Annotated in this window: 182 protein-coding genes and 2 pseudogenes (1 of these 184 cut by a window edge); 128 read left to right on the forward strand and 56 right to left on the reverse strand. The window is 68.9% G+C overall.

Annotated elements, in window-relative coordinates; translation table 11 throughout:
• The first annotated feature begins 186 nt into the window (after positions 1 to 186).
• Positions 187 to 1,137 carry a 1-phosphofructokinase family hexose kinase gene (locus tag ACQ143_RS09905; RefSeq protein ID WP_449570530.1) on the forward strand — a complete coding sequence of 317 codons (951 nt, stop codon included), beginning with the start codon at positions 187 to 189 and terminating at the stop codon, positions 1,135 to 1,137.
• A gap of 18 nt (positions 1,138 to 1,155) precedes the next feature.
• On the opposite strand, the gene ACQ143_RS09910 is transcribed toward ACQ143_RS09905, so the two are convergent.
• A complete protein-coding gene (locus ACQ143_RS09910; protein WP_449570531.1) occupies positions 1,156 to 2,796 on the reverse strand; it encodes an ABC-F family ATP-binding cassette domain-containing protein in 1,641 nt (546 codons plus the stop codon).
• A 313-nt stretch (positions 2,797 to 3,109) separates the two neighbouring features.
• A complete protein-coding gene (locus ACQ143_RS09915; RefSeq protein ID WP_449570532.1) occupies positions 3,110 to 3,769 on the reverse strand; it encodes an alpha/beta hydrolase in 660 nt (219 codons plus the stop codon).
• A 185-nt stretch (positions 3,770 to 3,954) separates the two neighbouring features.
• Here ACQ143_RS09915 and ACQ143_RS09920 point away from each other — a divergent pair, with 185 nt between their 5' ends.
• Positions 3,955 to 4,572 (forward strand): NUDIX hydrolase family protein, encoded by a 618-nt coding sequence (locus ACQ143_RS09920; protein WP_449570533.1) that lies wholly within the window; start codon positions 3,955 to 3,957, stop codon positions 4,570 to 4,572.
• Positions 4,573 to 4,759: 187 nt separating this feature from the next.
• The gene (locus ACQ143_RS09925) at positions 4,760 to 6,226 is read left to right on the forward strand and encodes a DivIVA domain-containing protein (RefSeq protein ID WP_449570534.1); all 1,467 of its coding nucleotides are present in this window, start codon (positions 4,760 to 4,762) and stop codon (positions 6,224 to 6,226) included.
• A 286-nt stretch (positions 6,227 to 6,512) separates the two neighbouring features.
• Here the strand turns inward: ACQ143_RS09925 and ACQ143_RS09930 are convergent, their stop codons facing one another.
• The 4 genes from ACQ143_RS09930 to ACQ143_RS09945 all read right to left on the reverse strand — a co-directional run bounded on the left by ACQ143_RS09930 (position 6,513) and on the right by ACQ143_RS09945 (position 10,080).
• Positions 6,513 to 6,632, reverse strand: a complete 120-nt coding sequence (locus ACQ143_RS09930; RefSeq protein WP_449570535.1) for an SDR family oxidoreductase — start codon at positions 6,630 to 6,632, stop codon at positions 6,513 to 6,515.
• A 140-nt stretch (positions 6,633 to 6,772) separates the two neighbouring features.
• Positions 6,773 to 7,840, reverse strand: coding sequence for a threonine aldolase family protein (locus ACQ143_RS09935; protein WP_449570848.1), 1,068 nt, complete (start codon positions 7,838 to 7,840; stop codon positions 6,773 to 6,775).
• 124 nt (positions 7,841 to 7,964) lie between these two features.
• Positions 7,965 to 8,630, reverse strand: a complete 666-nt coding sequence (locus ACQ143_RS09940; RefSeq protein ID WP_449570849.1) for an SDR family NAD(P)-dependent oxidoreductase — start codon at positions 8,628 to 8,630, stop codon at positions 7,965 to 7,967.
• 46 nt (positions 8,631 to 8,676) lie between these two features.
• On the reverse strand, positions 8,677 to 10,080 hold the full coding sequence (locus tag ACQ143_RS09945) for a DUF6421 family protein (RefSeq protein ID WP_449570536.1): 1,404 nt from the start codon (positions 10,078 to 10,080) through the stop codon (positions 8,677 to 8,679).
• Positions 10,081 to 10,151: 71 nt separating this feature from the next.
• Between ACQ143_RS09945 and ACQ143_RS09950 the strand changes: the two genes are divergently transcribed.
• From ACQ143_RS09950 to ACQ143_RS09970, 5 genes are all read left to right on the forward strand, one after another.
• Entirely contained in the window at positions 10,152 to 10,598 is a 447-nt protein-coding gene (locus tag ACQ143_RS09950; protein ID WP_449570537.1) for an Lrp/AsnC family transcriptional regulator, read from the forward strand.
• Between the two features lie 63 nt (positions 10,599 to 10,661).
• Positions 10,662 to 11,864, forward strand: a complete 1,203-nt coding sequence (locus ACQ143_RS09955; RefSeq protein WP_449570538.1) for a sensor histidine kinase — start codon at positions 10,662 to 10,664, stop codon at positions 11,862 to 11,864.
• Positions 11,865 to 11,907: 43 nt separating this feature from the next.
• The gene (locus ACQ143_RS09960) at positions 11,908 to 12,558 is read left to right on the forward strand and encodes a response regulator (protein ID WP_449570539.1); all 651 of its coding nucleotides are present in this window, start codon (positions 11,908 to 11,910) and stop codon (positions 12,556 to 12,558) included.
• Positions 12,559 to 12,672: 114 nt separating this feature from the next.
• A complete protein-coding gene (locus ACQ143_RS09965; protein ID WP_449570540.1) occupies positions 12,673 to 13,434 on the forward strand; it encodes an ABC transporter ATP-binding protein in 762 nt (253 codons plus the stop codon).
• Positions 13,431 to 14,894 (forward strand): FtsX-like permease family protein, encoded by a 1,464-nt coding sequence (locus ACQ143_RS09970; RefSeq protein ID WP_449570541.1) that lies wholly within the window; start codon positions 13,431 to 13,433, stop codon positions 14,892 to 14,894. The genes ACQ143_RS09965 and ACQ143_RS09970 overlap by 4 nt, the downstream gene beginning before the upstream one ends.
• A gap of 25 nt (positions 14,895 to 14,919) precedes the next feature.
• Here ACQ143_RS09970 and ACQ143_RS09975 read toward each other — a convergent pair whose 3' ends face one another.
• Positions 14,920 to 15,450, reverse strand: coding sequence for a hypothetical protein (locus ACQ143_RS09975; RefSeq protein WP_449570542.1), 531 nt, complete (start codon positions 15,448 to 15,450; stop codon positions 14,920 to 14,922).
• Between the two features lie 166 nt (positions 15,451 to 15,616).
• On the opposite strand from ACQ143_RS09975, the gene ACQ143_RS09980 reads away from it, so the two are divergent.
• On the forward strand, positions 15,617 to 18,112 hold the full coding sequence (locus ACQ143_RS09980) for a glycoside hydrolase family 3 protein (RefSeq protein ID WP_449570543.1): 2,496 nt from the start codon (positions 15,617 to 15,619) through the stop codon (positions 18,110 to 18,112).
• A 71-nt stretch (positions 18,113 to 18,183) separates the two neighbouring features.
• Positions 18,184 to 18,831 (forward strand): 2-phosphosulfolactate phosphatase, encoded by a 648-nt coding sequence (locus ACQ143_RS09985; RefSeq protein ID WP_449570544.1) that lies wholly within the window; start codon positions 18,184 to 18,186, stop codon positions 18,829 to 18,831.
• 10 nt (positions 18,832 to 18,841) lie between these two features.
• On the opposite strand, the gene ACQ143_RS09990 is transcribed toward ACQ143_RS09985, so the two are convergent.
• The 3 genes from ACQ143_RS09990 to ACQ143_RS10000 all read right to left on the reverse strand — a co-directional run bounded on the left by ACQ143_RS09990 (position 18,842) and on the right by ACQ143_RS10000 (position 20,858).
• Positions 18,842 to 19,330, reverse strand: coding sequence for a SprT-like domain-containing protein (locus tag ACQ143_RS09990; protein ID WP_449570545.1), 489 nt, complete (start codon positions 19,328 to 19,330; stop codon positions 18,842 to 18,844).
• 29 nt (positions 19,331 to 19,359) lie between these two features.
• Positions 19,360 to 19,887: a hypothetical protein gene (locus ACQ143_RS09995; protein ID WP_449570546.1), complete on the reverse strand. Its 528-nt coding sequence runs from the start codon at positions 19,885 to 19,887 to the stop codon at positions 19,360 to 19,362.
• Positions 19,888 to 19,997: 110 nt separating this feature from the next.
• Positions 19,998 to 20,858: a spermidine synthase gene (locus ACQ143_RS10000; RefSeq protein ID WP_449570547.1), complete on the reverse strand. Its 861-nt coding sequence runs from the start codon at positions 20,856 to 20,858 to the stop codon at positions 19,998 to 20,000.
• Between the two features lie 158 nt (positions 20,859 to 21,016).
• Here ACQ143_RS10000 and ACQ143_RS10005 point away from each other — a divergent pair, with 158 nt between their 5' ends.
• The 3 genes from ACQ143_RS10005 (at position 21,017) to ACQ143_RS10015 (ending at position 24,734) form a co-directional block, all read left to right on the forward strand.
• On the forward strand, positions 21,017 to 22,690 hold the full coding sequence (locus ACQ143_RS10005) for an ABC transporter substrate-binding protein (protein WP_449570548.1): 1,674 nt from the start codon (positions 21,017 to 21,019) through the stop codon (positions 22,688 to 22,690).
• An 83-nt stretch (positions 22,691 to 22,773) separates the two neighbouring features.
• On the forward strand, positions 22,774 to 23,778 hold the full coding sequence (locus ACQ143_RS10010; RefSeq protein WP_449570549.1) for an ABC transporter permease: 1,005 nt from the start codon (positions 22,774 to 22,776) through the stop codon (positions 23,776 to 23,778).
• Positions 23,775 to 24,734, forward strand: a complete 960-nt coding sequence (locus tag ACQ143_RS10015; RefSeq protein ID WP_449570550.1) for an ABC transporter permease — start codon at positions 23,775 to 23,777, stop codon at positions 24,732 to 24,734. The genes ACQ143_RS10010 and ACQ143_RS10015 overlap by 4 nt, the downstream gene beginning before the upstream one ends.
• A 75-nt stretch (positions 24,735 to 24,809) precedes the next feature.
• On the opposite strand, the gene ACQ143_RS10020 is transcribed toward ACQ143_RS10015, so the two are convergent.
• Positions 24,810 to 26,471 (reverse strand): ABC transporter ATP-binding protein, encoded by a 1,662-nt coding sequence (locus ACQ143_RS10020; protein WP_449570551.1) that lies wholly within the window; start codon positions 26,469 to 26,471, stop codon positions 24,810 to 24,812.
• A 155-nt stretch (positions 26,472 to 26,626) separates the two neighbouring features.
• Between ACQ143_RS10020 and ACQ143_RS10025 the strand changes: the two genes are divergently transcribed.
• Together ACQ143_RS10025 and ACQ143_RS10030 are read left to right on the forward strand one after the other, a co-directional pair.
• Positions 26,627 to 27,382, forward strand: a complete 756-nt coding sequence (locus ACQ143_RS10025; RefSeq protein ID WP_449570552.1) for a 5-oxoprolinase subunit PxpA — start codon at positions 26,627 to 26,629, stop codon at positions 27,380 to 27,382.
• Between the two features lie 28 nt (positions 27,383 to 27,410).
• The gene (locus tag ACQ143_RS10030) at positions 27,411 to 29,096 is read left to right on the forward strand and encodes a 5-oxoprolinase subunit B/C family protein (protein WP_449570553.1); all 1,686 of its coding nucleotides are present in this window, start codon (positions 27,411 to 27,413) and stop codon (positions 29,094 to 29,096) included.
• 129 nt (positions 29,097 to 29,225) lie between these two features.
• Here the strand turns inward: ACQ143_RS10030 and ACQ143_RS10035 are convergent, their stop codons facing one another.
• Positions 29,226 to 29,762: a GNAT family N-acetyltransferase gene (locus tag ACQ143_RS10035; protein ID WP_449570554.1), complete on the reverse strand. Its 537-nt coding sequence runs from the start codon at positions 29,760 to 29,762 to the stop codon at positions 29,226 to 29,228.
• A gap of 328 nt (positions 29,763 to 30,090) precedes the next feature.
• On the opposite strand from ACQ143_RS10035, the gene rpoB reads away from it, so the two are divergent.
• The 3 genes from rpoB to ACQ143_RS10050 all read left to right on the forward strand — a co-directional run bounded on the left by rpoB (position 30,091) and on the right by ACQ143_RS10050 (position 38,539).
• Positions 30,091 to 33,588, forward strand: a complete 3,498-nt coding sequence (gene rpoB / locus ACQ143_RS10040) for a DNA-directed RNA polymerase subunit beta (RefSeq protein WP_449570555.1) — start codon at positions 30,091 to 30,093, stop codon at positions 33,586 to 33,588.
• A gap of 43 nt (positions 33,589 to 33,631) precedes the next feature.
• Positions 33,632 to 37,507 (forward strand): DNA-directed RNA polymerase subunit beta', encoded by a 3,876-nt coding sequence (locus ACQ143_RS10045; protein ID WP_449570556.1) that lies wholly within the window; start codon positions 33,632 to 33,634, stop codon positions 37,505 to 37,507.
• Positions 37,508 to 37,915: 408 nt separating this feature from the next.
• Positions 37,916 to 38,539, forward strand: a complete 624-nt coding sequence (locus ACQ143_RS10050; protein ID WP_449570557.1) for a hypothetical protein — start codon at positions 37,916 to 37,918, stop codon at positions 38,537 to 38,539.
• 58 nt (positions 38,540 to 38,597) lie between these two features.
• On the opposite strand, the gene ACQ143_RS10055 is transcribed toward ACQ143_RS10050, so the two are convergent.
• Positions 38,598 to 39,200 (reverse strand): hypothetical protein, encoded by a 603-nt coding sequence (locus ACQ143_RS10055; RefSeq protein WP_449570558.1) that lies wholly within the window; start codon positions 39,198 to 39,200, stop codon positions 38,598 to 38,600.
• Positions 39,201 to 39,330: 130 nt separating this feature from the next.
• Between ACQ143_RS10055 and ACQ143_RS10060 the strand changes: the two genes are divergently transcribed.
• From ACQ143_RS10060 to ACQ143_RS10140, 17 genes are all read left to right on the forward strand, one after another.
• Positions 39,331 to 40,449 carry an ABC transporter gene (locus tag ACQ143_RS10060; RefSeq protein ID WP_449570559.1) on the forward strand — a complete coding sequence of 373 codons (1,119 nt, stop codon included), beginning with the start codon at positions 39,331 to 39,333 and terminating at the stop codon, positions 40,447 to 40,449.
• Position 40,450: 1 nt separating this feature from the next.
• Positions 40,451 to 40,924: a hypothetical protein gene (locus ACQ143_RS10065; RefSeq protein ID WP_449570560.1), complete on the forward strand. Its 474-nt coding sequence runs from the start codon at positions 40,451 to 40,453 to the stop codon at positions 40,922 to 40,924.
• Between the two features lie 77 nt (positions 40,925 to 41,001).
• Positions 41,002 to 41,667: a spermidine/putrescine ABC transporter substrate-binding protein gene (locus tag ACQ143_RS10070; RefSeq protein WP_449570850.1), complete on the forward strand. Its 666-nt coding sequence runs from the start codon at positions 41,002 to 41,004 to the stop codon at positions 41,665 to 41,667.
• Positions 41,668 to 41,817: 150 nt separating this feature from the next.
• Positions 41,818 to 42,936: a serine/threonine-protein kinase gene (locus ACQ143_RS10075; RefSeq protein ID WP_449570561.1), complete on the forward strand. Its 1,119-nt coding sequence runs from the start codon at positions 41,818 to 41,820 to the stop codon at positions 42,934 to 42,936.
• A complete protein-coding gene (locus ACQ143_RS10080; protein ID WP_449570562.1) occupies positions 42,936 to 48,896 on the forward strand; it encodes an Ig-like domain-containing protein in 5,961 nt (1,986 codons plus the stop codon). Before ACQ143_RS10075 ends, ACQ143_RS10080 begins: the two co-directional genes overlap by 1 nt.
• A gap of 21 nt (positions 48,897 to 48,917) precedes the next feature.
• Entirely contained in the window at positions 48,918 to 49,883 is a 966-nt protein-coding gene (locus ACQ143_RS10085) for an AAA family ATPase (protein ID WP_449570563.1), read from the forward strand.
• Positions 49,880 to 51,235, forward strand: coding sequence for a DUF58 domain-containing protein (locus ACQ143_RS10090; RefSeq protein ID WP_449570564.1), 1,356 nt, complete (start codon positions 49,880 to 49,882; stop codon positions 51,233 to 51,235). Before ACQ143_RS10085 ends, ACQ143_RS10090 begins: the two co-directional genes overlap by 4 nt.
• Positions 51,232 to 53,658, forward strand: coding sequence for a transglutaminase-like domain-containing protein (locus ACQ143_RS10095; protein ID WP_449570565.1), 2,427 nt, complete (start codon positions 51,232 to 51,234; stop codon positions 53,656 to 53,658). The genes ACQ143_RS10090 and ACQ143_RS10095 overlap by 4 nt, the downstream gene beginning before the upstream one ends.
• Complete coding sequence (locus tag ACQ143_RS10100) at positions 53,655 to 55,469, forward strand: DUF5684 domain-containing protein (protein ID WP_449570566.1); 1,815 nt, start codon at positions 53,655 to 53,657, stop codon at positions 55,467 to 55,469. The genes ACQ143_RS10095 and ACQ143_RS10100 overlap by 4 nt, the downstream gene beginning before the upstream one ends.
• 278 nt (positions 55,470 to 55,747) lie before the next feature.
• On the forward strand, positions 55,748 to 56,116 hold the full coding sequence (gene rpsL, locus ACQ143_RS10105; RefSeq protein ID WP_183499724.1) for a 30S ribosomal protein S12: 369 nt from the start codon (positions 55,748 to 55,750) through the stop codon (positions 56,114 to 56,116).
• 5 nt (positions 56,117 to 56,121) lie between these two features.
• On the forward strand, positions 56,122 to 56,592 hold the full coding sequence (rpsG, locus tag ACQ143_RS10110) for a 30S ribosomal protein S7 (RefSeq protein ID WP_434810652.1): 471 nt from the start codon (positions 56,122 to 56,124) through the stop codon (positions 56,590 to 56,592).
• Positions 56,593 to 56,667: 75 nt separating this feature from the next.
• Positions 56,668 to 58,782, forward strand: a complete 2,115-nt coding sequence (gene fusA, locus ACQ143_RS10115) for an elongation factor G (RefSeq protein ID WP_449570567.1) — start codon at positions 56,668 to 56,670, stop codon at positions 58,780 to 58,782.
• A gap of 151 nt (positions 58,783 to 58,933) precedes the next feature.
• Positions 58,934 to 60,127, forward strand: a complete 1,194-nt coding sequence (tuf, locus tag ACQ143_RS10120; RefSeq protein WP_449570568.1) for an elongation factor Tu — start codon at positions 58,934 to 58,936, stop codon at positions 60,125 to 60,127.
• 354 nt (positions 60,128 to 60,481) lie between these two features.
• On the forward strand, positions 60,482 to 71,839 hold the full coding sequence (locus tag ACQ143_RS10125; RefSeq protein ID WP_449570569.1) for an isopeptide-forming domain-containing fimbrial protein: 11,358 nt from the start codon (positions 60,482 to 60,484) through the stop codon (positions 71,837 to 71,839).
• Between the two features lie 417 nt (positions 71,840 to 72,256).
• Positions 72,257 to 74,944, forward strand: a complete 2,688-nt coding sequence (locus tag ACQ143_RS10130) for a cell wall-binding repeat-containing protein (protein ID WP_449570570.1) — start codon at positions 72,257 to 72,259, stop codon at positions 74,942 to 74,944.
• Positions 74,945 to 74,961: 17 nt separating this feature from the next.
• Positions 74,962 to 76,092, forward strand: a complete 1,131-nt coding sequence (locus ACQ143_RS10135) for a glycosyltransferase (protein WP_449570571.1) — start codon at positions 74,962 to 74,964, stop codon at positions 76,090 to 76,092.
• The gene (locus ACQ143_RS10140; protein WP_449570572.1) at positions 76,089 to 77,054 is read left to right on the forward strand and encodes a glycosyltransferase family 4 protein; all 966 of its coding nucleotides are present in this window, start codon (positions 76,089 to 76,091) and stop codon (positions 77,052 to 77,054) included. The genes ACQ143_RS10135 and ACQ143_RS10140 overlap by 4 nt, the downstream gene beginning before the upstream one ends.
• Positions 77,055 to 77,067: 13 nt before the next feature.
• Here the strand turns inward: ACQ143_RS10140 and ACQ143_RS10145 are convergent, their stop codons facing one another.
• The 4 genes from ACQ143_RS10145 to ACQ143_RS10160 form a co-directional block, all read right to left on the reverse strand.
• Entirely contained in the window at positions 77,068 to 78,141 is a 1,074-nt protein-coding gene (locus ACQ143_RS10145; RefSeq protein WP_449570573.1) for a glycosyltransferase, read from the reverse strand.
• On the reverse strand, positions 78,138 to 79,208 hold the full coding sequence (locus ACQ143_RS10150) for a polysaccharide pyruvyl transferase family protein (RefSeq protein WP_449570574.1): 1,071 nt from the start codon (positions 79,206 to 79,208) through the stop codon (positions 78,138 to 78,140). Before ACQ143_RS10150 ends, ACQ143_RS10145 begins: the two co-directional genes overlap by 4 nt.
• 258 nt (positions 79,209 to 79,466) lie before the next feature.
• Positions 79,467 to 80,435 (reverse strand): glycosyltransferase 61 family protein, encoded by a 969-nt coding sequence (locus tag ACQ143_RS10155; protein ID WP_449570575.1) that lies wholly within the window; start codon positions 80,433 to 80,435, stop codon positions 79,467 to 79,469.
• 378 nt (positions 80,436 to 80,813) lie between these two features.
• Entirely contained in the window at positions 80,814 to 81,848 is a 1,035-nt protein-coding gene (locus ACQ143_RS10160; protein WP_449570576.1) for a polysaccharide pyruvyl transferase family protein, read from the reverse strand.
• 370 nt (positions 81,849 to 82,218) lie between these two features.
• Between ACQ143_RS10160 and ACQ143_RS10165 the strand changes: the two genes are divergently transcribed.
• The 7 genes and pseudogenes from ACQ143_RS10165 (at position 82,219) to ACQ143_RS10195 (ending at position 92,156) form a co-directional block, all read left to right on the forward strand.
• A complete protein-coding gene (locus ACQ143_RS10165) occupies positions 82,219 to 84,543 on the forward strand; it encodes a glycosyltransferase (protein WP_449570577.1) in 2,325 nt (774 codons plus the stop codon).
• A gap of 262 nt (positions 84,544 to 84,805) precedes the next feature.
• Positions 84,806 to 85,708 (forward strand): hypothetical protein, encoded by a 903-nt coding sequence (locus tag ACQ143_RS10170; RefSeq protein WP_449570578.1) that lies wholly within the window; start codon positions 84,806 to 84,808, stop codon positions 85,706 to 85,708.
• Between the two features lie 86 nt (positions 85,709 to 85,794).
• Positions 85,795 to 86,163: pseudogene (locus tag ACQ143_RS10175) on the forward strand (glycosyltransferase family 2 protein); the annotation flags it as partial.
• A 510-nt stretch (positions 86,164 to 86,673) separates the two neighbouring features.
• Positions 86,674 to 88,197, forward strand: a complete 1,524-nt coding sequence (locus tag ACQ143_RS10180) for a glycosyltransferase (RefSeq protein ID WP_449570851.1) — start codon at positions 86,674 to 86,676, stop codon at positions 88,195 to 88,197.
• Between the two features lie 447 nt (positions 88,198 to 88,644).
• Positions 88,645 to 89,307 carry a hypothetical protein gene (locus ACQ143_RS10185; protein WP_449570579.1) on the forward strand — a complete coding sequence of 221 codons (663 nt, stop codon included), beginning with the start codon at positions 88,645 to 88,647 and terminating at the stop codon, positions 89,305 to 89,307.
• Positions 89,308 to 89,494: 187 nt separating this feature from the next.
• The gene (locus ACQ143_RS10190; RefSeq protein WP_449570580.1) at positions 89,495 to 90,376 is read left to right on the forward strand and encodes an ABC transporter permease; all 882 of its coding nucleotides are present in this window, start codon (positions 89,495 to 89,497) and stop codon (positions 90,374 to 90,376) included.
• Positions 90,369 to 92,156 carry an ABC transporter ATP-binding protein gene (locus tag ACQ143_RS10195; RefSeq protein ID WP_449570581.1) on the forward strand — a complete coding sequence of 596 codons (1,788 nt, stop codon included), beginning with the start codon at positions 90,369 to 90,371 and terminating at the stop codon, positions 92,154 to 92,156. Before ACQ143_RS10190 ends, ACQ143_RS10195 begins: the two co-directional genes overlap by 8 nt.
• Positions 92,157 to 92,161: 5 nt before the next feature.
• Here the strand turns inward: ACQ143_RS10195 and ACQ143_RS10200 are convergent, their stop codons facing one another.
• Entirely contained in the window at positions 92,162 to 94,495 is a 2,334-nt protein-coding gene (locus tag ACQ143_RS10200) for a glycosyltransferase (RefSeq protein ID WP_449570582.1), read from the reverse strand.
• A gap of 75 nt (positions 94,496 to 94,570) precedes the next feature.
• Here ACQ143_RS10200 and ACQ143_RS10205 point away from each other — a divergent pair, with 75 nt between their 5' ends.
• The 40 genes from ACQ143_RS10205 to ACQ143_RS10400 all read left to right on the forward strand — a co-directional run bounded on the left by ACQ143_RS10205 (position 94,571) and on the right by ACQ143_RS10400 (position 124,297).
• A complete protein-coding gene (locus ACQ143_RS10205) occupies positions 94,571 to 95,737 on the forward strand; it encodes a nucleotide sugar dehydrogenase (RefSeq protein ID WP_449570583.1) in 1,167 nt (388 codons plus the stop codon).
• 82 nt (positions 95,738 to 95,819) lie between these two features.
• Entirely contained in the window at positions 95,820 to 97,916 is a 2,097-nt protein-coding gene (locus ACQ143_RS10210; RefSeq protein WP_449570584.1) for a cellulase family glycosylhydrolase, read from the forward strand.
• A gap of 9 nt (positions 97,917 to 97,925) precedes the next feature.
• Positions 97,926 to 99,734: a DUF4012 domain-containing protein gene (locus ACQ143_RS10215; RefSeq protein WP_449570585.1), complete on the forward strand. Its 1,809-nt coding sequence runs from the start codon at positions 97,926 to 97,928 to the stop codon at positions 99,732 to 99,734.
• Between the two features lie 95 nt (positions 99,735 to 99,829).
• The gene (locus ACQ143_RS10220; RefSeq protein WP_449570586.1) at positions 99,830 to 101,356 is read left to right on the forward strand and encodes a sugar transferase; all 1,527 of its coding nucleotides are present in this window, start codon (positions 99,830 to 99,832) and stop codon (positions 101,354 to 101,356) included.
• Positions 101,357 to 101,393: 37 nt separating this feature from the next.
• Complete coding sequence (locus ACQ143_RS10225) at positions 101,394 to 101,885, forward strand: VanZ family protein (RefSeq protein ID WP_449570587.1); 492 nt, start codon at positions 101,394 to 101,396, stop codon at positions 101,883 to 101,885.
• A 107-nt stretch (positions 101,886 to 101,992) separates the two neighbouring features.
• Positions 101,993 to 102,208 carry an Rv0909 family putative TA system antitoxin gene (locus ACQ143_RS10230; RefSeq protein ID WP_449570588.1) on the forward strand — a complete coding sequence of 72 codons (216 nt, stop codon included), beginning with the start codon at positions 101,993 to 101,995 and terminating at the stop codon, positions 102,206 to 102,208.
• 459 nt (positions 102,209 to 102,667) lie between these two features.
• Entirely contained in the window at positions 102,668 to 103,636 is a 969-nt protein-coding gene (locus ACQ143_RS10235) for a hypothetical protein (protein WP_449570589.1), read from the forward strand.
• 742 nt (positions 103,637 to 104,378) lie between these two features.
• Positions 104,379 to 104,687, forward strand: coding sequence for a 30S ribosomal protein S10 (gene rpsJ, locus ACQ143_RS10240; protein ID WP_005050520.1), 309 nt, complete (start codon positions 104,379 to 104,381; stop codon positions 104,685 to 104,687).
• A gap of 8 nt (positions 104,688 to 104,695) precedes the next feature.
• Positions 104,696 to 105,355, forward strand: coding sequence for a 50S ribosomal protein L3 (gene rplC, locus ACQ143_RS10245; protein WP_449570590.1), 660 nt, complete (start codon positions 104,696 to 104,698; stop codon positions 105,353 to 105,355).
• 2 nt (positions 105,356 to 105,357) lie between these two features.
• Positions 105,358 to 106,023 carry a 50S ribosomal protein L4 gene (gene rplD / locus ACQ143_RS10250; RefSeq protein ID WP_449570591.1) on the forward strand — a complete coding sequence of 222 codons (666 nt, stop codon included), beginning with the start codon at positions 105,358 to 105,360 and terminating at the stop codon, positions 106,021 to 106,023.
• The gene (gene rplW / locus ACQ143_RS10255; protein WP_449570592.1) at positions 106,020 to 106,319 is read left to right on the forward strand and encodes a 50S ribosomal protein L23; all 300 of its coding nucleotides are present in this window, start codon (positions 106,020 to 106,022) and stop codon (positions 106,317 to 106,319) included. Before rplD ends, rplW begins: the two co-directional genes overlap by 4 nt.
• Before the next feature lie 23 nt (positions 106,320 to 106,342).
• Positions 106,343 to 107,182: a 50S ribosomal protein L2 gene (gene rplB / locus ACQ143_RS10260; RefSeq protein ID WP_449570593.1), complete on the forward strand. Its 840-nt coding sequence runs from the start codon at positions 106,343 to 106,345 to the stop codon at positions 107,180 to 107,182.
• 13 nt (positions 107,183 to 107,195) lie between these two features.
• Entirely contained in the window at positions 107,196 to 107,477 is a 282-nt protein-coding gene (gene rpsS / locus ACQ143_RS10265; RefSeq protein ID WP_449570594.1) for a 30S ribosomal protein S19, read from the forward strand.
• Between the two features lie 40 nt (positions 107,478 to 107,517).
• Positions 107,518 to 107,910 carry a 50S ribosomal protein L22 gene (rplV, locus tag ACQ143_RS10270; protein ID WP_449570595.1) on the forward strand — a complete coding sequence of 131 codons (393 nt, stop codon included), beginning with the start codon at positions 107,518 to 107,520 and terminating at the stop codon, positions 107,908 to 107,910.
• Positions 107,910 to 108,656, forward strand: a complete 747-nt coding sequence (gene rpsC, locus ACQ143_RS10275) for a 30S ribosomal protein S3 (RefSeq protein ID WP_449570596.1) — start codon at positions 107,910 to 107,912, stop codon at positions 108,654 to 108,656. Before rplV ends, rpsC begins: the two co-directional genes overlap by 1 nt.
• A complete protein-coding gene (gene rplP, locus ACQ143_RS10280; protein WP_150893235.1) occupies positions 108,656 to 109,075 on the forward strand; it encodes a 50S ribosomal protein L16 in 420 nt (139 codons plus the stop codon). The genes rpsC and rplP overlap by 1 nt, the downstream gene beginning before the upstream one ends.
• Entirely contained in the window at positions 109,075 to 109,386 is a 312-nt protein-coding gene (gene rpmC / locus ACQ143_RS10285) for a 50S ribosomal protein L29 (protein WP_183499688.1), read from the forward strand. The genes rplP and rpmC overlap by 1 nt, the downstream gene beginning before the upstream one ends.
• Positions 109,386 to 109,766: a 30S ribosomal protein S17 gene (gene rpsQ / locus ACQ143_RS10290; protein WP_449570597.1), complete on the forward strand. Its 381-nt coding sequence runs from the start codon at positions 109,386 to 109,388 to the stop codon at positions 109,764 to 109,766. The genes rpmC and rpsQ overlap by 1 nt, the downstream gene beginning before the upstream one ends.
• Positions 109,763 to 110,131: a 50S ribosomal protein L14 gene (rplN, locus tag ACQ143_RS10295; RefSeq protein WP_449570598.1), complete on the forward strand. Its 369-nt coding sequence runs from the start codon at positions 109,763 to 109,765 to the stop codon at positions 110,129 to 110,131. Before rpsQ ends, rplN begins: the two co-directional genes overlap by 4 nt.
• A 2-nt stretch (positions 110,132 to 110,133) precedes the next feature.
• The gene (gene rplX / locus ACQ143_RS10300) at positions 110,134 to 110,493 is read left to right on the forward strand and encodes a 50S ribosomal protein L24 (RefSeq protein WP_449570599.1); all 360 of its coding nucleotides are present in this window, start codon (positions 110,134 to 110,136) and stop codon (positions 110,491 to 110,493) included.
• Positions 110,494 to 110,495: 2 nt separating this feature from the next.
• Complete coding sequence (rplE, locus tag ACQ143_RS10305) at positions 110,496 to 111,083, forward strand: 50S ribosomal protein L5 (protein ID WP_449570600.1); 588 nt, start codon at positions 110,496 to 110,498, stop codon at positions 111,081 to 111,083.
• A gap of 63 nt (positions 111,084 to 111,146) precedes the next feature.
• Positions 111,147 to 111,545 carry a 30S ribosomal protein S8 gene (rpsH, locus tag ACQ143_RS10310; protein ID WP_449570601.1) on the forward strand — a complete coding sequence of 133 codons (399 nt, stop codon included), beginning with the start codon at positions 111,147 to 111,149 and terminating at the stop codon, positions 111,543 to 111,545.
• Between the two features lie 6 nt (positions 111,546 to 111,551).
• Positions 111,552 to 112,088, forward strand: a complete 537-nt coding sequence (rplF, locus tag ACQ143_RS10315; RefSeq protein WP_449570602.1) for a 50S ribosomal protein L6 — start codon at positions 111,552 to 111,554, stop codon at positions 112,086 to 112,088.
• A gap of 2 nt (positions 112,089 to 112,090) precedes the next feature.
• On the forward strand, positions 112,091 to 112,450 hold the full coding sequence (gene rplR / locus ACQ143_RS10320; protein WP_449570603.1) for a 50S ribosomal protein L18: 360 nt from the start codon (positions 112,091 to 112,093) through the stop codon (positions 112,448 to 112,450).
• Positions 112,447 to 113,127 (forward strand): 30S ribosomal protein S5, encoded by a 681-nt coding sequence (rpsE, locus tag ACQ143_RS10325; RefSeq protein WP_449570604.1) that lies wholly within the window; start codon positions 112,447 to 112,449, stop codon positions 113,125 to 113,127. The genes rplR and rpsE overlap by 4 nt, the downstream gene beginning before the upstream one ends.
• Positions 113,127 to 113,312, forward strand: a complete 186-nt coding sequence (gene rpmD, locus ACQ143_RS10330; RefSeq protein WP_167038504.1) for a 50S ribosomal protein L30 — start codon at positions 113,127 to 113,129, stop codon at positions 113,310 to 113,312. Before rpsE ends, rpmD begins: the two co-directional genes overlap by 1 nt.
• Positions 113,312 to 113,833, forward strand: a complete 522-nt coding sequence (gene rplO / locus ACQ143_RS10335) for a 50S ribosomal protein L15 (protein WP_449570605.1) — start codon at positions 113,312 to 113,314, stop codon at positions 113,831 to 113,833. The genes rpmD and rplO overlap by 1 nt, the downstream gene beginning before the upstream one ends.
• Positions 113,834 to 113,932: 99 nt before the next feature.
• Positions 113,933 to 115,258 carry a preprotein translocase subunit SecY gene (gene secY / locus ACQ143_RS10340; protein WP_449570852.1) on the forward strand — a complete coding sequence of 442 codons (1,326 nt, stop codon included), beginning with the start codon at positions 113,933 to 113,935 and terminating at the stop codon, positions 115,256 to 115,258.
• Positions 115,258 to 115,863: an adenylate kinase gene (locus tag ACQ143_RS10345; RefSeq protein WP_449570606.1), complete on the forward strand. Its 606-nt coding sequence runs from the start codon at positions 115,258 to 115,260 to the stop codon at positions 115,861 to 115,863. The genes secY and ACQ143_RS10345 overlap by 1 nt, the downstream gene beginning before the upstream one ends.
• A 7-nt stretch (positions 115,864 to 115,870) precedes the next feature.
• Positions 115,871 to 116,701, forward strand: coding sequence for a type I methionyl aminopeptidase (gene map / locus ACQ143_RS10350; RefSeq protein WP_449570607.1), 831 nt, complete (start codon positions 115,871 to 115,873; stop codon positions 116,699 to 116,701).
• A gap of 338 nt (positions 116,702 to 117,039) precedes the next feature.
• Positions 117,040 to 118,062, forward strand: a complete 1,023-nt coding sequence (locus tag ACQ143_RS10355; RefSeq protein WP_449570608.1) for a type IV toxin-antitoxin system AbiEi family antitoxin domain-containing protein — start codon at positions 117,040 to 117,042, stop codon at positions 118,060 to 118,062.
• A gap of 506 nt (positions 118,063 to 118,568) precedes the next feature.
• A complete protein-coding gene (locus tag ACQ143_RS10360) occupies positions 118,569 to 119,246 on the forward strand; it encodes a DsbA family protein (protein ID WP_449570609.1) in 678 nt (225 codons plus the stop codon).
• 186 nt (positions 119,247 to 119,432) lie between these two features.
• On the forward strand, positions 119,433 to 119,654 hold the full coding sequence (gene infA / locus ACQ143_RS10365) for a translation initiation factor IF-1 (protein ID WP_005050493.1): 222 nt from the start codon (positions 119,433 to 119,435) through the stop codon (positions 119,652 to 119,654).
• Between the two features lie 69 nt (positions 119,655 to 119,723).
• Positions 119,724 to 119,840, forward strand: coding sequence for a 50S ribosomal protein L36 (gene rpmJ / locus ACQ143_RS10370; protein ID WP_005050492.1), 117 nt, complete (start codon positions 119,724 to 119,726; stop codon positions 119,838 to 119,840).
• Positions 119,841 to 119,995: 155 nt separating this feature from the next.
• Positions 119,996 to 120,370 carry a 30S ribosomal protein S13 gene (rpsM, locus tag ACQ143_RS10375; RefSeq protein WP_159574864.1) on the forward strand — a complete coding sequence of 125 codons (375 nt, stop codon included), beginning with the start codon at positions 119,996 to 119,998 and terminating at the stop codon, positions 120,368 to 120,370.
• Between the two features lie 34 nt (positions 120,371 to 120,404).
• Complete coding sequence (gene rpsK, locus ACQ143_RS10380) at positions 120,405 to 120,803, forward strand: 30S ribosomal protein S11 (RefSeq protein ID WP_183499670.1); 399 nt, start codon at positions 120,405 to 120,407, stop codon at positions 120,801 to 120,803.
• Between the two features lie 131 nt (positions 120,804 to 120,934).
• On the forward strand, positions 120,935 to 121,924 hold the full coding sequence (locus ACQ143_RS10385) for a DNA-directed RNA polymerase subunit alpha (RefSeq protein WP_449570610.1): 990 nt from the start codon (positions 120,935 to 120,937) through the stop codon (positions 121,922 to 121,924).
• Between the two features lie 36 nt (positions 121,925 to 121,960).
• Positions 121,961 to 122,590: a 50S ribosomal protein L17 gene (gene rplQ / locus ACQ143_RS10390; protein WP_449570611.1), complete on the forward strand. Its 630-nt coding sequence runs from the start codon at positions 121,961 to 121,963 to the stop codon at positions 122,588 to 122,590.
• A gap of 306 nt (positions 122,591 to 122,896) precedes the next feature.
• A complete protein-coding gene (locus ACQ143_RS10395) occupies positions 122,897 to 123,937 on the forward strand; it encodes a GNAT family N-acetyltransferase (RefSeq protein ID WP_449570612.1) in 1,041 nt (346 codons plus the stop codon).
• Between the two features lie 132 nt (positions 123,938 to 124,069).
• On the forward strand, positions 124,070 to 124,297 hold the full coding sequence (locus ACQ143_RS10400) for a putative acetyltransferase (protein WP_449570613.1): 228 nt from the start codon (positions 124,070 to 124,072) through the stop codon (positions 124,295 to 124,297).
• A gap of 526 nt (positions 124,298 to 124,823) precedes the next feature.
• Here ACQ143_RS10400 and ACQ143_RS10405 read toward each other — a convergent pair.
• Complete coding sequence (locus ACQ143_RS10405) at positions 124,824 to 126,863, reverse strand: acyltransferase family protein (RefSeq protein WP_449570614.1); 2,040 nt, start codon at positions 126,861 to 126,863, stop codon at positions 124,824 to 124,826.
• An 88-nt stretch (positions 126,864 to 126,951) separates the two neighbouring features.
• Here ACQ143_RS10405 and ACQ143_RS10410 point away from each other — a divergent pair, with 88 nt between their 5' ends.
• From ACQ143_RS10410 to ACQ143_RS10445, 8 genes are all read left to right on the forward strand, one after another.
• Positions 126,952 to 127,842 (forward strand): carbohydrate kinase family protein, encoded by an 891-nt coding sequence (locus ACQ143_RS10410; protein ID WP_449570615.1) that lies wholly within the window; start codon positions 126,952 to 126,954, stop codon positions 127,840 to 127,842.
• Positions 127,843 to 128,055: 213 nt separating this feature from the next.
• Positions 128,056 to 128,997, forward strand: coding sequence for a siderophore-interacting protein (locus ACQ143_RS10415; protein WP_449570616.1), 942 nt, complete (start codon positions 128,056 to 128,058; stop codon positions 128,995 to 128,997).
• Positions 128,998 to 129,045: 48 nt separating this feature from the next.
• Positions 129,046 to 129,879: a tRNA pseudouridine(38-40) synthase TruA gene (truA, locus tag ACQ143_RS10420; RefSeq protein ID WP_449570617.1), complete on the forward strand. Its 834-nt coding sequence runs from the start codon at positions 129,046 to 129,048 to the stop codon at positions 129,877 to 129,879.
• Positions 129,880 to 129,915: 36 nt separating this feature from the next.
• Positions 129,916 to 130,611 (forward strand): endonuclease/exonuclease/phosphatase family protein, encoded by a 696-nt coding sequence (locus ACQ143_RS10425; RefSeq protein ID WP_449570618.1) that lies wholly within the window; start codon positions 129,916 to 129,918, stop codon positions 130,609 to 130,611.
• Between the two features lie 233 nt (positions 130,612 to 130,844).
• Positions 130,845 to 131,369: an alternate-type signal peptide domain-containing protein gene (locus tag ACQ143_RS10430; protein ID WP_449570619.1), complete on the forward strand. Its 525-nt coding sequence runs from the start codon at positions 130,845 to 130,847 to the stop codon at positions 131,367 to 131,369.
• A gap of 82 nt (positions 131,370 to 131,451) precedes the next feature.
• The gene (locus tag ACQ143_RS10435; protein WP_449570620.1) at positions 131,452 to 132,015 is read left to right on the forward strand and encodes a hypothetical protein; all 564 of its coding nucleotides are present in this window, start codon (positions 131,452 to 131,454) and stop codon (positions 132,013 to 132,015) included.
• The gene (locus ACQ143_RS10440) at positions 132,012 to 133,445 is read left to right on the forward strand and encodes an RICIN domain-containing protein (RefSeq protein WP_449570621.1); all 1,434 of its coding nucleotides are present in this window, start codon (positions 132,012 to 132,014) and stop codon (positions 133,443 to 133,445) included. The genes ACQ143_RS10435 and ACQ143_RS10440 overlap by 4 nt, the downstream gene beginning before the upstream one ends.
• The gene (locus ACQ143_RS10445; protein WP_449570622.1) at positions 133,445 to 134,140 is read left to right on the forward strand and encodes a signal peptidase I; all 696 of its coding nucleotides are present in this window, start codon (positions 133,445 to 133,447) and stop codon (positions 134,138 to 134,140) included. Before ACQ143_RS10440 ends, ACQ143_RS10445 begins: the two co-directional genes overlap by 1 nt.
• Positions 134,141 to 134,271: 131 nt before the next feature.
• Here ACQ143_RS10445 and ACQ143_RS10450 read toward each other — a convergent pair whose 3' ends face one another.
• On the reverse strand, positions 134,272 to 135,558 hold the full coding sequence (locus ACQ143_RS10450) for an aspartate aminotransferase family protein (RefSeq protein ID WP_449570623.1): 1,287 nt from the start codon (positions 135,556 to 135,558) through the stop codon (positions 134,272 to 134,274).
• 115 nt (positions 135,559 to 135,673) lie between these two features.
• On the opposite strand from ACQ143_RS10450, the gene ACQ143_RS10455 reads away from it, so the two are divergent.
• Entirely contained in the window at positions 135,674 to 136,648 is a 975-nt protein-coding gene (locus ACQ143_RS10455; protein ID WP_449570624.1) for a phosphotransferase, read from the forward strand.
• 14 nt (positions 136,649 to 136,662) lie between these two features.
• Positions 136,663 to 137,307: a GntR family transcriptional regulator gene (locus tag ACQ143_RS10460; RefSeq protein ID WP_449570625.1), complete on the forward strand. Its 645-nt coding sequence runs from the start codon at positions 136,663 to 136,665 to the stop codon at positions 137,305 to 137,307.
• 24 nt (positions 137,308 to 137,331) lie between these two features.
• Here ACQ143_RS10460 and ACQ143_RS10465 read toward each other — a convergent pair whose 3' ends face one another.
• Entirely contained in the window at positions 137,332 to 138,414 is a 1,083-nt protein-coding gene (locus tag ACQ143_RS10465; protein WP_449570853.1) for a LacI family DNA-binding transcriptional regulator, read from the reverse strand.
• Positions 138,415 to 138,778: 364 nt separating this feature from the next.
• Between ACQ143_RS10465 and ACQ143_RS10470 the strand changes: the two genes are divergently transcribed.
• Complete coding sequence (locus ACQ143_RS10470) at positions 138,779 to 140,260, forward strand: aldehyde dehydrogenase family protein (protein WP_449570626.1); 1,482 nt, start codon at positions 138,779 to 138,781, stop codon at positions 140,258 to 140,260.
• A gap of 102 nt (positions 140,261 to 140,362) precedes the next feature.
• On the opposite strand, the gene ACQ143_RS10475 is transcribed toward ACQ143_RS10470, so the two are convergent.
• From ACQ143_RS10475 to ACQ143_RS10515, 9 genes are all read right to left on the reverse strand, one after another.
• Entirely contained in the window at positions 140,363 to 141,415 is a 1,053-nt protein-coding gene (locus ACQ143_RS10475; RefSeq protein ID WP_449570627.1) for an ABC transporter ATP-binding protein, read from the reverse strand.
• Positions 141,412 to 142,431: an ABC transporter ATP-binding protein gene (locus tag ACQ143_RS10480; protein WP_449570628.1), complete on the reverse strand. Its 1,020-nt coding sequence runs from the start codon at positions 142,429 to 142,431 to the stop codon at positions 141,412 to 141,414. The genes ACQ143_RS10475 and ACQ143_RS10480 overlap by 4 nt, the downstream gene beginning before the upstream one ends.
• Complete coding sequence (gene opp4C, locus ACQ143_RS10485; RefSeq protein WP_449570629.1) at positions 142,428 to 143,324, reverse strand: oligopeptide ABC transporter permease; 897 nt, start codon at positions 143,322 to 143,324, stop codon at positions 142,428 to 142,430. The genes ACQ143_RS10480 and opp4C overlap by 4 nt, the downstream gene beginning before the upstream one ends.
• Positions 143,321 to 144,283, reverse strand: coding sequence for an ABC transporter permease (locus tag ACQ143_RS10490; protein WP_449570630.1), 963 nt, complete (start codon positions 144,281 to 144,283; stop codon positions 143,321 to 143,323). Before ACQ143_RS10490 ends, opp4C begins: the two co-directional genes overlap by 4 nt.
• A gap of 171 nt (positions 144,284 to 144,454) precedes the next feature.
• Entirely contained in the window at positions 144,455 to 146,095 is a 1,641-nt protein-coding gene (locus ACQ143_RS10495; protein ID WP_449570631.1) for an ABC transporter substrate-binding protein, read from the reverse strand.
• A gap of 288 nt (positions 146,096 to 146,383) precedes the next feature.
• Positions 146,384 to 147,991 carry an N-acyl-D-amino-acid deacylase family protein gene (locus ACQ143_RS10500; protein WP_449570632.1) on the reverse strand — a complete coding sequence of 536 codons (1,608 nt, stop codon included), beginning with the start codon at positions 147,989 to 147,991 and terminating at the stop codon, positions 146,384 to 146,386.
• Positions 147,991 to 149,088 (reverse strand): alanine racemase, encoded by a 1,098-nt coding sequence (locus ACQ143_RS10505; RefSeq protein ID WP_449570633.1) that lies wholly within the window; start codon positions 149,086 to 149,088, stop codon positions 147,991 to 147,993. The genes ACQ143_RS10500 and ACQ143_RS10505 overlap by 1 nt, the downstream gene beginning before the upstream one ends.
• Positions 149,088 to 150,122: a hypothetical protein gene (locus ACQ143_RS10510; RefSeq protein ID WP_449570634.1), complete on the reverse strand. Its 1,035-nt coding sequence runs from the start codon at positions 150,120 to 150,122 to the stop codon at positions 149,088 to 149,090. Before ACQ143_RS10510 ends, ACQ143_RS10505 begins: the two co-directional genes overlap by 1 nt.
• Entirely contained in the window at positions 150,119 to 151,138 is a 1,020-nt protein-coding gene (locus tag ACQ143_RS10515) for an NAD-dependent epimerase/dehydratase family protein (RefSeq protein ID WP_449570635.1), read from the reverse strand. The genes ACQ143_RS10510 and ACQ143_RS10515 overlap by 4 nt, the downstream gene beginning before the upstream one ends.
• A 170-nt stretch (positions 151,139 to 151,308) precedes the next feature.
• On the opposite strand from ACQ143_RS10515, the gene ACQ143_RS10520 reads away from it, so the two are divergent.
• The 5 genes and pseudogenes from ACQ143_RS10520 to ACQ143_RS10540 form a co-directional block, all read left to right on the forward strand.
• Positions 151,309 to 152,097, forward strand: coding sequence for an SDR family NAD(P)-dependent oxidoreductase (locus tag ACQ143_RS10520; protein WP_449570636.1), 789 nt, complete (start codon positions 151,309 to 151,311; stop codon positions 152,095 to 152,097).
• Positions 152,094 to 152,864, forward strand: coding sequence for an SDR family NAD(P)-dependent oxidoreductase (locus ACQ143_RS10525; RefSeq protein ID WP_449570637.1), 771 nt, complete (start codon positions 152,094 to 152,096; stop codon positions 152,862 to 152,864). Before ACQ143_RS10520 ends, ACQ143_RS10525 begins: the two co-directional genes overlap by 4 nt.
• A gap of 67 nt (positions 152,865 to 152,931) precedes the next feature.
• On the forward strand, positions 152,932 to 154,206 hold the full coding sequence (locus ACQ143_RS10530; protein WP_449570638.1) for an ArgE/DapE family deacylase: 1,275 nt from the start codon (positions 152,932 to 152,934) through the stop codon (positions 154,204 to 154,206).
• Between the two features lie 40 nt (positions 154,207 to 154,246).
• A complete protein-coding gene (locus tag ACQ143_RS10535; RefSeq protein ID WP_449570639.1) occupies positions 154,247 to 155,428 on the forward strand; it encodes a glycine C-acetyltransferase in 1,182 nt (393 codons plus the stop codon).
• Positions 155,429 to 155,507: 79 nt separating this feature from the next.
• A pseudogene (locus ACQ143_RS10540) lies at positions 155,508 to 156,839 on the forward strand (M20/M25/M40 family metallo-hydrolase); the annotation flags it as partial.
• A 436-nt stretch (positions 156,840 to 157,275) separates the two neighbouring features.
• Here ACQ143_RS10540 and ACQ143_RS10545 read toward each other — a convergent pair.
• Genes ACQ143_RS10545 through ACQ143_RS10555 form a run of 3 tightly spaced genes read right to left on the reverse strand, consistent with a single transcriptional unit; the run spans position 157,276 to position 161,148 of the window.
• Positions 157,276 to 158,412, reverse strand: a complete 1,137-nt coding sequence (locus ACQ143_RS10545; protein ID WP_449570640.1) for a hypothetical protein — start codon at positions 158,410 to 158,412, stop codon at positions 157,276 to 157,278.
• Positions 158,409 to 160,076 (reverse strand): sensor histidine kinase, encoded by a 1,668-nt coding sequence (locus ACQ143_RS10550; RefSeq protein ID WP_449570641.1) that lies wholly within the window; start codon positions 160,074 to 160,076, stop codon positions 158,409 to 158,411. The genes ACQ143_RS10545 and ACQ143_RS10550 overlap by 4 nt, the downstream gene beginning before the upstream one ends.
• A 4-nt stretch (positions 160,077 to 160,080) precedes the next feature.
• Positions 160,081 to 161,148, reverse strand: a complete 1,068-nt coding sequence (locus ACQ143_RS10555) for a response regulator (protein ID WP_449570642.1) — start codon at positions 161,146 to 161,148, stop codon at positions 160,081 to 160,083.
• Positions 161,149 to 161,288: 140 nt separating this feature from the next.
• On the opposite strand from ACQ143_RS10555, the gene ACQ143_RS10560 reads away from it, so the two are divergent.
• A complete protein-coding gene (locus ACQ143_RS10560; protein ID WP_449570643.1) occupies positions 161,289 to 161,999 on the forward strand; it encodes a DUF1684 domain-containing protein in 711 nt (236 codons plus the stop codon).
• A 191-nt stretch (positions 162,000 to 162,190) separates the two neighbouring features.
• Here the strand turns inward: ACQ143_RS10560 and ACQ143_RS10565 are convergent, their stop codons facing one another.
• The 6 genes from ACQ143_RS10565 to ACQ143_RS10590 all read right to left on the reverse strand — a co-directional run bounded on the left by ACQ143_RS10565 (position 162,191) and on the right by ACQ143_RS10590 (position 168,742).
• Complete coding sequence (locus tag ACQ143_RS10565; RefSeq protein ID WP_449570644.1) at positions 162,191 to 163,033, reverse strand: TIGR03620 family F420-dependent LLM class oxidoreductase; 843 nt, start codon at positions 163,031 to 163,033, stop codon at positions 162,191 to 162,193.
• 469 nt (positions 163,034 to 163,502) lie between these two features.
• On the reverse strand, positions 163,503 to 164,462 hold the full coding sequence (locus tag ACQ143_RS10570; RefSeq protein WP_449570645.1) for an ATP-binding cassette domain-containing protein: 960 nt from the start codon (positions 164,460 to 164,462) through the stop codon (positions 163,503 to 163,505).
• On the reverse strand, positions 164,459 to 165,310 hold the full coding sequence (locus tag ACQ143_RS10575; RefSeq protein ID WP_449570646.1) for an ABC transporter ATP-binding protein: 852 nt from the start codon (positions 165,308 to 165,310) through the stop codon (positions 164,459 to 164,461). Before ACQ143_RS10575 ends, ACQ143_RS10570 begins: the two co-directional genes overlap by 4 nt.
• On the reverse strand, positions 165,307 to 166,155 hold the full coding sequence (locus ACQ143_RS10580) for an ABC transporter permease (RefSeq protein ID WP_449570647.1): 849 nt from the start codon (positions 166,153 to 166,155) through the stop codon (positions 165,307 to 165,309). Before ACQ143_RS10580 ends, ACQ143_RS10575 begins: the two co-directional genes overlap by 4 nt.
• On the reverse strand, positions 166,152 to 167,111 hold the full coding sequence (locus tag ACQ143_RS10585; protein ID WP_449570648.1) for an ABC transporter permease: 960 nt from the start codon (positions 167,109 to 167,111) through the stop codon (positions 166,152 to 166,154). The genes ACQ143_RS10580 and ACQ143_RS10585 overlap by 4 nt, the downstream gene beginning before the upstream one ends.
• An 80-nt stretch (positions 167,112 to 167,191) precedes the next feature.
• Entirely contained in the window at positions 167,192 to 168,742 is a 1,551-nt protein-coding gene (locus tag ACQ143_RS10590) for an ABC transporter substrate-binding protein (protein ID WP_449570649.1), read from the reverse strand.
• Positions 168,743 to 169,090: 348 nt separating this feature from the next.
• Here ACQ143_RS10590 and ACQ143_RS10595 point away from each other — a divergent pair, with 348 nt between their 5' ends.
• Both ACQ143_RS10595 and ACQ143_RS10600 read left to right on the forward strand, forming a co-directional pair.
• The gene (locus ACQ143_RS10595; protein ID WP_449570650.1) at positions 169,091 to 169,936 is read left to right on the forward strand and encodes a universal stress protein; all 846 of its coding nucleotides are present in this window, start codon (positions 169,091 to 169,093) and stop codon (positions 169,934 to 169,936) included.
• A gap of 238 nt (positions 169,937 to 170,174) precedes the next feature.
• Positions 170,175 to 171,698, forward strand: coding sequence for a LuxR C-terminal-related transcriptional regulator (locus ACQ143_RS10600; protein WP_449570651.1), 1,524 nt, complete (start codon positions 170,175 to 170,177; stop codon positions 171,696 to 171,698).
• Positions 171,699 to 171,706: 8 nt separating this feature from the next.
• Here the strand turns inward: ACQ143_RS10600 and ACQ143_RS10605 are convergent, their stop codons facing one another.
• Positions 171,707 to 173,119 carry a cell wall-binding repeat-containing protein gene (locus ACQ143_RS10605; RefSeq protein WP_449570652.1) on the reverse strand — a complete coding sequence of 471 codons (1,413 nt, stop codon included), beginning with the start codon at positions 173,117 to 173,119 and terminating at the stop codon, positions 171,707 to 171,709.
• 248 nt (positions 173,120 to 173,367) lie between these two features.
• On the opposite strand from ACQ143_RS10605, the gene ACQ143_RS10610 reads away from it, so the two are divergent.
• Positions 173,368 to 173,841 (forward strand): DUF4126 family protein, encoded by a 474-nt coding sequence (locus ACQ143_RS10610; protein ID WP_449570653.1) that lies wholly within the window; start codon positions 173,368 to 173,370, stop codon positions 173,839 to 173,841.
• A gap of 29 nt (positions 173,842 to 173,870) precedes the next feature.
• On the opposite strand, the gene ACQ143_RS10615 is transcribed toward ACQ143_RS10610, so the two are convergent.
• The 3 genes from ACQ143_RS10615 to rfbA are packed head-to-tail and all read right to left on the reverse strand — an operon-like array spanning position 173,871 to position 177,144.
• The gene (locus tag ACQ143_RS10615; protein ID WP_449570654.1) at positions 173,871 to 175,280 is read right to left on the reverse strand and encodes a sugar nucleotide-binding protein; all 1,410 of its coding nucleotides are present in this window, start codon (positions 175,278 to 175,280) and stop codon (positions 173,871 to 173,873) included.
• Complete coding sequence (rfbB, locus tag ACQ143_RS10620; RefSeq protein WP_449570655.1) at positions 175,277 to 176,275, reverse strand: dTDP-glucose 4,6-dehydratase; 999 nt, start codon at positions 176,273 to 176,275, stop codon at positions 175,277 to 175,279. The genes ACQ143_RS10615 and rfbB overlap by 4 nt, the downstream gene beginning before the upstream one ends.
• Entirely contained in the window at positions 176,275 to 177,144 is an 870-nt protein-coding gene (gene rfbA, locus ACQ143_RS10625; protein ID WP_449570854.1) for a glucose-1-phosphate thymidylyltransferase RfbA, read from the reverse strand. Before rfbA ends, rfbB begins: the two co-directional genes overlap by 1 nt.
• 285 nt (positions 177,145 to 177,429) lie before the next feature.
• Between rfbA and ACQ143_RS10630 the strand changes: the two genes are divergently transcribed.
• The 7 genes from ACQ143_RS10630 to ACQ143_RS10660 all read left to right on the forward strand — a co-directional run bounded on the left by ACQ143_RS10630 (position 177,430) and on the right by ACQ143_RS10660 (position 189,116).
• On the forward strand, positions 177,430 to 182,394 hold the full coding sequence (locus tag ACQ143_RS10630) for an SdrD B-like domain-containing protein (protein ID WP_449570656.1): 4,965 nt from the start codon (positions 177,430 to 177,432) through the stop codon (positions 182,392 to 182,394).
• A gap of 226 nt (positions 182,395 to 182,620) precedes the next feature.
• On the forward strand, positions 182,621 to 183,067 hold the full coding sequence (rplM, locus tag ACQ143_RS10635) for a 50S ribosomal protein L13 (protein WP_449570657.1): 447 nt from the start codon (positions 182,621 to 182,623) through the stop codon (positions 183,065 to 183,067).
• Positions 183,068 to 183,097: 30 nt separating this feature from the next.
• Entirely contained in the window at positions 183,098 to 183,589 is a 492-nt protein-coding gene (gene rpsI, locus ACQ143_RS10640) for a 30S ribosomal protein S9 (RefSeq protein WP_449570658.1), read from the forward strand.
• A 6-nt stretch (positions 183,590 to 183,595) separates the two neighbouring features.
• Positions 183,596 to 184,939 carry a phosphoglucosamine mutase gene (gene glmM / locus ACQ143_RS10645; RefSeq protein WP_449570659.1) on the forward strand — a complete coding sequence of 448 codons (1,344 nt, stop codon included), beginning with the start codon at positions 183,596 to 183,598 and terminating at the stop codon, positions 184,937 to 184,939.
• A gap of 186 nt (positions 184,940 to 185,125) precedes the next feature.
• Complete coding sequence (locus tag ACQ143_RS10650) at positions 185,126 to 186,181, forward strand: hypothetical protein (RefSeq protein ID WP_449570660.1); 1,056 nt, start codon at positions 185,126 to 185,128, stop codon at positions 186,179 to 186,181.
• A complete protein-coding gene (locus ACQ143_RS10655) occupies positions 186,178 to 187,167 on the forward strand; it encodes a hypothetical protein (RefSeq protein ID WP_449570661.1) in 990 nt (329 codons plus the stop codon). The genes ACQ143_RS10650 and ACQ143_RS10655 overlap by 4 nt, the downstream gene beginning before the upstream one ends.
• Before the next feature lie 89 nt (positions 187,168 to 187,256).
• Positions 187,257 to 189,116, forward strand: coding sequence for a hypothetical protein (locus ACQ143_RS10660; protein WP_449570662.1), 1,860 nt, complete (start codon positions 187,257 to 187,259; stop codon positions 189,114 to 189,116).
• A 56-nt stretch (positions 189,117 to 189,172) separates the two neighbouring features.
• Here ACQ143_RS10660 and ACQ143_RS10665 read toward each other — a convergent pair whose 3' ends face one another.
• Complete coding sequence (locus ACQ143_RS10665; RefSeq protein WP_449570663.1) at positions 189,173 to 189,898, reverse strand: GntR family transcriptional regulator; 726 nt, start codon at positions 189,896 to 189,898, stop codon at positions 189,173 to 189,175.
• A gap of 198 nt (positions 189,899 to 190,096) precedes the next feature.
• Between ACQ143_RS10665 and ACQ143_RS10670 the strand changes: the two genes are divergently transcribed.
• The 8 genes from ACQ143_RS10670 to ACQ143_RS10705 are packed head-to-tail and all read left to right on the forward strand — an operon-like array spanning position 190,097 to position 200,735.
• Entirely contained in the window at positions 190,097 to 191,179 is a 1,083-nt protein-coding gene (locus tag ACQ143_RS10670) for a substrate-binding domain-containing protein (protein WP_449570664.1), read from the forward strand.
• A 33-nt stretch (positions 191,180 to 191,212) separates the two neighbouring features.
• Positions 191,213 to 192,718 (forward strand): sugar ABC transporter ATP-binding protein, encoded by a 1,506-nt coding sequence (locus tag ACQ143_RS10675; protein ID WP_449570665.1) that lies wholly within the window; start codon positions 191,213 to 191,215, stop codon positions 192,716 to 192,718.
• Positions 192,715 to 193,680: an ABC transporter permease gene (locus ACQ143_RS10680; protein ID WP_449570666.1), complete on the forward strand. Its 966-nt coding sequence runs from the start codon at positions 192,715 to 192,717 to the stop codon at positions 193,678 to 193,680. Before ACQ143_RS10675 ends, ACQ143_RS10680 begins: the two co-directional genes overlap by 4 nt.
• Positions 193,677 to 194,729, forward strand: a complete 1,053-nt coding sequence (locus ACQ143_RS10685; protein ID WP_449570667.1) for an ABC transporter permease — start codon at positions 193,677 to 193,679, stop codon at positions 194,727 to 194,729. Before ACQ143_RS10680 ends, ACQ143_RS10685 begins: the two co-directional genes overlap by 4 nt.
• Positions 194,722 to 195,597, forward strand: coding sequence for a 3-hydroxy-5-phosphonooxypentane-2,4-dione thiolase (lsrF, locus tag ACQ143_RS10690; RefSeq protein WP_449570668.1), 876 nt, complete (start codon positions 194,722 to 194,724; stop codon positions 195,595 to 195,597). Before ACQ143_RS10685 ends, lsrF begins: the two co-directional genes overlap by 8 nt.
• A 52-nt stretch (positions 195,598 to 195,649) precedes the next feature.
• The gene (locus ACQ143_RS10695) at positions 195,650 to 197,317 is read left to right on the forward strand and encodes an FAD-dependent oxidoreductase (protein WP_449570669.1); all 1,668 of its coding nucleotides are present in this window, start codon (positions 195,650 to 195,652) and stop codon (positions 197,315 to 197,317) included.
• A complete protein-coding gene (locus ACQ143_RS10700; RefSeq protein ID WP_449570670.1) occupies positions 197,314 to 198,804 on the forward strand; it encodes an FGGY-family carbohydrate kinase in 1,491 nt (496 codons plus the stop codon). The genes ACQ143_RS10695 and ACQ143_RS10700 overlap by 4 nt, the downstream gene beginning before the upstream one ends.
• Positions 198,801 to 200,735 (forward strand): SDR family NAD(P)-dependent oxidoreductase, encoded by a 1,935-nt coding sequence (locus tag ACQ143_RS10705; protein WP_449570671.1) that lies wholly within the window; start codon positions 198,801 to 198,803, stop codon positions 200,733 to 200,735. The genes ACQ143_RS10700 and ACQ143_RS10705 overlap by 4 nt, the downstream gene beginning before the upstream one ends.
• A 71-nt stretch (positions 200,736 to 200,806) precedes the next feature.
• Here the strand turns inward: ACQ143_RS10705 and ACQ143_RS10710 are convergent, their stop codons facing one another.
• Positions 200,807 to 201,751, reverse strand: coding sequence for a Ppx/GppA phosphatase family protein (locus tag ACQ143_RS10710; protein ID WP_449570672.1), 945 nt, complete (start codon positions 201,749 to 201,751; stop codon positions 200,807 to 200,809).
• 183 nt (positions 201,752 to 201,934) lie between these two features.
• Between ACQ143_RS10710 and coaA the strand changes: the two genes are divergently transcribed.
• Positions 201,935 to 202,882 (forward strand): type I pantothenate kinase, encoded by a 948-nt coding sequence (gene coaA / locus ACQ143_RS10715; protein WP_449570673.1) that lies wholly within the window; start codon positions 201,935 to 201,937, stop codon positions 202,880 to 202,882.
• A 54-nt stretch (positions 202,883 to 202,936) separates the two neighbouring features.
• On the opposite strand, the gene ACQ143_RS10720 is transcribed toward coaA, so the two are convergent.
• The gene (locus ACQ143_RS10720; protein WP_449570674.1) at positions 202,937 to 203,401 is read right to left on the reverse strand and encodes an adenylyltransferase/cytidyltransferase family protein; all 465 of its coding nucleotides are present in this window, start codon (positions 203,399 to 203,401) and stop codon (positions 202,937 to 202,939) included.
• A gap of 273 nt (positions 203,402 to 203,674) precedes the next feature.
• On the opposite strand from ACQ143_RS10720, the gene ACQ143_RS10725 reads away from it, so the two are divergent.
• On the forward strand, positions 203,675 to 204,970 hold the full coding sequence (locus ACQ143_RS10725; RefSeq protein ID WP_449570675.1) for a phenylacetate--CoA ligase family protein: 1,296 nt from the start codon (positions 203,675 to 203,677) through the stop codon (positions 204,968 to 204,970).
• Between the two features lie 36 nt (positions 204,971 to 205,006).
• Here ACQ143_RS10725 and ACQ143_RS10730 read toward each other — a convergent pair whose 3' ends face one another.
• The 3 genes from ACQ143_RS10730 to ACQ143_RS10740 form a co-directional block, all read right to left on the reverse strand.
• Entirely contained in the window at positions 205,007 to 205,957 is a 951-nt protein-coding gene (locus ACQ143_RS10730; RefSeq protein WP_449570676.1) for a glycosyltransferase family 2 protein, read from the reverse strand.
• Entirely contained in the window at positions 205,954 to 206,991 is a 1,038-nt protein-coding gene (locus ACQ143_RS10735; RefSeq protein ID WP_449570677.1) for a glycosyltransferase, read from the reverse strand. The genes ACQ143_RS10730 and ACQ143_RS10735 overlap by 4 nt, the downstream gene beginning before the upstream one ends.
• 110 nt (positions 206,992 to 207,101) lie before the next feature.
• The gene (locus ACQ143_RS10740; protein ID WP_449570678.1) at positions 207,102 to 209,066 is read right to left on the reverse strand and encodes a metallophosphoesterase; all 1,965 of its coding nucleotides are present in this window, start codon (positions 209,064 to 209,066) and stop codon (positions 207,102 to 207,104) included.
• A 301-nt stretch (positions 209,067 to 209,367) separates the two neighbouring features.
• Between ACQ143_RS10740 and ACQ143_RS10745 the strand changes: the two genes are divergently transcribed.
• The 4 genes from ACQ143_RS10745 (at position 209,368) to ACQ143_RS10760 (ending at position 213,683) form a co-directional block, all read left to right on the forward strand.
• Positions 209,368 to 211,026 (forward strand): hypothetical protein, encoded by a 1,659-nt coding sequence (locus ACQ143_RS10745; protein ID WP_449570679.1) that lies wholly within the window; start codon positions 209,368 to 209,370, stop codon positions 211,024 to 211,026.
• 226 nt (positions 211,027 to 211,252) lie between these two features.
• Positions 211,253 to 211,918 carry a CDP-alcohol phosphatidyltransferase family protein gene (locus ACQ143_RS10750; protein ID WP_449570680.1) on the forward strand — a complete coding sequence of 222 codons (666 nt, stop codon included), beginning with the start codon at positions 211,253 to 211,255 and terminating at the stop codon, positions 211,916 to 211,918.
• Positions 211,915 to 212,811 carry a glycosyltransferase family 2 protein gene (locus ACQ143_RS10755; protein ID WP_449570681.1) on the forward strand — a complete coding sequence of 299 codons (897 nt, stop codon included), beginning with the start codon at positions 211,915 to 211,917 and terminating at the stop codon, positions 212,809 to 212,811. Before ACQ143_RS10750 ends, ACQ143_RS10755 begins: the two co-directional genes overlap by 4 nt.
• Positions 212,808 to 213,683 (forward strand): hypothetical protein, encoded by an 876-nt coding sequence (locus ACQ143_RS10760; protein WP_449570682.1) that lies wholly within the window; start codon positions 212,808 to 212,810, stop codon positions 213,681 to 213,683. Before ACQ143_RS10755 ends, ACQ143_RS10760 begins: the two co-directional genes overlap by 4 nt.
• 17 nt (positions 213,684 to 213,700) lie before the next feature.
• On the opposite strand, the gene ACQ143_RS10765 is transcribed toward ACQ143_RS10760, so the two are convergent.
• The gene (locus ACQ143_RS10765; protein WP_449570683.1) at positions 213,701 to 215,164 is read right to left on the reverse strand and encodes a lipopolysaccharide biosynthesis protein; all 1,464 of its coding nucleotides are present in this window, start codon (positions 215,162 to 215,164) and stop codon (positions 213,701 to 213,703) included.
• Positions 215,161 to 216,114 (reverse strand): DUF6492 family protein, encoded by a 954-nt coding sequence (locus ACQ143_RS10770; protein WP_449570684.1) that lies wholly within the window; start codon positions 216,112 to 216,114, stop codon positions 215,161 to 215,163. The genes ACQ143_RS10765 and ACQ143_RS10770 overlap by 4 nt, the downstream gene beginning before the upstream one ends.
• A 229-nt stretch (positions 216,115 to 216,343) precedes the next feature.
• On the opposite strand from ACQ143_RS10770, the gene ACQ143_RS10775 reads away from it, so the two are divergent.
• Together ACQ143_RS10775 and ACQ143_RS10780 are read left to right on the forward strand one after the other, a co-directional pair.
• The gene (locus ACQ143_RS10775; protein ID WP_449570685.1) at positions 216,344 to 216,928 is read left to right on the forward strand and encodes a DUF4352 domain-containing protein; all 585 of its coding nucleotides are present in this window, start codon (positions 216,344 to 216,346) and stop codon (positions 216,926 to 216,928) included.
• 13 nt (positions 216,929 to 216,941) lie between these two features.
• Complete coding sequence (locus ACQ143_RS10780; protein WP_449570686.1) at positions 216,942 to 221,858, forward strand: PKD domain-containing protein; 4,917 nt, start codon at positions 216,942 to 216,944, stop codon at positions 221,856 to 221,858.
• Positions 221,859 to 221,909: 51 nt separating this feature from the next.
• Here ACQ143_RS10780 and ACQ143_RS10785 read toward each other — a convergent pair whose 3' ends face one another.
• Genes ACQ143_RS10785 through ACQ143_RS10795 form a run of 3 tightly spaced genes read right to left on the reverse strand, consistent with a single transcriptional unit; the run spans position 221,910 to position 225,225 of the window.
• Positions 221,910 to 222,878: an acyltransferase family protein gene (locus ACQ143_RS10785; protein ID WP_449570687.1), complete on the reverse strand. Its 969-nt coding sequence runs from the start codon at positions 222,876 to 222,878 to the stop codon at positions 221,910 to 221,912.
• 38 nt (positions 222,879 to 222,916) lie between these two features.
• The gene (locus ACQ143_RS10790) at positions 222,917 to 224,152 is read right to left on the reverse strand and encodes a Coenzyme F420 hydrogenase/dehydrogenase, beta subunit C-terminal domain (RefSeq protein WP_449570688.1); all 1,236 of its coding nucleotides are present in this window, start codon (positions 224,150 to 224,152) and stop codon (positions 222,917 to 222,919) included.
• Entirely contained in the window at positions 224,149 to 225,225 is a 1,077-nt protein-coding gene (locus tag ACQ143_RS10795; RefSeq protein ID WP_449570689.1) for a polysaccharide pyruvyl transferase family protein, read from the reverse strand. Before ACQ143_RS10795 ends, ACQ143_RS10790 begins: the two co-directional genes overlap by 4 nt.
• Before the next feature lie 109 nt (positions 225,226 to 225,334).
• Between ACQ143_RS10795 and ACQ143_RS10800 the strand changes: the two genes are divergently transcribed.
• Positions 225,335 to 226,615 carry a hypothetical protein gene (locus ACQ143_RS10800; protein ID WP_449570690.1) on the forward strand — a complete coding sequence of 427 codons (1,281 nt, stop codon included), beginning with the start codon at positions 225,335 to 225,337 and terminating at the stop codon, positions 226,613 to 226,615.
• Positions 226,612 to 227,973, forward strand: a complete 1,362-nt coding sequence (locus tag ACQ143_RS10805) for a polysaccharide biosynthesis tyrosine autokinase (RefSeq protein WP_449570691.1) — start codon at positions 226,612 to 226,614, stop codon at positions 227,971 to 227,973. Before ACQ143_RS10800 ends, ACQ143_RS10805 begins: the two co-directional genes overlap by 4 nt.
• On the opposite strand, the gene ACQ143_RS10810 is transcribed toward ACQ143_RS10805, so the two are convergent.
• Complete coding sequence (locus tag ACQ143_RS10810) at positions 227,955 to 229,145, reverse strand: glycosyltransferase family 4 protein (protein WP_449570692.1); 1,191 nt, start codon at positions 229,143 to 229,145, stop codon at positions 227,955 to 227,957. The genes ACQ143_RS10805 and ACQ143_RS10810 overlap by 19 nt on opposite strands.
• On the opposite strand from ACQ143_RS10810, the gene ACQ143_RS10815 reads away from it, so the two are divergent.
• The gene (locus tag ACQ143_RS10815; RefSeq protein WP_449570693.1) at positions 229,122 to 229,832 is read left to right on the forward strand and encodes an arsenate reductase/protein-tyrosine-phosphatase family protein; all 711 of its coding nucleotides are present in this window, start codon (positions 229,122 to 229,124) and stop codon (positions 229,830 to 229,832) included. The genes ACQ143_RS10810 and ACQ143_RS10815 overlap by 24 nt on opposite strands.
• Here the strand turns inward: ACQ143_RS10815 and ACQ143_RS10820 are convergent.
• Positions 229,829 to 230,686: the 3' portion of a glycosyltransferase gene (locus tag ACQ143_RS10820; RefSeq protein WP_449570694.1), read on the reverse strand. It continues 270 nt past the right edge of the window; only the last 858 of its 1,128 coding nucleotides appear in the window; its start codon lies off the right edge, out of view — the gene reads right to left on this strand; it ends in the stop codon at positions 229,829 to 229,831. The genes ACQ143_RS10815 and ACQ143_RS10820 overlap by 4 nt on opposite strands.

Below are 230,686 nucleotides of genomic sequence, written 5' to 3' on the forward strand. Positions count from 1 at the left end.
ATAAACACCAGGGCCTCCGCTGCATGTCGGCACCCCAAGGCCGCTCCTCGGGGATGATCCACGAATCTGCACCGTGAGGCCCTGGCCTACAAGACCAACATCAGAACCCCACACTCATAGGGTCTGAGCCGGTCCGGTGTGGATGCCGGACACCACCGGCATCCGGTACGTGCCTACACTGACGGCATGGTGGTCCCGCACGCGCCGATCCTCACCGTCACGCCCAACCCCGCGCTGGATGTCTCCACATCCACGGAGAAGGTCGTCGCCGAGCACAAGCTGAGGTGCGGCCCGACGCGGCTCGATCCCGGCGGCGGCGGGGTGAACGTGTCGCGTGTGGTCCGCAACCTCGGGGGCGCCTCGCTCGCCGTGTATGCCGCGGGCGGCCCCACCGGCCAGGCGTACCGCGAACTGCTCGACCGTGAGGGCATCGCCAGCCGGATGGTGCGCATCGCGCAGAGCACCCGCGAGAGCTTCACCGTCGACGAGACCTCCAGCGGCGAGCAGTTCCGGTTCGTACTGCAGGGGCCTGAGCTCTCCGAGCCGGAGTGGCGCGCACTCGTCGCGGCCGTGGCCGACGACCTGCCGGTCGGCGGCTTCCTCGTCGGCAGCGGCAGCCTGCCGCCGGGCGCGCCGGTCGACCTCTACGCCCAGCTCACCCGCATCGCCCGTGAGCACGACGCGCGCATGATCGTGGACACCTCGGGCGAGGCACTGCGCGCGGCGCTGGATGAGGGTGTGCACCTCATCAAACCCAGCAAGCGTGAGCTGGGCGAGCTGGTCGGTTCGCAGCTCGGCGACCTCGACAGCCTGATCGAGGCGTCGCGCGAGATGGTCGACCGCGGCGCCACCGACACGGTCGCCCTGACCCTCGGCGGCGACGGTGCCGTGATCGTCACCGCCGACGACGTGCTGCGCCTGCCGACCCCGCACGTCGACGTGCGCAGCACCGTCGGCGCGGGGGACAGCTTCCTCGGCGCGCTCGTGCTGCGCCTGGCCCAGGGTGTTCCGCTGCGGGAGGCGTTCCGCACCGCCGTCGCCGCCGGTTCGGCCACCGCCGCCCTCCCGGCGACGGACCTGTGCCGCGCCGACGACGTCGCCCGACTCGAACGGGCCCTCGCCGACGCGCACCGGTGACCGCGCCCGCGCGCTCGTTCACACGTCGGCCACCTCCCGCAGGGTTCCATCGGGCGAGAGGTCCAGGCGCAGGTCGATGCCCAGCCGCCCCAGGAACGCGTCGTCATGGCTGACCACGAGCACCGCTCCCCGGTAGGCCGACAGCGCCTCGACCAGCTGATCGACGGTGTCGAGGTCGAGGTTGTTGGTCGGCTCGTCGAGCACCAGCAGCTGCGGGGGCGGGTCGGCCAGCAGCACCCGGGCCAGCGCCATGCGGAACCGCTCACCGCCCGACAGCGCCGCGACCGGTCGCAGGGCGGCGTCGCCGCGGATGAGGAACCGTGCCAACCGGTTGCGCAGCTCGACGTCCCCGACTCCCGGGGCCGCCGCCCGCACGTTCTCGAGCACCGAGCCGGTATCGTCCAGGCCGTCGAGCCGCTGCGACAGGTAGCCGATGCGGTCGGTGTGCGCGGTCGCGCCCGCACACCCGATCGTCCCGGGTGCGACCCCGGCCGCATCGACGGAGGCGAGCAGGCGCCGCAACAGGGTCGTCTTGCCGGCGCCGTTGGGCCCCGTGAGCGCCACGCGTTCGGGGCCCTGTACCGTCCAGGACCGCCCGCCGTCGCCGCCTCCCGGCGTCGACGAGAGCGTCGCGATGCGCCGCCCGGCCGCCACTCCGGGGTCGGGAAGGTCGATGCGCACGGTGTCGTCATCGCGGACACGCCGCTCCGCGGCATCCAGCGCCGCCCGCGCCGTCGCTTCCTTGCCCGCCGCCTCGATGCGCAGCTTGCCCGCGGACACCTGGGCGGAGCGCTTGCGGGCCGCGGAGACGATGCCGGGCACGCGTTTCTCGGCCTCGGCCTTGGCGCCCACGGCCTTGCGCTGGACGAGCTTGGCCTCGGTGTCGATGCGGTCGCGCTTCTCGCGCCGCACGAGCTGCCGCGCGGCGGTCTCGGCCTGCCGTGCCGCGGCCTGCTCGGATTCCAGCCAGTCCCGCCACTGCGAGTACGGACCACCGAACACCGACAGCTCGCTGCCGTACAGCTCGGCGGTGTCGTCCATGAGTTCGAGCAGTGCGGTGTCGTGGCTGACCACGATGAGGGGGCCGCGCCAGGTGCGGACGAGGTCGTACACCCTCGCCCGCGCGGCGCGGTCGAGGTTGTTGGTCGGCTCGTCGAGCAGGGCGATGTCGGCGCCGCGCAGGCGCACGCCGACCAGCGCCGCCAGCACGGCCTCACCTCCCGACAGCTCGCCCACACGGCGATCCAGGGCGTCGGCGGGCACGCCCGCTTCGGCCAGGGCGGCGGTGGCCCGCGCCTCGATGTCCCAGTCGTCGCCGACGGCGTCGAAGTGCCGCGGGTCGACGTCGCCCGCCGTGATCGCGCGAACGGCATCCATCGCGGTGCCCACGCCGAGCACATCGGCGACGCGGCGATCGACCTCGAGGGTGAGCCGCTGGGGGAGCAGGGCGACGGTGCCGGTCGTGTCGATGGTGCCGGAGCCGGGCGTGAGCGCACCGGCGATCAGGCGGAGCAGCGTGGTCTTGCCCGAGCCGTTGCGACCGACAAGGCCGGTGCGGCCGGACGGGAAAGCCCCCGACACGTCGCGCAGGGCGACGGTGCCGTCGGGCCAGGTGAAAGAGAGGCGGTCGAGGGTGACCGCGGTGGTGATGGTAGGCAAGAGGGGCCTCCGGAAGTCTCGGGGTGCGCGGGCACGCCGAACACCGGACGCCTCGGAGAGGCCGGCGAAGTCGACGGTCAGCGCGGAACGGTGGAACGATCACCGCGCAGACGCGTCGCAGACATCCCGTTCGGGGAGGGCGGCCACCTCACATCGGAGGATGCAGGCCGCGCCGAAGGTCGACGACTCAGCGCGAGATCACAGCGCGATCGCGTCGATTCCCTTCAACGGTCTTCCTCACACTCGGGACAGGGGCGGGAGCCATCGTAGCGCACGGTCCCGTTCGGCGGAAGGCCCCCGTCGCCGGTGCGGTTCAGGAGGCCGCCAGTGCCTCGAGCTGCTTGTCGAGGAACACGCGCACGTCCTGCAACTCGTCTTCGGACACGCTGTGGGTCAGTCCCGGGTAGACCCGGCCGCTGAGGTCGGTGTGGGCGGGCAGCCACTGCACGGTGTGCTCGACCAGCGGCTGCGGGATCACCTCGTCTCGGGCGCCCCGTCCCCAGAACACCGGCGGCCGCCGTTCGGCCAGCGCGGCGTCGGTGGGCAGCGCCCCCGGTGCGGCGTACCCCGACAGGTTCACCGCGAACGCGAAGCGGTCGGGCGCCAGCCGCAGCGCCTGCAGGGCGATCGCCGCGCCCTGCGAGAAGCCCAGCAGACCCACCGGTCCGTCACCGGCCTCGGCGTCGAGCCAGGCCAGGAAGCCACGGGCGGCGGCGGTCAGGCGCTCCGGGTCACGCCCTTGGAGTCCCTCGATCGGGTACCACGAGTAGCCCGGCGCTGGGAACGGCGGGGCCAGCGGCGCGCGGACAGCGGCGACGATGAACTCCTCGGGCAGGTACGGGACGAGCCCGAACAGGTCCCGCTCATCGGCGCCGTAGCCGTGCAGCAGGACCAGAAGCGGACGGCCGGCACGCTCGGCCGGCGGGGACGACCACAGCACCACCGTGGGGTCGAGGACCGGATCGGAAGCCATGGCTCCATCCTGGCATCCTCCGCCGACGCGGGGCCGTGGGCGCCGACGACGCGGGGCCGCAGGTGCCGACGACGCGGTCCTGCCGCCCCCGACTGCGAGGTCACCGACGCCGACCCGGGCCCGCCGACTCCGCCCAGCGGGCGCGGGCGGCACGCCGCAACGGCGTCGAGGGGTATACATGGAACATGGCCGTCCGCACTCCCGACCCCGATCCGAACGACCGCGACGACGACACGCCGCGCGATCCGCTCGCGTCGATGGCGGGCGCCTACGGCGGCAGCACGCCGGGCCCGGCGTGGCTGAGCGACGTCGAGCTGGCCGAAGCGCGCCGGCGCCTGCCGATGCTCTACGTCGAGGCGGTGCCGGTGCGCACCGACGGGCTCGGACAGGTCACCGAAGTGGGCATTCTGCTGCGGGCCACGCCCGTGGGTGAGATGGTCCGCTCGATCGTGTCGGGCCGGGTGCGCTACGGCGAGACGGTGCGCGACGCCCTGTTCCGCCACCTGGAGAACGACCTCGGCCCGATGGCCTTCCCCCTGCTGCCGGCCACGCCCGTGCCGTTCACCGTGGCCGAGTACTTCCCCATCCCCGGGGTCAGCGCGTTCCACGACGACCGCCAGCACGCCGTCTCGCTGGCCTTCGTCGTCCCGGTCACCGGCACGTGCGAACCGCGTCAGGACGCGCTCGAGGTCACCTGGCTCACCCCCGAAGAGGCCGCCTCGGACAACCTCGCCATCGAGATGGAGGGCGGTCGGGCCACCCTCATCCGCATGGCGCTGGCCTCGGTGGGCGCCCTGCGCTGAGATCCCGCGGATTCCCGCGGAACGTTAGCGCTGATTTCCGGCGGAACGGGGTGGTTGGCGCGCCGGTGCAGCCGGTACGCTCATCGTGCCGGGGTTTCCCGTTCCGGCATCCACCTTTCGCGGCTCGCGACGCCTCTCGTGTCGCCGTCGAGGTCTGCAACCACCCAGCGACGAAGCGGAGAGACGCGTGTCCGACCAGCACCAGCACACCGATGGCCCCTCGCCGTTCGACCAGCTGATCAGCGGAGCGTCCGCCGCTCCCGGCACCGCCTTCACCACTGCGTTCCGCGGCTACGACAAAGAAGAGGTGGATGCCGCGATCGCCGACCTGAAGGCGCGGCAGTCCGCCCAGGCCGACGAGATCGCGCAGCTCAAGGACAAGCACCACCGCGCCACCACTGATGCCCGTGCAGATACCCGCAAGGTCGCCGAGCTCGAGGAGCGGGTCGCGCTGCTGACCGCGCAGCTGGCCACTGCCGAGGACAAGGTGCAGACCCTCACCGACGAACTCGTCGGCGCCGGCGGTGAGTCGGTGAGCCGGCAGCGTTTCGAAGAGGTGCTGCGCGTGGCCGAGGAACAGGCCAGCGTCCTCATCAAGAACGCGAGCATCCAGGCCGACCGGCTGCTGGCGGCCGCGCACCAGGAGATCCAGAGTCAGCGTGCCGACGCGCAGGCCGAGGCCGACGCCATCGTCGCCCGTGCCGAGCACGACGCCCAGCAGGCACGGTTGCGCATCGACACCGAGCTGACCGCGCACGAAGCGCAGCTCGAGCGGGAGCGTGCGCATGCCGCCGAAAAGGTCGCGCAGGCCGAGCAGGAGGCCTCGGCGATCCGCACAGAGGCCGAGAAGGGTGCGGCCGCCCTGCGCTCGATGACCGCGCGCGAGACCGAGCACGCCCGTGCCGAAGCCGAAGAGGCGGTGCGGCAGGCCCGGGTGCGCGCCCTCGAGTTCGAAGAGTCGCTCACCCGCCGGCAGAACGACGCGCAGCAGGAGTTTCTCATGCTGCACAACCAGGCCGTCGCGCACGCCGAACGCATCACGCAGGACGCCAACGACCAGGTCGCCGCTTCGCTCGAGCACGCCCAGCGGGTCTCGGCCAAGGCCGACGACTTCGATCGGCTCATGCGCGCGCAGGCGCAGCAGATCGAGGCGGATGCCGCCGCGCGTGCCCGTGAGACGCTCGAACGGGCGCGAGCCAAGGCGCAGAAGATCATCGACGCCGTCACCGAGCACTCGCAGTCCGTGCTGCGCGACGCCGAGGACCGCACGCGCCAGCTGCGCTGGCAGCAGCACCAGCTCACGAGCTTCATGTCCGAGGTCAAGGAGCTCCTGCGTCCCGAATCCGCCGCCGAGCCGGCCGACGAGAATGCCGAGGCCGTCGCCGCCCGCGCCGCCCTGGCCGACGAGGCCGCTGCGGCTCGCGCCGAGCTCGCTGCCCAGGAGCCCGAGCTCGATGACGCCGCGGGTGCGGTTGCGGGCGCTGCGGGTGCCGCGGATACGGATGCCGATGCCGACGAGCGGGAATCCGACCCGTCCGACGAGGGCGAGCTCGAGGCCGACGATGATGAGTCCGGTTCCGACGCCCCGGCCGAGTCCGGTTCCGACGCCCCGGCCGAGTCCGGGTCCGAGGACGCCGACCGCGCGAACGTCTGATCGCCGCGCCCACCGGCAACCCGCACGCGGGAACTCAGCAGCCGCGGGCGTCGGAACCCGGCATCCACCCGTGCCGTGAAACTTCGGCATCCAGCCCTTTTCCGGCGATGGACCCGTCGCAAGTTCGCAGAATCGCGCGAACTTCACACCTGATTGGCCGTTTCGGTGTGAACTTGGCGCGATTCTGCGAACTTCGTGCGCCGCACTCGCACACTCGACGTCCGCAACCCCCACCCACGACAAAGCGCCGAGACCCGCGGGGCCCCGGCGCTGCCGTAAGGGGTTATCAGCCGGCGGTGACGCCACCGTCGGCGACGAACTCCGAGCCGGTCGCGAAGCTCGCGTCGTCACTGGCCACGAACGCGATGAGCGCCGCCATCTCCTCGGGCTTGCCGAGCCGGCCCATGGGGGGTGCCGGCGATGAGCGCCTGCCGGTCGGTGTCGCCCAGGATCGGGGTGTCGATGGAACATCTGCGGCGCCGACGTACTTCGGCGCACACAGGGGAGAACGCGAGAGGCGGGGGTTGTATTCCCGTGAATGAAAAATCAGGATGCCGTGGTCAGACGCCCCAGCTCGGCGACGAACGCGTCGACGTCGGCCTCGGTCGTGTCGAACGAGCACATCCAGCGCACCTCGCCGCGGGCCGCGTCCCAGTCATAGAACCGGAAGCTCTCCCGCAGCGCATCGGCCACCCCCTCGGGCAGCGTCGCGAACACGCCGTTGGCCTGCGTCGGCTGGGAGAACCCGACGCCACGGATCGAGCCGTCCGCCAGCCCGGCCTCGACGGCTCCGCGCAACCGCTGCGCCATGGCGTTGGCGTGCCGCGCGTTGCGCAGGTACAGGTCGCCCTCCAGCAGCGCGATCAGCTGCGCCGACACGAACCGCATCTTGCTCGACAGCTGCATGTTGAGCTTGCGCAGGTATCGCAGGCCCTCGGATGCCGTCGGCTCCAGCACCACGATCGCCTCGGCGCCGAGCGCACCGTTCTTGGTGCCGCCGAAGCTGAGCACGTCCACACCGGCATCGCGCGTGAACGCCCGCAGCGGCAGATCGAGCGCCGCGGCCGCGTTGGCGATGCGCGCGCCGTCCATGTGCAGCCGCATGCCGAGCGGATGGATGTGGTCGGCGATCGCCCGGATCTCCTCCGGCGTGTAGAGGGTGCCGAGCTCGGTCGACTGCGTGAGGGAGACGACCAGCGGCTGCGCGCGGTGCTCGTCGCCCCAGCCCCAGGCCTCACGGTCGATGAGCTCCGGGGTCAGCTTGCCGTCGTCGGTGGGCACGTTCAGGATCTTGATGCCCGCCACGCGCTCGGGCGCGCCCCCCTCGTCGACGTTGATGTGGGCCGTGGATGCCGCGACCACGGCGCCCCAGCGCGGCAGCATCGACTGGAGTCCGGTCACGTTGGCGCCGGTGCCGTTGAACACCGGGAACGCTTCGACTCCCTCGCCGAAGTGCCGGGCGAACACCTCCTGCAGACGCGCCGTGTACGCGTCCTCACCGTAGGCGATCTGGTGACCGTCGTTCGCGGCGGCGATCGCCGCCAGCACCTCGGGGTGCACGCCGGAGTAGTTGTCAGAGGCGAAGCCGCGGACGGCGGTGTCGTGGAGGGGCATCACGGCGTCCCAGCCTACCCGCGACCCTGCGCCGGTCCGCAGGTCGGATGCCGGAAGCCGGAGCGATCGGCCGCCGCTGGGGACGTCCGGGCCCGTCGTGCCCCCGGTCGGATGCCGGCGGGAGTCACCGCAGCTCGATGACCGTGTCGTTGATCCCCGCAGGGTCGGACCCCCACAGGGCGGCGTACTCCTGGGCCAGCCGCTGCTCCAGGCCGGCGAGCGTCTGCACCCGGAAGATCACGGCCGCCGCGCGCAGCCCGGCGTCGGTGTCGCGCGCCGCCTTCGCGAAGCCCTGCGCGACGGCGCGCGTCCAGGCCTCCTCTGCCGCCTTGACCGCCGCGTAATTCGCGCCCCCGGCGAGCGGCCGCGCCACCGCGGTCGACGACACGATCGCGAGCCGTGCCGCGTCGGAAGAGCGCAGGTCCGCGTCGAACGCGCGGGTCACGTGCCGCAGCGCGGTGAAGCCCACCTCGAGGAACCGGTAGTCGTCCTCGCTCTGGCCGGCCAGGCCGCCGCCGCCGCGCCATCCGCCGACCAGGTGCAGGATGCCGTCGACCCGTACGCCCTCGTCATGCAGGCGCGTCGCCAGTCGAGCCACATCCGACTCGGCGGCGAGATCGCAGACCTCGGTCCGCGCCCCCGCGTCGTCCAGCGGCGTCAGGCGCGCGGCGTCGCGGCCCACCGCGATCACGCGGGCCCCGGCAGCCATCAGCACGTCGGTGGCCGCGGCGCCGCTGGCGCTCGTCGCCCCGGCGATGAGCACGGTCCGGCCGGCAACCGTCCCGGCCACGCCCCCCGAGCCCACGCCGCCCCCAGCCGAGCCCTCGGCCTCGCCCTCAGTCACGGCCCGTGATCCCCGAGGTCGAGGCGATCACATCGCGCATCTTCTTCTCCAGAGCCTCGTAGAACATCGACAGCGGGAACTCGTCGTCGAGCACGGCGTCGGTGTATCCGCGGGGCGGTCCGGCCAGCACCTCGTCGGGCAGGCCGCGCGCCCACTGCGACGCCGGATGCGGCGTCAGCACGCTGCGCACCAGCTCGTACGCCGCCAGCCAGTGCGCGGTCTTGGGGCGGTCGATCGACTCCCAGTACAGCCGGTCGATCGCGTCACCGAGGGCCACGACGGCGGCGGGCACCTCGTCCCAGTCGAACGTCAGCGCGGTGTCGGTCCAGTGCAGCACGTCGCGCTGATGCAGCCAGGCGAACAGCAGCTGGCCGCCCAGGCCGTCGTAGTTGCGCACCCTCGAACCGGTGATCGCGAAGCGGAAGATGCGGTCGAACAGCACGGCGTATTGCACGAGCCGGGCGTGCTCGAGCATCTCGGTCTCGGTCGCGTCCGTCTCGTCCGCGCGTGCAGCCAGCCGCTCGGCGATCGCGACGCACTCGCGGAACGCCGTGAGGTCGCAGCGCAGCTCTTCCAGCGAGTACAGGAAGTACGGCATCCGCTGCTTGATCATGAACGGATCGAAGGGCAGGTCGCCGCGCATGTGCGTGCGGTCGTGGATGAGATCCCACATCACGAACGTCTTCTCGGCCAGGGTCTGGTCTTCGAGCAGACGGGTGGCCGGCGCGGGCAGGTCGAGCTTCGTGATCTCGGATGCCGCGGCCACCACGCGCCGGTACCGCGCGGCCTCGCGGTCCTGGAAGATCGCCCCCCACGTGAAGGTCGGCACCTCGCGCATGGCGACCGTCTCTGGGAACAGCACGGCCGAGTTGGTGTCATAGCCGGGCGTGAAGTCGATCAGCCGCAGGCTCACGAACAGGCGGTTGGTGTACTCGGCTTCGAGGCGCGCGATGAACTCGGGCCAGATGACCTCGACCAGCAGCGCCTCGACGAACCGGTTGCGTGAGCCGTTCTGCGTGTACATGGGGAAGACCACCAGGTGCGCGAGTCCGTCGACGCGGTGCTGCTGCGGCTGGAACGCGACGAGCGAGTCGAGGAAGTCGGGGAGGCCGAACCCCTCATCGGCCCACCGCGTGAAGTCGCGCACCGACGCGGCGAGGTACGCGGCGTCGTGCGGGAACGCGGGCGCCAGCTCGTCGATCGCGGCGGTGATGCGCGCGACCAGGTCCCGGGCGGCGGCGTGGTCGGCGGGGTCGGGCACCGAACCATCCTGCGCCTGGAGCGCCTGCAGGTCGGTGGCGGCCTGCTTCAGCGACCGCCAGGCTGGCCCGGCGGCGATGTCTTCGACGACCTCGGGTTCGCCGATGACGGCCGTGGGCGTGTGCGTCAGGGACATGGCAACCTCCGATCCGGTCGTGACAGGAAATATTCCGATGGATGCCGGAATGTGTGGCTATTATTCCATCTATGGAGGATGCTGTCGATGATCGCCTTGTCGTCGAGCTCATGCGCGACGGCCGGGCCACACTGGCGCACCTGGCCCGGGTCGCCGGGCTGTCGGTGTCGGCGACGCAGTCGCGGATCAAGCGCCTCGAAGCGCGTGGCGTGATCTCCGGCTACCGCGCCGTGGTCGACCCCGAGGCTCTCGGCCGCCCGCTGTCGGCGTTCATCGAGATCACGCCGCTCGACCCGGCCCAGCCCGACACCGCGCCCGAGGCGCTCGCGCACCTGGACGCCATCGAGGCGTGCCACTCCATCGCCGGCGACGCCAGTTACATGCTGCAGGTGCGCGTGCCCACCCCGCGGGCCCTCGAAGAGCTGATCCGGCAGATCCGCCAGGCCGCGTCGGTCAACACCCGCACCACCGTGGTGCTGCAGACCTTCTACGAGGCGCGTCCGCTGACGCCGGCGTGAGTGCGGCCGGAATACATCCCGGGGTGGATGCCCCGGCATCCCAGTCTCGCGTAGCGTGACAGCGTGCCTGACCCCCTCGTCCGTCCGCTGAGGCGCTATCAGCTGATCGCCGACACGCTCGTCGCGGTGCTCTTCCTGGGAATCGCGGTGCTCGCCACCCTCCTGCCGGTGGGCAACGGCACCTGGGGCACCTACCTGCTGGACGGGTCGACCGCGTTCTGGGTCGCGCTCGGGTTCACTGCCGTGTTCTCGGCGGCGCTCGCCGTCCGGCGCCTGTCGCCGACGATCGCGCTGGCAGCGGCCTGGGTCGGCGCGATCGTGCAGATGGCGGTGGGGCTGCCGCCGCTGCCGGCCAACATCGCGATCTTCGGCATCCTCTATGTGACGGCCGCCTACGGCAGTCGCCGGCTGTACTGGGCGGGCTTCGTGTCGTCGCTGGTGGGTGCCGCGTTCATCACCGTGTACATGCTCGCCCCGTCCGTCGCCATGGACGGGGGCTTCGGGCGCGTCAGCTCGTATGCGTTCGCGGCCGTGATGCTGTTCGCCGCCGCCGCGCTGGGTCTGCTGCTGGCCTGGACGATCGGCGCACTCGTGCGCATGGCGGTGCACGCGCGGGAGAACCGTGAGGCCCAGGAGCGCGCCGAGGCGGAGACGGCGGCCGAACAGGAACGCACCCGCATCGCGCGCGACATGCACGACGTGGTGGCCCACTCGCTCGCGGTCGTCATCGCCCAGGCCGACGGTGCGCGGTACGCGGCGGCGGCCGACCCGGCGGCGGCGAGCACGGCGCTGGCCACCATCTCGTCCACGGCCCGGTCGGCGCTGTCCGATGTGCGCATGCTGCTGACCCAGCTGCGACACAGTCAGGCCGAGGGGCCGCAGCCGACGCTCGCCGACCTCGAAGAGCTCTACGCTCAGGTGCGCGGCGCGGGAGTGCCGCTGCGTGTGGACGTCGACCCCGCCCCCGCGACCGAGCCGCCCGCCGCGGTGCAGCTGGCGGTGTACCGGATCCTGCAGGAGGCCACGACCAACGCGCTGCGGCACGGGGCGGCCGGCACGGTCGACATCGGCCTGGGCTGGCATGCTGACCGGGTGGAGCTGACCGTGCGCAACCCGATCTCCGGGACCGCCGCCGCCGGGTCCGGGGGCCACGGGCTGATCGGCATGCGCGAACGCGCGCAGCTGGTGGGCGGGACGATGGATGCCGGCGCCGCCGACGGCCAGTACACGGTCCGCGCCACGCTTCCTCTGGGAGCCGACCGGTGACCGCCCCCGGCCCGACCACGCACGCCCGAGACGCGAGGCCCACATGACACCGCCCGATCCGATCCGCGTCGTGCTCGTCGACGACCAGGCGCTGTTCCGTGCCGGCATCCGCATGGTCGTCGACTCACAGCCCGACCTCGAGGTCGTGGGGGAGGCGGGTGACGGCGCGGAGGGCGTCGCGCTGGTCCGGCGCACGCGGCCGGACGTCGTGCTGATGGACATCCGGATGCCGGTCATGGACGGGCTGACGGCCACCGCCGAACTGCTCGCCGACCCCGACCCGCCGCGCATCGTGATGCTCACCACGTTCGACCTCGACGAGGCGGCGGCCCGCGCGATCCGGCAGGGAGCCAGCGGCTTCCTGCTCAAGGACGCCGACCCCGAGTTCCTGCTCGCCGCCATCCGCACCGTGCACGCCGGGTCCGCGGTCATCGCCGCTGCGGCCACACAGGAGCTGTTCAAGCACTACGCCGAACCGGCCGCCGCGGTGCCGCGCCGCTACGACGACCTCACCGACCGGGAACGGGAGATCTTCGCCCTGGCCGCGCGGGGCCTGTCGAACTCCGAGATCGCCCAGCGCGAGTTCCTGTCGGAGGCGACGGTGAAGACCCACATCAGCCGCATCCTCGCCAAGCTCGAGCTGCGCGACCGCGTGCAGCTGGTGGTCTTCGCCTTCGAGCACGGCCTCGCCTGACCTGCCGCCCGGCGGCGCTGCGCCCCGGCGACGGGCGAGATCATCCGCGAGATGTACGCGGAGCCATCCCCCGGCCGATGCGGCACCGGCATCCGCGTCCGTAGCGTCGAAGACATGCAGATCTCCTCCACCGAACTGGGCCTGGCGGCCCGCGTCCAGAACCTCACCAAGACCTACGGCGCCGGCGAGTCCGGCGTGCGGGCGCTCGACGGGGTGACCGTCGGCATCCGCCGCGGCGAGTTCACGGCCATCATGGGGCCGTCCGGATCGGGCAAGTCGACCCTCATGCACATCATGGCCGGGCTCGACGCGCCGACTTCCGGCCGCGTGTGGATCGGCGACACCGACATCACGGATCTGGGCGACCTCGATCTGACGGTCCTGCGGCGGCGCCGCGTCGGATTCGTGTTCCAGTCGTTCAACCTCGTACCGACGCTCGACGCGCTCGGCAACATCCTGCTGCCCTTCGACCTCGACGGTCGCCGGCCCAGTGCGATCGAGCGGGCACGCATCGACGGCCTCGTCGACGCGCTCGGCCTCGGCGCGCGGCTGCGGCACCGGCCGCACGAGCTGTCGGGAGGTCAGCAGCAGCGGGTGGCCATCGTGCGGGCGCTGGCCACCGCCCCCGACCTCGTCTTCGCCGACGAGCCGACCGGCAACCTCGACTCGCGCTCGGGTCGGGAGGTGCTGCACCTGCTGCAGGCCGCCGGACGCGAGCACGGCCAGTCCATCGCCATGGTCACCCACGACCCGACCGCCGCGTCCTATGCCGACCGGGTCGTGTTCCTCGGCGACGGGCACATCGTCGCCGACAAGCCCCGGCAGACCGCCGAGCAGATCTCGGCGCACATGCTCGCCGCGGAGGTGGCGGCATGACCACGGCCACCCTGCAGGCCGCACCGGCCGTCGCACCGGCATCCCTCGCCCGCTTCGGGTGGCTGCGCGAGCGCGGCATGGGCGCGACCGCGCTCGTCGCGGCGATCTCGACGGCGTTCGGTGTCGTCTTGATCTCGGCCACGAACTACATCGGCGCGGGGCTCCGCGCGGTGCCGAACTACGGCACGTCCGACACACTCGTGGCCGTCGTCGGGCTGCTGGGCGTCCTGCTGCTCGCGGTCGCCGTCTACGTCGCCTCGATCGTGACGGCCAACACCTTCGCCACCATCGTCGCCGGGCGCACTCGGCGCATCGCGCTGTTCCGACTGATCGGTGCGTCGGCCCGCTCGCAGCGCGCCGAGATCGCACGGCAGGGGCTCACCGTCGGCGCACTCGGGGCTCTCGCCGGCCTCGTGCTGGGGGTCGGCGGGGTCGCGGCGGCCCTGCCGCTGCTCGACCGTCTCACCGGCAGCGCGGGCGATTTCACGCTGTTCGACCCGGGTGTGCTGCTGCCGGCGGCGGCGGTCGCCCTCACCACGTGGGCGGCCTCGTGGGTCGGGTCGCGCCGCGTGCTGGCCGTCACCCCGCTGCAGGCGCTGGGCGGATCGGTCGAGCAGCCGCACGAGGCCCTCGCCGGACGGCGTGGACGCAACGTGGTCACAGTCGTGTGCGCCGTGATCGGCGTCGCCCTGCTCGTCGGCGGTCTGCTGCTCGGGCTGCTGAGCCCGCTGGGTGTGGTCGTCGCGTTCGTCGGCGGACTGTTCTCGTTCACGGCGCTGGTGCTGGGCGCGACGGCCGTCATGCCGCCGCTGCTGCGCGCCACCGGTCGGCTGTTCGGACGCTCCGCTCCTGCGCGCCTCGCCGCCGAGAACGCGCTGCGTCACCCCGAGCGCTCGAGCCGCATGGCGATCGGCGTCGTGATGGGTGTCGCGCTGGTGACGATGTTCGCGGTGGCGGCCGAGTCGGCCAAGGCGCTCGTGACGGCGTCCAGCGGTGGCCTGCCCGACCCGGCGTTCAACCAGATGGTCGATCTGTTCTCCGCGGTCATGATGGTGCTCGTGGCCGTCAGCGCCGTGATCGCCGCGGTGGGCCTGGTGAACCTGCTGAGCATCGGTGTCGTGCAGCGCCGCCGCGAGCTCGGCCTGCTGCGCGCGCTCGGGCTGAGCTCGGCGCAGGTGCGTCGCATGGTGCTGCTGGAGGCGGTGCACGTGACCGTCACCTCGCTCGTGTTCGGTCTGGTGCTGGGTGTCGCGTACGGCTGGATCGGTGCGCAGTCGCTGCTCGGATCGGTGGCCATGCCGCCGCTGTGGCAGGCGCCCACCTTCGTCGCCCCCGCCGTGCCGTGGATGCCGGTGCTCATCGTCGTCGCCGCCACCGCGGTGCTGACCGCCGTCGCAGCCGTCGTGCCCACCCGACTGGCCACCCGCGTGACCCCGGTGGCGGCGCTCGCCGAGGAGTGAGGCGCCGCGGGAGCGGCCACGGAGATCAGGCGAGCGGCTCGGAGTCGGCGTCGGTGGCGGCAGCGGCGGGCTCCGGGTCGAACGCCCATGTGGGGGCCACGGCGCGCAGCCGTGCCGCGCGCCACTGCCAGGTCGCCCACAGCACCGGCCACAGCAACGCCGCCGTCGGGCCGCCGATGACGAGCCGGTCGCGCCACAGGGTCTTCTCCGGCGCTCCCGGCGCGGGAGAGACGGCCATCTGGTGGTCCCAGACGTCGAGGGCGGCGAACGGGCCGGTGAGCGGGATGCCGCTGTCGCGGAGGATGCGCACCGCACCGCGGTGGTCCTCGACATAGCGGTCGGTGGCGTGGATGAGCTGGCGACCCAGCGGAACCGTGCCGGCCAGGCGCAGCTGCACCGCGACATCGGAGCCCGGCTCCAGCAGCGTGGGCCCCTCCGCGACCGGCGCCATGTCGACCAGCGGCGCGTACAGCTCGGCGAGCGCGCGCGGAGAATGCAACGCCCGCCAGGCGGCGTCGGCGTCGCAGTCGAGCACGAGTTTGAGCATGATCCGCATGCGCACAGTCTCGCATCCACCGTGTGCGCGGCGGCGGAGGGTGTTCCGGGCCCGCGGCTCGGGATAGGGTGGGAATCGCCCTATGCTTGGGAGCGCTCCCACGGATCGTTCGAATCGGTTCGATCCCGGGGCGGAACCGCACGCCACCACACCCCAGGACGTATTGATGACCACGACCCCCGCCATCGAGTCCGGCGACCGCTCACACGCCGTCGCACCCATCGAGTCGGTCGCACAGATCTCCTCCCTCCTGCTCGACACGGACCCGACCCTCGACCCGGCCCTGGCCGCCGTGGCCCGCGACGCCGCCGCCGAGGGCGCGGTGCTCCTGCGCAACGACGGCGTGCTGCCGCTGGGCGGCGAGGCACCCGTGGCGGTGTTCGGCCGCGTCCAGCTCGACTGGTTCGCCGTGGGTTACGGCTCGGGTGGCGACGTCAAGGTGCCGTACGTGTGGAACCTCGTCGCCGGGCTGCGCGACGCCGGCATCCCCCTCGATGAAGAACTCGCCCAGGTCTACGCCGACTGGTCGGCGCAGAACCGGCCGGCGCTCGACGGCACGTGGGGACAGTGGCCGCACCACTTCGCCGAGATGCCGCTGAGCGCCGACGTCGTCGCCGGTGCCGCCGCGCGCACCCAGACCGCGATCGTGGTGATCGGCCGCGCGGCCGGCGAGGCGCGCGAGAGCGAGCTCGAAGCGGGCAGCTTCTACCTCACCGACACCGAGCGCGACATGCTCGATGAGGTCACGGCGGCCTTCGCACGCACTGTGGTCATCCTCGACGCGGGCAACGTCATGGACCTGGGGTGGCTCGAGGAGTACGGCGACCGCATCAGCGCCGTGCTGTACGCCTGGCAGGGCGGCATGGAGGGCGCGCGCGCCGTCGCCGCGCTGCTGGCCGGCGAGGTCTCGCCCAGCGGCAAGCTCACCGACACGATCGCCTGGTCCTACGAGGACTACCCCAGCGCCGGCAACTTCGGCGGCCCGGAGTTCAACAACTACGTCGAGGACATCTTCGTCGGCTACCGCTACTTCGAGACCTTCGCGCCCGAGCGCGTGCAGTTCCCGTTCGGCTTCGGACTCGGCTACACCTCGTTCGAGGTCACCGTCGCCGAGCAGGGGGTGGATGCCGGAGTCCTGCGCCTGTCGGTCGATGTGCGCAACACCGGGCAGACCCACTCCGGCAAGGAGACGGTGCAGGTCTACGTCGCCGCTCCCGACGGAGCCCTCGCGCAGCCGGCCCGCCGCCTGGTCGCCTTCGCCAAGACCGGGCTGCTGGCCCCCGGCGAGTCCGAGCGCCTGCAGCTCGACGTTGTGCTCGACGACCTCGCCTCATACGACGACGCCGGCGTGACCGGGCACCGCAGCGCGTGGCTGCTCGAGCCCGGCGATTACCGGTTCTTCGTCGGCACCGACGTGCGCAGCGTCACCGAAGCGGCCACTGTCACGGTGCCCGAGCTGCGGGTCGTCCGGCAGGCCTCCGAGGTCGCCGCCGTCGCCGAGGCCACCGCCTTCCGGCGGATGACCGTCGCCCGCACCGCGAGTGGTGCGGTCGTCCGCGACGCGGAGGGCGGCGTGGCGCTGGACTGGGAGGAAGTGCCCACCGCCACCGTCGACCGGCGCACCCGGATCCTCGCCGACCTGCCTGCCGAGATCGCCCCCACCGGCGACCGCGGCATCACCCTCGACGCGGTGGCCGCCGGGTCGGCCACCCTCGACGAGTTCATCGCCCAGCTCAGCGATGAGGAGCTCGCCCTCCTGGCCCGCGGCGACATCACGATGCACAGCGCCCTGGGCGCCCCCGGCAACGCCGGGGTGCTCGGCGGGGTCGCCGAGTCGCTGCGCGCGAAGGGCGTGCGACCGGTCACCACCACCGACGGCCCCAGCGGGCTGCGCCTGTCGGCCTACGCCTCCCTGCTGCCCAGCGGCACCGCCCTGGCATCCACCTGGAACCGCGCCCTCGTGCGCGAGCTGGCCGCGCTGCACGGGCAGGAGATGATCCGCAAGGGCTCGGACGTGCTGCTGAGCCCGGGCATGAACATCCACCGCGATCCGCTCTGCGGGCGCAACTTCGAGTACTTCTCCGAGGACCCGCTGGTCACCGGCCTCATCGGCGCCGCCGTCGTCGGCGGCGTGCAGTCGGCCGGGGTGTCGGCATGCCCCAAGCACTTCGCCGCGAACAATCAGGAGCAGGCCCGCACCGTCAACGACTCGCGCGTCTCCGAGCGTGCGCTCCGCGAGATCTACCTGCGCGGGTTCGAACTGTGCATCCGCGAGGCGCAGCCGCACACCCTCATGACCTCGTACAACAAGATCAACGGGGTCTGGGCGCACTACCACCACGGTCTGGTGACCACGGTGCTGCGCGAGGAGTGGGGGTACACCGGGTGCGTGGTCACCGACTGGTGGATGGAAGACGCCGTCGACCCGGACTTCCCCGCGCTCGAGAACAACGCCTACCGCGTGCGCGCGCAGGTCGACGTGCTCATGCCCGGTGGGGTCAAGACCGCCGAGGGACCCCGTGACTACGCGGATGACACGATCCTCGAGTCGCTGGCCCGCCCCGACGGGCTCACCCGCGGCGAGCTGCAGCGCACCGCGCGCAACGTGCTCGGCCTCGTGCTGAAGCTCACCCCGGTGATCGACGCGCGCGCGAACGCGTGACGGTGACGGTCGGCATGACACCGACCGTCACACAACGCGGCCCGCGCGCGGCGGCGACCTAGCCTGGACTCATGACGACCCCCTTCGATCAGGCGCGCTATCAGATCCGGTTCGAATGGGGCATCGCCGGGCTCGACCGACTCGACCCGGCCGATGTCACCGTCGTGGTCGACGTGCTGCGGTTCTCCTCGACCGTGACCGCGCGCGTCGCCGCCGGTGAGACCGCGGCCCTGGATTCCTCCGCCCACGCCGTCTCCCTCAACGGCGCCGCCGTGGCCGCCCACGCGGCCGGCTCGGCGCGCCCGGGTGCGGTCGTGCTGCTGGGCGGGCTCACGAACGCGACCGCCGTGGCCGCCGGGATCCTCGACGAGCAGCGTCGCCGCGGTGAGCGCACGAGCATCAACGTGATCGCCGCCGGCGAGCTGACCTCGTCCGACCCGCACGCCCCGCTGCGGTTCGCCGTCGAAGACCTCTTCGGCGCCGGGGCGGTCATCGACGCGCTCGCCGCTATCGGCCTGGACTACTCGTCACCGGAGGCGGCCGCCGCGTGCGAGTCGTTCCGTAGCCTGCGGGGGGCCGTGCGCCACCTGCTGACCGCCAGCGGCTCCGGCCAGGAGCTGCTCGCGCGCGATCAGCGGGACGAGGTGCTCGCCGCCGGCGCGATCGACACGGAGACGGCCGTGCCCCTCCTGCGCGGCGACGTGTTCACCGCGCTCTGACACGCGACCACTACCGGGGCGTCATCGCCGCCAGGCGCGTGGCCGGCGTGATCTCGCGACGCCGCCAGGTGAACAGGAACCGGGGGTCGAACCGGGGCGCGCACCGCGCACACGACATGTCGCGCGTCGCCCGACGGTGCCGATACGCCGTGTGCCCGGCCGGGCACGTGCCCACCCAGGGCGCCAGCTCGACCGCCGTCTCGCCGTGATGGGTCACCCCGCCGGTGTATCCGAGCCCTCGCGCGACGCGCTTCCAGGTCGCACCGTGCGCAGCCCGCGCACCGGCCAGCGCGTGCGCGATCTCGTGCAGGAGCACCTGACGGTTCTCCTCATCGCTGAAGCGCGCGGCCAGATACCGGGACACCGTGATGCGCTGAGTCGTGTAGTGACAGGCGCCGGCCCGGCGTTTGGCGTTGTCGAACGCGAACGACCATCCGGCATCCAGATGGCGCGCGATGAGGTTCTCCGCTTCGCGGCGGACAGCATGTAGATCGCTCATGCCGGAACAGTAGAACAGATGTACGACACTCAGCTGGCGACGGAGGCCCGTGCACGCCGGCGTTCGACGGCGTCGATGGCCTGCAGGGTCGACTCGAGCTGCTCTTCCGGGGCACCGGCCTCCTGGCGGAGGAACAGCGCGCGCTTGAAGTCGTTGCGCGCGGCGACGTAGTCCGCGGCGTCGTAGTGCACCTTGCCGCGGTGCTGGTAGGCGAACGCGGCCAGCGCCGGCCACTGTTGCCCCTCGGCCTCTTCGGCGCACATGTTGAGCTCGTGGATGGCCGCCGCGTACGCGCCGCGGAACTGCTGCACCGAGGCGTGCAGGATCCGGGCGCGCAGCAGGTCCTTGCGCGTGCCGGCCATGCGGGCCAGCCGCACCGACTGCTCCGAGATCGCGAGGGCGTCGTCGAGTTTGCCCAGCACTTTCAGCAGCCACACCCGTTCGAGAAGTGCGGCCAACGAGCGCTGCTCGCCGATCTCCGACAGGCGCTCGGCGCACTGGTGGGGGTCGACGATCTCGCGCAGCGTCTCCGGATCGTAACCCTTGATGAAGCTCACTCTGCGACTCCTTCCGCCACGACTCGCGCCTCCAGTCTCTCCCGGTCCCCTCACAGACCGCTGAGGGCACGCCGGGCGCCCCGGACCCGGCCGTCGAAGGGCCCCCGGGATCAGTCGAAAAGGGATGCCGCGGGCTTGGGCGAGTCGACGGCGTCGCCGTCGACGACCACGCGCGCGCCCCGGACGAACTCGTCGATCTCGGCGCCCTGGGTGACCTTCGCGGGGTGCGGACCGGCGGCCATGAGCCGGGGGAGCCACTCGGAGGGCAGCCGGGCGGCCGAGGCGGCGACGACGAGGTTGCCGAACCGGCGGCCCTTGAGCGTCTGCACCTCGGCGAGGATGAGCGCCTCCGGCAGGACGGAACGGATGGTGGCCACCTGCCGGCGCGCATACGCCAGCCCGGCGCCGTCGGCCAGGTTGACCAGCAGCACGCCGTCGGGGGCCAGCAGTCGGGCCAGCGACGCGTAATACTCCACGGTCGTGAGGTGGGCGGGGGTCTGCGCGCCGGCGAATACATCTGAGATGACCAGGTCGGCGGCACCCACCAGACCGGGCGGCAGCTTCGCCGCCACGGCGCGGGCGTCGCCGATGCGCACGCGCACCTGCGCGCCGCGCGGCAGCGGGAGATGCGTGCGGACGAGGTCGACCAGGGCCTGTTCGATCTCGATCACCTGCTGCCGCGAGCCGGGACGGGTGTGCTCGATGTAGCGCGGCAGGGTCATCGCGCCCGCGCCCAGGTGGATCGCCGTCAGCGGCTGCCCCGGCATCCGCAGCCGGTCGATGACCGCCCCCATCCGGGCGACGTACTCGAAGTGCAGGTGACCCGGGTCGTCGAGATCGACGTGCGACTGGGGGGTCCGGTCGACGATGAGCTCATGGCCGGTCGTGAACCGGCTCGGGACGATGTGCGCCCGCGTCCCGTCGGACAGTCGCACCGAAGGCGGGTGATCCTCGACTCGGGCGCGTGCCATCCCTCCACGCTACGGCACCGGTCGGCGGGGAACCGAAACAGGATCGATACCTTCCGTGCCCGCACGCACGCGGTGCTGACAGGTAGCGTCTATCGCATCCCCCGGCGAGCGCACATCCTCGCGCTTCGCCCGGCATCCAGAACGGAAGGTGCACAGCCATGCTCCCCAATTCGAGAAAGCGCGTGCTCGCCGGCATCGCGGCGGTGGCCATCGGCGCGATGGCTCTCAGCGCGTGCAGCAGCCAGCGCGGTGGCGACGACGAGACCGACGCGGCCACCGACGTCGACTCGACGTTCGTGTTCGCCGCATCGAGCGACCCGGCCAGCCTCGACCCGGCCTTCGCGCAGGACGGTGAGACGTTCCGCGTCTCGCGTCAGATCTTCGAGGGCCTCGTCGGCACCCAGCCCGGCACCGCCGACCCCGCTCCGCTGCTCGCCGAGGAGTGGACCTCGTCGGAGGACGGCATGAGCCACACCTTCACGCTGAAGGAGGACGTGTCCTTCCACGACGGCACTCCGTTCAACGCGGAGGCGGTCTGCTTCAACTTCGACCGCTGGTACAACTGGACGGGCCTGGCCGCCACCGAGGCGCTGTCGTACTACTACGGCAAGCTGTTCCGCGGCTACGTCGAGAGCCCCGACACGGCTGTCTACAAGTCGTGCACGCCGGACGGCGACTACTCGGTCACGATCGAGCTGAACCAGCCGTTCGCCGGCTTCATCCCCGCGCTGTCGCTGCCCGCATTCGCGATGCAGAGCCCGTCGGCGCTCGAGGAGTACGGCGCCGATGAGATCGGCGGCACCGCCGAAGCGCCCTCGCTGTCGGAGTACGCGCAGGGCCACCCGGTGGGCACCGGTCCGTTCGTGTTCGAGGAGTGGTCGCCGGGTGAGCAGCTCACCCTGACCTACAACGAGGACTACTGGGGCGAGAAGGGCCAGATCGACGAGATCATCTTCCGCGTGATCGACGACCCGACCGCCCGCCGCCAGGCGCTGGAGTCCGGCTCGATCGACGGCTACGACCTCGTCGGCCCCGCCGACAGCGCCGCCCTCGAGGAGGCCGGCTACAACATGGTCTCGCGGCCCCCGTTCACCATCCTGTACCTCGCGTTCAACCAGGCCGTCGAAGAGCTCCAGGACATCAAGGTGCGCGAGGCTCTGTCGTACGCCATCGACAAGGACGCCCTCATCTCGCAGGTGCTGCCCGAGGGCACCGAGAAGGCCACGCAGTTCATGCCCGACTCGGTCAACGGGTGGAACCCCGACGTGACCACGTACGAGTACGACCCGGAGAAGGCGCGCGAGCTGCTGGCCGAGGCCGGCTACGACGAGGCGAACCCGCTGACGCTGGACTTCAACTACCCGGTCAACGTGTCGCGCCCCTACATGCCGGACCCGGAGCAGATCTTCACCGTGCTGTCGTCGCAGCTGCAGGAGGTCGGCGTGGTCACCAACCCGGTCACCGACGCGTGGAGCCCGGACTACCTCGACAAGATCACCGGCACCGCCGACCACGGCATCCACCTGCTGGGGTGGACCGGTGACTACAACGACACCGACAACTTCGTGGGTGTGTTCTTCGGCAGCAAGTCGGCGGAGTGGGGCTTCGACAACCCCGAGCTGTTCTCCGCGCTGGCCGAGGCCCGTGGCGTCTCGAGCCTCGACGAGCAGACCGCGCTGTACCAGGACATCAACCAGATGGTCGCCGAGTTCATCCCGGGTGTGCCGCTGGCCCACCCCGCGCCGACGCTCGCATTCGCGCCGCGCGTGGAGAGCTACCCGGCCAGCCCCGTCAACGACGAGGTGTTCAACGAGATCGTCCTGAGCGAGTGATCGGGCGCAGGCCCTGACCGGCGGTGCGGGGCGAGGGTGACCTCGTCCCGCACCGCACACCCGACGTCGGAGAGAATGACTCTGTGCTGCGAACCATCGGAAAAAGGCTCCTGCTGCTCATCCCCACGCTCCTGGGGCTGAGCATCCTCCTTTTCCTCTGGGTGCGTGCCCTGCCCGGCGGGCCGGCCGTCGCGCTGCTGGGCGAGAAGGCCACCCCCGAGGCGATCGAGCGCATCAACGAGCTGTACGGCTTCAACCAGCCGATCCTGCAGCAGTACTTCACCTGGATGAGCCGGCTGCTGGTCGGCGACTTCGGCACCTCGCTGCAGACCGGGCGCCCGGTGCTGGACGAGTTCCTCCGCCGCTTCCCCGCCACGGTCGAGCTGTCGGTGTTCGCGCTCATCGTCGCGGTCGGGGTCGGCGTGCCGCTGGGCTACTGGGCCGCGCGCCGGCACGGGCGCTTCAGCGACCACGCGGCGGTCGTGTTCAGCCTCGTCGGCATCACCATCCCGGTGTTCTTCCTCGCGTTCATCCTCAAGTACGTGTTCGCCGTGCAGCTGGGGTGGCTGCCCTCGGACGGCCGGCAGGACCCGCGCATCGACGCGACGCACTACACGAACTTCTACGTGCTGGACGGCATCCTCACCGGTGAATGGGATGCCGCGTGGGACGCCTTCCTGCACTTGATCCTGCCGGGGCTGGCGCTGGCCACGATCCCACTGGCGATCATCGTGCGCATCACCCGCGCTTCGGTGCTTGAGGTGCAGAACGCCGACTACGTGCGCACCGGCAAGGCCAAGGGCATCTCGCAGCAGACGCTGCGCGGCCGGTTCATCCTGCGCAACGCCCTGCTGCCGGTGGTCACCACGATCGGTCTGCAGGCCGGGCTGCTGCTGGCCGGCGCGATCCTCACCGAGACGGTGTTCGCCTTCCCGGGCATCGGCTCGTTCCTGTACCGGGCGATCTTCTCGCGCGACTTCCCCGTGCTGCAGGGGTTCATCATCCTGATCGCCATCACCTACGCGCTCATCAACCTGCTGGTGGACGTGTCCTACAGCTTCATCGACCCGAGAGTGAGGGTGTCGTGAGCTCTTCCGTTCTTCCTCCCGCACCCGGCGGCGGCCCGACCGAGGACGCCGTCGTCGACCAGGCGTCGGCGACCGTGTCCGGATCGGGCGGCGGCTTCTGGAGCGACACGTTCCGGCGGCTGCGCCGCAACCCCACCGCGTGGATCGGCGCGGCCATCGTCTTCGTCTTCGTGGTCATCGCGGTGTGCGCCCCCTGGCTGGCGCCGTACGCCGAGACCGCGCTGCCGGGCGCCCGCTACGTCACCCCGACGCACATTCCCGGGCCGGGCGAGCTCGCGCAGTTCCCGCTGGGGCTCGACCGCTTCGGTGGCGACGTTCTCTCCAAGCTCATCTGGGGTGCGCAGGCGTCGCTCATGATCGGCGTCGTCTCCACGGCGTTCGGCCTGCTGGGCGGCATGCTGCTGGGCCTGCTGGCCGGCGCCTTCGGCGGCTGGGTCGACAACCTCGTCATGCGCGTCGTCGACATCCTGCTCTCGGTGCCGAACCTGCTGCTGGCCGTCTCGATCGCCGCGATCCTCGGGCAGTCGCAGCTCGCGGTGATGATCGCGATCGGGGCCTCGCAGGTGCCGATCTTCGCCCGCCTGCTGCGCGCCTCGATGCTGCAGCAGCGGTCGAGCGACTATGTCCTGTCGGCGATGACACTGGGCCTGGGCCGCGGCAAGATCACGATGAGCCACGTGCTGCCCAACGCGATCGGCCCCGTCATCGTGCAGGGCACGCTGTCGCTGGCCACGGCGGTCATCGACGCGGCCGCGCTGTCGTTCCTGGGCCTCGGCGGCGGCCGCCCCGAGACGGCCGAATGGGGCCGCATGCTCACCTATGCGCAGGCCGAGCTCGCCATCGCGCCCTGGCTCGCGTTCTTCCCCGGCATCTGCATCTCGATCACCGCCCTGGGCTTCACCCTGTTCGGTGAGGCGCTGCGCGAGGCGATGGACCCGCGCACCCGCGCGCGCTGACCTGTCGGGGTGTCGCGGCTGCCGGCGGTGATGCGGCTGCCGGGGTGTCGCGGCTGCCGGCGTCGGTGACGCGGCTCAGACCGCGATGTCGAGTTCGTTGCCGGGGATCGAGGCGAGGAGCTTACGCGTGTACGGGTCGCGCGGGTTGGTGAAGATCTCCTCGCCGGTGGCCGCCTCCACCAGCGCGCCGTCCTTCATGACGCACACGTAGTCCGAGATCAGGCGCACCACGGCCAGGTCGTGCGAGATGAACAGGTAGCTCAACCCGTATTCGGTCTGCAGGTCGCGCAGCAGGGTCAGGATCTGGTCCTGCACGAGCACGTCGAGGGCCGACACCGGCTCGTCGCACACGATGAGGTCGGGATTCAAAGCCAGGGCGCGCGCGATCGCGACGCGCTGCCGCTGGCCGCCTGACAGCTCGGACGGGTAGCGGCGCAGCATCGACTGCGGCAGCGCCACGTCGTCCAGCAGCGCGCGCACGCGCCGGGCACGGTCCTTCGCCGACCCGCGCTTGTAGAACTCGAGGGGCTCGGCGATGATCCGCTCGATAGTGAACATGGGGTTCAGCGACGAGTAGGGGTCCTGGAAGATCGGCTGCACCTTCTGGCGGAACTCCCGCAGCGCCTTGCCCTTGAGCCCGGCGACATCCTGCCCCTCGAAGCGCATGGCGCCCTCGGTCGGCTCGATGACCTTCAGCAGCATGCGCGCCGTGGTCGTCTTGCCCGACCCGGACTCGCCCACGATCGCGACGGTCTTCCCGCGCGGGATCGCAAACGACACGTCCTTGACCGCCGCGAAGTCCTCCTTCTTGCCCCGGATCTTGTAGATCTTGGTGAGGTTCTCGACCTCGACGATGTTGTCGACCGCCGGGGTGGGTGCCGCGGCATCCACCTTCTCGAAGGCTTCGGGGCGCAGGCGTGCGGCGGCGACCGACGGGGCCGCCTTCACCAGCGACTGCGTGTACGGATGCTGCGGGTCCTCGAGGATCTGGCGCGCCGGCCCCTGCTCGACGATGCGGCCGCGGTGCATGACGACCACGCGCGCGGCACGCTCGGCGGCCAGGCCCAGGTCGTGGGTGATCAGCAGCACGGAGGTGCCGAGGTCGTGGGTCATGCGGCCGAGCTGGTCGAGGATCGTCTTCTGCACCGTGACGTCGAGGGCGCTGGTGGGCTCGTCGGCGATGAGGAGGCGCGGGTTGCAGGCCAGGCCGATCGCGATGAGCGCGCGCTGGCGCATGCCGCCGGAGAACTCGTGCGGGTACTGCTTGGCGCGCTCGGCGGCGTCGGGCAGGCCGGCGGCGGCGAGGGTCTCGACGACCTTGCGGTCGACGTCCTTGCGGGTGGCCAGGCCGTGCGCGAGCAGCGTCTCGGCGACCTGGGTGCCGATCTTCGAGACCGGGTTGAGGTTCGACATCGGGTCCTGCGGCACGAGCCCGATGAGGCCGCCGCGGATCATGCGCATGCGGGACTCGGGGGCGCCCACCAGCTCCTGGCCTTCGAGGGTGATGCTGCCGCGCACGACCTTGCCGTTGCCGGGCAGCAGCCCGATGATCGCCATCGCCGTGGTCGACTTGCCCGACCCGGATTCGCCGACGATCGCGACGGTCTCGCCCGCGCCGATCTCCAGGTCGACGCCCTCGACGGCGTGGACGGGTCCCTCGAGCGTGTGGAAGTCGACCGCCATGTCGCGCACCTGGAGCAGGGGCGTCGCAGTGGCGGGGCGGGTCTCGATCGGCATGCGACCATCCTGCCTGCTCGCGCCGCCGTGCGCATGGCCCGCGCCGTGGTCTTTATGCACTCGTGACGCGGCGGTGCCCCCTCCGGGTCCCGCCGGGCGTTGCGCCGTCGCCTCGTCCGGATCCAGCCGGGCGCCGCGCCGGGTACCGTGGCGATATGGTGACGATCGACCTCAACGCCGACCTCGGCGAGACCGTCGACGGGGTGCCCACCGCCGACGACGAGGCCATGTTCGCGGTCATCTCCAGCGCCTCGGTCGCCGCGGGCGGCCACGCCGGCGACACCGCGTCCATGCGCGAAGCCGTCGATCGTGCCCGGCGGTTCGGCGTGGCGGTCGGAGCGCACCCGTCGTTCGTCGATCCAGCGGGGTTCGGCCGCGTCGCGCAGGCGGTCGACCCGGGCGTCCTGCGCGACCAGGTGCGGGCGCAGCTGCGTGCCCTCATGGATGCCGGAGCCGACCTGCGCTACGTCAAGCCGCACGGCGCGCTCTACCACTCGGTCGTCGGCGACGCGCGCGCGGCGGATGCCGTGGCGTCGGCCGTCGCCGACATCTCCGGACACCTGGGCCGGGCCCTGCCGGTCCTCGGCCTCGGCGGCGCGATCGAGCGGGCGGCGCAGACCCGCGGACTGCCGTTCCGCCGCGAGGCGTTCCTCGACCGGGGGTACCTCGCCGACGGCTCACTCGTGCCGCGCGGTCGGCCCGACGCGCTGCTCCACGACCCGGAGGAGGTCGCCGCCCGCGCGGTGCGCCTGGCGACCGACGGCGTCGTGACCACGTCCGAGGGTGCTGAGGTCGCCGTCCGGGCGGCATCGCTGTGCGTGCACGGCGACTCTCCCGGCGCGGTGGCCATGGCCCGCGCGGTGCGCGCAGCGCTCGACGCCGCCGGCGTGGAGGTGCGGGCGCCGTGGTGATCCGGTGCGGGTGAGTGAGGACACCGCCATGACGCCCCGCATCCTGCCGTTCGGCGATCGCGCGCTGCTGCTCGAGGTCGACGCGCTCGACGCTGTTCTCGACCTGCACGGCCGCCTCGCGGCATCCATGCCGGAGGGGGTGGTGGACCTGGTGCCTGCCGCGCGCACGGTGCTCGTGCACGTCGACCCTGTCGCGCTGCCCCTGGTGGCGGCCCGCGCGTGGGTGGATGCCGGGGTCGCCGCGCCCCGACCGCCGTCGGGCGGTGCGCAGGCCGCGGTCGTCGACCTGCCGGTCGTGTACGACGGCGCGGATCTCGCCGAGACGGCCGCGCTGGTGGGGGTGACGCCCGAGGAACTCGTCGAGCGGCATGCCGCGGCGGTGTGGACGGTGGCCTTCACCGGATTCGCGCCGGGGTTCGGATACCTGGTCAGCGACGACTGGCCGTTCGACGTGCCGCGCCGGGCCAGTCCGCGCACCCGGGTGCCGGCCGGCGCCGTGGGGCTCGCGGGGGAGTTCAGCGGTGCCTACCCGCGGGACACCCCGGGCGGATGGCAGCTCATCGGCACGACCGCGGCCACCCTGTTCGATCCCGCCGCCGCCCAGCCGGCGCTGCTGACCCCCGGGGCGCGCGTGCGCTTCCGCCCCACCCGCCCCGCCGCCGCCGGCGCCGCGGGCGGCCGGCCGACCGGTGCGACCCCCGCCACTCCCGCGCTCGTCCCGACGGCCGGTGCGAACCCCACCACTCCGGCGAGAGAACAACGGGAGGGCGAGAGAACGGGTGATACCCACGCTTTCGGCGCGCAGTTGTTCTCTCGCGGGGAGGGTGGGCCCCACAGCGGGGCGGCGGCGCTGCGGGTCGTCGAGCCGGGGCTGCGGGCGACCGTGCAGGACCAGGGGCGACCCGGCCACGCCGCGGAGGGGATCGCCCTGTCGGGTGCGGCCGACCGCGCCGCCCTGCGCACCGCCCACCGCCTGGTGGGAAACGACGAGCACGCGGCGGGCATCGAGATCACGATGGGCGGATTTCGCGCCGTCGCGCAGCGCGACCTGTGGTGTGCCGTCACCGGCGCGTGGGGGCCGATCCGCCTGGGCGGCCGCGAGGTCGACCCCTACGAGGCGCATGAATGGCCGGCGGGCGCCGAACTGCACATCGACTGGTTCGCGCACGGCGCCCGCGGGTATCTCGCCGTGCGCGGCGGCTTCGACGTGCCCGCCGCGGCCGGATCGCGCGCGACCGACACGATGTCCGGCCTCGGACCGGCGCCCCTGGCCGCAGGCGACATCCTGCGACTGGGCGATGCGGCGACGGGACCGATCCCGGTCGAAGTCCTGCATCCGTGGGGTCCGCCGGCCGACGACCTCATCGAACTCGAGCTGGCGCCGGGTCCCCGTGCGGACTGGTTCACGCCCGTCGCCCGCGACGCCCTGTTCGACATCGAGTGGACCGTGTCCCACCAGGCCGATCGCGTCGGCATCCGGCTGGACGGCCCTGCGCTGCCCCGGGCCGACGCCCGCGAGCTGCCCAGTGAGGGCATGCTGCCGGGTGCGATCCAAGTGCCACCGAGCGGGCAACCGGTGATCTTCGGCCCCGACGCCCCCGTGACCGGCGGCTATCCCGTCATCGCCGTGGCCAGCGACCCGACGCGCGACGCCCTCGCCCAGGCACGGCCGGGCACCCGCATCCGCTTCCGCCACGCCCGCCCCGTGATCTGACACGTCGGGGTCCGCACGCCGAGCACCTTCGGCCCGTCTGTCCAGTCCCGGCATCCACGGTGAGACACCACGTCGGCACCGCCGACTCGTGCTGGAATCCTGGACTCACGGCGGCACCCGGGCTCCGGGTCAGTCCGCGAACGGCAGCAGTTGGACCTCCGGCACGGGATCGGTGCGCAGCCGCGCGTGCGTCTCGGTGTCGAAGCGCTCGCCGTCGTAGCGCAGCTTCTGTCGTTCGACGCCCTCGACGGCGAAGCCCGCCCGTAGCGCGACCGCGCACGAGGCCGGATTGTTCACGCGGTGCGCCAGCTCGAGCCGGAAGAGTCCGAGATCGTCGAACGCCCGCATCGCGAGTGTGGCCAGCGCGCGCGTCGCGAGTCCCCGCCCGCGTGCGCCGGTCGCGAGCCAGTAGTACACCCACCCGCTGTCATGCCGGTGCTCGATCGCGCTGATGCCCGCGTGCCCCACGGCCCGACCGTCGACGCTGATGGCCCAGTTCTCCGTCTGCGGCGACATCACCAGGTGCTGTCCGATGAAATCCACGCAGTCCTCGACCGACTCCGGACGCCATCCGCCGAACTGCCGGTCCAGGTCGGGGGTGGATGCCACGGCTTCCCACAACGCGGTCGCATCGCCGGGATGCCAGGGCCGCAACGTCGTCACCATGCCTCGATCCTGCCGTACAGGCCGCCCGCGTCCTGCCTTACGGCCCCCCGCATCCGGCCGTACGGGCCGCTCGGCACACGCCGTACCGGCCGTCCCGCGCGTCTTATACCTCAGCAGCCGAAACTCGTCAAGGATCCCGCTTGCCATGGCGCGTCGCGCGGTCTATAGTGGGTAGTTGCGCTCCCTTCCCCCTTGCCTTCATATGGTGGTCGGCTTGTGCCTGCGCCCCGTCGCCCCGCGACGGCGCGTGATGCAGGTGTTCGGATCCGGGAGCACTCCACCTGACGACAAGGAAACCAGCCCTGCCCGGGCTCATGGAGGTAATCCCTTGGCTGCTGCGCCCAACGCAACCAATTCCACCACCAAGAAGAACGGCCGCGGGGTCTCCCGCACGTCCTTCGCCAAGATCTCCGACACGCTGGAGGTCCCCGACCTCCTCGCGCTGCAGACGGAGTCGTTCGACTGGCTCGTCGGCAACGACGCCTGGAAGGCCCGCCTCGCCGAGGCTCAGGCCGCGGGCCGCACCGATGTCCCCACCGTGAGCGGCCTCGAGGAGATCTTCGAGGAGATCTCGCCGATCGAGGACCTCGGCGAGACCATGCAGCTCTCGTTCACGAACCCGTACCTCGAGCCGGAGAAGTACTCGATCGAGGAGTGCAAGGAGCGCGGCAAGACCTACGCCGCCCCGCTGTACGTCGAGGCCGAGTTCATGAACCACCTCACCGGTGAGATCAAGACCCAGACGGTCTTCATGGGCGACTTCCCGCTCCAGACCGCCAAGGGCACGTTCATCATCAACGGCACCGAGCGCGTCGTCGTGTCGCAGCTCGTGCGCTCGCCGGGTGTCTACTTCGACAAGACCCCCGACAAGACCAGTGACAAGGACATCGTCTCGGCGCGCATCATCCCCTCGCGCGGCGCCTGGCTCGAGTTCGAGATCGACAAGCGCGACCAGGTGGGCGTGCGCATCGACCGCAAGCGCAAGCAGTCGGTCACGGTCTTCCTCAAGGCCCTCGGCCTGACCAGCGAGGACATCCTCGCCGAGTTCGCCGGCATCGAGTCGATCGAAGACACCCTGAGCAAGGACACGATCCTCTCCAAGGAGGACGCGCTCCGCGACATCTACCGCAAGCTCCGTCCGGGCGAGCAGGTGGCCGCCGAGGCCGCGCGTGCGCTGCTGGACAACTTCTACTTCAACCCGAAGCGCTACGACCTGGCCAAGGTCGGTCGGTACAAGATCAACCAGAAGCTCGGCGTCGACGTTCCGCTCACCGACTCGGTGCTGACCGTCGAGGACATCGTCGCGACCATCAAGTACCTGGTTCGCCTGCACCGCGGCGACACGTCGTACGAGGGCGTCCGCGGCGGCAAGCCGGCCGAGATCCGTCTCGACGTCGACGACATCGACAACTTCGGCAACCGCCGCATCCGCGCGGTCGGCGAGCTGATCCAGAACCAGGTCCGCACCGGTCTGTCGCGCATGGAGCGCGTCGTCCGCGAGCGCATGACCACGCAGGACATCGAGGCGATCACGCCGCAGACCCTGATCAACGTGCGCCCGGTCGTGGCCGCGATCAAGGAGTTCTTCGGCACCTCGCAGCTGTCGCAGTTCATGGACCAGAACAACCCGCTGGCCGGTCTGACCCACAAGCGCCGCCTGTCGGCGCTGGGCCCCGGCGGTCTGTCGCGTGAGCGCGCCGGCGTCGAGGTCCGTGACGTCCACCCGTCGCACTACGGCCGCATGTGCCCGATCGAGACGCCGGAAGGTCCGAACATCGGCCTGATCGGCTCGCTCGCGTCGTTCGCGCGCATCAACGCGTTCGGCTTCATCGAGACGCCGTACCGCAAGGTCGTCGGCGGCAAGGTCACCGAGCAGATCGACTACCTCACCGCGTCGGAGGAGAGCGACTACATCGTCGCCCAGGCCGGCGCCGAGCTCACCGCGGACGGTTCGTTCACGGCCGAGCGCGTGCTGGCCCGTCGCGGCCAGGGCGGCGAGGTCGACCTGTTCCCGGTCGACGAGATCGGCTACATGGACGTCTCCCCGCGCCAGATGGTGTCGGTGGCGACCTCCCTCATCCCCTTCCTCGAGCACGACGACGCGAACCGCGCCCTCATGGGTGCCAACATGCAGCGTCAGGCGGTGCCGCTGCTGCGCAGCGAGTCGCCCGTGGTCGGCACCGGTATGGAGGGCTACGCCGCGATCGACGCCGGTGACGTCATCACCGCCGACAAGGCCGGTGTGGTCACCGAGGTCTCGGCCGACGTGGTCACCGTCCAGCTCGACGAGGGCGGCACGCAGGACTACTTCCTGCGCAAGTTCGACCGCTCCAACCAGGGCACCTCGTACAACCAGCGCGTCGTGGTCTCGGCCGGTGAGCGCGTCGAGGTTGGGGAGGTCATCGCCGACGGCCCGTCGACGGAGAACGGCGAGCTGGCGCTCGGCAAGAACCTCCTCGTCGCGTTCATGACGTGGGAGGGCCACAACTTCGAGGACGCCATCATCCTCAGCCAGGAGCTCGTCAAGAACGACACGCTCTCCTCGATCCACATCGAGGAGTACGAGGTGGATGCCCGGGACACGAAGCTCGGCAAGGAGGAGATCACCCGTGACCTCCCCAACGTCAGCCCCGACCTGCTGAAGGACCTCGACGAGCGCGGCATCGTCCGCATCGGTGCCGAGGTGCGTCCCGGTGACATCCTCGTCGGCAAGGTCACGCCCAAGGGTGAGACCGAGCTGAGCGCCGAGGAGCGCCTGCTGCGCGCGATCTTCAACGAGAAGAGCCGCGAAGTCCGCGACACGTCGCTGAAGGTGCCCCACGGTGAAGAGGGCACGATCATCGCCGTCAAGGAGTTCAACGCCGAGGACGGCGACGACGAGCTGGGCTCGGGCGTCAACCGTCGCGTCGTGGTCTACATCGCCCAGAAGCGCAAGATCACCGAGGGTGACAAGCTCGCCGGCCGTCACGGCAACAAGGGTGTCATCGCGAAGATCCTCCCCGTCGAGGACATGCCCTTCCTCGCCGACGGCACCCCCGTCGACGTCGTGCTCAACCCGCTCGGCATCCCCGGCCGCATGAACTTCGGCCAGGTGCTGGAGACCCACCTCGGGTGGATCGCCAAGCAGGGCTGGAAGGTCGAGGGCAACCCCGAGTGGGCCGCCGACCTGCCCGAGGAGGCGCGTGAGGGCGCCCCGGGCACCAAGGTCGCCACGCCGGTGTTCGACGGTGCCTTCGAGTCGGAGATCGCGGGTCTGCTCGACTCGACGCTCCCGACCCGTGACGGCGACCGCCTGATCGACTCCAGCGGCAAGACGCAGCTGTTCGACGGCCGCTCCGGCGAGCCGTTCCCGGCTCCGATCTCGGTCGGCTACATGTACATCCTGAAGCTGCACCACCTCGTGGACGACAAGATCCACGCGCGTTCGACCGGTCCGTACTCGATGATCACCCAGCAGCCGCTCGGTGGTAAGGCGCAGTTCGGCGGCCAGCGCTTCGGTGAGATGGAGGTGTGGGCCCTCGAGGCCTACGGTGCCGCGTACGCGCTGCAGGAGCTGCTCACGATCAAGTCCGACGACATCGTGGGTCGCGTCAAGGTGTACGAGGCCATCGTCAAGGGCGAGAACATCCAGGAGCCCGGCATCCCCGAGTCCTTCAAGGTGCTCATGAAGGAGATGCAGTCGCTCTGCCTGAACGTCGAGGTCCTCGGCGCCGACGGCACGGCGGTCAACCTCCGCGACACGGATGACGAGGCTTTCCGCGCGGCGGAAGAGCTCGGCATCAACATCTCCACCCGGTTCGAGTCCTCGTCGATCGACGAGATCTGAACCAGGCCGACGCGACAGATTTTTTTGAGACACAGGAGAACGAGTGCTCGAGTCAACCACTTTCGATGAGCTTCGCATCGGTCTGGCCACCGCCGACGACATCCGTCGTTGGTCGTACGGCGAGGTCAAGAAGCCCGAGACCATCAACTACCGCACCCTCAAGCCCGAGAAGGACGGTCTGTTCGGCGAGCAGATCTTCGGCCCCTCGCGGGACTGGGAGTGCGCCTGCGGCAAGTACAAGCGTGTCCGCTTCAAGGGCATCGTCTGCGAGCGCTGTGGCGTGGAGGTCACCAAGAGTTCCGTCCGCCGCGAGCGGATGGGTCACATCGAGCTGGCCGCCCCCGTCACCCACATCTGGTACTTCAAGGGCGTGCCCTCGCGCCTGGGCTACCTGCTCGACATGGCGCCGAAGGACCTCGAGAAGGTCATCTACTTCGCCGCCTACATGGTGATCTCGGTCGACGAGGAAGCGCGCCACCGCGACCTGCCGACCCACGAGGCCAACCTGCGCCTGGAGATCAAGAACCTCGGCGACCGCCGCGACGCGAAGGTCGCAGCCCGCCTCCAGAAGCTGGAGGAGGAGCTGGCCGCGCTCGAGGAGGAAGGCGCCAAGGCCGACCAGAAGAAGAAGGTCAAGGACGCCGCCGAGAAGGAGATGACGCAGATCCGCAAGGGATCTGACGAGCAGATCGCCAAGCTCGAGCGCATGTGGGAGGAGTTCCGCACGCTCGAGGTCGGCCAGCTCAAGCAGGAGGACGACGTCTTCCAGGAGCTGCAGGACCGCTTCGGCCAGTACTTCGAGGCGTACATGGGCGCCGAGTCGATCAAGCGTCGCCTCGAGTCGTTCGACCTGGCCGCCGAGGCCGAGTCGCTGCACCTGCAGATCTCCGAGGGCAAGGGCCAGCGCAAGATCCGTGCGATCAAGCGCCTGAAGGTCGTCAACTCGTTCCTGCAGACCGGCATGACCCCGGCATCCATGGTTCTGGACGTCGTCCCGGTGATCCCGCCGGAGCTGCGTCCGATGGTCCAGCTCGACGGTGGCCGCTTCGCCACCAGCGACCTGAACGACCTGTACCGCCGTGTGATCAACCGCAACAACCGTCTGCGTCGCCTGATCGACCTCGGCGCCCCCGAGATCATCGTCAACAACGAGAAGCGGATGCTGCAGGAGGCCGTCGACGCGCTGTTCGACAACGGCCGCCGCGGCCGCCCGGTCACCGGCACCGGCAACCGTGCGCTCAAGTCGCTGTCCGACATGCTGAAGGGCAAGCAGGGCCGGTTCCGCCAGAACCTGCTCGGCAAGCGCGTGGACTACTCGGGCCGTTCGGTCATCATCGTCGGTCCGCAGCTGAAGCTGCACCAGTGCGGTCTGCCCAAGCAGATGGCGCTCGAGCTGTTCAAGCCGTTCGTCATCAAGCGCCTGATCGACCTGGGCCACTCGCAGAACATCAAGGCCGCCAAGCGTGCCGTCGAGCGCACCCGTCCCGAGGTGTGGGACGTGCTCGAGGAGATCATCCGCGAGCGCCCCGTGCTGCTCAACCGCGCGCCCACCCTGCACCGCCTGGGCATCCAGGCCTTCGAGCCGCAGCTCGTCGAGGGCAAGGCCATCCAGCTGCACCCGCTCGTGTGTGCCGCCTTCAACGCGGACTTCGACGGTGACCAGATGGCCGTGCACCTGCCGCTGTCGGTCGAGGCCCAGGCCGAGGCCCGCGTGCTGATGCTCGCGTCGAACAACATCCTCAAGCCGTCGGACGGCCGTCCGGTCACCTTGCCCTCGCAGGACATGATCATCGGTCTGCACCACCTGACCACGGTCAAGGAGGGCGCCACCGGTGAGGGTCGTGCGTTCGGTTCGGTCGCCGAGGCGATCCTGGCCAAGGACGAGGGCACCCTCGACCTGCAGGCCAAGGTCCGCATCCGCATCCCCGGTCTGACCTTCCTCGAGGGCGAAGCCCCCGAGGGCTACGAGCGCCACGGTCTCGTCGACACGTCGCTGGGTCAGGCGATCTTCAACGACACGCTCCCGAAGGGCTACCCCTTCGTGCGCGGCCAGGCCGACAAGGGCAAGCTGTCGCAGATCGTCAACAAGCTGGCCGAGGAGTACCCGAAGGTGGAGGTCGCGGCATCCCTCGACCGCATCAAGGACGCCGGCTTCTACTGGGCTACCCGTTCGGGTGTCACCGTGGCGCTGTCCGACATCCTCACGCCCCCCAACAAGGCGGAGATCGTCGCCGGCTACGAGAAGCAGGCCGCGAAGGTCCAGGGCCAGTTCGAGAAGGGTCTCACCACCGACGCCGAGCGTCGTCAGGAGCTCATCAAGATCTGGACCGAGGCGACCGACGAGATCCAGAGGGCGATGCGCGACAACTTCCCCGAGGACAACACCATCAACCGCATGGTGTCGTCGGGTGCGCGTGGTAACTGGCTGCAGATCCGCAACATCGCGGGTATGCGTGGCCTGGTGAACAACCCGAAGGGTGAGATCATCCCGCGTCCGATCATCTCCTCGTACCGCGAGGGGCTGAGCGTGGCGGAGTACTTCATCGCGACGCACGGTGCCCGTAAGGGTCTGGCCGACACGGCCCTCCGTACCGCCGACTCGGGTTACCTGACCCGACGCCTGGTGGACGTCTCGCAGGATGTCATCATCCGCGAGGAGGACTGCGCGACCACCAAGGGCCTCGAGTTCGTCATCGCCGCCCCGGCTGCCGACGGCACGCTGGTGCGCGACGCGAACGTCGAGAACTCGGTGTTCGCCCGCACGCTGGCCGCCGACGTGGTCGACGCGTCCGGCACCGTCCTGGCCGCGGCCGGCGACGACGTGGGCGACGTGCTCATCGACAAGCTGGTCGCCGGCGGCATCGAGACCATCAAGGTCCGCTCGGTGCTGACCTGTGACTCGGCGGTCGGCGTCTGCGCCAAGTGCTACGGCCGTTCGCTGGCCAGCGGCAAGCTCGTCGACATCGGCGAGGCCGTCGGCATCATCGCGGCCCAGTCGATCGGTGAGCCCGGCACCCAGCTGACGATGCGTACCTTCCACACCGGTGGTACCGCCGGTGCGGACGACATCACGCAGGGTCTGCCCCGTGTGCAGGAGCTGTTCGAGGCGCGTACCCCCAAGGGTGCGTCCCCGATCGCCGAGTCGGACGGCCGGATCACCATCGACGAGACCGACAAGTCCCGCAAGGTGATCCTCACGCCCGACAACGGCGACGAGCCGCACGTGTACCCGGTGCTCAAGCGCGCCACCCTCCTGGTGGAGGACGGCCAGCACGTGAGCGTCGGCCAGCCGCTGCAGGTCGGCACGCTCGACCCCAAGGAGGTCATGCGCGTCATGGGCGCCCGCGAGGTGCAGAAGTACCTCGTCAACGGCGTGCAGGGCGTGTACCGCTCGCAGGGTGTGCCGATCCACGACAAGCACATCGAGGTCATCGTCCGCCAGATGCTGCGGAAGGTCACCGTGGTCGACCACGGCGACACCCCGCTGCTGCCCGGTGAGCTGGTCGACTTCAAGCGCTACCAGCAGATCAACCGTGAGTCCGTCGCCGCCGGCAAGCGCCCCGCTTCGGGTCGCCCCGAGCTGATGGGTATCACCAAGGCATCGCTGGCGACCGAGTCGTGGCTGTCGGCCGCGTCGTTCCAGGAGACCACCCGCGTCCTGACGCAGGCGGCCATGGAGGGCAAGACCGACCCGCTGGTGGGCCTCAAGGAGAACGTCATCATCGGAAAGCTCATCCCCGCCGGCACCGGCCTTGCGAAGTACCGCAACGTCGTGGTCGAGGCGACGGAGGAGGCCAAGAGCGAGCGGTACCCCAACCGCATCTTCGCCTCGGACGGCGCGTACAGCGACACCGACCTGAGCTACGTCGACTTCGACAGCTTCTCGACGGACGACTTCACGCCCGGCACGTACAACTGAGTCACCCCGTGTGACGCGAAGGCCCCGGACCGCACGGTCCGGGGCCTTCGTCGTTCTGCGAGCCGGCGGCTCCGCCGCCTGCGGCTCCGCCTCCCGCCTTGTCGCCGAGCCGCCTACTTCTGTGCGGGCCGCCTACCTTTGTGCGGTACAAAGCCTGGCGGCTCGTACGCAGCTAGGCGGCTCGCGTAACTGGGACGTGCCGCCGCGCGCGCCGCGGGCGCTTCGCGTGCAGCGCGCAACACGATCGCGAGCCGCCTACTTCTGTGCGGGCCGCCTACCTTTGTGCGGTACGAAGCCAGGCGGCTCGTACGCAGCTAGGCGGCTCGCGCAACTGGGCTGCGGCGCGGCGAGCGCCGCGGGTGTGGCGCGGCTCGCGGCGAATGGGGCGTGGCCGCGTACGGTGAAGGGGTGGCACGAGTGGCGGGCAGGAACGCGGTCTTCGCGTGGATCGTGGGTCTGCTGTGCGCCGGCGTCGTCGCGGGCCTGGCCTACCTCGCGTTGCCGCTGCTACCGGCCACCGTCGACTGGGTCGCACAGCAGAACGCGCCCGACGACGATGCCGAGACCGTCGACGATCTCGACCCGTTCGAGCCGGCCGAGTGCCGCCACCTGTACGTCGACGCCCTGTGGTCGTCACTGACCTGGACTCCGGGCTCGGTCCTCATGCCCTCGCGCGACGCCCCGACCACCACCGCCACCTCGGTCACCGACGCGCTGCAGCCCGACGTCCGCATGACGTGCGACTGGATCAGCGACAGCGGCGAGATCCACACGACGGTCGCCGCCGTGGCGACGGATGCCGGGGCCATCGCCACCGCGGCGCTGCCCGGCCTCGGGTTCGAGTGCGCCGAGCACCACGCGCGGGTGCGCTGCGTGCGTGAAGACGGCGACCTCGTCGAGACGATCGAGACCGGTGGGGGTCTGTGGCTGTCGACCTCGCAGACCGGGTGGTACCCGGCCGACTACACCCGCCGCGTCGCCGACCGGGTGTTCGTCGCCGCGCCGACGCCCGCCGCGACCGCCGAGTCCTGAGCCGGGCGGCACCGTTCACCTGCCCGGCGAATTCACCGGCGCCCGCAGTGAGCCGGGCTCACTCCTCCGGCCAGAGTGACCGGATGATCGCGTTCGTGTATCCGGCCGGCGCCAGGTTGGAGTACTGGGTGTCGATGAGCACGCCGTCGCGATAGAACAGGGTGCGCCCGTCGGTCACCGGCGCCGTCTCGTTCTCCCACGTCGCTTCACAGCGCAGGCCGCCCGCCGGTTCGTAGCAGACGAACCCGTCGGCCATCAGCACGTTGAGGTAGTCCAGCACCGGCTGCTCCGGCGCGTAGTTCACGGTCGTGATCAGCCGCGTCGTCTGCGACCCGGGCATCGACCACACGCAGCGCAGCGATCGGTCGGGCAGCACGCCGCTCGGGCCGAAGCTCGGGTCGTTCAGCGGCACGTCGGCCAGCTGCGCGCGCACCGCGTCGTCGAGCATCTGCTCGCAGTCGGTGGGCAGCACCGTCATCGACATGACCGGTCCCGACGGCACGGGGTCACCGGCCTCGGGGGGAGCGGTCGTGCGCGTCGGCGTCGGCGCCGGTTCGGCGACGGTGACCTCCGGGGTCGGTTCGGCCTCCGGCACGCACCCGGTCAGCACCAGTGCCGCCGCGAGGGCGAAGGGCGCGAGCAGCGGTGTGAGGCGGGGCATGGTCGTTCCACGATAAGCGGCCCGCACCGGGCGGGGCCGCCGACACTCGGCATGCCTGCGGCGCTGGCGGCGTGCGTGCGGCTACTCTCGCACTGCGGCGGCGCATCGCCCCGCGTGAGGAGCACATCGCATGAGCGACCCCAAGTACGGTGAGCCGGTCGACGACAGCACGGCGGACGCCGGCTCGGTCGATGACGTCGTCGGGCGTGCGCACGAGGGCCTGGCCGAGGCCGAGGCTGCTTCTCGCGACGCCGTGAGCGACGAAGAACTCGCCCAGATGGATGCCGGTGACCGGGCCGTCGCGGACGGCGACGACACGCCGCAGACCCGCGCCGAGGCCAAGGCCGCGACCGGTGAGACCCCCGTCGCCCCCGCGGCCGACACCACCGACGCCGGGATGAGCGACGCCGACCTCGACGCCGCCTACGCCGAAGCCGGCTACGTCCCCGCCGCCACGGCGCCCGCCGCCGAGCCGGCCGGAACCCCAGAGCCGCAGCCGGCCGCCACCGAAGACGTCTCCGTCGCGGCGTCCGAGCCCGCGGCATCCGAACCGCTCTACCGGCCCGACGCCGAGCGCGACACCGCCGTGTACGCGGGGGCGGCCACCGCCGGCACCGCCGCGACCGGCGACGCCGTCACCGCGAGCGAACCGGTTGCCCCGGCCACCGCGTACGCGACCCCGCAGCCGATCTTCGTGCAGGCCCCGGAGGCGCCGCGCCCGCGCGGCAACCGCGGCGCGGCCGGCGCGATCGGCCTGCTCGCCGCCGTGTCATTCGGCGTGCTGTACCTCGCCGCCGCGCTCGGCTTCGGCCTCGGCGACGGCAGCATCACGATCGACACCCTCGGCCAGGAGGCCCTCGGCGCCCTGACCACGTGGTGGTTCTGGGTGCCGGTGGTCGTCTTCTTCCTCGGGTTCTGGCTGCTGGGCGCGATCATCAACCGCGGCCGCTGGGGCTACTGGGTGATCTTCGGCCTGCTCGTGGGTGCCGTCTCCTACGGCGGACACCTGCTCGGTCAGCTGTTCCAGGCCCCGTTCTGGACGCTCACCGCCCAGGAGGGCGCCGACCTCGTCGACAGCCAGCTGCTGGCCCCGCTCGCGATCGTCGCCTTCATCATCGGCCGCGAGCTGACCATCTGGTTCGGCGCCTGGGTGGCCGCCCGCGGTCGCCGCGTGACCGAGCTGAACCGCGAGGCCCAGCGCGAGTACGAGCGGACCCTCGAGGCCGGTCCGCAGCTGCACCAGGGCTGACATGTCGCAACCGGGGATCCGACCGCCGGTGGCCGCCGCGCTGGCCACGGTCGGGTTCTTCGCGCTGCTGGTCGCGGCGCTCGGCGTCGCGAGCCTGCTGCTGGACCAGGAGGTCATCGGCACCGAGGGGCTGGGCAACCTTCCCGGTGCCGTCGCCGCCGGCCTGTCGACCCTCGCCGTGCTCGGCGTGCTGCTGATCGCCCTGCGCGGCCCGCGGCCCACCTACACGGTGTCCGTGATCGTCATGATCGCCGCCGTGCTCGCCTACCTCGTGGGCCTGTGGTTCGGGGCGGTGTTCGCCGGGGAGAGCCTGGCGCTGGCCGCCGCGGCCGCCGGCGCCTTCATCGTGTCGTGGTTCGGCGCCATCCTCGCCGTCGTCGCCTTCATCGCCGGCTGGGTGGGTGTCGCCCTCGTGCGCACCCGCGCCGAACGCCCGCGGTGGCCCTGGGAGTCCGACGAGGACGACGAACTCTGACGCGCCGGGCGCCCCGCGCCTCGCCGATGACAGCGGCATCCCTGCGAGATCGGGTGGAACACGGAACAATGGATGCCGTGGAGCGGTCGATCGAGACCCAGGTCAGCCAGGCGGTGGACGCCTGGCTGCGGTGGCTCCCGCGCTGGGAGCCGGCCACGCACCGCGGCCGGGTCGCCCCGTGCCGGCGGTGCATCGGATCGCCGGTGCTGTCGGCCGCCGGGCTCGGCGCCGACGTGCCGCACGGCGTGCAGCACGGCCTGTCCACCCGCATGAAGACGATCGTCGACCACGCCGTCGCGGAGTACACCTCGCGCAACCTCCCCATGCTGCAGGCCGAGCTCGACCAGCAGGCCGAGCGCAACCGGGCGCGCAGCTACCGGCCGGCCGAGGGCCTCGCCCCCGAGTTCGAGGGGATGCCGCTGGACCCCGACCCGGTGCCGGGGCAGCCGTTCCTGTTCACGATCTCGGGCCTGGCCGAGCAGGCCGCCGCCGAGGTGCCGGCCCTGCCGCCCCTGTCGGAGGAGGCCAAGGCCGCCCTGCGCCAGGAGGTCACCCTCGCCGACGATTACGCGAACATGGTCGGTCGCGAGATCTGCGCGATCCTGCTCCACCACCGGCTGCGCATCCAGGCCGCCGTCAGCGAGTACGTCGAACCGCAGATCGCGGCGATGCTCGAAGAGCTCACCCGTTCCCTCGACGCCCCCTTCGACCCCGGGGCCGACCCGGGACTGCCCGAGCCCTGACCGCGCAGGGCCGCGGGACCGTGACATCGCGGCGTCCGTGGACGCGCCGCGTGCGGCCGGTTTTGTTAGCATGGCCCCGTCTCGCACCGGATCCTGGGGCCAGGGCATCCGTGTGGCGAACGTCGCATTCTTCGACCGGTGAGGGGCGCCATGGCACATAGGCTTCCCTCGACCCCGCCGATCCTCCCCGGGCTCGACTACGTGCGGCCGCTGGGCTCGGGAGGATTCGCCGACGTCTTCCTCTATCAGCAGGACATGCCGCGGCGCGCCGTCGCCGTGAAGGTGCTGCCCACCGACGAGCGCGACCCCGACCTGGTGCGCATGTTCAACGCCGAAGCCGACGTGCTCGCACACCTGTCGGCCCACCCCGCGATCGTCACGGTCTATCAGGCCGGCATCTCCGCTGACGGCCGCCCGTACATCGTCATGGAGTACTGCCCGGGCTCGCTGGCACAGCGGTACCGGCTCGAGCGGATCCCCGTCGAGGAGGTCATGACCATCGCCGTGCGCCTGGCCGGCGCACTCGAGTCCGCGCACCGGGCCGGGCTCATCCATCGCGACATCAAACCGAGCAACATCCTCGTCACGACCTTCGGCACCGCGGTGCTCGCCGACTTCGGCATCTCGTCGTCACTGCGCCGCCACACGCCGGGCGAGGTGCTGGCGATGTCGATCCCGTGGAGCGCGCCGGAGGTCGTGGCCGAGCACAGCGGGGGATCGGTCGCCAGCGAAGTGTGGAGCCTCGGGGCCACGATCTACTCCCTGCTGGCCGGCCACAGCCCGTTCGAGCGCCGCGAGCGCGGCCAGAACACCCGCGATCACCTCCGCCGCCGTATCGCCCGCGCCACCTTCGTCCCCGTCGCCCGTGACGACATGCCCGACGAACTGCAGCGCGTGCTGGCCACCGCCATGGCCCGCGAGCCCGAGCACCGCTACGCCTCGGCCCGCGACTTCGGTGAGGCGGTGCGCGCCGTGCAGCGGTCGCTGGGCCTCGCCCCCACCCCGCTGGAGGTGCCGACCGACGAGTGGATGCCGGTGGCCGCCGAGGTGGACTTCGCCGACACCCGCGTGCGGGGGCCGGTGCGCAGCAGCCTGCCCGACCGCTCCCGCCGCGTCACCCACTCCACCGGCAGCCCCGCGCGCGACGAGGACTCCGAACTGGTGACCGCGACGCCGAAGCGTCCGCGGTGGCCGTGGGTGGTCGGCGGGCTCGCGGCGCTGGTCGTCGCCCTCGGCGCGGTGATCGCGGTGCTGCTGGGGGGCCTGTGATGCGTCGCCGCACCGTCGTGGGGCTGAGCGCGGCCGCCGCCGCGATCGCGCTGGTGACCGGCATGAGCGTGGTGTGGCCGGGTCTCGATGCGCAGGACACCCCGCCGCGGGACGCGGCCGTCTGGGTGCTGCAGGCCGACGGGCTGCGCTACGCGCGCGTGAACACCGCCGTCGGCGAACTCGACACGGTGCGCACCGTGGCCAACCCGAGCCGCATCGTCGAGGCCGACACCGGCAGCTACATGTTCACCGACAGTGACAGCAAGGTGATCCGCATCGACGAGTCGCTGCCCCGCGACCTCGACGCACAGGGGCTCGAAGGCGCCGGCACCGCGCCGTCCGGCACCCAGGACACGGCCACCGCCGGCGACTTCGTGGTGTTCCGCACCGACGCCGGCGCCGTGTACGCCGGCCGCCTGTCGACGCGCTCGTACGCGCAGGTCGACCCGTTCCGCAGCCCCGACGACGAGACCCCGCCCTACGCCGCGGAGGCGGTGACCGTGGACGAGCGCGGCGTGCTGTTCAGTTACTCCGCCGCCGCCGGCACCGTGCTGCGGTTCGACATCGCCTCCTCCGCGGTGCTGGGGGAGGACCCGGTCATCGCCGACCCCGACCTGCCCGCCCTCACCAGCGCCGGCGATGACTGGGTGCTCGTGGACACCGACGACGGACGCTACTGGACGCGGGAGACCGACGGCGCCGCCGACGCCGGCACCACCGGCGCCGTCGTGCTGAGCCGTCCGGCACCGGACGCCGACGCCGTCTACCTCGCCGACGAGACGGCGCTCGTGCGCGTGCCGACCGACGACGGCGAGGCCGAACTGGCCTTCGGCGACGGCATCACCCTGCGGGGCACGCCGGCCCGGCCGGTGCTGCGTGGCGACACCGTCTACGCCGCGTGGCTGCCGGAGGGCGCCGGGCCCGGCACCCTGTGGGACTCGCGGACGGCGCGGCCGCTCGACTACGGCGGGCAGACGCTGCCGGCCCAGCGGCGCCCCCTGCTCATCGACACGGGCGACGCCCTCATCCTCAACGACGCCCGGTCGGGCTGGGTGTGGACCGTCGACGACGCACGGCTGCTGCCCTCCAGCCAGGACTGGGAGCTCGAGGACACCACGCCGTCCACGGCCGAGCCCAGCGACCAGGAGCCGCCCGCCGTCATCGACCCCCGCCCGCCGGTGGCCGAGCCCGACGCGTTCGGGGTGCGACCCGGGGCCCTGGTTCCGCTGCCGGTGCTGCTCAACGACCACGACCCGAACGAGGACGTGCTGGCCGTCGAGCCCGATGCGGTCACCGGCCTCGACCCCGCCTTCGGCTCGGTGGCCACCACCGACGACCGGCAGCGGCTCGCGGTGCGGGTGGCCGCCGACGCGACCGGCACCGCCACGTTCTCGTACACGGTCACCGACGGCACCTCCGACGACGGGCTGCGCTCCGAACCCGCCACGGTGACGCTGACCGTGGTCCCCGACGCGGTCAACACACCCCCCGAGTGGTGCGGGGTCGACGGATGCGGCCAGCAGCAGCCCCGCGCGACCGTCGCGCGCGGCGGCACGGTCACCGTGCCCGTCCTCGGCGACTGGGTCGACCCCGAGGGCGACCCCATCATGCTGCTCGACGTGCACAACCCCTCCGGGGTGGGCACGGTGGCGGCCACCCCGGCCGGCGAGGTCGTCTACCAGCACGCCGACGACGGCACCGGACGCGACCAGCAGATCTCGCTGACCTACACCGTCGCCGACGCCCGCGGTGGGCAGGCCACCGGCACGCTGCCGGTCCGGGTGCTGGGCGCCGCACAGCCCGACATCCAGTCGTTCGCCGTCGTCGACGTCGTGGGTTCGCGGCTGTCGGTCGACGTCGCCGACCACGTCACCGGCACCGCCGGCGACCTCGCGCTGACCGCCGCCCGCGTGCTCGACGACGCCACCGCGACGGCCACCGTCGTCGGCGGCACGACCCAGTTCGACTTCTCGGCGACCGAGCCGGGCACCTACCGCGTCTCGGTCACCGTCGGCAGTGCCGGCGGCGAGGCGACCGGCATCGCCCGCATCACCCTGCTGCCGGCCGACGCGCCCCCGAATCTGTCGACCGCGCCGGTGGTCGCGTTCGTGCGTCCGCAGGCCGACGCGACCGTCGACGTGTTCGCCGCGGTGTCCAATCCCACCCGCCGCGTGCTGCTGCTCAGCGACGTCGTCGCCCACCCGGCGCCCGGGGCGACGCTCTCGGTGGATGCCGTGGCACAGAGCCAGCTGCGGGTGTCGGGGACCACGGCATCCAATCAATCCGGCCTGCTCGGCACCGTGAGCTACCGCGTCAGCGACGGCACCAACGACGAAGGCGCGGCCGTCGAGGGCGTCGCCACCGTCTACCTGCTGCCGCCGGCGCCCGAGGTCGCCCCCATCGCCGTCGACGACTCGGTCGTAGTGCGGGCCGGTTCGCAGGTCGACATCCCGGTGCTGGACAACGACCTGGCGCCCTCCGGCAGCCGGCCGCGCATCGACCCCGACACGGTCACCTCGTCGTCGCGCGCCGCCCTCGCGTTCGCCTCCGGCGACGTGCTGCGCTACCTGGCTCCGGAGACCCCCGGCGACTACACGATCGAGTACGGCGTGTTCACCACGGGGGCACCGAGCCTGGTCGACACCGCCACCGTGCGGGTGCGCGCGCTCGCCGACGACACCAACCGCGACCCGGTGCCGGCGAGCCTGTCCGGCCGGGTGCTCAGCGGACTGTCCACCACCATCCCGTTCGACGGGTTCGGCATGGATCCCGACGGCGATGTCGTGCGCCTGGACAGCATCGTCGAGCAGCCCGACGTCGGCTCGGCCGCGATCTCGGCCGACGGCCGCGCCCTCGTCTACACGAGCGTTGCCGGCGACGCCGGCCAGCACTCGTTCCGCTACCGGGTCGTCGACGCCGACGGTGCCACCGGCGAGGCCGTCGTGCGCATCGGCGTGCTCAGCGGTGACGCCAATCCCGCCCCGGTCACGTACACCGACTACGTGCACGTGCAGGCCGGTGTCGACAACGTCATCCGCGTGCAGCCCCTCGCCAACGACCTCGACCCGATGCTCGGCCGGCTGACCCTCACCGACGTGCGCCCCGACGTGCCCGAGACGGCACTGGACGGCACGCCGAGCGTCGAATACGAGACGCTCGCCGCGCGTATCCGCTCCACCACCGACGACGCGGTCACGATCGCGGCCGGGCCCGAGCCGGGCACGATGACGTTCCTCTACGACGTCGAGTCCACCTCCGGGAACACGGCGCGAGGCCTGATCGTCGTGAAGGTCGTGCGCGAACGGGTGCCCGCCTACCCCGTGGTGGCCGACACGGTGCTCACCGTCGAAGACCGCGAAGACTTCGCGACCGGTGTCGACGTGCTCACCGACAAGGTCACCTGGGCCGGCGGCGAGGTCGGCGACCTCGAACTGGGCCTGTGGGGCGCACCCGACGGCGTCCGCGCCTCGGGCTCGCGCATCCGCGGTGAGCTGACCCCCGAAGCGCGGCTGATCCCCTTCTCGGTGACCGCGCACATCGACGACGAGCCCATCGTCACGTACGGCTTCCTGCGGGTGCCCGCCGCGGCCGACCCGACGCTGGCGCTGCGCGCCGGCGTTCCCCCGCTCGAGGTCGCCGAAGGCGGGGAAGTGACCGCGGACATGGCCGACCTGGTCGCCCGGCCTCGCGACGCGGCCATCGAAGTCGGTCCGGTCGAGGCCTCCGGGGCGCGTGAGGCGGCCCGCTGCGCGGCTGCGGCGGGCACCGGCATCCGCTACACCGCGGGCGAGGGCGCGCCGTTCACCGACGCCTGCCTCGTCTCGGTGCGCCTGCCCGGTCAAGCCGCGTGGACGGTGCTGTCGGTGCCGGTCGTGGTCACCCCGATCGACCCGCAGCCGGCGCTGACCGCCGCCTCGATCACGGTCGGCCCCGGCGAGAGCGTCGAGTACGACCTGACGGCGATGACCACCTGGCAGGGCGATCCCGAACCGATCTCCTACGCGATCGACAACACGGCCGGCTCGTTCGACGCGGTCGTGACGGGGGCGCGGCTGACCGTCACCGGCCACGACGACGCGGTGCCCGGCACGTCGGAGTACATCGTCGTGCAGGTCACCAGCCATGCCGGCGTGGCCCCGGCGCGCCTCATGGTGCGCGTGGGTGCGGCGCCGTCGGAGCTGCCGCGCGGGGGCACCACGACCGCGCAGTGCAGCCAGGCAGACGGCTCCGACTGCACGATCCGGGTCGTCGGGGCCGCGGGCGAGGTCAACCCGCTGCCGGGCACCCCGCTGCGCCTCCTGTCGGTCGCCGCGTCGGGCTCGTGCACCGGCGTCACGTTCACGGTCGCCTCGGCGACGCACGTGCGCGCGGCGTGGACCGGAGAGACCCCGGGTGGCACCTGCCCGGCCACGTTCACCGTCGCCGACGCCCAGGGCCGGCAGAGCGCCGGCGACCGCGACGGCAGCCTGACGCTCGACCTGCGCGGCTTCCCCCGCGCCCCGGCCTCCCTCACCCAGACCGCGTATGCCGACGGGTCTCTCACCCTGCGGGTGGACCCCGGTCCCGCCCGCTCGGCCCACCCCGCGCTCACCGGGTTCGAGGTGCGCCACGCCGGGGAGGTCGTCGCACGGTGCAACCCGGAGGGCGTGTGCCCCGAACTGGCCGCTCCCAACGGCGAACAGCGCGTCTACGAAGCGGTCGCCGTCAACGCCGTCGGTCCCTCCGCGGGTGTGGTGCGCACGACGGCGTGGGCCTACGACGCCCCGACCGCGCCGACGGCGATGCGGGCCACCCCCGTGGTCACGGCCGGCGCCGGCGGTGTCGTGTCCCTGGAGATCAGCGGGGTGGATGCCGCGAACACGGGGTCGCTGGAGATCTCCAGTCCCGCCGGTGAGACGATCCGCGTCTCGGTGGGCGGCGACCAGACCGCGGTCACCGTGCCGTCGTTCCGGGTGGGTGCCAACACCGCGACGACCGTCACCGTCACCCCCCGCTCCCGCTTCGATGTGCCGCCGGGCGCCGGGGCCGGGCCGCCCACCGGAACCCTCACCGGCGTCGCCAATGGCATCGGCGCGCCGACCGACCTCGTGCTGACCCTGACGGCGACCTCGGTGGGCGGTGGGCGCACCGATGTGCAGGCCTCCGGGGCGGCCCGACCGGGCGGCGACGGGGCGTCACTGCGCTGGGGCATCGTGCCCGACGGCGAACAGTGCACAGTGTCGACCGACGGCCGCGAGCGCACGTTCCGCAATCTCCCCGACGGGCGGCTGTACACGTTCGTGCTGTGCGTCGAGTCGTGGTTCGACGGTCGGTCGTACGGGCGCGCCACGGTGCGCGGCGAGGTGCGCGCGGTGCAGAGCACCGCCGCCCCGGAGGGCTACACCTTCACGGTCGGCCCCGACGTGCACATCGACGGGCAGCGGGCGGCCTGGACGATCGACGAGACCCCGACCTCGCGCGAGCGCGTGCCGAACGAGAACGACGTCGTCTTCTCCGGCTACCCGACTGGAGTGTTCGACGCCGACCCCGGCATCCGCGTGCGCTACGAGCACCGGTCGGGATGGTGGCAGTCCGAATGGGGGGTGGTGACTCCGTCGAGGTTCAGTGCTCCCTACCAGGTGCAGGCGCGCTGGTGGGTCGACGTGTGCGCCGGGGGCGCACGGCTCGCACCGCAGGCCTCGTCCAGCAACGGGCAGGGCGCGGTGGAGTTCTCCGCACGCTCGCTGACGTACTATGACGCGGCGGGCGCCGAACTGCCGGTCGGCTCCGACCCGTGGATCGTGCCCGACGCGGCGGTGCGCGTGGACGGCATCGGTGTCGAGGTGTCCTGGCCCGCGGCCTGGCGCCTCGACCGGGCCGAGGCGACCTTCGCCGCCACCTGCACGCCGGCGCCGACGCCCACCCCCGACCCCACGCCGACCCCCGACCCGACTCCGACCGACCCGGCGCCGGCCGGCTGACCCCATCGACGAGGACGACGAATGACCATCACACAGGAGCAGGCGACGTGGTTCGCGCAGACCTTCGGCCAACTGGCCGACAACGTCGAGCGCGCGGTGCTGGGCAAGCGGCACGTCGTCGAACTGGTCCTGACGGCGATGATCAGCGAAGGGCACGTGCTGCTGGAGGACGTGCCGGGCACGGGGAAGACGTCGCTGGCCCGCGCGTTCGCGCAGTCCGTGCAGGGCACGAACACCCGCATCCAGTTCACCCCCGACCTGCTGCCGGGCGACATCACCGGCATCACCGTCTACGACCAGAAGACCGGTGAGTTCGAGTTCCACTCGGGTCCGGTGTTCGCCAACATCGTGCTGGCCGACGAGATCAACCGCGCGAGCCCGAAGACCCAGTCGGCACTCCTGGAGGTCATGGAGGAGCGCCGCGTCACCATCGACGGCGTCACCCACACCCTCGCCGCCCCGTTCCTGGTACTGGCCACCCAGAACCCTGTCGAGCAGGCCGGCACCTACCGGCTGCCCGAGGCGCAGCTCGACCGGTTCCTCATGCGCACGTCGCTCGGCTATCCCGACCATGCGGCGACCGTGCGCATCCTCGACGGCGCCGCCGCCGCGATCGAGACCCTGCCGGCGGTGATCACCCCCGGTGCGCTGGTGAACATGTCCGAACTCGCCGCCGAGGTGTACGTCGACGCGCTCGTGCTCGACTACATCGCCCGCATCGTGGATGCCACGCGCGCGGCCGACGAGGTCCGTCTCGGCGTCAGCATCCGCGGTGCACTCGCCCTCACCCGCGCCACCCGGACCACCGCCGCGTCGCACGGCCGCACGTACGCGACGCCCGATGACGTGAAGAGCCTGGCCGTCCCGGTGCTGGCGCACCGGCTGCTCCTGCACCCCGAGGCGGAGTTCGACGGCGTCACCGCCGAAGCCGTCGTCGGGCAGGTGCTGCTCGACGTGCCGCCCCCGACCCGCCGCGACGGACCATGACGCTCAGCGACACGCGCCTGACCCGCACCGCGGCGGCCACGCGGTCGGGGGAGCGCACCGAGGTCACCGTGGCCCGCGACCGCGCGCTCGTGCGGGCCGCAGTGCGCATCGCGCGCGCATGGCGTGTGCTGCGCACGGCGCTGCGGACGGGGTGGGCGTGGGCGGCGCGCACGGTGCGCCCGGCCGGTGTCCTCGTCATCGCCGCGGCGACCGCCGGGCTCGTCCTGGGACTGGTGTTCGGCTGGGTGGAGTGGATCATCGCCGGGGCGGTGGCCGTCGCACTGCTCGCGCTCAGCGTGCCGTTCCTGTTCGGCGCCCGCGCGTACGAGGTCGACCTGGCGCTCGGTCACGAGCGCGTCGTGGCCGGCAACGGGGTCGCGGCCACCGTGACGGTGCGCAACGTGGGCCCGCGCACGGCGCTGCCGGGTCGGATCGACGTGCCGGTCGGCGACGGCCTCGTCGAGTTCGGGGTGCCGCTGCTGCGCCGCGATCAGTCGACGGTGCACATGCTCGACATCCCGCCGCAGCCGCGCGGCATCGTCGTGGTGGGCCCGGCCACGACCGTCCGCTCCGACCCGATCGGGCTGCTGCGCCGGGAGCACGCGCTGGCCGATCACCACGACCTGTACGTGCACCCCCGCACCGTGACCCTGCCGTCGACGAGCGCCGGTCTCATCCGCGATCTCGACGGTGCGGCGACCCGGCGCCTCGTCGACGCCGACATCTCGTTCCACGCCATCCGGGAGTACGCCGCGGGCGATGCGCGCCGGCAGATCCACTGGAAGTCCACCGCCAAGACCGGGCGGCTCATGGTGCGCCAGTACGAGGAGACGCGGCGCTCCCGCATGGCCGTGGTCCTCGGGCTGGCCGAGGCGGAGTACGCCTCCGCGGAGGAGTTCGAGCTCGCCGTGAGCTGCGCCGCGTCGCTGTCGCTGCGCGCCGTCCACGACGCCCGCGACCTCGACATCGTGGTGGGCACCGAGATCCCCCGCGTGGTCAAGGGGCGGCTGCGCGCCATCCGCCACATCCCGGCGACCGCGCCGCGGCCGCTGCTCGACGGCTTCAGCGGCGTCGACCGCATCGCCAACACCATGCCGTTCGACGAGGTGTGCCGCCTCACCGCCGAGGCCAACGAGGGCCTGTCGATCGCGGTCGTCGTCGCCGGGTCCCAGGTGGGGCTGGCGCGGCTGCGCCGCGCGGCGCTCACGTTCCCGGGCGACGCCATCGTGCTCGCCGTCGTCTGCGACGAGCGCGCGCATCCGCGCACCCAGACGATGGGGGCGCTCACGGTGCTCACCGTCGGCGTGCTCGAAGACCTCGCCGGCCTGCTTGTTCGGGGGGCGACCTCGTGACCGCACAGGCGCACCGCATCCTCGCCGGCAGCATCTACGTCGCTGTGAGCGTGGCCGTCGCGGCCGTCGCGGCCTGGCCGATCTACCGGGTGCCCGCGTTCCTCACCCTCGTCGGGGTCTCCGCCCTGCTCGCCCTCGCCACGGCCGTGCTGGCCTACCGCCGCCGATGGGGTGGCTGGGCGGTCGCCGGAGTGCTCACGGTGCTCGTGCTGCTGGTCGGGGTTCCCCTGGCCGTGCCCAGCCGCACCCGCGGCGGCGCGACCGACCTGCTGCGCGGGCTCCAAGAACTCGTCGGCGGTGTCGTGCTGGGCTGGAAGGATCTGGTCACCGTCGACCTGCCGGTCGGCACCTACCGCAACCTGCTGGTGCCGGCGCTGATCGTGTTCCTCGTGGGCACGACCGTGGCGCTGCTGCTGTCCTGGCGGGCCGACCGCTACGCGTACGGCGCGGTCCCGGTCGCGGTCGCGATGACCGCGTTCGGGCTGCTGTTCGGTCGCACGAGCGTGAGCGATCCGGTCCGGCTGGGCCCGATCACCCTCGCCGCACCCGTGGAGACCGCCGTGGGCGTGGTGACCCTGATCGGCGGAGTGCTCTGGCTGTCGTGGCGCACCCGCGACGAGCGGCGCGGCGCGCTGCAGCGCGCCGCGGAGTCCAGCGGGGTGCGGCTGCGCCGATCCGCCCGCGCCGAATCCCGCCGCGTCGTGCTGGGCGCCGGCATGGTGGTGCTGGCCACCGTCGCCGTGGTGGCGATCGTGCCCGGTGCCGCACAGTCCGCGAACCGCGACGTGCTGCGCGCGGCCGCCGGGCCCGAGATCGAGCTGCTGCGGGCCACCAGCCCGCTCGCCGGCTACCGCTCGATCTTCGCGGACGAGACCTTCGACGAGATCCTGTTCACCGTCTCCGGCGACCCGCGGCCCGACCGCGTGCGCCTGGCGACCCTGGACGTGTACGACGGTGTCCAGTTCCGCACCGATGTCACCGGCGACGTCGCACAGTTCACGCGGGTGCCGGCCGCACTCGATGCCGGCCGGGGCGACGAGGTCACCGTCGACATCGAAGTGGGCGCGCTGTGGGGGCTGTGGATGCCGACGGTGGGCCAGGTGGAGTCGGTCGAGTTCGCCGGGGCGCGCGCCGCGGCGCTCGCCGACGGCTTCTACTACAGCGCCCCGCTGGCGGCAGCCGTGCAGACGGTCGACTGGGCACCGGGCGACCGGTATCGGCTGCGGGCGGTCACCACCCCGTCCCCCGCCCTCGGGGAGATCACCGCCCCCGGGGGCGTGCGCAGCCAGGTCGAGCTGCCCGCGAGCATGCGCACCTGGATCGACGACAACGTCGTCGGCAGCGACGGCGCCGCCCTGGCGGGCTTGGTCGCGCAGCTGCGCGAACGCGGCTACCTCAGTCACGCTCTGACGATCGACGGCGTGCCCGAGTGGGTCGCCGCCCTCGACGGCTACACGTTCGCCCCCAGCGCGGCCGGCCACTCGCTGGCCCGCATCGGCGACATGTTCACCGCCCTGCTCGAGCGCGACGCGGACGGGGAGGGCGCCGTGGCAGCCGTCGGCGACGACGAGCAGTTCGCGACCGCCGTCGCCCTCATCGCGCAGGACCTGGGCTTCCCGGCGCGCGTCGTGCTGGGCGCGCGGCTGGAAAGCGCCGACCCGGGACTGGCCGCCTGCGGGGACGACGGCGCGTGCCGGGCCGGCGACATCAGCGCCTGGGTCGAGGTGCGCGCCGCCGGCGGCGAATGGGTGCCGGTCGACGTCACCCCGCAGCACACCGCCATGCCCCGCACCGATGTCGTCGAGCAGCCCGACCCGCGCGTGCCCACCGAGGTGCGGCCCGACAGCATCGAGGAGGTCGTGCCGCCCCGGCCGGCGCAGGAGGACACCGCCCGCAGCGACCGGCCCGCCGACCCGATCGACCTCGAATGGCTGTGGGCCACGCTGCGCATCGCGGGCATCGTCCTGCTGGTCGCCGCGCTCCCGCTGGCGCCGATCCTGCTGATCGTGCTGGCCAAGGCGGTGCGTCGCCGCGGCCGCCGCCGGGGCGACCCCGTCGCGCGCATCGCGGGCGGCTGGGAGGAGTACGTCGACTCGGCAGTGGATGCCGGGCGGGAGCCGCCGCACGCCCTCACGCGGGTCGAGACCGCCCGGGCCTATGCCGCCGAGAGCGGCGAACGCCTCGCCGCCGCGGCCGACGAGGCCGTGTTCTCCCGGCGCACCGTCACCGCGGACGAAGCGGACGAGTTCTGGCGCATCGTCGACACGGAACGCCGGGCCTGGGCGCCGGGACTGTGGCGCCGACTGCGTGCGGCCGTATCGTTGAGATCGTTCGTCCGCTTCGCCCGTCCCGCCGAGGCGGACACCCGCAGCACCGAGAGGGGGAGTCGTCGCGCCCCGCGCCGACGGCGCACCACACCATGACCACACCCGACGAGTCCCTCGCGGCCCTGGTGATCCTGCTGTCGCTGGTCCTGGGCGTCGCGCTCTACATCTGGACGGCCCTCGCACTCGCGGCGCTGTTCCGCAAGCTCGGCGAGCCCGCCTGGCAGGGGTGGATCCCGCTGTGGAACGTGGCGGTCATCCTCAAATGGGGCGGGTTCAGCCCGTGGCTGGTGCTGCTCGCGCTCCTCCCCGGCGTCGGCGCGCTGATCGTCTGGATCCTGCTGGTCATCGCCGCCCACCGCCTCGGTCCCGGCTTCGGCTACGGGGCCGGCATGACCGTGCTGGCCGCACTGCTGTTCGTCGTCTGGGCCAGCATCCTCGGGTTCGGCCCGGCCCGCTGGCTCGGCGCCCGCCGCATGGCGGCGGCTTCCACGCCTGCAGCGCCCGCCGGCCCGACCCCGGAATCGGCCGCCCTGTTCGCTCCGCGCAGCCGCGGCGACGACACCCCCGCCTGGCTGCCGCCCTCCGCGCCGTCCGCTCCGGCGCCGTCGGCATCGGATGCCACCGGTCCGGCCCCGTCCGCGCCCACCGGCACCGGCCCGTCGGCGCCGTCGGGATTCGACCCGTGGGCGCCCGAGGCCTCCGCCCCGGTCGCGCCGGCGGCGGAGGAAGCACCCGCGGTCGACGGGCGGCGGGACAGCGCGCCGGTCCCGCCCGCGAGCGCCGACGACGACCACCGGCCGGCCGGTCCGCTCCGCTCGAACATGCCCGCCGACGACGGATTCGGCGGCCTGCGGCGCGGCACCGCGGCCGACGATCCCGCTCCGGGTGTCCCGCTGCGACCGGCACCGGCCGCGGCGCCCGACGCCGACGACACGATCGGCCCCCGCTGTACCGGCGGCGCCGCCGACCCCGCTCCCGGGTTCAGCGCCGCGCCCCGCCGCGACGAGCGCGCCCCGGCGACCCCCGCCTCCGGCCACGTGAACGCCCAGCGTCCGTCGGCCGCCGCCTTCCCCGGCGCCGGGACACCGGCATCCACGCGGTCCACCGCGCGCGACGGGGAGCCCGAGGTGACCGCGCCGGCCGGACCCGAGGAGAGCGTCGACGCCTGGGGCTCGGAACTCGACGAGGTGTCGGCCGTGTCGCCGTCGCCCTTCCCCCCCAGCGCGGCCGGCTCCCCGCGCCACGTGGGCACCCCCGTGGACACGACCGGCGACCCGATCTCGTTCGTGCCCGGCCGCACACCCGCCGTGCCGCCGACGACCGCGGCTCCGGTGACCCGCCTGCCGGCCCGCGACCCCGAGCCCGAACCGGAGCCGCGGCGCGTGCGGCAGTGGCCGGCCAGCCACTACGACCCCGATGTGTTCCCCGAGATGTCGGGCGAGGTGTCGGCCGTGGTCGGCTCGCCCGCCGCAGGTGCGCCGCTGTCGGCGCGCCGGTCGGTGCCGGCCCAGGAGGCCGACCCGGAACCCGATGAGGACGACTTCGACCACACCGTCATCGCGCGGCGCAAGCGGCCCGCCTGGCAGCTGATCCCCGCGACCGGCCGGCCCATCGCGCTCACGAGCGACGTGGTCATCCTCGGCCGGCAGCCCGCCCCCGACCCGGCCCACCCGCGGGCGCAGCTGGTCGCCCTCGACGATCGCACACGCACGGTCTCGAAGACCCATGCGCGGCTGCAGCTGCACGCCGACGGGTGGCAGCTCACCGACCTGCACTCCACCAACGGGGTGCTGCTGCCGACCGTGCTGGGCACCGAGGTCGAGATCGAGCCCGGGTCGACGGTGCCCGCCGGCGAGCGGTTCCTGCTCGGCGACGCCGAACTGCGGCTCGTCCGCGCCGAACCCTGACCCGTCGTTCGGCGCGCCCACCGGACGCGGGGAAGCCCGCCGCGCGTTTGACCGGCACTTCGGGCGGGCGTATGATAGATCGGGTGTGCGCTCTCGCGCGCCTTGCGCTGTGCCTCGGCACGGAGTGAGAGCACGAAGCGCCCATAGGGACCGGTCTGCGAACAGACCACCCCCACGGCATATCCACCCCTGAGAAACGTGCAGCGCTCTCGCGCCGCGCCGGTGGATCTGTGGTGAAACCACACGCTGTCACCGTGCAGCATCGACAAGGAGAGAACGTGCCAACTATTCAGCAGTTGGTTCGCAAGGGCCGCTCGCCCAAGGTCAACAAGACCAAGGCGCCCGCGCTCAAGGCGAACCCGCAGCAGGCGGGTGTGTGCACCCGTGTGTACACGACCACGCCCAAGAAGCCGAACTCGGCTATGCGCAAGGTCGCCCGCGTGAAGCTCCGCAACGGCACCGAGGTCACCGCCTACATCCCCGGCGAGGGCCACAACCTGCAGGAGCACTCGCTGGTGCTCGTCCGCGGCGGTCGTGTCAAGGACCTCCCCGGCGTGCGTTACAAGATCGTCCGCGGCGCCCTGGACACCCAGGCCGTGAAGAACCGTAAGCAGGCGCGCAGCCGCTACGGCGCGAAGAAGGGCTGACCTCAATGCCTCGTAAGGGACCCGCACCCCGCCGCGTCGTCGTCAACGACCCGGTCTACGGTGCTCCGATCGTCACCCAGCTGGTGAACAAGATCCTCGTCGACGGCAAGAAGTCGCTCGCCGAGTCGATCGTCTACGGCGCCCTCAAGGGCGTCGAGGCCAAGAACGGCCAGGACGCCGTCGCCACGCTCAAGAAGGCGCTCGACAACGTGCGCCCCACCCTCGAGGTCAAGAGCCGCCGCGTCGGCGGTTCGACCTACCAGGTGCCCGTCGAGGTCAAGCCGCACCGCGCGAACACGCTCGCGCTGCGCTGGCTCGTCTCCTACGCGAAGGGCCGTCGTGAGAAGACGATGACCGAGCGTCTGCAGAACGAGATCCTCGACGCCTCGAACGGCCTCGGTGCCGCGGTGAAGCGCCGCGAGGACACCCACAAGATGGCCGAGTCGAACCGCGCCTTCGCGCACTACCGCTGGTAAACACACCCATTCGGTGAGCGGGTGGCCCGCACAACGGGCTACCCGCTCCCCGGTGAGAAAAGCAAAGGACACCCCGTGGCACAAGAAGTGCTCACCGACCTCAACAAGGTCCGCAACATCGGCATCATGGCGCACATCGATGCCGGCAAGACGACGACGACCGAGCGCATTCTGTTCTACACGGGCGTCAACCACAAGCTCGGCGAGACCCACGACGGTGCCTCGACGACCGACTGGATGGAGCAGGAGAAGGAGCGCGGCATCACGATCACGTCGGCCGCCGTGACCTGCTTCTGGAACAAGAACCAGATCAACATCATCGACACCCCCGGTCACGTCGACTTCACCGTCGAGGTGGAGCGCTCGCTCCGCGTTCTCGACGGCGCCGTCGCCGTCTTCGACGGCAAGGAGGGCGTCGAGCCCCAGTCCGAGACCGTGTGGCGTCAGGCCGACAAGTACAACGTCCCGCGCATCTGCTTCGTCAACAAGATGGACAAGCTCGGTGCGGACTTCTACTACACCGTCGACACCATCATCAGCCGCCTGGGTGCCAAGCCCCTCGTGCTGCAGCTGCCGATCGGCGCCGAGAGCGACTTCGTCGGCGTGGTCGACCTGCTCGAGATGCGTGCGCTCGTCTGGGAGGGCGACTCCAAGGGCGACGTGACCATGGGCGCCAAGTACGAGGTCCAGGAGATCCCGGCCGACCTGGCCGACAAGGCCGCCGAGTACCGCGAGAAGCTGCTCGAGACCGTCGCCGAGAGCGACGACGCGCTGTTGGAGAAGTACTTCGGGGGCGAGGAGCTCACGCTCGCCGAGATCAAGGGCGCGATCCGCAAGCTCACCGTCGCCGGCGAGATCTACCCGGTGCTGTGCGGCTCGGCGTTCAAGAACCGCGGTGTGCAGCCGATGCTCGACGCGGTCATCGACTACCTGCCCAACCCGCTCGACGTCGGTGCCATCGAGGCGCACGACCCGAAGGACTACGACACGATCATCGAGCGTCACCCCGACGCGAAGGACCCGTTCGCGGCGCTGGCCTTCAAGGTCGCCGTGCACCCGTTCTTCGGCCGGCTGACCTACATCCGCGTGTACTCGGGCCACCTCGAGTCCGGCTCGGCGGTCGTCAACTCGACCAAGGGCAAGAAGGAGCGCATCGGGAAGATCTTCCAGATGCACGCCAACAAGGAGAACCCGGTCGACGGCGTCACCGCCGGCAACATCTACGCCGTCATCGGCCTGAAGGACACCACCACCGGTGACACCCTGGCCGACCCGGCCGAGCCGGTCATCCTTGAGTCGATGACCTTCCCGGAGCCGGTCATCGAGGTCGCCATCGAGCCGAAGACCAAGGCCGACCAGGAGAAGCTGGGTGTCGCCATCCAGAAGCTCGCCGAGGAGGACCCCACCTTCCGCACCGAGCTGAACCCCGAGACCGGTCAGACGACCATCAAGGGCATGGGCGAGCTGCACCTCGACATCCTCGTGGACCGCATGAAGCGCGAGTTCAACGTCGAGGCCAACGTCGGCAAGCCGCAGGTGGCGTACCGTGAGACGATCCGCCGGGCCGTCGACCGTCACGACTACACGCACAAGAAGCAGACCGGTGGTTCGGGTCAGTTCGCGAAGATCCAGTTCGCGCTGGAGCCGCTCGAGGTCACGGCCGACAAGACGTACGAGTTCGAGAACAAGGTCACCGGTGGCCGGATCCCGCGCGAGTACATCGAGCCCACGAACCAGGGCTTCCAGGACGCGATGAACGTCGGTGTCCTGGCGGGCTACCCGGTCGTGGGTGTCAAGGCCATCCTGATCGACGGCCAGTCGCACGACGTCGACTCCTCGGAGATGGCGTTCAAGATCGCCGGCTCCATGGGCTTCAAGGAGGCGCTCCGCAAGGCGGACCCCGCGATCCTCGAGCCGCTCATGAGCGTCGAGGTCCGTACTCCAGAGGAGTACATGGGCGACGTCATCGGCGACCTGAACTCGCGCCGTGGCCAGATCCAGACGATGGAGGACGCGGCCGGCGTGAAGGTCGTCCGTGCCCTCGTCCCGCTTTCGGAGATGTTCGGCTACATCGGTGACCTGCGCTCGAAGACCTCGGGCCGTGCGGTCTACTCGATGGAGTTCGACTCCTACGCCGAGGTCCCCCGGGCCGTGGCCGACGAGATCATCCAGAAGACCAAGGGCGAGTGACCCTCTCCTGACTCGGATGCCGGGGGTTCGCGCCCCCGGCATCCACCCAAACTGAATACAGACACGTCAACTACACTGACACCAACCCCGTAGAAGACCGGTCGCAATCCAGTGCCCGGAAACCCCTACATGACGTCCTGAGGAGGACCCAGTGGCTAAGGCCAAGTTCGAGCGGACCAAGCCGCACGTGAACATCGGAACGATCGGTCACGTCGACCACGGCAAGACGACGCTGAGCGCCGCGATCTCGAAGGTGCTCGCTGACAAGTACCCGTCGGCCACCAACGTGCAGCGCGACTTCGCGACCATCGACTCCGCTCCCGAGGAGCGTCAGCGCGGTATCACCATCAACATCTCGCACATCGAGTACGAGACCCCGAAGCGTCACTACGCGCACGTCGACGCCCCCGGCCACGCTGACTACATCAAGAACATGATCACCGGTGCCGCTCAGATGGACGGCGCGATCCTCGTGGTCGCCGCCACCGACGGCCCGATGGCTCAGACCCGTGAGCACGTCCTGCTCGCCAAGCAGGTCGGCGTTCCCTACCTGCTGGTCGCGCTGAACAAGTCGGACGCGGTCGACGACGAGGAGATCCTGGAGCTCGTCGAGCTCGAGGTCCGTGAGCTGCTCAGCTCGCAGGACTTCGACGGCGAGAACGCCCCGGTCATCCGCGTCTCGGCGCTGAAGGCCCTCGAGGGCGACGAGAAGTGGGTCCAGTCGATCCTCGACCTCATGGAGGCCGTGGACGAGAACGTGCCGGACCCGGTGCGTGACCGCGACAAGCCCTTCCTCATGCCGATCGAGGACGTCTTCACGATCACCGGTCGTGGCACCGTCGTCACCGGCCGTGCCGAGCGTGGCACCCTGGCCATCAACTCGGAGGTCGAGATCGTGGGTCTGCGCCCGACGCAGAAGACGATCGTCACCGGTATCGAGATGTTCCACAAGCAGCTCGACGAGGCCTGGGCCGGCGAGAACTGTGGTCTGCTCCTGCGCGGCACCAAGCGTGACGACGTCGAGCGCGGCCAGGTCGTCGTGAAGCCCGGTTCGGTCACCCCGCACACGAACTTCGAGGGCACCGCGTACATCCTGTCCAAGGACGAGGGTGGCCGCCACAACCCCTTCTACACGAACTACCGTCCGCAGTTCTACTTCCGCACCACGGACGTCACCGGCGTCATCACGCTGCCCGAGGGCACCGAGATGGTCATGCCCGGCGACACCACGGACATGACCGTTGAGCTGATCCAGCCCATCGCCATGGAAGAGGGCCTCGGCTTCGCGATCCGTGAGGGTGGCCGCACCGTCGGCGCCGGCACGGTGACCAAGATCATCAAGTAAGTCCTCGGACTTCAGAACCCCCGGAGAGCTTCGGCTCTCCGGGGGTTCTGTGCGTTTTTCGGCGGGTTCGTCGAGTCACGGGTTGCTCGCGTGGTGCCGCCCGAGGGGTGGATGCCGGTGGGCCCGCGCCATCCTGGCGTACTCTGTCGGGCCCGGGGGTGAATTCGAGGGTGAAGTCCGGCGGGCACACGCATTCCGGCCCGTTACCAGCCCGCTGATGCGCTTGCCTTGAGGGGAGCGCGCGCATGAACCCGACTCATGCACGCGTTCAGACGTTGCGCGCAGGCCCGGTCTCGGACCGGGTCTGCGCGCGCATGCGTCCACCGAGTGTCACCACCGAGAGGGTCTTGAGTCATGCGTTCCACCCTGCGTCAGCAGCGCCGCGAACAGAAGCTCCGACGGGGCAAGAAGCTCACCGCTCTGGCAGCCGCAGTCTCGCTGGTGGTCGGCGGACTGATCGCCGTCGCCGGCGCGCAGGTCGCGTCGGCTCAGACGTGGACGCCTGAGACGAGCATCACCCCCGTCGCCGCGGAAGGCAAGGACTTCGTTCTGGCTGGCGAGGATGTGACCTTCGACCTCGCGGTGCGTAACGACGGCGGCGGCGAGCAGTTCAACCTCGCGGTGGCCGCACTCGTGCGGGCCGATGTGGCCTTCGTCGGCTCGTCGGCATCGCTCGGCACGCCGGTGCAGTATGCCGCCGGCGCCGTGCTGCCCAACAGGGTCGGATCGACGGCGGACGAATGCGCCGATGCGGGCCTGGAGCCGGCGGCCTCCCCGGCGAACAGGTGCGCAGTGCCCGCGGGCATGCAGCTATGGGTCTGGTCGAACGTCAACGATCTTCCCGACGGTGGTGTCGTCAACGGTTCGGTGACCGTCCGGCCCACCGCCGGTGCGTACCCGGTGGGAAGCGCGGTCGACCTGGCAGTGCGCGCCTATACGAGCGATGACCCCACGATGCTCCCGACCTTCGACGGCTCGACGAGCGTCGCCACCACGAGCGACCACACGTCACAGCCGGGCACCGCGACCGGTACCGTCGACGTTCGCGCGCTGCGCGTGGTCAAGACCGAGACCACGAGCCCCGAGAACGAGTTGCTGCGCGGGGTGCACGACAACCCTGCGACGTACTCGGTGCGGGTCGAATACACCGGCGAAGGCGACACAACCGGCGTCACCGTCACCGACTACCTGCCGGCCGGCCTCGAGTACCTCGGGCTGTCGGGTGGCGACAACTCGACGGGTGACGAGGAGTACGACGGCTCCGGGCGGATTCCGGGCACGTGGGATCACTCGATGGCCGAGACGGTCGAAACTGTCGACCTCGACGCCGCTCAAGCCTCGGCCCTGGGCCTGGCCGGCGCCGGCGTGTACACGAAGGTCACCTGGTCGATCGGCGACCTGACCGACGGCACCGCGCAGACCGGCGGGGCCGCCGGCATCCCCGGCTTCTACGAGTTCAGCTACACGGCGGCCATCCCGCTGTTCGAGAACGCCATGTGGCCGGAGGGGACCGCGCCGTCCGTCGGCAGCGGCGGTCAGGCGGCCAACCTCGACAACAACACGGGCGCCTCGACCCGACACGGTGATGAGGACGACTACGCCGATGCGCAGTCGCTCACCAACGCGGTCTCGGTCGCCGGCACCTACGGCGGCGCGGTGTTCGAGGGCGACGAGCAATGGCGCACCGCGACCGACGACGACACCGAGACCGTCGACGCCGTCGACCTGCGTGTCGTGAAGACGGTGCTCGACGAAGACGCATTCACCACCGGCACGCTGGCCACCTACCGCCTCGACATCGCAACCAGTGAATACATGGATGCCGGGGGCATCACCCTCACCGACGTGATTCCGAACGGTCTGTGCCCGGCCTTCCCCGCCAACAGCGACGGCAGCACCCCCGACCTCCTGATCGACGGCGTGCCGGCAGCGGACTGGAACACCCGAGTCGCCCCCGACGAGGCGTGCAACTACCCCTCGGAAGGCGCCGTGCTCAGCGCCGGTCTCACCGTCACTGCGATCGACTACGACACCGGCGCCGGCACCTTCACGGCGTCGTTCGCGCTGGCCGACCTCGACGCGGGCGAGACCGTGCACGCCGAATACACCGTGATGCAGCGCCCGAACTACACCGGCGTCGGCGGCGGCACGAGCTCGGGTGACGCGTTCACCAACCACGTCGAGATCTTCGGCACGACAACCCCGATCGACGTGATCGGTGACGACACCGAACTGGCGAAACGGGTCGGCGGCGAGTGGCTGGTCACCGACGACTCGGCGGCCACGATCACTTCGGCGTTCGCCGCGCTGACCAAGACCGTCCTCGAGCGCGGCGTGACGCCCGCCGAAGCGACCGATGAGGACTGGAAGCCCACGGCGGACACCGCCTTCTCGCCGGGTGACACCGTCTGGTACCGGATGCAGATCCCGTTCGCGGAAGGCATCGACACCCGCAACGCGAAACTCTCGGACTACCTCCCGGTCGGCGTCGAGTACGCCGGCTGGTCGGCCGAGCTGGTCGACGCGAACGGCGCTGAGATCGATGACATCGAGAACTACGTCGCTCTCACCCCTGCCAGCCCCAGCGCCACGACCCGCGTGCTCACCTGGGCGTTCGGCGCCCAGAACCGGCAGCCGTCGAGCACCGACCGGTTCATGCCCGCCGGCAGTGAGATCACGATCTACCTCGAAGGTGTCGTGACGGCGCAGTCGGCGTCGCGCGACGAGGTCGACAGCCCCGAGAACCACGCGAAGTACCAGCAGCGCAACGTCGACGGGGTGCTCGCCTTCCTGCGAGCGGATGCCGGTGTCGACCTCGACTGGGGCGCGACGCTGAACAAGGGCATTTTCGCCGTGAACGGCACTGAGAAGACCGGTGCGTTCGGCGACCGCGATCAGGACGAGAGCGTCGTCCAGGGCGACACCGTGGAATACCGCATCGACGTCACCGCGCCGCAGAACACGACCCGGGACTACGTCGTGTGGGACGTGCTGCCGGCCGGGGTCACCGCCGCCGACGTGTCGCCCGCATTCGAGGCGTGGACGTACGACGGCTCGGGTTACTCCGGGATCGAGTCCGCTGTCTCCGCCGCGGCCTATGACGACGGCGACACGCTCCCTGACGGCATCTCGCTGTCGAGCGACTACGAGGGGCGGTCAATCGTCGCCTGGACGATTTCGACCGACATCGAAGGTTCGACCGCCGGCGAGAACCCCGTCACGCGCGGCTTCTCGCTCGGGTACACCCTCACCGTCCCCGCCGGAGTGACCGACGGCGGCGCGGCGGCACAGCTCACGCAGAGCTACCGCAACACCGCCGGCATCGTCAGCTACGACGTCGTGAACAACGGCACCCGCACCACGACGCTCGTGCCGCAGACGGCCGATGGCGAGCAGCACCTGACGAGCCGCACGCCCGGCTCGGACGAGGTCGGCGTCTCCGACACCGACACCTACGACTCGGCCACGGTGACGCTGCCCGGCGCCGAGATCGAGAAGGAACTCCTGTCGACCCAGCTCAACGGCGGCGGCAACAGCGACGGCCAGATCACGCAGGGCGAATACGCGACCTTCCGCTACAGCATCACGATCCCTGCGAAAACCTCGGTGGCAGGCGGCGTCCTCGCCGACAACGGGTCGTTCGGCGGCACGACCTACACCTTCGTCGAAGGCAGCGCAGCCTTCACTGGGCCGGCCGGCGTGGACCTCGATGCTCGTGGCTTCACCCAGATCGGCACCGACACCAGCCCGTACAAGGCCGGCACGCTGGTCTTCCCCGACACCTACACCAACAGCACCAGCGCCGCGCAGGTCTTCACGGCGGAGATCACCGTCTACGTGGGAGACCTCAGCCACACCGCGATGCTCACCAACACCGCATCGTTCACGCACGACGACCCGAACGGCGGCCCGGCGGTCTCGCTCACCGACACCGCACAGGTGCAGTACGTCGAGCCGTCACCGTCGCTCGACAAGACCGTCACCGACCCCGCGAACGGCCAGGTCGCCGAGCGCGGAACCGCCACCTACACCCTCACCGCGAGCAACGCGGCAGGGCGCCCGGCGCTGTACGACACCGTCGTATACGACTGCATCCCCGTGAAGCTGACGAACCCGACCGCGCTCAACCCGAGCCAGGGTGACGTTGAGATCGTCGCCGACCAGACGTGCGCCGTCGTCGACGGCCAGATCGTCCGGGACGCGGGCACCGGAACACTCATCCGGTGGGATGCCGGAACGATCGAGGGCGGCAGCAGCGCGACGCTGACGTACACCGTCACGGTCGACGCGACCGCCGGCTCGAACGAGAGCTTCACGAACTACGCCGAGCTCACCGGGTACACCCTGCCCGGCAGCCTCTCCGGTGCCGAGGACCGTCGCGGTGAGCGCACCGACGATGCGAATGCCACGGTGAGCCTGCCCCCGGCATCCATCACCAAGTCGGTCAGCCCCACCGCCGCGCCGATCGGCGAGACCGTGACCTACACCCTCAACACGACCCTCCCGGCGAACGCGAACTATTACGACGTCGCGCTCACCGACACTCTGCCGGCCGGCGTCGACTACGTCACCGGCAGTGCCGAGGTCACGACCACCGGCGCGGGAGCACCCACCGTGACGACCGAGCCGACCGTCGATGACCGCACGCTCACCTGGGCAGTCAACCCGCCGAGCGCCGACGTCGCCTCGTCGGTCGAGGCCCGTACGATCACGATCACGTTCGACGGACTGATCACCGACGACGTGGCCGCCGCGGCACCGCGCAACGCCGCGACCTTCGCCTGGAACGCGCTCGACGGCGACGACGAGTCCCGCGCGGCCGACACCGACACCGCCGACGTCACGATCCTGCATCCGCGCGTCGCGATCGCGAAGAAGGTCGACGGGCAGGATGCCGTTCAGCGCACGCCGGATGCCGAGTTCACCTACACGCTCGCCGTGACGAACACCGGGGGCACTCCCGCGCACCACATCACGATCACCGACGCGGTGCCTGCCGGGGTCATCGTCGACGCGGACACGATCTCGCACGACGGCGAGCTCACGGGGGCCGACGAGGTGACCGGCGGCGGCACGATCACGTGGACGCTTGCCGGCCCGATCGACCACCAGAGTGGTTCGGGTGCCGACAAGCTCGTCTCTCTCACCTACGACGCGCGGTTCGCGGCGTCGTCCGAGCTGACCGCGACCGCGCTCGTCAACACCGCCGAGGTCACCGGCTATGAGTCGTTCGATGACGGCGGACGCACGTACGTGCCAGGCGAGAACGGGGTGCCGGAGGCGACCGACACGGCGTCGGTGCAGCCCCTGTTCCCGGCCGTCGAGCTCGGCAAGAGCGTCGTCGCCGGCCAGACCGAGGCATTCGTCGACGAGACGTTCGCCTGGCAGCTGTCCGCCGTCAACACCGGCTCGGGCCCGGCGCAGACCATCACGCTGACCGACACGCTGCCGGCCAACTGGGTCTACGACCCCGATTTCGATGCCACGGTGCAGGTCGGCGCGGGAGCGCCCGCCGCACTCGGCGTGCCCACCCTGGGCTCCGACAGCGAGGGACGGGTGACGCTGACGTGGACGTTCGGCGCCGACGCACCCGCCACGCCGCTGCTGCCGGGCACCGTGCCGGGCGCGACCGAGGAGCAGCGCACCCTCACGGTGCTGTTCGCCGCGAAGCCGCTCGCTGCGGCGCGGGACGACGCGGGCACGACAGCCGCGTCGCCGCACACGAACACGGTGTCGGCCGTGACGACCGACACGACCGGCTCCGACCGCAACCAGACCGGTTCGTACACCGGCCCCGATGCCGCGGCCGACGCGTTCATCGGCCAAGCCGACCTGCTGCTGCAGAAGTCCGCGGTCGGGGGCGTCATCGACGCGGGCGATGCCGGCGCCGCCGACAACCTCTACGGTCTCGACGCCGGCACGTGGGTCGCCGGGCAGGCCGTCGTGGCGGATCAGTACGCGCAGCCGCAGTGGCAGGTGACGATCACGAACCAGGGCCCGGATGCCGGGCACGGGCCGTTCCGCGTCACCGACGCGCAGACGCTGCCCGCCGGTGTCACCAGCGGGTTGTTCACCGCCTGGTACTACGCCGCGGGCGCCACGACGGGCACGCCGCTCGACCTCGACGGCTCCGGCACGGCGGATGACCCGTTCGTGATCGGCGACAACGCCACCGCGCTCGCCGCCGACGGCACCGACCGCATCGTGCTCGTCGCCGATGTCACCGTCGCCGCCGGCGCGACCGGCGACGCCGCGAACACGGCCGACGTCCGCGGCCGCACGTACGAGGATCCCGATGACTTCGACGACAACGGCGACACCGCCGAGCAGCCGATCGTCGCGCAGGCCGACCTCGAGATCGAGAAGACCACGACCACGGTCGACCCGAACGCGGGCTCGTCCATCTCGTGGAACCTCACGGTGCGCAACAACGGTCCCTCGGTGGCGGTGTCGACCGACGACAAGACGATCACCGTCACCGATGTGATCCCCGCGGGCATCACCGCCGTCACCCAGCCGGCGGCCGTGGCCGGATGGACCGTCACCACCGATGCCGACGGCGGGTGGCCGGCCGCGGCCGGTGACACCGTGACCTGGACGTTCACCGGCGACTCGATCGCGGTGAACGTGGAGTACGACTTCACCCTCACCGGCACGGTCCTCTCGTCCTGGACGGGCACCATCACCAACACGGCCGAGGTGCACCCGGGCGAGACCCCCGACCCCGACGGCGACAACAACGACAGCGAGACGCCCGTCACCCCCGGCGACGACACCACGCTGGGCATCGACAAGACACGCGTGGTCTACGTCGACGGCGCGTGGAGGTCGGCCGCCGAGCTCGGCGAGAGCCTTCCCGAGGTCGTCGCCGGCGACACCGCCAGCTACCGCGTGACCGTGGCCAACACCGGCCCCGCCGACGCGCGCAGCGTACGCGTGCTCGACGAGCCGCCCGCCGAGCTGACCTACGACACCCACGAGAGCGTGACCGGCACCTGGACGCGCACCGCCGGCGGGGGCGACGACCTCTTCGCCCTCGGCGACCCGCTCGTCGCGGGCGGAAGCGCGGTCTTCGTCGTCACGTACACCATCGACGACACTCTCGTCGCCGGCACCGACCTGACCAACCTGGTGACCGCCTCGGCCGACAACGCGACCAACGATCCCGACGACACCGAGGGTGTCGAGACCACTCGGCAGGCGAACCTGTCGATGCTCAAGCAGGTCATCGACGCCGACGGCATCGTGATCGACGACGCGACGGTCACCGCGGGCACCGAGGTGCGCTACCGCCTGACTGTCACCAACGAGGGCCCGAGCATCTCGTCGGCGCCCATCGACGTGACCGACACGCTGCCCGCCGGGCTGACGTTCGTGTCGTCCACGGTGTCGGTCGCCGGCGCCGCCGCCGAGGCGGCGACCCCGACAGACGACGACGGCGAGCTGACCTGGACCGACCTCACGGCCGGCGCCGCGCTCGCGGTCGACGACACGATCGTCATCGAGCTGCTCGCCGACATCGTACCCACGGTCGGTGCGCAGACGCTCACCAACTCCGCGACGGTGGACGGACCCGAAGACTTCGACCCCACCGACGACACCGACACCGAAGACGTCGACATCGTGACCGCGGCCGATATGTCGATCGACAAGGTCGTCGAAGACGGCCCCTGGATCGCCGGCACCGACGTCGAGTACACGATCACCGTCACCAACGATGGCCCGTCGGCCGTCGACGCGCGGGTGCACGACGTGCTTCCCGCCGGTCTGACCCCGGTGTCGATCACCGGCGCAGGCTGGACCTGCACCGACGCCACGCAGACCTGCACCTACCCGCAGCACCCGGTCGGGTCGAGCACGCTCACCGTTACGGCGACGATCGGCGCCAACGTGCCCACCGGCACCGAGCTGGTCAACACGGCGACGCTGACCTGGACCGACGGTGACGGGCCGCACACCGACAGCGACCCGGCCGAGATCGCGGTGACCACCGATGCCGACCTCGCGCTGGCCAAGCGCGCGGTCGACGCCGACGGCGAGACGATCACCCGTGTGGTGGCCGGCTCGACCGCCCGCTACGAGCTCGTGGTTTCGAACGAGGGCCCGAGCGACGCGGTGGCCACGCTGACGGTCACCGACACGCTGCCCGCGGGCACGCGCTTCTCGTCGCTGGTCAGCACCGTCGACTGGACTGCCGTGGCATCCATCGTCCCGGACGGCGACCCGCAGACCGTCGTGTTCACGCGCAACCCCGCCACCGCGGGGCTGCTCGACGGCGCCGACGCCCCCGCGATCGTCTACGAGGTCTACGTCGACGCGGCCGTCCCGCAGGACTCGGTGCTGACCAACACCGCGACGGTGAGCTCCGGCACACCCGACTCCGACCCCGCGAACGACGACGCCGACGCGTCGGTGACCGTCGACGCCCGCGCCGACCTCGGCATCGTCAAGTCGCACACCGGCACCCCCACGGCCGGCGAGGAGTTCGAGTGGACCATCGCGGTGACCAACCACGGTGACAGCGACTCGCTCGCCACCCCCGCCGACCCGATCGTCGTCTCCGACACCCTGCCAGACGGCGTCACGCTGGTCAGCGCCACCTCCGATTCCCCCGGCAGCGTGTGCGACACCGAGGCCGTCGACGGCGTCTTCGCGTGCGAGATCGGTGCCACTATGGCGCCCGGTGACACCGTGACCCTCACAGTGCGCGTCGCCGTCGCCGAAGACGTCTCGGGCACGCTCGTGAACACCGCGACGGTGACCCCGAGCCTGACGCCCGAGCCGACCGAACCGGTGCACCCGAACGAATCGACCGACGAGACCGACCCCGTGCGCGAGGTCGCCGACCTCGCGGTCGAGAAGATCGTGCTGACCGACCCCGACGACATCGTCGCCGGGGGGTCGATCAGCTGGCAGATCACCGTCACCAACCTCGGCCCGTCGAACTCCGACGCGACCGCCGACGACCCGATCGTCGTCACCGACCAGCTGCCCGCCGGCGTTACGCTCGACGCGGTCGTCGTGCCGAACGACGACTGGTCGTGCGACAGCGGCGACGGCACGCTCACGTGCGAGCTGCCTGCCGACCTCGCGACGGACGACCCGCAGGTGTTCACCGTGACGGCGACGGTCGATCCGTCCGCGCAGGGCCGCATCGACAACGTCGTGACGGTCGAGCCGGGGCTCACTCCGCAGCCGGCCGACCACGAGTTCAACGACCGTGACGAGGTCACCTCGGTGCTGGGCGAGTCGGCCGACCTGCGCCTGCTCAAGGGCATCAGTGCAGAGATCGTCGCCGGCGACACCGGCCGGTACGTGCTGCAGGTGTTCAACGACGGCCCATCCACGGCGCGCGGCATCACGGTGACCGACGCGCTGCCCGACACGCTGACCTTCGTCGGCGTGGTGGGTGACGACGCCGGGCTGTGGACCTGTGACGACGCCGATCCGCGCGAGATCGTCTGCGCCTACGCCGGCACCCTCGCGCCCGGTGCCGAGCCGCTGACCCTCGAGATCGAAGTGGCGGCCGCCGCCGACCTCACCGGTGACGTCACCAACGTCGCCGTGGTCGGCGCGACCACGCCCGACCCCGATCCCGCGAACAACGACGACACCGAGACCGGCACGTTCGTCACGACCGCCGACCTGACGGTGACCAAGACGCACGATGCCGAGGCGCCGATCGTCGCGGGCGGAGAGCTCACCTGGACGGTGACGGTCGCCAACAACGGTCCGAGCGACTCGGTCGCCACCGACGCGCAGCCGATCGTCGTCACCGATGTGCTTCCCGCGGGCACCACGTTCGTCGCGGACGGCTCGTCCGAGACGTGTGTGATGGATGCCGGTGACGCCCGGCTCGTGGTCTGCGAGATCGCCGCGACCATCGCCGCCGGCGAGTCCGTGGCGCTCGAGATCCGTGTCGCCATCGACCAGGACGTCACCGGCGACCTCACCAATACGGTGCGTGTCGCCCCGGCCCTGACGCCCGACACCGACACGACCAACAATGAGGCGTTCGACACCGTCGCGGTCACCGAGGTCGCCGATCTCACGATCGCCAAGACGGTCGCCACCCCCGCTGACGACATCGTCGCCGGCGGGCGGATCGCGTGGACGCTGACGGCCTCCAACCTCGGCCCGTCGAACTCCGACGCCACGGCCGACGACCCGATCACGGTCGTCGACACGCTGCCGGCCGGCGTCTCGTTCGTCGAGGCCGCCGGTGACGGCTGGGTCTGCGTCGCGGGCGAGTCGTCTCCGGACGACCGTGACACCGTGGTGTGCGAGCGCGCCGACGACCTCGCGGTCGGCGACGCGCCGGTCATCACCGTCACCGGCCTGATCGCCCCCGATGTGCAGGGCGAGATCCGCAACGACGCCGTCGTGGCGCCGGGGCTGACCGCCGAGCCGGCCGGCGGCGAAGACAACAACGACGCCGACGCGGTGTCGCCGGTGTCCGAGTCGGCCGACCTGGCGCTGAGCAAGGCGGTGACCGAGGCGATCACCGCCGGCGGTTCGGGCGCCTACACGCTCGTCGTGACCAACCTCGGCCCGTCGTCGGCACGGAACATCACCGTGACCGACACGCTGCCCGACGGTCTCGCCTACGCGGGCGTCGACGGCGACGGGTGGAGCTGCGAGGCCGGCGACGGTGATGCGGACGTGGTCTGCGCCTATGACGGCGTGCTGGCCCCCGCGGCATCCACGTCGTTCATTCTCAAGGTGACGGCCGAGGCCGACCTGCAGGGTGACATCGTGAACACCGCGGTCGTCGCCACGACCACGCCCGACCCGAACGACGAGAACGACACGGCTACCGCCACGGGCGTCATCGCCGAGCTCGTCGACCTGTCGATCGAGAAGATCGCAGTCGGCGAGGCGATCGTCGGCGAGGAGTTCGCGTACGAGCTCACTGTCGCAAACGCCGGTCCGTCCGACGCGCGCGGTGTGCGCGTGGAGGACGCCGTCCCCGCCGGTCTCGAGGTCGTCAGCGCGTCAGGTGACGGCTGGAGCTGCGCGGTCGACGGCACGGCGAATCAGGTCGCGTGCCTGCTCGACGAGCTCGCGGCGGGGGAGACCGCGCCGGTCGTCACCCTGCAGGTGCGTGTCTTGCCGGGCGCCTACCCCGAGGTGGAGAACACGGCCACGGTGACGGCGACGAGCCCCGAGGGTGACGATACCCTCGCTGACAACTCGTCCACCGCGACAGTGCCCGTGCCGCCGCTGAGCGACCTGGTCGTGACCAAGACACTGCTCGACGAGCTCGTCACCGGGCAGCAGGCCCGGTACGAGGTGACCGTCGTCAACGAGGGCCCGACCGAAGACCCGGGCATCATCACCGTGACCGACGACCTGCCCGATGGGCTGACCGCCCGCGGGTGGTCGATGGACGGCGCCGAGGGGGAGTGCGCCACCGACGTGACGACGTTCACGTGCACGGTCGAGCGGCTGGCCGTGGGTCAGAGGGTGACGCTCGTGCTCACCGTCGACGTCGCCCCCGGGGCGATCGGCACGATCGTCAACACCGTCACCGCGACCTCCGACGCCGACCCGGCGGGGGCGGCCGCCTCGGCGGCCGGCGAGGTCACCGTGGTCGACCTGCCGTCGACGGGCGGCGTGCTGGCACCGTATCTGCCGTTCGCAATCGCGCTGCTGCTGCTCGGCGCGGCGGCGATCTGGTGGGCACGACGGCGCGATTCAGAGACCGTGTAGTCACGAACCGGGGTCCGGATGCCAGTGCCTCCGGACCCCGGTCCCGACAGATCTACGATTTCAATCCCGACCAATCCAAGAGTTCGAGTCCGGAAAATCCAAGAGTTCAACTCGTCGTCGTCGTGCCGATCACAGCATTGCGCCCGTAGGCGGGACTGAGAACGCAGCGTTCGTGGGAGACTGGCGGAGGCTGTGCGCCGAGTGCGTGGCACACGCCGTGCCCATTTCATCGACACCGCGGCGCAGGAGACCCACATGCCCAGAGAGCGCGATCGGCGACAGCGACACGGACGTAGGGGCGCGGCACGACGGGTCGGCTGGGCGAGCCTCCTCGTCTCGGCAGTCCTCGTTCTTCCGCTGGGAACCACGCCCGCCACGGCGGCGGAGACGACGGCTTATACGTCGCGGCCGGCGGACATGGGAGTCGTGACGGTCATCGGCACCTCGTGGGCCGCGAGCACCGGCAGCACCTTCACGGTGGACTGGGCGGATGTCGCGCGCGCCGCACGGTACGACGTGTACGTGACGGACGAGCCTTCGACGATCTGGGACATGACCGTGCCGACCATGGCGGTCACCGGATCGAAGACGACGATCACGGGGCTGAAGCCGACGACAAAGTACGCGGTGCGGGTCGTCCCCGCCAACAACAAGGGCACCGGCAAGCCCTCCGCGCGGGTGATCTACACCACTCCGCGAACCGAGATCGCGAACCTCGCCTGGCACACCGCCAAGCCCGCCGACACCAGCGCGGTCAGCTTCGTCGGCACGTCGTGGGCTGAGGACACCGGCATCACCCTGTCCGCCGACTGGGCGGACACTCCGCGCGCCACCGGGTACGAGGTGTACGTGTCCAGCGACATCGGGGGCATCTACGATATGACGACCCCGACCATGGTCGTCACCACCTCGAAGTTCACGGTCAAGGGTCTCAAGGAGAAGACCCGCTACGGTGTGCGCGTCGCGGCCATCAACAACATGGGCCGGGCTGCGTATGCGCCCCGGGTGGACTTCACCACGCTGACGGCGGAGACATCGAACCTGCCGTGGAAGACCGTCGAGCCCGGCGACGCCGGCCTCGTCTCCTTCGTCGGCAAGTCGCTCACGTCGACCGGAGCGACGCTCAGCATCGACTGGGCAGACGTGAAGAACGCGACGGCCTACGAGGTGTACGCTGCCACCGGCTACGACGCGGTGGCGAAGATGACCACCCCGACCCTGACGGTCACCGCCTCCAAGGCCACGCTGACCCGGTTGCAGAAGAACACCGACTACTTCGTCCGCGTCGTCCCCCTCAACAGCGCGGGCCGCGGCCAGACGTCGCACCGGGCCGGCCACCAGACGATCTCGGCCGAGGGCAGCGGTGGTCAGAACTACTCGCTGCTGACGTGGAACGTGTGCTCGAACGTGTGCGGCGACTTCGCGGGGCGCAAGAGCATCATCGATGCGCGCATCCGTGAACTGGGGCCGGACATCGTCGGGCTGCAGGAAGCGCACGCCTACACGTCCGCCCCGTCGGGGTACACGTTCGCGCACAACGGTCAGAACGACATCCTGATCCGCAACGGCGTGTTCACCAAGGTGCGTCCCAAGAGCGGTGTCGCCACCAGCGGTGCCACCCGGTTCTCCAGCAAGCACTACGGTGCCGGGCAGGGGCTGTCCTGGGCGGCGCTGCGGCACAGCTCCGGTGCGCATGTCATCGCGGTAAGCCTGCACCTCGTCGTCGGCAACAGCGCGGCGCAGATGAAGCAGCGTCAGTACGAGGCCGAGCGGGCCGTCTCCTACGCCACGTCGATGCGGACCAAGCTCGCCAAGACGTACGGCTCGGCCATGAAGAACGCGGCCATCATCTTCACGGGCGACTTCAACACCAGCAAGGCCACCTCCGGTGACACGACCACGGCGCTGCTGCAGAAGATGGGCTGGTACGACGCCTTCGACCAGGCTCGTTCCCTCAGCGGCCAGCTGCGCAACACCGCCAACCCCGGCATGAAGAGTTCGATCACGTACTCCGGCAGGTGGGGGGCGCCGATCGACAAGGTGCTCGTCGAGCCCACGCGCACCACGATCACCTCGTGGACCCATGCCGGCAAGATCGTGGGTGGCAAGTATGCGACCCCGCTGGGATCGGACCATCACCCGGTGCTGGTGAAGGGCAACTTCGGTGGCACGCTCGTCCCGACGAAGCTGCCCGCCGGCGTCTCCCGCATCCAGGGGACGAACCGCTACGGCACCAGCGCGAACGTCTCCCGGACGACCTTCTCCTCCGGTGTCCCCGTCGCCTACATCGCCAGCGGGGCGAACTTCCCCGACGCGCTGGCCGGCGCGGCCGCCGCGGGTATCAAGGGCGCGCCGGTGCTCCTCACTCCGCCGACCGGCCTGTCGGACGAGGTCAGAGCTGAACTGAAGCGACTGCAGCCCCAGCACATCAAGGTGTTGGGCGGCCCGGGAGCGGTCCGCTACACCGTCTTGACGCAGGCGAGGGATTACACCGCCGGAACGGTGGAGCGCATCTACGGTGCCAACCGTTATGAAACCAGCGCCGCGGTCTCGCGAGCGACCTTCCCGAAGGGGGCGGACGTGGCCTACCTCGCGGCCGGGGCGGACTTCCCCGACGCGCTCTCCGGGGCTGCGGCGGCCGCCCAGCGGGGAGGCCCCGTGCTGCTCACTGCGAAGGACGCGATCCCGCCGTCGGTGAAGAAGGAGCTCACGATTCTGAAGCCCCGTGAGATCGTGATCCTCGGCGGCCCGGGTGCGGTGTCGGACAAGGTGCTCACCGCCGCCAAGGCGCTCGCGCCGACTGTCACGCGTGCGGACGGCCTCAACCGGTACGCGACGTCGGCGGCCATCTCGCAGGACACCTTCGCAGCCGGCGTCCCCGTCGCCTATGTCGCCGTCGGCACTGCGTTCCCGGACGCCCTATCCGGCGCGGCCGCAGCCGGCGTGAGCGGGGGCCCCGTGCTCCTCGTGGGTGCGTCGACCATTCCGAGCGAGGTCAAGGCGGAGCTGAAGCGCCTCAAGCCGAAGAAGATCGTCGTCCTCGGTGGGCCGGGGGCCGTCGATGACATGGTGGCCGTCGACCTCGGCGATTACGTCGTCCAGTAGCGCGGAACGTGTGAGCAGTGTCCGGCATCCTGATCCACGAGTGGCTCGCGCGGTACGGCGGCTCTGAGAACGTCTTCGAGGTGCTGTCGCGCGCGTTCCCGGATGCCGAGCGCTTCTGCCTCTGGAACGACAGCGCCGGCCGGTTCGACGGTGTGCACGAGACGATGCTGGCGCGCACCCCGCTGCGGCACAGCAAAGCCGCCGCGCTCCCTGCCATGCCCGTGGTCTGGCGGCACCTGCCGGCCCGCGACGCCGACTGGATCCTCTGCAGCACCCACCTGTTCTCACACCACGCCCGGTTCGCCGGTCCCGCCCGGGAGGCCCCCAAGCTGGTCTACGCGCACACCCCCGCGCGGTACCTCTGGACGCCCGAACTCGACGGCCGTGGCAACGGTCCGGTCGCCCGTGCCGTCTCGGCGGTGCTGAAGCCGCTCGATCGTCGTCGCGCCCAAGAGCCGGTCGCGATCGCGGCCAACAGCGCGTTCGTGGCCCAGCGCATCGCCGACACCTGGGAGCGGGAGGCGACGGTGATCCATCCCCCGGTCGACGTCACGGCCTTCGCCGCTCCGTCCGGTGAACTGGCGCCTGCCGAGCAGGCGGTCCTGTCCGCGCTGCCCTCGGAGTTCCTGCTCGGGGTGTCGCGGTTCGTGCCGTACAAGCGGCTGGACCGGGTGATCGGAGCCGGTGCCGCGGCGGGACTTCCCGTCGTCCTGGCCGGGCACGGTCCCGACGAGGAGCGGCTGCGCACGATGGCGGCCGACCGGCGTGAGCCGGTCGTGTTCGTCCGCGACCCGTCGTCGGAAATGCTCGCCGCGCTGTACCGTCGTGCCCTGGCGCTGGTGTTCCCCGCTGTCGAGGACTTCGGCATCATGCCGGTGGAGGCGATGGCCACCGGCACCCCGGTCGTGGCCGGCGCGATCGGAGGCACCGCCGAGACCGTCGTCGATGGAGTGACCGGCGCTCTCGTGCATGACTGGTCGCGCAGTGAACTCGCCGGCGCGGTCGCGCGCGCGGTGAAAGCCGATGCGGATGCGTGCGTGGCGCGAGCGCACGAGTTCGACACCTCTGTCTTCGTCGACCGCATCACAGGCTGGCTGTCGTCGGTGACGGCGACAACGCCCGCGTCGTCGGACGGCACCCGGTCGTGACGGCGCTGTACGTGGACGACCGGTATCGCGGTGCGCACGGCATCGGCCGCTACGCGAGCGAAGTGCTGTCCCGGCTGCGGCCGCGCGCAGAGGCCCTCGGCCTGAACGGCAGCCCGCACAGGCCCACAGACGCGTTCCGGGCGCTTCCCGGGCTCTCGGCCCAGGCCCTCGTGTATTCGCCCGGCTATGGGGCGCTGGTGCGCGCGCCACGGCAGGTCCTCACCGTGCATGACCTCATCCAACTGCGCATGCCGTGGCCGCAGCGGATGAAGTTCGTGGCGTACTACGCGGGTCCTGTGCGTCACGTCGTGCGCAAAGCCGGCGTCGTGATCACGGTGTCGGAGACTTCGGCCCGCGACATCCGGGAGTGGGTGCGCGACGACGCCGTGCAGGTCGTCAACGCGGGCAACGGCTGCTCTGCCGCGTTTCGGCCCGACGGTCCCGCGGCTGCGCAGACAGACCCGTATGTGCTGTTCGTGGGCAACCTGCGCCGGCACAAGAATCTCGATGTCGTGCTGCGGGCATTCGCGCTCACGTCCGGCATCCGTCTCTGCGCGGTACTGCCGCAACGGGAGATCGACACCGCCCAGGCGCATGCCCGTGATCGAGGAGTCGCTGACCGCGTGCATTGGCTGCACGGCGTCGACGACGAGCATCTTGCGCAGCTGTACCGCGGCGCTGCCGCGACCGTCATGCCGTCTCTGGATGAGGGCTTTGGTCTGCCGGCGCTCGAGTCGATCGCCTGCGGTGTGCCGGTCGTCTTCTGGCGCGGATGTGAGTCGGTGGCCGAGATCGTCGGTGGCCGTGGCTGGGGTCTGCAGCAGGCGACGGATGCCGAGGAATGGGCGAGTGCTCTGGTCACGGCGGTGGATGCGCGACGCCGCGTGACGCCGCCGGGCGGCGCCCACGACTGGGACCGCACGGCGGGAACGGTTTCCGACGTGCTCGAACGGTACCTGTAGCCGGCCGTGCGGGCTACAGCCGCGCGATGAAAGCCGCCAGTGCGTCGGTCTTGACCTGCCAGCCCTCCCCGGCGGCACGGTGCGCACCCGCGGTGTTGGGGGAGGGGGCTCGAAGGGCACGGCCCAGCGCCGTCTCCGCATCGCCACGATCCGTGTACGTGAACACGCCGGCCGGCTCATCCGCACGGATGACGGGGGTCTCGGTCGCGACGACGGTCAGGCCTGCCGCCAGGTACTCGTGGAGCTTCATCGGGCTGCGGCCGGTGTTGAGCGGGTCGTCGGAGAACGGCAGCAGGCCGACGCGGGCGCGGTGCAGCAGTGCGGGCACCTCGTCGTAGGGGATCGGGCCGAGCAGCGAGATGTTGCTCGGCAGAGCCGGATGCTCGCCCTCCGGGCCGGCGATCAGGAACTTCACGTCCGGGTGCGAGCGGGCCCAGGCGACCACCTGGGGCCAGTCGAACCGGCGGTCGAGGGCCCCGACGTACACGCACACGGCAGGCCGCGGTTCACGGTCCGTCGACCGGAAGCGCTCGACGTCGGCGCCGTTGCCCAGCACAACGCTCGGCAGGTCTGCCGCCGACAGTGCCGCCAGCACCTCCGTCGAGGTCGCCACGACGCCGTCGGCAGCGGCGAGGATGCTCTTCTGCAGTCGAGCCTTCACTCCGTCGGGGTAGAGATCGGTGGGGCGGTAGATCAGGCGGGGTGCAAGCGCGCGGATGCTGTCGTCCCACAGCAGCGGCTGGTCGATCAGCACGGCGTCGAACCGTGGGTCTATGCCGTGGCCGGCCAGTTCGCGCGCCACGCGGAAGCGGCCGTACGGTCGGGGCAGCGCCGTGCGCGGCACGAGGTGCAGGACGCCCTGTTCATCACGATGCGGGCCGCGCGGCACGGTGGTGGACATCGGAGCAGGCACCCGCCCTGTGACGCGGTGTGCGATCGAGATCGGCGTCGAGAGGTGCACCACTTCGGCACCGCGGCGGGCGAGTTCGCGTGCGTAGTGGTGGCTTCCCACACGGAAGGGACCGAAGACGTGGCTGTGCGAGAGGAAGAGGATGCGCTGATCGGTGGCCTTCTGCATGTCGCTCATGCGCGCGCCGCCCGTATGGTCGCACGGATCTCGGCTTCGACCTCGTCCAGCTGTCGTTCGGCGTCGCGCACACAGCCGCTGACCTCGGTGGCGCGGCCCAGCTGCGCGCGGAGGAACGTTTCGATCTCCGCCCTGGTGGATGCGGCGGCGTCGAGAGTCAGGCCGTGAAGTCCGATGGTGTCGAACGCCGCGGCGATTTTGGCGGTGGGTGTCGGCACGACTTCCGCGGGCACCGCACCGCCGAGCGCCGCGAGCACGAGCACGTGCATGCGGTCACTGAGCACCAGGCGGGCGCCGGAGTACCGCTCTCGCAGCCGCTCCTCCTGTACGAGGGGGTCGGTGTCGCCCCACGGCTCGAAGGTCCCGCCGAGCGCATCGGCGAGCTCACGGGCCCGGTGTTCGTCTTCGCGCACCTGCACGACCGTCCGGATGCGCAGGCCCTCGGCCGCGGCGGTGGCGCGGACCGCCTGGATCCACGCGTCGTCCGGGCGCGGTCGGGCCCCACGCAGGCTGACGATCAACTCATCGCGGTCTTCCCATGCTCGCCCGGGGCGGATGCCGGCGGCGAACCCGATGTCGGGCACGACCCGGCCGCCGCCGACGATCTCCGCGCTGCGCGCGTCGCGCCACAGGGCGAACTGCGACCAGCGGGCGGCACGGGCGTGCAGCCATGCGGACGGGTTGCTCGGCGCGCGGATGCCGCGCGGCGACCGTACGACGACGCCGCCCTTGAGCCGCACGATCACGGTCTCGATGAGGAACACCAGCTCGCGCAGACCGTTGCCGCGGTCGAGTGGCACCTCGCCGGCCTCGAACACGAGCACGGGGTGCCGCGGCGCGGTGAGCAGCATCCACAGCCAGCGGGGCACGCTGCGCTTGCCGCGCAGCACCGTGGCGTCCTCCGGGAGGTCCAGCTGCGCGAGCCACGCATCGGGCGCATCACCCACGTACGCGACCAGTTGATCGGACGTGCTCCGCGACCAGTCGAGGGTTCCCCGCCGAATGAGCGCGTCACCGATATTGCCCGCCGGCCCCGTCAGGGACGCGAATACGCGGACGAGGGCCATCTCATGAATCTACTATGGTGCGGTGGCTCGTCGTTTGCGGGGCAGGGTCCCCCTGGGGCGGCCGGAACCGCATTTGAAGCGCAATCCTGGTTCCGGCGAGTTCCGCCCGTAGTTACGGATAATCCCGACGCCCGCTTGAGCGATGATACGACCTTCTGCACCCGACTTCGTCACGTCGAGCACGATCCCGGCGAGCGGCGCCAATCACTCGATCCCCGGAGCTGACAGCCGGATGCGCGCAGGGCTTATTCAGGCCGGCTAACGCTTGAGTTGGTTGCGCGACTCGACCGCCTTGGCGATCCGCCTGAGCCTAAGAGCAAGTTCGGGCTTGCCGATCGCGTGCAGCCCCCCTTCCATGAGCTTGAGACGTTCGGGGAGAGGAGCCGATGAATTAATCACGCAGATTCGCCGAGCCCACTGCTCAAGGTCTGTCTGCTGTGCATCGGAGAACTCGGTCTCGTCCCAGCTGTCAGAGAGATCGATCCCCTCAGCTGCAAAGAACTCCACGAGGGCGCTGGAATTTACGAACGCGAACGCTCGGTTAGTGTGCGGAGTGTCGCGCCTGACATCGAACGAAAAGTAGATATTCCCTAGTAAGCAATCGACGGCCTGAAATGAATCGCATCGTGGAGCAAGGGTCTCCTCACCAAAGTTAGATCCCTTTCTACGTACAAGGATAGATATTCGTTGGGATGCTCGACCAAGTAGCTGCCGGCAGTGCGCCGCTGAGCCTTCGGAGAAGATGAGGTGGCGGGCGCCGGAATAGTAGGCAAGTTGTTCGTGCAGAGGTAGTTTTTCGGGTCTGATAACCGTTACACCGTGGGCGCGCAGTTGGTGTTCTAGGTATGCCTCACCGCCGAGCTTGCTACCCGCGACACCTGCGCGAGAAACGTAGACGAAGTCCGCCCTTCTATCGGGCAATTGATCCACTTTGCTCGCCGCGTGCATATCCAATGCGTCCAGGTATGCCTCGCTCGGTCCCCGTTTGAGATTTTCCGCTTGTGAGAAAGCGTGCAGTTCACCCACCACTAGCGGCGTATCTGTTACCCAGTACACCTGGGACTCTCGAACGCCCAGCCAATCCATCACGTTGTTCATCCACACTGGCACCGCATCGGAGCGTACGCCCGGTGGGAGTAGCATCACCGTGACGTCGTCTGGGCGCTCGAGGGTCTTGTGTAATAGTCGCGTCGACTGTTCGGCGACGAAGTGACCGAAGTGATTCACGCCGTATCCGCCCCAACTGGCGGCGCCCCTAATATAAGCAGGCGTGAGTTCCGACCGTCGAGGGAGAATGTCCACAACTCGGTCTCCACGCAGATATCGGAGGTCGTGCTGGGATTCGAAATCGGGCCATATCGGACCCCCGACCGGGATCTTTCGCCGTTCGCCAGTTGCCGGTTCAATGCGGATGTCCGCGAAAGCAGCGTGCGTGCCAAGCGGTGACGCGATCCGTATGGTCAAGATCTCTCCCAAGTGCCTGGCCTTTCCGGCCCTACGCTACCAGCGCTGGGTGTCTGCGACTGGTTCGGTTGCCGTCACCACGTGCTGAGCGACTGGCGAATTTGACTGCTTCGCCGCCGCGGAGTGAGCCGCATCCGGTGTTCAGTCGATGAACTCAAGCAAACGACGGGCGTCGCGCTTGAGTCTTTGAAGAGTGTCTTCGTCGTCATTTGTCCAAACTGCCGTCTCCGCCGCGGAGACAAGTTGCTGGAAGTCATCGACCGTCGCAGTAGAGAGATCTATCGCTCGCTCAGGGTGTCCGATCTGTTCGTAGAATCGGCGCGTCTTTTCTCGCACGTACAGTGAGAAAGTTGGGATTCGCTGCGAATACGATGTTATGGCCAAGTGAAGGTGAGATGTGAAGACCGACCGATGGCCCGACAATCGCGACAGATACTCATCGAGACGGGAGTATCGCAGGATACCGGTGCCGGGAGCAGAAGCCGCGAGTTGGGGACGACCTCGACCGTTGGAAATCAGCGTGATGCGCTCCGCGTTATTACGCACGTAGGTGGCGGCTGCCTCTGAGATTTCTGGCAACAGAGGGTTCGTCTTGAGATCCTCGAAAGACCCGACGTCGAACTGGAACCCGATTGGGCGGCCCCGGCGGGGAGCAAATTCAAGATAATCGGAGGACAGCAGTGCGCAGTCTGCTCCTAGAACCACCTTGGGCCCTCGGACCCCGATGCTTGCGAGGTGTTCGAGCGACTCCTGCTCACGAACACCGATCTTCTCAGCCAGTAGAGAGACTCCGAAGGCGAGCATCTTCGAGCGTTCAAGGATCCATGGTCCGGCGCCTACGCTCGTGACCATCACTCGTTTGCCTTTGAGCTCGCCGCGAATCGCCGCGCGGGCCACGATGTCAAGATAGGACGCTCCGGGTTTGGACCCCGATGTGTCTGAAAGAATGCCGCCGCCGCCGACAACCACGGTGTCAGCCGCGCGGATGAGGTCGCCGTAGTCCTCGGCGTAGTCGATACCTAGCCACTCGGCGTTCTCCCGCCCCAGCTTCGGTACGGTGACGGCATAACCAGCACGCTGAAGATGCTTCGCGATGATCGCTCCGACGAGGTCATCACCGAAGTTGTGCACGCGATATGGGCCAACAACAACCGCGCGCTTCGCTCTGTCGGGCACTGGCCAACCTCTTCCGTAAGTCAATATGACGGCCGTACGCAGCGCCCGCCCAAATAAGTGTGGAGCGTTGTATCCCGGCCCCGCGGTCTTCGACAGACTCTAGCGAACGTTGGCTGCGGCGGAGAACCTCGACCAGCGGCCTCAGGTAATAATGCGGTCTGTGCGATCGATCCGACTCGCGGTTCGACGCGAGGACGGCTGTAGATGTCTGAGCGCATCACCTCGCACGTGGCGGCACATGCCATTCCTCCACCATCCAAGATATCTCGCCAAGGAGAAGCACTTGGCGGCGCTGGCCGTAGCGGCGGGCGGTGAGAGTAGGGATCGTCCGCGGTCTCCGCGTCCCCGACCTGCGCATACAATGTCGGTCGTGCCTGCCGCGTCGATTGTCGTGCCCCTTTACAATGATGAAGCTTGGGTGGCACGCGCCCTACATAGTTGCCTTTCGCAGACGAGGCGCGACATTGAGGTGATCTGCGTCGATGACGCATCCGCAGACAACACCAGCGCCATCGTCGCTGAGTTCGCCGTCGACGATGACCGCATTCGGCTCATCCAGTTGGAGAGCAATCAGTCGGCGTTTCAGGCGCGCCGAGTTGGGGTGGAGGCCGCGAGCGCGCCGTTCGTGATGTTCCTTGATGGTGATGACGAGCTCCGGCAAGATGCCGTCGCGGTTGCGATTCAACGCGCGACGCAAACGAAAGCTGACGTTGTCGGATTCGGCGTCGATGTTCGTAGCGATGACGGCGCTCGATCCCCCCGGTTCGAGCGCTCTCTGCAGCCGAAGCATTCTAAGCTCGTGGCGCCGAACATCGTCCGCAGTCTGTTCCCCGCCGACGCGCCGGCCCAGGGGCACCTGTGGCGCTACCTTTGGAAAACTGAGCTGTTGCGACGCGCGTACGCTGGTTCGACCTCAGATGAAAAGTATTATCGCGCAAACGACATCCCCGTCACGTTTCTAGCGCTCGCCGCAGCGTCGAAGTACGCATCGACGCCGGAGAAGCTGTATCTATACCATTTTCGCCGCGGGACCAGCGGCCATGGCGTCACTGACGTGGAGAAGTTCCGCTTCTACCTCGGCGCGATTGACGCGATCAGTTCCATCGGCACGCGTGTGCGCAGTCATGCGGTGTCGCCCAGTCTGATGCCGAGTTACGAGTCGGCTCGGCGGTCGATCATGGGGAACATCCTGCGTTACCTCGTTGACGATACTGAAGACGCCATCCGGAAGCCGTGCTTTCAGATGCTTCGAGATCGTGTTGCAGACGATATTGAACTCCTGCGCGCAGCCGCTGTGTTCTGCCCTGAGAGCATCGAACTCTTCGCGGAGCGTGGGGACCCCTCGCCACGAGTTCGCCACGAAGCCCGCAGCGTCCTTCTGACAACGGGAAATCTCCGCGCCGGGGGTGTCCAAGGCGTATTGACCGCGCAGGCCCACCACCTGCGTGATGCGGGTTTCATAGTCACTGTCGCAGTGTTCGACCCGGCCCCCGCAGTGTACGAGCTTCCGCCTGATGTAATGGTCGTGCATGCTCCGGGCGGCAGTGACTCGGACCGGATCCTGTGGTGGAGTAACTTTCTTCGCAATCATCAAATCGATGTGGTAATTGACCATCATATTCTGTACAACCGGCGTTGGCCTCTGCTGGCAATCGCGGCTCAGTGCGTTGGCGTAAAGACGATCGGTTGGTTGCACAACTTTGCGCTGCGGCCGATGGCCGATAGGGACGATCGGATCTCGTTCCTGCTTCGGAACCTTCCGTATCTTGAGACGGTCGTGGTCCTATCGCAGGCCGACGTCGCGTTCTGGAAATTGCAGGGCATCAACAACGTGGTCTGGCTGCCCAACCCAATCGCGCACCTGGAACCCGCACATGGGACCGTGCCCCACCAGCGTCAGCGATCCGACCGAATAGAGCTTGCGTGGTGGGGACGTCTACAGCAAGGGACGAAGCAAGTCAGGGACCTTGTTCAGGTCGGCGAACGACTTGCTGCGCTTGGGGTGGACTTCCACTTGTCGATAATCGGCCCGGATAGTCCCGATCTCACCGCCCGCCAGGTTGTTGAGGAGGCGAGAAAGCGAGGCATCGAGGACAGGGTCACCCTCACTGGTGCCCTACATGGTGATGCGCTGGCAGCGAGAATCCAATCGGCCCATCTGCTTCTCTTGACCAGTGTCATTGAAGGTTACCCGCTCACGCTCGTCGAGGCGCAAGCCAATGGGCTGCCGGTCATAATGTACGAATTGCCCTGGCTTGCTTACGTTCAGGGGAACGATGCCATCGTCTCGGTCCCCCAGGGGGACAAGTGGGCTATGGCGGAAGCTGTTGCCGAACTCGCCCAGGACGAGGATCGATACGCGGCCCTGTCGCGCGCAGCGCTCGAAGCGGCCAGACGGGCGTTGAGTCACGACTTCGCGTCGCTATACACACAGCTCGTGCGGGGCGCGTTGCCAGGGCACTATTCGCCGAGCCCGACGGGGGCCGATTCAGCGCTATTGTTGCGGTGGGCCGTCTTCTTTGCGGAGCGCAACGCGCGGATAACTCGCCGCGAAGTTGGCCGACTGGAGAATCGGCTCCGCGATTCACTGCGCTTGAGTCGCGAACTCAAGGACCTTAAGTCCGGCTGGTCGTTCCGCTTAGGCCGCACGATTACATCGATACCCCGCAGAGTACGTGCATTGACTCGGCTCTAACCGCTATGTCGTTGCAGCCCGACTGAGCGAGACCGCCGTGCGGGCCCGGTGCACGATCGGTCGGCATCGAGTGGGCGACGACCGAGGCTAGCATTGTGGGATGGCCTCCGCCCGCCGCGCACCCCAACCGCCAGGCACGTTGGTCGTCCAGGAGATCCAACGGCCACCTGGTCCAGTTCTTCGTTACGTTGATCAGGTCGCCGGTGTACACACTCCTGACGTCGTGTTCAGGTACTCACAAGGTGTGCTGAGGCGTTTCGACATGGATGTGATCCATGTGGCGGATGAAGACCTGGACCGACTCGTGGGCGCACCGGAGGACCGTCCAGTTCGCCGGCTTCTCTTGGCGATCATTCTGTGCAGCATCCTTCGTGCTCGTAAGATCGCACTCGTTCGCACGGTCCACATAGTGGAGCAGAAAAAACCGACAGGCACTGCCGCGCGACTCGCACGTAGGTTACTTGATGATGCGACCAGCATCTTCGTGTCGCTGGAAGGGGCATCTCCGACGCCGGACGGTGTCTGTACCGCTGACATTCGGCATTCCCACTATCGCGATCGATTCATCGGGTATCCGCACGAGGATATGGTTCGCGGAAGAATTTTGTATCTTGTGCCATCGAATCCAGAGAGCGAGATCAACTCATTGGTCGCCGCTGCCCTCGCCGCAAGCGTTTCGGGTATCACTTTGCGGATCGCGGGCCGGGTAGGCGAGGAAGTCGAGGCGTCCGTACGTGCAGACTGCGCGCGGCATGCAACTACATTGTCCGCACGGCTCGAGCAGCTATCCGATGGTGCTCGAGTGCAGGAAATCACCGCCGCTGAGGTCGTCGTCATTCCGCGCGTCGACTCGATCGAAGCAGTGCAGACGGCACTTCTCGCCTTATCTCTGAACCGGCTCGTGCTGATGCCAAGGACCGCATGGACTACGAAGCTCGCGCGCGACGTGACTACGGGTTGGACCCACCTGAGCGATGGGCCGATCACTTCCGCCACGCTCGTCGATGCCGTCGCCAAAGCGTCGGACGGCAACCGGGGGCCGCGGCCGGACCTCACGGGTCGCGACCTCCCCACGATTCGCTCCCACTACCTCAGCGCTTTTCAAGCCGCGTCACAATCCCACCGCGGTAACCGGGGGTTCATCAGGCCGCCGGGCCCGCGCTAGACACCAGCTCGGTAGGCTACCAGTGACTCGCATCACATGGGCCGGGTCCCTACTACGCTCTTCCGCTCCAGATCGAGGTACGCACTGTGGCCGGTCCCCGAGTTTCCATTGTCATTCGCCTCAATAACGACGAAACACACGTCGGGAGTGCGATCGAAAGCTGCCTTCGACAATCGCTCAGGGAGATTGAGGTCGTCTGTGTAGACGCAGGCTCAAACGAAGGCACCCTCAAGGTCGTCGAAAGCTATCAGCGCTCGGACTCCCGGGTCAGATTGGTTCAACGGCTGAGCACTGATTCGACGACCAGCGCCACAATGCTCGGAGTATCGAGTGCGAATGCGCCCTATGTCGGCTTCCTCGAGGTGGGTGATGAACTGACGGTTGACGCGATGGAAACAGTGCTCATCACAGCACGCGCGGAGAGGGCGGATGTCGTCGGATTCGGGATCGAGGCGGCTCACGCGAACTCGAGTGCATCTGGCGCGACTCAAACGTCATTGCCACCCAGCCGCGAAAATTGGGTTGGGCTGGAAATGGCTCCCGCGTTGTTTCCATTCGGGGGTACCAGACGTCCGCACTTGTGGGGTCACCTCATTAGCTTGTCGCTTCTTCGTAAGGTGAGCGCCGCCCTGCCTGGGCTTGCAGTCCCGGGGCCCGGGGATGATATGGCGTTCATCTTCCTGCTACTGGCATATGCTCGAAAGTACGTGCGCATTCGGAGTGACCTATATCGTCGCTCTAGTCGGGCCGATGCAGAGCGATGGCAAGATCCGGAGGCTCGGTTCAAACTCTGGCTAAGTCGCGTCGATACCATGTCCGCTCTTCGTGGCCCCGTCGGGTCGATCGCTGAGACAAGCGGTAGCGACGACAGCCTCATCCATCTGTATGACGCGGCTCGCCTTAACGCGATAGCGGAGGCGCTTCGTATGTGCGCTAGTGAGCACGGGGTCGTTGATGCGCCTGGTTTGACGTTGATCGTGGACCGCGTCGGCCACCTAGATGTTGTGCGCGCCGCGGTGCGTTACTTCCAGGAAGCGCTCCCCGCACTTTCCCAGTTCGCAGTCGAACCTCCGCAACGGATCTCGTCCACCAAGCGCGTCCTTCTCACGACGGCCCATCTGGACACAGGCGGACTTCAAGCAGTGGTGATTGACCAGGCGAACCGACTCACCGAGGCGGGTTGTCATGTCGTTATTGCCGTTCGTCGACCAGCGAAGCTGGAAGTCGATCTGCCAGTGGGAGTCGAGGTGGTAGTGCTCGACTCAGACATGGCCAGCCGACTCGACCAATGGGTGAGTATCTGCCAGCTTTATTCGATTGATGTCATCATCGACCATCACATCATGTACAACCGTGAATGGCCATGGTTGACTCACGCCGCGCTGGCCATCGGCGTGCCTACCATCGGGTGGCTCCACAACTTCGCTTTGCGGCCAGTTCTTGATCGCAGCCGTCGGACTAGTTTTCTTACAACACACCTGCGCTTGCTCCTCAGAGTCGTGACGCTCTCGCCGGCTGACGTTGCATTCTGGAAGATGCGTGGGGTTCGACGGACGGTATACCTGCCCAATCCCCCGTCTCCTTTGACTCTGGCGGCACTTGCATCGCGCGCGGACCGGGCGTATCGCGGCGGTCGTCTGCAACTGGTCTGGTGGGGACGCTTGGACAACTCAACCAAACAGCCGCACCAGCTTATACAGGCGGCCGCAGCGTTAAGCGCACGCGGCGTCAATTACAGCCTGAGAATCATCGGGCCAGAAACGAAGAGTCTCCGTAGCGCCGAGCTGCGCAGCTACGCGGCGGACTACGGGCTCGAGGCGCACGTCGAGATCGTCGGAAACCGTGACGCCGATGAACTGATCGTCGAACTGGAGGAAGCTCACCTTTACCTCATGACGAGCGCGATCGAGGGTGCCCCCCTTGCGCTTCTCGAAGCACAAGCTCTCGCATTACCCGCTGTGATGTACGACTTGCCTTGGCTCACCGCAGTGCGTGACAGTGCCGGCATTATCACGACCCCACCCGACGACCCCGAGGCACTCGCAGCGGCAATCGCCGATCTGGCGATAGATCGGCAACGATACGCGCGGCTCTCCGCGGCGGCGCGTGAGTTCGCCTCGATGGCTGCGGAGGTCGACTTTACCAAGCTCCTGTTTCAGCTCTTCGACGACGATCTACCGCCCGACTATTCACCGAGTCCGTCGGTCGCCGAAGCCAGCCTCCTCATCGATTGGCTCGTCCGATACGCCGAGCGTTCGATCGGGCACGACAGACCGGGGGTCTCCTATGAGACGGGTGAGATCGCTGCGCTTCGACGCGAACTCCGCCTAGTTCAGCGGGAGTTGCGGCACGTCACGGCGGGCCCCTCTTACCGGTTGGGACGAGCGATTACCTGGATGCCACGAACACTGCGCGATTGGTTCACTCGTGCGTTGCGGGGCTGGTTCGATCGACGGGCCAGCGCCGACGCTACGGGGCGGGTCAACTGACCGCGGTGAGGCGTTCTCTGCTCCGCGCGCGCGTCGCAATTGCCCAACTAAAATCGCTTGGCAGGGAGGTTGGCAGTGAGAGATGTCTTCGTGCATCCGTCCGGACAGGATGACAACCTGGGCGATTCGGCGTTGCGCGCGGCACTCATCGGTGCATTACGCAGAGCAGGGTCTCGTCTCCACATCTACTTGGAGGGGCAATCGTCTGACTACCTCTCGGGCATTCCGACTCTCCCCGCCGATCTTTGCTACGCGGACCGGCGTCGGTGGCTGAACGCCGCTGTCGGATCACAACGGCCACTCTTCGTGGTAAACGCGGGTGAGGTGAATCCACAGAGCAATCAACGATTCCCCCATCCGCACCGTGCAACAGAAATCCGCCGGTTCGTCCAACACGGGGGTGAGGTCATCGCCGCTGGCCTGGGGTTTAGAGACCCCCATCACAGCATGGGCGCCATCTTCGACCCTTTGCTACGCGATGCGCGCATCGTCTCCTGGCGGGATTCGGAGTCGCAGCGAGCCGCTGGCTTCGGCACGGTCGCTCCCGACTGGGCCTTCGCCCTCGGTCCGCGGACAAGCACGTGGCTCCCTGCTCATTCGCGCGGGCTGCTCGCAGTCACGCTCCGGTTTGATCGCCCGTGGCCGTGCGACGCCTGGTTGCGGACAGTCCGATCGATCGCTGCGGAGACGCGCACGGAGATTGTCACCCTGGCGCAGGTGGCTCGCGATTCACCGCGGGCTGTTGGGCTGGCTTCAGCTCTAGGGGGACGTTATCTGGTCGCTCGGAGCACACGACATGACGATCTCGATCGGCATGTGCGGTCGGTGTATTCCAGAAGCATCGCCGTGGTGAGCGATCGAGCACACGCGCTGGTCATCGGCGCGACGGAAGGCGCCTACCCGATCGGGTCTGCGTCAGATCCGCAGAAGATAAAGCGCATCCTTGATGCGGCTGGCCTCGGTGCGCTCACCGGCGACCACCATGGTCTTGCCGACCGTGTCACCAACCTGCAGACCGAACGTGGTGACCTCGCCGTATTGGTGGACGCTGCTCGTCGATCGGTGGGTTCCCTTGAGGAACGGATAGCCGAGATGGTCGCGCCGGTGTGACGAGGTCGACCACGATGCGAATTCCTCCCGTTCCGGGCGGTGTCGCCAACAGTGAGTGTGGTTGGACGAATAACTCTTCTGCCTGCACCGGGCATTGCCAGCAGCGGCCAGGGTGCCGCAGTATCATCGGACAAGACAATAAATCATCAGACGAGACGAACGCTGGCGGGAGGGTCCCACGCGGCACGTGGCGCTCAGGAAGGTTGTCGATTCTTTGGTGGATGCGCACCTTTCGTCAGCGACCGATGGCCTCTATGACATCGGACGCCGCCCGTCTCTCGGCACCTATCTCGCTGAGGCTTGGCGGCGGCGTAGCTTCGCTTTCACCCTGGCGGCCTACAAGCTGGTCGGCGGGTTGTTGCGTAACCGGCTCGGGGTGCTGTGGATCGTGCTCAAGCCTCTGCTCATGGCAATCCTGTACGGGACTATCTTCAACTTCATTCTGGCCGGTGCCGCACGGCCGGCGGATTTCGTACAGTTCATCATCATCGGGATCTTTATCTTCGAGTTCTTCACCGGCTCGTTCGGCAACGGCGCCAAGGCGGTGACCAGCAACACGAAACTTGTGCAGAGCTTCGGGTTCCCCCGCATCCTGCTGCCGGTAGCGGTCGTGGCGGAACAGGCCATGAAGATGATCCCGGTCGTCGTCCTGCTCGGCATCCTTCTGCTCGTCTTCGGGGAGCCGATCACCTGGTCGTGGCTGCTGATCTTCCCGCTGCTCGTCGTGATGGGGATCTTCAACCTGGGCGTCGCGCTGATCTTTGCGCGGCTGTCGGTGCACATCCGTGACGTGCAGCAGTTCATCCCCGTGATCAGCCGCCTGCTGTTCTACGCGAGCGGCATCATCTTCAGCGTCGACGGAGCGCTGGCGCCCTACCCCGTTCTGCTGACGATCGCGCACCTCATCCCGACGTACGAGTTCATCGCGATCGCCCGCGAGCTACTGCTCAGCTCATATACCGCGCCGCTGATCGCCTGGATCGCTGCTCCCATCTGGGCGCTGGTGACCGTGGTGGCCGGGGTGGTCTTCTTCTGGCAGGCCGAAGCGAGGTACGGCCTCAGTGACTGACCTGCTGCTCCCCACCGATTCGCTCGATGCGCAGCGCGCTGAGCGACGGGCGATGATCGTGGCCGATGACGCGCACGTGACGTACCGCGTGTACGCATCCGGCAAGCGCTTCAGCGCCCGCGACAACCTGCTCAGCCTGAAAACCTTCCGCGGAGGGCGCGACCTTCAGGAGGTGCCCGCCCTGCGCGGCGTGTCGTTCACAGCGGGCGAGGGCGAGACGATCGGTGTCGTCGGGCACAACGGGTCGGGCAAGTCGACACTCTTCCGTGCGATGACGGGGCTCATCCCGACCTCGGGCGGCACGATCTGGGCCCGCGACCGGCCTGTGCTGCTCGGCGTCAACGCGGCACTGGTCCCGGAACTCTCGGGCGAGAACAACATCAAGCTCGGCCTGCTGGCGATGGGGTACACCCCTGAGGAGGCCGCCGCACAGGTCGACGAGATCGCCGACTTCGCCGAACTCAACGAGTTCATCCATCATCCGATGCGCACCTACTCATCGGGGATGGCCGCACGATTGCGATTCGCCATCGCCTCGGCCAAAGCGCACTCCATCCTTCTCATCGACGAGGCGCTCGCCGTCGGCGACCGGCGCTTCAAAGCCAAGAGTGAGAAGCGCATCCGCGAACTGCAGGAGCAGGCCGGTCTCGTCATGATCGTGAGCCACTCGGCGGGATCGCTCAGAGACACGTGCGAGCGGGTGCTGTGGATCCACAAGGGTGAGCTTGTGGCCGACGGGCCCTCCGGCGACGTGATCGCCGACTATGTCAAGTGGACGAAGCAGCCCGGCAGCACCGCGGTCGGCGCCGCCGCGGCGACGAAGACGAAAGCGGCGCCGAAGCCGCCGACATTCCCACCTGCCAAGCCCGCGGCACAGACGTCTGCCGTGCCGGTCGCCGCACCCCGCGCCGCCGCAGCTCCCCAGGAGCCGTCGCTTTTCGACGAGCTCCTCGCCGTGGCATCCGCCGGAGCCGGGGAACGCGAGAACCCGCGTACCGCCGCACGACGCGACCGCTTCCGGCGGACGGCCCGCGAACGCCGCCGCAGGCGGCTCATCGCGTTGATGATCACGCTGGGGGTCCTGCTGCTGGCCGTCGCGGCGGGCGCGGCGATCGGCATCCTCACCCGGGTCCCCGATCCCGCACCGGCACCGGCCGGGGCCCCCATCACCGCCGGGCCCCCGGTCATCACCACCTTCACGTCGAGCACGGAATCGGTCGTGTGCGCCAGTGAAGACGAGGAGGCCACCGCCCGGTTCACCTGGCGCGTCGACAACGCGCGGGTGGTGGCGGTCGCAACCGGCGCCGTCGAGATCGACGCGGTCGCCGCACCGCTGCGCAATGATCTGCCGGCGGTGGCCGTCGAGCAGGAATTGCCATTCGCCTGCGCGGAGGAGACCCAGGTCTACACGCTGACCGCGGAGGGCCGCGATGGCGAACGGGTCAGCCACGCCATCACGGTGACGCGAGTGCTCGTGCCGGTCGCGGAGGAGCTCCCGGTGCCGCAGCAGACGCAACAACCCGTTCCCGACCGGCAGCCCCAGGCACCGCAGCAGCCGGCCCCCGCGCCCGCGCCTGAACCGAGCACCGAACCCGAGCCCACGGACCCCGCGCCCGAACCGACCGAGCCTGCGCCCGAGCCCACCGAGCCTGCGCCCGAACCGACGGAGCCCGCGCCCGAACCCACCGAGCCCGCGCCCGAACCGACTCAACCTCCCGAGACCGAGCCCGGCCCGGCACCGGTCATCCCCGTCGATCCGACGAGCGCGCTCGACATCTGAGGCGCCTATCGCGCGCGCAGCCAACCTTTGGCGCGATGCGCGAGCGGCCGCAAACCTGGCAGGCGCTGCAAGGCGGCGCGGCCGAACGGCGCCACAGCCTGCCACACGCGGCCGCCGAGCCGTGAGCCACTGTCGGTGCGGGCACGGCCGCGACGCGCGTGCTCGGCATAGAACACGAACAGTCCGAGCAGTGCACGGGCATCGTCCGCGGTCGGATCTGGACTGAACTCGGCCGGCAGCGTGCCGGAGACGACCCCCTCGTACAGCGTCGCGAAGTCGTACGACAGCGCGCGCCGCGCGGCGGCGACGGACGCCTGCGACAGTCGCGCGTACCGGGCGGGGTCATCGGCGAGGAGCGCGACCTGGCGGGCGAGCGCGTGCGCATCGCCCTGCGGCACCGAAAGGAGCCCTTCGTTCCCCTGCACGAGCGTCAGCCACGGCAGGTCGTACATGACGACGGGCAGCCCGCGTGCCTGCGCCTCGGCGATCGTCAGCTGATATCCCTCGATGATGCTCGTCGACACGAACACGTCGGCGGCGTCGATGGCGTCCAGGAGCTGCCGGCCGCGCCGCGGGCCGACGGCGACGACCCGGTCACCCACCCGTCGGCGTCGCGCTTCGGCGTTGAACTTCTTGGCGGTTACATCGTCCCAGTCGGGCCCGATCACCGTGAGGTCGTAGTCGACGCCCCTTCGCCGCAACTGCACGCCGACCTCGATCAGCTCATACACCTGCTTCGTGCGCTGTTCGAGCCGGCCCCACCAGATCAGCCGCACGCGCCCCGTGGGGGGAGCCTTGTCGACCGGCCCTTCGACTGCTTCTCGCAGCAGCGGCGACGGCGGGTTCGGCAGATAGGCGGCATGCGACACACCGCGCAGCTTGAAGTACGCCACATCGAGTGGGGAGAGCGTGATCACCTGCGCGAGCGTGCTGCTGCAGCGTTCGATGAGCGAGAGCCGATCATTGCCGTCATACAGGGGGCGGGCGACGAAGTTGTGCAGCCAGCCGATGGTCGCGGCGCCCTCGGCGCGCGACATGAGCGCATACTCGGGCCAGTGATCCGTGTAGAGCACTTGGTGGTCGATGACGACATCGACCTTGTGCTCGCGGCAGATGCGCCCCCAGTCTTCGAGCCGGCTCGGCAGGTCGCGTCCGCCCAGTTCGACGAAGGTGACGCCGGCCGGCAGGCCGCTGCTGTCGCTGTCGCCGTTGCGCGCGACGACCGTCACCTCGTACCCCGCGTCACGCAGGTAGTGCGCCTGCGACGTGAGCACCGCCGAGACGCCGCCGGTGCGCAGCGTCGACGTCGCCAGCAGCACGCTGCGCACCGGTGTGTCGTCGAGTCCCTGCCAGGGGGTGTGGAACTTCAGCGTGGAGAGCACGCGGGGATAGAAGCGGGCCGCGGCGTGCACCACGTCGTGGGCCGAGGCGACCGTGTGCAGATGTGCGAGCGCCGCGTCGACGGTCGTGCTGTCACTGCGGTCGATCAGCTGGGAGCACACGTAACCGATGATCGACAGCCGTGCGGATTCATAGCTGCGTCGCAGCAGATCCGCGTCCGGATGGTGCGCGCCCAGCGCGTCGACCGCCGCCGCGATCGCATCGATCGACCGGATCGCTGACGCATAGAACTCAGCCCGCTCGATCGAGTCGACGTCGTGGCCGCTCCCGCCACGGCCGAAGTGATATCGGTACAGCTTGTCAGGCATCGACGCGAAGGAGGTGGCCAGCGCGGCGGTCAGGAACAGCAGCGGCAGGTCGTTGACCCGTGGCAGCTCGAGATCCTCGGACACCATGGCGCACGCCTGGCGCAACACCGAGGTGCGGAACAGGAAGCGCCAGAGCTGACCCTGCGCGGGCTTGCCGATCGGGAACAGCCCCTTCAGCACCCCGGTGCCCTCGAGCGCGTGGTGCACCGGCTGCAAGCGCTGTTCATACGCGCCACCGGTCCGGCCGTCCTTCTCGACGACGGTGACACCGAAGCCCACGACATCGGCCCCCGATGCCTGGGCGAGGAGGAGCGCCTTGCGGGCGGCATCCGGAACGAGTTCGTCATCGCCGTCGAGGAAGAGCAGGTGGGGTGCCGCTGCGGCGAGGATGCCGGTGCGCCGCGCCTGGAAAGCCGACCGGTTGTGCGCGTGCTGCAGCAGGCGCACCCGGGTGTCTCGCGCGGCGAACCGCTCGATGACCGCGACCGTGCCGTCGGTGGAGGCGTCGTCGACGCAGAGGACCTCGATCTCCTGGAGCGTCTGCTCCAGGCAGCTGGTCAATGCGGCGGCGACGGTCGCCTCGTCGTTGAAGACCGGCAAGACGATCGAGATCAGGGGCGCCGCAGTCATCGGCGTCGAGTCTATCGGCGCGGCCCCGCGCACCCGTATGAAATACCCACCGCCGACCGGGATACGCTTTTCCGCATGAAGATCGCCATCGCCGGCACCGGCTATGTGGGCCTGTCGAACGCCGTCATCCTCGCGCAGAACCACACCGTGACCGCCGTCGACCTCGATCCGCACAAAGTCGAACTGATCAATCGGCGCGTCTCGCCGATCGTCGACGCGGAGCTCGAGGAGTACCTCGCGACCCGTGAGCTCGACCTGACCGCCACCGTCGACGGCCCCGCCGCCTACCGCGACGCCGAGCTGGTCGTCGTGGCCACCCCGACCAACTACGACGAAGACACCAACTACTTCGACACCTCGTCTGTCGAATCGGTCATCGATGCGGTGCTCGCCGTCAACCCCGCCGCGACGATCGTCATCAAATCCACCGTGCCGGTCGGGTTCACCGAGCGTGTCCGCGCCGAACGTCCCGGTGCGGTCATCGTGTTCTCGCCCGAGTTCCTGCGCGAGGGGCAGGCGCTCTACGACAACCTGCATCCGTCACGCATCGTCGTGGGTGACCGTGGCCCGGCGGGGCAGCGCTTCGCCGACCTGCTGCTCGAAGGCGCGATCGATGAGAACGTGCCGGTGCTGCTGACCGACCCCACCGAGGCCGAGGCGATCAAGCTGTTCGCCAACACCTATCTGGCATTGCGTGTCGCCTACTTCAACGAACTCGACACCTACGCGGCCGTGCGCGGACTCGACGCGCGCCAGGTCATCGAGGGCGTGGGACTGGACCCCCGCATCGGGTCGCACTACAACAACCCCTCGTTCGGCTACGGCGGATACTGCCTGCCCAAAGACACCAAGCAGCTGCTCGCCAATTACTCCGAGGTGCCGCAGAACCTCATCGCCGCGATCGTCGACGCCAACAGCACCCGCAAGGACTTCGTCGCCGCCGACATCCTCGCCCGCGAACCGCAGACGGTGGGCGTCTACCGCCTGGTCATGAAGTCGGGGTCGGACAACTTCCGCGCCTCGTCGATCCAGGGGATCATGAAGCGCATCAAGGCGAAGGGCGTCAACGTCATCGTCTACGAACCCAGCCTCGAAGAGGACGACTTCTACCACTCCGAGGTCGTCCGTGACCTCGACGCGTTCAAGGCACGGGCCGATGTGATCATCGCCAACCGCTCGACCGACGTCCTCGCCGACGTCGCCCACAAGGTCTACACGCGCGACATCTACGGCCGCGACTGAGATGCTTCTTTCCCGGACCGTGCTCTCAGAGACGTCTGCGAGGATGGTGCACCGTTGTGCCGACGAGACATGAGGTGATGGGTTGCGCGTTCGCAAATGGCAGTGGGTGACCGGTGGGGCCGTGGTGGTGGCTCTGGGGGCGGCGGCTGTGGGCATCGCCCTGGCGGCCTCCGGCGGGGCCGAGCCCGAAGTCGCACCCGACACGCCGACGCCGACCGTGACGCCTACGCCCACTCCGACCCCCACCCCGGTCGCGATGCCGAGCTCGGTGGCGGCCATCGGCGATCTCGGCTCCTGGGCGCAGGCGCCCACCACCAAGATCGCGCGCGTGCTGCCGCAGGTCGGTGACGCGGCCAGCGGATCGGTCGCCGCCTACGTCGACGCTCCGGTCGTCGACGGCGAGACCACCGCTTTGGAAGTCGAAGCCGAGGTCGTCGCGGGACAGTCCTACGACTTCTCCGCGCAGATGCGCGTGCTGTCGCCGCTGCCGACCGACGTGGCCGCGAGCGTGATGATCGGCGACCGGCGCATCGAACTGCCCGAACTCGACGCCGAATGGGACACCGTGATCGGCAGCTTCGTCGCTCCGGCGGACGCCACGACCACCAGCGTGCGGATCGTGCTCGACGGGCCGGTCTCGGGACTGGGGGTCGACGATGTCACTCTCGTTCCCGCCGACGGCGGCGACAACGTCATCCCGAACCCGTCGTTCGAGAAGGTCAACGGCGGCGACGTCATCCTCAACCGTACGCTCATCCTCCCCGCCGACGAACCCCTGCTGGCAGTGCGGATGCCGGAGGGCGCCGCTACCTGGCAGGCTGCGAACGACGCCGGTGACGTCGTCGCCCGAGGCAGCGCCGAGGTGACCCGGGCCGTCGACGCGTTCGAGCTGGAGGGGCTCGAGCAGGGCTATTACACCCTGACGGTCACCGACTCGGCCGGAGACGCGGTCTCCACCAAGCTCGGGCTGATCGACTACGCCGGGGACGCCGTGCCGGTCGATCCCCGTTTCGGAGTCGGCCTGCACGTCGAGCGTGACTGGTACGACGACGCCGCCGACCTGGCCAACACACTCGGCCTGGGCCTTGCCCGCAACGACATCCTCTGGCGACACAACGAGACGACCAAGGGGGAGTACCGCTGGGACAAGCGGTACGCCGACGGGTTCGACCGGCTGCACGCCCACGGCATCCACCTGCTGGGCATCGTGAACTACGGCAACAAGCTGTACGGCAGCGAGCGCACGCCCGACACGCCCGCCGCCATCGCCGCCTACGGCCGGTATGCCGCCGCCATCGCCGATCGCTTCGACCTGATCGGCCTCGAAGTGTTCAACGAGTTCAACCACGATCGCTTCAACAAGACCGGGTGCGGCACCGACCCGTCCTGCTACGTGCCGCTGCTGCAGTCGGTGGAGAAGGAAGTGCGCAAGATCGATCCCGACCTGCCTCTGGTCGCCGGGTCGACGGCGCGGTACGACGCCGACTGGTTCGACGGCCTGTGGCGCGACGGTGGACTCGAATACTCCGACGTCGTCAGCTTCCACCCCTACGAGGTCAGCGGCAACCCGGAATCGCTGGCAGGCATCATCGCGACCGCGAACAAGAGCATGCAGACCCACGGCGGTGACACCCGCCCGATCTGGATCACCGAGCTGGGCACGTCGTCGAAGACCGGCGGTCGCACCGTCAACGCCCAAGCCGACTACCTCGTGCGCACCTCGATCACCGCGTTCGCGAACGGCGTCGAGAAGTTCTTCTGGTACGACCTGGTCAACGACAGCCCCGACCCCGACGTGCACGAAGGCAACTTCGGGATGTACTACCAGAAGAAGCCCGGGGTGGCCGCGCTGCAGCCCAAGCCGGTCGGCTATGCGCAGGCGCTGATGATCACCCAGCTGGGCGGCCGGGAGTACCTCGACAAGGAGACGCTCGCCGACGGCGTGCTGTCGTACCGGTTCGGGACCGCCGACGACGCGATGCGGGTCGCGTGGGCGCCGGGCGGCGACACCACGGTCGAGATCCCGTCGGACGAGCCGATCACCTTGGTCCGGATGTCGGGGGCCACCGCGGTGGTGTCACCGGTCGACGGGGTGGTCACCGTCACCCTCGGGGCGCGCCCCACCTTCCTCGCACCGGCCGGGGCGCCACCAGCCGTTTCCCAGACCCCCGCCCCGTAAAATCGACCCATGCCACCCGAGACTCGTCGTGCTGCCCGCGCGGCGGCCGCTGACGCCGAGACCCGGCGGCGCGCGGCACGGCAGACCGGGCGGTCCTCATCGGCGCGCGCACGCTCCACGACAGAACCGAGCGGCCGTCGCCGCGCGGTGGGCATCGTCGTCGCGGTCATCGCCGTCATCCTGCTCGGGATCGCCGCCTGGCTGGGCTTCCGTGCGCTGACCGTCAAGAACGATCTCACCGAGGCACGTGCGGCGCTGACCGGCGCGACGGACGGCGGCGACTTCCGTACGGCGTTCGCGACGGTCGCCGACAAGTCCGCCTCTGCCGCGAGCGCCACCGCCGACCCGATCTGGCGCGTGGCCGAGTACGTGCCGTGGGCGGGCGAGAACCTGCGCGCCGTGCGGTTGGCCTCGGAAGCTCTGAATGTGGTCGCGAACGGCATCGGTGTGCCGGTGCTCGACCTGCAGGCCGACGGGCAGGGTGAGATCCTCGCGCGCGCTCTGCCGGTCATCGAGTCGGGGGCGCAGACCCTGGCGCCGGTCACAGAGGAACTTCTCGCCATCGCCGACTCGCCGATGCTGATCGGCATGGTGCGCGACGGCGTCGACGAGGTGGCTGCCGTGCTCGAGCCGGCGCAGCCCCTGCTCGAGCTCATGCCCACGCTGCTGGGCGCGGATTCGCCCAAGCACTACCTGCTCGTGTTCCAGAACAACGCCGAATCACTGCCGCTGGGCGGCAGTGCGGCGTCACAGACGCTGCTCAGTGCGGATGCCGGTGACCTCGAGATCGTGACCCAGGCCAGCAGCGGATCGTTCGAAGAGAAGGTGCCGCTCGACTTCGAGGTGTCGGACGGCGCGGCGGCGCTCTACGGGTCGACCCTCGGCAAGCGCATCAACATGTCGACCACGCAGCCCGACTGGCCGACCGCGGCGCAGATGATCGTCGCTTTCTGGCACCGCGACATCGACGACACCGCCATCGACGGTGTCGTGTCGATCGACCCGGTGGCGCTGTCCCGCATCCTCGTGGCCACCGGGCCCATCACCGTCGATGACGTCACCATCGACGACTCGAACGCCGTCGACATCCTGCTCAGCGACGTGTACGAGTGGTGGGACGCCTACACCCGGTCCGGCGCCGTCGCCACCGATGAGTTCTTCGCGGCGACGGCCGCGCAGGTCTTCGACACCGTCGCGTCGGGCGACTTCGATCTGAAAGACATGCTCTGGGCTGTCAACGAGAGCGTCGCGCAGGGCAGCATCATGGCCTGGATGGCCGATGAGAACGTGCAGTCCGTGCTCGAAGACGGCGGCCGCATCGCCGGTATCCTGCCCACGACCAATGACGACCAGACCACCCTGGGCGTCTACTTCCGCGACGTGTCGGCGTCGAAGATCGACTATTACATGGACACCACCGTCGACGCGGCGATGACGTGCGACGCCGGAACCGCGACGCTGACAGCCACCGCCACGCTGCACCTCGACCTCACGCAGGACGAAGCCGACGCCCTCCCGCGTTACGTGCAGAGCTTCCGCAACGGCAGCTCGTACTTCAGCACGCAGGTGTTCCTGTACGCACCGCCCGGATTCGAGGTCGCCGATGTCGACGTCGCCGGAAACTGGGTCGAGCCGTTCCGTGAGGGCAACGTCGATCTCGGTCGCGTCGTGGCGCCTTTCCAGATGCGCATCACACCTGGTGAGACCGTGACGGTGACGGCGACGTTCACCGGCGCGCAGCCGGAAGGCGCCCTCGACGTGCGCACCACCCCGATGGTGCGGGCGACCGATCTGCTGGTTTCCGACACCTGCGGATGAGCGGCAGGCCGCCCTCGTTCCACGGACAGGCGGGACGACTCGGTTTACTCTGTTACCAGTGAGTCCCCGGACGCGTCTGGTGAGAGAGGGTGATCGTGCTTGACGGTGTCGTGGGGCGTGGTCGGCTGGTGAGCGCCGCCGACGCGCGGAAAGCGGACAAGCGCGCCCGCCGGGCGGCCTGGGCCGTCTCTGCCCGACGCACTTCTCGCGACTGGCCGGCCCGCTACGCGGGATGGCTCGTCTACAGCGACGTTGCGGTCATCGTGGTGACGATGCTCCTGTTCCGCGTGCTCATGCTGCCACTCGGGCCTGTGGAGGTGTCGTGGCCGGGCGGTTTCCACGTGCCGTACTGGATCGCGCTTCTGGTCGTCGCGGGGGTCTGGCTGATCGGACTGAGCGTGGCCGACACGCGCGAGCGGCACATCGTCGGCAACGGCATCCACGAGTATCGCCGCATCGTCAACGCGACCATCGGCGTGTTCGCCTTCTGCGTCGCCCTGGCCTTCTTCCTGCGGATGGATGTCTCACGCGCCCTGTTCGTCGTCGCGATGCCGGTCGGCATGGTCGGCCTTCTGTTCACGCGGTGGCTGTGGCGACAGTGGCTGCGGGATCAGCAGCGCAACGCGAAGTACGTCTACCGGGCGCTCGTGCTGGGGGAGCCGCGCAAAGCGGGGCATGTCATCGATTCGATCCGCCGCGAGCACGGATCCGGGTTCGACATCGTGGGGGTGATCGGTCCCGGCGAGGTCGGGACGCTGATCAAGCACGTCCCCGTGGTCGGCGGGTTCTCACAGGTCGTCGACGCGATGGACGCGACCGACGCCGACACGATCATCATCGCGGGCGCCGACGACCTCGGGCCCGAAGCGACCCGCCGGCTCGGCTGGGATATCGCCGACCGCGAAGGCAACCTCGTCGTCGCGCCCGCGCTCACCGACGTCGCAGGCCCCCGCATCCACACCCGACCCGCCGCCGGCCTGCCGCTCGTGCACGTCGAGTTCCCCCGCCTCGAAGGGGCCAAGCGCATCAGCAAGCGCGCGTTCGACATCGTGTGCTCGATCCTGCTGATCATCGTGCTGTCCCCGGTGATGCTCGCGGCGGCGATCGCGATCCGCGTCGAATCCGAAGGCCCCGTGATCTACCGGCAGGTGCGCATCGGCCGCCGCGGCCGCGAGTTCGGCATGCTCAAGTTCCGCTCCATGGTCGCCGATGCCGACGACCAGCTCGCCAGCCTCCTCGACCTGCAGGGCACCAGCGACCGCCCCCTGTTCAAGATCAACGACGACCCGCGCATCACCGCCGTCGGCCGGTTCATCCGGAAGCACTCCATCGACGAGCTGCCGCAGCTGTTCAACGTCCTCACCGGCCACATGAGCCTGGTCGGGCCCCGGCCGCAGCGGGCCGCGGAAGTGGAGCTGTACGACGAGGCCGCGCGGCGCCGGATGCTCGTCAAGCCGGGCATGAGTGGACTGTGGCAGGTGAGCGGGCGCTCGGCCCTGTCGTGGGAGGACGCCCTACGCCTCGACCTCTACTACGTCGAGAACTGGTCGTTCACCCAGGACCTGCAGATCCTCTTCCGCACCGTGCGGGCCGTGCTCGCCCCCGGCAACAGCGCGCGGTGACGCGGGCCGCATCGCCGCGTGTGCGTAGGATCGACGGATGCCTGACTCGAGCCCGCCCAGCACCAGCGGACCCCGGCACTTCCTCGTTAGGCTGCTCGCCGTCGGCTACGGCGGTTTCGTAGCGTTCGTCGTCTTCTGGCCGAGCCCCATCGACCGCCCGGTGGCGGGCATGCTCGACAGGGTGATCGCCGAGCTGCATGAGCGCGGCGTGCCCGGTTTCGTCGATTACGCGTTCATCGAGTTCAGTGCGAACGTCGCGCTGTTCATCCCTCTCGGCATCCTCTTCGGGCTCGCTCTGCCGATGACGTGGTGGGCCGTGATGCTCCTGCTCGGCCCGGCCCTGTCGGGATTCATCGAGCTGGTGCAATCTGTCGTGCTCGCGGAGCGCTACGCCTCGGTGCACGACGTGATCGCCAATTCCATCGGTGCGACCATCGGGGTGCTACTCGCCCTGACGCTGCGCGCCGTGGTCGCGCAACGCGACGATCGCGTCATCGAGCGCTGGGAGTTCGAGCGCGCCCGCGCGTGATCTTTACCGCGTCGCACGCCGAACGGGCGACGATTCGGGCTTGTCGAGCACTGAACTCGCGCGACACAATGGCACCGACGCCCGCCGGGCGAGTGAGGAGTGCAGGCATGGGTATCGACGACATCGTGAACAAAGGCAAAGAGTTCCTCGAGCAGAACAAGGACAAGATCGACGACGCTCTCAAGTCCGAGCAGGCCGAGGGCATCAGCGACAACGTGCTCGACACCGCCGCGGACTTCGTCAAGAAGGTCGCGCCCGACAGCGTCGACCAGCACGTCGACGGCGTCCGCGACAAAATCGACGGGGCCATCGGCAACGAGTGACAACGGCGCTTCGCGCACCCGAGGGGTGGATGCCACGGCATCCACCCCTCTCACTTTCCTCCCGACCTTGCCCTCCTCCTCCCGACCCTTGCCCACCTCCTCCCCGACCTTGCCCTCGTCCTCCCGACCTTGCCCTCCTCATCGCGACCTTGTCCTCGTTGCCGTGACCTTGCTCTCGTTGCCGTGACCTTGTCCTCCTCATCGCGACCTTGCTCTCCTCGTCGTGACCTTGTCCTCCTCATCGCGACCTTGCTCTCCTCGTCGTGACCTTGCCGACATGGTCGGCGAGAAAGTGACAAGGTGGGCGCGAGACCAACAATCCCGGCGAGAAAGTGACAAGGTCGGCGAGGGCGAGGGCGAGGGCGAGGGCGAGGGCGGCACTGTGGAGAGTGACGGGGCTTTCCACAGGTGGTGCGAACTGGCGCCCGTGATGGCGGCTGGCGCGGCATGCTGTCCCACATGCTCGAACCTCGCCACCGGCTGCCCGCGCGACCCGACCGTGCGCGCCTGGTGCCCGAGACCTTCCGTCGCGCCGGTGCCGTTCCCGAGGATGCCCTGGTGACCGTGCGCCAGGGGGTGCAGGTATGGAAGAGCGAGTGGGATGAGCTGTACGCGGAGGGGCGCATCCGCACGCGCGCGCACGCCGTGTTCGCGCGGGCACGCGGCGATCGAGCCGTGGCATCCCACGCCACCGCCGCAGCGCTCCACCGGCTGCCGTTGTATCGCGTGCGCGACGATCGCATCGAGGTGACCTGTCCGGGATCGACCACGCGGCACAACGCGGGTGACGTCGTGCGGCACCAGGCGTCCCTGGCGAACGATGAGATCGAGGTGATCGACGGGATCCCGGTCACTTCGCTCGCGCGCACCGTGTACGACGTGATTCGCAGCGTTTCGCTCGAGGCCGCCGTGGGCGTGTTCGACGCGGCGTTGCGGTCGGTGGCGTGGAACGACCGGACGCGGACGCTCGACACCGAGTCGGATGCGGCGTTCCGATCACGGATCGACACGATGATCCGCGGCCACGCGGGTGCGCGAGGTATTCGTCAGGCGCGGTTCGTCGCGGGAGTGGCCGACGGGCGGGCGCAGCTTCCCGGCGAGTCGATCGCCAGGCTGGGGATGCTGCTGCTCGGAGCTCCGACCCCGGACCTGCAGTATCGGGTCGAGGACGGATCGGGGCGTCTCGCGCTGCTGGATTTCGCGTTCCCATCGCTGGGACGCTGGCTCGAATTCGACGGGAGCATCAAGTACGACGACCCGTACCTGCTCGGTGATCAGACCGCCGAGGAGGTGCTCGATGCCCAGGCCGAGCGCGAGTCGTGGGTGCGGCGGGTGACGGGCTGGCGTGTGGACCGGCTCGGCTTCGATGAGGCGCGCGACCTGAGCGATCTCGCGAAATTCCTCCGCGGGATCGGGCTGATCTACTAAGGCCTCGCCCGGCAGCCCGGGGCCGACCCTGCGGTTACCCCGTCGAACGGGCCCCGCCGCGCCATCCGCCGAGCTTGTCCCTCCGGCGCCGAGCTTGTCCTTTCGGTGGCGAGCTTGTCCTTTCGGCGTCGAGCTTGTCGGCAATCTCGGCGAGGACAGGACACGCTCGGCGGGGGGAGAACAAGCTCGGGGAGGGGAGGACGCGCTCGGTGAGGGGAGGACAAGCTCGGGGAGGGGAGGACACGCTCGGGGAGGGGAGGACAAGCTCGGGGAGGGGAGGACAAGCTCGGCGGGGGGAGGACAAGCTCGGCGGGGGGAGGGTGGGGTCGGGAGCGAGGGGTCTGACGGCGGCTGAGGATACGCCGAATGCGACACGCCCGGGTTTGCGACACGCCCGGGCGACACGTAGACTGTACAGGTTCCACATTTCCGGTGCCGCCTGCGCGTGCGCCGGAATCACTGCCAGGGCAGTGCATAGGCGGCGCCCCTCCTCACGGAGCCGGGTGCAGGGTCCTAGGCCGCGGGCAGCAGAACACCACATCCACCCCACACCTCTCGGGAGACCGGGTTCGTGCGCGCGCGTGCGACAGGGGGGTGGATGCCGCGGGCCCCGGCCCGCGGATTGACATCAGAACAGCGGTGCAGCATCCATCACCCCGGTGATGAACAAGTGCCCGGCGCGCAAGCGCCCCGTGCGTCCAATGCCCGTGAGGTAAGACGCGAGAAAGAGAGTGAGCAGACAATGGCGGGACAGAAGATCCGCATTCGCCTGAAGTCGTATGACCACGAGGTCATCGACACGTCGGCGCGCAAAATCGTCGACACCGTGACCCGTGCCGGTGCCACGGTTGTGGGCCCCGTGCCCCTTCCGACCGAGAAGAACGTCGTGTGCGTCATCCGGTCGCCCCACAAGTACAAGGACAGCCGCGAGCACTTCGAGATGCGCACCCACAAGCGTCTGATCGACATCATCGACCCGACCCCCAAGGCGGTCGACTCGCTCATGCGCCTGGACCTGCCGGCCGACGTCAACATCGAGATCAAGCTCTGAGGTTCGACATGGCTGACATCAACTCCAAGGTTTCCAAGGGCCTGCTGGGTACCAAGCTCGGCATGACCCAGGTCTGGGACGAGAACGGCAAGCTCGTTCCCGTCACCGTCATCGAGGTCGCGCCGAACGTGGTCACCCAGGTTCGCACGCCCGAGAAGGACGGCTACAACGCGGTGCAGATCGCCTACGGGCAGATCGACCCCCGCAAGGTCAACAAGCCGGCCACGGCCCACTTCGAGGCCGCCGGTGTGACCCCGCGTCGCCACCTCACCGAGATCCGCACGGCGGACGCTGCTGACTACTCACTCGGTCAGGAGCTCACCGTCGACGGCGTGTTCGAGGCAGGCCAGCTGGTCGACGTCGTCGGCACCAGCAAGGGCAAGGGCACCGCGGGTGTCATGAAGCGCCACAACTTCCAGGGCGTCTCGGCCTCGCACGGTGCTCACCGCAACCACCGCAAGCCCGGCTCGATCGGCGCCTCGGCGACCCCGGGCCGCGTCTTCAAGGGCATGCGCATGGCCGGCCGTATGGGTGGCGAGCGCGTGACCGTCCTCAACCTCACGGTGCACGCCATCGACGCCGAGAAGGGTCTGCTGCTCGTCAAGGGCGCCGTCCCCGGTGCGCGCGGCCGCATCGTCTACGTCCGCAACGCAGTGAAGGGTGCCTGATCATGGCTGACTCGACTCTCGCGCTCGACGTCGTGAAGGCCGACGGCAAGAAGGCCGGCTCCGTGGAGCTGCCCGCCGCGCTCTTCGACGTCAAGACGAACATTCCGCTGATCCACCAGGTCGTCGTCGCGCAGCTCGCGGCGGCTCGCCAGGGCACCCACTCGACCAAGCGTCGCGGTGAGGTCTCCGGCGCCGGTCGCAAGCCCTTCAAGCAGAAGGGCACCGGTAACGCCCGCCAGGGTTCGATCCGGGCGCCGCAGATGACCGGCGGTGGCATCGTCCACGGCCCGAAGCCGCGTGACTACGCGCAGCGCACCCCCAAGAAGATGGTCGCCGCCGCCCTGCTGGGCGCGCTCAGCGACCGCGCTCGCGGTGGCCGCCTGCACATCGTCGACTCGTTCGGCATCGAGGGCACCCCGTCGACCAAGGCCGCCGCGGCGGTCCTGGCGAAGCTCGCCCCGACGCAGAAGAACATCCTCGTCGTCATCGAGCGTGGCGACGAGCTCACGGTCAAGTCCGTCCGCAACCTCGCCTACGTGCACGTGCTGACGTTCGACCAGCTCAACGCCTACGACGTGCTCGTCTCCGACGACATCGTCTTCACCAAGGCCGCCTACGACGCCTTCGTGGCGGCGAAGGCCGGCAAGACCGAGGAGGTCTCGGCATGACCGCCCTGAACAAGGACCCGCGCGACATCATCCTCAAGCCGGTCGTCTCGGAGAAGAGCTACGGGCTCATCGACGAGGGCAAGTACACGTTCCTCGTGGACCCCCGTGCGACCAAGACCGAGATCAAGCTCGCCATCGAGAAGATCTTCGGCGTCAAGGTCGCCGCGGTGAACACGCTCAACCGCCCGGGCAAGGCCCGTCGCACCCGCTTCGGCACCGGCAAGCGCAAGGACACCAAGCGCGCCATCGTGACCCTGAAGTCGGGCACCATCGACATCTTCACGGCCGTCGGCTGACAGCTGGGATAGAGGACTAGAACATGGCTATTCGCAAGTACAAGCCCACGACCCCGGGTCGCCGCGGTTCGTCGGTGGCCGACTTCGCCGAGATCACCCGATCGACGCCGGAGAAGTCGCTGCTGCGTCCGCTCAGCAAGAGCGGCGGTCGCAACAACCAGGGCCGCATCACGACCCGTCACATCGGTGGTGGCCACAAGCGCCAGTACCGCGTCATCGACTTCCGTCGCAATGACAAGGACGGCGTCAACGCCAAGGTCGCGCACATCGAGTACGACCCCAACCGCACCGCGCGCATCGCGCTGCTGCACTACTTCGACGGTGAGAAGCGTTACATCCTCGCCCCGAACAAGCTGAAGCAGGGCGACATCGTCGAGTCGGGCGCCGGCGCCGACATCAAGCCCGGCAACAACCTGCCGCTGCGCAACATCCCCACCGGTACCGTGATCCACGCGATCGAGCTCCGCCCCGGCGGCGGCGCGAAGCTGGCGCGCTCGGCCGGTGCCTCGGTGCGTCTCGTCGCCAAGGACGGCCCCTACGCGCAGCTGCGTCTGCCCTCGGGTGAGATCCGCAACGTCGACGCCCGCTGCCGCGCCACCATCGGCGAGGTCGGCAACGCCGAGCAGTCGAACATCAACTGGGGCAAGGCCGGCCGCAAGCGCTGGAAGGGCGTGCGCCCGACCGTCCGTGGTGTCGCCATGAACCCGGTCGACCACCCGCACGGTGGTGGTGAGGGCAAGACGTCCGGTGGTCGCCACCCCGTCAGCCCGTGGGGTCAGGCCGAGGGCCGGACCCGTCGCCCCAACCTGGAAAGCGACAAGTACATCGTTCGCCGTCGCACGACCGGCAAGAAGCGGAAGTAGGTAGGAGAGGAAGATGCCTCGCAGCCTTAAGAAGGGCCCCTTCGTCGACGAGCACCTGCTTCGCAAGGTGGTCGCCCAGAACGAAGCCGGCACCAAGAACGTCATCAAGACCTGGTCCCGTCGCTCGATGATCGTCCCGGCCATGCTGGGTCACACGATCGCCGTGCACGACGGACGCAAGCACATCCCCGTGTTCGTGTCCGAGACCATGGTCGGTCACAAGCTGGGCGAGTTCGCGCCCACCCGCACCTTCCGCGGCCATGAGAAGGACGACAAGAAGGGCCGCCGCCGCTGACGCGGGGGCGCTCACAAGCAGAGAAGGAGGAGGAGCACACATGGTCGAATCCATCGCACGCGTGAAGCACATTCGCGTGACCCCTCAGAAGGCTCGTCGTGTCGTCGCGCTCATCAAGGGCAAGCAGGCTCAGGAGGCCCTGGCCATCCTGAAGTTCGCGCCCCAGGGTGCCAGCGAGCCGATCTACAAGCTCGTCGCGTCGGCTGTCGCCAACGCCCGCGTCACCGCGGACAAGGACGGCGAGTACCTGGACGAGGCAGACCTGTACGTGAAGAACGCGTACGTGGACGAGGGGACGACGCTCAAGCGCTTCCAGCCCCGCGCCCAGGGTCGCGCGTTCCAGATCAAGAAGCGCACGAGCCACATCACGGTTCAGCTCGCGACCCCCGAGGTCGCCGAGGCTGGCACGAGCAACAAGAAGGCGAGCAAGTAATGGGACAGAAAGTCAGCCCCTACGGCTTCCGCCTCGGCATCACCACGGACCACGTGTCGCGTTGGTTCTCGGACTCCACCAAGCCCGGCCAGCGTTACGCCGACTACGTGGCCGAGGACATCAAGATCCGCAACATGCTGCGGTCGAACCTCGACCGTGCCGGCGTGAGCCGTATCGAGATCGAGCGCACGCGTGACCGCGTCCGCGTCGACATCCACACCGCCCGTCCGGGCATCGTCATCGGCCGCCGCGGCGCCGAGGCCGAGCGCATCCGCGCCGACCTCGAGAAGCTGACCGGCAAGCAGATCCAGCTGAACATCCTCGAGGTCAAGAACCCCGAGGCCGACGCTCAGCTGGTCGCGCAGGGTGTCGCCGAGCAGCTCGCCGCGCGCGTGGCGTTCCGCCGCGCGATGCGCAAGGGCCTGCAGGGCGCGCAGCGCGCCGGCGCCAAGGGTGTCCGCATCCAGGTGTCGGGCCGTCTGGGCGGCGCCGAGATGAGCCGGTCGGAGTTCTACCGCGAGGGTCGTGTGCCGCTGCACACGCTGCGCGCGAACATCGACTACGGCTTCTACGAGGCCAAGACCACCTTCGGCCGCATCGGCGTGAAGGTCTGGATCTACAAGGGCGACCTCACCAACAAGGAGCTCGCGCGCGAGCAGGCCAACCAGAAGCCTTCCCGCGACCGCGGCGACCGTCGTCGTGGCCCCCGCAGCGAGGCCCCCGTCGCAGAAGGAGCGTCTGCCTGATGCTTATTCCCCGCAAGGTCAAGTACCGCAAGCAGCACCACCCGGGTCGTTCGGGTCAGGCCACCGGCGGCACGAAGGTCTCCTTCGGCGAGTTCGGCATCCAGGCCCTGACGCCCGCGTACGTGACGAACCGTCAGATCGAGTCCGCTCGTATCGCGATGACCCGTCACATCAAGCGTGGCGGCAAGGTGTGGATCAACATCTACCCCGACCGTCCGCTCACCAAGAAGCCGGCCGAAACCCGCATGGGTTCCGGTAAGGGCTCGCCGGAGTGGTGGGTCGCCAACGTCAAGCCGGGTCGCGTCCTGTTCGAGGTCGCGGGTGTCGATGAGACCCTCGCGCGCGAGGCGCTGACCCGTGCCATCCACAAGCTGCCCCTGAAGGCACGCATCATCAAGCGCGAGGAGGGCGACGCGTAATGGCTGTCGGCACCAAGACGCTCGCCCCGAGCGAGCTGGACACGTTCGAGGACCAGCGCCTCGTCGAGGAGCTGCGCAAGGCCAAGGAAGAGCTGTTCAACCTGCGCTTCCAGTCGGCCACCGGCCAGCTCGAGAGCCACGGCCGCATCCGTGCGGTCAAGCGCGACATCGCGCGGCTCTACACCGTCATCCGTGAGCGCGAGCTCGGCATCCGTGCCACGCCCGCGCCGGCCGAGGTGGCGACGAAGGCGAAGAAGAAGGCCAAGAAGGCGGATGCCGCTGACGAGGCCGTGAAGGAAGAGGCCGAGTAATGGCTGACACGACCGAGAAGAAGGCGCCCGCCAAGAAGGCGGCCGCCGCCAAGGCCGAGGCTGTCGTCGAGGCTCCCGCACAGGCTGCCGGCCACGAGTCGGCCGAGCACGACGTGCGCGACGCCGACGCCCGTGGCTACCGCAAGGCACGCCGCGGCTACGTCGTCAGCGACAAGATGGACAAGACGATCGTCGTCGAGGTCGAGGACCGCGTGAAGCACCCCCTCTACGGCAAGGTCATCCGTCGCACCTCCAAGGTGAAGGCGCACGATGAGGGCAACACCGCCGGCATCGGCGACCTTGTCGTCATCAACGAGACCCGCCCGCTGAGCGCCACCAAGCGCTGGCGTCTGGTGGAGATTCTGGAGAAGGCCAAGTGATTCAGAACGAGTCCCGCCTCAAGGTCGCCGACAACACCGGCGCCAAGGAGCTGCTCACCATCCGCGTGCTCGGCGGCTCCGCCCGTCGCTACGCGGGTCTGGGTGACATCGTCGTGGCCACCGTCAAGGACGCGATCCCGGGCGGCAACGTGAAGAAGGGCGATGTGGTCAAGGCCGTCATCGTCCGCACCAAGAAGCAGACCCGTCGTGCCGACGGTTCGTACATCAAGTTCGACGAGAACGCCGCCGTCATCCTGAAGAACGACGGGGAGCCCCGCGGCACCCGCATCTTCGGGCCGGTCGGCCGTGAGCTGCGCGACAAGCGGTTCATGAAGATCGTCTCGCTCGCCCCGGAGGTCATCTGATCATGGCGAAGATCAAGAAGGGCGACCTGGTTCAGGTCATCTCGGGCCCCAAGCCCGAGCGCGGCGGCGACCGCGGCAAGCAGGGCAAGGTCCTCGAGGTCCTTGTCGAGCAGAACCGCGTCATCGTCGAGGGCGTGAACTACGTCACCAAGCACAACCGCGTGGGCCAGTCCCAGCGCGGTGCGAAGACGGGCGGCATCGAAACGATGGAAGCCCCCATCCACATCTCCAACGTCGCACTGGTCGACCCCGAGACGAAGAAGCCGACCCGCGTCGGTCACCGCGTCGAGGAGCAGACCAAGGACGGCGTCAAGCGCACCGTCCGTGTGCGCTTCGCGAAGAAGAGCGGCAAGGACCTCTGAACATGAGCACCACCACTGCCGCGGCGGCTGGCAAGATCCAGCCCCGCCTGAAGCAGAAGTACCAGAGCGAGATCAAGAAGGCTCTGCAGGACGAGTTCGGCTACGCCAACGTCATGCAGATCCCCGGTCTCGTGAAGGTCGTCGTCAACACCGGTGTCGGTGAGGCCGCGCGCGACAGCAAGGTCATCGAAGGCGCGGTCGCCGACCTCGTCAAGATCACCGGTCAGAAGCCGGTCGTCACCAAGGCCCGCAAGTCCATCGCGCAGTTCAAGCTGCGTGAGGGTCAGCCCATCGGCGCGCACGTCACCCTCCGCGGCGACCGCGCGTGGGAGTTCATCGACCGCCTGGTCAACCTCTCGCTGCCCCGCATCCGCGACTTCCGCGGCCTGTCGCCCAAGCAGTTCGACGGCCACGGCAACTACACGTTCGGCCTGCAGGAGCAGGCGGTCTTCCACGAGATCGACCAGGACAAGATCGACCGTGTCCGCGGCTTCGACATCACGATCGTGACCACGGCGAAGACCGACGACGAGGGCCGCTCGCTGCTGCGTCAGCTCGGCTTCCCGTTCAAGGCCGACGACGCGCAGTAATCACATCACGAAGGTCGGCTGTCGTGTAACGGCATCCGAAACCACTGAACAAAGGAACCACACATGGTAATGACAGACCCGGTCGCAGATATGCTGACCCGTCTGCGCAACGCGAACTCGGCGCACCACGACACCGTGTCGCTGCCCAGCTCGAAGCTCAAGACCCACATCGCCGAGATCCTCCAGCAGGAGGGCTACATCGCCGGCTACGAGGTCTCCGACGCCCGCGTCGGCCAGACCCTCACCCTCACGCTGAAGTACGGCCCGAACCGCGAGCGGTCGATCGCCGGTATCAAGCGCGTCTCCAAGCCCGGTCTGCGCGTGTACGCACGCTCGACCGAGCTGCCCAAGGTCCTCGGTGGCCTGGGCGTGGCGATCCTGTCCACCTCCTCCGGTCTTCTCACGGACCGTCAGGCCGAGCAGAAGGGCGTCGGCGGGGAAGTCCTCGCCTACGTGTGGTGATCTGACATGTCGCGTATCGGACGTCTTCCCATCGACATCCCCGCCGGGGTGACCATCACGGTCAACGGCCAGGACGTCGTCGTCAAGGGCCCGAAGGGTGAGCTCTCGCTCGCCGTCGCCAAGCCCATCGAGGTCAAGGTCGAGGAGAACCAGGTCCTGGTCTCGCGCCCCGACGACGAGCGTGAGTCGCGCTCGTTGCACGGGCTGACCCGCACCCTCATCAACAACAACATCATCGGCGTCACCCAGGGCTACTCCAAGGGCCTGGAGGTCGTCGGCACGGGCTACCGCGTGCAGCAGAAGGGCACGGCGATCGAATTCGCCCTCGGCTTCTCGCACCCGGTCCTGGTCGAGGCCCCCACCGGCATCACCCTGACCGTCGAAGGCAACAACAAGGTCACGGTCAGCGGTATCGACAAGCAGGCCGTCGGCGAGGCCGCGGCCAACATCCGCAAGATCCGCAAGCCCGAGCCCTACAAGGGCAAGGGTGTGCGCTACGCGGGCGAGGTCGTGCGCCGCAAGGCCGGAAAGGCTGGTAAGTAATCATGGCTGTGAAGTCGAAGACCGACGCCCGCGCGCGTCGTCACGCCCGCCTTCGCAAGAAGGTCGTCGGCACCGAGGCGCGGCCGCGCCTGGTCGTGACCCGTTCGGCCCGCCACGTGTTCGTGCAGGTGGTGGACGACAGCAAGGGCCACACCGTGGCATCCGCTTCCACGCTCGAGAACGACCTGCGTGCGTTCGACGGTGACAAGACCGCCAAGGCCCGCAAGGTCGGCGAGCTCGTCGCCGAGCGTGCCAAGGCCGCCGGCATCGCCGAGGTCGTGTTCGACCGCGGCGGCAACCGCTACGCCGGTCGCGTCGCCGCGATCGCCGAGGGCGCCCGCGAAGGAGGGCTGAACCTGTGAGTGACAACAAGGAGACCGAAGTGACCGCCACTGAGCAGGCCGCGCCCGAGCAGGCTGCGACCGAGCGCGAGGCCCGCGAGCCCCGCCGCGGCGGCCGCGAGCGCAACCAGGGCCGCGACAACCGCAACTCGCGTGACCGTGGGGACAACCAGTTCCTCGAGCGTGTCGTGACGATCAACCGCGTGTCGAAGGTCGTCAAGGGTGGTCGCCGGTTCAGCTTCACGGCCCTCGTGGTCGTGGGCGACGGCAACGGCCTCGTCGGGGTCGGCTACGGCAAGGCCCGCGAGGTGCCCCTGGCCATCTCGAAGGGTGTCGAAGAGGCCAAGCGCAACTTCTTCCGCGTGCCCCGCGTCGGCTCGACCATCCCGCACCCGGTGCAGGGTGAGGCCGCCGCCGGTGTGGTGCTGCTGCGTCCGGCCGCCGCCGGTACCGGTGTCATCGCCGGTGGTCCGGTCCGTGCCGTGCTCGAGTGCGCCGGCATCCACGACGTCCTGTCGAAGTCGCTCGGCTCGTCGAACACGATCAACATCGTGCACGCGACCGTCGAGGCGCTGCAGGGCCTCGAGGAGCCCCGCGCCGTGGCCGCACGTCGTGGCCTCGACTACGACGCCGTCGTGCCCGAGATCATCATCCGCAACGAGGCCAAGGCCGCCGCTGCGCAGAAGGCAGGTGTGTGATGGCGAGCCGCCTGAAGGTGACCCAGATCAAGTCCAAGGTGAGCGAGAAGCAGAACCAGCGCGACACGCTGCGCTCGCTCGGTCTGAAGCGGATCGGCGACTCGGTCGTCCGTCCCGACGACGCGCAGACGCGCGGCTACGTCAAGACCGTCGCTCACCTCGTGAAGGTTGAGGAGATCGACTGATGGCCGAGAAGGCTGAGAAGAAGGCGACCGCCACCAAGGCTGCGCCCAAGAAGGATGCCGGCAAGACCGCCGAGGCGACCCGTCCCGGCGTGCTGAAGGTCCACCACCTGCGTCCGGTCCCCGGCGCCAACACCGCCAAGACCCGCGTGGGTCGCGGTGAGGGCTCCAAGGGCAAGACCGCCGGCCGCGGCACCAAGGGCACCAAGGCCCGCTACCAGGTGAAGGTCGGCTTCGAGGGTGGGCAGATGCCCCTCCACATGCGTACGCCGAAGCTGCGCGGGTTCAAGAACCCGTTCCGCGTCGAGTACCAGGTGGTCAACCTCGACAAGCTCGCCGAGCTGTACCCCAACGGCGGCGACGTGACCGTGAGCGACCTGGTCGCCAAGGGCGCGGTGCGCAAGAACGAGAAGGTCAAGGTCCTCGGCAACGGTGACATCACCGTCGCGCTGAACGTGGACGTCGACAAGGTCTCGGGTACCGCCGAGCAGAAGATCGTCGCCGCGGGCGGTTCGATCAAGTAGTCCTGTGACAGGGGCCGGAGCCAGCCTCCGGCCCCTGTTGCCGTACTCTGGTAGACGGCGTCCCCCGAGACGCCGTCCATTCCACTGGAGGAAATGCCCTTGTTCAGCGCCATCGCGCGGGTCTTCCGCACTCCGGACCTGCGGCGGAAGATCGCCTTCACCCTGGGCGTCATCGCTCTGTACCGGCTGGGTGCGCACATCCCCACGCCGTTCGTCGATTTCCCGAACGTCAAGCAGTGTCTGGCCAGCGCCGGTTCCACCGAAGGCGTGCTCGGCCTCGTCAACCTGTTCTCCGGCGGCGCCCTGCTGCAGCTGTCCATCTTCGCGCTGGGCGTCATGCCCTACATCACCGCGACCATCATCGTGCAGCTGCTGCGCGTGGTCATCCCGCACTTCGAGACCCTCTACAAGGAGGGCCAGTCCGGCCAGGCCAAGCTCACCCAGTACACGCGGTACCTGACGATCGCGCTCGCGCTGCTGCAGTCCACGACGCTGATCACCGTCGCCCGCTCGGGCCAGCTGTTCGGCATCACCGGCATCCCCGAGTGTGAAGAGCTGCTGACCAACCAGGCCTGGTGGGCGCAGCTGCTCATGATCCTGACGATGACCGCCGGCACGGGCCTGATCATGTGGTTCGCCGAGCTGGTCACCGAGCGCGGCATCGGCAACGGCATGTCGCTGCTGATCTTCGTCTCGATCGCCGCCACCTTCCCGTCGGCGATGGGCGCCATCTGGGCCGCCCGCGGCTTCGAGGTGTTCCTGCTGGTGCTGGCCATGGGCATCGTGGTGATGGGTCTGGTCGTGTTCGTCGAGCAGTCGCAGCGCCGTGTGCCGGTGCAGTACGCCAAGCGCATGGTCGGCCGGCGCACGGTCGGCGGCACCAACACCTACATCCCGATCAAGGTGAACATGGCGGGCGTGATCCCGGTCATCTTCGCCTCGTCGCTGCTGTACATCCCCGCCCTGATCTCGCAGTTCAACGCGACCCCCGACGCCGACGGCAACGTGCCCGGCTGGGTGGCGTGGATCCAGGCGAACTTCACGACCGGTGACTCGCCGATCTACATGCTCGTCTACTTCCTGCTGATCATCGGGTTCACCTACTTCTACGTCGCGATCACGTTCAACCCGGTCGAGGTCGCCGACAACATGAAGAAGTACGGCGGGTTCATCCCCGGCATCCGTGCCGGCCGGCCCACCGCCGAGTACCTCGACTACGTGCTGACCCGCATCACGGCGCCGGGCTCGATCTACCTGGGTCTGATCGCGCTGATCCCGCTGGTGGCGCTGGCCACGGTGGGTGCCAACCAGAACTTCCCGTTCGGCGGCGCCTCGATCCTGATCATCGTCGGTGTCGGACTCGACACGGTCAAGCAGATCGACGCGCAGCTCCAGCAGCGACACTACGAAGGGCTTCTCCGCTGATGACGACCACTCCCGCACGCCTGCTCATCATCGGCCCGCAGGGGTCGGGCAAGGGCACCCAGGGTGCACGCATCGCCGACGCGCTCGGGATCCCGGCCGTCTCCACCGGCGACGTGTTCCGCGCGAACGTCAAGGAGCAGACCGAGCTGGGCGTGAAGATCAAGGCGATCATCGACGCGGGCGACCTCGTCTCGGACGAGCTGACCGGCGCGATCGTGCGCGACCGGCTCGAGCAGCCCGACGCCGCCGGCGGGTTCCTGCTCGACGGCTACCCGCGCAACGTCGCCCAGGTGCGCGACCTCGACGCGTTCCTCGGCGGGCGCGGTGAAGAGCTCACGGCCGTCATCGAGCTGTCGGTGCCGCGCGAGGAGTCGATCAACCGGCTGAAGCTGCGCGCCACCGAGCAGGGCCGCGACGACGACAACGAGGAGTCGATCGCCAAGCGCCTGAAGATCTACGAGAACGAGACGGCGCCGATCCTCGACGTGTACCGCGAGCGCGGCATCGTCGACGTGGTCGACGGCGTCGGATCGCTCGACGAGGTGTTCGCGCGCATCGTCGCCGCCCTCGGCGCCCGCGGCATCGCCGCCGGCATCTCAGCCTGACGCGCCCGTGCTCCGTCGTTCGCTGTACAAGACGCCCGCGCAGCTGCGGGCCATGGTCGAGCCCGGCCTCATCACCGCCGCGGCGCTGGACGCCGTCCGGAAGGTGGTGGCCGCCGGCGTGACGACCGCCGAAGTGGATGCCGTGGCCTCGGACCTCATCGTGTCCCGCGGCGCCGAGTCGAACTTCCAGATGGTGCGCGGCTACCGCCACACCACCTGCATCTCGGTCAACGACGAGGTCGTGCACGGCATCCCCGGCTCGCGGGTGCTCGAGCCCGGCGACATCGTGTCGATCGACTGCGGGGCGCAGTACCAGGGGTGGAACGGCGACTCGGCCATCACGATCGTGATCCCCGACCCGTCGCGGCCCGACCTGGTGGCGGCGCGGCAGCGCCTGTCGGATGTGACCGAGGGGTCGCTGTGGGCCGGTATCGCGGCGCTCGCGTCGGCCTCCCGCGTGGGTGAGATCGGCGACGCGGTGCAGACGTATGTGGAGTCCTCGGGTGAGGACTACGGCATCCTGCGCGATTACGTCGGCCACGGTATCGGCCGCAAGATGCACGAGGCGCCGACGGTGTTCAACTACCGTGTGGCCGACCTGGGCGCCGAGGTGCGACCGGGGCTGTGCCTGGCGATCGAGCCGATGATCACCGCCGGGTCGGATGCCACCTACGTGCAGGACGACGACTGGACCGTGTCCACCGTCGACGGCAGCGACGGCTCGCACTGGGAGCACAGCGTCGCGGTCCACGCCGACGGCATCTGGGTGCTCACCGCCCCCGACGGCGGCGCCGCCGGCCTCGCGCCCTTCGGCGTGACCCCCACGCCCCTGGCGTAGCCGCGCGCTCGCGCGCCGCGCCGCGCCGCGCTTCGCGCCGCGCGCTTCGCGCCGCGCCGCGCCGCGCGCTTCGCGCCGCCCATTCACTTTTTGCGAGCCGCCTACCTCCGTACGAGCCGCCCAGTTCTGGCCGGTCCAAACCTAGGCGTGTCGCACAAACTTAGGCGGCCCGGGCTACAGAGCACGCGGCGGGACAGAGTTCGACGGGGCTGCGGGACAGAGTTCGCCGTGGGCCGGGGGACAGCGCGCGGCGTGTGGCGACGGGGCGCGGCGCGCGAGGCGCCGCCGTCTCCTCCCCAGATGGCGACGGCGGCGCGTTGTCCACGGAATGCGCAGGCATGCCCGCGTCATCAGAGGTGGCGCTGCAGAGTGTCGGTATGTGGGTCAGCGAAGCCGCCGCGCAGATGCGCTCGCGCGCGGATCTCGACGTCGCCGGGATGTCCACTCGTGCGATCACCACGGCTGTGCGCACCGGGCATCTCCGGCGCATCGACCGCGGCTGGTATCTCGACATGGAGCAGTGGCGCGGCCTGCGCTCCGAACAGCGCCACCTCCTGCGGGTGGTCGCTGCGCATCGCCGCCGGCCCGACGCATCGCGATGCGTGTTCGCACTGTGGTCGGCTGCGGTATTGCACCAGCTGCCCCTGGCTCGAGTCACCCCTTCGCGTGTGCATGTGGCCGGCGCGACGGCCAGCGGTCACGTCGACACCGGCGACCCGGTGGTCGCGCGGCACGACGTCGCCGTCGCTGATTCCGACATCACGAGCATCGATGGCATCCGCTGCACGACGCTTGAGCGGACGGTGGCTGATGTACTCAGGTGCGCGCCCGAAGAGACCGGCATCGCCCTGCTGGATGCCGCGCTGCGCAGGGTCGCGTGGGACGCCGCGTCGTGGAACTACGACGAGAGCGCGGCCGCACTGTTCCTCAAACAGGTGCGCAAACGCCTGCCCGTCGGAGGCCGGGGTGTACGCCGGGCGCGGTTCGTGTTGCAACGAGGCGACGGCCGCGCGCAGCTGCCCGGCGAGAGCATCAGCCGCCTGTACCTGCTGCGGCTCGGATTCGCCCCGCCGCGCCTGCAGGTGCCGATTCCGGGACCGCACGGAAACCGGTACTTCGTGGACTTCGGGCTCGACGACGCCGACGCGTGGGGTGAGTTCGACGGACGCACGAAGTATCTGGATGCCGGATTGCGCGGCGCGCACGAAGACGTAGAACACGTCGTGCTCGCAGAGAAGCAGCGTGAAGACTGGATCCGCGGCACGACGAATCGAAAGTTCGGCCGATGGGGGTCCGAGCACATCACCTCGGAGGCCACCCTCGCCCGGCGCCTCGCCGCTTTCCACATCCACGCACGCTGAGCCGCGGTCGCCCCACCCCTCGCGAGACGCCCAGGCGCGTACGAGTCGCCCATGTTTGTACCGTCCAGAAGTAGGCGGCTCGCACAGAGGTAGGCGACTCGCACGGACGGAGGCCGACCGTCCAGAAGCAGGCGGCTCGACCAGAGGTAGGCGGCTCGACCAGAGGTAGGCGGCTCGACCAGAAGTAGACGGCTCGCACGGAGGTAGGCGGCTCGCACAGAAAGTACGCGAGACGCCCAGGCGCGTACGAGTCGCCCATGTTTGCACCGTCCAGAGGTAGGCGACTCGCACAGAGGTAGGCGACTCGCACGGACGGAGGCCGACCGTCCAGAGGTAGGCGACTCGCACAGAAGTAGGCGGGTCGGCGAAATGGCGGGAAGGGCGCAGTCGAACAGCGGCTCAGGCGAGGCATAGGTGCGGGATGAGAGAATGGGCGGCGGCATAGCACCGCGCCGGGCTCAGCACGGCGGGGCACAGAGCACCCAGGCAGGGGAGAGGCACGAGTGATGGCAACGGCAGCGCGCAGGACGAACTGGTTCGCGATCTGGGTGAGCGTGGCGGTGGTCGTCGTCCTCGCCCTGGTGATCGGGCTCGTGGTGTGGATGAACAACCAGGCCAGCGCCCCCGCGGCCCGCCCCGACAGCGCCGGCATCAACCAGGAGACCGGCGCCATCGTCGTCGGCGAAGGCTCCAACGAGGTCGACCTCTTCTTCGACTTCTACTGCCCGCACTGCCAGGACTTCGAGCGCGCCTACGGCCCCACCATCGAGGACGAGCTCGAGGCCGGCAGCATCACCCTCAACCTGCACCCCGTGGCGCTCAGCGGCCTGAACGCCGCCAGCGGCACCGACTTCTCGAAGCGCTCGGCCAACGCGATGTACTGCGTCGCCGACGACGAGCCGACCGCGGCGTTCCCGTTCTACACCGAGCTGTTCGCGACCAACCCGACCGGCCCCGGCCAGACCGATGAGGAGCTCATCGCCATGGCCGAGGCGGCAGGCTCCACGGGCGCGGCCGACTGCATCGCGGACCGCACGTGGGACGATCTGGTCGCCGAGCAGACCAAGAACATCCCGACCGACCCGGCCACCGGCTCTGCCGGCACGCCGACGCTGGTCGTCAACGGCGAGTACGTGGGCGTCACCGGCGACCCGGCCGCCGACATCACCGCCCGCCTGCAGTAATCCCGCCCGCGGGAAGCGGTCCAGAACCCCGGCGACCCCGGCATCCATCGACGCTTCGTCGAGTTGCCGGGGTCGCCATTACCACGTATACTGACTCTTTGGTGCCTTGCGCCTACCTTGGCGTGTCGAGACACCAGCATCCCATCCACCGCAGACCAGCCGGTCTGCACAAGCGTCAGCGAGGCTATGGCTAAGAAAGACGGTGTCATCGAGATCGAGGGCGTCGTGTCAGAGGCTCTGCCCAACGCGATGTTCCGCGTTGAGCTCACCAACGGACACAAGGTCCTCGCGACGATCTCCGGCAAGATGCGGCAGAACTACATCCGCATCATCCCCGAAGACCGCGTCGTCGTGGAGCTCTCGCCCTACGACCTGACCCGCGGTCGCATCGTCTACCGCTACCGCTAGACCGGCTGAGAAGTAACGGCCGCCGGCACACCCGTGCCTGCGGTACGAAGACAGCGACAAAGGAACATCATGAAGGTCAACCCCTCCGTCAAGCCCATCTGCGACCACTGCAAGGTCATCCGCCGCCACGGCCGCGTGATGGTCATCTGCAAGTCGAACCCGCGCCACAAGCAGCGCCAGGGCTGACGGCGAGTGGATGCCACGGCATCCAACCCCCGCGAACTCACAACTTCACACCGCACACAGGCAGATTCAGAACCTCGCACGAGGGGACACCCCGGGGCGGAGGCCCGGGCACCGATTCTGCTCCATACCTCCACTACTCCTAGGAGAACAACCGCATGGCACGTCTCGCCGGCGTTGACATTCCGCGCGACAAGCGCGTGGTGATCGCCCTCACCTACATCTACGGCATCGGCCGCACCCGGTCCGTCGAGATCCTCAAGGCCACCGAGATCGACGAGTCGATCCGCGTCAAGGACCTCACCGATGACCAGCTCGTCGCCCTCCGCGACTACATCGAAGGCACCTACAAGGTCGAGGGTGATCTCCGTCGTGAGGTTGCCGCCGACATCCGCCGCAAGGTCGAGATCGGCTCGTACGAGGGCCTGCGCCACCGTCGCGGTCTCCCGGTGCGCGGTCAGCGCACGAAGACGAACGCGCGCACCCGCAAGGGTCCCAAGCGCACCGTCGCCGGCAAGAAGAAGGCGCGCTAAAGCGCGGCCCCTCAGGATTTAGGAGAACGCAGAAATGGCACAGGCCAAGACCGCCGCGCGCAAGCCGCGCCGCAAGGAGAAGAAGAACATCGCGCTGGGCCACGCCCACATCAAGTCGACGTTCAACAACACGATCGTTTCGATCACCGACCCCTCGGGCGCCGTCATCGCGTGGGCCTCGTCGGGTGGCGTGGGCTTCAAGGGCTCGCGCAAGTCGACGCCGTACGCCGCCGGCATGGCTGCCGAGTCGGCCGCCCGTCAGGCCGCCGAGCACGGTGTCAAGAAGGTCGACGTCTTCGTGAAGGGCCCGGGCTCGGGTCGCGAGACGGCGATCCGTTCGCTCACCGCCGCCGGCCTCGAGGTGGGTTCCATTCAGGACGTCACCCCGCAAGCGCACAACGGCTGCCGCCCGCCCAAGCGCCGCCGCGTCTGATCTTCACGGGCCGGATGCCGGAAACTCGCACGCCGAGTCCGGCATCCGGCATCCGTCGTCATCTGATAAAACTCAAAACCTCACCAACTGCACGTGTCATATAGCGGGCACGTGACTGAAAGGAACACATAGTGCTCATTGCACAGCGTCCCACTCTGATCGAGGAGAAGATCGGCGAGTTCCGCAGCCGCTTCGTCGTCGAGCCGCTCGAGCCCGGTTTCGGCTACACCATCGGCAACGCGCTGCGTCGCAGCCTGCTGTCGTCGATCCCCGGTGCTGCTGTCACCAGCATCCGCATCGAGGGCGTGCTGCACGAGTTCAGCACGATCCCCGGTGTGAAGGAAGACGTCACCGAGATCATCCTGAACATCAAGCAGCTCGTGGTCTCGTCCGAGCGCGATGAGCCGATCACCGCGTACCTGCGCAAGACCGGCGCCGGTGAGGTCACCGCCGCCGACATCTCCGCCCCCGCCGGTGTCGAGGTGCACAACCCCGAGCTGGTCATCGCGACCCTCAACGACAACGCGAAGTTCGAGCTGGAGCTCACCATCGAGCGCGGCCGCGGCTACGTGTCGGCGACCCAGAACCGCAACGAGTACGCCGAGGCCGGGCAGATCCCCGTCGACTCGATCTACTCGCCGGTGCTCAAGGTCAGCTACCGCGTCGACGCCACCCGTGCCGGTGAGCGCACCGACTTCGACAAGCTCGTCCTGGACGTCGAGACCAAGCCCTCGATCGCCCCGCGCGACGCCGTCGCTTCGGCCGGCCGCACCCTGACCGAGCTGTTCGGCCTCGCCCGCGAGCTGAACGTCGAGGCCGAGGGCATCGAGATCGGCCCCGCGCCGGTCGCCGAGGTGCTCACCAACGAGCTGTCGATGCCGATCGAGGACCTCGACCTGTCGGTGCGTTCGTACAACTGCCTCAAGCGCGAGGGCATCAACACGGTTTCGGAGCTGGTCGCTCTCAGCGAGACCCAGCTGATGAACATCCGCAACTTCGGCCAGAAGTCGGTCGACGAGGTGCGCGACAAGCTCGTTTCGCTGGGGCTGTCGCTGAAGGACTCGGTCCCCGGGTTCGACGGCGCGCACTTCTACGGCGGATACGACGACGAGACCATCTGATCTGCTGATCGACTTTTCACTCTGGAGTAACTGAGAATGCCCAAGCCCACGAAGGGTCCCCGCCTCGGAGGCGGCCCCGCCCACGAGCGTCTGCTGCTGGCGAACCTGGCCGCTGCGCTGTTCACCCACAAGTCGATCACGACCACCGAGACCAAGGCCAAGCGCCTGCGTCCGCTGGCCGAGCGCCTGATCACGTTCGCCAAGCGTGGCGACCTGCACGCGCGTCGCCGTGTGGCGTCGGTCATCGGTGACAAGGAAGTCGTGCACGTCCTGTTCACCGAGATCGCCCCGCTGGTGGCCGAGCGTGAGGGCGGCTACACCCGCATCACCAAGGTCGGCAACCGCAAGGGTGACAACGCCCCCATGGCCGTCATCGAGCTCGTGCTCGAGCCGGTGAAGCCGAAGGCGAAGTCGGCCAAGAAGTCGGCCCCGGCCGCTGCCGCGCCGGCCGCTGAGGCTGCGCCCGCTGAGGATGCCGCTGCCGACGAGACTCCGGTCGAGGAGACCGCCGCCGAGGAGACTCCGGCCGCGGACGCTCCGGCTGCCGACGAGGCCGCTGCTGACGAGGCCGCCGACGCCGGCGCCGAGTCGCAGGAGGAAGGCGCCGCCGCTGAGGCTGCCGCCGAAGAGGCCGTCGCGGACGAGGGCGGCAAGAAGGCCGAGTAAGGCCCTTCCGCTATCGCGTCGAGGCCCGCACCCCTTTCGGGGTGCGGGCCTCTTGCGTTGGCGGGGGCGCGGCGCTACGCGGCGGGACGTGGTGCGGGGCGGCTTCGAGGTCGGAGTTCTGGGCTGAGTTCGGGTTTCGGCGCCGAGGTGGCCGTGCAGACGGCGTGTCTCGGCGTGTAACCACCGACTCAGGCGCCGAAGGCGTGCTGCGGTTCCTCGATGCCGCTTCGACGCCCGCGCGCTGCGCCGGCGCCGGTCATAGCGACGGGCTGACGCGCGTGGGCCGCGGGCGCGTAGCATTGCGGCGTGAGCGAGAAGTCACTGGCCGAGCGCGTCGGCGCTCCGGTCCCACCGCCGAGCCCGCAGCATCCTGAGATCGCGCGGTGGCGCCCGACCACCCGCGACGACATCGACGCGTTGCACGCTGTGGCCGTCGCAGCGGATGCCGTCGACCACCCCACCTGGACCACGCCGCGGTCCGAGATCGCCGACGAGTTCGAGCTGGACCATCTCGACCCGACGCGTGACACGCTGCTGGCGGAAACCGCCGACGGCACCGTGGTCGGCTACGCCGCCGCGATGCTGCACCCCTCGCGGGAGAACGGCGAACTCACCGTGTACCTGGGCGGCGCGGTGCATCCGGCGTATCGCCGGCGCGGCATCGGCACGCAGCTGATTGCCTGGGCGGACGGCCGGGGGCGGGAGCACCTCGCCGAGGTGGCGGCGGCCGAAGACGGCCTCACCGCCGCCGAGCTGAAGATCTTCGCCGAAGAGCCCAACACCGATCAGCAGAAGCTCGCCGAGCGGCTGGGCTTCCAGCCAGAGCGCTGGTTCTCCTCGATGCTCCGCGATCTGAGCGAACCGGTGTCCGCCCGGCCCGAACCCGAGGGCGTCACGGTCGTCGCCTACTCGCACGACCGCGACGACGACGCGCGGGAGGCCCGCAACGACGCATTCCGCGACCACTGGGGGAGCAGGCCCAGCGACCCGCAGCGGTGGAAGCAGTTCGTCGGCGGCGAGTTCTTCCGCGCCGACCTGTCGCGCCTGGCACTGGACGCCGACGGCCGCATCATCGCGTTCTGCCTGGCATCCGTCAACGAGGACGACTGGGCGACCCTGGGCGCGAGCAACGCCTACATCGACCTGATCGGCGTCGTCCGTGACCGCCGCGGCCAGGGCCTCGCGCCGCTCGTGATCTCCCGCACGCTGCAGGCGATCGCGGATGCCGGACTCGAGAAGGCCGTGCTCGACGTGGACACCGCGAGCCCCACCGGGGCCAACACGCTCTACGAGCGTCTGGGCTTCACAGCCACGGAGCGCTCGGTCGCCCTCGTCGCCCGCCTCTGAGCCGCGGCGGCGCAGCGGTGAGTGCGCGGTGGTCGCCGCGGCGGTGACGTAGCGCGCGGGCGGTGGTCGTCGCGGCGGCGGGACGGCCCAAGGGGCGCCGCCCATCCCCACGGTGAGGGCTACCCTCGGAGTGTGATCCGTCTCCCCGCGCCCGGCCACCGCGTCGTGGTGCGCTACCTGCTGCCCACCGGGCAGGCCACCGACGCGCTCGGTGAACTGCTCAGTGTGGAAGCCGAGACCGTCGTGGTCGATGGCAAGCGCGGCGTCGAGCACATCCGGGTCGCCGACATCGTGGCGGCCAAGCCCGTCCCGCCCCCGCCCACTCCGCGCCCCCGCCGCCCGTCGCCGCCACCGGATTGAGCTCCAGGGTGGCAACGGGCCGCCCACTGCCGCCGGTCCGGCCACTGTGCCGCCGAGGCGCGCCCCGCGCACTGCCGCCGAGACGCCCACCTGTGTGCGAGCCGCTTAGGATTGGGCGGCACGGATGTGGGCGGCTCGTACGGAGCTGGGCGTCTCGGCGGGGAAGGGGTTGGCGATGGCGCGGCATCCGCTTCCGCCATGCCCCGGCCGGGCTCATCGCGCCGCGCGGCGCTGCCGCCGGGACGCCTACCTGTGTGCGAGCCGCCCAGCTTTGGGCGGTACAGACGTAGGCGGCTCGTACGGAGCTGGGCGTTTCGGCGAGGTGGAGGCGGCGCTGCCGCGGCATCCACTTCTGTCGCGCCCCCGGACGGGCTGATCGCACCGCGCGCGGCACGGCCGCCGGGCCGCCTACTTGTGTGCGAGCCGCCTGGCTTTGGGCGGTACAGATGTGGGCGGCTCGTACGGAGCTGGGCGGCTCGGCGGAGAAAAGGGGAGAAAGGGGGGAAGGGGGTGGAAAGCCGAAGGGTCAGTGGCGCGGGGTCGCCGCGCGCTCGGCGGCGGAACCCGCCGCACCCGCCGCGCCCTCGGCGGCCGAAACCGCCGCCCCGCGGGCGGCCGGGCCGAACGTCTTCGTCGCGGCCCACTGGGCCAGCTCGATCTGGTAGGTCACGGTGGCGTGCTGCTGCTCGATGTCGTCGACCACGTCGCCCACCGTGTCGGCGAAGATCTTGCCGCCGGCGTGGCCGGGGTGGATCCGGTCGCCGGCCAGCAGGTCGGTGTGGTCGGCGATGGCACCCGCCCAGTCGGCGATCGCGACGCCGGGGTGGCTGCGGGCGAACTCCTCGAGGTCGCGGTTGACGCCGGGGATCCAGTCGCGCGGCGCGTAGGCGTTCACCAGCACGAGCGCCCGGTCGCGTCCCACCGCGTCATAGAGCTGCTCCAGCGCTTCGTCCGAGACCGGCCCATTCGTGCCGAGGGCGACCACGACGTAGTCGCGCAGCCGGTCGCGCGCGGCCAGGTCGGCGACGATGCCCGGCCCGGCGTGCATGCTGCGGGACACCTTCGCGTCGACCTGGATGCCGGGTAGGCGTTCCAGCAGGCCGTCGGCCGAGGCCAGCATCACCGAGTCGCCGATCGCCGACACCCGGGCGCCGTCGACCGGTGTGGGCTCAGGAGGCAGCGGGCGCCCATCACGGGGCGTGCAGTGACCACCCTCGGCCGTCACGACATCGTCGATGCACAGCGGTGGCTCGCCGCGGTCGCCCGGGCGGAGGGGTGCATTCGCGATCGTGCGAACGGTCGGCTCGTCCGCGCCCCGGGCATCCAACGCGCTCTGCCCTGCCTGCACCACCGCTTCGCTTGACGTCACCTGCGGCGCGGCGACCACGGCGGCCCCGGTGCCGCCGACGACCGCGACGATCGCCGCCACCGCGGTCACCGTGCTGAACCGCCGCGACGGGTTCGCCGACAGGCCGGCACGGGCCAGCCTCAGCACGCCCCGGAATCCGTGGCAGCGTACCGGCTGCTCGACGAACCGGTACGAGAGTTCCGCCGCGGCGAGGGTGAGCGCGAGTGCGGCCAGCCCCACCGGCACGGGCACCCCGGCATCCGCTGTCGTGCCGGCCACCGCCGCCGTCAGCAGCACGACCAGCGGCCAGTGCCAGAGGTAGATGCCGTACGACCGCTCGCCGACCCAGCGCAGCGGCGCGATGTCGAGCGCACGCCCGAACCATGAGCCGGGCGCGATGGCCACCAGGATGATCACCGTCGTCAGGGCGGAGGTCAGCACCAGCGCCCCGGGGAAGGTCCAGACGGTCGAAGTGGGCTCGGGCGTCGCCACGGCCACCAGACCCACCAGCGCCAGCACTCCGACGGCGCCGCCCCACCCAGGCCGCACGCGCCGCAGCGGCAGTGCGTGCACCGCGAACGCCAGCGCGACGCCGAGCAGCAGGCCGAAGGCGTGGGTGTCGGTGCCGTAGTAGGTGCGCGTGGGATCGGCGACGTTCAGCGCGACCGCCGCCCACCCGGCCGAAGCGGCGCCCAGCAGCAGTGCGGCCGTCACCCGCCAGCGGCGGCGCAGCAGGAGGAACAGCGGCAGCAGCAGCGGCCAGAGCAGATAGAACTGTTCCTCGACGGCCAGTGACCAGAGGTTGCGGAAGATCTCCGGCTGCGCGGCCGCGAAGTACGAGGCGTCGTCGAGGATAGACACCCAGTTGTAGGAGAAGGTCGCCGCGCCCACCAGCTGTCGTCCGAGGTCGACGAGCACGTCGCCGCCGATCAGCCACGCCCCCGTCGCGCACACGGTGACCACCACCGCGAGCGCGGGGACGAGTCGTCGCAGGCGTCGCCGCCAGAACGCGCCGAGCGCGATGGTGCCGGTCGCGGCCCGTTCGCGCAGCAGCAGTGAGGTGATCAGGAACCCCGAGATGACGAAGAACACGTCGACGCCGAGGAAGCCGCTGTGCACCCGAAGTCCCGGGAACAGGTGGTACACGACCACGAGGATCACCGCGATCGCGCGCAGGCCGTCGAGGCCCGCGAAGCGGGAGCGGGAAGGAGTGGTCATTCGATGCGGCGGCAGGTGTCGGGAGGCTCCGTCCAGTGTACGTTCGGACTCTGAGAACCCTCACCGTGTGCAGAAAAGGATGGATGCCATGGCCTCGGACGTCCTGGTCGTCGGCGAGGCGCTGATCGACATCATCGAATCCGGCTCCGGCACGCGCGAGATCGTCGGGGGCAGCCCCGCCAACGTCGCTGTGGGCCTGGCGCGGCTCGGCCTGCCGACGCAACTGCTCACCCGCATCGGGCGTGATGCCCGCGGGGCACGGATCGCCGAGCATCTGGCATCCGCCGGGGTGCGTCTGCAGAAAGCATCGTGGGTGGATGCCAGGACGGCGACCGCTCGGGCACGGATCGGCGCCGACGGGGCGGCGACGTACGGATTCGACCTCGAGTGGGTCCTGGAGCGGCCCGTTCTCGACGGCGTCGCGCTCGTGCACGCGGGGTCGATCGCGCTGTTCGTCGCACCAGGAGCCGACGCCGTGGTCGACACGCTCGAGCACGCGGCGCACGCCGGCCTGCGGGTGACCGTCGACCCGAACATCCGGCCCGCGCTCATCGGCGACCGGGACACGGCACTGCGCCGGTTCGGCCGGGTGGCGTCGGCCGCCGATGTCGTGCGGTTGAGCGATGAGGATGCCGCCTGGCTGTACCCGGGCCGGCAGCCCGAAGAGGTGCTCACCGACATCGCTGCCCGCGGCCCGCGGCTTGTCGTGCTCACTCGGGGGAGCCGGTCCACGCTCGCGCTCGGACCGGAGGGGATCGTGGAGATGCCGGTGTGGGCCACCGACGTCGCGGACACGATCGGCGCGGGCGACGCCTACATGGCGGCGCTCATCGCGAGCGCGGTGGAAGACCCGCTGCTGTTCACGAGCGAAGCGGCGGTCGAACGGGCCCTGCGGCGAGCCGCCGTGGCGGCCGGCATCACGGTGTCGCGTGTGGGTGCCGACCCGCCCACGCGTGCGGAGCTCGAGGCGGCGTTCTGAGCGGGTGCCGACGCCGCAGGGGTTCGCCCGGGCGCTGTGACGGGTGCCCGCGGAGCCGTGGCGCTCGCCGCCGAAGCGAACGCGGCCCGGGTGCGGGCGGGGATGGATAGGCTGGGAGGACGCGCACGCGTGGGGATTCCGCGGCGCACCGGCGCCGGCGCCGCTGGCGCGACAACCCGCCGATCGCGATCAGGCGGCCGACTGAGGAGACTCATGCCCGAGATTTCTGCGTCCACCACGGGATCCGTTCACCGTGACGCCCGCACCGCACCCGCCGATGCGCGCCGCGCCGCGCCGAGCGCGCCCGACCGTTCCCGGCGTCGCGGCGTGCAGACCGTGCTCGAGGTCGTCGGCGTCGAGCGGCTGAGCCCGCACCTGGTGCGCATCCACCTGGGCGGCGAGAACTTCGATGCCTTCCTCGCCGGTGCCGACCCCGAGAAGCTCGCGAAGACCGACAAGTACGTCAAGATGCTGTTCGCCAAGCCCGAGTTGGGGCTGGTGCCCCCGTACGACCTCGACGCGCTGCGGGAGACGCTCGCCCCCGAGGATGTGCCGGTGCGCCGCACCTACACGATCCGGTCGATCGACACCGCCCGACGCAGCCTCGCGATCGACTTCGTCGTGCACGGCGACGAGGGCCTGGCCGGGCCCTGGGCAGCGGCCGCCCAGGTGGGGGACCTCGTGTCGTTCTCCGGCCCGGGCGCCATGTTCGCCCCCACCCAGGATGACGTCACGCACCTGTTCGTCGGTGACGACTCGTCGATCCCCGCCATCGACGCCGCCCTCGAGGCGCTCGCGCCGGACGCCCGCGGACTCGCCCTCATCGAGGTCGGCGAGGCCGCCGACGAGATCCCGCTCGCCGCGCCCGCCGGGGTGGATGTGCGGTGGCTGCACCGCCGCGCAGCCGACGGCGACGCCCCCTACGGTCAGCCGCTCGTCGCGGCCGTGGAGGCGCTGCCGGTGCCGGCCGGTGCCGTGGAGGTGTTCGCCCACGGGGAGCGTGAGGCGATGAAGCAACTGCGTCGCATCTTCCAGACGGAGTGGGGCCTCGACCGACGAGACATGTCGCTGTCGGCATACTGGGCCTACGGGCGCACCGAGGACCGGTTCCAGTCCGAGAAGCGCGAGCCGGTGGGGCAGATCTTCGAGGACTGACCGCGGCTGGCCCGACGGGCGCCGCGGACCCGCCGATAGGCTGGTCGGGTGCGGCTCCGACTCGACATCGCCTACGACGGCACGGGATTCCGCGGCTGGGCGCGGCAGCCCGGATTGCGCACCGTGCAGGGCACGCTCGAGTCGGCCATCGCACGGATCCTCGGCGGCGACCCGCGTCTGGTGGTCGCCGGGCGGACGGATGCCGGTGTGCACGCCGCCGACCAGGTGGCCCACCTCGACCTGTCCGAAGCACAGCAGGCGCGACTCGCGAAGAGCCGCAACCCGGCGCCCGAGGCGCTGGCACCCCGGCTGAACGGCGTGCTGGGCCAGTACCCCGACGTGGCGGTGCGCGCCAGCGCACGAGCCCCCGAGGGTTTCGACGCCCGGTTCTCGGCCGTGTGGCGCCGGTACGCCTACCGCATCGCCGATCGCACCGCGGGGTATGACCCGCTCACACGGCACAACACCACGACCGTCAATGCGCACCTCGACGTGGATGCCATGGACGCGGCCGCCCGGTCGCTGATCGGCCTGTACGACTTCGCCGCGTACTGCAAACCGCGCGAAGAGGCGACCACGATCCGCACGCTGCTCGAGTTCGACTGGCGGCGCGACGCCACCGGCATCCTGATCGCCAACGTCAAAGCCGACGCCTTCTGCCACAGCATGGTCCGCGCCCTGGTCGGCGCCTGTGTCGCGGTCGGCGAAGACCGGCTCGACGTGGAGGATCTGGCCGACATCCGCGATGCGGGCGAGCGCACGAGCGACTTCAAGGTGCTCGCCGCGCGCGGCCTCACCCTGACCGAGGTCGGCTACCCCGCCGACGACCTGCTGGCGGCGCGCGCCGAGCAGACGCGAGCGCGCCGTAACCTCGACGACTGATCGTCGTCATCTGCCCGGCGTAGGGTGGAGATCAGCATGAGGATCATCTCGTACAACCTCCGCAAGCACCGCGCAGCGCACGAGCTGGAGGACCTCGTCGAACGACACGGGGTCGACGTTCTCTGCCTGCAGGAGGCCGACACCTCCGGCATCCCGGCGCAGATCAGCGGGCTCCGGCTCGCCGACGCCACCAGCCGCAACCGCCTCGGCCTTGCCGTCTACTACCGCGAGAACACGTTCCGGGCGCTCGAAGTGATGTCGATGGCGCTGAAGAAGTCGCTGCACGACCGCGTGCTGCGGCCGGCCGAAGAGCGGATGCTGGGTGTGCGACTGCACGACATCGACCAGGGGCGCGAGTTCATCGTGGCCAGCTTCCATGCCGCGCCGCTGACCGCGCTGAACTCCTTGCGACGCAAGCAGATTCAGGCGGCGCTGGTCGAGCTGACCGAGCTCGGCGACAACCTGCCGATCCTGATGCTCGGCGACTACAACTATCCGGTCTTCAAGGAGAACCTCGGGCAACGGGTGCGCGACGCCGGGTTCGAGCTGAACCTGAGCGATCAGCGCACGTACACGCGCTACAAGTTCTTCAAAGGGCACTACGACTTCGCCACGAGCGTCGGTTTCGACATCGATCGCATCACGACGCTCCCGCAGGGGACGAGCGATCACCTGCCGATTCTCGTGCACGCCGAGTTGAGCCCGGCGACGCGTGGAGAACTGACCGCCTGAGAGCGCTCCCACCCTGTCGGGGCCTGAAGTACAAGCCCGGCTCAAGATCATCCAAAGATTGCAACAAGGTTGCGACTTTCGTCTAGTTTTCCGGCTCCGCGTCACTAACGTCGGAATCACTCGGCTCGCCCCCCGCGTCGCCGCCGTGGTCGTCCCCCCGATACCCGACTGGGACGCCGCCGATCTTCGGAACGCGGGGGCGGGCATCACCGATCGACTTCTGGGGAGAAATCGTGAACAAGTTCGTCAAGGGTTCCATCGCGGCTGCGGCCGCCACCGTCCTGCTGCTCGGCGGCGCCGGCTCGCTCGCCTACTGGAACAGCGACGCCGGTCTGAAGGCCGTTTCCATCAACGCGGGCACTCTCGCTCTGAGCGTGGACGGCGACCCCACGTGGGATGCTCCGACGCTCTGGGTTCCGGGTGACGAAGCCGTGTACGAGGCGACGCTGAATGTCGTCGCAACGGGCGACAACATCCAGGGTGCTCTATCGCTGGACGAGACGTCGCTGCAGATCACCGGCGCCGCCGCGGATCAGTTCGACGTCACGTTCGATGCCGACACCACGGGTCTCACCGGCATGTCGTTCGATGCCGCCTCCGGGCTGGCGACGTTCACCGACCCCGGGACCTACAAGGTGCCGGTCACCGTGACCGTCGAGTTCCCCTTCGGCACGTCGGTCGACAACACCGCGAAGAATGCGACGGTGAACGTGTCCGGGCTCAAGTTCCTGCTGACTCAGACCGACGCGACGCCGTAACGAGCCCAAGAACACGCGGTGCCCGCCACTGGGGAGTGGGCGGGCACCGCGCATCTCGTCCGATGTCTGAGGGGTGGTGGACATGACCGACTCGCCCGCGGAGCCGACTCGTCGCCGCGCCTTCTGGCGTGTGCGCACCCTGATGCTCGCGGCGCTCGGTGCCGGCATCCTGTTGTTCCTGGCGCTCTCGCGTGTGGGGGGCAGTTACGCGTTGTGGCAGGACTCCGTGCCGGTGGATGCCGGAACCATCACGACCGGCACGGCCGGGCTGACTGCTGCGTGGGGTTCGCAGCACGATGACGCGATGTGGAGGAACCTGCTGCCCGGCGAGTCCGTCCGACAGACGGCTACTCTCGTCAACACCGGGACAGCACCGCTCGAGCTCTACGCCGGAGCGAGCACCGGATCGCCCGGCTTCGAGGTGCGCGTCGTGGCAGGCAACTGCCCAGGAAGCGCGCTCCCCGTCGCGGCGATCGGGAGTACACCACGCAGCATCACCACGGCTGCAACACCCGACATCGGCGTGGTGCTCGCGGGAGAGCAGTCTCTCGCAGCGTGTGTCGAGGTCCGCGCCACCACAGCCGCGACGCCGGATCAGCGCGTCGCATTCGCACTCCAGATCGACGGCGTGCAGGTGCCCCGATGAAGCGCCGCGCCCTGCTCGTCACAGCGATCGTCGCCGTGCTCACCCTGGTCGGCGGTGGCGGCGCTATCGCCTACTGGAGCGCGACCACCCACCTCGAGACCGAAGCCGCGACGGCCAAGATCGGTATGACGCAGACGGTGCATCCCGATGCGGCATCAACGCCGCTCAACGTCACGTACAACGCGTCCAACCTCACGGCCGCTGGCGCCGTCACGGTCGTCAACACCGGCAGCCGCGGCGCGGACTACAGCATCGCGCTCACCACGCAATCACAGACCACGACAGGGCTCGTCGGTGCGATCTCGGTGGCCGTCGCGCCGGTTTCCACTGTCGGCGCCTGCACCCCCACGACCACGCTGAGCGCCCCGCAGACGGGAACGCTGTCCGCGACGGCCGCGTTCGCCGCGTCGGGGCGGGTGGATGCCGGGCAGACCCTCATTCTCTGCGTCAAGACCTCGTTGTCCTCGGCCGGAGCGACGACCTACGCGAACGCATCCGCGGTGCTCGGCGTGCAGACCCAGGTGCAGTACGCGCCGCTCGCGGCGTGGACGCTCACCGGCACGCAGGTGTCGTTCACCCAGTCGGTCGGCTCAAGCCTGCTGTTCTTCACCGACAGCTCCGCCCGCTACAACATCTACAACGAGGGGCGTTGTGTCTACCGGCAGTACATGGCCGACGGAACCTACAACGTCGCACGCGACTCGAACTGCCTCGCCGACGGCCGTGACACGTCTTGGGACTACCAGTGGCGCATCTTCAGACTGTCGGACGGTTCCTTCAACATATCCTGGGCGAACAATGATTCGGGAACCCCACTCGCTCCGCGACTGACCGCCACCGCGCCCGGCAACACGCCCCTCCGGACGCAGCCTGCATCCGACAGCGCGACGCAGCGCTGGCAGATAAACGCGGTGTCCGGCGGCACATTCGCGATCGAGAGCGTCGCGTACCCCGGTAATTGCCTGACGATCGGCCCGTCATTGTGGGGTGGCAGCCCCTACGGGATCATTCTGGCGGCCTGCACCAATCGGGCTGCGCAGCAGTTCAGCTTCGGGATGATTGGCGACCCCGTCCGAACGCCTGAGGTCTTGGCATGCAGCACGAGCAATGGCGTGTCCATGTCGTTCTCGAAGAACTTGAAGTATGAGGCTGAGACCTCGTATCGCGTCTTCTTGGCGCGGGACACGACGTCCACGACGCGCGTCGCGTATCCGATGCCGAACCTCACCGGCTGGAACCCACTGGTGCAGATCTACGATGCTGATGCCGCGCTGGCGACCTACGTGCAGGGCGGAACGAACCGCGTGGGCAACACATGGGTCTACGTGGAGCAGCAGATCGCAGGTGGGAAATGGAATCCCGTCGCGTCGGGCAAGATCCACATCGCCCAATCAGGGGCTTCCAGAAGCGTCACATGCGGATGGCGATAATGTCTATCGAGCACGCGACACTCATCGAGACCGAGTCTGGCGATGTCGGCGGCGTTCACACCGGCATCCACTCGCCGCGGGCAACGCCGCTGGGGCGTGTACGGTCCGTGGTGCGGGCGGTGGCCGGGGGCATCAGCATCGGCATTCTGCTGCTGGTGCTCGGGCTCGGCGTGCTGGTGGTGGGCGTGCCGGCGGCGATCGGGGGCACGCCGCTGACGATCCTGACGGGGTCGATGTCGCCCACCCTGCCGCCGGGCACCCTCGTGGTGGTCAAGCCGACGCCGGTCGAAGAGATCGGCATCGGCGACGTGCTGACCTTCCAGCTCGAGTCGGGAAAGCCCACCCTGGTCACGCACCGTGTGATCGCGCGGGTGACCGACTCCGCCTCGGGCGAGCTGCGGTTCATCACGCAGGGCGACGCCAACACCGTCGCCGACGCCGACCCGGTCATGCCGGTGCAGATCAAGGGCACCGTCTGGTACGCGGTGCCGTGGCTGGGCTGGGCGAACCAGGCCGTCAACGGGGACGCGCGCGTGTGGGTGGTGCCGGGCATTGCCACGGCGCTGTTCGCCTACGCGATGTGGATGGTGATCACCGGCGCCCGCGACCGCTACCGCAAGCGCCGCGCCGAGGTCCGGGAGGGCATCGCCCGCCCGTCGCCTACTGCGCCTCCGAGGCTGGATGCCGGTATCTAGCGTCGTAGAAGTCGGTGGTGCGCGACGAATGGGTGATGGCGGCGTGATGCTCGAAGAGTGGATCGAACGCACACGAACGATACTGCTGGCGAGTACCCGCTCGAATCACTCGACGCGAGGTGCCCCGCGCGCTAGGACGACGACGCTTCAACGGCCTCTTCGAGGGCTCCGCGGTACGCGTCCCGGAGGATGGCGACATGCTCGGGTCCGAAGACGAGCGGCGGGCGCACCTTGAGCACGTTCTCGAACTGGCCCGACACGCTCGTGAGCACACGTCGCGCGCGGAGGCCGTTCGTCACGCGCGAGGCAAAGGCCGGATCGGGTGTCAGCAAGCCGTCCGGATGTACGAACTCGACCCCCGCGTAGAGGCCCTCACCGCGCACCTGGGCGACCGCCGAGTTGCCCGCGCTCGCGTCCGTGAGCGCGTCCCTCAGGAGGGTGCCAACCTGCGCGGCGTGGTCCACCAATCCGCCGGAAACTCGCGCGAGCACCGCGCGCGCGGCGCTCATGCCGACCTCCGCGCCCGCGAAGGTGTTGAAGTACCGCACGTCCTGCCCAAAGCGGCGCATGACCCGATCAGTGCCCACCACGCCCGAGACGGGGAAGCCGTTCGCCATCGGCTTGCCCAGCACCACCATGTCGGGCTCCAGGCCGTGGCGTTCGAAGCCCCACCACGAACCGAGGCGGCCGAACCCGGCTTGAACCTCGTCGGCGATGAACACGCCGCCATGCGCGCGGACGATATCTGCGGCCTCGCGGAGGAAACCCACCGGCTCCAGTTGTAACCCGTCACTCGACAGCGACGTGTCTACAATCATGCCCGCGAGGCTGATACCGTCTTCGCGGAACTTCGCGATCGCCAGCGTCACTCGCTCGGCGAACTGCGCTGCGGCCGTCGACGGATCATCCCGCAACATGTCGGGGGCCCGCACGAGCGCGGTCGTGGCCGGGAGAACGTTGTTTCTGCCGAGGCTGGGGGAGATTGCCGCGGTGGCCGTCGTCGTGCCATGGTAGGCGTGCTGTGTGACGATGACTCCCTGCGCGCCCGTCTCGTAGCGGGCGATGCGGGTCGCGAGGTCCACGGCCTCGCTCCCCGAGCAGGCGAAGGCGACTCTGTGGAGCGGAGCGGGAAAGCGCGCGAGTAACTCTTCCGCGTAATCGACAGTGAGCTCCTCAAGGTAGCGCGTGTGGGTATTGAGCGTCCTCATTTGGCATGCGACGGCGTCGGCGACCGCGGCGTTCGCGTGCCCGACGATCGGCACGTTGTTGTACGCGTCGAGGTAGGCGTTGTCCTCCCGGTCGAATAGGAAGACGCCCTCGCCACGTACGAAACTCACCGGCGTCTCGTAGAAGAGGCGGTACATGGGGGCAAGCGAATTCATCCGGCGCTCGAGCAGGCGCCTCTCGTGATCCGTCATCTTCGCCGTGTCCGCGCCGTCAAACGCATTCGCCATATGCGAAGTTCGCACACTCTGCTCCCTTGGTCGGTAGATCTATACCCTACTATTGGTGACCAATATGAGACCCCCTGTCATGCTAACCGCCGAGGATGTCGCCGATGTCCTTCGCCGCGGGTACGAGCTGGATCCGATCGAGCTCTCACGGCTCGGGAGCGAGATAGCGGACACGTTCCTCGTCGTCACGGGGGGTGGGCGGTACGTGGTCAAGGCTCATCACGTCGACACCGATGATGCGCTTCGCGTGTTCGAATGGCAGGGGGAGGTTCAGCGCCTATTGCACGCAACCGGCCAGCCCGTCCCGGACTGCGTCCTCGCCCGGGACGGCCGCGTCACCTACGCCGACCGCTCCGCGCCGACGTCATTCGCGGTGCTAGTGATGGAGTGGGCCGATGGTCAGCCGCTGATCCAGGTGGAGGCGGACTCGGCACTCCTGCACCGGATCGGTGCGGCCGCGGGCAGGTTCCACCGAACTCTGCAGTCGGCGCCGCCACCGCCCGTAGCTAGCCTGCACGACTGGGATGTGCGACGGCTGGAGGAGCGGCTCGAGACGTGCATTCCGCTTCTCGGTGCCTCCTCCGTGCAGCAGGCGTGTGCGTGGGCGTTGGGTGTTCTGAAGAGCTCGCACGCGATGGAGCGGCTGGCCGCTCTGCCCGCCGCCATGATCCACCAGGATCTCAACGATTCGAACATCCTGCTGACCCCGGAGAGGGGCATCGCGGCTATCCTGGACTTCGGCGACATGACGTCCGGGCCGCGGGTTGCGGAAGTCGCCGTGTTAGCCGCGTATCTCTCCAGACGGGCAAGTGATCCAGCTCCGGCAATCGGTGACGTGCTGGCCGGCTTCGAATCGGAGGTCCCCATGGATGTCGCGGAGACGTCGGTCGTGATGCCCCTGGTCGCCGGGCGCCTCGCGCTCAACCTCGCGTCGAATGCGCTGCGAGTGAGGGCGGGCCGTCGAGCTGAGTACGCGAATGAGCGGATCACCGGATCGTACGAAACCCTCGAGCGGCTGTCCGCCGCCGGCCTGTCCGCGCCGGGTGCACGATGACTCCCGACGAGTCCGTGAGCGCGCCGGAGACGGTCGCGAGCGCCCTGCGCAGCGAGATCCTCGCCCTGCAATGGTCGCCAGGGACCCCGCTGAGGGAGGTGTCGCTCAGTGAGAGATTCGGCGTCTCCCGCCGTTCTGTCCGGGAAGGGCTGCGCATCCTCGCCGCCCAAGGTCTCGTGACGCTGCGGTTCAACGCGGGCGCCTCAGTGCGAGAGCTGTCGGCGGCTGATATCCACGAACTCTACGGCATCCGCAAGGTTCTCGAAGGCGCCGGGGCAGACAACTGCACGCACGCACCGGATGAGGAGATCGCCCGGGTAGATGCGGCGTTGCGCCAGCTCGCCCTGTCCGCAGACACCATCCCGGACTCGGAGTTGTACGCCCAGCACGACATGGAGTTCCACGCCAGCGTCATCGGCTTGATCGGAAACAGCAGACTCCGGGCGGTCTTCGACGATGTGCGCGTGGGGATGGTCTACGCCATCCGGGTCCTGCACCACGATGAGGCATCGAACGAGGGGCGCGCGGCGCAGCAGTTCGACGAGCACGCCGCCATCGCCGACCGTATCCGCGCGCGCGACGCTGTCGGAGCACGCAGGTCCGTCCTCCGGCACATCGAGGTCAACGAGGCGCGGCTGCTGCAGTTGATGGAGGAGTGACCGCCCGCACGATCGGGCGACGCCTTAGTTCGCGGTCGTAATGTTCGGTGCGGCGGTCGTGGTGCGGACGATGAGCTGTGGTCGCAAGACGATCTCGACGGGCTCCGCGCTGGCCAGGCCCTCGATGCGCTCAAGGAGAAGGTTGAGCGCGCGGCGCCCCATCTCGGCCGCAGGTTGCCGGACCGTCGTCAGCCCGACCTGGCGCAGCGATGCCGCGGGGACGTCATCGACACCGACGATGGAGACGTCTTCGGGCACGCGGAGGCCGGCATCCATGACGGCGTCGATCGCTCCGAAGGCGACCATGTCGTCGGCGCAGAACAGCGCGGTGGGACGGCGGGGAGTGTCAATCAACTGAGCCGCCAACCGGTGGCCGCTGTCGCGGGTGAACTGCCCGTGGACGACCCGATCGTCGGTGAGCTGGATGCCGCGTTCGCTGAGACCGAAGCGGAAACCGTCGCGTCGGGCCCGATTCGTGGAGGTGGCTTCAAGCCCGCCCACGAAGGCGAGTTCGACGTGGCCGAGGTCGGCGAGGTGGTCTGCTACGAGTCGGCCGGCCTCGAAGTTGTCGATGCGCACGGCGTCAGCGGTGACTCCCGACACGGTGCGGTTCACCATGACGACCGGGATCTGGTCCATGTTCACCTTGGTGAGCGCGTCACGTCCGTCGATGAGTGTCGAGGTGAGGATGGCGCCGTCGATCTGGTGCTCGATGAGCAGGTCGAGATAGGACGCCTGGAGGTCGCGGTCTTCCTGGGTGTTGCACAACAAAACGTTGAATCCCCGTTGCGCGGCGGCACCCACAATCGATTCGATCACTTCGGGATAGAAGGGGTTGGTGATGTTCGACACGACGAGGCCGATGAAGTTGCTGCGGCCCGTGATGAGGGTGCGTGCCGCCGCATTCGGGGAGTAGCCGAGCTTTGCCATCGCGGCATGCACGCGTTCGTGGGTCGCCTTGCTGATGCTGCTGCTGTTGTGCAGAACGCGCGAAACCGTCGACTGCGAAACGTTGGCTTCGCGGGCGATGTCTTTGCTGCTCGGGCGGTGTCGCCGGGCATGTCCGCTGCGGTCGGGCGCGGAGCCGCCGGCGTCACCGCCGTCCATCGCGCTCACTCGCTTCGATGTGTACGGGCATCTCGGACCCTCATTCTTTGGACAGTAGGGAGTTTGGCGTGCGGTGGCAATCCTCGCCAGCCGTCTTCTGCTCCGCCGCCGACGGCAAGCTCGGACGCGGAAGAGCGGTCAGTGCGGGGGCGCGGGCCGACAGAGTAGTCGATGCATAAGACCCTGCTCTTCCGGAGAATGGCGCGAAGCGGACGTGACCTTGACAGCGGCATATCTCGCGTCGCTGCCGTCTGACGAAACCGGGCCTGATATTCGGGCCAGGTTCATGTGATACTACGTATGCACGGACACTGAACGCAACCGCGAATCGACGCAATACGAGACACGAAGTCGGAGATCCTCTGTGACCATCGCCCCACCTGCCCTGCGGAACGAGCTCTTCGTCGGCGGGGGCTTCGTCCCCGCGGTCGACGGTGCCACATTCGAGACATTCAACCCGGCCACGGGGGAGTTGATCACGCACGTTGCCGCTGGCGGACAGGCGGACATCGACAGTGTGGTGGGAGCGGCGCAAGCGGCGCTCGACGGCCCATGGGGCCGCATGGCGCCGGAGGATCGTTCCCGGATCCTGCATCGCATCTCGACCCTTCTGATCGAGCGCGCCGATGAACTCGCGCACCTCGAATGCCTCGACCTCGGCAAGACCCTCGCGGAGTGCCGCGCAGGCGTGATCGAGGCGGCCCACTGGTTCGACTACTTCGCCGACATGCCGCAGCACTTGCGCAGCGCCGTCGTGCCCACGCGCCAGGGCCAGTTTGCGTTCACCCGCCGGCAGCCGATCGGCATCGTCGGGCTCATCACGCCCTGGAACTTTCCGCTTCCCCTGTATGGGATCAAGGTACCCGCCGCGCTGTCGATGGGCAACGCGGTCATTCTCAAGCCCGCTGAGCAGACCCCACTCACGGCGCTGGCGCTCGCCGAGATCATCGCGGAGGCCGGGATGCCGGCCGGCGCGTTCAACGTCGTCACCGGGCTCGGGGCGGTGACGGGCGAGGCCCTCGTCGACCACCCCGCCGTGGGGATGATCTCGTTCACGGGCAGCACGGAAGTGGGGCGCCGCATCGCGGCACGGGCGGGCGCTCTGCTCAAGCCGGTCGCGTTGGAACTGGGCGGAAAATCGCCCAACATCGTCTTCGACGACGCTGACCTCGACGCGGCCGTCGCGACGAGCCTCTTCAGCTTCGCCACTAACCAGGGCCAGCTCTGCAGTGCAGGCACCCGCCTGCTCGTCGCCGACGGCATTCGTGACGAGTTCCTCGAGAAGCTCGTGGCGCGGGCCGAGTCGCTCGTCGTCGGCGACCCGTTCGATCCGGCGACGACCCTCGGTGCCGTCGTCACACCGACGCAGCTGCGCCGGATCGAGGAGTACGTCGAGGCCGGGCTGGCCGAAGGCGCACGCGCTCTGACGGGCGCGCGCCGCCCCGAGGTCGCCGGTCACTCCGGCGGGACCTTCTACACCCCGACGATCTTCGTCGACGTCGACCCTGCGACGAGGATCGCGCAAGAGGAGATCTTCGGCCCCGTGCTGGCTGTACTGCCCTTCCGCGACGAGGATGAGGCCGTTCGACTCGCCAACGACGTTCCCTACGGCCTTGCGGCCGGGATCTGGACGAAGGATCTGTCGCGCATGCACCGCATTGCGGAGCGCGTCGAGGCCGGGATCGTCTGGGGAAACACGATGCACGCGCTGTCGCCCGGAGCGCCGTACACCGGCTGGAAGCAGAGCGGCCTCGGGTTCGAAGGCGGGCCAGAGCAGGCCGAGAGCTTTACCCGTTCGAAGATCGTCTGGATCAGCTTGGACGGAACGTCGCCGCGATACGACTGACGCTCTCGTCCCGGGGTGAAAGAAAGCGCGCCCGCGGGACCACACGCACCGAAGGAGGGGCTGCCGGATACTTCCCCGGCAGCCCCTCCTTCGTCCTTCGCGTCAGCGGGCCCCGAGCGTCACGGCGACGGGCTCGCCCGGTGCCGTGGCGAAGTGGCACGCGCTCGGGTGCTGCGCGCCGTTTCGCGCGATGAGGTCGGGCTTGTCGGTGCGACACAGTTCCTGAGCCCGCCAGCACCTCGTGTGGAAGCGGCATCCCGGAGGCGGTGAATCCGGTCGTGGCACCTCTCCGCTCAGGATGATGCGTGCTCGCTCGCCACGAAGGCTCGGATCGGGCTCTGGCGCCGCGGACAACAGAGCCTGCGTGTAGGGATGGCTGGGGTTCGTGTACACGTCGGCGACCGTCCCCGTCTCGACGATGCGGCCGAGGTACATGACCGCGACCCGATCGCACATCTGTCGTACGACGGCGAGGTCGTGCGAGATCATGAGCAGCGAGATGCCCGTCTCCCGCTGCAGGCGACGCAACAGGTTCACGATCTGGGCCTGGATGGAGACGTCGAGGGCCGAGAGCGGCTCGTCAAGCACGAGCAGCTTGGGCGAGAGGGCGAGCGCGCGCGCGATCGAGATGCGCTGCCGCTGGCCCCCCGAGAACTCGTGCGGATACCGGTCGGCCATCGATCCGCTGAGCCCCACGAGTTCGAGGAGTTCTTCCACTCGACCCGCTCGCTGGTCGCGAGGCGTGCCGTGCACCTGGATCGGTTCCGAGATGATCGACCGCACCGTGTGCCGCGGATCGAGCGAGGCGAACGGGTCTTGCAGGACGATCTGCATGTCGCGGCGCGTGGCGAGGAGATCGCGGCGGGCGAGGGTCGTCAGCTCGACGCCGTCCAGCTTGACCGAACCGGCCGTCGGCTTGATGAGCTGGAGGATGGCACGGCCAGCAGTAGACTTTCCGCATCCGCTCTCGCCGATGAGCCCCAGAGTTTCGCCCCGTCCGATGTCGAGATCGAGTCCCGACACCGCCTGGACGGTGCCGGTGTGCCGCCTAAGCACGCGGGAGCGGATGGGAAACTCCACGCGCAGACCCGACACCGACAGCAACGGCTCCGGATCGCGCGTCGTCGAGGTTGTGGTGATCGATGCGTCGGTCATGTGGCTTCGACCTTCCCGCCGACCAGTGCCGGCCTCTCGCCTGCGAAGTGGCAGGCAGTTCTTCTGCCGCCCTCGAAGAGCGCCAACGGCGGAATGACATCCGTGCACACCGCTCGGCCGCGGGAAACCTCGCATCGCGGAGCGAACGCGCATCCGGGAGGGGGCGGATCGAGCGAGGGCGGCTGACCCGGGATCGAATACAACTCGGCGACCTGCTCGTCGAGGCGCGGCAGACTCGCCAGCAGCCCGGAGGTGTAGGGATGGAGCGGCTCAGCGAAGATCGGCTCGACGGGCGACTGCTCCACGATCTTGCCGGCGTACATGACCAAGACCCGGTCGACGGTCTCGGCCACGATCCCCATATCGTGCGTGATCAGCACGATCGCGACACCGGTCTTCTCCTGCAGATCTTGGAGCGTCTCGAGGATCTGAGCCTGCACCGTCACGTCGAGCGCCGTGGTCGGTTCGTCGGCGATCAGCAGCGAGGGCTCGTTGGCCAGCGCCATCGCGATCATCGCGCGCTGCCGCATGCCCCCCGAGAACTCGTGAGGGTACTGCCCGACGCGCACGCGAGGGCTGGGAACCCCGACGAGGTCGAGGAGCTCGACGGCGCGGGCGGTGGCCGCTCTCGCAGAGATCCGCTTGTCGTGCACGCGGATGGCTTCGGTGATCTGCCAGCCGATCGTCTGGACGGGGTTGAACGAGGTCGCCGGGTCTTGGAAGATCATGGCGATCTCCTTGCCCCGGTACGCGCGCATCTCCCGCTCGGACAGATCCATGAGCTCGACGCCCCGGTATTTCACGCTTCCCGAGATATGGGCGTTGCGTCCGAGGAGGAGGCGCATCACCGCGTTCATCGTGACGCTCTTGCCTGACCCGGATTCGCCCACGACACCGACCGTCTCGCCCTCGGCGATGTCGAAGTCGACCCCACGCACAGCCTGCGCGCGTCGGCTGCCCGCCGTGAACTCGACCGCGAGGTCGCGGACGGAAAGGAGAGGGGTATTCGTGCTCATGCGCTTTGCCTCGTGTCCAGAGCGTCGCGCAGCCCGTCGCCCACGTAGTTGATGGCGAGTACCGTGACTGCGATGATGACGCCCGGCGGCAGCCAGATCCACGGCTTCGTCGAGAGAGTCGTGAGGGATTGCGCCGCGTGGAGCATCCCGCCCCAGCTCGCCTCGGGCGGGGGAACGCCCAGGCCGAGGAACGAGAGTGCGGCCTCGAGCAGCACGGCCTCGGCGACCAGGAGCGTCACGGCGACAGTCAGGGGCGAGAGCACACCCGGCAGGACGTGTCGTGCGATCAGGAACGGATTGCTCGCCCCGATGGCGCGGCCCGCGACCATGAAGTCCTGATCTCGCAGCACCCTAGTCTCCTGCCGCACGATGCGGGCCGTGATGGGCCAGTGCGTCAGCGCGAAGACCACCACGATCGTCGTGATGCTCGGTCCCCACACGGCGACGACGAGGATCATGAGGATGAGCGACGGGAAGGAGAGGACGATCTCCGACAGGCGCATGATCACGCCGTCGAGGAATCCACCGTAGTAGCCGGCCATGAGGCCCAGGACGAGTCCGAGCGCGCCCGTCGAGACCGCCGTCGTGAGACCCACCGTGAGCGACACGCGGGCGCCGTAGAGAAGGCGGCTGAGAATGTCGCGGCCCGTCTCGTCCGTGCCCAGGAGGTGGAGGGCACTGGGTGGCTCGCTGGTGGCGTAGAGGTCGATCGCGTTCGGATCATGCGGAGCGATCCAGGGCGCGACGATGGCCACGACGACGAGGGCGAACAGGATGACGACACTGACCACCGCGAGGCGGTGGCGGGTGAACCGGCGCAGCGCCATGGCGCCGGGCGAGCGGTCGCCCGAGCGCGACGAACGGGTCTTCCTCGTGCTGATGATGGCGCTCACAGGCGGATCCTCGGGTCGAGCAGCGCCGAGACGATGTCGGCGATGATGTTGAAGAGCAGGACGAAGACCGCGCTGAGCATCACGACGGCCAGGATGATCGGGTAGTCGCGGCTCGTGATCGCGTCGTAGACGAGTTTGCCCACGCCGGGCCAGGCGAACACCGTTTCGATGACCACGGTTCCGGCCAGCAGTGCGGGAGCCTGCACCGAGATGACGGTGATGAGCGGCACGAGAGCGTTTCGCAGGCCGTGGCGCACGACGACGCGCGAGCGGGACGCCCCCTTCGCCGTCGCGGATTTGATGTAGTCCATCTGCATCACGCCGATCATGCTCTGTCGGATGTATCGCGCATACGGCCCGGCCAGCACAGTGGCGAGCACGAGGGCGGGCATCGTGAGGTGCCAGAGCAGGCTTCCGAGGGTCTCTGCAGAACCCACGCTGTAGCGTCCGCCGCTGGGGAACCACCCCAGGCGCAACGCGAAGATGTAGATGCAGATGAGGCCGAGGAAGAACACGGGGATGGAGATCGCGACCATGCTGACACCGACGGCGGAGTAGTCGAACCACGTCTTCTGGCGGAGGGCAGCGATCACGCCGATCGGCAGGGCGATGACGATCGCGATGGCAAGGCCCGCCACGATCAGCAGCGCACTGGATCCGATCCGCGAGCCCAGCAAGTCGGCGACCGGCAGGTTCTGGGCGTAGGAGTAGCCGAGGTCGCCCCTCAGCAGCCCCGCCATCCACAGCAGCCACTGCACCGGGAGGGGCTGATCGAGGCCGAACTGCTTCGTGACCGCCTCGATGTAGGCAGCGGAGTCGGGGCCGGTTCGAGCGTCGGGCGGGATGAGCATGTCCAGCGGCGACCCCGGGAGCATGCGCACGAGCACGAACGCCGCGAGAAGAATGCCGACCAGGACGGGGATCGCGATGGCAAGGCGGCGGCCGAAATAGCCGATCATCGACGTACCCACTCAGCTCTGCAGTGCGACGGGCGGGCGATGGCGCGGACTACTTCCATGCGGGTGATCTCTCTCTCTGTGCGCACGACCTCGGACAGCGATGCAGGTGGAGTGCGCGAGGGCCGCGCACACCACCTGCATCCGATGGAGGTCAGTCAGCGGGTGGCAGGCCTAGCTCCACGTCCACCTTCCGATGTCGCTGAACACCGTCGTCATCCAGCCGTTGGCTTCCGGTCCGACGAGGCGTTCGTCGTGTGCCTGGTTCAGGTCGACGACGTAGATCGCGATCTCCGTCGGGTCCTGGTTGAGCGTCGCCAGGATCGACTGGTAGGTCTCGGCACGTTCTGTGGCGTCAGTCTGCGTCAGGCCGAGCGCGAGCAGGTCGTCGACGTCGGGGTTGCAGAACTGGCTCGTGTTGGAGCCCGCGGGATACCGGTTCGCGCACGCGTAGTAGTTCGCGAGGCTCCCGGGATCGACCGCGAAGTTGGCGCCGTTGATCCAGAAGCCGTCGTAGCCGGAGGTCTCCGGTTCCTGGATGCGGCTCAGGAGGTCTGCGGTCGAGACGTCGACGAGGTCGACCTTGATGCCGACGTCGGCGAGCTGCTGCTGGATGATGGTGAAGGTCTGCGCCGTGAAGGCCGGCGACTCGGAGTTGCGCGTGAGAATCGACAGGGTCGTGTCGGAGTCCCAGCCCGCCTCGGCGAGAAGGTCCTTGGCCTTGTCGGGGTCGAACGGGTAGGCGGTGACGCCGGAGGTCGGGAAGGCCCAGTCCGGGCCCAGGAGGCGGTAGTTCTCCTCGGTGACCGTGCAGCTGCCGCCGAGCACGCGCTCACAGATGGTCTCGCGGTCGATCGCGTAGGTGATCGCCTGACGGACGCGGACGTCCTGCATGTTGGGCGAGACGTAGTTGAGCGCGAGCACGTCGGGGTAGACCTGGGGGGCGGAGGCGACGGTGATGCCCGAGATGCCAGACACCGTCTCGAGGTCGGCCGGCGCCACCGGCGAGATGTACTGCACCTCGCCCGTCTGCAGCTGAGCGATCGCCTGGTCGGCGGTGAGGTACTTGAGCACCAGCTTCTCGAAACCGGGCGTTCCTCCCGGCCAGTTCGGGTTGGCTGCCGTCTCTGCGGACTCGCCGAGCGCGAACGAGGTCAGGGTGTAGGGCCCGGCCGAGACCGGCCACTCGGTGAAGTAGGAGCTGTTCTTGATGTTTGCCAGCGTCTCGCCGCCCAGCACGTGCGACGGAAGCAGCGGCTGGTAGGCACCGATCAGGGCCCACTGGGTCGGCCAGATGGCGTTCTTCGCGTCGAGCTTGATTTCCAGCGTCTGCTCGTCGACGACCACGAGGCCGGGGGTCGCGAGCTCTTCGAGAGGTGTGCTCGTGTCTTCGCCGAGCTCGGTCTTTCCGACGATGGGGCCCACCGCTCCCGCGTTGGCGCCCACACCGGGTGCCAGGTATGCGGCGAGGCTCTGGCGGAGGTCCTCCGAGGTGATTGGCTCGTCGTCAGACCACTTCATGCCGCTCTTGAGTGTGAAGGTGACAGTGAGCGCGTCGTCCGAGACGCTCCACTCTTCGAGCAGATCTGACACGACCTCGTTGGCGCCGTTGATGTAGAGGATCGGCGCCGCGATCGCGCTGAGGGTCTGGCTCTTGCCCTGCGCGGATCCCGTCAGAGGGTTGAGGTCGGCGATCTGGGCCTGCGCTCCGACCACGAGGACGTCGCGGGCCTCCGTGCCGGGCGTCGAGCCGCCTTCTGTCGAACCGCCTGTGCAGGCCGTGAGCAGCAGCGCTGCCGCGCCAATGGCAGCCAACCCTCCTGCAAGCCGAGATCTCATGGACGTCATTTTCTATCCTCCGTGGATGTGCGCGGCTCCGCATGGCTTCCATAGGGTGCTGCGTACGTTGTCTGGCTGTGGAGCAAGCCGCCTCACGCCATCGTGCAGAACGAGTAATGCATACGTAACACTAAAAGAACGTAATCGTCAATAGTTTCCGGCGTGTGAGCCGAGGATGACCGGCAGGTAACACGAGAGAAATGGCTGGTCCCCGCGAGGAAACACGGCGGCATCGTATGCACTGGCGGGTCCTCGTGAGGTGCGTTAGTACGAGGTCGAGTCCGTGCGGGTGTGGCCGAAGTGCGCCCGTGTCCGCCGGAGTCCGCGGCCCGGCAGGGCGCCGGTGACCGTTCCGGCGCGCAGCGCGACCTCGCCGTTGACCACGACGTGTCGCATACCGGTGGCGAGTCCGTCCCGACCGGCGCCCGGGGCGGCGCCGAATGTCTCGGCGTCGAAGATCGTGATGTCGGCTACCATGCCGCAGTCGATCAGTCCCCGATCGAACAGGCCGTGCCGCACGGCGGATGCGCGCGTGGCATGGTGCACGGCCGACTCCAGCGAGAGGAAGTCGCGGCCGCGGACGAAATCGCCCACGAAGCGGGCAAACGCGCCGGTGCGCCGAGGATGGGTTCTTCCGCGCGCGTAAATGGCGTCGCTGCAGGCCAGGTGTGCTTCGGCGCTGAGCATGGCCTTGACCTGAGCGATCGCGAAGTCGTCGCCGTCATCCACCCCCAGCACGAGCACCTGGAGATCGTTGTCGATGAGGAGGTCACAGACGAAGTCGACGATCTCTTTCCCGATGGCTCGCGCCGCGACATCGATGCGGAGACCGTTGAGGAGCGCGTCGTGGATGCCGAGGTCTCCCGCGAGCTCGAGGCGAGCCCATGCGGAGAAGTCGTGGTCGAGCTGCTCGCGAAGTCGCCTACGCGCGGCCGGATCGCGGAGCCGCCCCGTGACTTCCGCTTGGGTTCCCGCCAAGATCCACGTGGGCAGGAGGACCGTGAGAGACGTGCACCCGAACGCATAGGGGTAGCCGTCGAAAGTGACGTCGGCCCCTTGCGTGCGGGCGGTGGACACGATGTCGAGCAGGTCGCTCGCCGGGCGGTCCGGCGCATCCGGCCGCAAGTGGCTGATGTGGGTGGCGGCGCCGGATTCTCGCCCGATCTGCAGCGCCTCCCGCAGCGCAGTCTCCATGCCGTCGGCGTAGCGGATGTGTGAGACGTAGAGGCCGCCGAACTCCGCGACGGCACGGGCCAAGCAGATCAGCTCCGCGGTGGAGGCGAACCCAGACGGCGCGTAGTCGAGCCCCGACGACAAACCGAGGGCTCCCTCGCGCATCCCCTGGCGGCAGATCTCTGTCATCTCGGCCAGCTCGACGGGCGTCGCCGTGCGGGCATCGCTGCCCATCACCATCGCGCGGACGTTGCCGTTGGGGATGAGGGTCGCCACGTTCACGGTCGAGGCGTGGTCATATCGCTCGAGGAACTGTGCGATCGAGGCGGGTTCGACCTGTGTCGGACTGTCGTAGAGCGGCCCCAGGGCGCGGCGGACGAGGGCGAGTGTCTCGGGGTCGGAGGGCGCGAAACCGGTGCCGTCCTGACCGACGATGTGCGTCGTGACGCCTTGGTGGAGGTCTGACATGCTGATCGGGCGTGCCAGGAGGGCGAGTTCGGAATGGACGTGCGCGTCGATGAAACCGGGCGCGACGACAGCACCCGAGGCGTCGAGGCGGTCGCTCGTCGCCGCCCCACTCAGGTCGCCGATCGCCGCGATGCGATCACCGATGATGCCGACATCGCCCGCGTACCGCGCGCTCCCGCTGCCGTCGACCACCTGGCCGCCGACCACGACGAGGTCGAAGCGGGCAGACATCAGGTCAGTCGCCCGCGCGCCGTGAGCTCGATGACGTCGACGACGGTGTCGCCCCGCACGCCCAGCGCGTGGTCATGGAGCACGAGCATCGCGTCGCTGTATCCGGCGACCAGGCGCACCCGCTGACCGACCGACATCCTGTCGGTTCCCGTCGCCAGCATCCCATGCTCGGCCGAGAGCGCGGTGACGGCCAGCTCGGGCGACTCGATGGAGCGGGGGAAAGGGAACGCGGCGCCCTGGCCGAGCGCCTTCGCCCCCGCATCGATCACGGCTTGTCCCGGGGTCTGGACGCTGACGACGGTCGTCAAGAGCGTGAGCGCATGCGGCAGCGGCACATGGCAGTAGTCCGAGTAGAACAGGTCCATGAGGCACCCGCCGCCCGCTTCGATCTCGGTGACTCCAGGGATCCGCGCCGTGATCTCGAAGGATCCCGTGCCGCCGGCGCTGACGATCTCGATCGCGTGACCGTCCGCTCGTAGGCGGTCGGCGGTGTCGGTGAGCAAGCCCACCGCCTCGCGGCACTCGCGCTCCTTCCGTTCCTCGGGCCAGGTCTGGAGGACGTGGCCCTCATATCCCATGACGCCGTCAAGGCGGACACCCGGGGACTCGGCGACAAGCACGGCGAGGTCTCGTGCCGCCTCATACGTGGGCACGCCGACGCGACGCATTCCCAGGTCGAGCTCGACGAGGAGGGGGATCTCGACGCCGAGTTCGGTAGCCGCCTGCGACGCCATCCGGACGTGGGCCGGGTCATCCGCGCACACCAGGACGCGGGCAGACCGTTGCAGTCCTGCGATGCGGCGCCACTTCACGGCAGAGCCGAGGTGATTTGCCACCAGGATGTCGGTGAGACCCGCTTCGACCATGACCTCCGCTTCGGCGGTCTTCGCACACGTGAGCCCCGACGCTCCGCAGGCGATCGCGAGCTTCGCGAGCACGGGGGACTTGTGGGCCTTGACGTGCGGACGCCAGTTCACGCCGCTGGCGGCGAGATACGACGCGATGTGCCTCGCGTTCTGCTCGAAGACGTCGAGGTCGAGGAGGGCTGCCGGTGTATCTACGTCGTGGATGGAGCGTCCGACGAGGCTCGATGGCATCAGCGTGATCCCTGAGGGCGGGAGGTGACCGCACCCATGAGGATCTTCACGTGCATGATGAACTCGAGCGTGATCTCGATGACATCGCCGACGCTGTCCTCGACGTACGGGTGCCAGAAGCCTTCGTCGGTCTGCGTCTCGATGTACCAGGCGGCCATCCGGTGCAGCCACTCGAGATAGACCTCTTCTCCGGTGATCTGGTAGAGGAGTGACGCTCCCCAGCTGGTCTTGCAGACGGCCGGGTACGTGAACTGTGCATCCGTGGCAGCCATGCTGAACGCCTGGTACTTGCGGGCGAGGTCGAGCAGCGCGGGGTCGCGGTCTACGAGGTAGAGCCGGCCGAGGAATCCGGCTGCGATACCGCCCGTCGTCCAGCGCTGATTGCGGTCGACCGCGTTCTCGACCACGAACCGCTCTTCCCACGCGGCATCGCTCGGCAGGATGGGACGCTGGTCGCGCCGCGACCAGAATAGGTGCATCCGCTCCGGAAGCTCGGTCTGCGCGTCGTACACGCGACGGAGGAAGCCGGCCACTTTGCGCGCTTCGTCGATCCGGCCGCAGATCAGTGCCGCGAAGCCCGGCCCGCAGGCGTAGGGGATGTCCATCTCGTCGCTGCCGGAACCGTCGGGGAGGGCGTCGTTGGCGAAACCTCCGGAGACGGGATCCTGCCACGAGAGCATGTTGTCGATGAGGCCGAGGGAGAGGTCGTACTGCTCCAGCATGTGGGCGCCGATGATGAAGGTGGAGTCGCGATACGCCCACCCGTCCAACAGGAGCCGTGCCGGTCCGTTCAGTGCGCCGTCGCCGAGCAGGTGCGTGCGCGCCCACGACATATAGGCGTTCGCCGCGTCGACCTCGCCCATGAGGCCCAGGGCCCACGCGGCGCGATGCGCCTTGAACCCCTCAGCCGGGTCGCCGATCATGCCATCTGAGGTCTGCTGCGCCGTGATCCACGCGGTCGCCCGGCGGCACGCGTTCTCGAGGTCGGCCAGCGATGGCCCGTTCCAGTCCGGGTTCCACTCGATCGCGTTCATCTGTCGCCTCCGTCGAATCGGGTTTCCATTGCTTCTGCGACCATTCCCAGCGGGTCGTGAACGGGGTGATAGCCGAAGGCCTGCTGGGCCTTCTGGCTGCTGACATACCAGCTGGGGCGGGCGATCGGGTGCGCGAACGTGTGCATCCGGCGTCCGAGCTGGGCGGCGATCGCCTCGACGAGCGTGCGCTCCGAGATGTCGAACGACCCCAGGTTGAACGCTTGACCGACAGCTTCGGGCGCATCGATCATGAGCCGCAGGCCCTGCGCCACGTCGCGCGCGTCATTGAGCATCGTGACGCTCGGCTGGCCGTCGGGTCTCACGACGAGGAACAGGTCGTCATCGTCGGCGCCGGACTCGTCCAGTATCCGGACGAAATCGGCCTCGAGGGGCGACAGCGCCGGCCGCGACCGCCACCATCGCCGCGCACCGCCGACGAACCAGCGCCGTCCGAAGGCGCTGTCGGGATCGATGAGCTCGCTCGGGACGACGGTCATGGTCGGTCGCGCGACCGTCGTGGGCATGCCGTAGGACGCCAGGAACGCCGTGCACAGCTGCTCGGCACCGACTTTGGTGGCGCCGTACACGGTTCCGGCCACGCGGGAGAACTGCTCCGTCACAGGCAGGACGGGGGAGCCGGCGGTCGCTGTGCGCCAGTAGACGGCATCGCTGCTTACGTACACGAAGCGCTTCAAGCCCGGGGCGTGGTCGCGGGCGGCGACCAGCAGGTTGTAGGTGCCGACGAAGTTGGCCTGGATGACGAGGTCGTCGGGTCGCCCGTGGGAGCTGAGCACGGCGCCGGGGTGCACGACGGCGTCGACGCCGTCACAGGCGCGCGCCAACGTGTCGCGGTCGTCCAGGCCACCGAGGAACACCAAAGCCCCCTGGGCCTCGAGCTCGCCGAGGGTGTGGCTGGGGGCGATGTCCAGCGCGCGCACGCGATGGCCTTCGCCGAGCAGCAGGCGGGCGACGTGGCTGCCCATGCGTCCACCCGCGCCTGAGATGACAACGTCCATAGCGGGGTCGCGCTCCTCTCGTCGTTTCCGGGCTCACCGGCGCGGTGCGTGCGCTTTTCTGCCGGCACGCCCCAGGGAGGTGAAGCGGGGGAGCGCTGGGCGAACGGTTGCCCGAGGTGGTTCGTAGCCCTAGTATGCATACGTATTACCTACTTCCGCAACGATGTGACGTGGAGCGCGCGACGATGATGATGAGTGTCTCTGACCCGACCGGAGGCCTTGCGGGGCGCACGGCGGTGGTGACCGGCGCGGGAGGCGGGATCGGGGCTGCCGCGGCGCTCAAGCTCGCGAGGGCAGGCGCCTCCGTGCTGCTGTGCGATCTGCCCGGGTCGCAACGGCTCGCAGGTGTCGTCGAAGCCTGCGCGGCAGAAGGGGCCGCCGCTGCAGAGGCCCGCATCGACGTCACGGATGCATCGGCCGTCGACTCGCTTTTCGCCGCCGGCCCCGCCGCTGACGCCGACATCCTCGTCAATGCGGCAGGAGTGCTCTTTCCGACGCCCTCCGACGCCATCGAGCAGTCCGAGTGGGGTCTTGTGCTGGACGTCAATCTCACGGCGCCGTTCTTGATGTCGCAGGCTGCCGCTCGCGGCATGCGGGTGCGCGGGTGGGGGCGGATCGTCAATGTCTCGTCGTCGGCGGGCAAGAGCGTCAGCACGATCGGCGGAGCCCACTACACGGCCTCCAAGGCCGGTCTGCTGGGCCTGACCCGCCACATGTCGCGGGAGCTCGCGCCGGACGGCGTCACGGTCAACGCGGTGTGCCCCGGGCTCATCGACACGGCCATGGTCCGCACGACGATCGCCGAGGATCAGGTGCGCCAGTATGCAGAGGGCTTTCCGATCCCGCGCCTGGGAATGCCCGACGAAGTCGCCGACCTGATCGTCTTCCTCTCCTCCGATTCAGCCGCCTACATCACCGGCGCGAGCATCGACATCAATGGGGGAGACCTCACCGTATGAACGCGGAGAAGCCTTCCGCCGCCCACTCGCAGGGCGTCGTCATGGTCACGGGCGCTTCGCGGGGGATCGGCCGCGACATCGCCCTCTCGCTGGCGCGCGCCGGATGGGATGTCGCGCTCTGCGGGCGTTCCGCCGACGAGTTGGGATCTGCCGCGTCCGAGGTGCAGCGATACGGATGCCGCGCGCACGTCGCGGTGGTCGATGTGCGTGATGCCGACTCGGTCGCGCGCGCCGTCGCCGACGCGTGGGAAGCGCTGGGCCCGCTGACCGCACTGGTCAATAACGCGGGGGCGCAGTGCGTGGGCCTCGCTCTCGACCTCTCTCCGGAAGATCTCGACCGCGTCGTCGACACCAATCTCAAGGGGGCCTTCCTCTGCGCGCAGGCGGTCGCCCGCCGGTGGGTGGATGCCGAGGCCCCCGGCGCCATCGTCAACGTCGCCTCCGCGGCGGCGCTGGTCGGAACAGTCGAACGTGCCGCATACGCGGCATCCAAAGCGGGGCTCGTCATGCTCACGAGGGCGTTCGCACGGGAATGGGCCGGCCACGGCATCCGTGTCAACGCCATCGCCCCCACGTTCGTCGACACCGAACTGGGCAGGCAGACGCTCGCCGACCCCGAGAGGCGCCGCGCGGTCGAGAGCGCCATTCCGCTCGGCCGGGTCGCGCGATACGACGACATCTCGCCGGCCGTCGAGTATCTGCTGTCCGACGGAGCGCGCTTCGTGACGGGGCAGGTCCTCGCGATCGACGGCGGGCTTTCGGCATGACGGCGCCCGCCGCCGGCTCGGGCACGCCGATCCCGCCACTGCCCGCACAACGGCACGAGGAGACACGGTGAGCACATCGCGAGACCCCGAGGCCCGTTACGGCGCCACGATCGAGTCTGCGCTCGACCAGCTGTGGCCGCGGTATGTCGAACTGCTGTCTTCGCTCGTGCAGACACCCAGCCTCGGCGGCGCGGAAGAGCCCGCCCAGCGCCTCCTCGCCTCGCACGCGGAGAAGATCGGGCTCGAGACCGACCTGTGGACGGTCGACATCGAGGCGCTCACGCACCACCCCGACTTCGCCACGGCCGATCACACCGCGCTCGCGCGCCCCAATGTCACCGCCATCATGAAGGGGACAGGTGGCGGTCGTTCGTTGACGCTCTCGGGCCATGTCGATGTCGTCAGCACCGAGCCCGAGCACCTGTGGACCGACAACCCCTACAGCGGGGCGGTTGTGGGCGACCGGCTCTACGGTCGCGGATCGATGGATATGAAGGGCGGCCTGGTGGCGGCGCTTCTCGCGATCGACGCCATCCGCACGGCGGGGGTTGCGCCTCGGGGCGACATCGTGTTCGAGTCGGTGATCGAAGAGGAGTCGACGGGAAACGGCACACTGGCGGCGCGTGTGCGCGGGCCGAACACCGACGCCGCGATCATCCCCGAGATCACTCACGAAGACGTCCATATTGCAAACCCCGGTGTCGTGTGGTTCGAGGTCACGGTGCGGGGGCGTGCCGCCTACGTAGGACTTGCCGGAGCCTCCGTCAACGCCATCGAGGTGGCCACTGACCTCGCGACATTCCTGCGGACGCTTCCCGCCGAGCTCAACGCGAGCTTCTCGCATCCCGCTTTCGATGGCTATGACTCGCCGCTCACGCTCAACGTCGGGACGATCCGCGGTGGCGACTGGCCCTCGAACGTCCCGCTGGAGTGTGTCATCGGCGTGCGCATGGCGTATCCCATCGGCTGGTCTGTGGATCAGGCGAAGCAGTTCGTCGTCGACCGGATCGCGGCGTTCGGTGCGTCGCACGCGTGGCTCGCCGAGAACCCTCCCCAGATCCGGTGGCACGGCTTTCAAGCGCGTGGCTATGCGATCGACCCCGAGTCGCCCATCGTCGCGCTGCTGCGGTCGCAGGTCGAAGCCGTCAGCGGCGAACCCGCGCGCGTGACGCCCATGTTCGGCACCGCCGACGCCCGATACTTCGGCGACGTGGGCGTTCCCGCAACCTACTACGGCCCGACGGGCGGCGGAATGCATTCGCCCGACGAGTGGGTGTCGCTCGCGAGCGTGCGGCGCGTGGCCGCCGTGCTCGCGCGGACAGCGGTGGAGTGGACGTCGTGACGAGCGGCGCGCGGTCGCGCACGAGTGGAGGGAGATCACGGTGACGGGGATTCTGGCGGGGCAGGCTCGGGCGGAGTTGCAGGACATCGACGCCGCGGGGCTGAGAAAGCGCGAGCGGGCCATCGAGACGTCGCAGTCGGGCAGCATCCGCAGCGGCGGATCCGTCGTGCTCAATTTCTGTGCGAACAACTATCTCGGTCTCGCGGACGACCCCGCGATCACACGGGCAGCCGCAGACGCACTCGAACAGTGGGGCTTCGGCATGGCGAGCGTCCGCTTCATCTGCGGGACGCAGCAACCCCACCTTGAGCTGGAGCGAGAGCTCGCCGAGTTCCTCGGAACCGACCAGACGATCCTCTTCCCCTCGTGCTTCGACGCGAACACCGGCACGTTCGAGGTGCTGTTCGGCGCAGAAGACGCCATCATCTCGGACGAGTTGAACCACGCCTCGCTCATCGACGGCATCCGCCTCAGCAAAGCCAAGCGCTTCCGCTACCGCAACCGCGACATGGATGATCTCGAACGGCAGCTGATCGCGGCTGCGGGATCGCGACGCATCGTCATCGTCACCGACGGCGTCTTCTCGATGGACGGCTACCTCGCGCCCCTCGACCGCATCTGCGACCTCGCCGAACGCCACGGTGCCACCGTCATGGTCGACGATTCCCACGCGGTGGGTTTCGTCGGCCCGGGAGGTCGCGGCACGCCGGCTTTGTTTGGAGTGTCTGACCGTGTGTCGCTTCTCACGGGCACGCTGGGCAAGGCGCTCGGCGGCGGTTCGGGGGGCTATGTCGCGGGCGACGCCGACGTCATCGAGCTCCTCCGCCAGCGCGCGCGTCCCTACCTCTTCTCCAATTCGGTTCCGCCGCCGATGGTGGGGGGAGCACGTGCGGCGTTGCGGATCGCCGCGGGTTCGGACGACGCGCGAGAGCGTCTGACGCAGCGCGCGGCGCAGTTTCGGGAGCGGATGGTCGCCGAGGGCTTCGATCTGCTTCCGGGTGAGCATCCGATCGTCCCGGTGCTCATGCCCGACGCGCGGACGGCCACCGCCGTCGCCGATCACATGCTCAGCCTGGGCGTCTACGTCATCGCCTTCAGTTTCCCTGTCGTGCCGCGAGAGTCGCCGCGCATCCGCGTGCAGATCTCGGCGGTTCACACCGAGGATGACGTGAACACGTGTGTGACAGCATTCGTCGCCGCACGCGCGGCGGTCACCGGCTGACACGGATCGGGCTCTGGGCGCCCGAAGCGCATCATGCGGCTGCCGTGTGCCGCCGTGAAACGAGAAGGCAAAGGGGAATCACGTGGAACCTCCCGGGCAGGATCCGGCAACCGATGCGGTGGATCGGGCGGCCGAGGTCGTCGACCTCGCGGCCGACCTCATCAGGTTCGACACGTCGAACTTCGGCGGAGGTCAATCGCGCGGCGAACGCGAGGCCGCTGAGTTCGTCAGCGCGTACCTGGAACGCCTCGGACTGGGTGTCGAATACTTCGAGCCGCGGCCTCGGCGCACCAATGTCATGGCGCGTGTGCCGGGGCGAAACCCCGACAAGCCGGCCCTGGTCGTACACGGCCACCTCGACGTGGTTCCTGCGGTCGCGGAGGACTGGTCGGTCGACCCGTTCGGCGGCGTCATCCGCGAGGGGATGCTGTGGGGCCGCGGCGCGGTCGACATGAAGAACATGGACGCCATGATCCTCACCGCCGTGGCTGCCATTCTCGACGAAGGCCGCCAGCCGGAGCGTGATCTGATCGTCACGTTCTTCGCAGATGAGGAAGACGCGGGCCACGAGGGGGCAGAGCTCGTCGTAGACGAGCGGCCCGAGTGGTTCACTGGAGCGACGGAGGCCATCGGTGAGGCGGGTGGCTTCTCCATCCTGGTCGACGATGCGCACCCGGCCTACCTGCTGCAGGTGGGAGAGCGATCCCTCGTCTGGTTGCGACTGACCGTTCGTGGTGCCGCAGGTCACGGCATGAGTGTGCACGACGACAACGCCGTCACCCGGCTCGCGCGAGCGGTCTCGCGCTTGGGGGAGACGCGCTTCCCGATCCACATGGGGCCCGCCGCGACCCGGCTCGTGGCGGGCCTTGCGAGCCTCGTCGGCGACGGCACCACCGACCCCGATGCGCTGATCGCGCGTACCGGGACGGCCGCCCGTATTCTGGCCTCCTCGCTTCGGGTGACAGCGAACTCGACCGGTTTCACTGCGGGGTACAAGCACAACGTCATTCCTGCCGTCGCACAGGCCCTCGTCGATGTGCGCACGCCCGCCGGCACTGAGGAAGAAGCGCTCCGGCAGATTCAGCTCATCATTGGAGAGGACATCGAAGTAGAGATCGTCCGTCGCGGCGTGGGGCTTGAGGAGGCGGCGGACGGTGCGCTGTACGACACGGCCGTCGGCGCCCTGGACCGCGCCGATCCCGGAGTTCCCGTGCTGCCGTTCGTCATGAGCGGCGGCACCGACAACAAGGCGCTCTCGCGGCTGGGAATCGTGGGATACGGCTTCGCGCCGTTGCGTCTGCCGCGAGGGTTCGACTTCTTCTCGATGTTCCACGGCGTCGACGAGCGCGTGCCCGTGGACTCGCTCGTGTTCGGGCACCGCGTGCTGAAGGACTTCCTCTCGCGGTATTGAAGAGACTGGATGTTGGGGCGCGGGCGCGCGGAGCGCGCCGGGAGCCCGGACGCTGGGGCACCTGCTGGGTCCTAGCGAGGTCTGGACGCAACGAGGTCGTGGTAACGTCCTCCCCGACGGTCGAGGGCGGGGGCGACCGCGACGCCGCAAAGACCTCCATGGTCTGTCACCGGCTGGACAAGCGAGGCGCCAGGTTCATCATTGCGACCACTCGGAACGGACAGATTCGCGATCATAGGTCGGTCGTAGCGACCACCAAGTGCTGTCTGGTCGTCCCGGCGAACGCTTTCGTCCTGTTCATGCCAAGGACGGCTTACCCGCACCCGCCGCGCGAGACTAGTCAACAGGCTGGGCGGGAGGCAATGGCGGCGTTTGTCCGTCGCATACTGCGGCCGGGGTGGATGCCGGCGTTCAGCGCCGGATGAGAACCGCGGGGTCAGCGCACCACGTCGGCGGCGGCCACGCGATGCCACCGGTCGCCACCGGCGGCGGCGGCCCGCGCCGCGGCGCCCGACGCCGCGGCGACAAGAGTATCGAGGTCGTAACCCACGGCATCCACCGCGGCCCAGCCGACGCTCGCCGACAGCCGGATCGCCAGCGGCGAGTCGGGGTCGGCCGCCGCGATCTCGCGCAGCAGGCGCACGAGTTCCTGACGCACCGCCCCCTCGGGGCGCGGCAGCAGCACGACGAACTCGACCGTGTCACGGGCCCAGATGTCGGCCTCCGCCGGCAGGGTGCTGCGCACCACGCGCGAGAACTTCGAGGCGATCAGTTCGAAACCGTTGCTGCTCGACGCCTCGCGCAGCACCGCCGGGTCGTCGAGGCGGATCACGAGCACCGACCACCACCGGTCGTCGGTGGCCTGTGCACGACGCAGCCGGTCGGTGGCGACCTCGACGAACGAGGCCGCGCTCGCCGCCGACCCGCCGCGCCCCATGCGAGAGCGGGTGAGCAGCAGCAGGGTCACCAGGGCGCATGTCATGTACACCAGCGACCCGATCATGTTGAGGTCGCGGGTCTGCGTGAGCGCGGGCACCTGAGGCTGCCCCTCCAACAGGCGCACAACCTCCTGAAACACGTTGATGACGCTGAGGATCGTGAACGTCGCCGACACGAGGGCGAGGGGGAGGACCTCGTCGCGGTGTCTGTTGCCCAGCCGCACGAGCTCGATCACCGTCCAGACCGTGAACGCGCCGGCCACGAGGAACACCGCGCGCACCGCGGTGACGTAATACGCCGTCTCGGCGAACAGCACCAGCACGATCGGTGAGGCGAACACGTAGATCAGCGTGGGGATCCAGTGCCACCCGGCCGCACCGCGGCGCACCCGCAGTCCCACCCAGAACAGTGCGACCATCGGCACCATGAGCCCGGAGGCGATCGCGCGCAGCGTGTTCGAGTCGACCGCGTCGCCGCTGACCCACAGGTGCGCGGAGACCATGCCGCCGATGAACCCGACCGCCCAGATGCCCGCGACGCGGCTGGGGCGGGGCAGAAACCCGAGGCCCAGGTAGATCGCGGTCACCACCGTGGTCATGGCGACGAAGCCGACCACCAGAGTCGTGCTGTTCACGTCGACGTCCTCTCTGCGGCGTCATCCGCATCGGTCAGATCGGGCCCGACGGGCGTGGCCGCGGCATCCGCTCGGGGCAGGCGCACCGTCACGCAGGTGCCCCGGCCCAGGTCGCTGGTGATGTCGAGGCGGCCGCCATGGCCCGAGACGATGTCGTGCACGACGGACATGCCGATGCCGCTGCCCGCGATGCCGCTGGCTCGGGCGGTGGGGCTGCGGAACCCGGTCTCGAAGATCCGGTCGAGGTCCTGCCGCGTCATGCCGATGCCCGAGTCGCTGACCTCGATCACGCCGTGCTCGTCGTCGCCGAGCACGCTCACCCGCACGACGCCGCCGCGGCTGGTGTACTTGACGGCGTTGCCGATGACGTTGTCGATCGCCTGTCGCAGGCGGAACGCGTCGCCGATCACGGCGACCGCCCCGTCGAGCGTGCCCGACAGGTCGACGCGGCCCGCCTCGGCGGTGGGCTCGAACGCGACGATGGATGCCGAGACGAGATGCCCCAGGTCGACGACGTCCTGTTCGGCCCCGCCGTTGCCGTAAGGCTCGAGAGCGGAGGTGATGAGGCGCTGCATGCGCTGGCCGGCGCTGTCGATCTGTGCGATCTGCTCGCGCACGTCGGCGGGGAGGTCGTCGCGCTCGAGCAGCAGGTCGCTGTGGCCGACGATCGCGGTGAGGGGATTGCGCAACTCGTGGGTGACCACGGTGCTGACGGTGCGGCGCTGCTCGTCGGCGCGGACGGCATCGGTCACGTCGTGGGCGAGGATGAGGTTGTTGGGCGGATCGTCGGCACCGGGCACGGGGCGACTCGACACGTCGAGCGCGCGCCATCGGCCCTGCGGGTCGAACAGCCACACCCGGTGGTCGTAGAAGCGCTCGCCCCGCCGGGCGCGCGCGATCAGCGTGTCGCCGGGGTCGACGGGTTCGCCCCGATAGCCGCGGTATTCGACTGCACCCGTGGGCGTGAACGTGTCGATGTCCTCCGCGCCGTACAGACTCAAGAACGCGGCGTTCGCGTCGAGCAGCACGCCGTCCTGGTCGACGCGGGCGATCGCCGTCTCGAGGGTGTTCGACAGCACGGCGATGCGCTGCGCGTCGTGCTCGGCGCGGCGGCGGGTGCGGTCGAGCTGATCGAACTGCCGGTGCAGCAGGTGGCTGTAGGCGCGGGTGCGCTGCGCCCCGATGAGGATGGTGACGCCGAGGAAGCCGAGGCACAGCAGCATGACCACGGTGCGCTGGGCGTACTCGGCCGACAGTCCGTGCAGGCTCGTGTCGATGAGCAGCACGACGCCGATCGCTCCCAGCGCCACGATCAGCCAGGGGAACCGGTAGTACGTCGCGAACCATGCGATCGGGAACACCCACAGCAGGGCCAGGCGCGAGTCGCCCCCGGCCGACAACGCGCCGATGGCGACGATGTCGAGCAGCGGCACGAGCGCGATCACCGTGGTCGTGGTCAGGTGCCACGGCACCAGCAGCGTCGCGGCGGTGATCGCCGACAGGCCGACCGCTCCGGTCAGAAACCGCATGTCGCTGAACAGCTCGGGCGACAGCAGCGGGAGCAGCGCGATGATCGCGACCGCGCCGGCGGCCAGGATCAGCTGCCAGCGCCACACCGATCGTGTGCGCAGATCACCCCAGTGCCCCCCGGCCGGTACCGCCATGGCGTCAGCGTTCCGCCGGAGCGGCCGCGCGATAGCCGACGCCGCGCACGGTCTCGATGAACCGCGGCGCGCTGGCCGAGTCGCCGAGCTTGCGGCGCAGATTCGTGATGTGCGTCTCGATCGACCGCTCGTCGGAGTCGCTCACCCACGTCACATCGCCGGGCTCGTCGTGCAGCGATCGCACCAGATCGGCCTTGCTGCGCACCTCGGGCGCCGCCTCGAGGATGGTGGCGAGCAGGTCGAACTCGGTGCGCGTGAGCGCGACGGCGGCGCCGTCGACCGTCGTGCTGTGGGTGGCGCGCACCAGGTGCAGTCCGTTCCAGCCGATGCCGCGCACCGCGGGGTTCGGCGAGGTGGGCGGGGTGGTGTGATCGGTTGCGGGCGGCATGCCGGACTCGGTGGGGTGCGCGGTGCCGGTGGGGTTGTCAGCGGTGCCCGCGGCGTGTGCGGTGCCGGTGGCGTTGCCCGCGGTGCCGGTGGGGTGTGCGGTTCCGGTGGCGTTGCCCGCCGCGCCCGGGGCGTTGCCCGCCGTGCCCGGGGTATAGGGGCCCGGGTTGTGGGCACCCGGATTGTGGGGCCCCGGGCCGTGCGTGCCGGGGTTGTGGGGGCCTGGGCCGTGCATGCCGGGGGCGGATGCCGGAGCGGCGGCGTTCGGGGCGTCGCCGACCCCGCGCTGTACCGCCCCGCCGGCGGACTGGCGGCGGCGCTGGGCGGCGAGCACGCGGGCCCGCAGCTCGCGCGGCCGGAAGGGTTTGACCACGACGTCGTCGGCGCCCACGCTGAACCCCAGCACGGCATCGGCCTCGTCCGACAGCGCGGTGATGAGCATGATGTGGGTGTCGCTGTGCTCGCGGATCCGTCGCGCCGTCTCGAATCCGTCGATGCCGGGCATGTTGACGTCGAGGGTGGTGATGTCCGGCCGGTGCGCGATCACGGCATCCACCCCGTCGGAGCCGTTGTCGACGGCGATGGTCTGGAATCCCGCAGCAGACAGGATCGTCACCAGTAGCCCGCGCACGTGCGCGTCGTCATCGATGACGACCGCTGTCTGTTGGGGGGCAGGTGCATTCATGGCGATCTGCACCGATTCTGTCAGACGCCGCGCCCGACCTCGGGATTCGCTGTTGGTCCCGGGGTTTGATGCGCCGGTCTGGTGCGCCGTGGCAGGCGGGACCGTTCGCGCGGCGTGTCGGCGCGGGTAGCGTGAAAGGCATGAGCATCACCGTTCACTCCGCCCGTTGGCAGACCGTCACCGCCCCGCATGGCATCGCCGCGCTGCGATATACGCACTGGCTCGATGAGGTGCCGCGCGCCGTCGAGGGGGTGGCCGGTGAGTGGTTCGCCGACGCGGACGGGGTGCACGGGCGCGGGGTGGATGCCGCAGACATCGACCTCGCCCCCTTCGAGACGCGCGAGGTGGGTGACCTGTTGGTGCGCGCGTTCGCGCGCGACGGCGCGCTGGCGCTGCGCATCTACGACCCCGAGGCTCCCGGGCGCGTGGAGCTGCGCGGCATCGAGGTGTACCCGGACCACGAACGGTGGGCGGTCGCCGGCCGTTTCGTGCCGATGGATGCCGGCGCGCAGCGCATCGTCCGCAGTGTCGACGGCCACGAGCGCACCGTGGCCGTGCCCGGCACGATCGCGCTCGAGGTCGACGGCCACGCCGTGAACCTCGTCGTCTCAGACGAGGGCGACGGCCTGTCGGCGGTGATCGCCGACCAGTCGGTGCTCGACGGCGCCTACGCGTTCCGGTTCCTGCCGATCGACGCGCCGGATGCCGACGGGGCGGTGACGGTGGACTTCCGCCGCGCCTACCTGCCGCCGTGCGCGTTCAGCGACCAGTACGTCTGCCCGCTGCCGCCGCCGGAGAACCGGCTGCCGTTCGCTGTGACCGCCGGGGAGAAGCGCGCGCTGCGCGGCTGACCCCTACCCGTTTCGCCGAGCCGCGCTGACCCCTGCCCGTTTCGCCGAGCCGCGCTGACCCCTGCCCCTTTTCGCTGAGCCGCCTAGCTCTGTACGAGCCGCCCAGGTGTGTACCGGCCATACGTGGGCGGCTCGTACACACGTGGGCGTTTCGCGGGAGGGCTGAGGGGGCGCGGTGCGCGCCGGCGCGCTCAGCGCAGGCCGAGTTCGGTGGCGAGGGCCTCGAGGCCGGGCGCCGGGTCCATGCTGGCCGGCAGCAGCTGCACGCACACGTGGGAGGCACCGGCGTCGAGGTGCCCCTGCACCGTGGCGGCGAGCTGCGCGGGCGTGCCGTGCGGGGCGAGGGCGTCGACCGCCTCGTCGGTCGCGCCGTCGTCGAGCTGGGCGGCGGTGAAGCCGTGCGACTCCAGGGTGCGGCGGTAGTTCGACAGGGAGAGATAGCGGCTCAGGAACTTCCGGCCCGCCGCGCGCGCGGCATCCACATCGGTCTCGGGAACGAGCCGCTGCTCGGGGGCGACCAGTGCGTCGGGGCCCACGGTCTCCCGGGCGAAGCGGGTGTGCGCGGGCGTGGTCAGGTAGGGGTGCGTGCCCGCCGCGCGCTCGGCCGACAGCCGCAGCGTGCGGGGCCCGAGCGCGGAGATGATGCGACGCGCGGCCGGTACGCCCTCGGCGTCGAGCGTGTCGAGGTACGACACGAGCGCCGCATACGGCTTCTGGTACTGGCCGCCGAGGGTCTCCCGGTGTCCGATGCCGATCCCGAGCACGAAGCGGCCCGGGTGCGTTTTCTCGAGCCGGTGGTATGACGCGGCGACCTCGGCTGCGTCGGCCTTCCAGATGTTGACGATGCCTGTGGCGACCGTCACGTGTTCGGTGGCGTCGAGCACCTGCTCGGCGATGCCGAGGTCGGCCTCGGGTGAGCCGCCGATCCAGATCGCGCCGTAGCCGAGGCGTTCGGCGGTGGTCGCCGTGGCGGGGTCGAGGAGTGCGGCGGCGCGCCAGAGCCCGATGCGTCCGAAGTCGGGGGTGGTGGTCATCGTGTTCCTCTCGGCGGTGGTCCCTCCCCACGCTATCGCGCTGCCGCACGGCCGGCTCCGGCGACCCTTCGCCGCCTTCTCTCACTGAGCCGCCTACGTTTGCCCGAGCCGCCCAGATTCGGACGGTCGGAAGCTGGGCGGCTCGGACAGAGATAGGCGGCTCGGGGTGGGCGAGCAAGAGCAGCGCATGCGTAATGCAGCGAGCGGTGACATCTCGCACTCGCAGAACGATTGGATGCCACGCTCATCACCGGTGACGCCCGTTTGGCGCACGCGGGTGCTCAGTGCTGCGCCATCGAGGTGTTCCGCTATCCGCGCCCCATTCTCGTCGCCTATCCTCGCCGCCTTGTCTCTCACCGAGCCGCCTACGTGCGTACGAGCCGCCTAGCTTTGGACCGTCCGAATCTGGGCGGCTCGGACGGAAGTAGGCGGCTCGGCGGAAGGGGCGGCGCGGAAGCGGCGCGGCGGGTCAGCGGGCGACGAAGTGGCCGGGGGACTCCTCGATCAGGCGCTCGCCGGGATCCGGCAGGGCGGCGGCGGGGCGCGCGGCGATGTGGGCGAGGCGCTCGCGCGCGACGGCGGGGTCGGGCACGAGCACGGCCTCGAGCAGCCGTTGCGTGTAGGCGTGGCGCGGGGCGGCGAACAGCTCGGCGGTCGGGGCCAGCTCGACGATGCGCCCGCGCTGCATGACGGCGGTGCGGTCGGCGATCTCGCGCACCACCGACAGGTCGTGCGAGATGAACAGGTAGGTCAGGCCGAACTCGCGCTGCAGCTCCTGCAGCAGCTCGGTCACCTGCGCCTGGATCGACATGTCCAGCGCCGAGACCGGCTCGTCGCACACGATGAACTCCGGGCGCGGGGCGATGGCGCGGGCGATCGCGATGCGCTGGCGCTGGCCGCCGCTGAACGCCCGCGGGCGCTTGTGCACGGCGTCGCCTTCGATGCCCACCGCGGCGAGTGCCTCGAGCGCGGTCGCCACCTGGTCGTCGCGTGCATCGCCGGCAGCACGGCTCCGCGGACGGAGCGCGCCCGGGTCGTCACCGGCATCCACCCCGCGCCGACGGGCGCGGACGGTGATCGGCTCGAGCACGTTCTGCAGTGCGGTGCGGTGCGGGTTCAGCGACGAGAACGGATCCTGGAAGATCACCTGCATCATGCCCTGCGCGACCTCGGGCGACGCGTCGACACCGCGCACCAGCACCCGCCCGGCGGTCGGCCTCTCCATCTGCAGGATGAGGCGCCCCAGGGTCGACTTGCCGCTGCCCGACTCCCCGACCACCGCGAGCTGCTCGCCCGCGCGCACGGTCAGATCGATGCCGTCGACGGCATGCAGCTGTCCGGTGACGCGTCCCCACTCGTTGCGCACCGGGTAGGTCTTCCGCAGTCCCTCGACACGCACGAGCTCGGGGGCCGGCTGCACCTCACTCATGCGGCACCTCCGGGCACGGCCGCCAGCAGCGAGCGCGTGTAGGGATGCCGGGGCGCGGCGAACAGGGCGTCGACGGTGCCGCTCTCCACGATCGCGCCGTCCTTCATGACCCGCACGCTGTCGCACAGTGCGGCGACCACGCCGAGGTCGTGGGTGACGACGAGGATGGTGAGGTCGTGTTCGCGCTGCAGCTGTTTCAGCAGTGCGAGGATCTCGGCTTGCACCGTCGCGTCGAGCGCCGTGGTCGGCTCGTCGGCCAGCAGCAGGCGGGGCTGGGCGAGCAGGCTCATCGCGATCATGGCGCGCTGGCGCAGCCCGCCCGACAGCTCGTGGGGGTAGCGGTCGAGCACGCGCTCCGGGTCGGGCACGCGGGCGGCGGCCAGGGCGTCGACGGCCCGGTCCCGCGCCGCGCGCCTCGACATCGCCGGGCTCCGGGTGGGCGTGCCCGCCTCGGCGCGGCGGCGCGAGGACGCGTCGGCGCGCCGGGCGACCTCGATCAGGTGCGTGCCGATGCGGGCGAGCGGGTTGAACGAGGTCATCGGGTCCTGGAAGACCATCGAGATCGGCAGCCGCGTCTTCTCGTAGCCGGCGGTCACATCGACCCCGTCGAAGGCGACACGCGACCAGGTGCGCACGGCGCCTTCGGGCAGGATGCCGGTGATCGCGCGCAGCAGCATCGTCTTGCCGGATCCGGATTCGCCGACGATGCCGACGATGCCGCCGCGCGGCACCTCCAGCGACTGCTGGTCGATGACGCGGAACGGCCCGTCGCGGGTGGGCAGGTCGATGGTCAGTCCGGCGATGCTGAGCAGGGGCGCATCGGCGCCCGCGCGCCGCTCGACGCTCATGCGGCATCCTCCTCGCTGACGGCCCGGCGCAGGGCGTCGCCGACGACGTTGAACGAGAGCACGGTGAGCAGGATGAGCAGGCCCGGCACGATGGCCAGCAGCGGGGAGCGCGCGAGCGACCCCTGGGCGGCTTCGAGCAGCGACCCCCAGGAGGCCATGGGCGGCTGGATGCCCAGCCCCAGGAAGCTCAGTGCCGACTCGGTGAGCATCGCCGAGGAGATCGTGGCCGTCGCCGCGACGATGATCGTCGGGGTGGCATCGGGCAGGATGTGCCGCCACACGACCCGGCGTGGCCGCTCGCCCAGGAACCGCGCATAGCCGACGTAGGTGCGCTCCCGCAGCGAAAGGGTCTCCGCGCGCACCAGGCGCGCCGTCGGCATCCAGGCGAACATGCCGATCACGATGATGATCGTCCACAGGCCGGGGCGTAGGAAGACGCTCGCGACCATGACCAGCACCATCCACGGGATCGCCGAGAGGAAGTCGACGAACCGCATGAGCACCTCGTCGAGCCAGCCGCGCGCGTAGCCGGCGATGAGGCCGACGATGATGCCGATGAGGGTGGAGGCCAGCATGGCCAGCACGCCCACCGTCAGCGAGATGCGCCCGCCGTAGACGACGCGTGAGAGGTAGTCGCGGCCGAGGTCGTCGGTGCCCAGCCAGTGTGCGGCCGAGGGGCCCTGCCACCGGATGGGCAGGTCGCTGGTGGTGGGATCCAGCGGCAGCAGCGGTGCGCACAGGCTGACCAGCCCCAGCACCGCGAGGAACACGAGTGCCACGACGGTGCCCGGCGACCGGAACGACCGGGTGCGCTGGGCGACGGCGGCGAAGGTGACGGCGGTCATGATGTGCCGCCGATGCGGATGCGCGGGTCGACGACCACGTAGAGGATGTCGGCGATGAGGTTGCCGATGATCACGAGCACGGCCGACAGCAGCAGTACCGCGAGGATGACGGGGTAGTCCAGGCTCTTGGTCGCCGAGAGGAAGTAGGGGCCGATGCCGGGCCAGGCGAACACCGACTCGGTCACGATGGCGCCGGTCACGAGGATCGGCAGCGCCAGGCCCAGCTGCGTGACGACCGGCAGCAGCACGTTGCGGCTGATGTGCACGCCCAGCACCCGGCGGCGGGAGGCGCCGTAGGCGCGCTGGACGAGCACGTAGTCCTGGCCGAACTGCCCGATGGTGGCCGAGCGCACGTAACGGGTCAGGTCGGGGAAGAAGGCGACGACCAGCACGGTGTAGGGGAGCACGAAGTGCGCGAGGAAGTCGAGCGGGTCGCCCTGTCCGCCCACCGAGTGCATGCCGATGATGGGGAACCAGCGCAGCTGGTAGCCGAACACGTACATGAGCAGCAGCGCGAACCAGAACGACGGGGTGGCGATGCCCACGCCCGCCATCGAGTCGATGAACCGGTCGGCCCACCGGCCCTTGCGCGATCCGGCGATCAGGCCCAGCGCGATCGCCAGCAGCAGCGCCGTCACGTACGCGGGGGCGACGAGGATCATCGTGTTGGGGATGCGCGCGGCCAGCTCCGCCGCGATCGGCTGACGGCTGGTGAGCGAATAGCCCAGGTCGCCCTGCAGCACGTTGCCCAGCCACAGCGCGTACTGCGTGAGCACCGGCTGGTCGAGCCCGTACTTCTGCCGCATCAGCTCGATGGTCTCGGCCGACATGTTCGGCGTCGTGATGGCGTCCACCACGTCGTACGGGGCGAGCTGGATCAGCAGGAACACGACCAGGGTCAGCGCCAGCAGCATCGGGACCACCTGCAGCAGGCGGCGGACGATGAAGCGGGTCACGGCGGGATTCCTCTATGCAGGGCTGACAGACGCAGGGATGCCGGGGATCCCCACGAGCGGAGTCCCCGGCATCCATCAGATCACTTCTCGGTCAGCAGACCGAAGTTCTCCAGCGTGTAGATCGGCACGAGGCCGGCCTCCTCGACGCCCCCGATGCGGGAATTGACCGCGAGGAGCTTGAGGTTGTCGGCCAGCGGGAAGAACACCGCGTCCTCGGCGATCTGCGCCTGCAGGTCGGCGTAGATCGCGGCGCGCTTCGCCTCGTCCAGCTCCACCGCGCCGGCGTCGAACAGGGCGTCGGTGGCGGGGTTGGCGTACGAGAAGTAGTTCGCCGAGGCGCCGCTGCGGAACAGCAGGCTGTAGGCGTCGGGGTCCTGGCCCATGATGTAGCCGCCGAGGAAGGCGTCGTACTTCGAGTCGGCGCCCTTCTCGATCTCGGTGTAGACGGCGGCGGGCTCGACACCGGCCAGCTGCACGGTGATGCCCACCTCGGCCAGCTGCTGCTGGATGAGCGTCGCCTGGGTCGACTGGGCGGGGTCGCTGCTGGCGTAGGCCAGGGTGAAGGTCACGTCGGCACCGCCGAGCAGCTCGGCCGACTTCGCGGCATCCTGCTCGTACTTCTCGACGTCCTCGGTGGCGAACGGGTTGCTCGGCGGGAGGATCGTGTAGGCGTTCTCGTAGTACTCGTCCGAGAGGAAGGCACCGTCGTTGAGCTCGTCGCGGTTCAGGGCGAAGAAGATGGCCTGGCGCACCTTCTGGTCGGTGAGCTTCGCGGCGTTCAGGCCCAGGTAGGCGACGCGGCCCTCGGCGTAGGGGTAGATGTCCAGCCCCGCGGCCTCGAGTTCGTCGATCTGGTCGGCCGTGGCGAACGAGGCGTCGGCCTCACCGGTCTGCAGCGCCGTCTTGACGGTGTCGGCGTTGGCGACGATCTGCAGGCGCAGGTCGGCGATGTTCGGCGCCTCCCCGTAGTAGTGCTCGTTCGGTGCGAAGCGCAGGTACTGGCCGCGCTCGTACTCGGTGAGCACGTACGGGCCGGAGCCGACCGCGATCGGGTCGAGTTCGGCGACCGAGAAGTCGGTGACATCGCCGTAGACGTGCTCGGGGATGATGTAGGTCTCGGTCGCGATGTTGCTCAGGGCAGCGGCGCTGACGCTGGGCAGGTGGAAGACCACGGTCTGCTCGTCGGTGGCCTCGGCGGTGATGGGCTCGTCGCCGATCCACAGCAGGTCGGCGTTGCCGTTCTCGCGCACGGCCTTGTTCTCGTAGGTGAACACGACGTCGTCGGCGGTGAGGGGCTCGCCGTCCGACCAGAGCAGGTCGTCCTTGAGGGTCACGGTGACCGACAGGCCGTCGGCGGCCGGCTCGATCGACTCGGCCAGCTCGTTGACGATGGTGCCGTCGGCCTCGACGCGGGCCAGCGGCGAGTAGACGATGTTGGTGACGGTCAGGCCCCAGCGGTCGCCGACGTTGATCGGGTTGAGCGAGCTGGGGTCGCTCGCGATCACGTAGGTGAACTGTCCGGTGCCCTCGGCATCGGTGCCGTCGGGGGCGGAAGCGCCCGGGGCGCAGGCGGTGATGGCCAGGGCGGCGGTCAGGGTGATCGCGGCCAGGCCGACACGTCTCTTCGTCATGGATGTCCTCGCTGTGTATACGCGCGAATGCGCTCACCCAGGCTAAACGCCGCCGCGGGGCCGTTTTGTTTCCCGGTTGCGCAATGTGACGGTGGGGCTTGTGCTCGGCGTGGCGGGTCGCTCGCTTGCGCGGTGCCGGTCGGCCCCTTGCGCGAGACGCCCACTTCTGTCCGAGACGCCCATCTCTGGACGGTCCAAAGCTGGTCGGGTCGGACGGAGGTGGGCGGCTCGGCGGGGGGCGGGGAGCGGGAACGTGGAGCGGCGGGTTTGTCCCGGCGGTGTGCGATGACGCGGGGATGCCTGGGGCGATAGCGTGGGGTGAGGCATAAACCAGCGAAGGGGCGCACCATGTCGAACACGATCGTCGTCGGAATCAGCGGGGCACCGGTCACCGAGCGCGTCGTCGACTGGGCCATCGCCCGCGCCAAGGTCCGCCGCCAGCCCATCGAACTCGTCTCCGTCGTCGGTGGCGCCATCGGAGCGGTCGGCGAAGCGGACGTCATGCTCTCGGCCATCGACGCGACGAGGCAGCTGCTCGACCGGGAGGCCGCCCGCGTCGAGGCGGCCGGGGTGCCGGTGACCACGCGCGTCGAATCGGGCAACCCGGTCTCGGTGCTCGTCGACGCCTCCGGCAACGCCGCGCTGCTGGTTATCGGCAGTGACTACCGCGGCCCCGGCGAGGGCCCTGCGCGCGGAGCGCACGGCATCCGTATCGCGGCCGCCGCGCACTCGCCGGTCGTCGTGGTGCCCGACATCGACCTGGGCGACCAGCGCAGTGGCGTGGTCGTCGGCATCGACGGGTCGGAGATCTCGGAGCCGGCGCTGAAGTTCGCCGCCGCCGAGGCCGACCGGCTGGGTGAGCCGCTGATCGCCGTCTCGGTGTGGACACCGCTGGTGGCGCCGCGCAACGACCTGGCGGTCTACCCCGAGCTGTACATCACGAACATGCAGCAGGCCACCGAGGAGATCCTGTCGCTCGCTCTCGCCGGCCTGGCCAGCGACTACCCCGACCTGCAGGTGATCCGCAAGGTCGAGCAGGGCTACCCGTCGCACGTGATCAACGAACTGGCCGCCGACGCCCGGATGACCGTCGTCGGCACGCGCGGCCGCGGCACCTTCGCCCGGCTGCTGCTGGGCTCGATCAGCCACGAGGTGCTCGCGCGCCTGGCCGCCGTCACCGCCGTCGTCCGCTGACGCGGGGTGGATGCCGGGGCTCTGCGCCCTGGCATCCATTACTCGGTTCGTGCGTCTGCTCGACGAGCGCATGGTCACCAACGCGCGGAAGGCAGCTCGTCACCGTCGTCTGCCCTGTCATTCTGCGCAAGGTGCGCTTGGGCCGCGATCGGTAGGGGAGCCGCGGCTTCGGTAGGCTCTGGCCTGTGTGTGCCATTCGGCGGGACAGCCCGCCATGGTTTTTCCGTGGGGGATGAGCATGGCGGAGAATGCAGGGCCGGCAGCGCCCGATGAGGCAGGCGAGGCGCCGGCGCTGGTCGCTATGCCGGTCGGCGACGAGGTGCGGCTCGCTTCGGCGCGTGATGACCATGAAGAGGTGGCGAGGCTGATCAACGCCGCTCCGTTCGAAGCGTGGTTCGCGATCCCTCCCGATGAAATGGCCGCGCTGCTGCACCGGCTTCCGGCGCCGTACGTGCGCGGTGTCGCGCTGCGCATGTTTCGCACGATGGTGAGCGGTCATGCTCCGTCCGACATGTCGGTGCCCGCAGGCGGCGGTCATCGCGCCATCGCCGAGGTCGGGGCGAAGATATTCGGCGCTCGTCTGCGCGGCAGGACGGTGCAGAGCAACAAGCTGGTCGGGAGGGCCGCGGTGTTGCTGAACACGGCGAACGTGCTGTTCGACGATACCCGCGGCTGGCGACTGGGCGTCAACGTGCAGAACGGTATCAACGAGATGCTGATCGGTGAGTTCACCCGGGCTCTCGAAAGCTTCGCGCAAGCGCGGCAGAGCCCGCCGCCTTCGTCGTTGACGGTCATGTATCGCGACGCCTACGTCAAGTCTGGGCTCATCCACGCGCTGTTCGGCGATCCGCACGTGGCGCGCACCGAACTCGCCATCGCCTCGACCCTGCCCCGGACGACGAGTTGGGCCGAGGCCCATGTCACGGCCCATGCGCGGGTCGCGGCCGCTGTGCTCTGCGCCGATCACGACGTGGCCGCGGAACTCACCGCGCTGGAGCAGATTCCAACGCGCGATGTCGGTGAATTGTGGCCGTTCTGGCTTGAAGCGATGATGCACCTTCACTTCCGGGTGGGTGTGTCGGTTGCGGGCCTCGAACGGCTGCTGGGCAGCGCGTCACTCGTGCCGCACGAGGTCGAGGGGTATGCGGGCACCGTGGTTCCGCGCATCCGTGCCATGCGCGAACTTGTTCGCGGTGACGTGTCGCGTGCCACGGCCGAACTCTCCGGCGCACCGACCGGTCAGCTCATGGTCGAACTCGCGCGCGCCACGATCGAGAGCGCTTCCGGCGATTGGGAGGCAGGGCTTGCCCGCGCGGTCGGAGTGCGGCGGCGGACCGTTCGGCTGCCCCGCCTCGAGGCGTATCGGGTTGTCACCGTCGCCGGTGCCGTACGTCGCAGCGGCGATGAGCCGCGCACCCGGGAACTGCTGGCTTCCCTCGTGAACGCACCGGGCGAACTGGGTGAACGGCTCATCGTCATGCCGCGCGAGCTGCACGAGTTCGCCGTGGCGGAGGTGCCGGGCTGGCCCGAACGGGCACCGGTCGTCGCTGCCGAACCGGTGGACATCCCCCGCCTGACCGCGAGAGAGCTCGAAGTGCTGCAATTGATGGCCACGGACCAAACGCGCGAAGAGATCGCAGCCGCCCTGTTCGTCTCCGTCAACACGATCAAGTCCCAACAGCGCTCGCTCTCGCGCAAACTCGGCGTCACGGGGCGCGCGAACGTTCTGCTCGAGGCCGAGCGGTGGGGGCTACTCGAGTAGGCCGGGCCTCACCCGGTGGCGTAGCGGCCCAGCTGAGCGGCCACGTTCGCGCTGACAGCGGCGGGGCCGCCGAGCACCACGATCTTCGAGGGCTTCAGTCGTGCGAGCTCTGAAGCGACCGCCGCGGGCAGGGTCGAACCCGAGGTGAGCAGCACCGGCCCGCCGACGACACCCGCTGCCGCGGCGCCAGAGAGGGCGTCGGGGAAGGTCGTGCCGTTGGCGATGTAGGCGACGTCGACGCCGGCACCGAACGTGGCCTTCGACACCGCGGCCGAAGTGGCGTAGCGATCTGCGCCGGCCAGGCGCGAGACGGCGCCCGAGGTGTACGAACGCGCCTTCGAGACCACCGCGTCCGTGATGGCGCCGGGACCACCGAGCACCACGATCTTGCGCGGGTTCAGCCGGTCGAGCTCGGCGACCACTGATGCAGGGATGGAGGACTTCCCGGTAAGCAGCACCGGGCCACCCATGGTTCCGGCGGCAGCGGCACCCGACAGGGCGTCAGGGAAGGTGGCGCCGTTGGAAAGGTAGGCCACCGGCACACCCGCGTCGAAGGTGGCGGCAGAAATCGCCGCCGAGGTCTCATAGCGGTCGTCGCCGGCGGCACGCTTCACCGAGCCGGTCGTGAAGGTGTCGGCCGCGCGAACCACGGCATCCGACACCGCACCCGGCCCACCCAGCACGACGATCCGCGCCGGCCGCAGCCGCAGCAGCTCGGTCTTCGCCGAGGACGTCAGTGCGGTGGGCGAGGTGAGCAGCACCGGGCCGCCCACCACGCCGGCAGATGACGCGCCTGACAGTGCGTCGGGGAACGTCGTGCCGCTGGCCAGGTACACCACGGGCACACCGGCCCGGAACGTCGACGACGAGATCTGCGCAGCGGTCTCGTACCTGTCATCGCCGGCGAGGCGCACCACGTTCGGGTTGGCGGGTGCCTTCGCGTACTTGCCGAACACCTGCGTGTAGTACGGCGTCCCCGACGAACTGCACGCCACCCCGATCCCGATGTGGGTGTACGAGCCGAGGATGTTCCGCTTGTGTCCGGGGCTGTTCAGCCAGCCGGTCGTCACCTTGGTGGGGGTGTACCCCATGGCCACGTTCTCCGCCGCGCCGGTCCAGCCGCTCGGGATCTGCGAGAGGTAGTTGGGGTTGTGGGACATCCGGCCCGCGGCGGCCTGCTTCCCCGACCAGTTCACGGCGACGGTGTTCATCTGGCTGTTGCTGGTGAGCGCCCTCAGCCCGGCCTTGCCGCGCGCGGCGTTGGTCTCGGTCAGGATGCGCGTCTGCACCTGTTCGAGTGACATCGACGTGCAGCTGGCGACGGTGGCGGCGGATGCCGGTGCGGTCACAGCCAGTGATGCTCCGACGAGGGCGGTGGAGGCCGCGACGACGCCGAGGCGCCGCAGAAGGCGACGAGACATAAAGACACTCCGGGGGGTGAGTGAGGGGTCGGGGGGTTCCCTATGGGTAACACAATGCCCTGAAAATCGATCCCGGTGTGAGATTCTTCTCACTTTGTCCATCGGACTGCGGTGGGTGCGACCGCGCTGTCAAGCCCCGCGCCCGCGGCGGCGGAGCGTCCCTATACTCGCGGCACCCACGGCCGAAGACAGAGGACATGATGAGCGCTCACACCCGCACCCCGACCCACGCCCGTCCGCCTCGCGGCTTGACACTCCGCGCCGCCGCGCTCGGGCTCGCCGGCGGCATGCGGTCCATGGCACCGGCGGCGATGCTCGCGCTGTCGCACGGTGACACCTCGTCGGCCGCCGCGTGGACGCGCTGGCCGGTGCTGCGCAGTCGCTGGGGTCGCCGAGTGCTCGTCCTGTTCGGCGCCGGCGAGCTCATCGGTGACAAGCTCCCCGGCATCCCGTCGCGCCTGGAGCTGCCGGCACTGATCGGCCGCGTGGCCATCGTGACGGTGTCGGCCGCGGCACTCGGCTCGGAGTACGGCGGCAAGGGTCGCATCATCTGGGCTGCGATCGTGGGCGCGGTATCCGCGCTTGCGGGCAACATCCTGTTCGGAGGCGCCCGCACGGAAGTCACCACTCAGACCGCGGTCCCTGACCGGGTTGTGGCCGTGGCGGAGGATGCCGCGTGCATCGGCCTCCTGGCCGCCGTCGCGCGCACTCGCCCGGCGTGAGGGTGACCGTGAGCGCCGTCAGCGCCCGATCACTGCAGATACGCGGCAAGCGAATCGGTGAACGACTTCGGGGTGAACCCGGCGTTTTGAACCTTTCCGAGGTCGAGCACCGACCAGCGTGGCCGTGGCGCGATCGGCCCGGCGGCGGATGCGAAGTACTCGTCCGTGCTGACCCCGGTGACGCGCGCGGGGTCGTGCCCGGTGAGGGTGAAGACGCGGCGGGCGATGTCGGCCCAGGATTCGGGTTGGCCGTCGCCGGTGAGGTTGTAGATGCCGGAGGCGGCGTCGGTGTAGAGCAGGTGGTGGATGCCGCGGGCCAGTTCGGTGGTGAAGGTGAGGCGCCCGATCTGGTCGTCGACGACTTTGGGGTCGATGCCGCGTTCGGCCAGTGATGCCATGGTGCGGACGAAGTTGTGGCCTTCGCCGATCACCCAGGAGGTGCGGATGATGTAGTGCCGCGGCACGGTGGTCACGATCGCGTCGGCGGCGGCTTTGGTCTGCCCGTAGACGCCGAGGGGGCTGACGGGGTCGTCCTCGGTGTAGGGGCGGGAGGCGGTGCCGTCGTAGACGTAGTCGCTGGAGACGTGCACGAGCGTGATCTGGTTCTCGGTCGCGATGCGGGCCAGCGCGGCGACCGCGGTCACGTTCGCCGCCCAGGCGTCGGCTCGTCCTTCCGGGGTTTCGGCGGTGTCGACGGCGGTGTAGGCGGCGGCGTTGATGATGGTGCCGTAGTCGCGCCAGCGGCGGGCCGATCCCAGGTCCGCGCGGGTGAGGTCCAGGTCGGTGCGGGTGGCGAACTCGACGTGGGCGGCCCCGGCATACTCTGCCCGCAGAGCGGTACCGAGCTGTCCGCCGGCACCGACGACGAGGATCTTCCGGGGCGGCACGGGCGTGGCATCGGCCAGGCGGGGGTGGGCGAGGTCCTTGGCGGAGATCTCCACCTGATCGAGGGGGATGGGCCAGGCGATGGCGGCGGTCTCGTCGGCGAGGTTGAGGAAGGAGTATTCCGCGTCGGGCGACCAGTGGTCGTTGACGAGGTAGCTGTACGCGGTGTCCGGCTCGAGGGTCTGGTAGGCGTTGCCGACGCCCCGGGGCACGAAGATCGCCCGGGACGGGTCGATCTCGGTGGTGAACACGGCCCCGAAGGTGGGGCCTTCACGCAGGTCGACCCACGCGCCGAAGATGCGGCCGGTCGCGACCGAGACCCATTTGTCCCACGGTTCCGCATGGATGCCGCGGGTGGTGCCGACCGCGTCGTTGAACGAGATGTTGTTCTGCACCGGACCGAAGTCGGGCAGCCCGGCGACGGTCATCTTCTCGCGCTGCCAGTTCTCCTTGAACCAGCCGCGGTTGTCGCCGTGCACGGGCAGGTCCCACACGACCAGGCCCGGGATGCCGGTCGGGGTCGCGCCCAGCGGCTTGGAGAACTCCACGGTCACTGCCCCTTGCTTGCGTAGAACGCTTCGACGCCGTCCTTGGCGGGTGCCCACCAGTCCTCGTTCGCGCGGTACCAGTCGATGGTGGCGGTAAGCCCGGCTTCGAAGTCTTGGTATTTGGGTTGCCAGCCGAGTTCGTCGCGGAGTTTGGTCCAGTCGATGGCGTAGCGCAGGTCGTGGCCGGCCCGGTCGGTGACGTGGTCGTACGCGTCGGCGTCTTGCCCCATGAGTTGCAGGATCAGTTCGACGACGGTTTTGTTGTTCTTCTCGCCATCGGCGCCGATGAGGTAGGTCTCGCCGATGACCCCGGCATCCAGAATGCGGAGCACGGCGGAGGAGTGGTCGTCGGCGTGGATCCAGTCGCGCACGTTCTCGCCCGCGCCGTACAGCTTGGGGCGGATGCCGCGGATCACGTTGGTGATCTGCCGGGGGATGAACTTCTCCACGTGCTGGTAGGGGCCGTAGTTGTTCGAGCAGTTGCTGATCGTCGCGCGCACCCCGAACGACCGCACCCAGGCGCGCACGAGCAGGTCGGAGCCGGCTTTGGTGGACGAGTACGGGGAGGACGGGTTGTACGGGGTGGTCTCGGTGAACCGTTCCGGGTCGTCGAGTTCGAGGTCGCCGTAGACCTCGTCGGTGGAGATGTGGTGCAGCCGGGTGTCGTGGCGGCGGGCCGCTTCGAGCAGCGTGTAGGTGCCGATGATGTTCGTGTCGAGGAACGGCCGCGGGTCGTGCAGCGAGTTGTCGTTGTGCGACTCGGCGGCGTAGTGGACCACGGCATCCATCTTCGGGAACAGCTCGTCGACCAGGGCCGCGTCGGCGATGTCGCCCTGCACGAACCGGAACCGATTCTCGGGCAGACCCTCGAGCGAGGCGAGGTTGCCGGCATAGGTGAGCTTGTCGAGCACCGTCACCTCGTGGTCGGTGTGATCGAGCACATGATGCACGAAGTTCGACCCGATGAACCCGGCCCCACCGGTCACGAGCAGACGTCCCATCAGCGGCTCCGTTCCAAGCACTCCAGCAGGTAGGCGCCGTAACCGGACTTCACCAGCTTCTCGGCACGCACCCGCAACTGGTCATCCGACAAGAACCCCTGCCGCCACGCAACCTCCTCAGGAACCCCGATCGACATGCCGGTACGGCGCTGCATCGTCCGCACATACTCCGCAGCATCGGTCATCTGGTCGAACGTGCCGGTATCCAGCCACGCCGTGCCACGGGGGAGGATCTCCACGGCGAGCTTCCCCCGCTGAAGATACGCACGGTTCACGTCGGTGATCTCATACTCACCGCGCGCAGAGGGCCGCAGGCCGCGGGCGATCTCCACCACATCGTTGTCATAGAAGTACAGACCCGGCACCGCGTAGTTGCTCTTCGGCTCCGCGGGCTTCTCCTCCAACGACACCGCCCGTCCCGAACCGTCGAACTCGACGACGCCATAGGCACGTGGCTCGGCCACCCAGTACGCGAACACCGCGCCGCCGTCCACGTCCGCGTAACGCTTCAGCTGCCGGCCCAAGCTCGGCCCGTAGAGCAGGTTGTCGCCCAACACGAGCGCGACCTTGTCATCACCGATGAAATCCGCACCGATCGTGAACGCCTGTGCCAGCCCGTCGGGCGACGGCTGCGTCGCGAACGTCAACGAGATACCGAACTGCGACCCATCGCCGAGCAGATTCTCGAAGAACGGCCGATCATGCGGCGTCGTGATCACCAAAATGTCGTCGATGCCCGCCAGCATCAACGTCGACAACGGGTAATACACCATCGGCTTGTCATACACCGGGATCAACTGCTTCGACACCCCCAGCGTGATCGGATGCAACCGCGTACCCGAACCCCCCGCGAGAATGATGCCCCTCATGGCATCCATCCTGGCATCCCCGTGCCTTTCCGCCGAACCGTCGACCTTCTGGTCTTCTCGGAGGGGTGAACTCCGGGGTGATTTCTGCCCCGCTCAGGCCCGAACGAGGCCTCATCGCCGTGGGGAGCCCAGGCGTCTCATTACTGTGGAAGGACCTCTGGGGAGAGACTCGACGGCGCAGCGCATCTGAGCGCCCACTCCGGCGCGTTCGGCCGCGCCGCCGTGTGCGCTGACGCGCGCCCACGCTCCCCGGGGGCAGTGACAACACAGGGGAGAGATATATATATGACCTCGCGTCAAACGACCAACCGGCGCGGTGGACTCCGCGTCTGGATCGCCGGTCTGTTGGCCGCAATTCTCGCCGTCGGGGGACTGGCGACACCTGCGATCGCCGCCGACGGCCACGTGATCGTGATCGCACCGACCGGTGACGGCACCCACAACGGCAAGCCCGTATTCGAGAGCGGCAAGGAATACGACCTCGCGATCGGGTACACCCGGATGGGCGACGGCGAGACTGCGACGGTCCAGGTGCCCGATGGCGTTACCATCCCGGCGTCTGCGCTCATCGTGCCCCCCGGCAATACCGCCGTCACGAGCCTGGCATTCGCGGACGGAGAGCTCACCATCACGTTCGCCGATCCGTTTCCGACCGACGTCGATCAGGGGCAGCTCGATCTGACCTTCGTTCTCGATGTGGTCGAGCAGACCGCGGAGCGCGAACTCGTCTGGGTCGCCGACGAGACCACCCGGCAGACCATCATCGTCACCGAGCCGGGCGACACCCCGGTGCTCACCTCGGACAGTTCGGCCAAGACCAGCCCGGGCCTGACGCTGCCGGCCGGCACTTTCTCCTTCGACGCGGACAGCGGCCTGATCGTTCTGAACCAGGCCGCGCTGCTGGACGCCGAGATCGAGTACACGATCACGGTCAGCAGCAAGGACTCGCGCACCGTCACCATCGAAGACACGCTCGGCGATCACCTGGCGCTCGTCGACGGTTCACTCACGGGGCGCAGCGTCGTGCGCGATGCGAATGATTTCAACCCGGTCACGACCGACCCGTTGACCGGCCTGCCGTCGATCAGCGGCACCTCGTTCAGCCACGAGTTCGACGCCGAAGCCAACTCGGTCTACACCTTCACCTACTCTGCGCGAATCGCCGATGCGGACGCAGCCGCGGCCATCCTGGCTGACCTGAATACGCTCGCGGAGCCGTTTATCGATGCCGGCGACGGCGGCACCGTCAGCTTCTCGCTGAGCAACCAGGCGAGCGTCAACGGCACGACGCACACGCGCACCACCACCACGAGTGTCAACATCCCGGCCGAGCCGCGCCCGGCATACGGCAGCATCTTCGCCAAGTCCAGCGACCTGCCGAACGTCACCGACGACGTCATCGTCGGCACTGACGGCACGCTGGCGGCGCCGCTTCCGGTCATGTACACGATCAGGGCCGATCTGACCGGCTTCGCCGACTTCGACGAGACCCGCTTCGCGCTGAACACCAACGTCGTGATCACCGACACGTTGCCGGAGGGCGTGGCGTGGCTGGCCGATGACGGCGACTTCATCGCGGCATCCGGGTTCAGCGCGGCGTCGGGGGTGACCGCCCTGACTCCCGCGGCGGGAACACCCACCGCCGCAGACTTCGCCACCGACGCCTACGTCGGCACCTACTACGTCAACGGGCGGACGCTGTGGGTCAACGTCGGCAAAGACACCGCCTCCGACGTGTCGATCGCCGCGAAGGCGCAGATCGACAGCGTGACCGCACGCGAGGCCGTCCCGGGCTCAGGCCGGCTGGACTATGCGGTCACGAACACCGCTCGCCACCACTACAACGGCACCGGCCACAACGTGAGCACGACCGACACGCTGCGCGAGCGCACGCCCACGCCGACCTTCGGCAAGTCCACCACGTTGCCGCACGACACGAAGGTCGTCCTCGCCGACGACGGCGAGAGCCTCGACCCGGCTGTGCCACTGACGTACACCCTCTCGGCCGACCTGCGCGGTTTCGCCGCCGTCGAGGGCACCCGTCACGAACTCGACGGCAACGTCGTGATCGCCGACACGCTCCCGGCCCACACGCGATGGGTCACCGGCGACGACTTTCTCACCGCGTCGGGCATCGGGCTCACCCAGGCCGCCGTGACCGGTCCGCTGACGGCGGCTGATTTCGCGGACGACGCGTACGCCGGCACCTATCATGTCGACGGGCAGACCCTGCTGATCAATCTCGGTGCAGACACCGACACCCACGCGACGATCACCGTGGCGGCCGAGATCGTCAGCGTCGAGGGGCTGACGCCGAACACGACCGCATGGGATCTTCCGCCGACGGCGGACGCCTTCTACGGTCCAGGCAACACGGCCTCGTTCACCTACCCCGCGGACACGACGTCGGGCACTTCGACGCTGGAACGCACCGTCACACACAGGCTCGTGCAGCCCAAGGCGCCGGGCACGGAGATCGACCACCCTGCCAGCTTCGACAAGGCCACATCAAGTGCTCCCATCCAGGCCTCGCCCGGCAGCACGGTCGACGTGCCGTTCACCTTCTCGGTCGGTGCCGGTGTGGGCGATATCACCCGGTCGACGATCACCGACCACGTCGACCACAACGTGTTCGATGTGACCGAGGACTCCCTCGATCGGATCTCCGGGGGGATCGTCCTGCGCTACGAGTGGTACGCCGAGAACACGCTGGGGTGGGGCAATGACACCGTCACGCTCGACTCGTCCTACTGGAACCTGAATCTCAACGACGACGGCGATCTCGAGTTCACCGTCACCGAGAAGTTCGCCGACGCGCTCGCTGAACTGTCGATCGACCCGGACCGCAACTTCACGATCGCGCTGGCGCTGCCCACCAAGCCCCTGATCGGCAAGCAGACGATCGAGGTCGTCAACACCGCGTCGTACAGCGGCTCCGAGATGGACCACGTCTACACCTCGGAGACCAGCGCGTCGGCGACCACCTTCGGCACCGAGATGGAGGTGCGCAAGCGCGTCTACGATGCGGTCAACGACCGGTTCACCGGCAACCTTCGCGCCGATATCGACGAGGACGGCATGCTCGTCAATGACGAGTTCATCTACCGCGTCGAGCTGATCCCGCACGGCAGCTTCTCGAACATGGTGGCAAACGTGGTCGACGTGCTGCCCGAGAGCGTCGAGTTCCTCGGCTACGTCGACCCGTCGAACATCGCCAGCGGCACTGTCACCGGGACGGACACGTACACCGTCCCCGGCACGAGCCTGCAGGTCGAGTACGATCCCGAGGCCAATTCGGTGACCGTGCTGCGCGGGCAGCTCTCTTCCGGGACCGCGACCCTGTACTTCAAGGTGCGTCTGGTCGATTACGACGAGAACGTCGGCGTCACCAACGCCATCGGGGGAACCTCGGCCACCATCACGCCGACCGATGGGTTCCCGCTGGACATCTGGAAGCTGAACGCGGCCGACCCCGAAGCACTGCTGGACGGCGGTGTCTTCGAGGTGCGCGATGCCTCCGATGTCGTCGTCCTGTCCGATCTGACCGCCGTCGAGGGAAGACTGCGCGACCTCTCGAGCGGCACCCCGAAGGTGCCGACCGTCGCGGAGCCCGGCGTGTACACGGTGCACGAGCTTGTCGCACCGGTCGGGTTCCGCGCCGATGCGGTCAGCGCCACCGTGACCGTCACTGAGGACGGCGGCTCCGCCGAGGTGCGCCTCTACAACGATCCGCTTCCGGTCGGCGACGTCACCCTGGCAAAGATCGTCGCGGGGCTGCCCGCGGACATCGACGCGCCCGAGACCTTCGCGGTGACCGTGACGTGGGAGCTCGGGGGCTCGGACTTCGAGCAGACCTACGACCTTCCAGCTGACGGTGGCGTCGTCGCGGGGCCGCAGGGCCTGCCGGAAGGTACCGTGGTCTCCATCGTCGAAGACGTCGTGGCGGCCGAGGTCCCCGGCTATCGTGTCGCCTCTTCCGCTTCGCCGGCCGAGGTGGAGATCGTCGAAGGCGTCAACGAAGTGACCGTCACCAACGAATACACCCCGAAGACGTACGCGATCGGCGACGTGGTGTGGGTTGATACCCACAGCGGCACTGACGAGTCGTTGAACGGACAGCAGGGCGGCGGGGAGGTCCTCGAGGCGGGCGATCCAGGATTTCTCGCCGGCGTCACCGTGAAGCTGCATCAGTACATCGAGGGCGAATGGGTGGAGGTCGACCAGACCACCACGGACGAGAATGGGCTCTATCTGTTCGATGAGCTGCCGGCCGGTCAGTACCGGGTGCAGTTCATCCTGACCGATGAGCAGGCCGGCGTGTATGAGTTCACGCGCTACATGGCAGACACCGCGGATGCGGCGACCGACTCCGATGCCGGACCTCTCGGGTTCTCGGATGTCATCCGTCTCGACGACGACAATGCCTCGCTGACCACGGACTACGCCGCAGCACAGGTGCGGGCCACCGAGGGCATCGATCCGACGTGGGATGCCGGTGTCGTGCGGATTCCGCGCCCTGCGCCGGCGCCGAAGACGTACGCCGTGGGTGACCTGGTGTGGGTGGACCTCGACAAGAACGGCCTGCAGGGCGACGAGGAGGTCCTCGAGGGCGTCACGGTGGAGCTGATGGATGCGGATCGCACCGTCATCGCGACGACACACACTGACTCGCACGGCCGCTACTGGTTCGACGAGCTCCCTGCCGGCGAGTACAGCATCCGGTTCGCACTGACGCCGGAGCAGGCCGAGCGATACGAGTTCACAGGGCGGGATGCCGCGACTGACGATGCCAATGCGGACAGTGACGCCGACCCGGAGACGGGCCTCACGGTCACGATAGTGCTGGGTGATGAGAACACCGAGCTCGTGCCTGCAGCGGAGTACGACTACAACGCGACGGCCGACATCCGGGCAACCGAGGGCATCGACCCGACATGGGATGCCGGTGTCGTGGTCAAGGACACGGTGCCGGCGCCCGGTCCGAGCCCGGAGCCGACCCCGGAGCCGAGTCCCGAGCCGACCCCGGAGCCCAGCCCCGAGCCGGCCCCGACCCCGGCGCCGAGCCCCGAGCCTACCCCGGCGCCGAGTGCTACCACGCAGCCGACGCCCACGCCGACTCAGACTCCGGCGACGGGCGGACAGACCGACGAGCTCGAGGCCACCGGTGGCGCCATACCGACGCTGCTCATCGGCATTGCATTGCTGCTGATCGTCGCCGGTGCGGTCATGGTGTCGCGCCGACGGGCCTGACCTCGTGAACGGGTGCGCTCCGGCCGGAGCGCACCCGTTCACGTATTCCGGCGCGTTTGGGAATGGCATCCACGTGCCGTAAGATGGCTCTTTGGTGTCGGCTCTGCTGATCCGGCACCGCGAACGTGAGCCCTCCACTGGCGTGTTCAGCGGCCTTCTGGCCGAAGAACCACCCCGGAGTGGGATTCACGAACCTCTCCGTTCGATTCAAGAAAGCAGCACTACTGTGACGCGCACCTACACCCCCAAGGTCGGTGAAGTGACCCGCCAGTGGCTGGTCATCGACGCAACCGACGTCGTCCTCGGCCGCCTCGCCTCGCACGCCGCCACGCTTCTGCGCGGCAAGCACAAGCCGACCTTCGCGAACCACGTCGACACCGGTGACTTCGTCATCATCGTCAACGCCGAGAAGGTGGCGCTGACCGGCCAGAAGCTCCAGAAGAAGATGGCCTACCGTCACTCCGGTCACCCGGGTGGGCTCAAGGCGGTCTCGTACGAGGAACTGCTTGAGAAGAACCCCGTCCGCGCGGTCGAGAAGGCCATCCGCGGCATGCTGCCCAAGAACAGCCTGGGCCGTCAGCAGCTCTCGAAGCTGAAGGTGTACGCCGGTGGCGAGCACCCGCACGCTGCGCAGCAGCCCACCCCCTACACAATCGACCAGGTCGCCCAGTAAGCGCCGCCGAAAAGACCAAGGACACATCTGATGGCGAAGATCGCTGACTCCATCGAGGAGACCCCCCAGAACTACTCCACCGAGACCCCGGTCACCGAGACCGAGGCTGCCGCCGCGCCCCGCCCGGTGCTCTCGGTTCCCGGCTCGGCCGTCGGCCGCCGCAAGCGGGCCATCGCCCGTGTGCGTCTGGTTCCCGGCTCGGGCACCATCACCGTCAACGGCCGCACGCTCGAGGACTACTTCCCGAACAAGCTGCACCAGCAGCTGATCACCGACCCGTTCACGGTTCTGAACCTGACCGGCGCCTACGACGTCATCGCCCGCATCTCGGGTGGCGGCGACAGCGGCCAGGCCGGTGCGCTGCGCCTGGGCATCGCCCGTGCGCTGAACCAGATCGACGCCGAGAACAACCGCCCGACCCTGAAGAAGGCCGGCTTCCTCTCGCGTGACGCGCGCGTCATCGAGCGCAAGAAGGCCGGTCTCAAGAAGGCCCGCAAGGCTCCGCAGTACTCGAAGCGCTAAGCGTTCATGGCGCTGTTCGGCACCGATGGTGTCCGTGGCCTCGCCAACGGGCACCTCACCGCTGACCTCGCGCTCACCCTGGCCCAGGCGACTGCCGTCGTCCTGGGCCAGGGGCGTATCGCCGAGGCGCGAAAGGCCACAGGAAAGCGACTCACCGCGGTCATCGCGCGTGATCCGCGCGTCTCGGGCGCGTTCCTGAGCGCCGCCGTCGAGGCGGGGCTCGCCTCGTCCGGCGTCGACGTGCTGGATGCCGGTGTGCTGCCGACACCGGCCGCGGCGTTCCTGATCGCGGACGTCGACGCCGATTTCGGCGTGATGATCTCCGCATCGCACAACCCCGCCGCCGACAACGGCATCAAGATCTTCGCGCGCGGCGGCCGCAAGCTGCCGGACGAGGTCGAGGCCCGCATCGAAGAGGCCATGGCGGGCCCGAAGCTGCAGCCGACCGGGGCGGATGTGGGCCGGGTCACGCGGTTCTCCGACGCCGAGGATCGGTACGCCCTGCACCTGCTGGCGTCCCTGCCCGGCCGGCTCGACGGCCTCCACGTCGTGCTCGACTGCGCCCACGGCGCCGCGTCCGGCGTCTCGCCCGAGGTGTTCCGCAACGCCGGCGCGCGGGTCACGGTCATCGGTGCCGACCCCGACGGTCTGAACATCAACGACGGCGTCGGCTCCACTCATCTCGACGTCCTGTCGGCCGAAGTGGTGCGCACCGGCGCCGATCTCGGCATCGCCCACGACGGCGACGCCGACCGGTGTCTCGCGGTCGACGCGACGGGTGCCGTCGTCGACGGTGACAGGATCATGGCGATCCTGGCGCTGGCGATGAAGCGCCGCGGCCGCCTGCCCGCCGACACACTGGTCGCCACCGTCATGAGCAACCTCGGCCTGCATCGTGCGATGGCCGCGCACGGCATCACGGTCGAGACGACCGCCGTCGGCGACCGCTACGTGCTCGAGCGCATGAACCAGGGCGGATTCGGCCTGGGCGGCGAGCAGAGCGGCCACGTCATCATGAGCGAGTTCGCCACGACCGGCGACGGAGTGCTCACCGGTCTGCACCTGTGCGCCGAGGTGGCGCGCAGCGGCAAGAGCCTCGCGGAGCTGGCCTCGGTGATGGAGGTCTTCCCGCAGGTGCTGGTGAACGTGAAGGGCGTCGAGCGGTCACGGGCCACCGACGCCGACGTCGTGGCCGCCGCCGCCCTGGCCTCGTCCGAACTGGGCGACACCGGCCGGGTGCTGCTGCGGCCGTCGGGTACGGAGCCGATGGTGCGTGTGATGGTCGAGGCGTCGACGGTCGAAGAGGCGCAGCGCGTCGCCGACGAGCTCGCCGCCGTCGTGCGCGGCTGAAGTTCGCACTCCTTCGCTTGGCCGGCCCCTTGACGCCTCCCGGCATCCACTCGCTACCATGGGGCCCACTTGTGCATACGTGAGTGAGTGAACGCGCTGGGGAGCGGACATGGAGAACACGCAGGTCGACATCGGGGAACACAGCCAGACGCAGCCGGGGGAGACCTCGTGAGTGTGGTGCGCGGGATGTCAGCCGCCGCCCGTCGAATGCGCAAGCGCGGCTTCCTCACCTGGGGCATCATCGTGCTCGCCGTGTGGCTGCTCAGCTCGCTCGCCTTCGCAGGGCTGTTCACGCAGGGCGCGATGGACTACGCCACCGCGTTCATGGGCGGTCAGGTGCTCATCGGCTGGGTGTTCCTGCTGCTCGGATTGGTCTTCCTCGGCATCGGCATCTTCGGCGAGGTGCGCGCCCGGGCGTTCAACCGCCGCGACACTGCGCGGGCCAACGCGCTGCACGAGCGGCTCGTGGAGCTCTCGCACACGCCGCGCGCGGCGATGTACGAGGACCGTGACGCGCCGGTCATCCGCAATGCGCGGCTGATCGAGATCGAACGGCACTTCGACCAGCAGACGCAGGGCGCGATCACCGGCACGCTCGAGACGCGCATGCGCATGTTCGCCACGAGCTTCGGCGCGACGTCGGGGCGGTCGTACGGAACCACCGACTACGGCTACGACCGGTCGGGCACCAGCGTCAGCTCGTACAGCACCACCACGACGACGACCTCGGGGTCGTTGCAGGGCACGACCACCGCCGATCTGGGCCTCAGCCAGACCACGCGGGACAACCTCATGGGCGACGCGCTGTTCGCCGTGTTCGAGATCGACGGCGACACCTACCGAGTCGTGTCGATGTCGACGCCCGCCGCCCGCGAATGGCTGGCCGACCTCATCCGCGGCGTCGCCGCGCACTACGGCGGCGACCAGACGCATTCCGGCAGCGTGGTCGGCGCCTGGGTGCCCAACCTCGTGCAGCAGTTCGGACCCGAAGACGTCTCGTACGCCACCGACCGGCTCAAAGCCATCGCGGCGCGCGACTTCGCCGACCGTGATGCGGTCTCGATCACGGGTGCACCGGTCGGCCGCAACGCCATGATCGCCGTGTCGATGCAGCTGGCCAACGGCCAGTCGCTCGATCTCATGCCCATCGCGTTCCCGGGGTTGTTCGGCGCCGCGATCGGCGCAGCCGACAAACGGGCGGTGGCGGCGCCGTCGGCGGCGATACCGCAGGTGACATCATGACTGCGCGTCGGCGGGTGGATGCCGGTGGGAGGCGTGGGCTCGCTGTGGGCGGCGCGCGTGGGTCGTCCGGTGGCGGTGGCCGTGGTGGCGCGGGCCGGCTCGGTGGAGTGAAGCTGGCCGTCGCGGCAGCCGGCCTTCTGGCGCTGACCGGGTGCGGGGCCACGAGTCCCGCGCCGCCCGGGGACGAACCGGCAGCCACCGCGCCCGCCGACCCGGCGGAGGAATCTCCGGTCGAAGAGCCGCAGCCCGAGCTGACGGCCGCGGACATCGCCGCGTGGGCGGCCGAGGCCGAGTGGTCGTTCGCGCCTTTCGGACTGGAGGCGCCCGTCATGGTGCAGCTGACCGGTGGCACCGCGACCGACGACGCGGCACGCACGTACGAGCTGGGCGAGCCTGTCGAGGCCGACGTCGATGGCGACGGTGTGATGGATGCCGCGCTTCCGATCACCCGGATCGACGGCAACGCGGCGCAGGAGCTCTGGTACGTGTGGCGGGGCATAGGTCTCGATGCGGAGCCGGTCGCCGAGCAGGTGATCTACCCGGTCGCGCGCACCACGCGGTGCGGCGATGTCACCCGCGCGGTGTCGGCCGGCGGTGACGGCGGGCTGCAGATCGACCTCACGCTGCGCATGCCGCACACCGACGACGATCTGCCTTGCTCGCAGCCGGGCACCGGAGAGCTCACGCGTCACGTACAGCTCGAAGAGATCGACGGTCGGTTCTACCCGGTGCAGACCGAGCCGGTCGCCGCATGGGGCGGCGTCTGCCCGCCGTCGCAGTGGCTGGACGGGCTCGAGGATGTGGGCATCTCGGGCCGGGCGGCACCCCCGGCATCCGCCCCCATCATCACCGACCCCGACCTCAAACTGGGACTGTTCGAACTGGCCGATGCGCCACTGGTGACCGCCGACGGCGCGAAGTTCTTCGGGTTCATCCAGGACTATGCGAGCGACGCCACGGTGAAGATGCACTGCGCCTTCGGGTGAGCGCCGCACCGGGCCGGAACCCCGGCATCCACCACGCAAACGGCCGCCGTGACGCGGTGCGCGGCGGCCGAACTGCGAGGATGGAGGGCATGTCGAAGAAGCGGAAGCAGACCGGCGGCAACCCCGCGGCTCGACGCGGCGCGTCGTTCAACACACGCGTCGTACTGCGCGAGTTCGAAGCGTGGCTCGGAGAGGCCGGCGGGAACGGCATGGGGGATATCGCCGAGGACGTCGCCGACCTGGCGCGTGTGTTCGTGAGCGCCCAGGCCCGCGGAATCGAGCTGTCAGAGCCCGACGGCGTCGCCGCCCTGCTGGACGTCGCGTACGAAGCCGACGACGACACGATCGACGGGTTCGACATCATGACCGTGCTGGCGATCGTCGACCAGTACGTGCACTTCCGGCTCGACACCGCCGCCGAATCAGATTCGTGGGCGGGCGTCCACGACCTGGTCGAGGGTGCGGCCGAGGAGTTCAGCGAACTCGGCGTGGTCAGGGCCGCGATTGCCGAGACGGCGGAGATACCCGAGGCCGACCGCGTCGCTGCGCTCGCCGAGCTGCCCATGGTCGCGGGCGTGCGCGAACTGCTGGATTTCATCGGAGACGGCCGCCCGGTCACCTCGTCCGCGGCGCTGCGGCGCGGCGACATCGAGCCGGTGGCGCGGATGCTGGGGGTGCGGGCCGAGGGCATCGCCAAGCTGCCGCCGTATCGTGCGGACGACCCGACCCAGTACGTGACGAGCATGTGGGATCTCGGGCCGGTCGCCGCCTGGTGGGAGTCGCTGCGGAGGTCGCGGCTCATCACCGTGAACACCTCACGCGTGCGGCCGGGCGAGCGGGCCGCCGATTGGCTCGCCGGCTCGCTGCCGCCCTATGAGCTGGCGGACCTGCTCGTCGGCGTGCATATCTCGGAGGTGATCACCTCCCGGCTGCTGAACCTGCCGGCATCCTTCGGCCGGGCGTTGTGGAAAGCGATCAATGCGCGGCTGCTGGACGTTCTCGAGTCGGCGGACGCACCGGTCGACATCGAGAGCGACACAGACCTGGACGACGTCTGGTCGATCTTGACCATGCACGTCCTCGCCCGGCTCGCGGAGATCGGCGTGCTGACCGAACAGGCCGACGGCTCGTACGGGGTGCCCGCTGAATTCGCCGGAACCCTTGCACGCGCGTTGTCCGTCGCGCGGGTGATCGTCGAGCAGGTGCTGCCGGACACCGATGACGACGACCTCGACGGCGACGATGATTACGCCGACGGCGATGACTTCGCTGACGGCGAGTTCGATGATGTCGCGAACCCGTTCGACGACCCCGAGGTGCGGGCCCAGATGGCGGCGATGGGCATCGTGCACCGGCCCGGTCTGGCCAAGGAGATGCTCGGTGAGCTCGCGCCACTGCTGGCCGAGGAGGGCTTCGACATCGACAATCTGGAGGCCGACGACCTCGACGCCTTCAACGATGCGCTGCAGCGCGCGACCGAACGGCACAACATGACGCTGTTCACGCCCGTCGGCGCCCAGCGCGAGCGAGCCGTCACGGTGCTGGCGCTACTGGCCGAAGCGCTCGCCGAGGGCAGCGACGCGACAGCGCGCATCGTGCTCGACGGCATTCCGTCGGATCCCGACGGCGAGCGACCGTCGGTCGCGCAGGTGATGGGCGCGGGCCTCGGCCTGCTCGACACGTGGCACGGCCGATCGGCGCTGGGTGCGGGCGTGGCGCGCACGCGGATGCCGGAGTGGAACGCGTCGGCCCAAGCGGCGGCCCGCGACATCCTCGGCTTCGCCGGGCAGGGGAGCGCATTCGCGTCCCTCGACCAGATCATCCGGCGTCACACCGGCAAGTCCGCGCTCGAGGGCGTCGCGCTCGCCGTGGCAGCCTCGGTCGCCGCCCGCGCCGCGCAGGAGGGCATCGACGTGCCGACGATGGCGCGCCGGATGGTGCTCGGCTGAGCTACGTCAGTCGGTGAGACGTCTCGCCCGGCCATCCGTGGCTCAGTACCCCGGCATCAGCGGATGCCGACGTAGAAGCGCGATTCGTTGCTGCGGTGCAGAGCCTGGTAGTACTCGAAGGGCACCTCGTCGGAGTCCCACGCCGTCGACTCGATGGCGAGGGCGGGTTGGCCCGGTTCGAGTTCGAGCAGCGCGGCATCCTGTGCCGACGGGATGACGGCACTGATCCATCGGTCGGCACCGCTGGGGGTGACTCCGAAGTGCCGTCGAAGGTGCTCGTACAACGATCGATTCTCGAGATTGGCCCGCACCAAACCGGGGAATCGCTCGAGGGGGAGCACGGTGTCGACCAGCAGCCAGGGCGTGCCGTCGACACGTCGCAGACGGCGCAGCCGCGCGACCTCGTCACCCTCCGCGATGCGCAGTGCCTGCGCCTCCACCGAAGTGGCGGTGCCGACCTCGAACTCGAGAACGCGGGTGTTCACGCTCCGACCCATCGACGTGAGGTCATCGGAGGAGCCGGACATCGACCCGATGAACTTCAGCTCGGGACGCTGGGGCGAGACGAACGATCCCCGCGCTCGGATCTTGTAGATGAGCCCCGCCCGCACCAGTTCGGCCAGTGCCTCACGCACGACGGTGCGCGACACCGAGTACCTATCGATCAGCTCGGACTCCGAGGGCAACGCCTGATCCGGGCGCAGTTCTCCGGCCTCGATCTCGCTCCGCAGCACGTTCGCCAACTGCTGCCACAGGGGCAGGTCGGCGGCGCGGTCGAGCAAGCCATGGTTCGCAGGCGTCGAGATGGTGGCCTCCTCGGCTGGGACGCGGGCTGTTCAGAGCGTACCGGCTCCGATTGACACGGCGCCGCAGGTTCCCTACATTGATCACTACCAACTCATCATGACATGTTGGTAATCACAGGTAAAGCGTCCGATCCGTCGGATATCGCAAGGACGCGACAACAGGAGGCAATGACAATGAAGTTCTCGAAAATCCGCCGTGCGGCGGTCGGCGTCGCGGCCATCGCCGCGGCCGCCGTTGTGCTCTCCGGCTGTGCGGGCGGAGCCGCGGACGCGGACGGAAACAGCGGCGAGCCGGAAGGCCTGTCGATCGCACTGTCGAACGGCTTCGTGAACGGGTGGCGCCTCACCCTCATCGACAAGTTCGAGACCGAGGCGGAGAAGCTCAAGGAAGACGGCATCGTCGCCGACTACTCCGTGGTCAACGCTCCGGGGGAGAACAGCGCCACCGAGCAGGCATCGCAGATTCGCAGCCTTATGCTGCAGGACCCTGACGTGCTGATGGTCATCCCGGCATCCTCGACCGCTCTTGTGCCGGTCATCGAAGAGGCCTGCACGGCGGGTATCAACGTCATCATCCTTGACGCCGACATGGACACCTCGTGCGGCACCGTCGTGCGCAATGACTACGCCCAGTGGGGCGAGGACTCCCTGATGCCGGCCATCGAGGCCATCGGGGGCAAGGGCAACATCATCCTGAACCGCGGCGTCATCGGCTCGCAGCCGGAAGAGGAGTTCAACGCGCGGGAGCTCGAGATCCTCGCCGACTACCCCGACATCGAGGTCGTCGCCGAAGTGAACGGGTTCTGCGACTCCGCCACGGCGCAGAAGGAGATCGTCGGCATCCTGGGTTCGCTGCCCGAGATCGCCGCCGTCCCCGGTTGCATCGGCGGCATGGGTGTCGTGCAGGCCTTCGAGTCGGCCGGCCGTGACCTGCCGGTCGTCGTCTTCGACACGGACGGCAAGTCGCTCTCCTTCTGGCAGGAGCGTGGGATCGACAACGGTTCGTTCGCGGCGCTCACCGACCCGGGCCAGGTCATCGCGGCCATCTACGTCGCGCTGGCCAAGGAGCGTGGTGACGAGGTCCCCAGTGAGGTCGTGCTGCCGCTGGTTCAGGTGACGCAGGACAACCTCGACGAGTGGGTGTCCAAGCTCAACGCCGACGAGTACGCCGCCAACGCCTGGGACGAGGAGTCGACCGAGGCAGCCATCGCCGCGCTGCTCGCGGGCGACGAGGTCCAGGCGCCCAGCCAGCCGTAACGGCCCGGCCGACCAGTTCGAAGGAGAACAGCCATGACAGCAGGAATGATGCAGAGCATCGACAGTGCCGCTGCAGAAGCCACGCGCCCGGTCCTGACCGCACGTGCCGTGACCAAGCAGTACGGGAGGACGCGCGCCCTCGACGGCATCGACATCGTGCTCGGTCGTGGCGAGATCCTCGGACTGGTCGGCCACAACGGCGCCGGCAAGAGCACGCTCATGCGTGTCCTCGCCGGGCGTGAGTCCGCCGATACCGGCGCCGTGCGGTGGCAGGACCAGGACTCGCCCTGGACCCAGCGTGCTGCGACGGCAGCGGGCGTGCGCATGGTCTACCAGGAACTGGCACTGTGCCCGGACCTCACCGTCGCTGACAACATCGCCCTCTCGGACGCTCGCGCAACCGGATGGGGCTGGCGGAAGAAGGCGGAACGCAACGTCGTCGAGAAGCTCGACACCGTGTTCCCCGGTCACGGGATCAGTGTCGTGCGGCGCACGGGTGACCTCACGATGGCCCAGCGGCAGATGGTCGAGATCGCCCGCGCGCTGTGCACGCCGAACCTGAGCATGCTGATCCTCGACGAACCGACGGAGTCGCTGAGCATCGACGCCACCCGGCAGCTCTACTCGCATCTGCGCGGACTGGCCGAGGCCGGCACCAGCATGGTCCTCATCTCCCACCGCATGCACGAGGTCATCGAGCACGCCGATCGCATCGTGGTGATGAAGGACGGTCGGATCGTGCACGCCACTGCCGCCGCCGAAACGTCGGAGACGGCGTTGCTGGCGGCGATGGGCGGCGAGGTTCATGCGGATACGGCGACCTTGCGTCGCGTCAGCGGGCGGACGACCGCCGACTTCCAGACCGACCGTGTCGTGGCCCGGGTCGCCGACCCCGGCAGCGAGCCGTTCGTGGTGCGGCCGGGCGAGATCGTGGGGCTGGCCGGCCTGGCCGGACACGGTCAGGACCGGCTGCTGGGGCGGCTGTGGGCAGGCGCACGCGGCGTGAGCGTCGCGCGTCGTCGTGCATACGTCCCCGGCGACCGCCAGACCAGCGGAGTCTTCCCCCTGTGGAGCGTGGCCGAGAACCTGACGGTATCGGCGCTGCGCAGCCTGTCGACAGCCGGTGTGGTCTGCACCGCGCGAAAGAGGTCCACGGCAGCGGATTGGGTGCAACGGCTCAACGTGAAGGGTGGAGCCTCGAGCCCCATCACCGCGCTGTCCGGCGGCAATCAGCAGAAAGTCCTCGTCGCTCGCGCCTTCGCCACCGACGCCGCCCTCGTCCTTCTCGACGATCCCTTCCGTGGCGTCGATGTCACCACCAAGAACGAGCTGTACGCCCTCATGCGGGCCGAAGCCGCCCTCGGCAGGTCGATCGTCTGGTACTCGACGGAGAACGGTGAGATGGCGCACTGCGACCGCGTCTACGTGTTCCGATCGGGGCGCATCGTGAGCGAGCTGTCCGGCGACGAGATCACCGAAGACCGCATCATCGCCGACTCGTTCGACGAGAACCCGCATTCCCAGGAAGTGAACCGATGAGCACCGTCTCGATTCCCCGTCCCGCGCAACGTCTGCGGGCGTCCGCCGTGAACGGCTCTCCCGCGCTGCTGGCCCTGGTCGCACTGGCCGTGATCTTCGTCATCACCGCGACCCTGCAGCCCGGCATCCTCACCGTGCCCGGCCTCACACTCATGCTGATGTCGTCGGTGCCGCTGGTACTGGCCACCCAAGCGCAGATGCTCATCATGAGCGTCGGGGACATCGATTTGAGCATCGGCGCCTTGGTCGGTCTGATCACGGTGATCGCCGCGACACTGTTCATCGACGCTCCGCTCGCCGCCCTCGGCCTCATTGTGGCGATCGTGACCACCTACGCCATCATCGCCTTCGTCGTGCAACGTCGCGGCGTGCCATCGATCATCATCACGCTGGGGATGTCGTTCGTCTGGCTCGGCATCGGCCTGCAGATCCGCCCGACCCCGGGTGGCGCCACACCTGAGTGGCTGTCGGCGATCTCGCAGTGGCGCCCCACCGCATTCCCCGCGCCCATCGTCTTCATCGTGCTGGCGACACTGCTCGGGTGGTACATCTCCCGTCGTGCGCGCGTGGGAATGCAGATGCGCGCGCTGGGCTCGCAGCCCTCGGCACTCGAAAAGGCCGGTACTTCACTCACCGGCATCCGCGTCGCTGCATATGTGTGCGCAGCGGTGTTCATCATCCTTTCGGGGCTGATGCTCGCATCGCAGACCTGGTCCGGTGACATCAACTCAGCGACCGATTACACCCTCATGACGATCGCCGCCGTCATCCTCGGCGGCGGCACATTCGCCGGCGGTCGCGCGCTGCCGGTGGGGGCCACGCTCGGAGCAGTGACCCTCGGTCTGATCACCGTTCTGCTGAGTCTGATCAACCTGCCCTCGAGCCTGCAGTCGGCCGCCCAGGGACTCATCGTCATCGCCGTGCTCGCCGGCCGTGTCATCACAGAGAGGTTCGTCCGATGACCGCCATCGACGCGTCCGCGACGCGCTCCACGCGCGTCTCCTTCACCTGGCCAGCGTGGGGCTGGTCGCTCATCGGCGTGCTCGCGATCTGGGCCCTGATCGTGACCGTGCGTCCGGGTTCACCACTCGACCCGCTGACCCAGGCCCTCACGCTTGCACCGTTCCTCGTCCTCGTGGCGCTCGGGCAGATGCTTGTCATCACGCTGGGCCCGGGAAACATCGACGTATCGGTCGGCACGATCGTGTCAATGACCTCCTACGTGTCCGTCGCTGTCGGTGCTGCCGCAGGGCCGGTGGTCGGGCTCGCCGCCGCCACGGGCGCCGGTCTCGCGATGGGTGCGATCAGCGTGGCGGCGATCCTGCTCCTGCGGGTGCCGCCCATCATCGCGACCCTGGCGACCAGCCTCGTGGTGACCTCGCTCACTCTGCTGCTGGCCGACGCCGCCCGCGGTGCGGCCGACCCGGCACTGCGCGCCTTCGTCAACGCGAAGATCGCCGGCATCCCGGTGATGGCCCTGCTGGTGGCCGTGGTGACGCTCGGAGTCTGGTTCGTTCTCCGGCGCACCCGCCTGGGAATCTCGATCATCGCGGTCGGACAGAGTCAGCGTGCCGCCGAACGGGCCGGACTGCGCGTCACCGCGGTGACCGCGACGGCGTACCTGGTCAGCGCCGGGTTCGCCGGCCTCGTCGGCGGGCTGCTGGCAGCGTTCATCTCGCCGAGCACCGTGCTCGGCACCTCTTACATGCTCGACTCGATCGCCGTCGTCGTCATCGGCGGGACGCTTATCGCCGGCGGCCGCCCCGTCGCGGTCGGTGCCTGGACAGGAGCCTTGTTCTTCGTGCTTCTGTCAGGGCTGCTGAACCTGCTCGGGTGGTCGGTCGGCGCGCAGAACATCCTCAAGGGCGTGCTGGTCGTACTGGTGGTGATCGTGTCCGCTGCCGCGACAGGCACCGGTCGATCTTCCCTGGCACGACTGCGCGCCGCTTTCACCCGCGGACCGCGCGCGGCGCGGACCGCAACCTCACAACAAGGAGACCACCATGGCTGACCTCGACGACCTCCGCGACGGCACTGACTTCAGCGGCGCCGCCCCTGCCGCCGACTCCCGCTTCCCGCTGAAGGGCCTCGCGGCCCAGGACTGGGGTATGCAGGCACGTCTGTCGCGCGTGTTCGATCCGGCCGACGGCAAGACGGTCATGCTCGCCTTCGACCACGGGTACTTCCAGGGCCCGACCTCCGGGCTCGAGCGCCTCGACCGCTCCATCGTGCCGCTGATCCCACAGGCCGACGCGCTCATGTGCACGCGCGGAGCACTGCGGACGACGATTCCCAGCACGACCGGCAAGGGCATCGTGCTGCGGGCATCGGGTGGTCCGAGCGTGCTGAAGGACCTGTCCGACGAGGAGATCGCGGTGTCGATCGACGACGCGGTGCGGTTGGATGCCGCTGCACTGGCCGTGCAGGTGTTCATCGGCGGTGAGAACGAGACGAAGTCCGTCAAGAACATGACCACTCTCGTCGACCAGGGTCAGGCCGCCGGGATCCCCGTGCTCGCGGTGACCGCCGTCGGCCGCGACATGGTGCGCGATGCCCGCTACTTCCGTCTCGCGACGCGCATCAGCGCTGAGCTCGGGGCCGCCTTCGTCAAGACGTACTACGTCGAGGAGGGCTTTGAGACCGTCACCAGCGCATGTCCGGTACCCATCGTCATCGCCGGCGGCAAGAAGGTGGAGGAGAAGGAGGCGCTGCGGGTGGCGTACCGCGCGATCCAAGAGGGCGCGGCCGGTGTCGACATGGGGCGGAACGTCTTCCAGTCCGACCACCCGGCGGCGATGCTCGCCGCAGTGCGCGGTGTCGTGCACGACGGCTTGACGCCCGATGAGGCGTTCGAGCTGTACGAGACCGCATCCCGTTGAACCCCGTCGCGGGCGCTCCACGGAGCGCCCGCGACCTCTGAAGGACGCCCCCATGCCTGCTTTGACTACCCATTCCGCCCCGGAGACCGCCGACGTCGTCGTCATCGGCGCAGGGATCAACGGTCTCGCCATCGGCCGCGAAGCCGCCTCGCAGGGACTGCGAGTGGTGATGATCGACGCCGATGACATCGCCGCCCGCACCTCGGCTATCGCGACGCGGCTGATCCACGGCGGGCTGAAGTACCTCGAACGCTTCGAGATCCCCCTCGTGTTCGAGTCGATACGTGAGCGCAACATCCTGCTGCGCACCGCACCGCACCTGGTCAAGCCCTACCCGATGCTCATCCCGTTCGCGAAGTCCGCCTCGCGGCCGGGCTGGCTGCTCTCGTGCGGCCTGATCCTCCACGACGTGCTGTCGATCGGCAAGCGGCTTCCCTTGAACCGCATCGTGTTCCGACGGCGACTGGAACGGGAATGGCCGTCCGTGGCGGCGGGCGGAGTGCGGTGGGGCGGCCTGTTCCAGGACGCGCACGTGCCCGTGACCGAGCGCTTCGCGATCGAGTTGGCCATCGACGCGGCGCGTCACGGCGCGGCTGTGCTGACCCATACCCCCGTCACATCGCTTCTGCGCGACGCCGGGCGCGTCGTGGGGGTCCGGTACCGCGACCGCGAGACCGCAACCGAACGCGACCTGAGAGCGGAAGTGGTCGTCAATGCGGCGGGGCCATGGGTCGACGATGTTCTCTCCCTCGCCGGCGACCATCCTCGCCGCATCGGGCCGACCAAGGGCAGCCACCTCGTCGTGGCCCCCTTCCCGGGCGCGCCCGACACCTGCATCTTCTTCGAATCGCCGCAAGACAGCCGGCCCATGTTCGTGCTGCCCTGGTGCGGCATGTACATGATCGGTACGACCGACCTGCCCTACGACGGCACGCTCGACGAGATCGTGATCGACGAGGAGGAGGTCGCGTACCTGCTCCACGCGGCCAATGACCTCATCCCGGAGGCCGGTCTCACCCCCGATGACGTGCTGTGGTCGTACTCGGGCGTGCGGCCGCTGCCCTACGTGGCCGACCTCACCGACCCGTCGTCCGTGAGCCGCGACAGCGAGATCGTCCTGCATGACGGGGAAGAACGCGGTTTGGTCACCATCATCGGCGGCAAGTACACGACCCATCGGGCGCTGGGAGAGCAGGTCGTCCGACGAGTGAGCCGGATGCTCGGTCGGCGGTCGCAGAAGTCTCCCACGCGCGTGACCCCGCTGCCCGGTGCGCCGGCGGGAGACCTCGCGAGCGCGCGGGCCGCATTCGTGCGCGCTACCCATCTGCCTTCGGCGATCGCGCACCGGCTTTTCGACGTCTACGGCGCACTCGCCGAAGACGTCGCGGTCACGGCGTTGGCCGACGACACACTGCTGGAGGTCATCGACGACGAGAGCGGCGCGATCGCCGCGGAAGTGCTGTACGCGGTGCGCGCAGAGGGCGCGGTCACCCTGGAAGACATCCTCCTGCGGCGTACGACGATCGCTTTGGGCAGTGACGTGGGTCTCACGTGCGCGCCGCGCGCCGCGGCTGTTCTGGTCGCCGAAGGGCTCTGGGATCGGTCGCGGGCGGAGCAGGAGATCAACGACTATCGTGAAGCAGTCCGCCGGTTCCAGCCCCGTGCCATGCGCGGGAAGACTGTGCGCGAACCTGCGCCCGTAGCCGGAGAAGATGCATGAAGACCTGTGTGATCGGAATCGATGTCGGACTGACCTCGGCGAAGGCGGCTGCGTTCGATCTCGACGGTCATGAGATCGGCACCGTATCGGCGCCGAATCCGCGGGTGGCCGTGGCCCGCGACCGTCAGGAAGTCGACATGACGGCGCTGTGGGATGTCGTGGCCGACGTGCTGCGTGATCTCAACGCCGACCTCGAACGAGAAGGCTGGCAAGTCGCCGGTGTCGGAGCCACCGGGCACGGCAACGGTCTGTACCTCGTCGACGAACAGCTGCAACCCGTGCGGGCCGCCATCGCGTCGACGGATACCCGGGGCGAAGGCCACGTCGCCGCTCTTGATCCGGCGCAGGTGGAGCGCGTGCGTCTCGTGACCGGTTCGGTGCCGTGGGCTGCACAGCCGGGTGTGCTGCTCCGCTGGTTGCACGAGAACGAGCCGGAAGTGCTCACACGGGCCCGGTGGGCCCTGACCTGTAAGGACTGGATCACCGCGTGCCTCACCGGTGTGGCCAGCGCGGATCTGTCGGATTCATCCGGCTGCGGCCTGGTGAACCTCAGCAGCCGCGCGTATGAACCCGAGGTCTTCGACCTGCTCGGTGTTCCTCGGGAGCGGATGGAACTCCTCCCGCCGCTGCACGCGTCAGATGAGGTCGTCGGGACGGTCACCGAGGTTGCAGCCGAGCGAACCGGGCTCCCGGTGGGGACGCCCGTCGTCGCAGGATGCATGGACTGTGTGGCCAGCCCCCTGGGCGCAGGCGCCACCGCGCGCGGCGACGTGACGGTGATCGTCGGCACGTGGGCGATCAATGCCGTCGTCGTGGCCGCCGATGCAGTGCCGCCACGGGTCACGATCAACGCGCTGCTGCCTGACCCGGACCTCATGCTGGCCATGGAAGTCGCGCCGACGTCGGCAGCGAGCATCGAGTGGGCTGCCAGTGTGCTCGGCGCGAGGGCCACGATGCCGGTCAGCCCGCGCGACCTGCTCGAAGCCGGCCAGGACGTGCCGGCGCTGGCAGATGGCGTGCTGTTCCTGCCGTTCATCCACGGAGCGCCCGAGCATCTGGGCGCTTCGGGAACATTCCTCGGCATCAAGGGGAGCCACGGGCTGCCCCACATCGCGCGAGCGGTGGCCGAGGGCATCACCCAGTACCACCGCGTGCAGCTGCAGAAGGTGCGCGCCAGCGACGTCGCCGTGACCGATGAGCCGTGGACGCTCGCCGGCGGCGGCGCCAAGAACCCCCTGTGGGCGCAGATGTTCGCCGATATCGTGGGTCACCCCATGCGGCGACAGCTCGGTACCGAGCTGGGGGCCCGGGGCGTCGCATCGCTCGCAGCCCGAGGCATCGGAGTGTCCGTGGAGTCATGGAACGGCGAACCCGACCCCGACCTGGTGATGCAGCCGGGGGCCGACCGCGCCGCATACGCCGCACAGGGAGAGCGCTTCGACCGGGTGCTCGCCGCGATGGCGCAGGTCTGGGAGGCGCAGCAATGAACCGGCAGTTCGGAGCCGCCGCCGAGCGCGCCCTCGCCGACATCGTGCGAGTCAGCCGTGCACTGGGCGCCGACCCGTCGTACGTGCTGCATGGTGGAGGAAACACCTCCGTCAAGACGAGCGTCCCCGACGTGACGGGGGAGATGGTCGATGTCGTCTTCGTCAAGGGCAGCGGTTGGGACCTCGCCACGATCGAAGCAGGCGGGTTCGCTCCTCTGCGACGTGACCGGCTGGCGCAACTGCTGGAGCTCACGGCACTCGGCGATGCGGCCATGGTCAACGAGCTGCGACAAGCATCCCTCGATGCCGCCGCGCCGACAGCTTCGATCGAGGCGCTCCTGCATGCATACCTGCCGGGGCGTTTCGTGCTCCACTCCCATGCCGATGCGATCGTCGCGCTGACCAACCGTGCCGTCGAGCCTGCGGAGATCACCGCGGTGTTGGGCTCGGGGGTCACCGTCCTTCCCTATGTCATGCCCGGATTCGGCCTCGCGCGACGCGTCGCCGACACCGATGTGACCGGGGTGGATGCCATCGTGCTGACCAACCACGGGCTGTTCACCTTCGGTGATGATCCGGATGCCACCTTGCAACGACACCGCGAGCTGGTCGCGAGAGCCGATCAGGAACTCGGCGGCATCGCGTGGGGGGATGACGGCGGCGCCGCTGAGAGAGAGGGTGAGGTCGTCGTACTCGCCGACCTGCGGGCGCAGCTTTCGCGCCACGCCGGCCGCCCTATGATCCTGCGTCAATCGACTTCTGCGAAGGCCGCGGAATTCGCCCGCCGTGACGCGCAGCCGGCGCTGACGCGTCGGGGCACCGCCACTCCCGAGCACGTCCTCTATACGAAGCGCGAACCGATGGTCGGACGCGATGTCGCCGCGTACGCCGAACGATATCGCGCCTATGTCGCGCGTAACCGACACCGCGTCGCCGAGGGCATCGACGAGCTCGATCCCGCGCCGCGCGTCATCTACGATCCGGAACTCGGCCTGGTCGTGGCCGGCGACACGGCCAAAGGCGCGCGGGTGGCCCACGATGTCGCGCTGCACACCATCGACGTCGTGGACGCCGCCGACCGGCTGGGTGGATATCGATCTCTCGACGAAGCACTCACTTTCGACATCGAGTACTGGTCGCTCGAGCAGGCGAAGCTGGCGGGGAAGAAGCGTCTGCCGCTGAGCGGAGAAGTGGCCATCGTCACCGGAGCGGCATCGGGTATCGGCCGCGCAGTCGTCGAACGTCTGCTGGCTGACGGCGCCGCTGTCGTGGGCATCGATCTGAACCCCGACGTGCGAACCGTGGATGCCGGGGACTCGTGGCGTGCGCTCGTGGGCGACGTCAGTGACACCGCCGTCCTCGAACAGGCGGTCGAACTGGCAGTGCGCGACTTCGGGGGCGTCGACATGCTCGTCGTGGCGGCGGGGATCTTCCCGCCGAGTGAATCGATCGACCAGCTCGACGACGATGTGTGGGCCCGCGCACTCCAGGTGAACGTCACCGCAGTCGCCCGCGTGCTGCGCGCGACGCACCCATATCTTCGCCTGGCGCCGCGTGGGGGCAGAGTCGTTCTGGTGTCGACCAAGAACGTCGCCGCCCCGGGCCCGGGCGTGGCCGCGTACTCGGCAAGCAAGGCCGCAGCGGCGCAGCTGATGCGCGTCGCCGCGCTGGAATGGGCACCCGACGGCATCCGTGTGAACCAGGTCGAGCCCGACGCGGTGTTCGACACAGGGATCTGGACAGCGGAGCTGCTGCAGCAGCGTGCAGCCCATTACGGCCTCACTGTGGACGAATACAAGACACGCAACCTACTCGGTGTCGAGGTGCGCAGCGCCACCGTGGCCGATGCCGTCGCAGCCTTCTGCGAGCAATTCCCCGCCACGACCGGTGCGCACCTCAGCGTCGACGGGGGCAACGACCGGGTCATCTGAGCGCAGGACAGCGGCACCCGATTCCGGATGACTCGTCGTGGCGCGCCCGCGGCATCCACGGTTCTGGCCGGTTACGCGCCGGGTGCGCTCCAGGAGAGCGACTCGATGTAACGCAGCAGCACGCCCTCGCGCAGCGCCCACGGGCTCACGGTCAGCGACTCGGCCTTGAGCATCGTCATCGCGGTGTGCAGCACGACCGCGGCGGCCACGATCTGGAACGTGCGGTCGGGTGTGATACCCGGCAGTTCCTGCCGCGCGGATGCCGGCAGCTTGGCCAGGCGCGGGATCCAGGAGCCCAGCGCGTCGCGCGGCAGCAGCATCCGTTCGTTGCCCGGCCACGACGGCATCGGCGTGCCGGACAGTTTGGCGAGCGAGCGGATCGCCTTCGACGACCCGACGATGTGGTCGGGCTTGGGCATGGACCCCAGCGCGATCGCGGCGGGACGGAGCACCTCGGTTGCGTGCTCCCGGAGACGCTCCACGGCCTCCTGGCCCGGCGGGTCGTCGGGCAGGAACTTCATAGTCATGCGGCCGGCCCCCAGTGGTACGGAGGCGGCCGCTTCGGGCAGTTCGTCGGCGCCGGCGGCCAGCTCGAGTGACCCGCCGCCGATGTCGAACAGCAGGATCTGCCCGGCCGACCAGCCGAACCAGCGGCGCACCGCGAGGAAGGTGTAGCGGGCCTCGGTCTCGCCGCCCAGCACCTGCAGGTCTTGGCCCAGCGCCTGCTCGATCTGCGCGATCACCTGCTTGCCGTTCTTGGCATCGCGCACGGCGCTGGTGGCGGTGGCCAGCAGCTCGGCGACGTTCTCTGCGGCTGCGATCTCACGCGCCTCGGTGACGGCGGAGATGAGCGCTTGCACGCCCTCGTCGCTGATCGAACCGTCCGGCTCGAGGTAACGCATGAGGCGCAGCACCGTGCGCTTGCTCGTCGTCGCGAGGGGTCTGCCGCCGGGGATCACATCCGCAACCAGCAGATGGACGGTGTTCGAGCCGATGTCGAGAACTCCCAGGCGCACCCGTCCAGCGTAGTGGCGTCGAATCCGGCGCGTGCAGACGGGGGTGGGACGCTGACTTCCGGCATCCACGGTGAGACGACACGCCTGCCGGTGGGTGTCGGTGCAGAATCGCGGACTCGCGAGCGAGGGGACGGGGGCTGTGGCGACGGCAGCGGGGCGCGGGCGGGCGATAGAGTGGGCGCGATGCCCACCGATGACGCCCCCATCACCGTCGACTCCCTGTACCGCGAGATCGGCCGTGCCGAATGGGCGCGCCTGGCCGGCGGCATGGCGAACCCGCTGAGCGAGACCGAGGTCGTGCAGCTGCGAGGTCTGGGCGACCGGCTCGACCTCACCGAGGTGCACGAGGTGTACCTGCCGCTCAGCCGTCTGCTGAGCACCTACGCCGAGAACACGAAGCGGCTCGGCGCCGAGACGGCCGAATTCCTGGGCGAGACCGATTCGACGACGCCGTTCGTGGTCGCGGTGGCCGGGTCGGTCGCCGTGGGCAAGTCGACCGTCGCCCGCATCCTGCGTGAGCTGATGAGCCGCTGGCCGGGCACGCCCCGTGTGGAACTGGTCACCACCGACGGCTTCCTCTACCCGAACGCCGAGCTCGAACGACGCGGGCTCATGGGGCGCAAGGGCTTCCCGGAGTCCTACGACCGGCGGGCGCTCGTCGAGTTCCTCACGCAGGTGAAGTCGGGGGCGCCCGAGGTGCAGGCGCCGTTCTACTCGCACATGCGGTACGACATCATCCCGGACGCGCGGGTCACGGTGCGGCGGCCGGACGTCGTCATCGTCGAGGGCCTGAACGTGCTCGCGCCGGCGCCGTCACCCAACGAGATCGCGGTGAGCGACCTGTTCGACTTCTCGGTCTATGTGGATGCCGATGTGAAGCACATCGAGTCGTGGTTCGTCAGCCGGTTCCTCGCGCTGCGGCAGGCGGCCTTCACCAACCCGAACTCGTACTTCCGGCCGCTGGCGAAACTGCCCGACGACGAGGCGGTCACGCGCGGCCTCGGCTTCTGGAACGACATCAACCTGCCGAACCTGCGCGAGAACGTCGAGCCCACCCGGCACCGTGCCACGCTCGTGCTCAACAAGGGCGAGAACCACGCCGTGGAATCGGTGCTGCTGCGCAAGCTGTAGGCCGGCCCGAAACGCGTATACCTGAGCTCGCGCTTGCCCACCGCGTGACTCGTTTCACGAGGCGGACTCAGCTCGCTCGCCGTAGTTGTATAGGCCGTCGACAGTGGTGTTTTCCAGAGCGCGACGAAGCTGGCTGCTCGAGGTATGCGCAGTGTATGGAAAGTAGACCACCTCGACTCCGACCGTGGCGAGCTCCCTTTCCAGTTGTAGGCCTTTCTCGGTGCCGCGCCAGTCGTCGCCCTTGAAGAAGTGGGTGAAGCCCACCACCTTCCACGCTGCGAGTTTGCTCGGCTCGTTCTCGATGTGGACGTCGTCGACGAAGCGCAGGCTGCGGACGATCTCCACCCGCTCCGCGGTCGGGATGAACGGCTCGATGCCCTTCACCTGACGCAGCATCTCGTCGCTGACTACCCCTGCGACCAGGACGTCGCAGTGATGTCGCGCGTGGCGAAGGATGTTCAGGTGCCCCACGTGGAACAGATCGAACGCCCCTGCTGCATAGCCGATTCGCAGAGTCATTTGCCCCCCAAGCAACGACTAATGGCGATCCTCATCGCCGATTCCCCAGTCGTGCACCGGACCCCTCCGGTGCACCTCCCGCCTGCCCCGCTGGCGGACGAGGTTCAGCTTAGCGCCTGTCAGGGCACACCGCATCCATTGCAGAGGACTGCGGGGAATGATTGAGGCCACTAGGCTTTCGGGCACGGGCCACTGGGGAGGCCGACGACTGAACAGGGGAACGTCAGCATGGGCGCTGTGAACAAACTGGCCTTTCATACCAAGTCTCGGGCGTTGTCGCCGGGGAGCTACCGCGCGTGGCGTGAACTGCTCGCGCACGATGGACTGACCGCCGAGGCGGTCGCCGACCTGCGCGACCGTCGATCCATCGAGATCGCGCGCTTCGCCTTCGAGAAATCCCCGTTCTACCGGGACTATTACAGCTCCCACGGGTTCGGCGCGACGGAGCTGCGTGACCCTTCGGTCTTCTCGTCGTTGCCCTTCCTGACCAAGGACCTGATCCGCGAGCACTACGACCGGATCAAGACGCCGGAGGCGAACGACCGGACCGCGGTCAAGAGCGTCTCGAGCGGCAGCACCGGGCATCCGCTGACCGTGCTCAGCGACCGTCGTGCCCCGGTGCGTGCCTACGAGTGGCGCGCCATGTCGTGGTGGGGCGTGGATCCGTGGGAGAACGCGGCGACGATCGACCGGTCGTGGCGCAAAGGCGTGCGCAAGCTGCAGCACCACCTCTTCTGGTGGCCGATAAAGCGGACCCTCTTCCACACCCTCCAACTGGACGAGACCACGCTAGACCGCTTCCTGAAGGACTGGGAGCGGTACAAGCCGCAGTATATCGTCGGGTTCATCGGGGGGGTGTCCACGGTCGCGCAGTACGCCGCAGCGAAGGGCGTGCGGCTGCACCCCACCTCCGCCGTTGGGGTCACGGCGGGCCCCTTATTCGAGGGGCATCGTCGGGAGATGGAGGACGTGTACGGCGGCCCGGTCTACAACATCTACCGTTCGACGGAGAGCAACTGGCTCGCGACGGAGTGCCGCGAGCAGAACGGGTTGCACGTCTTCGAGGACATCAAGCATCTGGAGGTGGTGAACGACGACGGTTCGCCGACCGTGGGAGCCGACGCGGGAGAGACCGTCTTCACGGACTTCGAGAACCGCGTCTTTCCGCTAGTGCGCTACCGGATCGGCGACCGCACGTCGCGGATCGATGGCGCCTGCGTCTGCGGACGCCCCTTCCGGCGTGTCACGCGGATCGACGGACGCATCGTCGACTCGCTCGTCTTCCCGAGCGGGCGCACGCTCACGGGCGACATCTTCGACTACTTCGAAGGATCGTCGGACTACCTGCGGCAGTACCAGGTCTATCAAGCGGCCGACTACTCCGTCGAGGTGACGATTCGTCTCACCGAGCATCAGGATGCCCGCAAGGTCGCCGAGGAGCGGGTTGCGCGCCTGCGCGAGCACGTGGGAGGCGAAGCGCCGGTGGAGCTCAAGATCGTCGACGAGATCGAGCCGGTCCGCGGCAAGTTCCGTCCGATCGTGAGCGATGCGCCCCGGGCGCCCGCGTGATCTGAGTCTTGACCGACGGCGACCAGGACCCGCGAACTAGGAGCCGGGCTGTCTCCGGCGTCGCCCGTACTCGTCGTGCGTGTAGCCGATCGCACCCGCGATCAGCCCGGCGCCGCGCGCGAACTGACGCTCCGCCTGGGCGCGCCTGCGGAGGGACCGCGTGAGGAGGCCGACGAGAACGAGGACGCCCGTCGCGACGCATCGGACCAATCCCTGGCCGAAGCACGCGAGACGGACGCGAATCCGTTTACCGGTGCTTCCTGCCAGTGCGATGCGAACTCGTGCGCTGGTGTTGCCGAAGCGGAAGAAGCGCGCGAGCACCCAGGACCTCGTGAAGCGCGTCGGGTCTTCGCGCTCGATGACGACCGCATTCTCCGCCCAGCGGATCACTCCGCCGCGGGTGGTGAGCAAGAGCGTGAGCATGCTGTCGCTGCCGCCGCTGAGACCGAACGCCTCGTCGAACTCGATGTCGAGGCGCCGCAGCGTCGTGAGGTCCAGCAGCAGGTTGTTCGTCGCTGCCTCCGGTATCGACTGGCCGTCGCTGCGGACCGGTCGGACGAACGCGTTACTCTGCTTGACCCAGTCAGGGGTGCCCTCCGGGATGACAGTGATCACCTTGCCGGCGACGGCATCCGCATTCGTCCGCAGATACGTCGAGGTGAGCTCGAAGAGCCAGTCGGGTTCCGGCACCTCATCGTCGTCGATGAAGACGATCGCCTCCGCGCCCGTGGCCTCTGCCTCGCGAAGGGCTCGGTTGCGGACCGCGGCGATCCCGGGGCGCGGCTCGTGCACATAGTGCGTGCCGCGCGCCGTGATCGCTGACCGCGCGGATGCTTCGGGGTCGTTGTCCACGACGAGCACGGTGGCGGAGGCCGCTCCGTCGAGCCGCGAGTTCAGCTCTGTGGCCTGAGGCTCTACGACGTCGAGCGCTGCCGCAATGCCATCGGGGCGTCGGAAAGTAGCGATGGCCACGACGAGCTTCTTCATCCGTGGGTTCCTTCTCTGATGGCGATCGCCCTCCCAAAGGCCTCTCGGTGCCGCGATGCGGTGGACTCCCACCCTCGCAGCTCCATGGCGGGCGGCTCCGACGGTGAAGGGCTGGCGAGGGCAGAGGCAAGGATATCCCCGGTGAGCTGGCCCTCGAACAGATGGACCCACGACGGTCCGACCTCGTCCCGCAGAGACTCGGTCGTCCGGCCTCGAGGAACGAGGATGGGACGATCCAGGGAGAGCGCTGCCAACGCGACGCCGGAGTTGCCCATCCCACGATAGGGCAACACGACCAGTGAGCTGGACGTGATCACCTGCACGAGGGTGGCATCGTCGACATACTCGAGGATCGCCTCCGTCCGGGGGAGATCCGCGAGCAGACCCCGCAGTTCGGTCTCGAGCACTGGGTCCCGTGGTCGTCCGGCGATCGCGAGACTGACTGTCGGGTCTTCCTCCGCCAGGCGCGAGTACGACGCGATCAGATCCTCGACGCCTTTGTAGCGTCGGATCAAGCCGACGAAGGAGATCCGGCCCCTCGTGACCTCCTCCCGCCGGAACGGGGCGAACCAGTCGCGGTAGTGGCCGTGCGGGATCACGATGTCCCGCTCGCTGCGGTCGCTCGCCTCCGTGAGATGGATCGTGACCGTCGTCAGCTCATTCAGCTTCCGCTCGAACCAACGCGCTGTCCGGCTCGACTCGTGGGGAGTCGCGTTGTGTCGGGTCCTGACGATGGGAACGCGTGAGATCCGCAACCGTGAGATCAGCAGCCAGGCCTGGGCGACCTTGGCTGCGCGCCGGGGTCGGGTTCGTGCAGCCAGAAGCGCATCCGGCCAGTGAACGTGGAAAACGTCGTAGCGGCCGAGCAACGCTTCCCTCCAGGAGAACGTGCGCAGGGTGACGAGATCGTCCTCCTCGAGGGCCTCCGCCAGTTGGTGGATGTAGGGATTGGTCGTCGCGCTCGGCGTGGGGAAGGACTCGAGGACCGTGATCTCCCGCGGACTTCCCTGATTCTGATCGCGGTCTTCCCCCATGGCGCCCCATGTTAGCCCGCCTGTCGGGGGTCCCTCATCACGCTCCACGGGTCGGCGGCTCCGCCGTCCACGCCGCTCCGTCCACGCGGCTCCGTCCGCGTCTCTGCGGCTCAGCGTGCGCCGGGTGTGGTGGCGGTGAGGTTGTCGTAGGTGACGATGACGGGTCCGTTGGTGGCGCTGGAGCTGAGGTAGGTGGTGAGGCGGAGGGTGCCGGGTTGTTGGAGTGCGGCGGTGTTGTCGGTGGTGGTGATCTGCCAGATGCTGGGTTCGGTGGTGCCGTCGAGCCAGGCTCGGGCTCGGATGGTGGTCGGGCTGGTGCCTTCGGTCTGCATGCGGACGTGGATGGCCGTTCCTGCTGTGGCGGTGCCGGTGGGTGCGGATGCCAGGACGGTGGAGTCGCGGAGGGCTTCGAGGGTGACGGCGCCGGTGGGTTGGATCCGCAGTCGTGCGGCGTAGCCGCCGGATCCGATCTGGCGGGTGAAGAAGGACAGTCCGAGCCATTGCTGCGGGATGCGGTCGATGGTGGCGGTCACGTGCGCGTCGATATCGGTGGTCGATACGGATGGCAGGGTGGCGTTGAGGGTGGAGCCGGCGTTCGCGGAGACTCGTCCCGCGCCGGCGGCCACCGTCATCTTCGCGGTGGAGTTCACCGTCCACGGTCCGCCGGTGTCTGCGGTGCCCCAGCCTGCTCCGACGGTGCGGGAGAACGCGTCCTCGGCCAGCACCGACACCGACGGCACCGCCGACACCGTCACCGACCAGGTCGGGCCGCGGGTGCTCGCGGAGCCGTCGTCGACCGTGGCGTACCAGTCGAGGACGGTGCCGTCGGGCACGTCGGGGATCTCGACCGATGCGACGCCCCCGCCGGCGATCGACACGGTCCCGATGGCCGGGAGCTCGCTGGGCGGCGTCATGTCGTAGGCCAGGGTGAAGGAGCTGTCGGCATCCCGCTCGTACTCGCCCCGCGTGGGCGAGTACGTCACGGCCTCGATCTGGTTCGCGGACGGGTCGAACCGGTAGTAGCGCAGCCACCCGTCGCCGCCGTTGCCGCGCCCCTGGAAGTCGGTCAGGACTCCGTAGACGGGCTGTCCGCAGGCATTCTGGTCGACGCGGTTCGCCTCGCCGCGAGGTCCGTCCGAGAAGTGGCCGTTGACGACGAGGAAGATGTTGCAGTTGGGCTGCACGAGCTTCTGGAAGATCTGCGCGCCGCTGTTGCCCGGCTGATCGGTGCGCTGGACCTGGTTGGCGAGCGAACCGTTCGTGAAAACGTACGAGTGTGTGGCGACGATGACGCGGTAGGACGGATGTGCATCGACGACTCGGTCGGCCCAGGCCAGTACCCCGTCGGGGGCGTTGAGCTCGAGCGTCAGGAGCATGAAGTCCATGCCTCCTGCCCGGAACAACGAGTAGCTGTTCATGTTCTGTCGATCCTGCGCGTCGGGTCCGAACTCGTTCTGGCCGTAGTGGCCGCCGTAGCGGACCTGGTCGGAGTTCCAGCCGGCATCCCGGAAGCGGCTGACGGGAAAGTACGTGTCATAGCCGGTGAAGTCGCCGGTGGCGAGGTTGAAGTCGTGGTTGCCGGGCAGTACCGCGTACGGCACGTCCGCGTCGTCGAGGATCGCCATCGACTCCGACGCTCGCGTCCATTGGGGAGCCGAGATCTGGTTGTCGACGATGTCGCCGAGTCCCGTCACGAACGCGAGATTCAGCTCGCTGCGCTGCGCGGCGATCCAGTCGAGCTGATCGCGAAGGATGCCCGTGTAGGTCGGAGTGATGGTGTACCCCTGGGTGTCGGGAAGCGTCAGGAGGGTGAACGGCGCTCCGGCTGCCCCGCCGCCGCTGCCGCGTGGGGCGGCGTGGAAGGTGACGTCCACGGGCGCACCGCCGGCTTCGCCCGCTTTCACCGACAGCGACGTGCCGGGAGCCGCCGATGATCCGTTCTCGGGCGCCACGAGTTCAGGTGGCGGTGGAGGGCTAACCGCCTCGGCCGAGACAGCGGGGAGCCCGATCGCCCCCGCGACGACGAGCGTGATGACGGTTCCTCTGCGCGCGAAGACGCGGAAATACTCGTGCACCGGCGCACCTCCCCACAGGTGACGGGCTGCTGATGGCGTGGATCGTAGCAGGCGTGGGCACGCCGCGAAAGAGGGTCCGGAGGCCCGACACGTCCTCTCGCTGCCTTCTCGCTCGCGGCGCGTCATGTTCCAAGCACTTGATTTGTGTGGTATGGACGCATTAGAAAGATCTCAGACGGCAGGAGTACCCGCACCCCCCTGGGTACTCTGGTGCGAGTTTGACGCCCGTGCCTACCCGAAGCATGCCGCGCACCCCCAGCGCGAAGAGCGTACGCCCCACCCCCCGAATAGGACGCCGCCCTTGAAACCCCTGACCCCCTCACCCCTGCCCACAGAGCGCCGGCTCCGACGATCGACCGCGATCGTGCTGTCGGTTCTTCTTGCGATCGCCGGCTCATTCGCGGTGGCGCCGGCAGCGCAAGCCGCTTCCAAGACCTACGCCGTCAAGCCGGGGTCCACCGCCTCGGTCGCACTCAGCTCCAGCAAGCTCGTGAACGGCAACGCGACGATCAACTACTCCCTCCGGTCGCTCCCCAAGAAGGGCTCTGGCGCATACACGAGCGTCGCGCTTCGCAACGGCACGGCGGGGTCCTATGTCGCGCAGGTTCGCGTCTACCCGTCCGGTGTCACGCAGCTCTCCCTGAAGCGCATCAACAAGACCGGGTCCACGCAGAAGCAGAAGACGCTCGCGGGTCCTGTCCGGCTGAAGACCAAGGCGACAGCCGGTCAGCGGATCACGATCTCGTTCTCGCTGTCGGGCACGAGCAAGGTCTCGCTGACGGCGGTCGCGAAGATCGGCGGCAAGTCGGTTCGGGCCAGTGCCACCGACGCGTCCAAGAGCCGTCTGACATCCTCCGGCACGGCTGCATCGCGCTTCTACACGAGCGCCTCCAGCCCGAAGGCCACGTTCTCTCTGTTGTCCGCCAAGGTGACGCCCACGAAGAAGCAGGCCGCCGCAGCCAAGCCGAAGCCTCAGCCGACGGTCACCGCCAAGCCCCAGCCGACCCCCACCGCGACAGCCTCTCCGACGCCGAAGCCCACGGCAAGCGCGACTCCGACGCCGACTGAGACGCCCAAGCCGACTGCCACGCCCAAGCCGACAGCGACTCCGAAGCCGACTGAGACGCCCAAGCCGACGCCGACGCCGACCGCGTCAGCCAGTGCTGCGGCCAAGGCATCCGCCTATCCCACTGCAGCGACCACGGGCGTTCCGTCGGGCGTCAAGCTCAAGGTCCACAACGGCGACATCACCATCACGAAGCCCGACACGGTCATCGATGGCCTGGAGGTGCGTGGCACGATCACCGTCAAGGCCTCAGGCGCCGTCATCAAGAACACGAAGATCGTCGGAGGCACGAAGCCGTCGAGCCTCGGACTGCTCAACAATTTCGAGACGGGCTCGTCGTTCACGGTCATCGATTCCGAACTCGTCGCCGCGCACCCTTCTCCCACGTGGAACGGCATCTTCGGGAGCAACTTCACCGCCGAGAGGGTCAACATCCACGGTGTCGTCGACCCGGTGCGGGTCCTCGGCAGCAACGTCACGGTCCGCGACTCCTGGCTGCACGACTCGTCGCACTGGGCCGCAGACCCCCTGCGCGACGGCAAGGCGACGCACGACGACTCGATCCAGATCCAAGCGGGCGCGAAGATCCTCATCGAGGGCAACCGCCTCGAGGATGCGCACAACGCGGGCATCCAGATCACTCAGGATGCGAACCGCACGAAGCTGGGCGCCATCACGATCCGTGACAACTACCTACAGGGCGGCGCCTGCACCGTGAACATCGCACGGACGCCGTCGAGCTTCCCGCTCAGCATCACGGGCAACGTGTTCGGCCCGGAGCGCCTTCACAGCACCTGCAATGTGATCGCACCGACCTCCAATGCTCCCGCCATGAGCGGCAACACATGGGGAGCGACGGGCGCGGCCGCGAACGTCTACACGCCACTGAGGTGAGGGACGCTCGTCGCCCGGAGTCGCTTGGATCCGTCCAACGGTCATGCGGGGTCCGGGCGACGGCCGCCCGTGCAGTGCGGTAGCGTCGTCTCACCACAGCATGCCGTGGCACTCGCGCGGCCGTGGTGAGGGGGAGATGCCAGTGGAGTCGATACGCGAGATTCATGGACGGCTGGCCAGCGCGCAGAAGGGCGCCGCAAAGGGTGCGCCGGCCTACTCGGTCTGGGTGAACAGGCGCGTCGGCCGTCTGCTGGCCGTCCTCGCCTACCGCCTCGGTCTGTCGCCGAATCAGGTGACGCTGGTGAGCGCCGTCTTCACGTTCTCCGGCATCGCCCTCATCGCGTTCGGTCCCGTCGCCGTGTGGTCCGGCGTGGTCGCCTGGTTGCTGCTCGCGCTGGGGTACGCGTGGGACTCCGCCGACGGTCAGGTCGCGCGTCTTCGCAGCGGCGGCTCGCTCGCAGGTGAATGGCTCGACCACTTCGTCGACTCCGTGAAGATCTCCGCGCTCCACCTCGCCGTCCTCGTCGGGTTGAGTCGAGTGATCGAGCTCCCGGTCGGCTGGCTTACGGTACCTCTCCTGTTCACCGTGGTGGCGAACGCCACCTTCTTCGGCATGATCCTCAACGACCTGCTGAAGGCGAAGAAGGGCGTCGAGACGTCGGCGGCGGCCGGCGGTGGTAGTCCGCTGCGATCGATCCTGCTCCTGCCGACGGACTATGGCGTGCTCTGTGCCGTCTTCGTGCTGTGGGGCTGGACGCCGGGCTTCCTCGCCCTGTACGGGGCGATCTTCGCGTGCTGCACGTTGTTCCTGTGCGCGGCCGCGATCAAGTGGTTCCGCGACATGGTTCGCATCGATGCCGAGCTCAAGGGAAGCGGAACCGCGGAACGATGACCGTGGCACTGCTGGTGGTCAGCTACGGCTCGCACGCGCTCGTCGAAGAGGGGCTGTCTCGCACGATGCTTCCCGAGGGCGCCTTCGTGGTCGTCGTGGACAACCCGACCACCGCCGGTGAGCGGGCGAGGATGCGGGAGCTTGCGGCGGAACACGGGTGGTCGCTCGTCGAGCCGGAGCGGAATCTCGGCTTCGGCGGGGGCATGAACGTCGCTGCTGCGAGGGCGATCGAGCTCGGCGCCACGTCGCTGGTCCTCCTCAATCCCGACGCACATGTGGAGGAGGACGGCGTTGCGATGCTGGCGGCGCACACGACGCGCAGCCCGGACTCGCTCGTCTCACCGCTGGTCCTCCGCCCGGACGGCTCTCATTTCGCCTCGCTGATGGAGCTCGACCTCGACACCGGCTCGATGCGCCGGGTGCGGGAAGGCGTCCGTTACGAAAGATCCGCCCTCTGGGTGAGTGGTGCGTGCGTAGCGGCCAGCGCCTCCCTGTGGGAGCGTGTGGGAGGGTTCGACGACGACTACTTCCTGTACTGGGAGGACGTCGATCTCTCCGTGCGCGTGGCGGAAGCCGGCGGAACCGTCGAGGTCGCCGACGACATCCGCGCCATCCACAGTCCCGGCGGCACGCAGCGAGCCGGCACGGAGAGCGGCAAGTCCGCGTTGTACTACTACTACAACGTGCGCAATCGACTCGTGTTCGCGGAGAAGCACCGGCGTCTCATCGATCGCAGGAGGTGGCGTCGCCGCGCCCTGCCCGCGGCGTACGAGATCCTGCTGCGCGGCGGCCGGCGTCAGTTCCTCCGTCCGTCGGGCTCGATCTGGCCCGCGCTGCGCGGAACGCGGGCCGGTCTCCGGTTCCGCGCAGACAGCGACGGGGCCGGCGTGTGAGCGGGGGGCGCTCCGCGCGTCGCCGGCTGGTGGTCGCGGCGCCGAGGGTCTACCACGGGCTGGGCAACCGCGTCAGAGTCGTGCTCGGCGCTCGCTCGCTCGCACGGCACGTCGGTCGTGACTTCGCCTACGTGTGGCCGCTCGGAGAACGCTTTGGAGCCCGCTTCGACGAGCTCTGGGAGGTGGACGACCGGACGGTCTCGCCCCTCCGGTCACGTGCTCTCGCGATCCGCCATCCGTATCGCGGAGAGGATCTGACGTGGATCGATTCCGCTCGAGACGACCGCGTCTGGCAGATCCGCACGGCACACGCGCTGCGTCTGCCGGCGGGCGCGGCGTCATGGGGTGAGGAGTTCCGATCGCTTCGCCCTGTCCCTGATCTCGCCGAGCGCATCGTCGCCTTCCACACCTCTCACCTGGCAGGCGCGCCCTATGTGGGGGTCATGGTGAGGACTCACCCCGTGTCCAACGAGCAGACGCTGGCGCATTCTCCCCTCGAGTGGTTCCTGGAGCGCATGCGGCAGATCGTGCGAGAACGACCGGGCATCCGGTTCTTCGTCTCCGCGGACACGACCGACGGCCAGGAACGGCTGATCGACGAGATCCCGAACGTCTTCGCGCTGACGGACAAGGGAGCGTACAACTCGAAAGCGGCGCTCCGCTCGTCCGTCGTGGATCTTTATCTGCTCGCGAGCGCGGGGCATCTCCTCGCGCCGCACTACTCGAGCTTCCCTGAGATGTCGCAGCAGCTGGCCGGGCATGACCTGCGCCTGGAGACTTCCATGACCGCTCAGAGCACGCGGTTGGGGGCTGCCGACCCCCTCGGACTGGTGCGTGACCCGTTGTTGCCTCATGTGCGAACGGCCGGGTGACCGTCGCCATCGGGGCTTCAGGCCCGCTCGCTGCGGGACACCATGAGACGACCGAACTGGATCAGCTTGCGCGCATCCGTCCGGTAGAGCGGCACCAGCAGGAACAGGCTCGCCGCCGCCAGACCCGCGATGACTCCGACAGCGAGCATCGCGACTGCGTCGTGCGTTGTGACGAGTTGCGACGCTCCCCACGCCGCTGCCGCTGCCGCTGCCGCGGTGATCAGGATCCGTGAGGCGCCCGCGTAGAGCTGGCGTGTGGGCATCGGGGTGATGCGCGACAGCCAGAACAGTGACAGCGGCCACGAGATCGCCGGCGCGACGGCGAAGGCGATCGCCACCCCCAGGACGCCGAAGAACGAGCCCGTGACGATGCAGACGATCTTGATGCACGTCGTGACGATCGTATAGACGAACAACTGACGCCCGAGTCCGCGAGCGAGGTAGACCCAGTAGCCCACGAACGCCAGCGTCGTCAGAAGACCGGCTGTGGCGAACAGACTGATGATCGGTGTTGCCTCTGTCCACTGCGGGCCGAGCATGACTCGCACGACGGGGTCGGACAGCGCAGCGATGAGCGCGAGGGGGATGCCGAGCACGTATCCGAGCGCCAACTGGGCCGAGGTGATGTAGACGTCGAAGCGGGGAGGGTCCTGCTGGACGCGGGAGAGGACGGGCAGAGCCACCCCCTTCATCGGGGCCCGGACCTGACTGAGTGGCGTCATCACCAGCTGGTATGCGCGGTTGTAGAGGCCCAGGGAGGTCGGGCCGAACTTGAGGCCGATGATGATCGTGTCGAGCTGGGAGCCGCCGTAGACGAGCAGGTTGGTGGCGACGATGTTCCAGCCGAAGCTGATCAGGCTCCGCACGCTGTGTCGACGTGAATACCAGCGCGGAAGCCAGCGTCCCGCCGCAAGGGCTCCCGCCAGGACGACGACCCCGTTCGTCAGCTGCTGCAGCACGAGGGCCCAGTAGGCCGTCCCCATCAGGGCGGCCACGATGGCTACTCCGAGTGCCGTGGACGCCGCCGTCACGTCGACGATCGCGAGCGCCCGGAATCTCAGATCCCGCATGAGGGAGGCGCGGTGCTGCGTCGTCAGGCCGTTGAGGAGGAACATGAGCGAGAGCCAGTGGACCATGCCCACGATCTCGGGCTGGCCGGTGAGTGCTTCGATGGGCTGGGCCAAGAGGAACATCACACCCGTCAGAAGCAATCCGATCCCGGCGTTGATCCAGAAGAGATTGTCCCGCTGGCCCCGCGTCAGCGTGGGCGCCTGGATGGAAGCGGAGGTCAGTCCGAAGTCGCGGAAGATCTCCCCCATGCCGACCACGACGAGGACGATCGCCAGAAGCCCGTAGTCGTGAGGTGAGAGGAGCCGTGACAGCACGACGACCGACGCGAGCTGGAGCAGCATCTTCGCGGCTTGTGCCGAGAACGTGAACAGGGCGCCGCGCGCCGCCGACCGTGCGAGCGGAGACGTCAAAGAGCGCCTCCCGGCGCTCCGGATCCCTCGCCACGGCGAGCGATGGATCGGAGACGGGCACGTGCCTTCTCCCGCAGAAGGTCGGTGCGTGCGTGGCGAATCACTGCGCGTGCGCGATTCATGTTGTCGACGAGGCCGCAGGAGACCCACAGGGCGCAGACGTCGTCTATCGTCCTTCGATCGGCGCGGAACAGGGAGGACCGATGGATGGCGAAGAACGGTGCCGACAGTCGCTGCGCATCCTCTGTCGCATCCTGGCCGCGGGCGGACTTGCCCCACACCACCGGGGCCTGAAGGGGTTCGCCTGTATACAGGTCATCCCAGCTCCTGCCTGATGCGAGGATCCAGGCGGAATAGGCGAAGAACTCCGACAGGTCGGCCGCGACGAACGCCTCCTCGAATGACGCGTCCTGGGCGACCTGGGACATCAGGTCGCGGGCGGTATGGGTGTGCATGACGAACGGCGTGGCGGTCCGCGGGTATTGGCTGACGTGGCTCTCCGGCAGGCCGAAGTAGTTCAGTGTCGTGAGGAGGCGCGGCCGCAGCGGATGGGTCTCGTAGGAATGCGTGGCCCCGTGCGCCTTGCCGTCGGCTCCCAGGAAGGTGGCCCGCGTGACAGGCCGGATGATGTGGTTCTTCGAATCGAGCAGGACGTACCAGGGCGCGTTCACACGCTCGGCGACCTTGAGTTTGAGCACCTGCTGGCTCAGCCAGCCGCTGGTCGACGGGACGGCGGCGATCTCGTCTGCATCGACGATGTCGACGATCTCCGAGTGCGGGCCGTACGCGCCGCGCAGCCGTCGGCGCCGAGTTTCGCTGAGGGAGGGTTCGCCGTTGTCGATGACCGTGATCCGCGAGAAGGTTCCCGGTTGTGCGAATCTCGCGACGGACTGCGCCTGCAGACGCTGAAAGGCGTCCTCGCCGCGGAAAGTCACGGTGACCAGTTCCAAGACCATAATTCCCCCGGCACCTCACTATAGGGGAGTGGCGTCGCTCGCCCTCCAGACCAGAGGGCCGCAGGTTGCTGGCGAGGGTGTTCCGGACACGCGATGGTGTGTTACGATGCCCACCTTGGGGAAATTCGACGACACTTCCAGTGCGCGACGGGTGAACGACGTCGACTGTCGGTGGTGGCTTCATTGAGACTGGGGAGTCTCGTTGACTGGGGTACGACGATTTGTGCGGTATTCGGCCGCGCTGGCGGTGGTCGCGTTGGCGATCACCCTTTCTGCATGTGTCGGCACGGCCGAAGGGCCGTCTGCTGCTGCGCCGTCTGAGGGCGGCACGCAGAACACGACGACGGGTCGGACGGAGACGGTGCCGGCGCCGGACGGGGGGACGACCGATGACGTCGTCGAGACGGCACCGGCATCGCCCACGAAAGAGGTCGGCCTCGACGAGAAGGCCGACGTCGGCGCCGGGGTGACCGCGTGGATCGAGAAAGTCCGCAGCATCTCAGTGACGGCGAAGACGCCCGGTGAGATCGCCGGACCCGCTGTGGCCGTGGAGCTATCGGTGCACAATGGCGGCGACGAGCCGATCGACCTGTCCACCGCCATGGTCAGCCTCACATCCGGCGACGACCTCCTGGGTCAGCCGACCACATCCGACCCGTACGCACCTTTCTCCGGATCGCTTGATGCGGATGAGACCGCGTCGGCCACTTATGTCTTTCTGCTGCCCGAGGAGTCCCGTTCGGACATCTCGGTGAGCATCCAATACGTCGCGGGGGCGCCCATCGCGCTCTTCGCCGAACAGAACTGAGTCGGGGGACCTCATGAAGTTCACAACCAAGATCACTCGCATCGCTGCGACGGTCGCCGCCACAGCGCTCGTGCTCACAGGAGCCGTGGCGACCGGAACGGCAGCCGTGGCCGCGGAGGGCGACCTCAGCGGCGTCGCGCCGATCGAGCAGCGCAATGCCCAGACGGTGACAGCCGACGGCCTTCCCACGGTGCAGCTCGACTCGGGCATCGTATGGACGCAGGTGATGAACGGCAACGTCGTGTACGCCGGAGGCAGCTTCTCGCAGACGCGGCCGGCCAACGCCGCACCCGGCACGAACCTGACGCCGCGCTCGAACCTGCTCGCCTACGACGTGACAACGGGAAACCTGCTCCCGTTCGCGCCGCAGATCAACGGCACGGTGAAGTCGCTCGCCCTCTCTCCTGACGGGCGCACGCTCTACGTGGGTGGGTCGTTCTCGAAGGTCGGCGACGTCACCCGCTTCAACGTCGCCGCATTCGACACGGTTACGGGGCAGCTCTCCAACACCTTCAAGCCGGCGATCGGCGGGTCCTACGTCAATGCCATCGTGGCCACCGACACGGTCGTCTACTTCGGCGGCCTCATCGGTGCCGCCGGCGGCATCAGCCGACAGAACCTCGCCGCGGCCAATGCCTCGAACGGCCAGGTGCTCGGCTGGGCGCCCACCACTGACCTGCAGGTGGACTCGATGGTGATGGCTCCGGGCGGGGGGAAGCTGATCATCGCCGGGCGCTTCGCCCGCGTGAATGGCGTTACGCAGCGAGGCCTCGGCGCCCTCGATCTCACGAATGGATCGCTCCTTCCCTGGAGTGTCACGAACACCGTGAAGAACGGCCGTAATGACGGCTCCGGAAACTCGGGCAAGGCGGGCATCTGGGCCGTCACTGCGGACGACCACAACGTCTACGGCACCGGCTGGGTCTTCGCCGACGTCGCGACCGGCAATCTCGAGGGCCTCTTCGCCGCCGAAGGGCAGTCGGGGGATATCGTCTGGATCGCGGACTGCCACGGCGACCACTACGGCGTCTTCAGCGACGGCACCAATGTCTACAGCACGGGACACGAGCACGAGTGCACGACAGCGGGTGGTCTTCCGCAGGGTAACGGCACGATGCGCAATGCGACCGTCTACACCGCAGAGCGTAAGGGAACGCTGACCCGCTCCCCGTACGTCAACAGCATCTATGCCGACTGGAGCGGATACCCGGCTCCCGCCGCGGTCAACTGGTTCCCCGACTGGCTCGGCGGAACCGCGTCCGGAATGGGTCAGGCCGGCTGGACCATCACGGGTAACGACGACTACGTGGTCTTCGGCGGAGAGTTCATCGGGCTGAATAACCAGCGGCAGCAGGGCCTCGTGCGTTTCGCGCGGAACCCGCAGGGCGGCGCCAAGCAGGGTCCGCGTCTGTCGGGCTCGGACTGGACCCCCACGGCGAAGTCGGTGCTGCCGGGCACGGTGGCGGTGAGGATCGGCTCGAACTGGGACCGGGACGACCGCGACCTGACGTACGAGCTCTGGGAGCAGGGGGCCAGCGCTCCGAGCGACAGCAAGGTGGGCAAGTCCACGTTCTGGAACCTTCCCACTGTGAGCCTGACGGCCTCGGGCCTGCAGGCAGGCTCGTCCCACACGTACCGCGTCGTCGTCAAGGACGGCGACGGCAACTCCGCGACCAGTTCGTGGGTCACCGCGACGGTCACGAACACCGCACCGTCGGCGTACGCGAGCCAGGTTCTCAACGACGATCCGTCCATCTACTGGCGCTTCGGCGGTGACTCTCTGGCAAGCGACTGGGCGGGCAGCTACGAGGCTCGGATCGGTAGCGGCGTGACCGCGATGACGGATTCGCCGATCTCGGGCGAGACCGGCTCGGCGAGGTTCAACGGCACCACGAACGGCAGCGCCGGTACCTCCACGACCATCTCGGCGACACCGGCCTACAGCGTGGAGCTGTGGTTCAAGTCGACCAGCGGCTCCGGCGGCAAGCTCATCGGCTACGGCGACGCGAGGACGGGGAACTCGTCCTCCTACGACCGCCATGTCTACCTGACGAACTCGGGCCAGATCATCTACGGGAACTACCCCGGTGGAGTGCAGACGGTGTCGACGCCGGGCGGCCGCTCGTACGCGGACGGCAGCTGGCACCATGTGGTGGCCACTCAGGGCTCCGGCGGTATGGCGCTCTACGTCGACGGTCAGCTGGCGGCATCCAACCCGTCGGTCACGACGGCTCAGGGCTACACGGGCTACTGGAGGGTCGGTGGCGACAACCTGAACGGGTGGCCGAGCCAGCCGAGCAGCTCATACTTCACCGGGCAGATCGACGAGGTCGCCGTGTATGGGGCGGCGCTCAACGCGCAGCAGGTCGCCCAGCACTATGCGATCGGCACCGGCGCCGAGGCCCCGACGCCGAGTTTCACCGTCGCCGGTGAGGATCTCACTCGCACCTTCGATGGAAGCGCCTCCTCTGCGGATTCCGGGCACTCGATCACCGGCTACGAGTGGGACTTCGGCGACAGCACACCGAAGGAGAGCACCGCGATCGTGTCGCACACGTATTCGTCCGCGGGCACATACACGGTCACGCTGAGGGTCACCGACGACCGCGGGCTAACGGCCACGAAGACAGCTTCTGTCACGGTGACCGCGCCCCACGAGGCGCCCACCGCAGTGATCGGCAGCGAGGCGGACGGCCTTACTGTATCCTTCAGTTCCGCTGGCTCGACGGCGGCCGAGGGCTCAGAGGTCACTGCCTACGCGTGGGACTTCGGTGACGGTGAGACTTCGACCGAGGCAAACCCGACGCACAGCTACGACGGTGCCGGGACCTATACCGTTGCGCTCGTCGTGACCGACGACTCGGGCGCCGACAGCGCACCGGCGACGACGGAGGTCGAGGTCGAGCATGCGGATCCGATTGCCGCCTTCGACATCTCGGTGAGCGGCCCGACCGTGCATGTCGATGCGGACGAATCGGCCGCTTCGGACGGTGCGAGTCTGACCTACGCATGGAACTGGGGCGACAACAGCACAGTGGGCTCTGGCGAGGCCACAACCCACACCTACGAAGAAGCGGGCACGTACACCGTCACTCTGACGGTGACCGACAGCCTCGGCTCATCGGCCAGCGTCAGCCACGACGTCGAGGTCTTCGCCGAGGTCTTCCTCGTCCGAGATACCTTCGAGCGCAGCTCATCCAGCGGCTGGGCCGCCGCCGACATCGGAGGTACCTGGTCGGGGACTACAAGCTTCTCGGTCTCCGACGGCGTCGGGAAGATCTCGCTGAATAAGAGCCAGACCCGCCGAACCACGCTCGAAGGAGCGACAGCGTCCGAGTTCGACATGTCGTCGGTCTTCTCGGTCGATCGGGTAGCCGACGGGGGAGGGATCCACTTCAACCTCGCGGGTCACCGCAATGAGAATGGCGAGTATCGGGCGAAGCTGCGGATCACGGCGGCGGGAGCCGTCATCGTGAACCTCGCCTCGGTTGTCGGGACGGCGGAGACGTTGATCGCCGCGAAGACCTTGTCGGGTTTCACCTACACGGCGGGTGAACGCCTGAACGTACGGTTCACGGCAGCACAGCCGACTGCGTCCCGCACCGACCTGAAGATCAAGGTCTGGCCCGTGGGATCTACGGAGCCTGACGAGTGGACCGCGACAGCGACCAGTACCGAAGCAGCCCTCCAGGGCGCAGGGGAGTTCGGGGTCGGCGCCTACGGAACCGGCACCATCACCAACGGTCCCGTAACGATCTCGGTCGACGACGTGATCGTGCGGGGCGCCGGAGAGGAAGCGGCGCACATTGCTCCCGTGGCGCAGATCGGCTCGACCAGGGACGGTCTTGTCGTGAGCTTCGACGGCAGCGGGTCGACCACGTCGGATGGTGCCACCCTCGCCGGCTACGCCTGGGACTTCGGCGATGGTCACACCTCCACAGAGGCGATGCCGACCCACGCCTATGACGAGGCAGGTACATACGAGGTATCCCTGACCGTGACGGACAGCCTCGGCGCGTCGAGCGCTGTCGCCACGGCCTCCGTCACGGTCGCGCACGCGGATCCGATCGCACGTTTCTCGGAGTCGCGTTCGGAGCTGTCGGTCGAGGTCGACGGCTCCGCCTCGACGGCCTCAGACGGGGCGACACTCTCGTACAGCTGGAGCTGGGGTGACGACAGCGACCACTCGACGGGGGAGACCGCCTCGCACACCTATGCGGCGGCAGGCGAGTACGAGGTGACGCTGACGGTTACCGACAGCCTCGGAGCTTCGGCGACGACGTCGAAGATCATCCAGGTCTCCGCGGAGTCATTCGTCGCGCGCGACGATTTCCAGCGCACTGTGGGCTCCGGCTGGGGCACCGCCGTGACGGGTGGCGACTGGAGCGCGACCGCGGGCTTGTCGGTGGCGGACGGGGCAGGTCTGCTCACCGTCGGGCGTTCGCAGACCCGCCGTGGTGTCTTGGCGGGTGTCTCCGCGGAGAACGTGGACGCGCGTCTGACATTCTCAACGGACAAGGTCGCCGATGGTGGAGGTCTTCACTTCAACTATGCGGTTCGCCGGAGCTTGACCGATGAGTATCGGGCAAAGCTCAGGATCTCTGCCGCCGGCGTCGTTGCCGTGGGAATCGCCAAGATCGTTGACGGAACCGAGACATTGATCGCGAACCGGAACCTGTCCGGGTACACCCACACCGCAGACGCCAAACTGCAGGTGCGCTTCCAAGCGGTGACGGAGGGTGCGAGTACGACGCTCCGAGTGAAGGTCTGGGCGGACGGCACCGAGGAGCCCTCGTCGTGGTGGGCAACCGCGAGCGACGCGACGTCTTCGCTGCAGGGCCCCGGTGAGATCGCCGTCAGCAGCTACGTGGCGGGCACGGCGACGAACGGTCCCGTCGTGGTCGCGATCCACGATCTGAGCGTGCAGTAGGCGAGCGACACGTCTGATGGGGTCCGGTCGAGTCGAGTACTCGATCGGACCTCATCTTCGTGTGGGTGACGAAGCCAGGTTGAGCACCCGTTCGAGGGCACGCGTCACCGGTCGCGGCGCACGGAAGAGCCAGCAGATGGGCGCCCGCTCCTTCAGCGCGGCGAGTGCGCTCCCGATCACGAGAGCCAGGATCAGATTGATCACGGCGAGCAGGAGCGGAGGAAGTGCGTGTAGCGTCCACTGCGAGAACATCGCCATGAGCGGGAAGTGGCTGACGTAGTACACGAGCGAGGAGCGGCCCACGAAGCGGAGCCGCCGCAGCGGCTTCCGCGCGGCCTCCAACCGTGAGTAGAGCGCAGAAAGGCTCAGGGCTCCTGCGATGCTCAGAGGCGCACCCCATACCGCGTATTGGACGGCATCTGTCCAGATGATCGCGACGACTCCGAACGCGACGACGGGAAGGGCGAGGGTCAGTGCAACCCGCCCCCTGGAGAGCCACTCGAGTGCCGCTGGACGATTGCCCAGCCATGAACCCGCGAAGAAGAAGATCGCGAAGTAGGCGAGGCGCTGCTCGGTGCTCCCGTACGGGAGTAGCTGCCCCAGCACTGCAGCCGCAGCGATCGGCACCCACACGGGAAGGCGACGGAAGGCGGGTGCGACCAGGTAGTAGACGCCGATGAAGAACAGGAACCACAGGTATGAGGTCGCATACCAGGCGCGCCAATGCCACCATGGCATGCCCTCGACATCCAGGAAGGTCGCCTTCGCGATGAGGACCCACACGAGATACGGCCACAGGATCATCGCGAACTTCCCGGCGTAGTACGCAGGAAGTGGTTTACGCAGGGACTTCGCCAGCAGGATGCCGGAAAGGAGCATGAGCGTCGGCATGCGATACGGCAGGAAGAACGCGTTCGCAGCCCGGATGGACTCGGGCATCTGGAGACCGAGCATCTCGGGGATGGCGCTCGCATGCCACATCAGGAGGAGGACGATCGCGGTGCCGCGCACCGAGTCCATCCAATGGATCCGAGACGGGGGCGTGATCGACGACGCGCTCATCCGCGTGCTCGGACCTTCTTCTCGCTCTGGATCTTTTTTGGGCGGAGGACGGCGCGTACCCGCTGGAACGTTCCGCGAGCGGTCCGAAGCGCCGTCCGCGGGGCCGAGAGGGACAGCCGCATCAGTCCGAATCCGCCGTAGCGGGGTGTCGGCCGACCGGCGACGATCGAACCGACCATCCGCGCGAAGAGGAAGGTGCGTCTGTTCACCTGCAGAGGCTGCGCTGCGGCCAGCGCGGCAGGAGCCAGTTCCTTCAACTGCAGGAAGCCGGCAGCTTCAGCCGCCAGCACGGCTGCAAGTCCGCGTGGAGTCCGCGCTATGAGCGCGCTCTGCCCGGCACCCTCATCGAAGACCGGATAGCCGCGTTCATCCGTGTCCCACGAGTCGGCCGCGACGACGTCCGCGGACTCGCCGATGCCGTCCGGACAGATCTTGCACCGCCATTGGGTCGCAGGTCCCAGGGTCGAGCCCCAGGAGTTCTCGTAGTCCGTGCTCACCTCACCACCGTCGAACGAGGCGACGAACCTGCCGGGCCAGCCCTCCCCCCGGTAGCGCAACGCAGTGATCTCGTCCATCGGCGGGCCTCCGAGATCACGCACGAGCTTTTCTGTCGCCTGCTGACTGGGAGTGCCGGCGCAGAAGAAGGACAGGAGGAGTGGAGCGTCCTCGCTCAACTCGGCGGCACGCAGGGCGCTGATCTCGCAGGGCTTGCCGGTCACGGCTGTAGGCGATGCGAGGATCTCGGGGCTCCCCGCGACGGCCACCGGCGCATAGCGCGAACCGCCGGAGGCGAGGGCGGCCTCTCGTGTCGTGATCGTGACCGGGACCGTTCGGCTCGGGTTCGTCCGGGAGGCGGCTGCGGAGACGATTCGAGTATCTATGTCCTGATCCAGCAGCCACTGGTGGAGCGCCGTCAGTGCCCCGCCGCTGGACCCCCCGTGACGCGCCGTCTCATCGGTCGCCCATGCCACCCACATCCCGAAGTACGAGCCCAGGAGCGGATGACGACGCGCACCTTCTGGCCGCTGCGCGTCCATCCTTCGACCGGGGCACGCTCGATCGAAGATCTTCGCGGCGCCGTCGAGCTGGTCGGGGTCGCTCACCGGCTTTGGGCGCAGATACCCGGACTCCAGCGACATCTCCAGCCCGCGGTCCAGGAGCGTGCACATCCCGCAACCGCTGCAGGCATCGGCTTGGACGACCCTGCGGACGCGCGTGCGCAGATCGCTCACAACAGTTCTCGCAGATCCTGTTCGATGGCCGTGATCGCTCGACGGCCACGGTCTCGCGCCGACTCGGCGCCCTCGGCGAGGAAAGGGTCGGCCGCGATGCGGATGACCTCAGTCGCCACCTCCTGCGGTGCGCCCAGCGACAGGACGTGCGGCCAGCCGATCTCGTCGAACAGCGGCTTGAACTTCCGCGAGTAGGCGATCGCGATAGCAGGAGTCCCGGTGGACACGGCATTCAGGCAGGCGTGCATCCGCGAGCCGACGACGAGGTTCGCTCCCTGGACGGCACGACGTACGTCATCGAGATCGGCCGGCACCCGAAGCGACACGCCGCCACCGTACTCCTCGGCCAGCGACCGGGCGACAGGCACGTCATTGTCGGGGTCGGCGGAGTCGAGGACGTGAGGCAACAACGTCACCGATCTGCCGGCGCCCAGCAGTCCCGTGATCGCTGCCCGGACGAAGGCCTGGTAGTCGCTGCTGTCGAGGTGGCTGTTGGGCTTCCAGAGCAGCCCGGAGACGTTCAGCAGGACGTCCGCGGTGTCGCCGGAGGACGGCTGATCGACGCCGAATACGAGGTCGCTCGTGAGTCTGTCGACGGGGCGGCCGAGCGTGCGCGCGGCCTCGACGCTCGCCGGATCGCGGGCGTACACGAGCTCTGAGCGTCGCATGTTTCGTCTCGCCCACTTGCGTCCGGTGCGGGTCCGGAAGGGGCCGATGGTCTGCGGTGCCAGCACCGTCGGGACACCTGCCTGCTGCGCGAACTCGTAGAGGAGGGACATCTTCCGATGACGGTCGATCCCGTAGATGTCGGCGAAGCTGTCTCCAGAGCGCGTGTCCCAGACCAGATCGAAGCGGCGCAGCCACCGCATCATCCCGTGCTCGTTCAGCACTCGCTCTCGGACGAGGGATCGAGCGTGTCCGAATCGCAGCTCGTCGGGGCGGTGGCCGAAGTCGACGTACTCCACCTCGACGTCGGGCCAAACCCGCCGCAGGAGGTCGCGAGAGCCCCGCGCAAGGGCGCGGACGCCGAGGTTCGTCGATGCCTCGCTGGCCCACAGTACGACGACACGCAACCCGGGCCTCCCCTTGGCTCTCCGCTGGTGACGATCCAGTCTACAGAGATCTCTCACGGGCCCGTCCGAGTACGATGCGTTGTGCGACGCGCTGCGGGGAGGAGGGGCCATGGGGAGCGACCCGCTTCGTCTCTTGGCGATCCTCGTCATCGGCGCGAACGTCGGCCTCGCTCTGTGGCTCATCTTCCGGTCGAATGCCAGATGGGCGATGGTCGCCTGGGCTGTCGCGCTCTTCCTCACACCCGTCTACGTCAACTTCTCGGTACAGGGCATCGCCCTGACCCTTCTTGATCTGGTCACGATCGTCGCGATCGTCAGCTGTTGGCCGGGCGCCCGATTGCGCTGGTCGATCATCGACACTCTTGTCTCGGCTGCGTTCGTGACATTGTTCGTCGGGTTGGCGTTCGGCGGAGTCTGGGGGCATGTGCAGTACACGCTCGTGTCGTGGTTCATCCCCTACATCTGGGGCCGCATAGCCCTAGCCCGCGTCGGATCGGACTTCGTCGCTTCGTGCGTCTCGATCGGCGCCGTCGCGGCAGCGTCCCTGGCCATCGTGGAGTTCATCAGCGGAGCCAACCTGTTCGTCCAGCTCCCGGGTGTCGCCGGCGCGATGTGGACGAATCTGCAGTACCGAGGCGGACTCCTTCGCGCCGAAGGGGCGTTCGGACACTCGATCTCGCTGGGGTCGAGTCTCGCGATCGCCAGCGCGTTCGTCCTGGCGACCCGCTGGCGGTGGTGGTGGAAGGCCGGTGCCCTCACCGTCGTCGGCACCGCTATCGTGATGACGCTCAGCCGGATCGGTCTCGTGGGCTTGCTGCTCGTCGTATCGCTGTCGATCGCGTTCCTCGGCCGCTACATCCGGGCGGGTCAGCGTCTGGCGATGCTCGGTCTGTCCGCCGTGGCGATGCTCGCCGCGATCCCGTTCATCACGGTCGTGTTCGATGACGCAGGTGACGAAGCGGCGGGGAGCGCGGACTATCGAGCTGACCTCCTCCCGCTCGTGCGGGAGATGAACGTCCTCGGTGTCTCGGATGCTCGCCGGGTCTCGCCCACCGGGGAGGACTACTTCGGAAGCTTCAGGTCGATCGACAGCGCGCTCATCCTGACGGGACTGAGGCATGGACTTCTTCCGCTCATCATCTTCATCGTGATGCTGCTGATCTGCGTGTGGGTCGTGGTCACCGGTCGCGGAAGCCCCGCCGCGGTCGCGATCGTGAGTCAGATCCCCGCGCTGGCGACGGTCGCGCTTATCACGCAGTACTCACAGCTGCTCTGGTTCGTCGCAGGGTTGGCGGTCACCTCCTATAGTCTGGACGCCAGCCGCAGGAGCAGCCCCGATCGCGACAGGTTGCCAGCCTTGGTGCGGCACGGGGTGCTGGGGGCAAAGTGAGTCATACGCAGACAGCAACGACCAGGCTCGCTTCTGCGTTCCTGCAGTACTGGTGGGTGATCATCGTTGCGGGCCTGGTGGGCGGGTTACTGGCTTATGGGTACAGTTCAACGCTTACACCGATTTACCATTCGACGGCGTCCATCTACTTCTCGATGAGGACTGCCTCCAGTGGATCGGATATCAATCAGGGATCGGCTTACACGCAGAACCAGATGTTGTCGTTCGCTCAGCTCGTGCGGTCCGCTGAGGTCCTGGACAGTGTCCGAGATGATCTCTCCGAGGAAGGCGTTGAGCTCACTAACAGTGAACTGCGTCGCATGACCAAGGTCGGAATTCCGCAGAATACGGTCGTGCTCGAGATCACCGCTGCCTCTGCCAGCAACGATGTTGCGGCTCTCGTCGCCAACTCGATCGCCGAGAACCTGACGGATGTCGTCTACGACATCGCGCCCAAGGACGGTGCGGGCGCGTCGACGGTCGTAGCTCGCGTCATCGACCCAGGCGTCCCCGCATCCTTCCAGTCCTCGCCTGACAAGCCACAGAACGCTATCGTCGGGGTGTTGATCGGCGGGCTCGCAGCAGCTTTTGGCTTGACCGTTCTCGCGCTCCTTGACACGCGCGTTCGCTCCCGCGCGGCGCTAGCCGAAGTCACAGAGATTCCCGTGCTCAGCGCCGTCCCGCGTCAGAATCGCAAGCATACCGGCCCGGTCATGACCTTGAGACCAAACGGGTTTGCCGCGGAGGCGTACCGTCAGTTGCGTTCTGCGCTGAAGTTCTCAGCGGTGGAACATCCGATCGGAGCCATCGCTGTAACGTCGTCAGTCGCAGGCGAGGGGAAGACGACGACCGCCATAAATCTCGCGCTCGCTTACGTCGAATCCGGGCACCGAGTGCTGCTGATCGACGCTGACCTGCGTCGGCCGATGGTGGCGACAGTGCTGGGGTTGGAGAACGCCGTGGGCATCACGTCTGTGCTGGTGGAATCGGTCGGAGTCGAAGAAGCCCTCATCCATAGCGCCGATAACCTTGATGTCTTGACGGCCGGCGAGAATGCCCCCAACCCCGCAGAGCTTCTTGCATCGAATCGGATGCGGCTACTCATTGAGGCACTCCGATCCGACTACGACCTTGTCGTGGTCGATACTGCGCCCGTCCTGTCGGTCTCGGACGCGACAGTCATCTCACAGTACGTCGATACGATGGTCGCGGTCGTGAACGCGCGCAAGACAAGCAAGGCGCAGGTCGAGCGCTCAATCTCCGCGCTCGAGGCTGTCGGTGCGAACGTTGCTGGCTTCGTGCTGAACAACGTTGCGCAGTCTCGTCGCGACAGCTACTACTACGCGTCTGAAGAATAGTCGGACTGGGGCTGGCCTGCACCGCTGCCCACAGCAGCTAGCACCGTTGTTCGATACATCGTGAGTGAATGGCGTCGGGCCGCGGATTCGGCGCTATTGGTGAGAAGCGGCAAGATTGTTGTCCATCGTTCATGGATTTCTTGGAGTGCATCCGCCAGCGCATGAGGCGAGCCGGGGGAGACCAGGCGTGTGGTCGGGTAGCCTCCCGCGGCCTCTCGCAGACCGCTCGTGTCGCTTGCGACGACGGGACGATGTGCGAGTATCCCCTCGACGGCCGTATTGCCGAACGGTTCGTCGAGGCGGCTGGGAACGACTAATACGTCGTGCTCCGCGAGCACGGACCAGACATCGGAGCGAAACCCGAGGAAGTCGATGGCAGCGGGCACCTTCCCGGCTAGCGTCCGTAGTTCCTGCTCATACCACTCGTACCCTGTAAAGGCCGAACCGAGTACCGAGAGGCGCACTTTTCGACCCCGTTCGACAAGGATCGAGATGGCCCGCACGAGATCGTCCACACCTTTACGGGGCGAAAGTCGTCCCACGTATAGGACGCGCAACTCCTCCACGTCTGAGCGCGGAGCGGAGACAGTGGTCGGCCCGGCCACGCCGTTGTATATGACTCGGGCGCGCCGTGCAAGCCTCGGCAGTGCAACACGGATCGTCTCTAGGCTGAACTCGCTGTTTACGAGAACTGTCGTAGATGCGAGGAGCGGAAGATAGAGAAGACGGTTGAGTAAGCGGGAGGCCGAGGCTTCCGCCTCGTGAACATGACTAACCGTCCGCAACCGGAGGAGCCGAGCAATGAGCGGCCACTGTGGGATTGTAATCGTGCTGACATACAGCGTGGCCGGACGCACTCTTCGCAGCAGCCGCCACGCTGCGCGAGTTCCTTGGAACGCTCGGCTAACAAGAATGGGCCATCCACTCGGCGCTACGAGTGCCTTGCGCAGGACGAGCATAGGGAGTCGGACGACTTCCGCGCCGGCGTCCGTAAGAAGCTGAACCAGCGGGCCGTCCTCCGGGAGCACCACGATCACTCGTGCGCCTGCATCCGTCATCCCCCGGACGCTCTCCAGCATCATACGGTCGGACCCGAAGAGCTCACTGCCCGGATGAGCCACCACGTAGGTCGGATGCGAGGGCAGGCGATGCTCAACCATGTATCGGTCCATTCAAGTCTCGGGTTCAGTGGGCTGGCTGGCAGGCGCGCAGTACGGGATAGGCTGGAATTCAGGGGAGCGAGGGCCGTGGGACACAGCATTCTCTTTGTATGCACCGCGAACGTTTGTCGTTCGCCGATGATGGAGTTCGAATTTCGAAGACTGGTTGACGCGTCCGCGCGATCCGGTGTGTGGCGCGTCGCCAGCGCAGGAACTCATGTCGGAAATGCTCATGATGTGTGCTCAGAGGTTTCGTGGGCGTTCCGGAATGAGGAAAAGCTCGTCGACACGGTCGAGATCCGGCGCCCCCAGCCGGTGACGGTTGAGGTGCTCGAGTCCCATGAGCTTGTCATTACCGCCTCTCTTGCGGAACGAGCCGCGATTGCTCGAATACTACCCTCAGCCCGCAGCCGCACGTTCACTCTGCGAGAGGCGTTGGCCCTATCACGCACTCCTACGTGGTCCGGCGCAAGCCTCTCGGAGCTGAGCAGCGAACTTGATAGCCATCGTGGGAAGGGAGTGCTTCCGGTAGCGAAGTCCAATCGGTTCTGGTTCCGCGGAGTGCACCCGCTCGACATTCCTGATGTCCACTCTTCCCACGCATTGCGTCATCGCAGAACACTTGCCTCGACGCGGCAGCTCGTAAGAGCGTTGGAGCAACGGCTCGTTGCTGGCCTCGAACTTGGTCGAGAGGGTTAAGCGCGTCGACGTACTTTGCGCGCCGATTCGTGGATCGATTCACCCCCGGCAATTCTGTACGCCAGACGTTTGTACGCCTCGGCGACGCCATCCCAGCGGAATTCACGAGTAGCTCGTTCGCGGATCTGCGACGCGATTCGTGCAACAACGTCAGGGTTCGATTCGGCCGTCATGATCTGGGACGCCACCCCCGCGGGATCGGCGAAGAACCATCCTTGGCCGCCAAGCGTCTCACGATTGAAGCCGACGTCGAAGGCGATCACGGCTGTCGCCGCGCCCATCGCACGCAGCAGGGACGGGTTTGTGCCGCCGACGGAGTGGCCGTGCACGTAGGTATGCGCGTGAAAGTAGAGTGCATCGAGCAGCTCTTGATCATAGATCGCTCCGACCAACCGGATGCGCGGGTCGGCATCAGCGATTGATCTGATGCGCCGTGTGTACCCAGCTGCGTACGGAGCTGAACCTACGACGACCAATGGCAGGCTGGCCGGGCTTGAGTGGTACCCCTCGACTATCTCGAGGACGTGGTTCTCGGGCTCGAAGCGCGCGACAACGAGGTGGTATGCACCGGGACTGAGCCCATATTCTGCGATCGCATTCGTCGGCGCGTCGTCGAGAAGGGGAGCGCCGTAGCGGATGAGTTCAGTAGGCACGCCGAACTCGCTGCGGTAGTACTCGGCGATACCGGGTGCATCAGCGATGAGCGCATCCGCGGACCGCACCCCGAACTGCTCGGCCCACCGATAGTAGGCCTTTCCGCGCGCGCCCCACTTCGCACGCTTCCATTCAAGTCCATCCATATGTAGTGCTGTGGGGATGCCGCGGGCACGTAGCATCGGTACGAATGGGGAGTT

Source organism: Microbacterium pollutisoli (genome assembly GCF_053586795.1).

Excerpts from the sequence above, each read along its gene's own strand:
- ACQ143_RS09905 (WP_449570530.1), top strand. The coding sequence starts at position 187 with ATGGTGGTCCCGCACGCGCCGATCCTCACCGTCACGCCCAACCCCGCG.
- ACQ143_RS09915 (WP_449570532.1), bottom strand. The coding sequence starts at position 3,769 with ATGGCTTCCGATCCGGTCCTCGACCCCACGGTGGTGCTGTGGTCGTCC.
- ACQ143_RS09920 (WP_449570533.1), top strand. The coding sequence starts at position 3,955 with ATGGCCGTCCGCACTCCCGACCCCGATCCGAACGACCGCGACGACGAC.
- ACQ143_RS09930 (WP_449570535.1), bottom strand. The coding sequence starts at position 6,632 with ATGGGCCGGCTCGGCAAGCCCGAGGAGATGGCGGCGCTCATCGCGTTC.
- ACQ143_RS09935 (WP_449570848.1), bottom strand. The coding sequence starts at position 7,840 with ATGCCCCTCCACGACACCGCCGTCCGCGGCTTCGCCTCTGACAACTAC.
- ACQ143_RS09945 (WP_449570536.1), bottom strand. The coding sequence starts at position 10,080 with ATGTCCCTGACGCACACGCCCACGGCCGTCATCGGCGAACCCGAGGTC.
- ACQ143_RS09950 (WP_449570537.1), top strand. The coding sequence starts at position 10,152 with ATGGAGGATGCTGTCGATGATCGCCTTGTCGTCGAGCTCATGCGCGAC.
- ACQ143_RS09960 (WP_449570539.1), top strand. The coding sequence starts at position 11,908 with ATGACACCGCCCGATCCGATCCGCGTCGTGCTCGTCGACGACCAGGCG.
- ACQ143_RS09965 (WP_449570540.1), top strand. The coding sequence starts at position 12,673 with ATGCAGATCTCCTCCACCGAACTGGGCCTGGCGGCCCGCGTCCAGAAC.
- ACQ143_RS09970 (WP_449570541.1), top strand. The coding sequence starts at position 13,431 with ATGACCACGGCCACCCTGCAGGCCGCACCGGCCGTCGCACCGGCATCC.
- ACQ143_RS09975 (WP_449570542.1), bottom strand. The coding sequence starts at position 15,450 with ATGCGGATCATGCTCAAACTCGTGCTCGACTGCGACGCCGACGCCGCC.
- ACQ143_RS09980 (WP_449570543.1), top strand. The coding sequence starts at position 15,617 with ATGACCACGACCCCCGCCATCGAGTCCGGCGACCGCTCACACGCCGTC.
- ACQ143_RS09985 (WP_449570544.1), top strand. The coding sequence starts at position 18,184 with ATGACGACCCCCTTCGATCAGGCGCGCTATCAGATCCGGTTCGAATGG.
- ACQ143_RS09990 (WP_449570545.1), bottom strand. The coding sequence starts at position 19,330 with ATGAGCGATCTACATGCTGTCCGCCGCGAAGCGGAGAACCTCATCGCG.
- ACQ143_RS10000 (WP_449570547.1), bottom strand. The coding sequence starts at position 20,858 with ATGGCACGCGCCCGAGTCGAGGATCACCCGCCTTCGGTGCGACTGTCC.
- ACQ143_RS10005 (WP_449570548.1), top strand. The coding sequence starts at position 21,017 with ATGCTCCCCAATTCGAGAAAGCGCGTGCTCGCCGGCATCGCGGCGGTG.
- ACQ143_RS10020 (WP_449570551.1), bottom strand. The coding sequence starts at position 26,471 with ATGCCGATCGAGACCCGCCCCGCCACTGCGACGCCCCTGCTCCAGGTG.
- ACQ143_RS10025 (WP_449570552.1), top strand. The coding sequence starts at position 26,627 with ATGGTGACGATCGACCTCAACGCCGACCTCGGCGAGACCGTCGACGGG.
- ACQ143_RS10030 (WP_449570553.1), top strand. The coding sequence starts at position 27,411 with ATGACGCCCCGCATCCTGCCGTTCGGCGATCGCGCGCTGCTGCTCGAG.
- ACQ143_RS10035 (WP_449570554.1), bottom strand. The coding sequence starts at position 29,762 with ATGGTGACGACGTTGCGGCCCTGGCATCCCGGCGATGCGACCGCGTTG.
- ACQ143_RS10055 (WP_449570558.1), bottom strand. The coding sequence starts at position 39,200 with ATGCCCCGCCTCACACCGCTGCTCGCGCCCTTCGCCCTCGCGGCGGCA.
- ACQ143_RS10060 (WP_449570559.1), top strand. The coding sequence starts at position 39,331 with ATGAGCGACCCCAAGTACGGTGAGCCGGTCGACGACAGCACGGCGGAC.
- ACQ143_RS10065 (WP_449570560.1), top strand. The coding sequence starts at position 40,451 with ATGTCGCAACCGGGGATCCGACCGCCGGTGGCCGCCGCGCTGGCCACG.
- ACQ143_RS10075 (WP_449570561.1), top strand. The coding sequence starts at position 41,818 with ATGGCACATAGGCTTCCCTCGACCCCGCCGATCCTCCCCGGGCTCGAC.
- ACQ143_RS10080 (WP_449570562.1), top strand. The coding sequence starts at position 42,936 with ATGCGTCGCCGCACCGTCGTGGGGCTGAGCGCGGCCGCCGCCGCGATC.
- ACQ143_RS10085 (WP_449570563.1), top strand. The coding sequence starts at position 48,918 with ATGACCATCACACAGGAGCAGGCGACGTGGTTCGCGCAGACCTTCGGC.
- ACQ143_RS10090 (WP_449570564.1), top strand. The coding sequence starts at position 49,880 with ATGACGCTCAGCGACACGCGCCTGACCCGCACCGCGGCGGCCACGCGG.
- ACQ143_RS10100 (WP_449570566.1), top strand. The coding sequence starts at position 53,655 with ATGACCACACCCGACGAGTCCCTCGCGGCCCTGGTGATCCTGCTGTCG.
- rpsG (WP_434810652.1), top strand. The coding sequence starts at position 56,122 with ATGCCTCGTAAGGGACCCGCACCCCGCCGCGTCGTCGTCAACGACCCG.
- ACQ143_RS10125 (WP_449570569.1), top strand. The coding sequence starts at position 60,482 with ATGCGTTCCACCCTGCGTCAGCAGCGCCGCGAACAGAAGCTCCGACGG.
- ACQ143_RS10130 (WP_449570570.1), top strand. The coding sequence starts at position 72,257 with ATGGGAGTCGTGACGGTCATCGGCACCTCGTGGGCCGCGAGCACCGGC.
- ACQ143_RS10145 (WP_449570573.1), bottom strand. The coding sequence starts at position 78,141 with ATGAGCGACATGCAGAAGGCCACCGATCAGCGCATCCTCTTCCTCTCG.
- ACQ143_RS10150 (WP_449570574.1), bottom strand. The coding sequence starts at position 79,208 with ATGGCCCTCGTCCGCGTATTCGCGTCCCTGACGGGGCCGGCGGGCAAT.
- ACQ143_RS10170 (WP_449570578.1), top strand. The coding sequence starts at position 84,806 with ATGGATGTGATCCATGTGGCGGATGAAGACCTGGACCGACTCGTGGGC.
- ACQ143_RS10185 (WP_449570579.1), top strand. The coding sequence starts at position 88,645 with ATGGGCGCCATCTTCGACCCTTTGCTACGCGATGCGCGCATCGTCTCC.
- ACQ143_RS10200 (WP_449570582.1), bottom strand. The coding sequence starts at position 94,495 with ATGACTGCGGCGCCCCTGATCTCGATCGTCTTGCCGGTCTTCAACGAC.
- ACQ143_RS10205 (WP_449570583.1), top strand. The coding sequence starts at position 94,571 with ATGAAGATCGCCATCGCCGGCACCGGCTATGTGGGCCTGTCGAACGCC.
- ACQ143_RS10215 (WP_449570585.1), top strand. The coding sequence starts at position 97,926 with ATGCCACCCGAGACTCGTCGTGCTGCCCGCGCGGCGGCCGCTGACGCC.
- ACQ143_RS10225 (WP_449570587.1), top strand. The coding sequence starts at position 101,394 with ATGCCTGACTCGAGCCCGCCCAGCACCAGCGGACCCCGGCACTTCCTC.
- ACQ143_RS10230 (WP_449570588.1), top strand. The coding sequence starts at position 101,993 with ATGGGTATCGACGACATCGTGAACAAAGGCAAAGAGTTCCTCGAGCAG.
- ACQ143_RS10235 (WP_449570589.1), top strand. The coding sequence starts at position 102,668 with ATGCTCGAACCTCGCCACCGGCTGCCCGCGCGACCCGACCGTGCGCGC.
- rpsJ (WP_005050520.1), top strand. The coding sequence starts at position 104,379 with ATGGCGGGACAGAAGATCCGCATTCGCCTGAAGTCGTATGACCACGAG.
- rplC (WP_449570590.1), top strand. The coding sequence starts at position 104,696 with ATGGCTGACATCAACTCCAAGGTTTCCAAGGGCCTGCTGGGTACCAAG.
- rplD (WP_449570591.1), top strand. The coding sequence starts at position 105,358 with ATGGCTGACTCGACTCTCGCGCTCGACGTCGTGAAGGCCGACGGCAAG.
- rplW (WP_449570592.1), top strand. The coding sequence starts at position 106,020 with ATGACCGCCCTGAACAAGGACCCGCGCGACATCATCCTCAAGCCGGTC.
- rplB (WP_449570593.1), top strand. The coding sequence starts at position 106,343 with ATGGCTATTCGCAAGTACAAGCCCACGACCCCGGGTCGCCGCGGTTCG.
- rpsS (WP_449570594.1), top strand. The coding sequence starts at position 107,196 with ATGCCTCGCAGCCTTAAGAAGGGCCCCTTCGTCGACGAGCACCTGCTT.
- rplV (WP_449570595.1), top strand. The coding sequence starts at position 107,518 with ATGGTCGAATCCATCGCACGCGTGAAGCACATTCGCGTGACCCCTCAG.
- rpsC (WP_449570596.1), top strand. The coding sequence starts at position 107,910 with ATGGGACAGAAAGTCAGCCCCTACGGCTTCCGCCTCGGCATCACCACG.
- rplP (WP_150893235.1), top strand. The coding sequence starts at position 108,656 with ATGCTTATTCCCCGCAAGGTCAAGTACCGCAAGCAGCACCACCCGGGT.
- rpmC (WP_183499688.1), top strand. The coding sequence starts at position 109,075 with ATGGCTGTCGGCACCAAGACGCTCGCCCCGAGCGAGCTGGACACGTTC.
- rpsQ (WP_449570597.1), top strand. The coding sequence starts at position 109,386 with ATGGCTGACACGACCGAGAAGAAGGCGCCCGCCAAGAAGGCGGCCGCC.
- rplX (WP_449570599.1), top strand. The coding sequence starts at position 110,134 with ATGGCGAAGATCAAGAAGGGCGACCTGGTTCAGGTCATCTCGGGCCCC.
- rplE (WP_449570600.1), top strand. The coding sequence starts at position 110,496 with ATGAGCACCACCACTGCCGCGGCGGCTGGCAAGATCCAGCCCCGCCTG.
- rpsH (WP_449570601.1), top strand. The coding sequence starts at position 111,147 with ATGGTAATGACAGACCCGGTCGCAGATATGCTGACCCGTCTGCGCAAC.
- rplF (WP_449570602.1), top strand. The coding sequence starts at position 111,552 with ATGTCGCGTATCGGACGTCTTCCCATCGACATCCCCGCCGGGGTGACC.
- rplR (WP_449570603.1), top strand. The coding sequence starts at position 112,091 with ATGGCTGTGAAGTCGAAGACCGACGCCCGCGCGCGTCGTCACGCCCGC.
- rpmD (WP_167038504.1), top strand. The coding sequence starts at position 113,127 with ATGGCGAGCCGCCTGAAGGTGACCCAGATCAAGTCCAAGGTGAGCGAG.
- rplO (WP_449570605.1), top strand. The coding sequence starts at position 113,312 with ATGGCCGAGAAGGCTGAGAAGAAGGCGACCGCCACCAAGGCTGCGCCC.
- ACQ143_RS10345 (WP_449570606.1), top strand. The coding sequence starts at position 115,258 with ATGACGACCACTCCCGCACGCCTGCTCATCATCGGCCCGCAGGGGTCG.
- ACQ143_RS10355 (WP_449570608.1), top strand. The coding sequence starts at position 117,040 with ATGCCCGCGTCATCAGAGGTGGCGCTGCAGAGTGTCGGTATGTGGGTC.
- ACQ143_RS10360 (WP_449570609.1), top strand. The coding sequence starts at position 118,569 with ATGGCAACGGCAGCGCGCAGGACGAACTGGTTCGCGATCTGGGTGAGC.
- infA (WP_005050493.1), top strand. The coding sequence starts at position 119,433 with ATGGCTAAGAAAGACGGTGTCATCGAGATCGAGGGCGTCGTGTCAGAG.
- rpmJ (WP_005050492.1), top strand. The coding sequence starts at position 119,724 with ATGAAGGTCAACCCCTCCGTCAAGCCCATCTGCGACCACTGCAAGGTC.
- rpsM (WP_159574864.1), top strand. The coding sequence starts at position 119,996 with ATGGCACGTCTCGCCGGCGTTGACATTCCGCGCGACAAGCGCGTGGTG.
- rpsK (WP_183499670.1), top strand. The coding sequence starts at position 120,405 with ATGGCACAGGCCAAGACCGCCGCGCGCAAGCCGCGCCGCAAGGAGAAG.
- rplQ (WP_449570611.1), top strand. The coding sequence starts at position 121,961 with ATGCCCAAGCCCACGAAGGGTCCCCGCCTCGGAGGCGGCCCCGCCCAC.
- ACQ143_RS10405 (WP_449570614.1), bottom strand. The coding sequence starts at position 126,863 with ATGACCACTCCTTCCCGCTCCCGCTTCGCGGGCCTCGACGGCCTGCGC.
- ACQ143_RS10410 (WP_449570615.1), top strand. The coding sequence starts at position 126,952 with ATGGCCTCGGACGTCCTGGTCGTCGGCGAGGCGCTGATCGACATCATC.
- ACQ143_RS10415 (WP_449570616.1), top strand. The coding sequence starts at position 128,056 with ATGCCCGAGATTTCTGCGTCCACCACGGGATCCGTTCACCGTGACGCC.
- ACQ143_RS10425 (WP_449570618.1), top strand. The coding sequence starts at position 129,916 with ATGAGGATCATCTCGTACAACCTCCGCAAGCACCGCGCAGCGCACGAG.
- ACQ143_RS10435 (WP_449570620.1), top strand. The coding sequence starts at position 131,452 with ATGACCGACTCGCCCGCGGAGCCGACTCGTCGCCGCGCCTTCTGGCGT.
- ACQ143_RS10440 (WP_449570621.1), top strand. The coding sequence starts at position 132,012 with ATGAAGCGCCGCGCCCTGCTCGTCACAGCGATCGTCGCCGTGCTCACC.
- ACQ143_RS10445 (WP_449570622.1), top strand. The coding sequence starts at position 133,445 with ATGTCTATCGAGCACGCGACACTCATCGAGACCGAGTCTGGCGATGTC.
- ACQ143_RS10450 (WP_449570623.1), bottom strand. The coding sequence starts at position 135,558 with ATGACGGATCACGAGAGGCGCCTGCTCGAGCGCCGGATGAATTCGCTT.
- ACQ143_RS10455 (WP_449570624.1), top strand. The coding sequence starts at position 135,674 with ATGCTAACCGCCGAGGATGTCGCCGATGTCCTTCGCCGCGGGTACGAG.
- ACQ143_RS10465 (WP_449570853.1), bottom strand. The coding sequence starts at position 138,414 with ATGGACGGCGGTGACGCCGGCGGCTCCGCGCCCGACCGCAGCGGACAT.
- ACQ143_RS10475 (WP_449570627.1), bottom strand. The coding sequence starts at position 141,415 with ATGACCGACGCATCGATCACCACAACCTCGACGACGCGCGATCCGGAG.
- ACQ143_RS10480 (WP_449570628.1), bottom strand. The coding sequence starts at position 142,431 with ATGAGCACGAATACCCCTCTCCTTTCCGTCCGCGACCTCGCGGTCGAG.
- ACQ143_RS10490 (WP_449570630.1), bottom strand. The coding sequence starts at position 144,283 with ATGATCGGCTATTTCGGCCGCCGCCTTGCCATCGCGATCCCCGTCCTG.
- ACQ143_RS10500 (WP_449570632.1), bottom strand. The coding sequence starts at position 147,991 with ATGTCTGCCCGCTTCGACCTCGTCGTGGTCGGCGGCCAGGTGGTCGAC.
- ACQ143_RS10505 (WP_449570633.1), bottom strand. The coding sequence starts at position 149,088 with ATGCCATCGAGCCTCGTCGGACGCTCCATCCACGACGTAGATACACCG.
- ACQ143_RS10510 (WP_449570634.1), bottom strand. The coding sequence starts at position 150,122 with ATGAACGCGATCGAGTGGAACCCGGACTGGAACGGGCCATCGCTGGCC.
- ACQ143_RS10515 (WP_449570635.1), bottom strand. The coding sequence starts at position 151,138 with ATGGACGTTGTCATCTCAGGCGCGGGTGGACGCATGGGCAGCCACGTC.
- ACQ143_RS10525 (WP_449570637.1), top strand. The coding sequence starts at position 152,094 with ATGAACGCGGAGAAGCCTTCCGCCGCCCACTCGCAGGGCGTCGTCATG.
- ACQ143_RS10550 (WP_449570641.1), bottom strand. The coding sequence starts at position 160,076 with ATGGCGGTACCGGCCGGGGGGCACTGGGGTGATCTGCGCACACGATCG.
- ACQ143_RS10555 (WP_449570642.1), bottom strand. The coding sequence starts at position 161,148 with ATGAATGCACCTGCCCCCCAACAGACAGCGGTCGTCATCGATGACGAC.
- ACQ143_RS10560 (WP_449570643.1), top strand. The coding sequence starts at position 161,289 with ATGAGCATCACCGTTCACTCCGCCCGTTGGCAGACCGTCACCGCCCCG.
- ACQ143_RS10565 (WP_449570644.1), bottom strand. The coding sequence starts at position 163,033 with ATGACCACCACCCCCGACTTCGGACGCATCGGGCTCTGGCGCGCCGCC.
- ACQ143_RS10570 (WP_449570645.1), bottom strand. The coding sequence starts at position 164,462 with ATGAGTGAGGTGCAGCCGGCCCCCGAGCTCGTGCGTGTCGAGGGACTG.
- ACQ143_RS10575 (WP_449570646.1), bottom strand. The coding sequence starts at position 165,310 with ATGAGCGTCGAGCGGCGCGCGGGCGCCGATGCGCCCCTGCTCAGCATC.
- ACQ143_RS10580 (WP_449570647.1), bottom strand. The coding sequence starts at position 166,155 with ATGACCGCCGTCACCTTCGCCGCCGTCGCCCAGCGCACCCGGTCGTTC.
- ACQ143_RS10590 (WP_449570649.1), bottom strand. The coding sequence starts at position 168,742 with ATGACGAAGAGACGTGTCGGCCTGGCCGCGATCACCCTGACCGCCGCC.
- ACQ143_RS10595 (WP_449570650.1), top strand. The coding sequence starts at position 169,091 with ATGTCGAACACGATCGTCGTCGGAATCAGCGGGGCACCGGTCACCGAG.
- ACQ143_RS10600 (WP_449570651.1), top strand. The coding sequence starts at position 170,175 with ATGGCGGAGAATGCAGGGCCGGCAGCGCCCGATGAGGCAGGCGAGGCG.
- ACQ143_RS10605 (WP_449570652.1), bottom strand. The coding sequence starts at position 173,119 with ATGTCTCGTCGCCTTCTGCGGCGCCTCGGCGTCGTCGCGGCCTCCACC.
- rfbB (WP_449570655.1), bottom strand. The coding sequence starts at position 176,275 with ATGGGACGTCTGCTCGTGACCGGTGGGGCCGGGTTCATCGGGTCGAAC.
- rfbA (WP_449570854.1), bottom strand. The coding sequence starts at position 177,144 with ATGAGGGGCATCATTCTCGCGGGGGGTTCGGGTACGCGGTTGCATCCG.
- ACQ143_RS10630 (WP_449570656.1), top strand. The coding sequence starts at position 177,430 with ATGACCTCGCGTCAAACGACCAACCGGCGCGGTGGACTCCGCGTCTGG.
- rpsI (WP_449570658.1), top strand. The coding sequence starts at position 183,098 with ATGGCGAAGATCGCTGACTCCATCGAGGAGACCCCCCAGAACTACTCC.
- glmM (WP_449570659.1), top strand. The coding sequence starts at position 183,596 with ATGGCGCTGTTCGGCACCGATGGTGTCCGTGGCCTCGCCAACGGGCAC.
- ACQ143_RS10650 (WP_449570660.1), top strand. The coding sequence starts at position 185,126 with ATGTCAGCCGCCGCCCGTCGAATGCGCAAGCGCGGCTTCCTCACCTGG.
- ACQ143_RS10655 (WP_449570661.1), top strand. The coding sequence starts at position 186,178 with ATGACTGCGCGTCGGCGGGTGGATGCCGGTGGGAGGCGTGGGCTCGCT.
- ACQ143_RS10660 (WP_449570662.1), top strand. The coding sequence starts at position 187,257 with ATGTCGAAGAAGCGGAAGCAGACCGGCGGCAACCCCGCGGCTCGACGC.
- ACQ143_RS10670 (WP_449570664.1), top strand. The coding sequence starts at position 190,097 with ATGAAGTTCTCGAAAATCCGCCGTGCGGCGGTCGGCGTCGCGGCCATC.
- ACQ143_RS10675 (WP_449570665.1), top strand. The coding sequence starts at position 191,213 with ATGACAGCAGGAATGATGCAGAGCATCGACAGTGCCGCTGCAGAAGCC.
- ACQ143_RS10680 (WP_449570666.1), top strand. The coding sequence starts at position 192,715 with ATGAGCACCGTCTCGATTCCCCGTCCCGCGCAACGTCTGCGGGCGTCC.
- ACQ143_RS10685 (WP_449570667.1), top strand. The coding sequence starts at position 193,677 with ATGACCGCCATCGACGCGTCCGCGACGCGCTCCACGCGCGTCTCCTTC.
- lsrF (WP_449570668.1), top strand. The coding sequence starts at position 194,722 with ATGGCTGACCTCGACGACCTCCGCGACGGCACTGACTTCAGCGGCGCC.
- ACQ143_RS10695 (WP_449570669.1), top strand. The coding sequence starts at position 195,650 with ATGCCTGCTTTGACTACCCATTCCGCCCCGGAGACCGCCGACGTCGTC.
- ACQ143_RS10700 (WP_449570670.1), top strand. The coding sequence starts at position 197,314 with ATGAAGACCTGTGTGATCGGAATCGATGTCGGACTGACCTCGGCGAAG.
- ACQ143_RS10705 (WP_449570671.1), top strand. The coding sequence starts at position 198,801 with ATGAACCGGCAGTTCGGAGCCGCCGCCGAGCGCGCCCTCGCCGACATC.
- coaA (WP_449570673.1), top strand. The coding sequence starts at position 201,935 with ATGCCCACCGATGACGCCCCCATCACCGTCGACTCCCTGTACCGCGAG.
- ACQ143_RS10720 (WP_449570674.1), bottom strand. The coding sequence starts at position 203,401 with ATGACTCTGCGAATCGGCTATGCAGCAGGGGCGTTCGATCTGTTCCAC.
- ACQ143_RS10730 (WP_449570676.1), bottom strand. The coding sequence starts at position 205,957 with ATGAAGAAGCTCGTCGTGGCCATCGCTACTTTCCGACGCCCCGATGGC.
- ACQ143_RS10735 (WP_449570677.1), bottom strand. The coding sequence starts at position 206,991 with ATGGGGGAAGACCGCGATCAGAATCAGGGAAGTCCGCGGGAGATCACG.
- ACQ143_RS10755 (WP_449570681.1), top strand. The coding sequence starts at position 211,915 with ATGACCGTGGCACTGCTGGTGGTCAGCTACGGCTCGCACGCGCTCGTC.
- ACQ143_RS10780 (WP_449570686.1), top strand. The coding sequence starts at position 216,942 with ATGAAGTTCACAACCAAGATCACTCGCATCGCTGCGACGGTCGCCGCC.
- ACQ143_RS10785 (WP_449570687.1), bottom strand. The coding sequence starts at position 222,878 with ATGGACTCGGTGCGCGGCACCGCGATCGTCCTCCTCCTGATGTGGCAT.
- ACQ143_RS10800 (WP_449570690.1), top strand. The coding sequence starts at position 225,335 with ATGGGGAGCGACCCGCTTCGTCTCTTGGCGATCCTCGTCATCGGCGCG.
- ACQ143_RS10815 (WP_449570693.1), top strand. The coding sequence starts at position 229,122 with ATGCTCAACCATGTATCGGTCCATTCAAGTCTCGGGTTCAGTGGGCTG.
- ACQ143_RS10810 (WP_449570692.1), bottom strand. The coding sequence starts at position 229,145 with ATGGACCGATACATGGTTGAGCATCGCCTGCCCTCGCATCCGACCTAC.